At 70.9% G+C, this 211,639-nt stretch carries 208 protein-coding genes, 3 tRNA genes, 1 rRNA gene and 1 pseudogene (1 of these 213 cut by a window edge); 94 read left to right on the forward strand and 119 right to left on the reverse strand.

The genetic code is table 11. The features are described from left to right. The 3 genes from AMR74_RS06755 to AMR74_RS06765 form a co-directional block, all read left to right on the forward strand. On the forward strand, nucleotides 1-281 hold the 3' portion of the coding sequence (locus tag AMR74_RS06755; RefSeq protein ID WP_053771499.1) for a DUF5805 domain-containing protein. Its footprint begins 100 nt before the window's first position; only the last 281 of its 381 coding nucleotides appear in the window; its start codon lies beyond the left edge, outside the window; it ends in the stop codon at nucleotides 279-281. Next, nucleotides 274-1,305, forward strand: coding sequence for a tyrosine-type recombinase/integrase (locus AMR74_RS06760; protein WP_053771295.1), 1,032 nt, complete (start codon nucleotides 274-276; stop codon nucleotides 1,303-1,305). The genes AMR74_RS06755 and AMR74_RS06760 overlap by 8 nt, the downstream gene beginning before the upstream one ends. Before the next feature lie 249 nt (nucleotides 1,306-1,554). Next, on the forward strand, nucleotides 1,555-2,427 hold the full coding sequence (locus AMR74_RS06765) for a phosphatase PAP2 family protein (RefSeq protein ID WP_053771296.1): 873 nt from the start codon (nucleotides 1,555-1,557) through the stop codon (nucleotides 2,425-2,427). A gap of 116 nt (nucleotides 2,428-2,543) precedes the next feature. On the opposite strand, the gene ftsY is transcribed toward AMR74_RS06765, so the two are convergent. From ftsY to AMR74_RS06815, 10 genes are all read right to left on the reverse strand, one after another. Continuing rightward, a complete protein-coding gene (ftsY, locus tag AMR74_RS06770) occupies nucleotides 2,544-3,635 on the reverse strand; it encodes a signal recognition particle-docking protein FtsY (protein WP_053771297.1) in 1,092 nt (363 codons plus the stop codon). Nucleotides 3,636-3,650: 15 nt separating this feature from the next. Further along, nucleotides 3,651-4,109 carry a prefoldin subunit alpha gene (pfdA, locus tag AMR74_RS06775; RefSeq protein ID WP_053771298.1) on the reverse strand — a complete coding sequence of 153 codons (459 nt, stop codon included), beginning with the start codon at nucleotides 4,107-4,109 and terminating at the stop codon, nucleotides 3,651-3,653. After that, a complete protein-coding gene (gene rpl18a / locus AMR74_RS06780) occupies nucleotides 4,109-4,285 on the reverse strand; it encodes a 50S ribosomal protein L18Ae (protein WP_053771299.1) in 177 nt (58 codons plus the stop codon). Before rpl18a ends, pfdA begins: the two co-directional genes overlap by 1 nt. A 97-nt stretch (nucleotides 4,286-4,382) precedes the next feature. Further along, the gene (locus AMR74_RS06785) at nucleotides 4,383-5,198 is read right to left on the reverse strand and encodes an ABC transporter permease (RefSeq protein ID WP_053771300.1); all 816 of its coding nucleotides are present in this window, start codon (nucleotides 5,196-5,198) and stop codon (nucleotides 4,383-4,385) included. Beyond that, nucleotides 5,195-6,163: an ABC transporter ATP-binding protein gene (locus AMR74_RS06790; protein WP_053771301.1), complete on the reverse strand. Its 969-nt coding sequence runs from the start codon at nucleotides 6,161-6,163 to the stop codon at nucleotides 5,195-5,197. Before AMR74_RS06790 ends, AMR74_RS06785 begins: the two co-directional genes overlap by 4 nt. A gap of 75 nt (nucleotides 6,164-6,238) precedes the next feature. Continuing rightward, nucleotides 6,239-6,904, reverse strand: coding sequence for a translation initiation factor IF-6 (locus AMR74_RS06795; RefSeq protein ID WP_053771302.1), 666 nt, complete (start codon nucleotides 6,902-6,904; stop codon nucleotides 6,239-6,241). A 1-nt stretch (nucleotide 6,905) separates the two neighbouring features. Then, nucleotides 6,906-7,184 carry a 50S ribosomal protein L31e gene (locus tag AMR74_RS06800; protein WP_053771303.1) on the reverse strand — a complete coding sequence of 93 codons (279 nt, stop codon included), beginning with the start codon at nucleotides 7,182-7,184 and terminating at the stop codon, nucleotides 6,906-6,908. After that, on the reverse strand, nucleotides 7,185-7,337 hold the full coding sequence (locus AMR74_RS06805) for a 50S ribosomal protein L39e (RefSeq protein WP_004050128.1): 153 nt from the start codon (nucleotides 7,335-7,337) through the stop codon (nucleotides 7,185-7,187). It lies immediately after the preceding gene. A 94-nt stretch (nucleotides 7,338-7,431) separates the two neighbouring features. Next, a complete protein-coding gene (locus AMR74_RS06810; protein WP_053771304.1) occupies nucleotides 7,432-8,550 on the reverse strand; it encodes a M20 family metallopeptidase in 1,119 nt (372 codons plus the stop codon). A gap of 76 nt (nucleotides 8,551-8,626) precedes the next feature. Then, entirely contained in the window at nucleotides 8,627-8,911 is a 285-nt protein-coding gene (locus tag AMR74_RS06815) for a DUF357 domain-containing protein (RefSeq protein ID WP_053771305.1), read from the reverse strand. Nucleotides 8,912-8,990: 79 nt separating this feature from the next. On the opposite strand from AMR74_RS06815, the gene AMR74_RS06820 reads away from it, so the two are divergent. The 6 genes from AMR74_RS06820 (at nucleotide 8,991) to AMR74_RS06845 (ending at nucleotide 13,503) form a co-directional block, all read left to right on the forward strand. Next, entirely contained in the window at nucleotides 8,991-9,854 is an 864-nt protein-coding gene (locus AMR74_RS06820; protein WP_053771306.1) for a DUF6498-containing protein, read from the forward strand. A 61-nt stretch (nucleotides 9,855-9,915) separates the two neighbouring features. Next, on the forward strand, nucleotides 9,916-10,692 hold the full coding sequence (locus AMR74_RS06825) for an RNase P subunit p30 family protein (RefSeq protein ID WP_053771307.1): 777 nt from the start codon (nucleotides 9,916-9,918) through the stop codon (nucleotides 10,690-10,692). Further along, nucleotides 10,673-11,296: a class I SAM-dependent methyltransferase gene (locus AMR74_RS06830; protein WP_053771308.1), complete on the forward strand. Its 624-nt coding sequence runs from the start codon at nucleotides 10,673-10,675 to the stop codon at nucleotides 11,294-11,296. The genes AMR74_RS06825 and AMR74_RS06830 overlap by 20 nt, the downstream gene beginning before the upstream one ends. Nucleotides 11,297-11,306: 10 nt before the next feature. After that, entirely contained in the window at nucleotides 11,307-11,786 is a 480-nt protein-coding gene (locus AMR74_RS06835; protein WP_053771309.1) for an Rpp14/Pop5 family protein, read from the forward strand. 4 nt (nucleotides 11,787-11,790) lie between these two features. Further along, entirely contained in the window at nucleotides 11,791-12,570 is a 780-nt protein-coding gene (gene psmA, locus AMR74_RS06840) for an archaeal proteasome endopeptidase complex subunit alpha (protein ID WP_053771310.1), read from the forward strand. Between the two features lie 66 nt (nucleotides 12,571-12,636). Then, on the forward strand, nucleotides 12,637-13,503 hold the full coding sequence (locus AMR74_RS06845; RefSeq protein WP_053771311.1) for an SDR family oxidoreductase: 867 nt from the start codon (nucleotides 12,637-12,639) through the stop codon (nucleotides 13,501-13,503). A 15-nt stretch (nucleotides 13,504-13,518) separates the two neighbouring features. Here AMR74_RS06845 and AMR74_RS06850 read toward each other — a convergent pair whose 3' ends face one another. Continuing rightward, nucleotides 13,519-14,040 (reverse strand): hypothetical protein, encoded by a 522-nt coding sequence (locus AMR74_RS06850; RefSeq protein ID WP_053771312.1) that lies wholly within the window; start codon nucleotides 14,038-14,040, stop codon nucleotides 13,519-13,521. Nucleotides 14,041-14,261: 221 nt separating this feature from the next. Here AMR74_RS06850 and AMR74_RS06855 point away from each other — a divergent pair, with 221 nt between their 5' ends. Continuing rightward, on the forward strand, nucleotides 14,262-16,187 hold the full coding sequence (locus AMR74_RS06855) for a beta-CASP ribonuclease aCPSF1 (protein WP_053771313.1): 1,926 nt from the start codon (nucleotides 14,262-14,264) through the stop codon (nucleotides 16,185-16,187). Between the two features lie 39 nt (nucleotides 16,188-16,226). Here AMR74_RS06855 and AMR74_RS06860 read toward each other — a convergent pair whose 3' ends face one another. The 3 genes from AMR74_RS06860 to AMR74_RS06870 form a co-directional block, all read right to left on the reverse strand. After that, nucleotides 16,227-17,621: an APC family permease gene (locus tag AMR74_RS06860; protein ID WP_053771314.1), complete on the reverse strand. Its 1,395-nt coding sequence runs from the start codon at nucleotides 17,619-17,621 to the stop codon at nucleotides 16,227-16,229. Nucleotides 17,622-17,716: 95 nt separating this feature from the next. After that, the gene (locus tag AMR74_RS06865) at nucleotides 17,717-19,348 is read right to left on the reverse strand and encodes a hydantoinase B/oxoprolinase family protein (RefSeq protein WP_053771315.1); all 1,632 of its coding nucleotides are present in this window, start codon (nucleotides 19,346-19,348) and stop codon (nucleotides 17,717-17,719) included. After that, nucleotides 19,345-21,378: a hydantoinase/oxoprolinase family protein gene (locus AMR74_RS06870; protein ID WP_053771316.1), complete on the reverse strand. Its 2,034-nt coding sequence runs from the start codon at nucleotides 21,376-21,378 to the stop codon at nucleotides 19,345-19,347. Before AMR74_RS06870 ends, AMR74_RS06865 begins: the two co-directional genes overlap by 4 nt. A gap of 233 nt (nucleotides 21,379-21,611) precedes the next feature. Here AMR74_RS06870 and AMR74_RS06875 point away from each other — a divergent pair, with 233 nt between their 5' ends. The 3 genes from AMR74_RS06875 to AMR74_RS06885 are packed head-to-tail and all read left to right on the forward strand — an operon-like array spanning nucleotide 21,612 to nucleotide 24,110. After that, nucleotides 21,612-23,066 carry a hypothetical protein gene (locus AMR74_RS06875; protein ID WP_053771317.1) on the forward strand — a complete coding sequence of 485 codons (1,455 nt, stop codon included), beginning with the start codon at nucleotides 21,612-21,614 and terminating at the stop codon, nucleotides 23,064-23,066. A gap of 49 nt (nucleotides 23,067-23,115) precedes the next feature. Further along, nucleotides 23,116-23,496 (forward strand): methylglyoxal synthase, encoded by a 381-nt coding sequence (locus AMR74_RS06880; RefSeq protein ID WP_053771318.1) that lies wholly within the window; start codon nucleotides 23,116-23,118, stop codon nucleotides 23,494-23,496. A 47-nt stretch (nucleotides 23,497-23,543) separates the two neighbouring features. Further along, nucleotides 23,544-24,110: a DUF7332 family protein gene (locus AMR74_RS06885; RefSeq protein ID WP_053771319.1), complete on the forward strand. Its 567-nt coding sequence runs from the start codon at nucleotides 23,544-23,546 to the stop codon at nucleotides 24,108-24,110. A 7-nt stretch (nucleotides 24,111-24,117) separates the two neighbouring features. Here AMR74_RS06885 and AMR74_RS06890 read toward each other — a convergent pair whose 3' ends face one another. From AMR74_RS06890 to AMR74_RS06900, 3 genes are all read right to left on the reverse strand, one after another. Next, the gene (locus AMR74_RS06890) at nucleotides 24,118-24,654 is read right to left on the reverse strand and encodes a hypothetical protein (RefSeq protein WP_053771320.1); all 537 of its coding nucleotides are present in this window, start codon (nucleotides 24,652-24,654) and stop codon (nucleotides 24,118-24,120) included. Between the two features lie 72 nt (nucleotides 24,655-24,726). Beyond that, nucleotides 24,727-25,047, reverse strand: coding sequence for a transcription factor S (locus AMR74_RS06895; protein WP_053771321.1), 321 nt, complete (start codon nucleotides 25,045-25,047; stop codon nucleotides 24,727-24,729). An 82-nt stretch (nucleotides 25,048-25,129) separates the two neighbouring features. Beyond that, nucleotides 25,130-25,945 (reverse strand): alanyl-tRNA editing protein, encoded by an 816-nt coding sequence (locus AMR74_RS06900; protein WP_053771322.1) that lies wholly within the window; start codon nucleotides 25,943-25,945, stop codon nucleotides 25,130-25,132. 105 nt (nucleotides 25,946-26,050) lie between these two features. On the opposite strand from AMR74_RS06900, the gene AMR74_RS06905 reads away from it, so the two are divergent. Further along, complete coding sequence (locus AMR74_RS06905; RefSeq protein ID WP_137711378.1) at nucleotides 26,051-27,790, forward strand: DUF7289 family protein; 1,740 nt, start codon at nucleotides 26,051-26,053, stop codon at nucleotides 27,788-27,790. 71 nt (nucleotides 27,791-27,861) lie between these two features. On the opposite strand, the gene AMR74_RS06910 is transcribed toward AMR74_RS06905, so the two are convergent. The 7 genes from AMR74_RS06910 to AMR74_RS06940 all read right to left on the reverse strand — a co-directional run bounded on the left by AMR74_RS06910 (nucleotide 27,862) and on the right by AMR74_RS06940 (nucleotide 37,533). Beyond that, on the reverse strand, nucleotides 27,862-28,617 hold the full coding sequence (locus AMR74_RS06910) for a DUF7289 family protein (protein ID WP_139042974.1): 756 nt from the start codon (nucleotides 28,615-28,617) through the stop codon (nucleotides 27,862-27,864). Beyond that, a complete protein-coding gene (locus tag AMR74_RS06915; protein WP_077152267.1) occupies nucleotides 28,614-29,099 on the reverse strand; it encodes a DUF7266 family protein in 486 nt (161 codons plus the stop codon). The genes AMR74_RS06910 and AMR74_RS06915 overlap by 4 nt, the downstream gene beginning before the upstream one ends. Next, nucleotides 29,096-30,019 (reverse strand): DUF7261 family protein, encoded by a 924-nt coding sequence (locus tag AMR74_RS06920; RefSeq protein WP_053771326.1) that lies wholly within the window; start codon nucleotides 30,017-30,019, stop codon nucleotides 29,096-29,098. The genes AMR74_RS06915 and AMR74_RS06920 overlap by 4 nt, the downstream gene beginning before the upstream one ends. Next, complete coding sequence (locus AMR74_RS06925) at nucleotides 30,016-30,642, reverse strand: DUF7288 family protein (protein ID WP_077152268.1); 627 nt, start codon at nucleotides 30,640-30,642, stop codon at nucleotides 30,016-30,018. Before AMR74_RS06925 ends, AMR74_RS06920 begins: the two co-directional genes overlap by 4 nt. After that, nucleotides 30,636-31,115 carry a DUF7287 family protein gene (locus AMR74_RS06930; protein ID WP_139042975.1) on the reverse strand — a complete coding sequence of 160 codons (480 nt, stop codon included), beginning with the start codon at nucleotides 31,113-31,115 and terminating at the stop codon, nucleotides 30,636-30,638. Before AMR74_RS06930 ends, AMR74_RS06925 begins: the two co-directional genes overlap by 7 nt. 319 nt (nucleotides 31,116-31,434) lie before the next feature. Beyond that, on the reverse strand, nucleotides 31,435-33,471 hold the full coding sequence (locus tag AMR74_RS06935) for a type II secretion system F family protein (protein ID WP_053771329.1): 2,037 nt from the start codon (nucleotides 33,469-33,471) through the stop codon (nucleotides 31,435-31,437). A gap of 27 nt (nucleotides 33,472-33,498) precedes the next feature. Then, nucleotides 33,499-37,533 (reverse strand): ATPase, T2SS/T4P/T4SS family, encoded by a 4,035-nt coding sequence (locus AMR74_RS06940; protein ID WP_053771330.1) that lies wholly within the window; start codon nucleotides 37,531-37,533, stop codon nucleotides 33,499-33,501. Between the two features lie 101 nt (nucleotides 37,534-37,634). Here AMR74_RS06940 and AMR74_RS06945 point away from each other — a divergent pair, with 101 nt between their 5' ends. Together AMR74_RS06945 and AMR74_RS06950 are read left to right on the forward strand one after the other, a co-directional pair. Beyond that, a complete protein-coding gene (locus AMR74_RS06945) occupies nucleotides 37,635-38,336 on the forward strand; it encodes a DUF1405 domain-containing protein (RefSeq protein WP_394324734.1) in 702 nt (233 codons plus the stop codon). Between the two features lie 49 nt (nucleotides 38,337-38,385). After that, on the forward strand, nucleotides 38,386-38,700 hold the full coding sequence (locus AMR74_RS06950) for a nucleoside triphosphate pyrophosphohydrolase (RefSeq protein WP_053771332.1): 315 nt from the start codon (nucleotides 38,386-38,388) through the stop codon (nucleotides 38,698-38,700). A gap of 194 nt (nucleotides 38,701-38,894) precedes the next feature. Here the strand turns inward: AMR74_RS06950 and AMR74_RS06955 are convergent. The 3 genes from AMR74_RS06955 to AMR74_RS06965 form a co-directional block, all read right to left on the reverse strand. Then, nucleotides 38,895-38,967, reverse strand: a tRNA-Arg gene (locus AMR74_RS06955). 52 nt (nucleotides 38,968-39,019) lie between these two features. Then, the gene (locus tag AMR74_RS06960; RefSeq protein ID WP_053771333.1) at nucleotides 39,020-39,295 is read right to left on the reverse strand and encodes a Sec-independent protein translocase subunit TatA/TatB; all 276 of its coding nucleotides are present in this window, start codon (nucleotides 39,293-39,295) and stop codon (nucleotides 39,020-39,022) included. A 154-nt stretch (nucleotides 39,296-39,449) separates the two neighbouring features. Continuing rightward, nucleotides 39,450-40,322 (reverse strand): hypothetical protein, encoded by an 873-nt coding sequence (locus tag AMR74_RS06965; protein ID WP_240471133.1) that lies wholly within the window; start codon nucleotides 40,320-40,322, stop codon nucleotides 39,450-39,452. A 196-nt stretch (nucleotides 40,323-40,518) separates the two neighbouring features. On the opposite strand from AMR74_RS06965, the gene AMR74_RS06970 reads away from it, so the two are divergent. Further along, nucleotides 40,519-40,989: a redoxin domain-containing protein gene (locus AMR74_RS06970; RefSeq protein WP_053771335.1), complete on the forward strand. Its 471-nt coding sequence runs from the start codon at nucleotides 40,519-40,521 to the stop codon at nucleotides 40,987-40,989. 33 nt (nucleotides 40,990-41,022) lie between these two features. On the opposite strand, the gene AMR74_RS06975 is transcribed toward AMR74_RS06970, so the two are convergent. The 4 genes from AMR74_RS06975 to gyrB form a co-directional block, all read right to left on the reverse strand. Then, nucleotides 41,023-43,041 carry an AMP-binding protein gene (locus tag AMR74_RS06975; protein WP_053771336.1) on the reverse strand — a complete coding sequence of 673 codons (2,019 nt, stop codon included), beginning with the start codon at nucleotides 43,039-43,041 and terminating at the stop codon, nucleotides 41,023-41,025. Nucleotides 43,042-43,088: 47 nt separating this feature from the next. Continuing rightward, a complete protein-coding gene (locus AMR74_RS19055) occupies nucleotides 43,089-43,259 on the reverse strand; it encodes a hypothetical protein (RefSeq protein ID WP_158295112.1) in 171 nt (56 codons plus the stop codon). A gap of 83 nt (nucleotides 43,260-43,342) precedes the next feature. Beyond that, entirely contained in the window at nucleotides 43,343-45,844 is a 2,502-nt protein-coding gene (gene gyrA, locus AMR74_RS06980; protein ID WP_053771337.1) for a DNA gyrase subunit A, read from the reverse strand. Next, on the reverse strand, nucleotides 45,841-47,757 hold the full coding sequence (gyrB, locus tag AMR74_RS06985; protein WP_053771338.1) for a DNA topoisomerase (ATP-hydrolyzing) subunit B: 1,917 nt from the start codon (nucleotides 47,755-47,757) through the stop codon (nucleotides 45,841-45,843). Before gyrB ends, gyrA begins: the two co-directional genes overlap by 4 nt. 214 nt (nucleotides 47,758-47,971) lie before the next feature. Between gyrB and AMR74_RS06990 the strand changes: the two genes are divergently transcribed. Further along, nucleotides 47,972-49,183, forward strand: a complete 1,212-nt coding sequence (locus AMR74_RS06990) for an iron-containing alcohol dehydrogenase family protein (RefSeq protein WP_053771339.1) — start codon at nucleotides 47,972-47,974, stop codon at nucleotides 49,181-49,183. 10 nt (nucleotides 49,184-49,193) lie between these two features. Here AMR74_RS06990 and AMR74_RS06995 read toward each other — a convergent pair whose 3' ends face one another. From AMR74_RS06995 to AMR74_RS07015, 5 genes are all read right to left on the reverse strand, one after another. Beyond that, nucleotides 49,194-49,574, reverse strand: a complete 381-nt coding sequence (locus AMR74_RS06995) for a nuclear transport factor 2 family protein (protein WP_053771340.1) — start codon at nucleotides 49,572-49,574, stop codon at nucleotides 49,194-49,196. Beyond that, nucleotides 49,558-50,751: a potassium channel family protein gene (locus tag AMR74_RS07000; protein WP_053771341.1), complete on the reverse strand. Its 1,194-nt coding sequence runs from the start codon at nucleotides 50,749-50,751 to the stop codon at nucleotides 49,558-49,560. The genes AMR74_RS06995 and AMR74_RS07000 overlap by 17 nt, the downstream gene beginning before the upstream one ends. Nucleotides 50,752-50,826: 75 nt before the next feature. Further along, nucleotides 50,827-51,372, reverse strand: coding sequence for a hypothetical protein (locus AMR74_RS07005; RefSeq protein ID WP_053771342.1), 546 nt, complete (start codon nucleotides 51,370-51,372; stop codon nucleotides 50,827-50,829). Nucleotides 51,373-51,390: 18 nt separating this feature from the next. Next, nucleotides 51,391-52,329 carry a methenyltetrahydromethanopterin cyclohydrolase gene (mch, locus tag AMR74_RS07010; protein ID WP_053771343.1) on the reverse strand — a complete coding sequence of 313 codons (939 nt, stop codon included), beginning with the start codon at nucleotides 52,327-52,329 and terminating at the stop codon, nucleotides 51,391-51,393. A gap of 453 nt (nucleotides 52,330-52,782) precedes the next feature. Continuing rightward, nucleotides 52,783-53,283, reverse strand: a complete 501-nt coding sequence (locus AMR74_RS07015) for a hypothetical protein (RefSeq protein ID WP_053771344.1) — start codon at nucleotides 53,281-53,283, stop codon at nucleotides 52,783-52,785. A gap of 249 nt (nucleotides 53,284-53,532) precedes the next feature. Here AMR74_RS07015 and AMR74_RS07020 point away from each other — a divergent pair, with 249 nt between their 5' ends. The 5 genes from AMR74_RS07020 to AMR74_RS07040 all read left to right on the forward strand — a co-directional run bounded on the left by AMR74_RS07020 (nucleotide 53,533) and on the right by AMR74_RS07040 (nucleotide 59,658). Next, entirely contained in the window at nucleotides 53,533-54,288 is a 756-nt protein-coding gene (locus AMR74_RS07020; protein ID WP_053771345.1) for a DUF726 domain-containing protein, read from the forward strand. A 57-nt stretch (nucleotides 54,289-54,345) separates the two neighbouring features. Next, nucleotides 54,346-55,188: a translation initiation factor eIF-2B gene (locus AMR74_RS07025; RefSeq protein ID WP_053771346.1), complete on the forward strand. Its 843-nt coding sequence runs from the start codon at nucleotides 54,346-54,348 to the stop codon at nucleotides 55,186-55,188. A 91-nt stretch (nucleotides 55,189-55,279) separates the two neighbouring features. Then, a complete protein-coding gene (locus tag AMR74_RS07030; RefSeq protein ID WP_053771347.1) occupies nucleotides 55,280-56,260 on the forward strand; it encodes a DUF7260 family protein in 981 nt (326 codons plus the stop codon). Between the two features lie 86 nt (nucleotides 56,261-56,346). Continuing rightward, on the forward strand, nucleotides 56,347-58,416 hold the full coding sequence (locus AMR74_RS07035) for an AMP-dependent synthetase/ligase (protein WP_053771348.1): 2,070 nt from the start codon (nucleotides 56,347-56,349) through the stop codon (nucleotides 58,414-58,416). Between the two features lie 63 nt (nucleotides 58,417-58,479). Further along, on the forward strand, nucleotides 58,480-59,658 hold the full coding sequence (locus AMR74_RS07040; protein ID WP_053771349.1) for a sensor histidine kinase: 1,179 nt from the start codon (nucleotides 58,480-58,482) through the stop codon (nucleotides 59,656-59,658). A 39-nt stretch (nucleotides 59,659-59,697) separates the two neighbouring features. Here the strand turns inward: AMR74_RS07040 and AMR74_RS07045 are convergent, their stop codons facing one another. The 5 genes from AMR74_RS07045 to sucC form a co-directional block, all read right to left on the reverse strand. Next, complete coding sequence (locus AMR74_RS07045; RefSeq protein WP_053771350.1) at nucleotides 59,698-61,020, reverse strand: tRNA (N(6)-L-threonylcarbamoyladenosine(37)-C(2))-methylthiotransferase; 1,323 nt, start codon at nucleotides 61,018-61,020, stop codon at nucleotides 59,698-59,700. 73 nt (nucleotides 61,021-61,093) lie between these two features. Then, nucleotides 61,094-61,414, reverse strand: coding sequence for a hypothetical protein (locus AMR74_RS07050; RefSeq protein ID WP_053771351.1), 321 nt, complete (start codon nucleotides 61,412-61,414; stop codon nucleotides 61,094-61,096). A 73-nt stretch (nucleotides 61,415-61,487) separates the two neighbouring features. Then, on the reverse strand, nucleotides 61,488-64,049 hold the full coding sequence (locus AMR74_RS07055; RefSeq protein ID WP_053771352.1) for a GAF domain-containing protein: 2,562 nt from the start codon (nucleotides 64,047-64,049) through the stop codon (nucleotides 61,488-61,490). 114 nt (nucleotides 64,050-64,163) lie between these two features. Further along, nucleotides 64,164-65,033, reverse strand: coding sequence for a succinate--CoA ligase subunit alpha (gene sucD, locus AMR74_RS07060; RefSeq protein ID WP_053771353.1), 870 nt, complete (start codon nucleotides 65,031-65,033; stop codon nucleotides 64,164-64,166). Further along, nucleotides 65,030-66,175, reverse strand: coding sequence for an ADP-forming succinate--CoA ligase subunit beta (gene sucC / locus AMR74_RS07065; RefSeq protein ID WP_053771354.1), 1,146 nt, complete (start codon nucleotides 66,173-66,175; stop codon nucleotides 65,030-65,032). Before sucC ends, sucD begins: the two co-directional genes overlap by 4 nt. 139 nt (nucleotides 66,176-66,314) lie before the next feature. Here sucC and AMR74_RS07070 point away from each other — a divergent pair, with 139 nt between their 5' ends. After that, nucleotides 66,315-66,698 (forward strand): ACT domain-containing protein, encoded by a 384-nt coding sequence (locus tag AMR74_RS07070; RefSeq protein WP_053771355.1) that lies wholly within the window; start codon nucleotides 66,315-66,317, stop codon nucleotides 66,696-66,698. 44 nt (nucleotides 66,699-66,742) lie between these two features. Here the strand turns inward: AMR74_RS07070 and AMR74_RS07075 are convergent, their stop codons facing one another. Continuing rightward, nucleotides 66,743-68,152: a class II fumarate hydratase gene (locus AMR74_RS07075; protein WP_053771356.1), complete on the reverse strand. Its 1,410-nt coding sequence runs from the start codon at nucleotides 68,150-68,152 to the stop codon at nucleotides 66,743-66,745. 194 nt (nucleotides 68,153-68,346) lie between these two features. Between AMR74_RS07075 and AMR74_RS07080 the strand changes: the two genes are divergently transcribed. Then, nucleotides 68,347-68,937, forward strand: coding sequence for a hypothetical protein (locus tag AMR74_RS07080; RefSeq protein ID WP_053771357.1), 591 nt, complete (start codon nucleotides 68,347-68,349; stop codon nucleotides 68,935-68,937). 11 nt (nucleotides 68,938-68,948) lie between these two features. On the opposite strand, the gene AMR74_RS07085 is transcribed toward AMR74_RS07080, so the two are convergent. From AMR74_RS07085 to AMR74_RS07110, 6 genes are all read right to left on the reverse strand, one after another. After that, on the reverse strand, nucleotides 68,949-69,482 hold the full coding sequence (locus tag AMR74_RS07085; RefSeq protein ID WP_053771500.1) for a hypothetical protein: 534 nt from the start codon (nucleotides 69,480-69,482) through the stop codon (nucleotides 68,949-68,951). A 44-nt stretch (nucleotides 69,483-69,526) separates the two neighbouring features. Next, on the reverse strand, nucleotides 69,527-69,850 hold the full coding sequence (locus AMR74_RS07090; protein WP_053771358.1) for a BolA family protein: 324 nt from the start codon (nucleotides 69,848-69,850) through the stop codon (nucleotides 69,527-69,529). A 128-nt stretch (nucleotides 69,851-69,978) separates the two neighbouring features. Beyond that, on the reverse strand, nucleotides 69,979-70,977 hold the full coding sequence (gene mvaD, locus AMR74_RS07095; RefSeq protein ID WP_053771359.1) for a phosphomevalonate decarboxylase MvaD: 999 nt from the start codon (nucleotides 70,975-70,977) through the stop codon (nucleotides 69,979-69,981). A 73-nt stretch (nucleotides 70,978-71,050) separates the two neighbouring features. Beyond that, nucleotides 71,051-71,443 carry a PIN domain-containing protein gene (locus AMR74_RS07100; protein WP_053771360.1) on the reverse strand — a complete coding sequence of 131 codons (393 nt, stop codon included), beginning with the start codon at nucleotides 71,441-71,443 and terminating at the stop codon, nucleotides 71,051-71,053. Then, on the reverse strand, nucleotides 71,440-71,682 hold the full coding sequence (locus AMR74_RS07105) for an antitoxin VapB family protein (protein ID WP_053771361.1): 243 nt from the start codon (nucleotides 71,680-71,682) through the stop codon (nucleotides 71,440-71,442). The genes AMR74_RS07100 and AMR74_RS07105 overlap by 4 nt, the downstream gene beginning before the upstream one ends. 76 nt (nucleotides 71,683-71,758) lie before the next feature. After that, complete coding sequence (locus AMR74_RS07110; RefSeq protein WP_053771362.1) at nucleotides 71,759-72,019, reverse strand: hypothetical protein; 261 nt, start codon at nucleotides 72,017-72,019, stop codon at nucleotides 71,759-71,761. Nucleotides 72,020-72,177: 158 nt separating this feature from the next. Between AMR74_RS07110 and AMR74_RS07115 the strand changes: the two genes are divergently transcribed. Next, nucleotides 72,178-72,519: a 2Fe-2S iron-sulfur cluster-binding protein gene (locus AMR74_RS07115; RefSeq protein ID WP_053771363.1), complete on the forward strand. Its 342-nt coding sequence runs from the start codon at nucleotides 72,178-72,180 to the stop codon at nucleotides 72,517-72,519. Nucleotides 72,520-72,575: 56 nt separating this feature from the next. On the opposite strand, the gene AMR74_RS07120 is transcribed toward AMR74_RS07115, so the two are convergent. Continuing rightward, nucleotides 72,576-72,896, reverse strand: coding sequence for an ASCH domain-containing protein (locus AMR74_RS07120; RefSeq protein WP_053771364.1), 321 nt, complete (start codon nucleotides 72,894-72,896; stop codon nucleotides 72,576-72,578). 189 nt (nucleotides 72,897-73,085) lie between these two features. Between AMR74_RS07120 and pyrB the strand changes: the two genes are divergently transcribed. The 3 genes from pyrB to AMR74_RS07135 all read left to right on the forward strand — a co-directional run bounded on the left by pyrB (nucleotide 73,086) and on the right by AMR74_RS07135 (nucleotide 75,668). Next, entirely contained in the window at nucleotides 73,086-74,027 is a 942-nt protein-coding gene (pyrB, locus tag AMR74_RS07125) for an aspartate carbamoyltransferase (RefSeq protein ID WP_053771365.1), read from the forward strand. Then, a complete protein-coding gene (pyrI, locus tag AMR74_RS07130) occupies nucleotides 74,024-74,482 on the forward strand; it encodes an aspartate carbamoyltransferase regulatory subunit (RefSeq protein WP_053771366.1) in 459 nt (152 codons plus the stop codon). Before pyrB ends, pyrI begins: the two co-directional genes overlap by 4 nt. 325 nt (nucleotides 74,483-74,807) lie before the next feature. Beyond that, nucleotides 74,808-75,668, forward strand: coding sequence for a hypothetical protein (locus AMR74_RS07135; protein WP_053771367.1), 861 nt, complete (start codon nucleotides 74,808-74,810; stop codon nucleotides 75,666-75,668). Nucleotides 75,669-75,846: 178 nt separating this feature from the next. On the opposite strand, the gene AMR74_RS07140 is transcribed toward AMR74_RS07135, so the two are convergent. Continuing rightward, on the reverse strand, nucleotides 75,847-76,590 hold the full coding sequence (locus AMR74_RS07140; protein WP_053771368.1) for a ThuA domain-containing protein: 744 nt from the start codon (nucleotides 76,588-76,590) through the stop codon (nucleotides 75,847-75,849). 92 nt (nucleotides 76,591-76,682) lie between these two features. On the opposite strand from AMR74_RS07140, the gene AMR74_RS07145 reads away from it, so the two are divergent. Continuing rightward, nucleotides 76,683-76,898, forward strand: coding sequence for a hypothetical protein (locus AMR74_RS07145; RefSeq protein WP_053771369.1), 216 nt, complete (start codon nucleotides 76,683-76,685; stop codon nucleotides 76,896-76,898). A gap of 15 nt (nucleotides 76,899-76,913) precedes the next feature. On the opposite strand, the gene AMR74_RS07150 is transcribed toward AMR74_RS07145, so the two are convergent. After that, nucleotides 76,914-77,297 carry a TlpA family protein disulfide reductase gene (locus AMR74_RS07150; RefSeq protein WP_053771370.1) on the reverse strand — a complete coding sequence of 128 codons (384 nt, stop codon included), beginning with the start codon at nucleotides 77,295-77,297 and terminating at the stop codon, nucleotides 76,914-76,916. Between the two features lie 130 nt (nucleotides 77,298-77,427). Between AMR74_RS07150 and AMR74_RS07155 the strand changes: the two genes are divergently transcribed. The 6 genes from AMR74_RS07155 to AMR74_RS07180 all read left to right on the forward strand — a co-directional run bounded on the left by AMR74_RS07155 (nucleotide 77,428) and on the right by AMR74_RS07180 (nucleotide 82,647). Further along, a complete protein-coding gene (locus AMR74_RS07155) occupies nucleotides 77,428-78,345 on the forward strand; it encodes a PLP-dependent cysteine synthase family protein (protein ID WP_053771371.1) in 918 nt (305 codons plus the stop codon). Between the two features lie 91 nt (nucleotides 78,346-78,436). Next, the gene (locus AMR74_RS07160) at nucleotides 78,437-78,826 is read left to right on the forward strand and encodes a hypothetical protein (RefSeq protein ID WP_053771372.1); all 390 of its coding nucleotides are present in this window, start codon (nucleotides 78,437-78,439) and stop codon (nucleotides 78,824-78,826) included. Next, nucleotides 78,826-79,419 (forward strand): MOSC domain-containing protein, encoded by a 594-nt coding sequence (locus AMR74_RS07165; RefSeq protein ID WP_053771373.1) that lies wholly within the window; start codon nucleotides 78,826-78,828, stop codon nucleotides 79,417-79,419. The genes AMR74_RS07160 and AMR74_RS07165 overlap by 1 nt, the downstream gene beginning before the upstream one ends. Before the next feature lie 152 nt (nucleotides 79,420-79,571). Continuing rightward, the gene (locus AMR74_RS07170) at nucleotides 79,572-80,708 is read left to right on the forward strand and encodes a DUF3179 domain-containing protein (protein WP_053771374.1); all 1,137 of its coding nucleotides are present in this window, start codon (nucleotides 79,572-79,574) and stop codon (nucleotides 80,706-80,708) included. Continuing rightward, complete coding sequence (locus tag AMR74_RS07175; protein WP_053771375.1) at nucleotides 80,698-81,330, forward strand: hypothetical protein; 633 nt, start codon at nucleotides 80,698-80,700, stop codon at nucleotides 81,328-81,330. Before AMR74_RS07170 ends, AMR74_RS07175 begins: the two co-directional genes overlap by 11 nt. A gap of 99 nt (nucleotides 81,331-81,429) precedes the next feature. Beyond that, the gene (locus AMR74_RS07180) at nucleotides 81,430-82,647 is read left to right on the forward strand and encodes an MFS transporter (protein ID WP_053771376.1); all 1,218 of its coding nucleotides are present in this window, start codon (nucleotides 81,430-81,432) and stop codon (nucleotides 82,645-82,647) included. A 65-nt stretch (nucleotides 82,648-82,712) separates the two neighbouring features. On the opposite strand, the gene AMR74_RS07185 is transcribed toward AMR74_RS07180, so the two are convergent. After that, nucleotides 82,713-84,785 carry a peroxidase family protein gene (locus AMR74_RS07185; RefSeq protein ID WP_053771377.1) on the reverse strand — a complete coding sequence of 691 codons (2,073 nt, stop codon included), beginning with the start codon at nucleotides 84,783-84,785 and terminating at the stop codon, nucleotides 82,713-82,715. Nucleotides 84,786-84,995: 210 nt separating this feature from the next. Here AMR74_RS07185 and AMR74_RS07190 point away from each other — a divergent pair, with 210 nt between their 5' ends. After that, nucleotides 84,996-85,781, forward strand: coding sequence for a PHP domain-containing protein (locus AMR74_RS07190; protein WP_053771378.1), 786 nt, complete (start codon nucleotides 84,996-84,998; stop codon nucleotides 85,779-85,781). A gap of 147 nt (nucleotides 85,782-85,928) precedes the next feature. Here AMR74_RS07190 and AMR74_RS07195 read toward each other — a convergent pair whose 3' ends face one another. Beyond that, entirely contained in the window at nucleotides 85,929-86,777 is an 849-nt protein-coding gene (locus tag AMR74_RS07195; RefSeq protein ID WP_205625952.1) for a DUF502 domain-containing protein, read from the reverse strand. A 253-nt stretch (nucleotides 86,778-87,030) separates the two neighbouring features. Beyond that, nucleotides 87,031-88,269, reverse strand: a complete 1,239-nt coding sequence (locus AMR74_RS07200; protein ID WP_053771379.1) for a mandelate racemase/muconate lactonizing enzyme family protein — start codon at nucleotides 88,267-88,269, stop codon at nucleotides 87,031-87,033. A 96-nt stretch (nucleotides 88,270-88,365) separates the two neighbouring features. Here AMR74_RS07200 and AMR74_RS07205 point away from each other — a divergent pair, with 96 nt between their 5' ends. Beyond that, nucleotides 88,366-88,842 carry a TRAM domain-containing protein gene (locus AMR74_RS07205; RefSeq protein ID WP_053771380.1) on the forward strand — a complete coding sequence of 159 codons (477 nt, stop codon included), beginning with the start codon at nucleotides 88,366-88,368 and terminating at the stop codon, nucleotides 88,840-88,842. 13 nt (nucleotides 88,843-88,855) lie between these two features. Here AMR74_RS07205 and AMR74_RS07210 read toward each other — a convergent pair whose 3' ends face one another. Both AMR74_RS07210 and AMR74_RS07215 read right to left on the reverse strand, forming a co-directional pair. Then, nucleotides 88,856-89,986: a geranylgeranyl reductase family protein gene (locus tag AMR74_RS07210; RefSeq protein ID WP_053771381.1), complete on the reverse strand. Its 1,131-nt coding sequence runs from the start codon at nucleotides 89,984-89,986 to the stop codon at nucleotides 88,856-88,858. Nucleotides 89,987-90,076: 90 nt separating this feature from the next. Continuing rightward, complete coding sequence (locus tag AMR74_RS07215; RefSeq protein ID WP_053771382.1) at nucleotides 90,077-92,314, reverse strand: thioredoxin domain-containing protein; 2,238 nt, start codon at nucleotides 92,312-92,314, stop codon at nucleotides 90,077-90,079. Nucleotides 92,315-92,454: 140 nt separating this feature from the next. On the opposite strand from AMR74_RS07215, the gene purD reads away from it, so the two are divergent. Next, nucleotides 92,455-93,738, forward strand: a complete 1,284-nt coding sequence (purD, locus tag AMR74_RS07220) for a phosphoribosylamine--glycine ligase (RefSeq protein ID WP_053771383.1) — start codon at nucleotides 92,455-92,457, stop codon at nucleotides 93,736-93,738. 64 nt (nucleotides 93,739-93,802) lie between these two features. Next, entirely contained in the window at nucleotides 93,803-94,399 is a 597-nt protein-coding gene (locus AMR74_RS07225) for an acyltransferase (RefSeq protein ID WP_394324735.1), read from the forward strand. Nucleotides 94,400-94,411: 12 nt separating this feature from the next. Here AMR74_RS07225 and AMR74_RS07230 read toward each other — a convergent pair whose 3' ends face one another. Further along, a complete protein-coding gene (locus tag AMR74_RS07230) occupies nucleotides 94,412-94,732 on the reverse strand; it encodes a DUF5798 family protein (RefSeq protein WP_053771384.1) in 321 nt (106 codons plus the stop codon). Nucleotides 94,733-94,827: 95 nt separating this feature from the next. On the opposite strand from AMR74_RS07230, the gene surE reads away from it, so the two are divergent. After that, nucleotides 94,828-95,622: a 5'/3'-nucleotidase SurE gene (gene surE, locus AMR74_RS07235; protein WP_053771385.1), complete on the forward strand. Its 795-nt coding sequence runs from the start codon at nucleotides 94,828-94,830 to the stop codon at nucleotides 95,620-95,622. A 27-nt stretch (nucleotides 95,623-95,649) separates the two neighbouring features. Here the strand turns inward: surE and AMR74_RS07240 are convergent, their stop codons facing one another. The 11 genes and pseudogenes from AMR74_RS07240 to AMR74_RS07285 form a co-directional block, all read right to left on the reverse strand. Then, complete coding sequence (locus tag AMR74_RS07240) at nucleotides 95,650-96,321, reverse strand: nucleotide exchange factor GrpE (protein ID WP_053771386.1); 672 nt, start codon at nucleotides 96,319-96,321, stop codon at nucleotides 95,650-95,652. Nucleotides 96,322-96,395: 74 nt separating this feature from the next. After that, nucleotides 96,396-96,503, reverse strand: a complete 108-nt coding sequence (locus tag AMR74_RS19925; RefSeq protein WP_137705338.1) for a trehalase family glycosidase — start codon at nucleotides 96,501-96,503, stop codon at nucleotides 96,396-96,398. A 107-nt stretch (nucleotides 96,504-96,610) separates the two neighbouring features. Continuing rightward, nucleotides 96,611-98,140 (reverse strand): cryptochrome/photolyase family protein, encoded by a 1,530-nt coding sequence (locus AMR74_RS07245; RefSeq protein ID WP_053771387.1) that lies wholly within the window; start codon nucleotides 98,138-98,140, stop codon nucleotides 96,611-96,613. A gap of 90 nt (nucleotides 98,141-98,230) precedes the next feature. After that, complete coding sequence (locus AMR74_RS07250) at nucleotides 98,231-98,677, reverse strand: phosphate-starvation-inducible PsiE family protein (protein ID WP_053771388.1); 447 nt, start codon at nucleotides 98,675-98,677, stop codon at nucleotides 98,231-98,233. A gap of 39 nt (nucleotides 98,678-98,716) precedes the next feature. After that, on the reverse strand, nucleotides 98,717-101,149 hold the full coding sequence (locus AMR74_RS07255; RefSeq protein WP_053771389.1) for a DEAD/DEAH box helicase: 2,433 nt from the start codon (nucleotides 101,147-101,149) through the stop codon (nucleotides 98,717-98,719). Nucleotides 101,150-101,230: 81 nt separating this feature from the next. Next, nucleotides 101,231-101,893, reverse strand: coding sequence for a GNAT family N-acetyltransferase (locus AMR74_RS07260; RefSeq protein WP_053771390.1), 663 nt, complete (start codon nucleotides 101,891-101,893; stop codon nucleotides 101,231-101,233). Between the two features lie 75 nt (nucleotides 101,894-101,968). After that, the gene (locus tag AMR74_RS07265) at nucleotides 101,969-103,186 is read right to left on the reverse strand and encodes a sensor histidine kinase (RefSeq protein WP_053771391.1); all 1,218 of its coding nucleotides are present in this window, start codon (nucleotides 103,184-103,186) and stop codon (nucleotides 101,969-101,971) included. A gap of 61 nt (nucleotides 103,187-103,247) precedes the next feature. After that, a complete protein-coding gene (locus AMR74_RS07270) occupies nucleotides 103,248-104,036 on the reverse strand; it encodes a mechanosensitive ion channel domain-containing protein (protein WP_053771392.1) in 789 nt (262 codons plus the stop codon). A 3-nt stretch (nucleotides 104,037-104,039) separates the two neighbouring features. Further along, a complete protein-coding gene (dacZ, locus tag AMR74_RS07275; RefSeq protein WP_053771393.1) occupies nucleotides 104,040-104,849 on the reverse strand; it encodes a diadenylate cyclase DacZ in 810 nt (269 codons plus the stop codon). Nucleotides 104,850-104,961: 112 nt separating this feature from the next. Continuing rightward, nucleotides 104,962-105,408: pseudogene (locus AMR74_RS07280) on the reverse strand (GMC oxidoreductase); the annotation flags it as partial. 53 nt (nucleotides 105,409-105,461) lie between these two features. Next, nucleotides 105,462-106,190 (reverse strand): SDR family NAD(P)-dependent oxidoreductase, encoded by a 729-nt coding sequence (locus AMR74_RS07285; protein WP_053771395.1) that lies wholly within the window; start codon nucleotides 106,188-106,190, stop codon nucleotides 105,462-105,464. Between the two features lie 268 nt (nucleotides 106,191-106,458). Here AMR74_RS07285 and AMR74_RS07290 point away from each other — a divergent pair, with 268 nt between their 5' ends. The 4 genes from AMR74_RS07290 to AMR74_RS07305 all read left to right on the forward strand — a co-directional run bounded on the left by AMR74_RS07290 (nucleotide 106,459) and on the right by AMR74_RS07305 (nucleotide 110,377). Further along, nucleotides 106,459-107,079: a class I SAM-dependent methyltransferase gene (locus AMR74_RS07290; RefSeq protein WP_053771396.1), complete on the forward strand. Its 621-nt coding sequence runs from the start codon at nucleotides 106,459-106,461 to the stop codon at nucleotides 107,077-107,079. Between the two features lie 84 nt (nucleotides 107,080-107,163). Continuing rightward, a complete protein-coding gene (locus AMR74_RS07295; RefSeq protein ID WP_053771397.1) occupies nucleotides 107,164-108,276 on the forward strand; it encodes an aldo/keto reductase in 1,113 nt (370 codons plus the stop codon). 80 nt (nucleotides 108,277-108,356) lie between these two features. Next, complete coding sequence (locus tag AMR74_RS07300) at nucleotides 108,357-109,022, forward strand: hypothetical protein (protein WP_053771398.1); 666 nt, start codon at nucleotides 108,357-108,359, stop codon at nucleotides 109,020-109,022. After that, nucleotides 109,022-110,377: a hypothetical protein gene (locus AMR74_RS07305; RefSeq protein WP_053771399.1), complete on the forward strand. Its 1,356-nt coding sequence runs from the start codon at nucleotides 109,022-109,024 to the stop codon at nucleotides 110,375-110,377. Before AMR74_RS07300 ends, AMR74_RS07305 begins: the two co-directional genes overlap by 1 nt. 78 nt (nucleotides 110,378-110,455) lie before the next feature. Here the strand turns inward: AMR74_RS07305 and AMR74_RS19060 are convergent, their stop codons facing one another. After that, nucleotides 110,456-110,626 carry an HVO_0758 family zinc finger protein gene (locus AMR74_RS19060; protein WP_167551897.1) on the reverse strand — a complete coding sequence of 57 codons (171 nt, stop codon included), beginning with the start codon at nucleotides 110,624-110,626 and terminating at the stop codon, nucleotides 110,456-110,458. A gap of 173 nt (nucleotides 110,627-110,799) precedes the next feature. Here AMR74_RS19060 and AMR74_RS07310 point away from each other — a divergent pair, with 173 nt between their 5' ends. From AMR74_RS07310 to AMR74_RS07320, 3 genes are all read left to right on the forward strand, one after another. Then, complete coding sequence (locus AMR74_RS07310) at nucleotides 110,800-111,984, forward strand: MFS transporter (RefSeq protein ID WP_053771400.1); 1,185 nt, start codon at nucleotides 110,800-110,802, stop codon at nucleotides 111,982-111,984. A gap of 114 nt (nucleotides 111,985-112,098) precedes the next feature. Next, nucleotides 112,099-113,286, forward strand: a complete 1,188-nt coding sequence (locus tag AMR74_RS07315; protein WP_053771401.1) for a glycosyl transferase family 2 — start codon at nucleotides 112,099-112,101, stop codon at nucleotides 113,284-113,286. Nucleotides 113,287-113,288: 2 nt separating this feature from the next. Then, nucleotides 113,289-113,816: a DUF7109 family protein gene (locus AMR74_RS07320; RefSeq protein ID WP_053771402.1), complete on the forward strand. Its 528-nt coding sequence runs from the start codon at nucleotides 113,289-113,291 to the stop codon at nucleotides 113,814-113,816. Between the two features lie 31 nt (nucleotides 113,817-113,847). Here AMR74_RS07320 and AMR74_RS07325 read toward each other — a convergent pair whose 3' ends face one another. The 7 genes from AMR74_RS07325 to AMR74_RS07355 form a co-directional block, all read right to left on the reverse strand. Beyond that, nucleotides 113,848-114,300 carry a DUF5804 family protein gene (locus tag AMR74_RS07325; protein WP_053771403.1) on the reverse strand — a complete coding sequence of 151 codons (453 nt, stop codon included), beginning with the start codon at nucleotides 114,298-114,300 and terminating at the stop codon, nucleotides 113,848-113,850. Between the two features lie 47 nt (nucleotides 114,301-114,347). Next, nucleotides 114,348-115,064 (reverse strand): SDR family NAD(P)-dependent oxidoreductase, encoded by a 717-nt coding sequence (locus AMR74_RS07330; protein WP_053771404.1) that lies wholly within the window; start codon nucleotides 115,062-115,064, stop codon nucleotides 114,348-114,350. Between the two features lie 48 nt (nucleotides 115,065-115,112). Beyond that, on the reverse strand, nucleotides 115,113-116,315 hold the full coding sequence (locus AMR74_RS07335; protein ID WP_053771405.1) for a methionine adenosyltransferase: 1,203 nt from the start codon (nucleotides 116,313-116,315) through the stop codon (nucleotides 115,113-115,115). A gap of 113 nt (nucleotides 116,316-116,428) precedes the next feature. After that, entirely contained in the window at nucleotides 116,429-117,550 is a 1,122-nt protein-coding gene (locus AMR74_RS07340) for a pyridoxal phosphate-dependent aminotransferase (RefSeq protein ID WP_053771406.1), read from the reverse strand. A 77-nt stretch (nucleotides 117,551-117,627) separates the two neighbouring features. Next, complete coding sequence (locus AMR74_RS07345) at nucleotides 117,628-118,644, reverse strand: transcriptional regulator TbsP domain-containing protein (RefSeq protein ID WP_053771407.1); 1,017 nt, start codon at nucleotides 118,642-118,644, stop codon at nucleotides 117,628-117,630. Between the two features lie 84 nt (nucleotides 118,645-118,728). Further along, nucleotides 118,729-119,469 carry a methyltransferase domain-containing protein gene (locus AMR74_RS07350; RefSeq protein ID WP_053771408.1) on the reverse strand — a complete coding sequence of 247 codons (741 nt, stop codon included), beginning with the start codon at nucleotides 119,467-119,469 and terminating at the stop codon, nucleotides 118,729-118,731. Next, nucleotides 119,466-119,873 carry a nascent polypeptide-associated complex protein gene (locus tag AMR74_RS07355; protein ID WP_053771409.1) on the reverse strand — a complete coding sequence of 136 codons (408 nt, stop codon included), beginning with the start codon at nucleotides 119,871-119,873 and terminating at the stop codon, nucleotides 119,466-119,468. The genes AMR74_RS07350 and AMR74_RS07355 overlap by 4 nt, the downstream gene beginning before the upstream one ends. Nucleotides 119,874-120,040: 167 nt before the next feature. Between AMR74_RS07355 and AMR74_RS07360 the strand changes: the two genes are divergently transcribed. Further along, complete coding sequence (locus tag AMR74_RS07360) at nucleotides 120,041-120,826, forward strand: creatininase family protein (RefSeq protein ID WP_053771410.1); 786 nt, start codon at nucleotides 120,041-120,043, stop codon at nucleotides 120,824-120,826. On the opposite strand, the gene AMR74_RS07365 is transcribed toward AMR74_RS07360, so the two are convergent. From AMR74_RS07365 to AMR74_RS07375, 3 genes are all read right to left on the reverse strand, one after another. Then, nucleotides 120,823-121,548, reverse strand: coding sequence for a 6-hydroxymethylpterin diphosphokinase MptE-like protein (locus tag AMR74_RS07365; protein ID WP_053771503.1), 726 nt, complete (start codon nucleotides 121,546-121,548; stop codon nucleotides 120,823-120,825). The genes AMR74_RS07360 and AMR74_RS07365 overlap by 4 nt on opposite strands. 162 nt (nucleotides 121,549-121,710) lie before the next feature. Further along, complete coding sequence (gene folP, locus AMR74_RS07370; RefSeq protein WP_199236381.1) at nucleotides 121,711-122,982, reverse strand: dihydropteroate synthase; 1,272 nt, start codon at nucleotides 122,980-122,982, stop codon at nucleotides 121,711-121,713. Between the two features lie 340 nt (nucleotides 122,983-123,322). Continuing rightward, complete coding sequence (locus tag AMR74_RS07375; RefSeq protein WP_053771411.1) at nucleotides 123,323-123,892, reverse strand: DUF192 domain-containing protein; 570 nt, start codon at nucleotides 123,890-123,892, stop codon at nucleotides 123,323-123,325. A 141-nt stretch (nucleotides 123,893-124,033) separates the two neighbouring features. Here AMR74_RS07375 and AMR74_RS07380 point away from each other — a divergent pair, with 141 nt between their 5' ends. Genes AMR74_RS07380 through AMR74_RS07395 form a run of 4 tightly spaced genes read left to right on the forward strand, consistent with a single transcriptional unit; the run spans nucleotide 124,034 to nucleotide 126,520 of the window. Beyond that, complete coding sequence (locus AMR74_RS07380; protein WP_053771412.1) at nucleotides 124,034-124,624, forward strand: hypothetical protein; 591 nt, start codon at nucleotides 124,034-124,036, stop codon at nucleotides 124,622-124,624. Beyond that, the gene (locus AMR74_RS07385) at nucleotides 124,621-125,484 is read left to right on the forward strand and encodes an RNA methyltransferase (protein ID WP_053771413.1); all 864 of its coding nucleotides are present in this window, start codon (nucleotides 124,621-124,623) and stop codon (nucleotides 125,482-125,484) included. The genes AMR74_RS07380 and AMR74_RS07385 overlap by 4 nt, the downstream gene beginning before the upstream one ends. 2 nt (nucleotides 125,485-125,486) lie before the next feature. Beyond that, the gene (locus AMR74_RS07390; protein WP_053771414.1) at nucleotides 125,487-126,176 is read left to right on the forward strand and encodes an AzlC family ABC transporter permease; all 690 of its coding nucleotides are present in this window, start codon (nucleotides 125,487-125,489) and stop codon (nucleotides 126,174-126,176) included. Further along, nucleotides 126,173-126,520 (forward strand): AzlD domain-containing protein, encoded by a 348-nt coding sequence (locus AMR74_RS07395; RefSeq protein WP_053771505.1) that lies wholly within the window; start codon nucleotides 126,173-126,175, stop codon nucleotides 126,518-126,520. Before AMR74_RS07390 ends, AMR74_RS07395 begins: the two co-directional genes overlap by 4 nt. An 84-nt stretch (nucleotides 126,521-126,604) precedes the next feature. On the opposite strand, the gene AMR74_RS07400 is transcribed toward AMR74_RS07395, so the two are convergent. Then, on the reverse strand, nucleotides 126,605-126,940 hold the full coding sequence (locus AMR74_RS07400) for a hypothetical protein (protein WP_053771415.1): 336 nt from the start codon (nucleotides 126,938-126,940) through the stop codon (nucleotides 126,605-126,607). Nucleotides 126,941-127,001: 61 nt separating this feature from the next. Then, nucleotides 127,002-128,933 (reverse strand): aldehyde ferredoxin oxidoreductase family protein, encoded by a 1,932-nt coding sequence (locus tag AMR74_RS07405; RefSeq protein WP_053771416.1) that lies wholly within the window; start codon nucleotides 128,931-128,933, stop codon nucleotides 127,002-127,004. Between the two features lie 278 nt (nucleotides 128,934-129,211). Here AMR74_RS07405 and AMR74_RS07410 point away from each other — a divergent pair, with 278 nt between their 5' ends. Then, nucleotides 129,212-129,694, forward strand: coding sequence for a VanZ family protein (locus tag AMR74_RS07410; RefSeq protein ID WP_053771417.1), 483 nt, complete (start codon nucleotides 129,212-129,214; stop codon nucleotides 129,692-129,694). A gap of 12 nt (nucleotides 129,695-129,706) precedes the next feature. Here AMR74_RS07410 and AMR74_RS07415 read toward each other — a convergent pair whose 3' ends face one another. After that, on the reverse strand, nucleotides 129,707-131,629 hold the full coding sequence (locus AMR74_RS07415) for a bifunctional metallophosphatase/5'-nucleotidase (protein ID WP_053771418.1): 1,923 nt from the start codon (nucleotides 131,627-131,629) through the stop codon (nucleotides 129,707-129,709). A 266-nt stretch (nucleotides 131,630-131,895) separates the two neighbouring features. On the opposite strand from AMR74_RS07415, the gene AMR74_RS07420 reads away from it, so the two are divergent. Both AMR74_RS07420 and AMR74_RS07425 read left to right on the forward strand, forming a co-directional pair. Next, nucleotides 131,896-132,990 carry an archaeosine biosynthesis radical SAM protein RaSEA gene (locus tag AMR74_RS07420; protein WP_053771419.1) on the forward strand — a complete coding sequence of 365 codons (1,095 nt, stop codon included), beginning with the start codon at nucleotides 131,896-131,898 and terminating at the stop codon, nucleotides 132,988-132,990. Nucleotides 132,991-133,209: 219 nt separating this feature from the next. Continuing rightward, nucleotides 133,210-133,413 carry a hypothetical protein gene (locus AMR74_RS07425; RefSeq protein WP_053771420.1) on the forward strand — a complete coding sequence of 68 codons (204 nt, stop codon included), beginning with the start codon at nucleotides 133,210-133,212 and terminating at the stop codon, nucleotides 133,411-133,413. A gap of 60 nt (nucleotides 133,414-133,473) precedes the next feature. Here AMR74_RS07425 and AMR74_RS07430 read toward each other — a convergent pair whose 3' ends face one another. Continuing rightward, the gene (locus AMR74_RS07430) at nucleotides 133,474-134,214 is read right to left on the reverse strand and encodes a 5-formyltetrahydrofolate cyclo-ligase (RefSeq protein ID WP_053771421.1); all 741 of its coding nucleotides are present in this window, start codon (nucleotides 134,212-134,214) and stop codon (nucleotides 133,474-133,476) included. Between the two features lie 215 nt (nucleotides 134,215-134,429). Here AMR74_RS07430 and AMR74_RS07435 point away from each other — a divergent pair, with 215 nt between their 5' ends. Then, nucleotides 134,430-135,119 carry a DUF4013 domain-containing protein gene (locus AMR74_RS07435; protein ID WP_053771422.1) on the forward strand — a complete coding sequence of 230 codons (690 nt, stop codon included), beginning with the start codon at nucleotides 134,430-134,432 and terminating at the stop codon, nucleotides 135,117-135,119. Between the two features lie 123 nt (nucleotides 135,120-135,242). On the opposite strand, the gene AMR74_RS07440 is transcribed toward AMR74_RS07435, so the two are convergent. Then, nucleotides 135,243-136,868, reverse strand: a complete 1,626-nt coding sequence (locus AMR74_RS07440) for a Na+/H+ antiporter NhaC family protein (RefSeq protein WP_053771423.1) — start codon at nucleotides 136,866-136,868, stop codon at nucleotides 135,243-135,245. Nucleotides 136,869-137,277: 409 nt separating this feature from the next. On the opposite strand from AMR74_RS07440, the gene engB reads away from it, so the two are divergent. Then, the gene (gene engB, locus AMR74_RS07445; RefSeq protein ID WP_053771424.1) at nucleotides 137,278-137,898 is read left to right on the forward strand and encodes a GTP-binding protein EngB; all 621 of its coding nucleotides are present in this window, start codon (nucleotides 137,278-137,280) and stop codon (nucleotides 137,896-137,898) included. Between the two features lie 499 nt (nucleotides 137,899-138,397). Here the strand turns inward: engB and AMR74_RS07450 are convergent, their stop codons facing one another. Then, nucleotides 138,398-139,444 carry an enolase gene (locus AMR74_RS07450; RefSeq protein ID WP_053771425.1) on the reverse strand — a complete coding sequence of 349 codons (1,047 nt, stop codon included), beginning with the start codon at nucleotides 139,442-139,444 and terminating at the stop codon, nucleotides 138,398-138,400. 70 nt (nucleotides 139,445-139,514) lie between these two features. Then, nucleotides 139,515-140,222 (reverse strand): DUF1405 domain-containing protein, encoded by a 708-nt coding sequence (locus tag AMR74_RS07455; RefSeq protein ID WP_053771426.1) that lies wholly within the window; start codon nucleotides 140,220-140,222, stop codon nucleotides 139,515-139,517. Between the two features lie 183 nt (nucleotides 140,223-140,405). Here AMR74_RS07455 and AMR74_RS07460 point away from each other — a divergent pair, with 183 nt between their 5' ends. The 7 genes from AMR74_RS07460 to AMR74_RS07485 all read left to right on the forward strand — a co-directional run bounded on the left by AMR74_RS07460 (nucleotide 140,406) and on the right by AMR74_RS07485 (nucleotide 145,273). Further along, entirely contained in the window at nucleotides 140,406-141,023 is a 618-nt protein-coding gene (locus tag AMR74_RS07460) for an FxsA family protein (protein WP_053771427.1), read from the forward strand. A 103-nt stretch (nucleotides 141,024-141,126) separates the two neighbouring features. After that, nucleotides 141,127-141,200: transfer RNA gene (locus AMR74_RS07465), tRNA-Ile, on the forward strand. 218 nt (nucleotides 141,201-141,418) lie between these two features. Further along, the gene (locus AMR74_RS07470; protein WP_053771428.1) at nucleotides 141,419-142,603 is read left to right on the forward strand and encodes a threonine synthase; all 1,185 of its coding nucleotides are present in this window, start codon (nucleotides 141,419-141,421) and stop codon (nucleotides 142,601-142,603) included. Between the two features lie 330 nt (nucleotides 142,604-142,933). Continuing rightward, on the forward strand, nucleotides 142,934-143,056 hold the full coding sequence (locus tag AMR74_RS19795; RefSeq protein WP_276203079.1) for a hypothetical protein: 123 nt from the start codon (nucleotides 142,934-142,936) through the stop codon (nucleotides 143,054-143,056). A gap of 74 nt (nucleotides 143,057-143,130) precedes the next feature. Beyond that, complete coding sequence (gene dhaK / locus AMR74_RS07475) at nucleotides 143,131-144,129, forward strand: dihydroxyacetone kinase subunit DhaK (protein ID WP_053771429.1); 999 nt, start codon at nucleotides 143,131-143,133, stop codon at nucleotides 144,127-144,129. Next, nucleotides 144,126-144,845, forward strand: coding sequence for a dihydroxyacetone kinase subunit DhaL (gene dhaL / locus AMR74_RS07480; RefSeq protein WP_053771430.1), 720 nt, complete (start codon nucleotides 144,126-144,128; stop codon nucleotides 144,843-144,845). Before dhaK ends, dhaL begins: the two co-directional genes overlap by 4 nt. After that, the gene (locus AMR74_RS07485; RefSeq protein WP_053771431.1) at nucleotides 144,845-145,273 is read left to right on the forward strand and encodes a PTS-dependent dihydroxyacetone kinase phosphotransferase subunit DhaM; all 429 of its coding nucleotides are present in this window, start codon (nucleotides 144,845-144,847) and stop codon (nucleotides 145,271-145,273) included. The genes dhaL and AMR74_RS07485 overlap by 1 nt, the downstream gene beginning before the upstream one ends. A 30-nt stretch (nucleotides 145,274-145,303) precedes the next feature. On the opposite strand, the gene ptsP is transcribed toward AMR74_RS07485, so the two are convergent. From ptsP to AMR74_RS07505, 4 genes are all read right to left on the reverse strand, one after another. Continuing rightward, entirely contained in the window at nucleotides 145,304-147,025 is a 1,722-nt protein-coding gene (gene ptsP / locus AMR74_RS07490) for a phosphoenolpyruvate--protein phosphotransferase (RefSeq protein ID WP_053771432.1), read from the reverse strand. After that, nucleotides 147,022-147,339, reverse strand: coding sequence for an HPr family phosphocarrier protein (locus AMR74_RS07495; RefSeq protein WP_053771433.1), 318 nt, complete (start codon nucleotides 147,337-147,339; stop codon nucleotides 147,022-147,024). Before AMR74_RS07495 ends, ptsP begins: the two co-directional genes overlap by 4 nt. Before the next feature lie 67 nt (nucleotides 147,340-147,406). Then, nucleotides 147,407-148,609, reverse strand: a complete 1,203-nt coding sequence (locus AMR74_RS07500; RefSeq protein ID WP_053771434.1) for a redox-regulated ATPase YchF — start codon at nucleotides 148,607-148,609, stop codon at nucleotides 147,407-147,409. Between the two features lie 117 nt (nucleotides 148,610-148,726). Further along, the gene (locus AMR74_RS07505) at nucleotides 148,727-148,984 is read right to left on the reverse strand and encodes a DUF5789 family protein (protein WP_053771435.1); all 258 of its coding nucleotides are present in this window, start codon (nucleotides 148,982-148,984) and stop codon (nucleotides 148,727-148,729) included. Between the two features lie 123 nt (nucleotides 148,985-149,107). Here AMR74_RS07505 and AMR74_RS07510 point away from each other — a divergent pair, with 123 nt between their 5' ends. Beyond that, complete coding sequence (locus AMR74_RS07510) at nucleotides 149,108-149,644, forward strand: universal stress protein (protein WP_053771506.1); 537 nt, start codon at nucleotides 149,108-149,110, stop codon at nucleotides 149,642-149,644. A gap of 28 nt (nucleotides 149,645-149,672) precedes the next feature. Here the strand turns inward: AMR74_RS07510 and AMR74_RS07515 are convergent, their stop codons facing one another. Continuing rightward, entirely contained in the window at nucleotides 149,673-150,662 is a 990-nt protein-coding gene (locus AMR74_RS07515; protein WP_053771436.1) for a biotin--[acetyl-CoA-carboxylase] ligase, read from the reverse strand. A 96-nt stretch (nucleotides 150,663-150,758) separates the two neighbouring features. Between AMR74_RS07515 and AMR74_RS07520 the strand changes: the two genes are divergently transcribed. Beyond that, a complete protein-coding gene (locus AMR74_RS07520) occupies nucleotides 150,759-151,154 on the forward strand; it encodes a 2Fe-2S iron-sulfur cluster-binding protein (RefSeq protein WP_053771437.1) in 396 nt (131 codons plus the stop codon). Between the two features lie 171 nt (nucleotides 151,155-151,325). After that, nucleotides 151,326-151,892 (forward strand): hypothetical protein, encoded by a 567-nt coding sequence (locus tag AMR74_RS07525; RefSeq protein WP_053771438.1) that lies wholly within the window; start codon nucleotides 151,326-151,328, stop codon nucleotides 151,890-151,892. A gap of 36 nt (nucleotides 151,893-151,928) precedes the next feature. Here AMR74_RS07525 and AMR74_RS07530 read toward each other — a convergent pair whose 3' ends face one another. Next, nucleotides 151,929-152,864, reverse strand: coding sequence for a DMT family transporter (locus AMR74_RS07530; RefSeq protein WP_053771439.1), 936 nt, complete (start codon nucleotides 152,862-152,864; stop codon nucleotides 151,929-151,931). A 183-nt stretch (nucleotides 152,865-153,047) separates the two neighbouring features. Here AMR74_RS07530 and AMR74_RS07535 point away from each other — a divergent pair, with 183 nt between their 5' ends. After that, the gene (locus AMR74_RS07535) at nucleotides 153,048-153,530 is read left to right on the forward strand and encodes an Lrp/AsnC family transcriptional regulator (RefSeq protein WP_053771440.1); all 483 of its coding nucleotides are present in this window, start codon (nucleotides 153,048-153,050) and stop codon (nucleotides 153,528-153,530) included. A 45-nt stretch (nucleotides 153,531-153,575) separates the two neighbouring features. Here the strand turns inward: AMR74_RS07535 and AMR74_RS07540 are convergent, their stop codons facing one another. From AMR74_RS07540 to AMR74_RS07550, 3 genes are all read right to left on the reverse strand, one after another. Beyond that, nucleotides 153,576-154,127, reverse strand: a complete 552-nt coding sequence (locus tag AMR74_RS07540) for a phosphate-starvation-inducible PsiE family protein (RefSeq protein WP_053771441.1) — start codon at nucleotides 154,125-154,127, stop codon at nucleotides 153,576-153,578. Between the two features lie 107 nt (nucleotides 154,128-154,234). Beyond that, nucleotides 154,235-156,118 carry a Glu-tRNA(Gln) amidotransferase subunit GatE gene (gene gatE, locus AMR74_RS07545; RefSeq protein WP_053771442.1) on the reverse strand — a complete coding sequence of 628 codons (1,884 nt, stop codon included), beginning with the start codon at nucleotides 156,116-156,118 and terminating at the stop codon, nucleotides 154,235-154,237. A gap of 477 nt (nucleotides 156,119-156,595) precedes the next feature. Then, nucleotides 156,596-157,651: an alpha/beta hydrolase gene (locus AMR74_RS07550; protein WP_053771443.1), complete on the reverse strand. Its 1,056-nt coding sequence runs from the start codon at nucleotides 157,649-157,651 to the stop codon at nucleotides 156,596-156,598. Nucleotides 157,652-157,900: 249 nt separating this feature from the next. Here AMR74_RS07550 and AMR74_RS18440 point away from each other — a divergent pair, with 249 nt between their 5' ends. Both AMR74_RS18440 and AMR74_RS17130 read left to right on the forward strand, forming a co-directional pair. After that, nucleotides 157,901-158,323 carry a hypothetical protein gene (locus AMR74_RS18440; RefSeq protein WP_139042977.1) on the forward strand — a complete coding sequence of 141 codons (423 nt, stop codon included), beginning with the start codon at nucleotides 157,901-157,903 and terminating at the stop codon, nucleotides 158,321-158,323. Then, nucleotides 158,320-159,246, forward strand: coding sequence for a hypothetical protein (locus tag AMR74_RS17130; RefSeq protein WP_077152269.1), 927 nt, complete (start codon nucleotides 158,320-158,322; stop codon nucleotides 159,244-159,246). The genes AMR74_RS18440 and AMR74_RS17130 overlap by 4 nt, the downstream gene beginning before the upstream one ends. A 185-nt stretch (nucleotides 159,247-159,431) precedes the next feature. On the opposite strand, the gene AMR74_RS07555 is transcribed toward AMR74_RS17130, so the two are convergent. From AMR74_RS07555 to AMR74_RS07560, 3 genes are all read right to left on the reverse strand, one after another. Next, on the reverse strand, nucleotides 159,432-159,956 hold the full coding sequence (locus tag AMR74_RS07555; protein ID WP_053771444.1) for a hypothetical protein: 525 nt from the start codon (nucleotides 159,954-159,956) through the stop codon (nucleotides 159,432-159,434). A 153-nt stretch (nucleotides 159,957-160,109) separates the two neighbouring features. Then, entirely contained in the window at nucleotides 160,110-160,283 is a 174-nt protein-coding gene (locus tag AMR74_RS19065) for a hypothetical protein (protein ID WP_158295113.1), read from the reverse strand. Nucleotides 160,284-160,681: 398 nt separating this feature from the next. Then, nucleotides 160,682-160,766, reverse strand: a tRNA-Leu gene (locus AMR74_RS07560). A gap of 183 nt (nucleotides 160,767-160,949) precedes the next feature. Here AMR74_RS07560 and AMR74_RS07565 point away from each other — a divergent pair. After that, a complete protein-coding gene (locus tag AMR74_RS07565) occupies nucleotides 160,950-161,510 on the forward strand; it encodes a DUF420 domain-containing protein (RefSeq protein ID WP_053771445.1) in 561 nt (186 codons plus the stop codon). 29 nt (nucleotides 161,511-161,539) lie between these two features. On the opposite strand, the gene AMR74_RS07570 is transcribed toward AMR74_RS07565, so the two are convergent. The 6 genes from AMR74_RS07570 to AMR74_RS07595 form a co-directional block, all read right to left on the reverse strand. Next, on the reverse strand, nucleotides 161,540-162,604 hold the full coding sequence (locus AMR74_RS07570) for a halocyanin domain-containing protein (RefSeq protein ID WP_053771446.1): 1,065 nt from the start codon (nucleotides 162,602-162,604) through the stop codon (nucleotides 161,540-161,542). 156 nt (nucleotides 162,605-162,760) lie between these two features. After that, complete coding sequence (gene purF, locus AMR74_RS07575) at nucleotides 162,761-164,260, reverse strand: amidophosphoribosyltransferase (RefSeq protein ID WP_053771447.1); 1,500 nt, start codon at nucleotides 164,258-164,260, stop codon at nucleotides 162,761-162,763. Between the two features lie 139 nt (nucleotides 164,261-164,399). Next, a complete protein-coding gene (locus tag AMR74_RS07580) occupies nucleotides 164,400-164,792 on the reverse strand; it encodes a DUF5820 family protein (RefSeq protein WP_053771448.1) in 393 nt (130 codons plus the stop codon). A gap of 74 nt (nucleotides 164,793-164,866) precedes the next feature. Continuing rightward, a complete protein-coding gene (gene rqcH, locus AMR74_RS07585; protein ID WP_053771449.1) occupies nucleotides 164,867-167,014 on the reverse strand; it encodes a ribosome rescue protein RqcH in 2,148 nt (715 codons plus the stop codon). 90 nt (nucleotides 167,015-167,104) lie between these two features. Next, nucleotides 167,105-168,397, reverse strand: coding sequence for a S8 family peptidase (locus tag AMR74_RS07590; RefSeq protein ID WP_240471134.1), 1,293 nt, complete (start codon nucleotides 168,395-168,397; stop codon nucleotides 167,105-167,107). Nucleotides 168,398-168,609: 212 nt separating this feature from the next. Continuing rightward, nucleotides 168,610-170,334: a tRNA uridine(34) 5-carboxymethylaminomethyl modification radical SAM/GNAT enzyme Elp3 gene (locus AMR74_RS07595; protein ID WP_053771451.1), complete on the reverse strand. Its 1,725-nt coding sequence runs from the start codon at nucleotides 170,332-170,334 to the stop codon at nucleotides 168,610-168,612. Nucleotides 170,335-170,421: 87 nt separating this feature from the next. Here AMR74_RS07595 and AMR74_RS07600 point away from each other — a divergent pair, with 87 nt between their 5' ends. Continuing rightward, a complete protein-coding gene (locus AMR74_RS07600) occupies nucleotides 170,422-171,939 on the forward strand; it encodes a DUF790 family protein (RefSeq protein WP_053771452.1) in 1,518 nt (505 codons plus the stop codon). Between the two features lie 10 nt (nucleotides 171,940-171,949). Here the strand turns inward: AMR74_RS07600 and AMR74_RS07605 are convergent, their stop codons facing one another. After that, the gene (locus tag AMR74_RS07605) at nucleotides 171,950-172,480 is read right to left on the reverse strand and encodes a DUF7122 family protein (protein ID WP_053771453.1); all 531 of its coding nucleotides are present in this window, start codon (nucleotides 172,478-172,480) and stop codon (nucleotides 171,950-171,952) included. Further along, nucleotides 172,477-173,433: an RsmB/NOP family class I SAM-dependent RNA methyltransferase gene (locus tag AMR74_RS07610; RefSeq protein ID WP_053771454.1), complete on the reverse strand. Its 957-nt coding sequence runs from the start codon at nucleotides 173,431-173,433 to the stop codon at nucleotides 172,477-172,479. The genes AMR74_RS07605 and AMR74_RS07610 overlap by 4 nt, the downstream gene beginning before the upstream one ends. Before the next feature lie 96 nt (nucleotides 173,434-173,529). On the opposite strand from AMR74_RS07610, the gene AMR74_RS07615 reads away from it, so the two are divergent. Beyond that, a complete protein-coding gene (locus AMR74_RS07615; RefSeq protein ID WP_053771455.1) occupies nucleotides 173,530-174,270 on the forward strand; it encodes a proteasome assembly chaperone family protein in 741 nt (246 codons plus the stop codon). 17 nt (nucleotides 174,271-174,287) lie between these two features. On the opposite strand, the gene AMR74_RS07620 is transcribed toward AMR74_RS07615, so the two are convergent. Beyond that, on the reverse strand, nucleotides 174,288-175,676 hold the full coding sequence (locus AMR74_RS07620; RefSeq protein WP_053771456.1) for an isochorismate synthase: 1,389 nt from the start codon (nucleotides 175,674-175,676) through the stop codon (nucleotides 174,288-174,290). A 103-nt stretch (nucleotides 175,677-175,779) separates the two neighbouring features. Then, the gene (locus tag AMR74_RS07625) at nucleotides 175,780-176,394 is read right to left on the reverse strand and encodes a sulfite oxidase-like oxidoreductase (RefSeq protein ID WP_053771457.1); all 615 of its coding nucleotides are present in this window, start codon (nucleotides 176,392-176,394) and stop codon (nucleotides 175,780-175,782) included. A 242-nt stretch (nucleotides 176,395-176,636) separates the two neighbouring features. Between AMR74_RS07625 and AMR74_RS07630 the strand changes: the two genes are divergently transcribed. The 3 genes from AMR74_RS07630 to AMR74_RS07640 all read left to right on the forward strand — a co-directional run bounded on the left by AMR74_RS07630 (nucleotide 176,637) and on the right by AMR74_RS07640 (nucleotide 179,298). After that, entirely contained in the window at nucleotides 176,637-176,852 is a 216-nt protein-coding gene (locus tag AMR74_RS07630) for a ribbon-helix-helix domain-containing protein (RefSeq protein ID WP_004598554.1), read from the forward strand. A 95-nt stretch (nucleotides 176,853-176,947) separates the two neighbouring features. Further along, on the forward strand, nucleotides 176,948-177,226 hold the full coding sequence (locus AMR74_RS07635; RefSeq protein ID WP_053771458.1) for a UPF0058 family protein: 279 nt from the start codon (nucleotides 176,948-176,950) through the stop codon (nucleotides 177,224-177,226). 161 nt (nucleotides 177,227-177,387) lie between these two features. Continuing rightward, the gene (locus AMR74_RS07640) at nucleotides 177,388-179,298 is read left to right on the forward strand and encodes a rhomboid family intramembrane serine protease (protein WP_053771459.1); all 1,911 of its coding nucleotides are present in this window, start codon (nucleotides 177,388-177,390) and stop codon (nucleotides 179,296-179,298) included. Between the two features lie 36 nt (nucleotides 179,299-179,334). Here the strand turns inward: AMR74_RS07640 and AMR74_RS07645 are convergent, their stop codons facing one another. Beyond that, the gene (locus tag AMR74_RS07645) at nucleotides 179,335-179,958 is read right to left on the reverse strand and encodes an METTL5 family protein (protein ID WP_053771460.1); all 624 of its coding nucleotides are present in this window, start codon (nucleotides 179,956-179,958) and stop codon (nucleotides 179,335-179,337) included. Between the two features lie 3 nt (nucleotides 179,959-179,961). Further along, complete coding sequence (locus AMR74_RS07650; RefSeq protein WP_053771461.1) at nucleotides 179,962-180,351, reverse strand: hypothetical protein; 390 nt, start codon at nucleotides 180,349-180,351, stop codon at nucleotides 179,962-179,964. A 388-nt stretch (nucleotides 180,352-180,739) separates the two neighbouring features. Here AMR74_RS07650 and AMR74_RS07655 point away from each other — a divergent pair, with 388 nt between their 5' ends. The 4 genes from AMR74_RS07655 to AMR74_RS07670 all read left to right on the forward strand — a co-directional run bounded on the left by AMR74_RS07655 (nucleotide 180,740) and on the right by AMR74_RS07670 (nucleotide 185,506). Then, nucleotides 180,740-181,693, forward strand: coding sequence for a transcription initiation factor IIB (locus tag AMR74_RS07655; RefSeq protein WP_053771462.1), 954 nt, complete (start codon nucleotides 180,740-180,742; stop codon nucleotides 181,691-181,693). 83 nt (nucleotides 181,694-181,776) lie between these two features. Continuing rightward, on the forward strand, nucleotides 181,777-182,211 hold the full coding sequence (locus tag AMR74_RS07660) for a universal stress protein (RefSeq protein ID WP_053771463.1): 435 nt from the start codon (nucleotides 181,777-181,779) through the stop codon (nucleotides 182,209-182,211). A 33-nt stretch (nucleotides 182,212-182,244) separates the two neighbouring features. Then, the gene (locus AMR74_RS07665) at nucleotides 182,245-184,296 is read left to right on the forward strand and encodes a class I adenylate-forming enzyme family protein (RefSeq protein WP_053771464.1); all 2,052 of its coding nucleotides are present in this window, start codon (nucleotides 182,245-182,247) and stop codon (nucleotides 184,294-184,296) included. A gap of 61 nt (nucleotides 184,297-184,357) precedes the next feature. Continuing rightward, entirely contained in the window at nucleotides 184,358-185,506 is a 1,149-nt protein-coding gene (locus tag AMR74_RS07670) for an acyl-CoA dehydrogenase family protein (RefSeq protein WP_053771465.1), read from the forward strand. A gap of 9 nt (nucleotides 185,507-185,515) precedes the next feature. On the opposite strand, the gene AMR74_RS07675 is transcribed toward AMR74_RS07670, so the two are convergent. Continuing rightward, the gene (locus AMR74_RS07675) at nucleotides 185,516-186,190 is read right to left on the reverse strand and encodes an MBL fold metallo-hydrolase (RefSeq protein WP_053771466.1); all 675 of its coding nucleotides are present in this window, start codon (nucleotides 186,188-186,190) and stop codon (nucleotides 185,516-185,518) included. A gap of 150 nt (nucleotides 186,191-186,340) precedes the next feature. On the opposite strand from AMR74_RS07675, the gene AMR74_RS07680 reads away from it, so the two are divergent. Both AMR74_RS07680 and AMR74_RS07685 read left to right on the forward strand, forming a co-directional pair. Then, entirely contained in the window at nucleotides 186,341-188,155 is a 1,815-nt protein-coding gene (locus AMR74_RS07680; protein WP_053771467.1) for a MutS-related protein, read from the forward strand. Continuing rightward, complete coding sequence (locus tag AMR74_RS07685) at nucleotides 188,148-188,591, forward strand: hypothetical protein (RefSeq protein WP_053771468.1); 444 nt, start codon at nucleotides 188,148-188,150, stop codon at nucleotides 188,589-188,591. The genes AMR74_RS07680 and AMR74_RS07685 overlap by 8 nt, the downstream gene beginning before the upstream one ends. A gap of 40 nt (nucleotides 188,592-188,631) precedes the next feature. Here AMR74_RS07685 and AMR74_RS07690 read toward each other — a convergent pair whose 3' ends face one another. After that, nucleotides 188,632-193,347 (reverse strand): glycoside hydrolase family 15 protein, encoded by a 4,716-nt coding sequence (locus AMR74_RS07690; RefSeq protein ID WP_205625953.1) that lies wholly within the window; start codon nucleotides 193,345-193,347, stop codon nucleotides 188,632-188,634. A gap of 128 nt (nucleotides 193,348-193,475) precedes the next feature. Between AMR74_RS07690 and malA the strand changes: the two genes are divergently transcribed. The 4 genes from malA to AMR74_RS07710 all read left to right on the forward strand — a co-directional run bounded on the left by malA (nucleotide 193,476) and on the right by AMR74_RS07710 (nucleotide 200,785). Next, a complete protein-coding gene (gene malA / locus AMR74_RS07695) occupies nucleotides 193,476-195,581 on the forward strand; it encodes an alpha-amylase MalA (protein ID WP_053771469.1) in 2,106 nt (701 codons plus the stop codon). After that, nucleotides 195,578-198,175, forward strand: a complete 2,598-nt coding sequence (gene gghA / locus AMR74_RS07700) for a glucosylglycerol hydrolase (RefSeq protein WP_053771470.1) — start codon at nucleotides 195,578-195,580, stop codon at nucleotides 198,173-198,175. Before malA ends, gghA begins: the two co-directional genes overlap by 4 nt. 87 nt (nucleotides 198,176-198,262) lie before the next feature. Beyond that, nucleotides 198,263-199,753 carry a 4-alpha-glucanotransferase gene (gene malQ, locus AMR74_RS07705; RefSeq protein WP_053771471.1) on the forward strand — a complete coding sequence of 497 codons (1,491 nt, stop codon included), beginning with the start codon at nucleotides 198,263-198,265 and terminating at the stop codon, nucleotides 199,751-199,753. A gap of 3 nt (nucleotides 199,754-199,756) precedes the next feature. Then, nucleotides 199,757-200,785: a sodium:calcium antiporter gene (locus AMR74_RS07710; protein WP_053771472.1), complete on the forward strand. Its 1,029-nt coding sequence runs from the start codon at nucleotides 199,757-199,759 to the stop codon at nucleotides 200,783-200,785. A gap of 48 nt (nucleotides 200,786-200,833) precedes the next feature. On the opposite strand, the gene AMR74_RS07715 is transcribed toward AMR74_RS07710, so the two are convergent. Continuing rightward, on the reverse strand, nucleotides 200,834-201,046 hold the full coding sequence (locus AMR74_RS07715; RefSeq protein WP_053771473.1) for a PLDc N-terminal domain-containing protein: 213 nt from the start codon (nucleotides 201,044-201,046) through the stop codon (nucleotides 200,834-200,836). Nucleotides 201,047-201,134: 88 nt separating this feature from the next. Between AMR74_RS07715 and AMR74_RS07720 the strand changes: the two genes are divergently transcribed. The 5 genes from AMR74_RS07720 (at nucleotide 201,135) to AMR74_RS07740 (ending at nucleotide 205,012) form a co-directional block, all read left to right on the forward strand. Beyond that, complete coding sequence (locus AMR74_RS07720) at nucleotides 201,135-201,467, forward strand: hypothetical protein (protein ID WP_053771474.1); 333 nt, start codon at nucleotides 201,135-201,137, stop codon at nucleotides 201,465-201,467. Between the two features lie 87 nt (nucleotides 201,468-201,554). Next, a complete protein-coding gene (locus tag AMR74_RS07725; RefSeq protein ID WP_053771475.1) occupies nucleotides 201,555-202,868 on the forward strand; it encodes a Zn-dependent hydrolase in 1,314 nt (437 codons plus the stop codon). Between the two features lie 314 nt (nucleotides 202,869-203,182). After that, nucleotides 203,183-204,238, forward strand: a complete 1,056-nt coding sequence (locus AMR74_RS07730) for a transcription initiation factor IIB (protein ID WP_053771476.1) — start codon at nucleotides 203,183-203,185, stop codon at nucleotides 204,236-204,238. A gap of 124 nt (nucleotides 204,239-204,362) precedes the next feature. Next, entirely contained in the window at nucleotides 204,363-204,542 is a 180-nt protein-coding gene (locus tag AMR74_RS07735; protein WP_053771477.1) for a DUF7836 family putative zinc-binding protein, read from the forward strand. 236 nt (nucleotides 204,543-204,778) lie between these two features. Further along, complete coding sequence (locus tag AMR74_RS07740) at nucleotides 204,779-205,012, forward strand: UPF0058 family protein (RefSeq protein WP_004598519.1); 234 nt, start codon at nucleotides 204,779-204,781, stop codon at nucleotides 205,010-205,012. A gap of 118 nt (nucleotides 205,013-205,130) precedes the next feature. On the opposite strand, the gene AMR74_RS07745 is transcribed toward AMR74_RS07740, so the two are convergent. Both AMR74_RS07745 and AMR74_RS07750 read right to left on the reverse strand, forming a co-directional pair. Further along, complete coding sequence (locus tag AMR74_RS07745; protein WP_053771478.1) at nucleotides 205,131-205,571, reverse strand: DUF555 domain-containing protein; 441 nt, start codon at nucleotides 205,569-205,571, stop codon at nucleotides 205,131-205,133. A gap of 140 nt (nucleotides 205,572-205,711) precedes the next feature. Next, on the reverse strand, nucleotides 205,712-206,638 hold the full coding sequence (locus tag AMR74_RS07750) for a DNA-3-methyladenine glycosylase family protein (protein WP_053771479.1): 927 nt from the start codon (nucleotides 206,636-206,638) through the stop codon (nucleotides 205,712-205,714). Nucleotides 206,639-206,731: 93 nt separating this feature from the next. Here AMR74_RS07750 and AMR74_RS07755 point away from each other — a divergent pair, with 93 nt between their 5' ends. Further along, a complete protein-coding gene (locus tag AMR74_RS07755) occupies nucleotides 206,732-207,232 on the forward strand; it encodes an SRPBCC family protein (RefSeq protein ID WP_053771480.1) in 501 nt (166 codons plus the stop codon). 70 nt (nucleotides 207,233-207,302) lie between these two features. Here AMR74_RS07755 and AMR74_RS07760 read toward each other — a convergent pair whose 3' ends face one another. After that, nucleotides 207,303-208,877, reverse strand: a complete 1,575-nt coding sequence (locus AMR74_RS07760; RefSeq protein ID WP_053771481.1) for a sensor histidine kinase — start codon at nucleotides 208,875-208,877, stop codon at nucleotides 207,303-207,305. 60 nt (nucleotides 208,878-208,937) lie between these two features. After that, on the reverse strand, nucleotides 208,938-209,825 hold the full coding sequence (locus AMR74_RS07765) for a DMT family transporter (RefSeq protein WP_053771508.1): 888 nt from the start codon (nucleotides 209,823-209,825) through the stop codon (nucleotides 208,938-208,940). A 124-nt stretch (nucleotides 209,826-209,949) separates the two neighbouring features. On the opposite strand from AMR74_RS07765, the gene AMR74_RS07770 reads away from it, so the two are divergent. Beyond that, a complete protein-coding gene (locus AMR74_RS07770) occupies nucleotides 209,950-210,252 on the forward strand; it encodes a hypothetical protein (RefSeq protein ID WP_053771482.1) in 303 nt (100 codons plus the stop codon). A gap of 24 nt (nucleotides 210,253-210,276) precedes the next feature. Here AMR74_RS07770 and AMR74_RS07775 read toward each other — a convergent pair whose 3' ends face one another. Continuing rightward, entirely contained in the window at nucleotides 210,277-211,110 is an 834-nt protein-coding gene (locus tag AMR74_RS07775) for a hypothetical protein (protein WP_233561614.1), read from the reverse strand. Between the two features lie 268 nt (nucleotides 211,111-211,378). Then, nucleotides 211,379-211,500 (reverse strand): 5S ribosomal RNA (gene rrf, locus AMR74_RS07780). Nucleotides 211,501-211,639: the final 139 nt, after the last annotated feature.

Below are 211,639 nucleotides of genomic sequence, written 5' to 3' on the forward strand. Positions count from 1 at the left end.
TCGTCAGGACGATGGTACAGGCCGGCCGCAAGGGGTTCGCGCCGAGCGATTCGGCGACGGACGAGGAACTCGCTTCCGAGGGCTCCAACCCCGGGGGTCACGACCTCGAAAGGCGCGTCCGCGCGGCTCTCGAATCCGGCCCTCGATCGTGGGACGAACTGGTCCAAGCCGTGGTCGGTGACGTGGAGGACGAACTGGAGGAGACGCTCGACGAGCTCCAGGATCGCAACCGCGTTCGATACAGCGGGCGAGACGGGGGGTACGTGTTGACCGATGAGTAGCACGCGCGCGGCCCCCGATCCCGACGACCCGGTCGGATACTTCCTCGAGGACCTCACCTACCACGGAAAGACGGACCGGACCAGGGCGGCGTACGAGCGCGTCCTCCGGCGGTTCGAGGCGTTCCTCGACGAGAGCGGCCCGGCGTCGGCGACTCACCGCGACTGTATGGCGTTCGTCCACTCGCTTCGGGGCGACGTCGCCGACAGCACGGTCGCGACGTACGCTGCCTACCTCCACCGGTTCTACGGGTACATGACCGAGGTGGGCGCCTTCGAGGGCAATCCGATGACGCTGGTGATGGAGGAGATGGACGAGACCGTCGACAAGGACCCCGCCCGACGCGACGTCTCGATCCCGGCCATGCAGTCGTTCGTGGCCGAGATCCGTCACCCGCTCCACCGGGCGCTCGTGGTGACGCTTTTGAAAACCGGGATGCGGGTCGGCGAGCTGTGTAACCTCGATTTACGGGACTTATCCGTCACGGACCCGGACCTAGAGGCGGCCTACGCGCTCGGCGACCGACCCGCGCTATCCGAGCGTCCGGACTCGGTCTTCGTGACGGCCGACGCGGCCGTCGGCGAGGAGTTGAACGGGGAGGTGCGCACGGCCGCGAACAAGCGGAAGCGGGGGACCGTGATCCCCGTCGACGACGAGCTCCGCCGGGTGCTGAAGGCGTGGCTCGCGGTTCGACCGGACTCGCCGTCGCCCGCGGAACCGCTGTTCGTCGGCACCGCAGAGGGCTGGGGCGAGCGGCTGCGACCGCAGGCGGTCAGACACGTCGTCGAGCGCTACGCCCGCGAGGAAGGATGGTATCGGACCGGCGGCGGCGCGGACGAGAACGTCACGCCCCACTACTTCAGACACTTCTTCACGACGCACCTCCGCGATAGGACCGGCGACCGCGGGGTGGTGAAGTACCTCCGCGGCGACGTGGCCGACGACGTAATCGACACTTACACGCACAACTGGGGCGACCAGGTGCGCGAGGTCTACGAGGCGAACGTCTACCGACTGCTCCCGTAATCGACTCAAATTTGGTCGGGTAGAAAGCGACGAATTCTGTTCCAGGGCGAGTAGATAAATTGTATGTCGCTATATCGAAATTCTGCCTCGATTCGCTCACGTCCGATCGACCGATCGCGGCAGTTAGGCAGGCGACCCCGTCGGAACGTGAACGGTAGCGGCGCCAGCAGCAGCTCGCGTTACCCTGCTGTACCGGTGTACTCCGACACCGTGTCACTCATGTGGCGCGAAGACGGTGAGGGAGGGACGATGGCGCTCCTCAGAGTGACCGCCCTCACCGGCCTCTCGGTTATCGTCGGGTCGGCGGTCACAGCCCTCCTCTGTGTCGGGCCTCGACAGCTGTCCCGCGCGACGAACGACCTCGGCCACCGCGCTCGCGACGTCGCGCCGTACCTCGCAGCGGCGCTGGGGTTACTGGCGGTCAAACAGCTCACCCAGGGGTACCGGATCCGGATCTCTCGCGCGCTCGACTGGCACATTACGGACGAGCTGTACGCTATCGAAGGAGAGTTCGTCACCGCGCTCCAGCGTGCGACGCCGGACGCGACGCTCGAACTCTTCTCGGCGGCGTACATGCTCGGGTTCGCTGTCCTCCTCGTCGCCGGACCGGCGGTCTACTTCCTCGCCCGGGAGGGCGGGCAGCGACACCTGAAGGAACTGCTCGTCGCCTACATGGTGAACTACGCGGTCGGGACGCTCTGTTACACGCTGTTCGTCGGGTACGGACCGCGCAAGTACCTTGACTCGGTCGACGGACTGCTGTATCAGTTCTACCCCGAGACGCAGGAGCTGACGGCCGCGGTCGCGTCGAACACGAACGTCTTCCCCTCCCCCCACGCCTCGCTCTCCGTGGCGGTGGCCGCCGTCGCGTGGCGCTCTCGGCGGCGGTTCCCGCGATGGACGTGGATCGCCGGCGCCCTCGCCGCGACCGTCGTCTACTCGACGATGTACCTCGGGATCCACTGGGCGACCGACGTCCTCGCCGGCGCTGTCCTCGGCGCGGGTTCGGCGGCCGTCGGGGCGCGGATCGTGACCCGCGCTGAACGCCGGGCGCCCGGCGAAGGTCCCGATCGACTCGACGGGCCGACGTCCGAGCCGGAGCCGACGCCTGGCGACGACTGATCGAGCCGGGGGCCGGAGCCCGTCGACCGAGCGGGGCGACGGACGCGTCCCGAGAGCCGCGGCTCGTGAGACGTGACGAGCGGGCTCGGGCCGGCGGGATCGGGGTCGGCAGTCCGCTACTCCTCGTCGAGGAGGCTCTCGACGAGTTCCTCGGGGTCGAACAGCGTGATGTCGCCGTACCCCTGTCCGGTGCCTAAGAAGAGGATGGGCTTGCCCGTGACGTACGCGACCGAGATGGCGGCGCCGCCCGAGGAGTCGGCGTCGGCCTTCGTCAGGATGGCGCCGTCGATCGCCGCGGCGTCGTCGAACTCCTTCGCGCGGTTCACCGCGTCCTGCCCCGCGACCGCCTCGTCGACGAACAGCGTCATGTCAGGGTCGACGACGCGGTCTATCTTCTCCAGTTGGGCCATCAGGTCGTCGCTCGTGTGGAGCCGGCCCGCCGTGTCGCCGAGCACGACGTCGACGCCGTTCGCCTCGGCGTACTCGACGCCGTCGTAGATGACGGCCGCCGGGTCGCCGCCCTGGTCGTGGCTGATCAGGTCGCGGTCGAGCCGGTCGGCGTGTTCGCGGATCTGCTCGTTCGCGCCCGCGCGGTAGGTGTCGCCGTTCGCGAGGACGGACGAGTAGCCGCGGTCGGCGAGCCACTCGGAGAGCTTCGCGATGCTCGTCGTCTTGCCCACGCCGTTGACGCCGGTGAAGACGATGGTGACCGGCTTGTCGGCCTCGGCGATGCGCTGCTCGAAGTCGAACTGGCCGACGGCGATGACGTCGAGCAGGGCGTCGTGAAGCGCCTCCTCGACGAGCTCGCCGGTCGTCTCGACCTGCTTGCGCGACTCGCCGAGCATGCTCTCGCGGACGCTGTCGAGGATCTGTTCGGCGACGCTCATCTCCACGTCACTCTCGAGCAGGGCCATCTCGAGGTTCCACAGCGGCTCCTCTAAGTCCTCCTCCTCGATGATGATCCGGCCCGTCGCGAACGCCTTCGCGCGCTGGAAAGTGCTCGGCTCGTCGTCCGACGCCGAGTCGTCGTCGGTCTCGCTCTCGTCCGCTTCGGACGCGTCACCGACGGCCGCCGGTCGGGCCTCCTCCGCGTCGGCGTCGCTCTCGGCGGTCGCCGCCTCGTCGTCGGGAGGCGCCTCCTCGGTCTCGGTCGACTCCTCGACGTCCTCGCGGAAGCCGGAGAGCTTGTCTTTCAGTCCGTCGAACACGGTCGGATCCCCGTCTTACTCCCCGTCGTCTTCCTGCGCCTGCTGCATCTGCTGCATCTGCTGTTGCTGCATCTGCTGTTGCATCTGCTGGGCCTGCTGTTCGAGCTCGTCGCTCTCGGACTCCAGCTCCGCGACCTCGTCTTCGGTCTCGTCGATGCGGTCGTCGAGCGCCTCCTGCTTGCTCCGGAGGACGTCGATGGCGTCGTCCTGCTCCTGCTCCGCGGAGTAGTTGCCGCCGAGCGAGACGATGACCTCGTCGATGTCCTGGACCTCGGCGCGGAGGTAGGCGCCGCCGCCGAGCGGGACCTGGACCGTCGAGCCCGTGTCGAGCGTCTCGATGGCCTCGATCGCGTCGTCGATGTCCGCCTTCTCCTCGCGGTAGTCGGCGATCTCGGCCTCGAGCGCCTCTATCTCCTCGTCGAGCGCCTGGATCTCCTGCGAGAGCTGCTGAAGCTGCTGTTGTCCGCCGCCCATCATGCCTCGGACACCTCCTCGATCTCGATCTGGGTGCGCTTGCGGTTGTGCTGGCTCCCGACCGTGGTGTAGATGCGCTCGCGGGCGAGGTCCTCGTTCTCCGCTTCGACGTCCTTCGTGAACGGCTGGTCGCCGTCTCGGCTCTGGAACCGTCCACTCACCGTGTAGGTACTCATGTTCCTCAATCCGGCAGGGACAGGGAAGTATCTTCCTAAAAGGGGACAGGCGGCAACGCCGGGGCGGAGGGGGCGCAGCGGCCGCGCAAGCCGGGTCTCACCCCGTGAGATCCGCGAGCCGGAACCGAACGGCGGCGAGCGCGACGAGGGCGGTCGTTGCCGCGAGCAGGACCGCGGCGCCCGTCGGGTCGTACTCGCCTAAGACGAGGACGGCAGAGGGGTCGTAGTGGGCCGTCGGGCTGACGTTTCCGATCTCGGCGTAGTCGGTGCTCGCGACGACGGACTCGAACATGAACAGCGCGAACAGCGCGCCGAGCGCGATCCGCTGGGCGATCCCCGGCCGCGACGCGAGCGTCGACACAGCGATGCCGAGCGCGACGCAGGTCAGGTGGTACGGGACCGCGAGCGCGTGGACCGCGGCGAGCCGTTCGACCGCGATGGTCTCCCCGACGGCGAGGACGCCGACGTACGCGACGACCGGGAGGACGACGTTGAGGAGCGCGACGAGCGGGATCAGACCGAGGAACCGCCCGATCACCACGTCGCGGCGGGCGACCGGCGCGGAGAGCGTGAGGTCCATCCGGCCGGAGGCGACGTCGCCGGCGATGGTCCCCCCGGCGAGGTACGCGAGGTAGAGGCCGACGAGAAGCAGCCACGCGAACTGATAGAACTCCACCGCGAGGAACCCCTCGATGGATGAGAAGGCGATGATCCCGAACGCCTCCCGGAACGCCGGCGGCAGCGCCTCGACGTACGCGTCGAGGTCGATGCCGGCGGTCGACAGCGACGGGTAGAAGGCCAGAAAGAGCAGCAGGAACGCTGAGAGGAGACCCGTCACGACGAGCGACCCGCGGGCGCGGCCGGCGGCGTCGTACCGCGCGATCGCGAGCCACGGTGCGGGGCGATCGCTCATCGGGCGTCACCTGCCGGCTCCGCGGCAGTGTCGCTCCGCGCGTCGTCGCCCGGCGCCCCGCCCGCTCCCCCGTTCCCGGTCGGGCCCGGCACGTCGCCGTCGTAGAAGGTCATGAACGCCTCTTCGAGCGGCGCGTCGACCACGTCGAGGTCCCGGACGGTGTACCTCGACAGCAGGTCGATCAGCGCGTCGTACTCGCCGGTCCACGTGAACGAGACGGTCTCGCCGACGCGGAGGTTCATAATCCCGCGGACCTCGAAGTCGCTCCTGTCGACGTCTTCGGCGATGCGGACGCGGACCTGCTTGCCTCCCCGAGAGCGGAGGTCCGAGACGGACTCGACCGCCACGAGGTGGCCCTGCCGGAGGACGCCGACGCGGTCGCAGAGCGCGGCCACCTCGCCGAGGACGTGCGAGGAGAGGAGGACGCTCGCCCCGTCGTCGACGCGCTCGCGAACGAGGGCGGCGAACTCCTCCTGGAGGAGCGGGTCGAGCCCGGAGGTCGGCTCGTCGAGCAGCAGCAGGTCCGGGTCGTGCATGAACGCGGCCACCAGCGCCACCTTCTGCCGGTTCCCCCGAGAGAGGTCCCCGATCCGGCGCGACTCGTCGAGGCCAAACCGCTCGACGAGGTCCTCGCGGCTCGACTCGCCGCGGAGCGCCGCCTGATGGTCGAGGAACGCCGCCGCGGTGCGGTCGCGGTCGAGCCCCGGGTCGCCCGGGAGGAACCCGATGCGCTCGCGGGCGCGGCGCGAATCGACCGGGTCGGTCGCGTCGTGACCGAGCAGCGTGGCGCCGCCGCTCGTCGGCGAGAGGAACCCCAGCATGGTGCGGATCGCGGTCGTCTTCCCCGCCCCGTTCGGGCCGAGGAAACCGAACACCTCGCCGTCCTCGACGGCGAAGGACACGTCTTCGATCCCTCGGACGTCGCCGTAGTACTTGGAGAGGTTGCGGCACTCGATAGCGGGCATACCGACCGCAACACGGCTGCGGCTCTTAAATGTAAGAGTGCGATCGGAACGAAGGAGAACGGAGCGCGGGACGGCTCAGTCGATGAAGGCGAGAGTCTCTTCGATGCGGCCCAGCTCGGGGCCGGTGGTGTCCTCGCCGACGACGTACCCCTCGTCGGTGGCGACGAGGCCGGAGCCGACGAGCGGGGCGCCGTAGTTGACGGTGCCGAGGTCGGCGCGGACGTCGAGCGCCTCCTCGACCGCCTGAAGCTCCGACTCGGTCGACTGGGGGTGACAGAGCACGCCCGTGTTGTTGGCGACCGCCGCGGTCCCGACCGTGCGCACGTCGCCGAGGTCGCCCCGCGTCACCGGCACGTCGAGGGCGTCGGCGACCGTCCGGACCGCCTCGCGCGAGAGGTCCGGGTGGACGTACGCGCCCGAGTCGTTCGCGAGGACGACGTTCCCGGCGGCGTTGATTTCTCCCGGAAGCTCTCGCACCGGGACGCCCGCGGCGTCGGCGATCCGGTCCTTCTCGCGCTCGGTCGCCCGCGCGGAGACGAGGACGCCGTTCTCGTTGCCCGTCGCGAGCGCGCCGACCGTGTTCGACCCGCCGACCGTCGTCGGCAGCGGCTCGGCGCCGAGCTCCGCCGCGAGGTCCTCGGCGAGCCCCTCGTCGACGTCCGGCCGGACCAGCAGGAGGTCGTCGACGGCGCGGGCGAATACGCCCACGTACGACGAGCCGGTGAAGGTCGCCCGTAACACGTTACTCCGCGTGTTCGGCCTCGACGACCGGCTCGCCGTCCTCGACGAACCGAGCCGCGCGGACCCGCACCGAGCTGGGCGGGTTCTGTCGTCCGTTCGCCCAGACGGCCTCGTTGACGGAGCCGTCGATGATCACGTCGCCCTCGTCGACGGAGAAGTGCTTCGCGAGGTGCTGCCGCGTGATCTTCATGGCGTAGTCGGCGCGCTGCTGGACGGGCTTGTCTTTGGCGTCGCGGAGCGGCACGGTGACGACGCGCTCCTCGAAGTCGTTCGTCGACATTTACTCGTCCAGGTCGTTCCGGCGCCAGTTGCGCCGCTTGGGGTTTCGCGTCACGTTCATGTCAGTCTTCATCATGACCCACGCGGGGACGCGGGTGTTCTGGCGCTCCGCCTTCGCCAGACGCTTCTTTTGAGCCTTCGACTTGTCTCCCATAGTGGCGCTCACTTTCCGCGGAACGCATAAAACCCCTTCCATACGGGGCCGCGCGGGGTCCGCGGGAGCCGGACCGAGGCCGGCGTCGCGACCGCTACCGTTCCCGCTCGGCGATGCCCATGTAGATCCGGTAACAGCGGTCGAGGGCGTCGAGGCTCGCGCTCTCGGTGTCGGTGTGGGCCTCGCCGGGCTCGGAGGCGCCGCAGACTAAGCACTCGGTGCCGGCCTCCGCGAGCCACCCCGCGTCGGTCGCGTGCGGCTTGGTGACGTGTTCGGGCGCGTCGAGGCCGAGGTCGTCGTGGACCGCGCGGGCGACCTCGAGCGCGGCGTCCGCGAACGCGGCGTCGCCGCAGGCCATCGGCGGGAGGTCCTGGTCGACGACGAGTTCGACGCCCGGCGTCGCGTCCGCCACGCCGGCGAGGTCGGCGCGGCCGCCCGGCACGGTGCGCTCGTCGACCGTCGCCTCGCAGCGCTCCGGGATCACGTTCCACGTCTCGCCGCCGTCGACGACGGTGACCGCGAGCGACCCCGACACGTCGTTCCCGAGGACCGTCGCCCGCGGGGCGTCGAGGTCGCGGACCGCATCGATCGCGTCGCAGGCGCGGTAGATGGCGTTCTCGCCGGCCTCGGGCTCCGAGGCGTGCGCGGCCTCGCCGCGCGCGACGAGCCGCGAGCCCCGGCGCCCGCGGTGCGCGACGACCACGTCCGTGACCCCGGGCTTCGAGTAGTTCGTCGACCCCTCCGCGACGACCGCTCGGTCCGGCGCGAACCCGGCGTCGATGGCGTGTCTCGCGCCCTCGCCGCCGACCTCCTCGCCGACGAACGAGGCGAAGATCAGCTCCCGGTCGGCCGGCGGCGTCGCGTCCCGGAAGGCGCACATGGCGGCCGCGACCGATCCTTTCATGTCTGCGGTCCCGCGGCCGTAGATCCGGCCGTCGCGGCGCTCGACGACGTAGTCGCCGTCGAGTCCGTCGCCGGTCGTCTGCTCGGGGGCGGGCGGGACCACGTCGTGGTGGCCGACCAGCGCGAGCGAGTCGGCGTCCTGGCCGTCGGTCGCGCCCCGGTACGCGAGGACGTTGCCCGTCCCGTCGCGCTCGACAGTCGCGTCCGTCTCCGCGCGCAGCCACTCCTCGATGGCGTCGCCCGCGGCCGTTTCGTCCTCGTGAGAGGGGATCGAGACGAGCCGCTCGGTCAGGTCCGCGAGTTCGTCCATGCCACCAGTGGCGGTCGTCGCCGCTTAAGAGCGTCCCTCGCGGGCGCTCCGGGCGACCGGCCGCCGCGTCGCGGCCTCACGTCGTGAACAGCTCGGTGTCGTCGGGCACCGCGAACAGCCCGAGCCGCACCGCGGCGTCGAGCCAGCCGTAACCGTACGAGTACGACGCGAGCGCGTTCACCGGGTCGCCGTCGTCGCGGAAGTGGCGCCCGTCGTCGAGGTACGACTCGGCCATCTCGGTCACGTCGGCCGCGGCCTCGCCCAGGGGCGTGTCGGCCGGGGGGCGGGGTTCCGCGACCGCCAACGCGTCCGCGAGCATCCGCTCGTAGCGGTCCGTCTTCTCCTCCAAGTCGGCGGCCATACGCGGTGGTTCCCGCGAGCGAACAAAAAGGGCGGCGGGGTGGCGAGATTTATGTTCGACGCGAACCGGTACCGATACGATGCCCTCCGACGGATCACCGAGGTCCGACCGCGGCCCGTCGCGCCCGCTCGCCCCCACGGGTCGCGGGGCGCTGGCGCTCGTCGTCGCGACGAACCTCCTCCCGCTCGCCGGCGTGGTCGCGTTCGGCTGGCGCGTCGGCGAGCTGCTCGCGGTGTACTGGATCGAGGTGGCCGTTCTCGTCCTCGCTCACGCCGCCGCCGCGATGTTCGCCGAGCGACCGATCGTGTTGGCGGACCGCTCGTTCTACATCACCGGCTACGACGAGGACGCCGAGCGCGACGAGGTGTGGGAGCGCGAGCCGGAGCCGACCCGCCTCGTCCCGTGGCTCCCGCCGATCTACCGGCGGAACTTCCGCGTCGTCCGCCGCTCGCTCGGGGTGTTCGTCTTCCTCCTGTTCCCGCTCGTGCCGGTCGGCTGGGACGCGCTCTCGTATTTCACGCCCACGGTCGCGCTGGCGACGCTCGGCGTCTGCGGCGCGCAGGTCGCGGAGGTACGCCGGGAGTTCTTCGCCCAGCGCGCCTACGAGGATCAGTCGCCGTACATGGTCGTCGAGGCCGCCCAGCGCGTCGTCTTCTTCTACTTCGTCATCGGCACGCTGACCGTCGTCCCCGTCACCGCCGTGATCTTCGCGATCGAGGCGGCGCTCGCTCCCGGACTGCTCGACCGCGTCGGCGACGCGTTCGGCGTCGGGGCCGTCCTCCTCCCGTACCTCCTCCCGATCACGCTCGCCAAGGCGGTCGTCGAGTGGGGGCGGCGGCGGGCGTTCCGCGAGGACGACCCCGACGGCGTCGCGACGTGGTTCACCGGCGAGGACCCGCGCCGCGAGTGGAAGAAGGAGGAGGAGTCCGCCGGCGAGGGGTGATTTGCGGATCGGGAGCGCCGAAAGCGCAACGCCGATACGCTCGGCCGCGAAAGGAGGGGGCATGTACGAGGCCGTTCACGCCGCCCCCGACGGGGAGGCGACCGCCGCCCGCCAGGCGGCGACCGCCGCGCGACACGGCTACGACGGGATCGTCGTGCGGTCGCGCGACGCGCTGGACCCGGCCGACGACGGCTCCGCCGCGGCCGGCGACGCGAGGGGCTCGGTCGGAACGGGCCGCGCCGAGCGCCCGGTCCGCGACCCGACCGCCATCGGGGATGAGTACGGGATCGACGTGGTCGACGCGGTCGAGATCGACGCCGACAGTCCGACGAGCGCCTCCGGCGCGGTCGGGAACTACCGCTCCGACCGGACCGTCGTCTGCGTCGTCGGCGGGGACGACGCCCTGAACCGGTTCGCGGTCGAGCAGGCCCGCGTCGACGTCCTCGTCCGGCCGATGGCGGCCGGCGGCGACTTCAACCACGTCCTCGCGAAGGCGGCGCGCGACAACGGCGTCCGCGTCGAGTTCGACTTCGGGCCGGCACTCCGCGAGACCGGCGGGAAGCGGGTCCGGGCGCTCGCGGACCTCCGGAAGCTCCGCGAGATCGTCGACCACTACGACGCGCCGTACGTCGTGAGCGCGAACGCCCGCTCGCACCTCGAACTGCGGGCGCCCCGAGAGCTGGTCGCGGTCGGCGAGGCGGTCGGGTTCGACGCCGAGGCCGTCCGCGAGGGGCTCCGGGCGTGGGGCGAGCTGGTCGACCGCAACCGCGAGCGCCGCTCCGAGGGCTTCATAGAGCCGGGGGTCCGACGTGGCAGGTATGAAGAAGACGGTCGCTGAACACGCGGAGCGGTTCTCCGAGAAGGCCGCGGAGTACGACGACTCGAAGAGCGAGGAGTACCACGCCTGCGCGAGCCTCGTGATCGACCACGCGGCGCCCGGTCCGGACGACGTGGTCCTCGACCTCGGCGCCGGCACCGGCGCCATCGCGCTCGCGGTCGCCGAGGACGCCGAGCGCGTCCTCGCGCGCGACATCAGCGAGGGGATGATGGACGAGGGGCGCCGGAAGGCCGACGAGCGCGGGCTCGACAACGTCGAGTTCGCGTACGGCGAGTTCCGCGGGCCCGAGGTCGACCCGGACCGGGGGGTCGACGTCGTCACCTCGAACTTCGCGCTCCACCACCTCGCGGACGACGAGAAGCGCGAGGCGATCCGGGTGATGGCCGAGACGGGCGCGCGCCGGATCGTCCTCGGCGACGTGGCGTTCTTCGAGGCGCCCGACCCCGACGAGCCGTTCTACAGCCCCGAGGTCGACGACCCCGCGACCGTCGGCACGCTCGTCGAGGCGTTCACGGCCGAGGGGTTCGCGGTGACCGCGGTCGAGCGCGTCCACGACCAGGTGGCGGTGATCGTCGCCGAGCGGATCCGGGAGCTCCCGGCGTGAGGGGCCCGTCGTGAAGCACCTCCCGAAACACCTGCGGCCGCGGTGGCGGTACGTCGCGGTCGGCATCGAGTCGTGGGCGGACGCCGAGGTCGGTCGGCGGGCGTTCCAGCGCGCGCTGTGGTACAGCGCCGGCAACCTCCTCGGCGACGCCGGCAGCGCCGACGCCGACCTCACGCTGCTGTCGTTCGACCACGCGGACGGCAGCGGCGAGGCCGTCGTCCGCGTCAGGCACGGCCACGTCGACGACGCGCGCGCCGCGATAGCCTGCGTGAGCGAGGTCGACGGCGAGCCGGTCGGGATCCTCGTCAGGGGGATTTCGGGGACGGTGCGTGCCTGTGAAGAAAGATATATGGGTCGCGCGACCGCCAGTTCGACACAGCGAGACGTCGCGTTCGAGGGCGCCGAGCGGACCGCGACCGTACGCGGAGACGCGTGCGACGTGCGGACCGAGTCGGGCCGCGTCGGCGCGACGACGTTCGACACCGAGTGATATCATGCAGGGCCAATCCCAACAGCAGGCGTACGACCGCGGCATCACAATCTTCTCTCCGGACGGCCGACTCTACCAGGTCGAGTACGCCCGGGAGGCGGTGAAGCGAGGGACGGCGAGCGTCGGCGTCCGCGCCGAGGACGGCGTCGTCCTCGCGGCCGACAAGCGCGCCCGCTCCCCCCTCATGGAGCCGGAGAGCATCGAGAAGCTCCACAAGGCCGACGACCACGTCGGCGTCGCGAGCGCCGGTCACGTCGCCGACGCGCGCCAGCTCATCGACTTCGCCCGGCGGCAGGCGCAGATCAACCAGCTCCGCTACGGCGAGCCCGTCGGCATCGAGACGCTGACGAAGAACATCACCGACCACATCCAGCAGTACACGCAGGTCGGCGGCGCGCGCCCGTTCGGCGTCGCGCTCATCGTCGGCGGCATCGAGGACGGCGAGCCGCGCCTGTTCGAGACCGACCCCTCGGGCACCCCCTACGAGTGGCAGGCGCTGTCGATCGGCTCGGACCGCAACGACCTCCGCGACTACCTCGAAGCGGAGTACGAGGAGGGCGTCTCGACGGACGAGGCGGTCGGGCTCGCGCTCGACACCCTCGCGCAGCCGAACGACGGCGAACTGGAGCCCGACGGCGTCGGCGTCGCGACGATCACCGTCGACGACCCCGAGTACGGCGAGCTGTCCGCGGACGACATCGAGGGGGTCCTCGACGAGCGGGACCTCCTCGCGACCGACGAGGACGAGGACGCCGCGGACGACGCCGAGAGCGACGAGGAGTAAGTCGTCGGCGCCGCGGGCGCGACGGCCGGCGCGTCTCCGGCTCGACCGCCGTCGGTCGGGAGAGTTATGGCGTCGGAGACTGACCGGAGACGCGTGCAGAAGACGGTACTCATCACCGGCTGTTCCTCGGGCATCGGCCGCGCCGCGGCGCACGCGTTCCTCGACGAGGGATGGACCGTGTACGCTACCGCGCGGAATCCGGCGGACATCGAGGCGCTCGGCGAGGCGGGCTGTGAGCTCGCCACGCTCGACGTCACCGATCGGGACGACATCGACCGCGTCGTCGAGCGGATCCTAGACGAGGAGGGCGCGATCGACGCCCTGATCAACAACGCCGGCTACGGCCAGTTCGGCCCGGTCGAGGACGTCACCACGGACCGCGTCCACGACCAGTTCGACGTGAACGTGTACGGGCCGCACCGGCTGATCCGCGCGGTTCTCCCCTCCATGCGCCGCGAGCGCGACGGGACCATCGTCAACGTCTCGTCGGTCGCCGGCCGGGTGTCGATCCCCGGCGGCGGCGTGTACAGCGGCTCGAAGTTCGCCCTGGAGGCGATGTCGGACGCGCTCCGCAACGAGGTGGCCGACCTCGGCATCGACGTGGTCGTCGTCGAGCCCGGCCCCGTGAAGACGAGCTTCTCCGAGCGCGCGGAGCGGGAGGCCGACCCCGAGAAGCGTGAGGGGATCGAGCGCACCGACGCCTACGCGGACTTCTACGCCATGTTCGAGGACGCGCAGCTGATGGGCGGCGACGGCCCGGGGGCCGTGGAGCCGGAGCTCGTCGCGCACGCCATCTACGACGCCGCGAGCGCGACCCAGCCCCCCGCGCGAGTCCAGCCCGGGACGGTCGCTCGCGTCGGCGTGCTCGCGCGGTTCGTTCCCGACGCGCTGATCGACCGGGTGTACGGCCTCGTCAGGAACGTCACGTCGTAGACGGCCGCGCGTCCGTCACTCGCTACCCCCCGCGTCGACCGCGAACGGGCTCTCTCCCTCCCGCCAGTCCCAGCCCGGCAGCCGCGTCTGGAACCCCGCCGCGAGCGCGGCGTCGAGGTCGTCCGCCCCCGCGGTGCCGGCGCCGTCTCGATCCGTCTCGGCCGTCGCGTCCCGGTCCACGTGAACGTCGGCGACGTGGAACGTCGCCTGCGCGAGCAGCGAGAGCGGGCGCCCGCCGGCGACCGTCGCCGCCAGCTCGCGGCCCAGCGCCTCGTCGACGACGAAGCCCGGGTAGTCGCCCTCGACGTCGAGGTCGCGTAAGAGCGCGACGCAGCCCGCGACGTTGACCGCGACCTCGCCGTCGGCGAAGACGGCGTCGACCTCGCGGCGGTACGCGTCGGGCGCGACCGCGTCCACGTCGGCGTCGAAGAGGCGACCGAGGCGGTCGCGGGTGTCGTTGAGTATCGGGACGACCACGTCGGCGCGGTCGCGGACCCAGGCGTGTTCGTCGCGGACCGTCTGCGGCGTGACGCGCATGGCCCGGCTTGGGTCGACCGGGGCTTGCCCTTTGCGAAGGCTTTTATAACGGCGGGGCAGTACCGTGATCCAAGCGGGTTTTCGCTGGCTGTTCCCGCGTACGGAACCAGTACGGACAGTACTTCCACTATGCCTACCCCGTCACGGCCGATCGATCGGCGCCGAGTCGCCGCGCGACGCGATTCGACGACGACGGCGGCCCCGACGACCCGCAGTGAGATATGAGTCAAGTCGACAAGCAGCTCGATACGTTGAAATCAGAGATCGAACAGGAGATTCCGAACGACATCACGGTCACCGACGTGAAATACGAGGGGCCGGAGCTGGTCGTGTACACGCGCGACCCGAAGCGGTTCGCCGGCGACGGCGACCTGATCCGGCGGCTCGCCTCGAAGCTCCGCAAGCGGATCACGGTCCGACCGGACCCGAGCGCCCTCTCGCCGCCGGCGCGGGCCGAGGACCAGGTCCGCGAGGTGATCCCCGAGGAGGCCGGCGTCACGGACCTCGACTTCCACGAGGACACCGGCGAGGTCGTCATCGAGGCCGAGAAGCCCGGCATGGTGATCGGCCGCCGCGGCTCGACCCTCCGCGAGATCACCCAGGAGGTCGGCTGGACCCCCGAGGTCGTTCGGACGCCGCCGATCGAGTCCTCCACCGTCTCGAACGTCCGCGGCTTCCTGAAGAACGAGCGCGAGGAGCGCCGCGACATCCTCGAACGCGTCGGCCGGCAGATCCACCGCGAGGAGATGTCCGACGACGAGTGGGTGCGGATCACGACGCTCGGCTGCTGCCGCGAGGTCGGCCGCGCCGCCTTCATCCTCTCGACGCCCGAGACCCGGATCCTCATCGACTGCGGCGACAAGCCCGGCGCTGAGGGCGAGGTGCCGTACCTCCAGGTACCCGAGGCGCTCGGCGCGGGCGCGGCGACCCTCGACGCGGTCGTGTTGACCCACGCCCACCTCGACCACTCGGCGCTGGTCCCGCTCCTGTTCAAGTACGGCTACGACGGCCCCATCTACACGACGGAGCCGACCCGCGACCTGATGGGCCTGCTCACGCTCGACTACCTCGACGTGGCGGCGAAGGACGGTCGGACGCCGCCGTACGAGTCCGCGCAGGTCCGCGACGCGATCAAACACACCATCCCGCTGGAGTACGGCGACGTGACCGACGTGGCGCCTGACGTGAAGCTCACGTTCCACAACGCGGGCCACATCCTCGGCAGCGCCGTCACCCACTTCCACATCGGCGACGGCCTCTACAACGTCGCCTTCTCCGGCGACATCCACTACGAGGACACGCGGCTGTTCAACGGCGCGGTCAACGACTTCCCGCGCGTCGAGACGCTCGTCCTGGAGTCCACCTACGGCGGCCGCAACGACTACCAGACCGATCAGGAGGACTCCGAGGAGGCGCTCAAACGCGTTATCAACGAGACGTACGAGCAGGGCGGGAAGGTCGTCATCCCCGCCTTCGCGGTCGGACGCTCTCAGGAGATCATGCTCGTCTTGGAGGAGGCGATGCGCGAGGGCGAGATCCCGGAGATGCCCGTCCACCTCGACGGGATGATCTGGGAGGCGACGGCGATCCACACCACCTACCCCGAGTACCTCCGCGACGACCTCCGCGACCGCATCTTCCACGAGGACGAGAACCCGTTCCTGGCCGACCAGTTCAACCACATCGACGGCGGCGAAGAGGAGCGACAGGACGTCGCCGACGGCGACGAGTGTATCATCATCTCCACGTCGGGGATGATCGAGGGCGGGCCGATAATGTCGTGGCTCCGCCACATCGGCCCCGACCCGGACTCGAACCTCGTCTTCGTCGGCTACCAGGCGCAGGGGACGCTCGGCCGCCGGATCCAGAACGGCTGGGACGAGATCCCGGTCGACGGCTGGGGCGGCGGGAGCCGCGGCGACACGCTCACCCTGGAGATGGACACCGAGGTCGTCGACGGCTTCTCCGGTCACGCCGACCGGCAGGGCTTAGAGAACTTCGTGAAGACGATGAACCCGCGCCCGGAGAAGGTGCTGTGCGTCCACGGCGACGAGAGCTCGGTCCAGGACCTCTCGTCGTCGCTGTACCACGACTACAACATGCGGACGTTCGCGCCGAAGAACTTGGAGACGTTCCGGTTCAAGTAGGCGGTAGAGAACTGGCGTGCTGGCGAGAGCGCCGCGCCGTCAGTCGTCTCGCTGTTCCGCGGCGGCGGCCTCGTCCGGCGGGTCCGTGGCGTCGTCGTCACGGTCGAGGAACGTCGCCAGCGCGCCGGTGCGAGCGGTCCGCGAGCGCGCGTACGCGAGGTACCACGCGAGGCTTCCGAGGGTGATGCCGACCGCGCCGAGGATCGAGAGGCGCCCCATCTGAACGATCAGCACGGCGCCGCCGATCACGCCGAGTATCTGTAACACCGGGTACCCCGGAGACCGGAAGTCCGGGTCGTAGAAGTCCACGTCGGCCTCCCGGAAGACGATCACGGAGAGGTTCTCCAGCGAGAAGACGAGGATGAGGAAGGCGCTCGCCAGCTTCGCCAGGTCGACCACCGGGACGAACGCGATGAGCGCGAGCAGCAGCGCGCCGGTGACGAGGACGGCGTTCACCGGCGTGAGGAACCGGGGGTTGATCCGCCCGACGCGCGCGGGGATGAGCGAGTCGCGGCTCATCGCGAGCAGGAACCGAGAGGTCCCCAAGACGCCCGCGTTCGCCATGCTGGTGAGCGCGAGGACGGCGGTGACCGCGACGACGGTGACGCCGGCGCCGCCGAACACCCGCGCCGCGCTGTCGGCCATCGGCGTGAGGGAAGTCCCGCCGCCCGGACCGCCGGTGACGAGGGTCTCGCCCGGCACGACGCCGACGACGACGGCCACGACCGCCGTGTATATTGCCATCATCACGCCGATGGAGACGAGCATCGCGAGCGGGATGTTCCGGTCCGGGTCGGCGATCTCCTCGGCGACGGACGCGACCTCGCCGATCCCCGCGTACGAGACGAACACGAAGGCGGCGGCGGTCGCGATCCCGCCGACGCCGTGGGTCGTGAACGGGACGTACTGCGCCGACTCCGCCGGCCGGATCCCGCCGACGACGTAGGCGCCGAGCACGAGCACGACGAAGGTGACGAGGACGCTCTGTACCTGCCCGCTCTTCTCCGTGCCGACGACGTTGAGCAGGATGACGACGACCCCGAGGACGAGCGCGACCGTCTTGACGAGGCCGAATGGGATGTTCACGAGCAACAGCAGGTAGGCGCCGAGGCCGACGAGCGCGAACGCGCTCTTGAACACGAGCGAGAACCAGACGCCGACGCCCGCGATCGTTCCGAACAGCGGGCCCATCGCGCGGTCGATGTAGATGTAGGTCCCGCCGTCCTCGGGCATCGCCGTCGCCATCTCGGCCTTCGAGAGCGCGTTCGGGAGGACGATCAGGCCGGCGATCAGGTACGCGAAGATGACCGCCGGGCCGGCCTTCTCGTAGCCGACCGCCGGGAGGACGAAAATGCCGCCGCCGATCATGGCGCCCATGCTCAGCGTCACCGCCGAATAGAGCCCGAGGTCCCGGCTCAGGTCCCCTTCACTCATTACCTATCGCTTGGAATACCCACAGTTAATCCTTCGCGATCAGTAATAGAGGACTCGCGTATTTCGGGTCCGATAACGCGGCGGACGGCCGCCGCTCACTTCCGCCGGTCGTCGTCGGGTCCGTCGCCGCTCGCGTCGACCTTCCCGTCGCGCCGGTCTCGCTCCCGCGCCTCGGGGTCGCGCTCGGCGGGGTCGCCGTGCCCGCCGCCGCCCGGCGTGCGGACCGAGACCGCCGTGCCGGCCGGGACGTCGACGGACGCCTTCGCCGGGACCGGCTCCCCGTCGATCAGGTTCTCGCCGAGCGCGCCGTCGCCGCCGCCGTCGAGCCCGCGCGGGGCGGTCCGGCGCCGCTCCGTCAGCAGCGAGACGGTCGCGTCCGCCTCGACGGTGAGGCGCCGCTCGACGCCGAGGCCGCCCCGGTGCCGGCCGTCGCCGCCGCTCGACGGGCGGAGGGCGTAGCGCTCGATCCGGAGCGGGTACGCCGCCTCCAGCGCCTCGACGGGGGTGTTGAGCGTGTTCGTCATCCCGACCTGGACGCCGTCCATCCCGTCCTTGCCCGGCCGGGCGCCGAAGCCGCCGGCGATGGTCTCGTAGTAGGTGAACTCGCCGGCGCGGTCGCCGATTATCAGGTTGTTCATCGTCCCCTGGCCGCCGGCCGGGACGACCGCCGGGACCGCCTCGGCGAGCGCCGCCAGCGTCACGTCGGTGACGCGCTGGCTCGTCTCGACGTTGCCGCCGACGACCGCGGCCGGCGGGCGCGGGGCGAGCAGCGACCCCTCGGGCGCCGATATCGACACCGGCTCGTAACAGCCGTGATTCGGTGGGATCTCCGGGTCGGTGATCGCGCGGACCACGAAGTAGACCGCGCTCTTCGCGACCGAGAACGGGGCGTTCAGGTTTCCAGGCACCTGGTCGGCGGTGCCGGCGAAGTCGACGTCGAGGGACGCGCCGTCGACGGTGACCGCGGCTTCGACCGGGATGTCCCCGTCGCTCACGCCGTCGCCTTCGAGCACGTCTCGCGCGCGGTAGGTCCCGTCCGGGAGCTCCCGGATCTCGGCCTCGATCCGGTCGCGCGAGTAGTCGATGACGGCGTCGAAGGCGTCGAGGAGCGCGTCGCCGTGCTCGTCGAGCAGCTCGCCGACCCGCTCCTCGGCGCGCGCGTTCGCGGCGCGCTGCGCCCGGAGGTCCGCCGCCCGCTCGTCCGGCGTGCGGACGTTGGCGAGGATCAGGTCGCGGACGGCCTCGTTCGGCTGGCCGCCGTCGACGAGCCGGACTGCCGGGAGCCTGAGCCCCTCCTCGTAGATCTCCCGCGCGCCGGGCGGCATGCTCCCCGGCGCGCTCCCGCCCACGTCGGCGTGGTGCGCGCGCGACACCGCGTAGCCGACGACCTCGCCGCGGGGCGCGACCGTCGAGACGAGCGTCACGTCCGGGAGGTGGGTCCCGCCCGCGAACGGGTCGTTGACGACGAACACGTCGCCCGGCTTCGGGTCCTTCCCGAGGACCGCGTCGACGGCGTCCGGCATCGCCCCGAGGTGGACCGGGATGTGCTCGGCCTGCGCGACCATCCGCCCGTCGGCGTCGAAAAGCGCCGTCGAGCAGTCCTGGCGCTCCTTGATGTTCGGCGAGTACGCCCCGCGGATCAGCACGTGGCCCATCTCGGCCGCGACGCTCTCCAGTTGGTTCCGGAGGATCTCCAACGTGACCGGGTCGAGGTCGGCGCCCGTCACGCCTCGCTCACCTCCGCGAGCAGCGCGCCGTCGCCGCGGAGCCGCACGCCCCACCCCGGCGGGACGACGACCGTGCTCTCCGGCCCCTCGACGACGACCGGTCCTTCGACGGCCTCGCCGAGCGGGAACCGATCGCGGTCGTAGACCGGCGTCTCCCGGGCGCCGTCGGGGAACACCGCCTCGCGCGTCGTCCGCGGACCGGGGTCCTCGGGGGCGTCGACGCCGACCGCCGGGGCCGTCCGCGGGACCGTCGCCGTCGCGCGGCAGTTCACCAGTTCGACCGGCTCGCCGGCGCGGTAGCCGTACGCCGACTCGTGGGCCGCCGCGAACCGCTCGCCGACCGCCGCGGGGTCGAACGGTCGGTCGACGTCGACGGTCAGTTCGAAGCTCTGTCCGGCGTAGCGGCAGTCCGCCGCGTACTCCATCCCCGCGGCCGCCGGGTCGCTGACCTCGTCCGACAGCCCCTCGGTCAGCTCCGCGTAGACGGCCTCGACCGCGTCGGGGTCGACCTCGGCGAGGGGGGCCTGCCGGGTCCGCACCGCGTCGCGCGTCTCGTCGGCCGCGAGCAGGCCGTACGCCGACAGGACGCCGGAGGCGCGCGGCACGACGACGCGCTCGACGTCGAGGCCGTCGGCGATCGCGACCGCGTGCATCGGGCCGGCGCCGCCGAACGCGACGAGGCCGAACCCGCGCGGGTCGTGGCCGCGCTCGACCGTGACGGATCGGATCGCGCGGGTCATGTCGGCGTTCGCGACGCGGTGGACGCCGAGCGCGGCCGCGACCGGCCCCTCCATTCCCGCCTCGTCGGCGAGGTCGGCGAGGGCGTCGCGGGCGGCCGCGGCGTCGAGCGAGAGGTCGCCGCCCAGGTCGGTGTCCGCGCCGACGTACCCCAAGACGAGGTCCGCGTCGGTGACGGTCGGCTCCGTTCCCCCATTCCCGTAGCAGGCCGGGCCGGGGTCGGCGCCCGCGGAGCGCGGGCCGATCCGGAGCGCGCCGCCGGCGTCGACCCGCGCGATCGACCCGCCGCCGGCGCCCACGGTCTCGACGTCGACCATCGGGGTGCCGATCGGCCGGTCGGCGATCGCCGACTCCGTCGTCCGCTCGACCTCGCCGTCCCGGACGAGGCTCACGTCGCTGGAAGTGCCGCCCATGTCGAAGGTGATCAGGCCGTCGCGCTCGGCGTCGGTCGCGGCCGTGGCGCTCGCGCCCACGACCCCGGCGGCGGGCCCGGAGAGGACGGTCGTCACGGCGTTCCGCCTGACCGTCTCGGCGTCGGTGACGCCGCCGTTGGCCTGCATGATCCGCGGCTGGGGCAGCCCGAGGTCCCGCGCCCGCTCGGTGAGGCGGCCGACGTAGCCGTCGATCGCCGGGCGGACGTAGGCGTCGACCACCGTGGTGGAGGTGCGCTCGTACTCGCGGAACTCCGGCAGCACCTCGTTGGAGGTCGAGACGGGCGCGTCGAGCGCGTCGCGGAGCGCGTCCGCGAGGCGGTCCTCGTTCTCAGGGTGGGCGTAGGCGTGGAGCAGGCACACGGCGACGGACTCGACGTCGGCGTCACGGAGGTCGGCGACGAGCGACTCGATCGCCGCGTCGTCGACCGGTCGATCGATCCCGTCGACGGTCGCGCGCTCGGGGACCTCGAACCGCCGGCGCCGGGGAACGAGGGGGGCCGGCTTCTCGGCGTCGAGGTCGTACAGCGACGGCCGGGTCTGCCGGCCGATCTCCAGCACGTCGCGGAAGCCCTCGGTCGTCACGAGCGCGGTCCGCGCGCCGTCGCCCTCCAGGAGCGCGTTGACGGAGACGGTCATCGCGTGGGAGAACTCGGTCACGCTCTCGGGGGCGATCCCGGCCGCCTCGCAGGCCTTCTCGACGCCGGCCGCGACGCCCTCGCTCTGATCGTCGGTGCTCGGCACCTTCGCGGTGACGAGGCGGTCGTCGAGCGCGAGCGCGACGTCGGTGAACGTCCCGCCGACGTCGACGCCGACGGCTCGCGCGTCCGTCGCCCGGCCGTCGGTCGTTCCGCCGCCCATCTACGACACCCCCGCGGCGTCGCGGAGCGTCCGGACGCCGAGCGGCGACGTGGCTCGGTCGCGTGGCATGGCCCGCCCTCGTCACCGGACGGACTTAAGACCGCCCCGTTCGGCGGCCCGACGCTCTCGGTCCGTTCGCCGCACGCCGCTCGGAAATCGGGTTCCCGCGAGGCGACGAGCGCGCGAACATCTTCGGGACCAAGCCGAGGGTGCCTGGAGTCCATGATCCGCGTATGGGAGCAGTTCCGGGCGGTATCGACGCGGAGCACGGCCCGCCGACGACGGTGCCGCTTCGGCACTTCCTGGTCGGGCTAGCCTTCCTCGGCGCCGCCCTGCTCGTCGGGATCGGTCTGCTCGTCGACGCGGTCCCGGGGCTCGGCGGCCTCGTCCACGTCCACCTGCTGCTGGTCGGGTGGGTGTGCGTGACGATCATGGGCGCGATGACGCAGTTCGTGCCGGTGTGGTCGGGGACGACGCTCCACTCGCGGCGGCTGGCGAGCGCCCAGCTCGCCTTGGTCGTCGTCGGGCTTGTCGGCTTCGCGACCGCGCTCGCGCTGGGACGACTCCCGTGGCTGGCGGGGTTCGGGGCCGTCATGCTCGCCGGCTTCTGGGCGTTCGTCTACAACGTCGGGCGGACGCTCGCGACCGTCGAGGACCTCGATGTGACCGAACGTCACTTCGCCGTCGCGCTCGCCTGTTTCGTCGCCCTGACCGGCCTCGGCGTCCTGCTGGCGGCCGACCTCGGCTCCGGCTTCCTCGCCGGGTTCGGGGTCTCGCACGCCGGGGTCCGCGGCGCGCACGTCACCCTCGCCGTCTTCGGCGCGGTGCTCACCACCGTCTACGGCGCCTCGTACCAGCTCGCCACGATGTTCACGCAGACGGAGCTCCGCGGGGTCGACCACCGGCTCCGCGCGGTCGAGGAGGTCGGTCATCCGGTCGGCGTCGCCGCGCTCGCGGGCGGGCGACTGCTCGGCGCGGCCGCCCTCGCCCGCGTCGGCGCGGTCCTCGTGCTGCTCGCCGCGCTGGCGTTCGCCGCCGTCCTCGCCCGTCGGCTCCTCGAGATGCGCGTCGAGCGCACCCCGATGCACACGCGGTACGCCGTCGTCGCGCTCGCGCTCGTCGGGTGGGCCGCGACGGCCGTGACGGCATGGCTCCGGTCGCCGCTCGCCGCCGAGACCGTCCTCGGCGGACCGGGCAGCGCGCCGCTGCTGCTCCTCGGCGCGGTCGCGTTCGTCGTCCTCGGCACGTTGTACCACGTCGTTCCGTTCGTCGTGTGGGTCGAGCGGTACAGCGACCGGCTCGGCCTCGAGGCGGTGCCGATGGTCGACGACCTCTACGACGACCGGCTCGCGGCCGCCGACGGCGCGCTCCTGTTCCTCGGTACCGCGCTCGTCGTCGGCGCCGACGTCGCCGCCGGCGCCTCGGGGACGACGCTCGCCAGCGCGGCCACGCGCCCTGCGCTCGTCGGGCTGTCGCTCGCGACGCTCGGCGTCGCGGTGTTCGCGGCCAACGCCCTGCTGGTGATCCGCCGACACAGTCCCGGGACGCTGGCCCGCGTCGCGCTCGGCCCGTTCGGGGCGTCCTTGGCGTCCGGGGGAACAGACGGCAGCGACGGTGACGGCCACGGCACCGGGGAGGGCCCGAACGACGGCGACGGTCCGGGCGACGGCCCCGCGGCGGTGGAGTGAACGCCGCGGCGAGGCGAGCGCTTAAGCGACGCCGGAGCGAGCGCCACGTATGCGCATCGCGCTCATCGCACACGACGAGCTGAAAGACGAGATGGTCGCGTTCGTCGAGCGACACACCGGCGTCCTCGACGAGTGCGAACTGGTCACCACCGGGACGACGGGCAAGCGCATCGCGGACGCGACCGGGCTCGCCGTGAACCGACAGGCCTCGGGGCCGTACGGCGGCGACCTCCAGATCGGGGGGATGATCGCGGACGATAGGATCGACGGGGTCGTGTTCCTCCGCGATCCCCTGACCGCGCAGGCGCACGAGCCCGACATCTCGGCGCTGCTGCGGGTCTGCGACGTGAAGGACGTGCCGCTGGCGACGAACGTGGCGTCCGCGGAGCTGCTCGTCGAGGGACTCCTGGACGGCGATTCTCTCGACTGATACCGCAGACCACGGTGCTTTAACCCGGGCGGCCGAAAGGGCGGCCGATGACGCGCCCGCGACGGACCCGCGCCCTCGCCCTCTCGCTGCTGCTGCTCGCCGCGAGCGTCGGCGCCGGCGCGGTCGCGGGCCAACCGGCGGCGTCCGGAGCGGACGCCCGCGTCCAGGGAGCGACCGTCCAGTCGGTCGGCGGCGCGCCCGCGGACGGTCCGGCGACCGTCGGCACCAGCGCCGACGCGAACCGGAGCGCGGCGCCGCCGCTCACGCGCTGTTTCACCGGGCGGGGATACCCCATCACGATCGGCGACGGCGAGGGCGGGACGACGATGGAGACGGTGGTCCACCTCTCCGTGCTGACCGACCCCGCCGCGGGCAACGAGTTCGGCGTCGAGACCGCCGGGCGCCTCGACGGCGAGCCGATCGTGACGCTCGCGGCGGGGGTCAGGCTGACCGGGCGGGAGGCGATCGCGAACGGCTTCGACCCGCTCGCGGCGTTCGACGTGCTGTACACCTACGAGATGCGGCTCCCGATGTTCGCCGGCGCGGTCGGCGACGCGGACTACGAGGACGACGGGTCGCCGATCGAGTCGAGCGCCGGCGCTGTCGCCTGCTGACCGGTCCTCACGAGCTGTCTACCGCGTCCGACGACGCCGGAAGCCGAACGCCGCGGACCAGTCGCAACACGCCCTGACGGGTCGCTTCGAACCCGTCGCCGGTCGGGTAGGCGCCGCCGGCGAGCAGGTACTCGCCGGCCTCCCACACCGCGAGCAGCGCCTCCACAGGGACCCGCTCGCCGTCGACCGCGCAGCGCCCGTGGAACACGGTGAGCGTTGCGGGCGACGCCGCGGGGTCGTCGACGTCGAGGCGCCGCTCGTCGCGGCGCGCGAGGTCGCCGATGCGCCGGTCGGCGAGGCGGTCGCGGAACCCCTCGCGGGCCCGGGACTCGACGAGCCGGGTCAGGGCGGGGTTCGGTCCGGTGTCGGGCGAGATGCGGAGCCGGCTCGCGAAGAAGAACGGCCGCGGGGGCGGGGTCTCGCGCTCGTACCGCGCCGTCCCCGCCGTGACCGAGACGGGACCGGCCTCGAACGGGCGTTCCGTCGCCTCCGCGACGAGCGTCCAGCCCTCAAGGCGGTCGCGGGGGACGACAGGCGGCTCCATGGTCCCGCCTCTCTCCGGACGGGAATAAAACGGACGGGCGGGGAAGGAACGGTCGGGCGGGCGCGTCGGTGCTCAGTGGTCGTCTTCGCGCCACTTGTGCTCGCACTCGGTACAGACGAAAAAGCGGGTCTCGGACTCGTCGGCCGCGCGGATCTGCTGCATGTACCAGTACGCCTGGTCGTTGTCGCACTCGGGACACTGGGCCGTCGTCGTCGGGAGCCCCTTGTCCTCGGCGTCGCTCACGTCGACGATCTCCGACTCGACCTGCGACTCGGTCGTCCACTCGTCGTCGCCCTCGTCGCGCCCGATCTCGTGGCCGCAGGAGTCGCACACCCAGTGGTCCTCGCCCTCGCCGGACTTCATCATGGATCCGCACTCGTCGCAGAACTTCATGCCCGAACCTACCGCGGATCGTATTTAAACGGCGGGATCGCGGGCGAGCGGCGGACGCGCCCGCGGGGCGCCCACGCCGCCGTCAGTCCGCGTCGACGTGGTCGGCGAGCGCGAAGCGGACGCGCTCCTCCTCGGGCCCCTTCGTCTCCCGGCCGGTGACGACGACCTCCCCGATGTCCGCGGTGTTCGCGACGTGGGTCCCCGCGCAGGCGGTGCGGTCGTACGGCTCGTCGTCGGCGTCCGCGCCCGCTATCTCGACGATCCGCAGCTCCTCGATCGAGTCGGGGAGGAGGTCGATCCGCGTCCGGTCGGTGTCCAGCGTCGCCTCCGCGGTCTCGCGGTCCATCGTGTAGCTCGACACCGCCCGCCCGTCGGCGACGAGCTCGTTGAGCCGAGCCTCGATCCGGCCGAGGTCGCCGTCGGTGAACCGGTCGTACTCGGCGTCGAGGCGCGCCCGGTCGCGGTACAGCTGATTGCCGGTCGTCGGCGCGTCGAACTCGTCGAGCAGCAGCGCCGACAGCAGGTGCTGTGCGGTGTGGTACCGCGAGTGCGCGGCGCGCCGGTCGGCGTCGACCTCGCAGGCGACCTCCGACCCCGGTTCCGGGAGCGAGACTTGCGCGGTCGCGTCGCTCGCGTCGTCGTCCGCGCCCGCCGTGCCGTCGACCGGTTCGACCTCGTGGTACACCGTGTCTCGCATCTCGACGTCCACGATGCGCCAGCGAGTGCCCTGATCGCCGTCGACCGCGCGGATCGTCCCGGTATCGTGCGGCTGGCCGCCCCCGGTCGGGTAGAAGTGCGTCCGGTCGAGGACGATCCGGTGCGGGTCGGAGAGGACGCGCTCGACGGTCGCCTCGAACGTCGTCACCGCGTCGTCCGCGAGGTAGAGTCGCTCGGTCACGGGTCCGGGAAGGGGCCCCGGCGAAATATATCCCCGGTCCGACGCGGCCGCGTCGGAACGCATCGGCCGGAAAGCCGTTCCGCGGCGGCAGAGTTGGGCACCCTCATGTCTCTGAACGGTCGCGTTGAATCGCCAGACAGCAGCGAGGTGAGCCGCTGGATAAAGAGGGTTGAAATGGGAGAGTTCAGTTCGATCTTCACGGGGTACTGGGGCCTGATCGACACCGGTGGTTATCAGACCCAATACTTTGACCGAAAGGTTATCACATTCAAATTGACGACGTGTTCACAACATCCTGCCGGGGCACTTGATGCCGCTTCGTCGAGAGTACTCATGACACCGCCCACCACACTTCGAAGACGGGAACGAGGGCAGTCGACCCTCGTCGGATTCGTCCTGTTGATCGGGATGATCGTCGTGGCAGCGTCGGCGACACTCTACTTCGGAACGGCCATGATGAGCGACCTCAGGGGCGAGATTCAGGGGCAAGACGCGGAACAGACGATGCGGGAGATTGATTCGCGGCTGAACGAGGTCGCGTTCAGCGACAACCTCGAACACACGCTCGCTTTCGATCCCGACGAGGGGCAGTCAGTACGCATCGCCAACAACGCGGAGATGGTGATCAAACTCGACGGCGGCCCGGGTTGTACCCCGTTCGTGATTCCGATGGGATCGCTTCACTACGAGAGCGACGGCCACTCGACCGTCACCTATCAGGGCGGTGGGATCTGGAGAGGGACGCCGAGCGGCAACGAGATGATCTCACCCCCCGATATGGAGTACAAGGACGGAACGCTGACGTTTCCGTCCGTGAATGTCAACGGCAGCGCCGGCGGACAGGTGGAGACGCTCCGGGCAACGAAGAACCTCGAATACTCTCGTGAACGGTCTCGCGAGTACTCCCAACTGATGGCGAACTGCTCGAACGCGTCGCAGATGACCGTTACCGTCGAGAGCCGCTACGCCGACGTTTGGGGCGAATACCTCGAAAGCGAAGTCTCGACGAACTCGACGTACGACCTCGACAACGCCGATCCCGACGACGACTCGGTGACGGTAACGATCTCGGAAGGCGTGGACTTCGGCGTCGGGGGGAATGAAAGCGAGATCAGCGTCTCGGAGAACGCGACTGTCTCGACGACGGTCCTGGGAACGGAAGTGTCCAGTCAGACACCCACCTGGTGGGGCGGTATGCGAAAACACTGGGCCCCGGTTACGATGGGAGTCGTAACCGACGACGGACAGATGCGGCCGTGGCCCGACGGACCGTACGATCCCGGTGATCCCGTCACCGCCGAGCAGAACCTCAACGACCGAGAGACCCAGCTCTCCGAGTGGACTCACGAGTTCGAAGTCGAGGCGGGAGCGACGGTTTCGCTCCGAGCGACGCAGTGGTCGTGTGCCGACTACGACTACGCCGGGGCGGACGAGTACGACGGAACGACGTGGTACCACTACAACTGCGACGACCTCGGCTCGGTGAACCTCCGCACGGACGCGTCGGCGGGTGAGAACCCGGAGAACGTCAGAGTGCTCAAGAACGGCGACGAGATGCCGGTGATAGAGACGAGGTACCGGCAACGCAACGCCGAAGAAGTTCTCGGTCCACTACTCAACGAGACGGGGCACCTACAGCTTGAGGACAACCAAGCGGTGTTCCTCTTCGAGATCACCGACCCGGACGCTACGTGGGAGAGCGCGAAAGACGACATCGGCGACCCCAACTACAACGACGCGATCGTACTGTTGGAGATAGAGGATCAAGAGGGCAAGGAGGTCGCCGGCGGGTTCGAGATCAGACTGACGACGAACGAGGTCATCATCGAGACCACCAACGAGTGAGTGAATCGCTCAGCCTATCGAAATCGAACCGCTCGTCTCGGACTCGACCGAACCGTACCGTCACGGACCTGTCACGGCAGGATCCTCACCGTCACCTTGGTCGTCCGAACGAATACGGTATCGGCCTCGCACCTGTAGCCTGCTGCCGTCTGCTTCCATCCATCGCGTTCGGCGAACCACCTTTCCCAGGCCTTCTCGTGACGTGACTCCTCGACTCGGATCGTCACGTTTTGAGCCATGTCGGCCTCGTTGACGACGGTCCCGTTTTCCCGCCTCGGATAGTATATATCGGAGTCCTGCTTCGCGACCGTGACCAGTACCGATCCGTCCACACTCGTCGATGTGACGTTACCGCGCGGATCGATCTCGACCAACGAGATGATCGACTTCCCGTCTCGACACGTCACGCTCGGTGGGCGTGACACGAATCCGTAGTCGTCGTTCGTCCGTAGGACCGCTCCATTCTCGTAGCTTATCTCGGTCTCGTCTTTCGTGTACGAGAGTGAACCGGTTCGGACGGTCTCCGCGAAGGTCCCGTTATCGAGTCCAACAGACACGGTGAACCTCGCGGTACGGTCCAGCGATAGCGCGCCTCCAGAGAGTCGGAACTCGCCCGCCCGTGTCGGGGCATTTCCTCGCTCGATGTCGTGAAAGTTCTCCGCGAGCACCGACATCGCGCGCTCTGTGTTGTGTATCTGTTCCTCCTGTTGCTCCTCGGCGATAGCGGCGAATCCGCCGGTGTGCACGGCGCTGACAGCGAGCAGGATGAGTGAAAACGAGAGGACGAATCCGACCATATCGCTCACGGCGCGCCCGTTCGCAGTCATGGCTGCGAACGCTCCATGCGGACCGCGGTCCCGTTGTGAACGAGTCTGATCTCCCCCCCGAAGGCGGTCGACTCGACGGTGTCGATGTCGTCTCGGACGGGGACCACGACCGGCGCTCCGATCGCCCGCGATTCGAGCACGAGGCAGGTGTCGGTCCGACAGTCTCCGGAATCCGATGTCAGCCGCACTCGGTAGCGCGAGTTCACGACCCGCTCGGGATGTGAGGTCTCGACGGTCATCGTCGAGTTCGTCGGGTCGGCGACGCGGTCCAGTGCCGTGAGTTCGGTCGCGATCCGTTCTCCGATCGTCGTGAGCTCGCCCTCTACCGCCCGCTCGCGTTGCGTCTCGACCGCGCCGCCCGCAGTGATTATGAGCCCGGCGATCAGCACGGAGGTAATCCCCATCGTGAGAACGTGTGTCAACGCGACCGAAACCCCCCGCCGGTCGCCCCGAAGCCGGTCTGTTACGCCGGGACCTCTCATTCCGAATCTCCCCCGATCCGAACCGTGATCTGCGACTCCGCGGACAGTTTGTCGCTCACGTATTCGACGTCGACGACGGCGGTCGACAGTTCGCGGCTCACGTACGGCTGGCCGTTACCCGGGTCGGTGTGGAAGTTCCCGGTATCGACGTCGCTGGCCTCGTTGACGAGGATATGATACGCGCCGTCGGACCGGTGACCGTTTTCCACGCGAAGGTCGTACGGGGCGTTCAGTCCCGGAGCGAACGCGAAGCGCTGGGTCCCGTTGATCGCTCCACCAGTGACGTTCACCCGAGCCGCATTCCCCGAGACCGACTCACTGACCGTGGTTCCGTTGTCGTACGTGACCTCGACGCTGACGGCATTCGAGGGGGCTTGGCTAACGTTGAGGCGCCAATCGCCGCCGTCCTCGCCCCGGGCGATGAACGTCGTCGGCGTCAGGCTCCGCGGTTCGATGACGAGCTCGAACGGAGTGGATTCGTTGAACGTCGCGTTATCCACGAGGGTCCAGTCGCTTCGGTTCGCCCGCGAGCGGACGGCTCGCGAGCGGTTGCGCTGCCGAAGGGCCACCCTTTCGAGCTCGGACGCGCTCTCGTTCAGCGTCACACGAAGATACGCGGGCCGCCGGTCGACGATCTGCTCCGCCTTCCGTTCGCTGTAAACGGTCAACGTCGCGTTCAGCTCGTGGACGTCGACGTAGCCGTCTCGTTGTCCAATCCGGTCGGTGAGGCGGTCGACGTCCGTTCGAACGGCTTCCAACTGTCGCTCTACCTCGTTCATCTCTCCGAGAGAATTTCCGGGGTTGGTGTTTTGGGTGTAGATCGTAGAGTTCAGCACGACGACGAGTGCTAGTAGGCTCGCTGCCATCACGATCGCCCCCACGAGCATCAGTTGACCGCGGTCGTCGAGCTTCGTGATCACCAGACGACCACCCGCACTTCGACCACGTTTACCAGGGTCGGGTCGTCGAGGTCCTCGGCGTAGAACTTCGAGACGTTCCCTCCGAGGGTACCGCCGGGACTGTGTGTCAACTCCATCCCGTCGTGAAGCGCTATCGAACGGGTCGCGGTGACCGCGTTTCGACCGGGAGTTCCTTGGACGAACAGCGGCTCCGTCTCCGTCGTCTTCCCCTGCGTCTGATAATCCAGATAGACGTTGTACCGATAGAACCGGGAAGTGAACGTCTCTTCGAGGAGAAGGCACAGCGTGAGCGGCTCGTCCGCTATCGTTTCGGGGCAGGCATCGCCGGGCTGGTACGCGGTCGGCCACCCCGACTGTCCGTCCTGGGAGTCCCAGTACAGTGCGGCTTCAATAAGGGCGTTCCGCTCGTGAGCGGTCGCGAGAACGTCGTCCGTCTGCGTCCCCAACTGTGCCATCGTGTCCCGATCGATCGTTCCGGCCGTGGTGGGCGTAATTACCACCGCAGTCGTCGCTAATAGCAGCGCCGTGAGGACCACGATTGCGGAAATAACGCCTTCGAGAGTGTACGCTTGTCCGCGGTCCGCGTCGGACGGCGGTCGCCGTTTCGGCGGACCGGCTACCATAGTCGCACCTCGATACGACAGGTGGCCGTACAAGTGTGGTTCCCTACGTAGCCCGACTCCGGGACGACGACGCGTGTCGCAGCCGCCGTAGACTCGCCCTGATACGGTGGGCCGACTGTGTGTTGGACCGTCCCGTTTCCGTCGACGAGCGTCACGTTCACTTCGCTCCCTTCTGCCGTCGGTATTCCGTCCAAGTTAGACTCGTTCGCGAAAAACGAGTCAGCTCCAGCGCCGTCGAGCACGTTCTTCGAGTCTGGTTGAGTGATCTCCGCGAGGACTTCGGCGGCGTACCTGTCGGCCTGGGTGGTCTGTGAAGCGTCAACAGGCGCCGTAAACGGTGTGAAGAGAGTCGGAATGAATCCCACGACGAACGCAGTCGTGAGGAGAAATATCGACACCCCGATGACGTAGTCTTGGAGCGTCTGGCCGCGACGATCCGAGGCGAGTCGCTTCGGTTTACGAGGTGGTGTCACTTCGAGTTACCTTGCGATCGTTACGCAGTGTTTGCGTTGCGCGGGATACTCGCTGTTGTTATGCGTCCGATCTCCGTCGGACAGAGGACCGACTTCGGAGAGTAGCTCCGTACGAGATGGGAGAGTAACTGATATTCGGACAGAGTCGATATATAAAAAACGCGGTTGGATTATTAATTCTAATAAATCACAGGCAGCACTCTCGGACCGACCTCGCATCTGCGAGAAGCTCGTTGAGACCCAGGTAGAGGATTCGTTTCCCGTTGTGACCGTCCCATCGGCGAATGTCGGTACTCCGTCGAGGACCGTCTGTGCGCGGTCAGCCGACATAGATCCACACCCCCAGCGCCAGCGTCATCAGGACCACGGCGTACTTGACGCCGGAGATAAGCTCCGCGTCGCGGATGTAGCCGCTGATGAACCCGGAGAGGACCGCCTGGATCGTCACCGCGTGGAAGAACAGCATCGAGAGCACGTCGGGGTCGATGCCGCCGCCGCCGCCGAACCCGGCCCCGCCGGTGCTCCCGGCGCCGTCGCTCTGCGCGACCAAGTCGCCCATCACGTCGATGAACTGCGTCTGGAGGATGGCCATCACGCCGAGCAGCGTGACGTACGTCATCACGATGATCGCCACCTGCATCCGGGTCCGCGACTTCCGCTCGCGCTCGATGTCGTCCTGGTTCTCCGAGGCCTGCGCGGCCGTCGTGAGCACATCCGTGATCTGCGAGGACGCCTCCTGCGCCTCGGCGATCAGCTTCACCGTCCGCGCGAGCCGCGGCACCGCGTAGGCGTTGTTGAACTCGACGAGCGCGTCACGGAGGCTCATCCCGTAGTTCACCTTCGCGTGGATCACCTCGAACTCCTCGGCGAGCTTGCCGGTCGAGGTCTCCGAGACCGTGCGCACCGATTCGAGCAGCGTCTGGCCGGTGTCGTTCGCCGAGGAGAGCTTCCGGAGCGTCTCCGAGAGCTTCCCGGTCACCGCCCGCCGCGAGCGCTGGTGCCACTCGTAGAACACCCCGAGCGGGACCAGCACGACGTAGAGGGGCACGTAGACCCAGACGAACGCCGACCACACCGGGCGGGCGATCCAGCCGTCGACCGTCGTCGGCGCCGACCCGGCCGCGGCCGCGACGACGACCAGCGCGAGCGCCGCGGGCACGGTCAACGCGAGGGTGTACGGCGGGTTCTCGCGGAGGAAGAGGTGCGGCGCCGAGAGGATCTCCATCGTCTTGTGGGTCCCCTCGCGGTCGCGGATGCGGTCGAAGACCCCGAACGTCCCGACGAACGCCTCCACGAGCCCGAAGTGGAAGAGCCCCTCCCGGCTCGTCTGTCGGAGGCGCTCGCTGCCACCGTCGGGCTGGAGGTAGCCGTCGCCGGGGTCGTCCTGTTTCACCGTCGAGACCAGCACGAGGAAGCCGACGCCGACCAGGGGGATGAGCAGGTACACCGTGACGTACAGCAGGCGGTCGTCGGCCTCGCCCATCATCCCCATGATGACGAGGATGATGATGAGAAGCAGCGGGAACAACGAGAGCGTCATGTACATCTCGCCGAACAGCTCCAAGGTCTCCAAGGTCATCTCGCGCTCCTGTTTCGACGTGCGGAGGTGCTTCTCCTTTTTGTCCTTCAGGAAGCCCTCCATGTCGCCGCCGGAGTTGACGATGGAGAGCATGTCGGCGAGGAACTGCGAGAGCTCGTCGGAGGGGGTCTCCATGGACTGCTGGCGGATCGCGTTCCGGTAGTCGGTGCCGAAGTACTCCGTCTCGTTGACGATGCTCTGGAACTCGCGTGACACCTCGCCGTAGGTGTCTTCCGCCGTCGCCATTGCGCGGAGGATCTCCAGCTGGTTCAGCCCGCCGACGGAGAGCGCGTACATGAACGACACCGAGTCCGCGAGCAGGAGGTTGATCTCCCGCTTCCGCGAGGAGGCGCGCGAGTACGGGACCGCGACGAGGCCGCCGAACCCGATCGCGAACCCGATCGAGCCGAAGACGAGCCCGCTGAGGAGCACCGCGGTCGGCACGACGAGCGAGCGGAGCAGCTCCTGGATCGCCGTCGTCGGCGCCGGCACGCCGAGCGAGAGCGTCGACGGGTCGACCAGCCCCAGCGAGAACACGCCGTAGCCGACCAGCGTGCCGAGCGCCCAGAGCAGCCCGCCGACCAGCAGGCCGACCGCCAGCGCCAGTGAGACGTACATCTCGACCTGGTCGGGCATCCGCGCCTCCGCGAGCTTGCGCTCCACGTCCGCGACGAAGTCGCCGTCGGGGTCGAACAGCAGCTCGAACACCGGGTAACACAGCTCCGCGAGGACGTTCGCGTCGACGCCGCCGTCGCCCGCGTCCACGTCGAGACTCACGGGACGGCCCTCACGAGGAACACGGCGTCACCCGTCCTCCGCGGGCTCGACGGCGTCGAACCCCCATTCGTCGATGTCGTCGCCCGTTCCGTCGTCAGCCTCGTCGGGGTCGTCCCCCTGCTCGGTCTCGTCGGCATCCTCCGCTTCATCTGCTGTGTCTGCCGTGTCAGGCTCGTCCGCCGCGTCAGGCTCGTCCGCCCCGTCCAACTCGTCCGTGTCGGACTCCTCGCCGTCGCCGACCTCCGCGGAGGGCTCGCCGTCCACGGGCTCCGCGGCGCTGAACCCCTCGCTCACGTCGGGGGACGCGTCGGCGCCGCCGCCCGCGCCGGCGTCGGGCGGGGCGCCGGGCTCGGAGGGGCCCGCGGGCGAGGAGAGCACGTCGACGCCCTCGTCGAACGGCTCGCCGAAGTCGATGCCGTCGAGGTCGCCCGAGCCGTCGCCCACCGCCTCGGCGACCCCCTCGAAGTCGCCGTGCGCGGGGTCCGGCGAGGGCGTCCCCGAGTGGCCCGCGCCCCCCAGGTCGGGGGGCGTCTCGTCGGCGTCGTCGACGCCGTCCGCGTCGGCCGCACCGGGCGCCGGTTCCGGGCCGGCCGGCTCGTCGTACGCCGCGTCCGCCTCGCGGGCCGCCTCAGCGAGGGCCTCGTGGTCGCTCGCCGGGGCGGCCTCCACGTCGCCCGCGTGGTTCATCTCCAGGAGGGCGTCGGCGACGGAGTCGGGGACCTGCCCGCGGTACGTCTCGAAGAGGTCCTCGGCGGCGTCGAGTATCCCGGCGGCCTCCGCCTCGCCGTCCGCGTCCGGCGTCGGGCGGGGGACGAGCGCCTCCTTCTCGCGGTCGACGTTGATGAGGACCGACTCCATCTCGCGGAGGTCCTCCAGCGAGCGCTCGAGCTCCTCGTTGGCCATCAGCGCGAGCACCGTCTCCGGGTCGTTGATGAACGCCTGGAACGTCGCCGCCACCTGCGCGTAGCTGTTGAGTCCGCGGTCGATGAGGTAGGCCAAGACGACCCGGCGCTTCCGCAGCTCCTCGTCGAGGGTCGCCCGGCTCCAGCCGCGGTCGAACATGATGTCTTCGAGCGTGTTCGAGTCGCCCATCTGGAGGAACTCGTCCGTCTCCGCCTGCCACTGGAACACGTCCTGAACGTTGATCTCGTCGTTCTCGGCGTCGTAGTGGTTGATCTCGGTGATCGACTTGTTCCGGCGCACCTTCTTGCCCTGAACGCGGGTCGAGGTCTGGATCGAGACCAAGTCGAGCGCCGTGAACATCGTCTTCGAGACGTTGATCGGGTCGGTGGTGAACCGCTTGAGCACCTCGCCGACGGAGTCGGCGTGGAACGTGGTGTAGGTGGTGTGACCGGTCGACATGACCTGGAACGCCGTCCGCCCCTCCTCGCCGCGGATCTCGCCCATCACGATGTAGTCGGGGCGCTGACGGAGCGCGGCCTCCAGCAGGTCGAACTCGTCGATATCGCCCTTGTCGTCGTCCGAGAAGGAGGGTCGGGTGACGGAGGCGATCCAGTTGCGTTGCGGGAGTTCGACCTCGCGGGTGTCCTCGATGGAGACGATCTTCGCGTTCGAGGGGATGAACAGGGAGACCGCGTTCAGGCTCGTCGTCTTCCCGGAGGCGGTGCCGCCGGCGAAGATCAGGCTCTTGTGGTTCTCGATGGAGAGCCAGAGGAACGCCATCTCGTCGAGCGAGAAGGTCTTCCAGTTGATCAGGTCGATCGGCGTGAAGGGGACGTCGTTGAACTGCCGGATCGTGTAGTTGGTCCCGTGGTCCGACACCTCGCGGCCGAGGGTGAGCTGGGCGCGGGAGCCGTCCGGGAGCGTGGCGTCGACCTGCGGCCGGCGCTTCGAGATCCCCTTCCCGGAGCGCTGCGCGAGCTTCACGACGAAGTCGTCGAGCTCGTCGGTGCCGTGGTAGACGTTGGTGATGATCTGCTCGTACTCGGAGTGGTAGACGAAGACGGGGGAGTTGTACCCGTCACAGGAGATGTCCTCGACGTTGATGTCGTACTTGATCGGGTCGATCCGCTCGTAGCCGACGAAGTCGCGCTTCAGGTAGTACAGGAGCTTCTCGACCTGGTGGGCGGACAGCGTGCGGGCGTCCTCCGCGAGCACCGCGGGCTCGGGCCGGGCGCTGATCGCCGGCGGGTCGTCCGGCTCCTCGGTCGGCGGCTCGTAGCCGAGCGACTCCGCGATCCGCCCGGCGATCCCCTCCGTCGGGTCGATGCCGAAGCGGTCGACCAGCGTGTCGGCGATGCCCCGCTCGTCCTCGTCGTCCTCGTAGAGCCCGTAGCGGTCGAGGAGCGTGCGCGCCTCCTCGACGATCACCTCCTCGCGGAACGCCTCGTCGCCGCCCGCGATCGACTCGTCGGCGTACTTGATCGAGGTCCGGAGCTTCCCGGTGAGGAACTCCGTGAGCTCCGTCTCGATCTCGGTGCGGTACGGCTGGACGGCGTAGTACTTCGCCTCGTTCTCCTTCCGCGACCGGAAGACGATGACGAACGCGTACGGCTTGTTCACCCAGTAGCGCTCCTCCTCCCGGAAGTGGGTCTTCTTCTGCATCGGCACCGCCTTCTCCAGGTCGTACCGGTTCGTCAGCGTGGTGTGGCCCTCGTCGGTCGAGAAGAACGCGTCCTCGTCGACTTCGGGGTTCACGTCCACGGTCCGCTCGTCGACGAGGTCGGCGAGCTCGGCCGCGGCGCTCCCGCCCGCGCCGAGCAGTTCCTCGGTGCGGTCCGGGTCGAACCCGAGCGCCTCCGTCTTGTCCTCGTGGGTGAACTCCAGCGGGATCGGCTCGCCCTCCTCGTTCTCCTCGGTCGGCGGGTTCCCGTCCTCGTCGAGGAAGAACTCCTCGCGGTAGTTCTCCCACGTGTAGTACCCCTTCAGCACCGGGACCGAGTACGGGTCGTAGCGGGCCGCGCACATGTCCCAGAGGACGTCGCCGACCGCGGCGGCCGCGCGGACCCGGTAGTCGGTCTCGCTCGGGTCGAATCCCAGCAGCGTCGCCGGGTCGAAGTCGACACGGTCCCACTCGTCGGGTGTCGGCGCGCGAGAGGGCACAGACTCCACCGCGTCGGGGCGCGCCACGACGACGCCCGCGACCCCGCCCCGGCCCACCGGTCCGTCGAACACCGTGTCCGGGCCGGGGTCGGCGTCGGGCACCGGCGTCGCGTCCGCGGTCGCCGCCGGGCCGGGGTCGGCATCGGGCACCGGCGTCGCGTCCGCGGTCGCCGCCGGTCCGTCGTCGGGGTCGCCGTCGGCTTCGACGTCGTCCGCGGTGTCCGAATCGCCGTCGGCCGCGTCGCTCCGAACCGGACGCCGCGGCGCGGCGACCCGCTCGCCCGTCGGGACGACGGTAGCACCGTCGAGGACGACCGCGTCGGTCCCGACGACGAGCGTGCCGCGGTCGGGGGTGCCGCGGCCCGGGACGGCCGTTTCCCCGTCCGCCTCGAACGGCTCGTCGACGCCCGGCGCGCGGAGCACGTCTTCGGCCCCGTCCGGGCGGTGGTACGCGACGGCGTCGGCCGGGACGGCGGGCTCGTTCGGCACGTCCGCGTACACGCGTTCCGCCTCGTCCTCGCGGCCGCGCTCGACGAGCAGCGACCGCCAGGTGTACCTGTCGGTGACGGCCGGGACGGTCTCCGCGGCCGTGTCCGGGTCGTCGAGCGGCTCGCCCTCGCCGGTCCCTCCAGTCCCGTCGCCGTCCGCGTCGGCGTCGGGTCCGTCCGATTCGCCCGATTCGTCGTCCGCGTCCTCGACGGTGACCGCGGGCGGCTCGTCGTCGCCGTCCGCGTCCTCACCGCTCGCCGCGGCGTCGTCGCCCTCCGAATCGTCGCCGCGCTCATCGGTTACGGCGTCGCCGTCAAGGTCCGCGTCGCCCTCGGCGGCCGCTTGTCCGTCGGTTTCGGACTCGTCGCGCTCGTCGTCCGCACCGCGCTCTCCGTCCGCGTCCGGCTCGCGGGTCCAGCCCGGGTCGTCGCCCGCGTCGGAACCGGACGCCGAAGTGCCACCCACCGGACCGGACCGCTGGGCGGACCGCTCGGCGTCCTCGCTGTCCATAGTCTCGGGAACTGCTCATCCGTTGAAAAAGGTGTCTCGCTAAACACCGCGATTGATAATCACGGGGGACGGGCGCTTTTTAGTCGCTCGGGCACCGACCGGTGCGCGTGTCTCGCTTCGACGGCGTCCGCCGCCTGCGACGGCTCCGCAGCCCGCGGGTCAGGCGGCGGGTCCGTGCCGCCCTCGCCGAGGAGCTGTTGGGCGCGCCGCGGAGCTTCGCCGCCGTCTGCGCGTTCACCCTCTTCATGCTCGGCGTCGGCGTCGCGTACTACGCGCCGACCGCGGGGACCGTGCCGCCGGCGCTGTGGCCGCTGTACGCCGACTCAGCGGTCGCCGTCGCGCTCGGAGGCGGCGTCCTCGCCGCGATCGCGCCGACCGTCAGGCGGGGCGACCCGCTCGCGGAGGCGCCCGCCTCGCGCGGACTGGCGTACCTCCAGACGATCGCCTTCGTCTGGCTCGTCCAATTCGGCCTCTGGCCGCTGGTCTCGCTGAACCTCGCGTTCGCCGAGTACGTCGCCGCGCCCGACGCCTGGATCTACTACTGGGGCGTGATCGGCACGCACCTGCTGTTCGTGGGGCTCGCGCTGCTGTTCCCGGCGTTCGGCCGCACGACGCGCGGCGCGCTCGCGACGGCGCTGGCGCTCGGCGTCGCGAACGTCGGCCTCGATTACGGGCTCGGCTACCACCCGCCGCTGCTGTACGAGCCCGGCGCCGGGCTCGCGGCCGCGACGCTGGCCATCGCGGTCGGAGCGGTCGCGCTCGCGGCGCGGTCCTTCCCGCGGCTTGACGAGGACGCGAGCTGAGAAGCGGGCCTGACCGGAACGTCAAATAACCGGGCTCCGATCGGCCGACATGGCCGAGGAATACGACAAACTGGTCCGAGACGAAATTCCTGAGATCATCGAGGCGGACGGCGGGCGAGCGCAGACGCACGTCGCCGGCGAGGACGAGTACGCGGACCGGCTCGCCGCGAAGCTGGCCGAGGAGACCGCGGAGTACCGAGAGACCCGCGACCCGCGGGAACTGGCGGACGTGCTCGAGGTTGTCCACGCGCTCCGCGAACTGAGCGGACTCACCGCCGAGGAGCTGGACGAGATGCGGTCCGAGAAGGCCGAGCGACGGGGGCGGTTCGACGAACGGATCGTCCTCGAACGGGCCGAGGAGTAGTCGCACTCAATGGGTTACCGGCGGGCGCGGCGGGACCAATACGAGACGGACGAAGTGAGTCTCGCGTGGTTCGAGTCCCCGGACCGCTACTGCTCACTTCGTTCGCGGGTAGCAGGCGCGGCGGGATCCACGCGAGCGAACGCAGTGAGCGAGCGTGGAGCCAGTCGCGCCCGTGACTGAGCGAAGCGAAGTCACGGGCGCGACGGGATTCGAACCCGCGATCGAGAGGTTAGGAACCTCTCGCCCTGTCCGCTAGGCCACGCGCCCAGAACGGGTGGAGAAAACGGTACGGCGGGGATCGGTCGGCGTCGGGGCCGGCTTACGCGCTCGTTTCCTTTTCGGTCTCGGTCTCCAGCTCGTCGAGGTCGTCGTCCTCGTCGTCGAGCGTCGAGTCCGCGCTCTTGCCGTCTTGCATGTCTTTCAGTTCTTCTTCGACCTGTTCGCGGCCCTTCTTGAACTCGCCCATCGCCTGGCCGGTCGACCGAGCGAGCTTCGGGATCTTGTTCGCCCCGAACAGCAGGACCAGCACGAGCAGGATTATGAGGAGTTCCGGCCCCGCCGGAATGCCGCCGATCAGTGGAATCGCACTTGTCATCTCTGTCTCGCTGTAGCCCTGTGTCGATTATAGTCTTTTTGCCTCGTCGAGTCGCCGCACGGCGCCTCGCGCGGCGCGACGGGCCGAGCGAACGGCGTCGTCGCTCGGGCGCCGATCGGCCGACGGTCGGCCCTTCGCGCACGGCCCGACCGGGTCAGTCGGGGCGTGCGAGCCGCGCGAAGTACCAGTCGCCGTCGTAGCGGACGAGCGGGGCGACGCCGTCGTCCGTCGAGACGGCGTCGACGACGGCCGCGAACGGGTCGGAGAGCGGCGGAGCCTCCGCGTACTCGGAGTCGATCGCCGCGTCGAGGACCGCGCGCTGGTCCCCGGTCGGGTCGGCGAGCGAGCGGCCGCGCTCCTCGCCGACGGCCTCGCGGAAGTCACGCTGCGACGAGGCGACGCGGTCGGCGCGGACGGCGACGGTCCGTACCTCGACCGACCGCTCCTCCGCGAACGAGAACCGGAGGAGTTCGCCGTCCCACGCGACCCGCTGGCCGTCGTTCTCGGGGACGAATCGGGAGCGCTCCCGCCGCTCGGCGGACGCGTACGCGAAGGTGACCTCGAACGGCGGGTAGTGTGGCGCGTGGACGAGCGACGCGTCCCCGAGCGCGTCGAGGACGGTGTCCCAATCGTGGTCCGGGAGGTCCGCGAAGGGGACGCTCGACGGGGGACCGAAGAAGAAGGAGTCGACTGCGTCGACCGCCACCGTGTACCCGTAGCCCGGTGCCGCGACGGAATCGACCGTCTCGGTCTCGATCCGGTAGTACTCGGGGCCGTCGGCGACGACGTACGGCGCCGAGACGTCGGGGCCGTAGTACCCGTCGACGGCGGCTTCCCCGCCGTCGATCGCGGTTCGGACGGCCGCCCGTCCAGCGTGTCCGACGAAGTCGACCGGGGTGCTGAACTCGTTCGAGACGCCGACCGGCGAGGCCTCGCCGAGCCGCAGCACCGTCCGCGAGCGAGTGTCGTCCGACGAATCGTCCGTGAGACAGCCGGAGAACCCAGTCAGCGAGGCGGTCGCGGTCATCAGCGCCACTTGTCGGCGGGAGGGGCCGCGTGGAGGGCGAGACATCGCCGGCACTTCGTCGGCAGCGCACTTGATTCCGTCCCCGACCGCGGAACGCGTTGCCCAGGCTGCCGGCTGAAGGCGGGCGGGGAGTCCGGGATTCCGGTCCGGGATCCGCCGTCGAAACCGTGATACGCCCGGCCGACGACGACCCGGTATGCCAGACGTCGGCGACGACGCCCCAGACTTCACCGGATCGCTCGTGGACGGCGACATCGCACCGTTCGAACTCTCCGACCACCTCGGCGACGAGCCGGTCGTCCTCGCCTTCTTTCCGGCGGCCTTCTCGAACACCTGTACCGACGAGATGGAGGCGCTCCGCGACGGGTTCGACCGCGACGACTGTACGCTGTTCGGCGTGAGCACCGACCTCCCGCACGCGCTCGGCGCGTACCGCGCGCAGTACGACCTCCCGTTCGCCCTGGTCGGCGACCCCGACCACCGCGCGATCGAGGCGTACGACGTGATCGAGGCGTTCGAGCACTACGGCGTCGAGACGGTCGCGCAGCGCGCCGTCTTCGTGATCGACGAGGTCGGGACCGTGACCTACCGCTGGCTCGCGGACAACGCCGGACAGGAGCCGGACTACGAGGAGCTGGCCGCGGCGGTGGCGGAGGCGAGCGCCTGACGGGCGCGACGCCCGGGTCTGCGGTGGCCTCGCTCAGGCCGGATCGCGGAGCGAGTCGAGCGCCTCGGGGTTCTCCATCGAGGAGAGGTCTCCCGGGTCCTCGCCGACGTACACCGACTCGATCGCGCGACGGATGATCTTCCCCGACTGCGTCTTCGGGAAGGCGTCGACGAACAGCAGCTCGCGCGGCCGGAACGGCTTACCGTGCTCGTCGCCCACCAGCGCGCGGAGCTCCTCGCGGAGGTCGTCGCTCGGGTCGACGCCCGGTTCGAGCACGACGTACGCGACGACCGCGGTGCCGGTAGTGTCGTCGGGGGCGCCGACCGCCGCCGCCTGATTGACGGCGTCGTGGTCGATGAGGACGCCCTCGATCTCCGCCGGTCCCACCTTCCGGCCCGCGACGTTCAGGGCGTCGTCGGCGCGCCCGTGGAGGAACCAGAAGCCGTCGTCGTCCCTCTGTGCGAAGTCGCCGTGGTCCCACAGGTCGGGCCACGTCGACCAGTACTCGTCGAGGTAGCGCTCGTCGCCCGACCACAGCGACTTCGTCATCGAGGGGCAGGAGTCGCGCGCGACGAGGTAGCCGCGCTCGCCGGACTCCTTCACCGACTCGCCGGTCTCGTCGACGATGTCGATGTCCATCCCGAGCCCCGGCCCGCCGAGCGTACAGGGCTTCAGCGGCTGGTTCGGCATCGGCATGAGGAAGCAGCCGCAGATCTCCGTGCCGCCGGAGATGTTGATTATCGGGCACTCGCCGCCGCCGACCGCGTCGTGGAACCAGCGCCACGACTCGGGGTCCCACGGCTCGCCGGTGGAGCCCAAGATTCGGAGCGAGGAGAGGTCGTGTCCCTCAACCCACTCGTCCCCGTGCTTCCGGAGCGCCCGGATCGCGGTCGGAGAGATGCCGAACTGCGTGATCGAGTGTCGGTCGATCAGCTCCCAAAAGCGGTCCGGCTCGGGGTGGTCCGGCGCGCCCTCGTACATCACCACCGTCCCGCCGAACGCGTGGTTGCCGATCAGCGTCCACGGGCCCATCATCCAGCCGATGTCCGAGACCCAGAAGAACCGGTCCGCGGGCTTCTGGTCGAAACCGAAGTGGATCTCCTTGGCGCACTGCGTGAGGACGCCGGCGTGGGTGTGGACGATCCCCTTCGGCTCACCGGTCGTCCCCGAGGAGTACAACAGCATAGACTCCTGGTCGCTCGGGAGGCGCTTCGTCTCGTACGTCGCGGGCTGCGAGCCGACCGCCTCGTCCCACGTCCGGTCGCGGTCGTCGTTCCACGGGACGGGGTCGGCGCCCGTATCGTCGCTCGCGGGCGTCGCGCCCAGCCTGTCGTACACGACCACCTCCTCGACCTGCCCGGCGTCGGCGATCGCGTCGTCCGCGGTCGCCTTCAGCCGGACCTCGTCGCCCCGTCGGTAGAACCCGTCGCCGGTGAACAGCACCGCGGGCTCGGCGTCGTCGATCCGCGTCGCGGTCGCCTCGCGTCCGAAGCCGGAGAAGATCGGGACGGCGATCGCGCCGACCTTCAGGCAACCGTAGAGGATCGAGACGACCTCGGGCACCATGGGCATGTAGAGGCCGACCGTGTCGCCGGTCTCGATCCCGGCCTCGGTCAGGTAGTTCGCGACGCGGTCGCTCTGCCTGCGGAGCTCGTGGAACGTGACCTCGCGGACGTCGCCCGGCTCGCCCTCCCAGATCAGCGCGACGCGGTTGCGGTTCGGAGCGTCGACCGCGGCGTGGCGGTCGACGACGTTGTGCGCGACGTTGATCTCCCCGCCGGGGTACCAGTCGGAGAACTGCGGGCCCTCGGCGTCGTCCCGGACGGCGTCGTAGTCGGCGTAGAAGTCGATGTCGAGGTAGTCGACGATCTCGTCCCAGAACCAGTCGACGCCCGACTCGGGCTCGCCCGCGACCTCGGAGGTAGTGCGTTCGATGAGCGCCTCGTAGTCGTCGATCCCGTACTCCCGCATGAACGCGGCGACGTTCGTCGACTCGGCGAACGCCTCGCTCGGTTCGTGTACGACCTCGTCTATCCCCTCGTACTCGTCCATCTCGCCCGGTGATTTTCGCGGCGACAGTAAGTAACTTTCCTGAAAGACTACGGTGGCTCGGCACACTCGCCCGTACGGACCACGTCCACGTCGACGGGAGCGTCGCCGTCGTTGCGGACCGCAAGGTCGAGTCGGCTCGGCTCGGGGTCACCGAGACAGCCGGCCGCCGCGCCGGCCGGCGCACCGAGGCCCGCCGCGAGGGAGCTCCGTCGTTCCATGGCGACCGGTCGTCGGGGCGGGAGTTCAACACCGCACACCGCGGCGGTGTGAGCCCGCGAAGAGAAAGTCGGCGTCCGGTCCCCTATTCGTCGTCGGTCTCGGCGTCGTCGTCACCCTCGTCGTCCGCGGCCGCGTGGACCGACTCGGGGACGATGTCGACGGAGGCGACCTCGTCGTCGGGGTCGAGGTTCATCACGATGACCCCCTTCGTGTTGCGGCTCACCGTCGATATCTCCTCGACGCGGGTCCGCATGATCTGTCCGGCGGCGCTCATCGCGATCAGGTGGTCGCCGTGGGTGACCGCCTCGATGGCGACGACCTCGCCGTTGCGGTCGCCGGTCTTGATGTCGACGAGCCCCTTCCCGTTCCGCGACTGCGGGCGGTACTCGTCGAGGTCGGAGCGCTTCCCGTAGCCGTTCTCCGTGACGGTGAGTACCCAGTTGTGGTAGCCGTCGTCGATGGCGGCGACGCCCGCGACGGCGTCGCCCTCGCGGAGGTCGATGGCGATCACGCCGCGGGCCGTGCGGCCCATCGCGCGGGCGTCCGACTCGTCGAAGCGGATCGCCATCCCGTCGCGGCTCCCGATGACGATGTCGCGCTCCCCGTCGGTCACCTCGACGTCGACCAGCTCGTCGCCGTCCTCCAGCCGGATCGCCCGGATCCCGGTCGACCGGATGTTACCGAACTCCTCGACGGCGGTCCGCTTGATGTATCCGTCGCGGGTGACCATCGTGAGGAACTCGTCGTCGTCCAAGTCTTCCGTGTTGACCACCGACTCGATCTCCTCGCCGTCGTCGAGGTCGAGGAGGTTGACCGCGGACTTCCCGCGGGCAGTGCGGGACATCTCCGGGATCTCGTAGGTCTTCAGCTCGTAGATCTGGCCGTGGTTCGTGAAGACGAGCAGGTAGTCGTGGGAGTTGGCCGCGAACACCGAGGAGACGCGGTCGCCCTCCTTGAGCCCGGTGCCGATGATCCCCTTGCCGCCGCGGTTCTGCGCGCGGAACTCGTCCAGCGGCATCCGCTTGATGTAGTCGTCCTCGCTCATCACGACGACCTGCTCCTCTTCCGGGATCAGGTCCTCGTGAGTCACGTCGCCCGCGTCCTCGATGAAGCTCGTGCGGCGCTCGTCGTCGTACTCGGCCTTGATCGCCTGCAGCTCGTCGACGATCACTTGGTCGAGCTCGTCGGGGTCCGAGAGGATGGTCTCCAGCCGCTCGATCCGGGCCTTGACCTCCTCGTACTCTTCCTCGATCTCCGCCGTCTCCATCGACGTGAGCGATCCGAGCTGCATCCGGACGATGTGGGCCGCCTGCGCCTCGGTGAAGTCGAACGCGGACTCCAGCGCGGTCTTCGCGGCGTCGCGGTCGTCGGAGTCCTGGATCGTCTCGACGACGCTGTCGACGTTGTCGAGCGCCTTCAGGCGCCCTTCGAGGATGTGCGCGCGGTCCTCGCGCTCGGCGAGCTCGTGCTCGGAGCGGCGGCGCACGACCTCGCGCCGGTGGTCGACGTAGTGTTCGAGCGTCTGCTTGAGGTCGAGCACCTGCGGCGAGCCGTCGACCAAGGCGAGGTTGATGACGCCGAACGTGCGTTCGAGGTGGCTCTCTAACAGCTGGTTTTTCACCACGTCCGCCATCGCGTCGCGCTTCAGCTCGACGACGATCCGGATCCCGTCGCGGTCGGACTCGTCGCGGAGGTCGCGGATCCCCTCGATGGCGCCCTCGTTTACGTCCTCGGCGATGCGCTCGACCAGCCTGGACTTGTTCTGCTGGAAGGGGAGCTCGCTGATGACGATCCGGCCCTCCTCCTCGTCGACCTCGAACTCCGCGCGGACGCGGATCCGGCCGCGACCGGTCTTGTAGGCCTTGTGGACCGCGTTCCGCCCGACGATGTTCGCGCCGGTCGGGAAGTCCGGCCCCTTGACGTGCTCCATCAGGTCCTCGACGCTCGCGTCGGGCGTCTCGATCAGCTCGACGGTGGCGTCGACCACCTCGCCGAGGTTGTGCGGCGGGATGTTCGTCGACATCCCGACGGCGATGCCCGACGAGCCGTTGACGAGCAGGTTCGGGAACGCGGCCGGGAGCACTTCGGGCTCCTCCAGGCGGTCGTCGTAGTTCGCCTGGAAGTCGACGGTGTCGCGCTCGATGTCCGCCATGAGCTCCTCGGCGATGGGGGCCATCCGGGCCTCCGTGTACCGCATCGCGGCCGGCGGGTCGCCGTCGACCGAGCCGAAGTTCCCCTGGCCGTCGACGAGGGGGTAGCGCATCGAGAAGTCCTGGGCCATCCGCGCGAGCGTGTCGTAGATGGCGCTGTCGCCGTGCGGGTGGTAGTCACCCATCGTCTCGCCCACGACGGAGGAGGACTTGCGGTGCGCGGAGTTGCTCGTCACGCCCGCCTCGTTCATCGCGAAGAGGATCCGGCGGTGGACTGGCTTGAGCCCGTCGCGTACGTCGGGGAGCGCCCGCCCCGCGATGACGGACATCGCGTAGTCGATGTACGACTGCTCCATCTCGTCTTCGATGCGCGCGTTCGTCACCTGCGCGGCGCGCACGTCGCCGGGGTCGGCGTCGGGACTTTCCGAGCTCATATGTCCACCCACTCCGCTTCGGTCGCGTGCTCCTTGATGAACTGCTTCCGCGGCTCGACCGCGTCGCCCATCAGCACGTTGAACATGCGGTCCGCGGCGGCCGCGTCGTCGACGTTAATGCGCTTGAGACGCCGGTTTTCCGGGTCCATAGTGGTATCCCACAGCTGGTCGGGGTTCATCTCGCCGAGCCCCTTGAACCGCTGGACCTGCGTCGGGTTGCCGTCGCACTTCTCCTCGATGATCCGGTCGCGCTCCGCCTCGGTCATCGCGTCGTACGTGTTCCCGCGGTAACGGACGCGGTACAGCGGGGGCTGGGCCGCGTACACGTAGCCGGCCTCCAGGAGGGGCTTCATGTGGCGGTACAGCAACGTGAGAAGCAGCGTCCGGATGTGGGCGCCGTCGACGTCGGCGTCCGTCATCAGGATGATCTTGTTGTACCGGACGTCGTCGATGTCGAACTCCTCGCCGATGCCCGCGCCGATCGCGGTGATCAGCGCGCGGATCTCGTCGTTCTCTAAGATCCGGTCGAGGCGGTGTTTCTCGACGTTGAGTATCTTCCCCTTCAGCGGGAGGATCGCCTGGTTCTCGCGGTTGCGGCCCTGCTTCGCGGAGCCGCCCGCGGAGTCGCCCTCGACCACGAACAGCTCCGCCTCCCCCGGGTCGCGGGTCTGACAGTCGGCGAGCTTCCCGGGCAGCGCGGTGGATTCGAGCGCCGACTTCCGGCGGGTGAGCTCCTCGGCCTTCTTCGCGGCCTTCCGGGCGCGCGCGGCCTCGGCGGCCTTGTGGACGACCTTCTCCGCCGTGTCGGGGTTCTCCTCGAAGAAGGTGCCGAGCTTCTCGTGGGTCGCGGACTCGACGACGCCGCGCACCTCGCTGTTGCCGAGCTTCGTCTTCGTCTGCCCCTCGAACTGCGGGTCGGGGTGTTTCACCGAGACGACCGCGGTGAGGCCCTCGCGCACGTCCTCCCCTTTGAGGTTCGCGTCGAGGTCGTCGACGAGCCCGTGCTCGTTGGCGTAGTCGTTGACCGTCCGCGTGAGCGCGGTCTTGAAGCCGGTGAGGTGGGTGCCGCCCTCGCGGGTGTTGATGTTGTTCGCGAACGCGTGGACGGAGCCCTGGAGCTCCTCGGTCGCCTGCATCGCGACCTCGACCTGGACGCCGTCGGTCTCGTCCTCGAAGTAGATGACCTCCTCGTGGATCGGCGAGCGCGTCTCGTTGAGGTACGCGACGAACTCGCGGATCCCGCCGTCGTACTTGAACGTCTCCGCGGTGTCGTCGCGGTCGTCGACGAGACGGATCTCGACGCCGGAGTTGAGGAAGGCGAGCTCGCGGAGCCGGTTCGCGAGCGTCGACGTCTGGAACTCCGTCGTCTCGAATATCTCCGCGTCGGGCCAGAATCGGATCTCCGTCCCGGTCGACTCGTCGCCGTCCATGTCGCGGACGCGCTCGAACCCGTCCTCCGCGGGCTCTCCCCCGGCGAACCGGTGGCGGAAGACGCCGCCGTCGCGCTTGACCTCGACCTCCAAGCGCTCGGAGAGCGCGTTGACGACGCTGACGCCGACGCCGTGGAGCCCCCCCGAGACCTGGTACGACTTGGAGTCGAACTTCCCGCCGGCGTGGAGGACGGTCAGGATGACCTCCAGCGCGGGCCGGTCGTACTCCTCGTGGGTGTCGACCGGGATCCCGCGCCCGTCGTCGCTGACGGAGACGGAGCCGTCCTCGTGGATCCGCACCTCGATCTCCTCGCAGTACCCCGCGAGCGCCTCGTCGATGGAGTTGTCGACTACCTCGTAGACGAGGTGGTGGAGCCCTCGACCGTCCGTCGACCCGATGTACATCGCCGGTCGCTTACGGACGGCCTGTAGGCCCTCGAGGACCTGGATTTGGCCGGCTCCGTATTCACTCTGCTCTGACATAGGAACTTACTACCGCTAATCGCTGTCGGGTTATAAAGCCGGCGCACGCGCGCGGGCGTGAGCGGCGACCGCCGTCGGACCCACGAGACGCGATCGGCACCGCCGACGGACCCACGAGACGCGATCGGCACCGCCGACGGACCCACGAGACGCGGTCGTCGCGTGTGTAACGTTCCCACAGCTACAAGCCGTGCCCCCGCGTACCGATCGCCGAATGCTACCGATCGCGGACTCCTTCGAACACGTTCACCGCGGCTGCGAGATCCGGTACGGACGGGGGCGAATCGCCGACCTCGGGGGCTGGCTCGCCGAGCGCGGCCTCGACGACGCCCTGGTCGTCTGCGGTTCGAACACGGGCGCGAACGACGCGCTGATGGACCCGATACGGGGCGGGCTCGGCGACCGGCTCGCCGGCGTCTTCGACGGGACGACCCCCGACAAGCGGGTCGAGACCGCCTACGACCTGCTGGACGCCCGGGCCGAGGTCGGGGCCGACGTCCTCGTCGCGGTCGGCGGCGGCGCGAGCCTTGATATCGCGCGACAGGCGACGCTGCTCGCAGCCGACGGCCGCGACCTCGACGACCTCCGCGCCGACGCGGAGGCGGGGGCGGACGCGCTCGGCGACCTCGCGCCCGAGAGCGGTCCGGCGGTGCCCTTCGTCGTGGTGCCGACGACGTTCGCGGGCGCGGACGTCTCCACGGGCGGGTCCCTGGAGGTCTTCTCCGCCGACGAGTCGCCGACCGGCCAGCCGGTGACCGTCAGCGGGAGCGGCGCGTGGCCGATCGCGGACGTGGCCGACCCGGCGCTGTTCGAGACGACGCCGACCTCGGTGCTGGCCGGGTCGGCGATGAACGGCTTCGACAAGGGGATCGAGACGCCGTACGCCCGCGACGCCGACCCGGTGAGCGACGCGGCCGCGGTCCACGGGCTCCGGCTCCTCTCCGACGCGCTGCCCCGCGTGGCCGGCGACCGACCGGGCGGCGAGGACGCGACGGACCGCGCGGTGGTGGGGTCGCTGCTCGTCCAACTGGACCGCAAGATCAGCGTGATCCACGCGTTCGGGCACGGGTTCGCCCGGCGCTACGACGTCCAGCAGGGCGCGATCCACGCCGTCGTCGCGCCGCACGCGCTGGCGTACCTCTTCGACGAGGTCGACGCGAGCCGCCGGGCGCTCGCGGCCGGGCTGGGGGTCCCGACCGACGGGCGCGACGACGGCGCGATCGCCGAGGACGTGGTCGAGGCGGTCGACGACGTCCGCGGTGCGCTCGACGTGCCGAGCCGGCTCCGAGACCTCCCCGAGACGGACGAGGCGGACCTCCCGGCGATCGCGGAGTTCGTCGCCGAGGACCCGCCGATGGAGCGCGCGCCGGCCGACCTCGACGCGACCGCGACGGGGATCCTCGGCGTGTTGCGCGCGGCCTGGTAAAGAGAGGGCCTCAGTCGTCCGCCGCCGCGTACGTCTCCAGCGCGGTCAGCCGTCCGTCCGCCGCGTCGAACACGTCGACGAACGCGAACAGGGCCTCGCCGTCGGCGTCGAGCAGTCGGCCGCGGACGGCCACGCCGGGGCCGGACGGGTACACGCCGTCGACAGCGTGGGTCGTGTCGGTGTTCGGCCGCTCGTCGCGCATGAACGCGACGAAGCGCTCGCGCCCCTCGAAGGTGCGGTCGGGGCGCCGCTGGACGAAATCCGGGTCGAGCAGCGACGCGAGCCGGTCGTACTCGCCCGCGTCGAGCGCGTCGTAGTAGGCGCGCGCGAGGGCGGCCGGGTCCGAGGGCGTCGCCTCCGCTCGCTCCCCGCCCTCACGCCGCGAGGGCATGGAACTCCTCCGCCGAGGTCCGGGTCCCCTTCGAGATGATCACGTCGCCGCCCCGGAGGGTGGTGTCGATGTCGGGACCGATCAGCCAGCCGTCGTCCGGGCGGCGGATCGCGAGGACGCTCGTCGAGATGTCCGTCGCGGGCACGCCGTCGACGACCGCGGTCCCGTCGAGGTCGCTCCCCGCGCCGACCTCGGTCCGGGTGATGATCTCGTCGGACTCCTGGACGGCCATCTCCACGACCGGGTGGACGTCGAGGTCGCGGCGGACCCCCTCGGTGATCGCCAGCGCGGCGTCGGATATCTCCTCGGTCGCGACGCCGAGGTGGATGAGCCCGCGCAGCGACACCGGGTCGTCGGCCTCGGCCGCGGCGCGGAGCGTCCACGCCTCGAAGCGCGACTGGAGCGCGTCGACCTCCACCTCGAGGTTGCTCACCTCCTCCGCCAGCTCCTCGTTGTCGAAGAGGACGGAGCCGTACGCGAGGTCGACCGCGAGCTCCGAGAGGTTCTTCATCAACACGATCGAGTCGACCGCGCGTTCGAGGTCGTCGATCCCGGGCTCGGCCGCGGGCCGCGGCTCGAACGGCTCGCCGCTCAGCTCGGGGACCACGTCCGCGACGCCGGCCTCGGGGCCGCGCAGGAGCGTCACGTCGCCCGCCTCAAGCCGGGTGGTCGGCCCGGGGTTGAGGATCCAGTCCTCGTCGCGCCGGACCGCGATGACGCGGACGCCGGTCTCCGACTCGAGGTCGATGTCGTCGAGCGTCCGGCCGGCGTACGCCGAGTCGGCCGTCGCGGTCGCGCGGACGAGCGTCTCGACGCCCGCCGAGAGCGCGCCGCGCATCGCGTCGGGGAGCCCGATCTCCTCGGTGACGATCTTTGCGATGTCGCCCGCGGCGTCGGCCACCTTGTCGGCGGCGGCGATGACGCCGAGGACCGGCGCGAGCGTCTCCGCCTCGGTCGGGTTCCGCGCCGCGAGCATCAGGCTCATCCGGGCGCGCAGCTGGAGCACGTCCATCCGGTGTTCCAGCTCGACGACCTCGTGCGCGACCGTCGGGCTCCCGTGGAGGACCGCCGAGTACGACAGGTCGATCAGCAGCTCCGCCGTGTCCTTCATCTCGACGAGCAGGTCCTTGACGCTCGTCGGCTCGTAGCGGACCGTGCGCCCGTCGAAACGTCCCATGCGACTCCCTCTCCGGCGGCGAGTAAAAGGCTTGTTGCGGGGACGACGGGGCGGTCGGAGGCCCCTCCGACCGGCTCAGAGCGCGTCGCCGGCGACGTACCCGGCGTCTGTCAAAGGCCCCTCCGACCGCTCCGTCGCGTCCGGGTCGCCGCCGACCGGCGCGGCGAGGTCGACGAGCGCGAGCCACCCGAGGAGGCGGGCGGCGCGGTCGCGCCACGCGGCCTCCCAGTCGGGGTTGCGCGCCCTGTCGTGGCGCGGGACCCGGTCGCGGGTGGCCGCGAAGAGGTCGTCGGGCGTCAAGGGGGCCTCCGGCGAGGCCTCGCGCAGCGCGGCGAGCGCCTCCGGGACGAGGAGGACCTCCTCGCGGAGCCCCTCGCGGACGCGCTCGGATGTCGGCTCGGCGTCGGCGCGGACGAAGCCGCGCGGGGTCTCCTCGACCAGGTCGAGCGCGCGCAGGAAGGCGAGCCAGTCGTTCGCGGTCTGCCGGTCGGGGAGGTCGCGGCGCCGACGAAGTCGAGCGCAGCAGTCGTCGGTGTCGCCCGGCACGAGCGGGACCGCGCGCTGGTACTCGCGGAGCGCGTCGAGGTCGGCCGGGGGGTCGGGGACGGGCTTGAGTCGCATCGGCGGCCTCGCGGGCGCTCAGCGGTAGCCGAACGACTCCGCGAGCAGTTCCTCGTCGGTCTCGCCGACGGTGTAGACGGGGCCGTCGACCACGTCGACGGTGACCTGCGCCGGGGCGAAGACGCTCTCGGGCACGTCGTAGAAGTCCCAGTCCGCGTCCTCGAACACCTCCACGAAGGGCGTCCCGTACTCCTCGCCGGCGGTCGAGACGATTTCGTCGAAGCGGTCGTCGTCGCGGGCGACCTGGAGGTGGACTTCGCCGCCGTACGCGAGCGCGTCGTTCGTGCGCCCCATCGCCTCCGTCTCGTCGCGGGTCGCGGGCGCGAGCGGCGCGGACCCCGAGGCGTGGAGCACGTCCGTGGGCTCGTAGCCGATCTCCAGCAGGCGGAAGACGGCGAGCTCGGCGGCGCGGGCCGCCGTGGTGACGGAGCCCGCGGTCGAGCCGGTGGCGAACGCCGGGAGGAACACGCCGTCGGTGTCGACCTCGGCCAGCTCCGCGACCTGCTCGGCCACTGCCTCGTCGGGCAGCGCCGTCGACTCGACCGCCAGCGTGGCGAACTCCGAGGAGTCGTAGTAGCCGACGCGCTCGAACTCGGTCTCGCGGCCGACGAGCGCGCGGGCCGGCCCGGAGCCGAGCCCCTCGAAGCCGCCCTCGGTCGTGATCTCCCAGCCCGCCTTCTGCGAGCACAGCAGCGCGACAGCGGGGTGGTCGGTCGACAGCTCGACGTACTGGCGGGGCGCGCCCGCGAGCTCGCCCATCCGGGTCTGGAGGTTCGCCAGCCCGGCGGTCTGTATCTCCGCGAGGAGCAGTCCCGCCTCGACGCCGCCGGCCGCGTCGACACCGAAGTCGACGACCGTGGCGCCGTTGTCAAGCTCGTAGCCGACGACGTCCAGCTCGCCGGCGAAATCGAGCGCCTCGTCGACCAGCTCGATCGCGGTCCGGTTGATGCTCTCCATGTCCCGGCCTACTCGCTCACCGTTTAAGCCGTTTGGCTGTTCGGCTCGCGGGCCGCGCGTGACTCTGCGAGATGGTCCGCATCGCTGAATCAGGCGGTGGCGCGTGCCTCTGAGTGGCCGCCTTCGGCGGCCGCGAGGAGCACGCGCGAGGGAGTCAGTCGTCCGAAGCGAAGCGAGGACGACTGACGAGGCTGGGGAGGCGTGAGGTGCTGTGCGGGGTGGGAATCAAAGGGGCAGCCGCGAGGACCCCGTAGGCGACGCAAGCACCGCAACGAGAGAGCGAAGCGACGAGTGAGGAGCGCAGCGAGCGTACGGGGTCCTCGCGGCTGGGGCTTTGGGGTGTCTGCCGCGGCGGTAGCAACGTATCGCCGAGCGGCTGGGGCTTTAGCGGTGTTCTCCGGCGATCCGCTCTCAGTCGTTCGCGAGTAGTCGAAGAGAGCTTCAGACGTGTACTCACCAGAAGCCGCCGTCGGAGTCGCTCGGGCCACCGGCCTCGCCGGGACCGGACGGCCCGCGGGGACCGCTCGGGCGCGGGTCGGGGTCGATCGCGACGGGCTCCGACTCCGCTGCGGGGTCGATTTCCCGTCCCTCCTCGAAGCGGACGAACGAGAGGTAAAAGGCCTCGCCGCAGCCGACGCCGTCCGCGTCCGGCTCGCGATAGGGCTCGTCGCCGCCGACATCGGTGCCGCGGACACCGTCGTGGGGATCCCAGTCGACGCCGTCGCTCTCGCCGCAGACGAACCGGACGCCGTCGGCTTCGACCGCGTCGTCCGCGTCCTCGCCGTCGTCCGCATCGTCGTCTCCCGCCTCGGCGTCGAACGGCTCCGTCGGCGCGACGTACGTCCATCCCTCCAGCGGGTACGGGGTCACCGACTTGTCCGCGAGGTACCCCTCGCGTTCGAGCGCGACGAGCGTCCCGCAGTGGGGACAGTAGTACGTGACCGGGTAGCTCATACTCCTCGTAGGGGAGCGACCGATATACAGCCGTCGCCGCGTCAGCTATTTGATCGTTCGGGGCGAGGGATCGGTATCTCCTCCGACACCTCACGAGACGGCGCCGACGACGCGGGCGGTCTCATCACCCGACGCCGACTCCTCTACGGCGTCGCGGGCGGCGTCGGGCTCCTCGGCGGCGGCGGCCTCTACGTCGCGAACGCGCTCGACGGCGACTTCGGCGGGTACGACGCGCCGGAGACGCAGCCGATGGTGTCGACGCGCGGGCGCCTCGACGCCGCCGACCCGACCGAGCGCTCGGGGTCGTGGGCGTTCGGCGGCGCCGACTCCGTGGTCCTGTACGTCCACGGGCTGGGCGCGGACGCCGAGTCGGCGCGCGACCAGGCGTACACCGCTCGACTCGCGCTCGCCGCGGCGACGGGCGAGGAGACGGGGACCGACGCGGCGGCAGCGGGCGACGCCGCGGTCGGGGGCACCCGCCCGGTGATCGGCTACTCGTGGGCGTCGAACGTCGACTGGGGGCCGGCGAAGGAGACCGCCGACGCCAACGCCGCGCCGCTCGCGGACTGGCTGACGGCGTGGGCGGACGAGGACGGCCGGCCGGTCCACCTGTTCGCCCACTCGCTCGGGGCCCGCGTGACGGGGGCGACGCTCCGGGAGCTGGCGGCCCGCGGGCGGACGGGCGTCCTCGCCTCGGCGTCGCTGTTCGGCGGCGCGGTCCCGGACGAGAGCGTCGGGGCCGACGGGCGGTACGGGGAGGCGATCGCGGCGCTCGACGCCCCCGTCTACAGCTTCCACAGCCGGAACGACCGCGTTCTCGGCTGGGTGTACCGCGCGTCGGACCGGACCCGGGCGGTCGGCCACGGCGGGCTCCCGGAGTCGGCGACCGCGCCGGACGGCTACGCCGACGTCGACGTCACCGACCTGGTCGCGGACCACTACTCGTACGTCGAGCCCGAGGCGGGGTGCGTGCCGCGCGCGGTGGAGCGTCTCGGGCTCGAATAGTCGGCGCGCCGACGCGTCCCCGGAACCCCTTTTACGAGCGCGGTCGACCGTTGGGGCATGATCGACGAGACCGTCGCCGAGATCCGGGCGATGCGGACCCACAGCACGTCCGCGGTGGCCGTGAAGGCGACACGGTCGCTCGCGGACCTGCTGGACCGCGAGTACGTGACCGTCGACGAGTTCGAGCGCGACCTCGAACACAACGCGGGCGTCTTGCGCCGCTCGAACCCCTCCCACGCGGCGCTCCACAACGCGATGCGCGAGGTCGAGCGCTCGATCGTCGGCGAAGCGACGAGCGTCGAGGGCGCGAAACAGCTGCTGGAGGACGTGATCGCCCGCGTGGTCGACGACATCGAGACGGCCAAGGGGGAGGCGGCCGCCAACGCGGCCGAACACCTCGACGACGGCGACACGCTGCTCGTCCACGACTACTCGACGACCGTGCTCGAAGCCATCGAGGACGCCGCCCGCGACGGCGCCCACCTCACCGTCTACGTCACCGAGGCGCGCCCGCGGACCCTCGGGCGCAAGACCGCGCGCGTCCTCGCCGGGATGTCGCGCGTCGAGACGCGGATGGTCGTCGACGGCGCGATGGGGTACGCGCTCCGCGACTGCGACCGCGTCCTGCTGGGGATCACCTGCATCACCGGCGGGACCTACTACAACCGCGTCGGCACGTTCCCGCTGGTCGTCACCGCCCGCGAGCTCGGCGTGCCCGTCACCGCGGTCGGCTCGGGCGCGAAGACCATCGAGGAGTTCCGGTTCGAAAACGAGTTCCGCGACGCCGTCGAGGTGATGCGCGAGCCCGTCGAGGACGTGGAGATCGAGAACCCGAGCTACGACGCCACGCCGATCGGGATGGTCGACACCGTGATAACCGACGACGGCGTCCGGAACTGACCCCGGAGCCGGGACAGAAGCCGCCGTTGACCGGCCAACGCCGCCGACGAGACCAAAACGCTTTGTGTGTGTACCGTGTTAACAGACCCAAATGACTGTTCAGCCGGGTTCGGCGGCGGTGTTTCAGATCCCCGATCGGGGACTGACGGAGGGGTGTTCGAGCGGCTGGTGCGAGCTGGGCGCGATCGCGACGGAACCGGGGGTCGTCACGGCGGTCGCGCTCGTCGGGGTGCTCACGCTGCTCGCGTTCGCGTACGTCCGGGACGCCGAGTCCGCCTGCCGCCGCGAGCGCCGCCGCGTCCTCGACGAGCGGGACGCGTTCGAGTCGTTCGCCGACCGCGTGTCGCGGATCGACGCCGTCTCCGTCGCGGCGGACGCGACGCCGACCGGGGTGCCGGCCGGCGCCCTCCGTCGGATCGACGGCGACGGCGGCGACCCGCCGGGCGGGGGGCCGAGCGGCCGGAGCGTCACCCTCAGGCGGGTGATGGCCGCGTACCGCGACACGGTCATGTCGCTGCCGCACTACCGGGCCGAGTACGACGAGACGCCCGCGGAGAGCCTGGCGGCCGAGCTCGGGCCCGACGCGGCGACCGCGCTGGCGACCGACGGCGCCCTGTCGAGCGGCGCACAGTCGGCGCTCGTCGACCGGAGCCGGCGCGCCGCGGACGCCCGCGAGCGGCTCGCCGACGCGATCGGGACGGAGATCGACGAGCTCGACGACCGCGAGGCGGCGCTGTCGGCGATCGATCGACGCCGCCGGTGCCTGGTCGGCCACCTGGACGGGATCCGGTCTGACGGCGAGGCCGACGCGGCGATAGACGTCTGGAACCGACTGACGGATTTGGAACGGGAGTGCGACGAACTCGCCGCCGACCGGCAGCGCTCGCTCGACGACCCGCCGCTGACCCCGGAGTCGCCGCTCGACGGGGAGAGCGGCCACCCGTTCCACGACTACCTCTACGGCGCCGAGGACGGACCTCGCTACCCGGTGTTGGCGCAGGTCGCGGAGATAGCCGACGAAGTCCGCGCGGACAGGGACCGCGTCGGCAGACGGATCGCCGGCAGCGACTGACTGCCGACGCGGGAAGCGGAGGAGGTGGCGGCGAGAAACTACAAACTACCGGTTTGTTTATGAAGGTAGGGCGGGACTGAGGGTGTATGAGTTGGCAAGCGGCGGAACGAGCGTTCACGGACGAGGCCATCGCCCGGGAGACGCTCCCCGAGATGTTCGAACGCACCGCGGAGCGGCACGCGGACCGGATCGCTCAGCGGTACAAGGGCGGCACCTACAACCGGTCGCTCGTCGCCGCCGGGGTGGTTCCGCCGGCGCCGGCCGGCGACTACGCCGACCTGACGTACGCCGAGATGCGCGGGATAGTCCGGAACCTCGCGGCCGGGTTCCGCGAGTTGGGCGTCGACGCCGACACGCGAGTGGCGATGTACTCGCAGACCCGCATGGAGTGGGCCCAGACCGACTTCGCGGCGCTGGCCGCGGGCGCCGTCGTGACGACGGTGTACGCCTCGTCGTCGCCGAGCCAGTTGCGCTACCTGCTGGAGGACCCGGAGGCGACGGTCGTCGTCGCCGAGAACGCCGAGATGCTGGCGGACGTGCTCGCGGTACGCGGCGACCTCGACCACGACCTCGACGCGATAGTGACCGTCGACGAGGTCGACGGCGACGCGGTCGAGGCCGACGACCTCGACGACGTGTACGGCCTCGGTGACGTCCACGAGCTCGGCGCCGAGGCGTTCGACAAGGCGACCTACGAGGGGTGGGTCGACGCGGTCGAGGTCAACGACCTCGCCAGCCTGATATACACCTCGGGAACCACCGGGAAGCCGAAGGGCGTCCGGCTCACGCACGCGAACTTCCGCGACAACGTCTCGCAGTGCTACCGGCGCTTCGCCGACCGGCCCGACCGCGACCCGTCGGTCCCCGGGATCTCCGCCGAGTCGACCACGCTCTCGTTCCTGCCCCTCGCGCACGTCTTCGAGCGGATGGCCGGCCACTACATGATGTTCGCCGCGGGCGCGACGGTCGCCTACGCCGAGAGTCCGGACACGCTCCGGGAGGACTTCGGGCTCGTGCGCCCGACGACGACGACCAGCGTCCCGCGGGTCTACGAGAAGCTGTACGACGCGATCCGCGAGCAGGCGAGCGAGTCGCCCGTCAAGGAACGCATCTTCGAGTGGGCGGTCGACGTGGGGCGCGCCCACCACGAGGCCGACAGTCCCGGCCCCCTGCTCGACGCCAAGCGGGCGGTCGCCGACCGGCTCGTCTTCTCGTCGGTCCGCGAGGCGATCGGCGGCAACATCGAGTTCTTCATCTCGGGCGGCGGGTCGCTGTCGGCCGAGCTGTGCGCGCTGTACCACGCGATGGACCTCCCGATCCTGGAGGGGTACGGGCTGACCGAGACCTCGCCGGTCATCAGCGTCAACCCGCCCGAGGAGCCGAAGGTCGGCACCATCGGGCCGCCGGTGGTCGACACCGAGATAGCGATCGACGGCTCCGTCGTCGGCGAGGAGGTCGCCGACCTCGCCGGCGACGTCGGCGAGCTGCTCGTCCGCGGCCCGCAGGTGAGCGACGGCTACTGGAACCGCCCGGACGCGACCGCGGAGGCGTTCGTCGACGCGGACGAGCTTCCCCCCGACGTCGTGACCGCCGGGACCCCGGCCGACGAGCGCATCGGCGTCGGCGGGTCGGACGACGGGGGCGACGCGGAGGCCGCCGCCGCGGAGCCGTGGTTCCGCACCGGCGACATCGTCCAGCTCCGCCCGGACGGGTACGTCGCCTTCCGCGAGCGCGCCAAGCAGCTGCTCGTGCTCTCGACCGGCAAGAACGTCGCGCCCGGGCCGATCGAGGACCGATTCGCCGCCAACGAGTTCGTCGAGCAGTGCGTCGTCCTCGGCGACGGCCGGAAGTTCGTCTCGGCGCTCATCGTCCCGAACTTCGAGCGGGTGGCGGCGTGGGCCGACGAGAACGGGGTCGACCTCCCCGAGGACCGCGCGGCGGTCTGCCGCGACGACCGCGTCCGGGAGCGCATCCAGGCGGAGGTCGACCGCGTGAACGAGGAGTTCGAGTCCTACGAGAAGATCAAGCAGTTCCGCCTCGTCGAAGAGGAGTTCACCGAGGCGAACGACCTGCTCACGCCGACGATGAAGAAGAAGCGGCGGAACATCCTGGACCGGTTCGCCGACGAGGTCGAGATGATCTACGACGACGGCTGACCTCGGCCGTCGCGGACGTTCCGTCGGGAAACCCATAACCGTCGTGGGGGAGTACGGTGCCCGATGGCTTCCATCGTCACCCCCCGAGTCGGGTTCGCCGCGCTCGGCACCCTGTGTGCCGGGCTCGGCGCCGGCCACTTGGCGTCGCAGGGGGGAGGCGTGGGCCCGCTGCTCGAATCGGCGTTGATCGTCGGGCTCTCCGGCTTCGTCTTCTACACGGTGTACGACCTCCCGGGCTGGGGTATCTCCCACTCTGGGCGGTGGCGAGCGGTCCGGATCGCCGCCCTCACCGCCCTCTCGTTCGCCTCGCTCGCCGGCGTCGTCTGGCTCATCTGGCTGCTCGAACACCACGCGTTCAAGCTCCCCTTCCTGATCGCGTTCGCCACGAGCCTCGGCGCGGCGGTCGGGTCCCGGGCGGGGCCGTACGCGGTGAAGGCCGACGAGCAGCTCGCGGAGGCGCAGGAGCTGGCGACCCTGCTCTCGATCAACGACCGCGTGCTGCGCCACAACATCCGGAACGAGCTGTCGGTCGCGCTTGGCTACCTCGACGGGATCGAGGACGTGGAGGACGACGCGGAAGTCGCGGAGCGCGCCGCGATCGTTCGCGACCACCTGTCGGAGCTCTCCGAGACGAGCGAGCGGACGCGCCGCATCGCGTCGATCTGGCGGACCGGGTCGCTCCAGTCGTTCGATCTCGTCCCCCTCGTTCGGGAGCGGGTGGACCGGGTGACCGCGGAGGACCCCGAGGCGGCGATCGAGACGGAGCTACCGGATCGGCGTATCGTCCGCGCGCACCCGTCGCTGCCGCTCGCGTTCGAGGAGGCGCTCCGGAACGCGGTCGAGCACAACGGCGACGACGTGACCGTCACGGTGTGCGTGGGACGCGACGGCGACGCGACGACCCTCGTCGTCGCGGACACCGGCGGCGGGCTTCCGGCGACCGACCGAGAGACGCTTCAGAACGCCGAAGAGACGCCGCTCGAACACGCCGAGGGACTCGGGCTGTGGCTGATCTACTGGACGGTGACCCGGGGCGGCGGGGCGGTCGAGTTCGCGGAGAACGACCCGCGCGGGACCGTCGTCCGGATCCGGCTCCCGGACCGCCCGGAATCCGACGGCCCGAGCGGGCCCGTCCCGGAGGCCGCCGAACTCAGGAGACGAGCGAGACGGGCCGCGATGTGGGGGGACCCGGACGTCGCGGGCGTCGGAACGGGGGACCCGGAAGCGGACGAGTCCGCCTGAGCCCCGCATCGCCCGGTTAGAACGAGGTGCCTCGGACCATCACGCGGACGAGGCCGTCGACTCGGGCCGGTCGTCCCGCTCGACGTCGCCGTCGACGGGGTCGCGCCCGGTCACCACGGGGTCGCCGAACGCGTACACGGTGTTGTGCCCGGTGACCTCGACCGTGACGAAGTCGCCGACTTCGACCCCGCGCTCGGCGGCGTTCTGGACGATTATCTGTCGGTAGGCGCCGTCGCGGCACTTCACGGAGTCGCCGGTGCCCTCCTCGACGACGAGGGCCTCGAACGTCTCGCCGACCATCGACTCGTACGCCTCGCCGACGACCTCCATCTTCAGCTCGGACATCGCCTTCGAGCGCTCTTTCTTGACCGTCCCGCCGAGGCCCTTCATGTCGGCGGCGTCGGTGCCGGGGCGCTTCGAGAAGCGGGTGACGTTGATCTTCTCCGGGCGGACCTCGGCGAGGAGGTCCATCGACAGCTCGTGGTCGGCCTCGTCCTCGGTGGGGAAGCCGACGATGAAGTCCGTCGAGAGCGTCCAGTGGTCGAGCCGGTCGTCGAACGTCGCGACGACCTCGCGGAACTTGTCGACGCGGTGCTGCCGGCGCATGTCCGCAAGCACGTCGTCGGAGCCGGACTGGACCGGCGCGTGGATGAAGTCGTACAGCTCCTCGTTCGCGGCGAACACGTCGGCCAGCTCCTCGTGGATCCCGTGGATGCCGCCGGGGTTCGCCATGCCCAGCCGGACCCGGAAGTCGCCGTCGATGTCGCAGATCCGGTCGAGCAGCTCCGGGAGCTTCCGCTCGCCGTCGTCCCAGCCGTAGACGCCCGTGTCCTGGCCGGTGACGCGGATCTCCTTCGCGCCGGCGTGAACGAGGGCGCGGGCCTTCTCGACGTTCTCCTCGACCGACGGCGAGTCGACGCGACCGGTGGCGAACTTAGTGATACAGTACGAGCAGTTGCTCATACAGCCGCGCGCGATGGGGAGGATGCCGACGACGCCGTCGAGGACCGGCTCCGCGTCGGGCGTGACCGTCGGGCACTCCCCGTTGAGCACGTATTCGGGGACCTCGTCCCAGTGGAGGATCTCGGCGTCGACGTCCGCCTCGTCGAACAAGTCGCCCTGCGCGAGCGCCATACAGCCGGTGACGACGAGTTCGGCGGTCGTCTCGGCCAGCTCCTCCGCGCGCCGAAGCATGTTGCGCTCGGTCTTCTCGACGACGGTACAGGTGTTGAGGATGGCGACGTCCGCGTCGTCGGGGCCGTCGGCCGGTCGGTGCCCGCCGTCGCGGAGGGCGCGCTCGATCTCCCGGCTCTCTCCCCGGTTCGAGCTACAGCCGTAGGTTTCGATGTGGTACGTCGCCATCGGAGTGCCCTCACTACCGGTCGCGGGGGCAAAAGCGCGACGGATCCAGGCGTCGGTTCGGCGCGGACCGGGTTCAGTCCTCGGCGACCGCGGCGGCCGGGGCGTCGGCCTCGGTGGCGGAGTCGGCGGTCGCCTCGGGTTCGTCGACGGGGTCGCGCTCCGCGGGCGGCACGGCCTGGTAGACGGAGCGGCGGGCGTCGCGGGGGCACAGGCCCTCCTCGACGAGGCCGACCTCCGTGAGCTTCTCGACCGCGAACCGGACGGTGCGCGTCGAGAGGCGCGTCGCATCGGCGAGGCCCGTCTGGTCGAACCGGCCCTCCGCGTCGAGCACGTAGTAGACCAGCTTGGCGCTCGGCGGGAGCGGTTCGAGCAGCTCGCGGGTTCCTTCGTCCATACGTTACCTACAAGGGCGATTCGCGCATAACCGTGGCCCGCCTGTGCGCCGAGTGCGCACGGCAACCAGATCCTTATATAGTAGCTCGGGCGCGAAACTCGAACCGGGCCCCGTCGTCGCCGTCGATCGAGAGCTCCCAGCCGTGTGCGGCCGCTATCTCGCGCACGATCGCGAGGCCGAACCCGGTCCCCCGCTCCGTGCTCGACCGGCCGTACTCCGTCGCCTCCTCCGGGTCGATATCGAACCCGGCCCCGTCGTCCGCGACGTAGAACCCGTCGGGAAGGGAGCCGACGGTCACGGTGAGTCCGTCGTCGGCCCCGGCCTCGCTGTCAGAGCCGTGTTCCACGCTGTCGCCGGACTCCGTCCGGCTGCTCGTGGAACCGTGTTCCACGCTGTTCGTGAACAGGTTCTCGAACAGCGTGCGGAGCCGCTCTGGGTCGGCCTCGACGGTCGACGACGCGTCGGCCGCGTCGAGCGTCGCGTCCCCCGTGTCGACCGTGCGCCACGCGCGCTCGGCGGCCTCGTCCAGCGGGACGGACTCGATCTCGTCGACCGTCCGGCCCTGGCGGGCCAGCGCGAGGAGGTCGTCTATCAGCTGGCTCATCCGCTCGTGCGCGTCCTCGACCCGGTCGAGTTCGCCGAGGACCGCCTCGTCGTCGGTCAGCGAGCGCGCCAGGTCGGTCCGACCGGCGGCGACGTTGAGCGGGTTCCGGAGGTCGTGCGAGACCAGGCCGGCGAACTTCTCTAAGCGATCGATCTCGCGCTGGAGCGCGGCGTCCCGGTCGCGGAGCTGTTCGGTCCGCTCGGCGTGATCGAGCGCGACGGTGACGTTCGCGGCGAGGACGCGCGCCAGTTGGAGGTCGGTCTCGTCGAAGAAGCCCGGTTCGCGCGACCCGAGCGGCATCGCGCCGTGCTCGCCGAGCGGCACGACGAGGAGGCTCCGGAGGTCACCGTACCCGACCGCGGTGTCGATCCCGGCGAGGTCGTCGACCACGATCGGCTGGCCGGACTCGAACGCCTCCCAGACCCGACCGTCGCCCGGCCCGAACGGGGGTCTGTCGCCGAAGGCCGCCGTCGCCTCCTCGCTTATCGCCGTCGGGCGGAGCACGTTCGCCTCGGGGTCGTACAACCGGACGCCGCTGTTCGGGAACCCGAGGATGTCGATTGCCGCGCGCGCGGCCACCGCGGCGATCTCCTCGCGGTCGTCGCCGCCGAACATCTCGCGGGTCGTCGCGTGGAGCCGACGCAGCGTCCGCTCGACGCGTTTCTGCTCCTCGATGTCGGCGTAGACGCTGTAGATGACGGCCTCGTCCGACTGCTTGACGGGGATCACGTGGAGGATGAAGTCGCGAATCCCGTCGGCGGTCCGGCGGCGTACTTCGAGCCGCGAGGGCTCGTCGCGTTCCAGCACCGTCGCCGGGTCGAGCCGGTCGGCGCCGTCCGGGACGACCGCCTCGCGGACCGCTTCGTACCCGCTGTCGGCGCCGTAGCCGAACGTGTCTTCGAACGCGTCGTTCGCGGCGTCGAGGCGGCGCTCGCCCTCCCCGAGCGCGACGGTGCGCACCGCCGGGAGCGGGAGGTCGTGGAACAGCGCCGTCAGTCGGTCGCGCTCCCGGCGGAGCGCGGTCTCCGTCTCGATCTGCTCGATGGCGTTGGCCGCGTGGGACGCGAGCAGCTCCGCGAACTCGACGTCGCGGTCGTCGAACGCGGCGTAGCCGTTCGAGACGGCCTGTAACACGCCGTGCGACCCGATCGGGACGCTGATCGCCGACCGGATGTCGTCGGCGACCGGGTCCGCGACGTCCGAGCCTTCCCGTCGGTCGGCCCCGCCGGCGGTGCGCCCCGGCGAGGCGGGGTCCTCCAGTTCGTCCGGGTCGGCGGGGTCGACGCTGAGGTTGTCGACCACCATCGTCTCCTGCTCGGCGACCGTGGTCCCGACGACGCCCTCGCCGACGCCGAACGTCCGGACCTCGTCCTCGGTGACGCTGTCGGAGAGGACGGCGGGGACGACCCGGTCGCCGCGGCGACGCGCGGTGACGCAGCGGTCGAACTCCAAGATGTCCTCGGCCGCGTCGACCGTGCGGTCGAACACCGTCGCCACGTCGGTCGCGGACGCCAGCTCGGCCGCGAACTCGTGGATCGCCGTGACCTTCGCGTTCACGTCGCGGAGGTCGCGCTCGGCCCGCCGCCGGCCGAGCGCGTTCGCGACGCTGTTGGCGAGCATCTCGTAGCGGTCGCGTCCGGCGCCCTTCTGGAGGTAGTCGGTGACGCCGGCGGAGATGGCCTCGCTCGCGATCTCCTCGCTCCCTTTCCCCGTGAACAGCACGAACGGGAGGCCGGGGTCGACCTCGCGGACCGCCTCGAGGAACGCCAGTCCGTCCTTGCCCGGCATGTCGAAGTCGCTGACGACGCAGTCGACGCGCTCGCTCCGGACCACGTCGAACGCCGCCTCCGGTGACATCCTGGTGACCGTCTCGACGCCGTCCAACAGGCGCTCCACGTGCGTGGCGGCGAGGTCCGCCGCCCCCGGTTCGTCGTCCACGAACAGGACGCGGCTGTCGGTGGCCGTCGGTCCCGACGCGCCTGCGGCGGCCGCGTCGGCGTCCGTCGCCGAGTCGTCGGGACCGAAGTTCATATGCGTGTGTTTCCCTAGCGGTAATTTTAGCTTTCGCTCCGGCTACCGCTCCTGAAAATCGGGGACTACCCGTCTCGAACGGAGAGAAACGAGGGAGAGAGGGTCGAGGCGTCCTTACAGGAAGTCCTCGACGTGGTCGGCAACCTCCTCGGGGGTGTCGCCGACGGGGACGCCCGCGTCGTTGAGCGCGTCGATCTTCGATTGCGCCGTGCCCGTCCCGGAGCCGGAGACGATGGCGCCGGCGTGACCCATGCGCTTGCCCGGCGGGGCGGTGCGGCCGGCGATGAAGCCGGCGACCGGCGTGTCCATGTGCTCGCCGATGAACCTCGCCGCCTGTTCCTCGTCCTCGCCGCCGATCTCGCCGCACATCACGACGGCGTCGGTGTCGGGGTCGGCCTCGAACGCCTCTAACGCGTCGACGAACGAGGTGCCGATGATCGGGTCGCCCCCGATGCCGATGGCGGTCGACTGGCCGAGCCCGCGCTCGGTGAGGTTGTCGACGACCTGGTAGGTGAGCGTGCCGGAGCGGGAGACGAGCCCGACGTTGCCCTCGGAGAAGATGTTCCCCGGCAGGATGCCGAGTTTCGCCTCGCCCGGCGTGATAATCCCCGGACAGTTCGGGCCGATGAGGCGGGTGTCGGTCTCGCCGAGGCGCTTGTTCACCTTCGCCATGTCCTGGGTCGGGATGCCCTCGGTGATCGCGACCGCGAGGTCGAGGTCGGTATCGAGCGACTCGAAGACCGCGTCCGCGGCGAACGCGGGCGGCACGAAGATCACGGAGGCGTCCGCGTCCTCGGCCTCGACGGCCTCGTCCACGGTGTCGTAGACGGGGACGCCGTGGACCTCCTGGCCGCCCTTGCCGGGCACCGCACCGGCGACGACGTTGGTGCCGTACTCGATCATCTGTCCGGCGTGGAACTTGCCCTCCCCGCCGGTGATCCCCTGGACCACCACTCTGGTGTCGTCGTCGACGAAAATGCTCATTGGGTCACCTCCTCGGCGTTCGCGACCGCGCGCTGGACCGCGTCCTCCAGCGTCTTCTCGACCTCGACGAGGTCGGTGTTCAGAATCTCCATCCCCTCCTCGGCGTTCGTCCCGGCGAGGCGGACGACCACCTTCTTCGGGATCTCGTCGAACTGTTCGAGGGCCTCGTTGATCCCCTTCGCGACCTCGTCGCCGCGGGTGATCCCGCCGAAGATGTTGAAGACGACCGCGTCGACGTTGTCGTCGGAGAACACCATGTCGAGCGCGTTCGCGACGCGCTCGGCCTTGGCGCCGCCGCCGATGTCGAGGAAGTTAGCGGGCGCGCCGCCGTAGTAGTCGACCAGGTCGAGCGTCGTCATCACGAGCCCGGCGCCGTTGCCGATGATCCCGACGTTCCCGGAGAGGCGGACGTAGTCGAAGCCGTACTCGCCGGCCTTGCGTTCGAGGTCGTCCTCGTAGGACTCCTCGGCCATGTCGGCGAGGTCGGGCTGGCGGAACAGCGCGTCCTCGTCGATGTTCATCACGGCGTCGGCCGCGATCACGTCGCGGTCGCTCGTGATCATGACGGGGTTGACCTCGATCTCCGAGGCGTCGTTCTCCTCGTAGAGCTCGTACAGCGTCGAGAGGATCGACGCTACGTCGAGCGCCACGTCGGCGTCGACGCCGGCCTCGTAGACGACCTTCCGGGCCTGGTAGGGGTGGAGCCCGAACGCGGGGTCGACGTGTTCGCGCGCGATGGCGTCGGGGTTCTCCTCGGCGACCTCCTCGATGTTGACGCCGCCCTCGGTCGACACCATCAGGACCGGCTTGCCCTCGCCGCGGTCCATCGTGACGCCGACGTACAGCTCGTCGACGAAGTCGACGCCCGCCTCGACGAGGACCTGGTCGACCGTGTACCCCTTGAGGTCCATCCCGAGGATCTCGTCGGCGTACTGCTCGGCCTCCTCGCGGTCCGTCGCGATCTTGATCCCGCCGGCCTTGCCGCGGCCGCCCACGTGGACCTGCGCCTTGATCGCGGCCGGGTAGCCGATCTCGTCGACGGCGTCGAGCGCGTCCTCGACGCTCGTCGCGAGCCGGGAGTCCGGAACCGGGATCCCGGCGTCCGCGAAGAGAGACTTCGCTTGATACTCGTGAAGTTTCATCCGTGTGGGATCGGTACCGACACCGGCTTAAATGGTTCCGATTCGGCGCGAACCGCGGCGACCGCGGGACGGAGCGGACCGGTCGCGGCGGGGTCGGCGGACGGCGCGCCTTTTTGCCCCGCGGGCGCCTGCGGCCCGCATGGATCCGGCCGAGTTCCTCGACGGCGGCGCGGTCAGCGTGTCGGACGAGACGTACGCGGTGTGCCGGACCGACCGCGGACACCCGGACGCGTTCGCGACGGTCCGCGCGGACGGCGAGACGACGGTCGTCGTGGACGAGGGCGATGTCGACGCGGTCGACGCCGCCGCGGTCGAGCCCGGCTGGAGGCGCCTGACCTTCGAGATGGACCTCCCCTTCGAGCTCGTCGGCTTCCTCGCGGCGGTCGCGACGGGGCTCGCCGAGGTCGACGTCTCGGTGTTCGTCGTCTCGTCGTTCGCGACGGACCACGTGTTCGTCGGGGACGACGACCTGCCGGCCGCCGTGCGGCGGCTGGAGGCCCTTGGCTGCGAAATCGTCGACTGACGGCGGGGAAACGGAGGGCGCCTCTCGGGGGACGCTCGACCCCGTCAGTCCTCGTCGCCGAGGATGACGCGGTGGGTCATCGCCTCGGGGTCGAGGACCTCGTCGGCCTCCTCCTCGGTGAGGTAGCCGGCCTCGACGGCGGCCTCGCGCACGCTCTTGCCCTCCTTCAGGGCCGTCTTCGCGACCTTACTGGCCTTGTCGTAGCCGATCGCGGGGTTGAGCGCCGTCGCCAGCGCCATCGACTGCTCGACGCGCTCGCGGGCGAACTCCTCGTTGGCCTCCAGCTTCCCGACGAAGCGCTCGCCGAACGTCTCGGCGACGTTCGAGAGCAGCGCCGCCGATTCGAGGAAGTTGTGCGCGATGACGGGCTTGTAGAGGTTCAAGTCGATCTCGCCGCGCGCGGCGCCCGCGGAGACGGCGGCGTCGTTGCCGACGACCTGCTTGTGGACCTGGTTGACCGACTCGGCGACGACCGGGTTGATCTTCCCGGGCATGATCGAGGAGCCGGGCTGGTTCTCGGGCTGCTCTATCTCGCCCAGGCCGTTCCGCGGCCCGGAGGCGAGGAGCCGGAGGTCGTTGGCCATCTTGTTGAGGCTGCCGGCGATGGTCTTGAGCGCGCCGTGGCCCTCCGCCATCGCGTCGTGGGCCGCCTGCGCCTCGAAGTGGTTCGCCGCCTCGCGGAACTCGGTCCCGGTCTCGTCGGAGATGTACTCCGCGGCGAGCTCCGGGAAGTCGGGGTGGGTGTTGAGCCCGGTCCCGACAGCCGTGCCGCCGAGGGCGAGCTCGCGGAGGTTCGACTGGACGCCCTCGGCGCGCTCGATGCCCTTCGCGACCTGCGTGCGGTAGCCGCCGAACTCCTGGCCGAGCCGGATCGGCGTCGCGTCCTGGAGGTGCGTCCGGCCGGTCTTGACGACGCCGTCGAACTCCGCCTCCTTCGCCTCCAGCTCGGCGTGGAGCGTCTCTAAGGCCGGCACGAAGTCCTTCTCGACCGCTTCGAGCGCGGCGACGTGCATCGCCGTGGGGATCACGTCGTTCGACGACTGGCCGTAGTTGACGTGGTCGTTGGGGTGGACGACGCGGTCGCCGATCTCCGCGCCGGCGATCTCGGCGGCGCGGTTGGCGATCACCTCGTTGGCGTTCATGTTCGAGGAGGTGCCGGAGCCGGTCTGGAACACGTCGACCGGGAACTGGTCGTCGTGCTCGCCGGCGATCACCTCGTCGGCGGCGGCGACGATCGCCTCCGCGGTGTCGTCCTCGATGAGCCCGAGGTCGCGGTTCGCCTGCGCGGCCGCCTTCTTCACGACGCCGAGCGCGCGGATGAACCGTCGGCTCATCGGGATCCCCGAGACGGGGAAGTTCTCGACGGCGCGCTGGGTCTGTGCGCCCCAGTAGGCGTCCGCCGGCACCTGCATCTCGCCGAGGCTGTCCTCTTCCGTGCGGTAGTCGTCACCCATGCGCCGACCTTCCCGCGAGACGCTGTAAAAGGTACTGGAAGCCGGCAGCGCGCGGGATCGTGCGGGCTGCTACCGAGACAATTGCTACCGCGAGACGTTGTCGGAGCGAGGCGTTAAGCCGAGCGAAAACGGCCGAAAATCGGCGCAAACGCTTCCGGCTTCTATGTCGGTCCGTCCGCAACGGCCGGGCGCACATGAGCTCGAACGACTCAGCGATCGGCGCGGCGCTCGACCGCGACACCGTCCGGTCGACGAGCAGGCTCCTCATCGGCGCGCTGGCGATAGTCGGCGTCCTCGCGGTCGTCACACTGCTGCCGGGCGTCGACCGACTCGTCCCCTTCGCGCCCGCGACGTTCGCCGCCGTCGCGACGGCGGTCGTCGCGCTCGCGGTGGCGGGCACCCTCCTGTACGCGGCGCCGAAGTTCGCGCTGCTGACGCGGCTGGCGCTGGGCGAACCCGACGCCGAGGGCGACGCCCGGTCCGACCGGATCGTCGAGAACGGCGGCGGTATCGTCCACTGGCTCGTCGTCTTCGGGGCCGTCCTCGTCGCGTACCGCGGGCTCGCCGGCGTCGCGGTCCCCGTCCTGGACGGCGCCGCATGGGCGTACGACGCCGGGTTCCTGTTCGTCGCACTCGTCCCCGTGGTGTTCCTCGTCGCCCGCCTGACGGTCACGGTCGACCCGCTGGCCGAGCTGGTCGCCGACCGCGTCGCGGACGAGGGATCCGACGGCGACACCGCCGAAGCCGCCGAAACCGACGGGGCGACCCCGGACGGCGACGGCTGACCGGAAGCTCGTCAATCCTCGGTAAACAGAAACGGGAGCGTCACGAGCGCCCCGTTGAGACCGAACAGCAGCGAGAGCACCAGCCCGAGCGGCGGCTCGTCGCCCGGGTGGACGGCGAGGAGGACGAAGGACCCGACGCCGAGGGCCGCCAGCCCGAGCGTCAGCGCGGCGTCCGAGTACCGGTTCCACGCGTCGTCGAGCGCCGGTTCGAGCCGCGCGAGCGGCCAGTCGGCCTCGGCCTCGGCGTCGGCGCGGTCGGCGCGGTCGGTCCACGGCGTCTCCTCGGCCGACTCGCCGAGCCAGGCGTCCGCTTCGGCGGGAGAGTCCTCGGTCTCGTCGGAGCCGGAGTCGCTCCCGAGGACCAGTCGACGGAGTCCCGAGCGGCCGGCCGCCGCCAGCATCGCGAGCGTCCCGACCGCGGTGAGGGCGGCGAGGGCGGTCGGTGACGCGAGGCGCGCTTCGGCGGCGAGGAAGGCCGCGAGGAACGCCAACAGCGAGACGGCGGCGAGGACCCCGCGTGCGGCGCGCACGGCTGCGGATGGGATCGGCATGGAGGGCGAGAGTGGTTCGACGGGACCGGGGTCGGCGATCAGGCCTCGTCGACCGGGAGCAGCCCGGCCTCGCGGAGGTCGTCGTCGAGGGCGCCGTCGCCGTGTTCCGCGTACGCCTCAGGGGTGTACGTCTTGATCTCTAGGGCGTGGACGGACCGGGTCATGTGGTCGCCGACCGCGTCGTACACTAACTGGTGCTGGTCGACGAGCGACTCGCCCTCGAAGGCGGGCGAGACGACGACGGCCGCGAAGTGGGCGTCCTCGTCCTCGTCGTCGTGGATCCTGGGCGCGGTCACGCTGGCGACCGCGTCCGGGAGGTGCTCCTCGATGAGGTCCGCGACGTCGTCGGGTGCGATGGTCATGGTCCCGCTCGGACGCGAACGGCCAAAAATCGACCGGCCCGGTCGAGCCTGGAGAGCCCGTGTCAGACGGCGTCCACGAGTCGCGGACTCGGGTCGCAGCCGGAGCGACCCCGTCTCCCGACCGTTCGCTAGAAGAGCGCCTCGCTCTCGTCGAGGACGCGCGCCGGGCCGCCGACCTCCCAGACGTCGGTGTCGATCCCGACCTCCGCGATCCGGCTCTCCACCTCGTCGGCGTGGTCTGCGGGCGTGTTCACGTACACCGACGCGCCGGTGTCGGTCGAGAAGTAGACCGGGACGCCCGACTCGCGCAGCTCGCGGACCGCGTTGAACACCGCGATCGTCTCGGGCTGCCAGTACACCCACCCCGCGGGGCCGGTCATCGTCGTGGCCGTCAGCGAGAGCGAGTCGTGTTCGGCGGTCTCGAAGATCCGCTCGAAGGAGCCCGCGCGGAGCGCGTCGGTCATCTCGACCAGCTGGTCCTGGACGTGCGCGGTCCGCGCCTGCATCATGTGGCTCGCGGCGGCCTCGCGGTGCGCCTCCTCCGTCTCCTTGTACGCCGGGACGTGCGCGGCGACGATCCGGAGGTCCTCCTCGGGGTCGAAGCCGTCGTCGCTCACGCCCACGTCGAGCCGATGCGAGCGGCAGTCCTCGTCGTTGAGACCGGCGTCGAGCCGCGAGTACGCGCCCGTCACCGAGCGCGCCGCCGACGAGGAGCCGCGGCGGGCGACCGTGGAGACCTCGGTGAGCGTCATGTCGAGCCCGGCGGCCTCGGTCAGGGCGAGCGCGGCGGCCGCGAACCCGGACGACGAGGAACCGAAGCCGATGTTCGACGGGAAGGAGTTCTCGCTCTCCAGCCGGACCGCGGCGTCGACCCCGGCCAGGTCGCGGACGTGGTCGACCACCATGTCGATGCGCTCGGCGGCGCGCCCGTCGACCTCCTCGCCGCCGATGACGTAGGTGTCCTCGCTCGCGTCGGGCCGCCACTCGACGGTGGTCGTCGTCGCGGTCGGGGCGGTACAGAGGCTGATGCTGTCGTGGTACGGGAGCCGAAGCTCCGCGTCCCGCATGCCGTGGTACTTGACGAGCCCCTGGATCGGGTGGGCTCGCGCGGTGGCCTTGCCGGTCATACCTCGGGAAGCGTTCGGCGGGGGATTAGTCGTTGCGATAGGTGGGAGGGAACCGACAGCCGTCGACGAGCGCTCAGTACGTCTCGACGTCGAGGCCGTCGATGCGCTCGAAGTGATCGCGGTTGCGGGTCACGACCGGTTCGTCGTTCAAAAGCGCAGTCGCCCCGATGATACAATCCTCTCTGTCGATCTCCTCACCCCGAGCGCGAAGCGAGCCGGAGATCTTCCCGGCCTTTCGCATTACGGTCTCGTCGGCGACGACCGCGTGGCGCGTGTCGAGCACGTCGAGGATCGCTTGTCGGCGCTCTTCAGGAGCGTTCAACTGTGGAACCGCTTCGTACAGTTCGAGTACCGTTATCGAGGAGATCTTCTCGGGACGATTCTCCCGTTCGATGAGATTGAGGTATCGGACTGCGTCCCGATCGTCGTGTAGAACGTCGATGATGAAGGCGGTGTCCTCGATCATTCGACGTCCCGTACATCTGCGTCGATCTGTTCGCGCCGGTCGCGAGAACGAGACCGCCCCTCCTCCACGAGAGATTCGAGCTCGTCGCCCTCCTCTTCGGAGAGAATTCCTGCGACTTCCGTCCACGATCGCTCACCGGCGATCCGTTTGACCACGTCGGAAAACGACTCACCCTCCCGCTTGTGCGATTTGAGCCGCTCGTAGGCCTCTTCGTCGAGCGAGATCGTTTTCGTCGACATTACAGTACACAGTTGCGTGTGTATATTTAAAAATGTCAGCACCGAAATCGAGGTTACGACCCGACGGCAGGTCACTCTACGCCGATTCACGGACTAGCAAATAAATCACGACAACCAACAGCATCACGTCCAACCCCGCGATCACCGTTAGCGGAGTGCCGAACCCCCATTGCCACGCCCAGTCGCTGCCTCTGTCCTTCGCGTCTTTATACACCCATCTGCCGAGTGTCGCCCACAGGACGAGCAGCGTCGCCAACAAGAGCAGTTCGTCGCGGGCGACGGTAGCGCCCCAGATCCGATACGTCGGTAGCTGCGTCGCTGAGGGTGCGAGGACCATCGATGGGGTTGGATAGTTGCCCCGTTTATAAAAAAAACCGAAATAGAGGAATTAACTTGTCCCAGATAACTCACTATCTCTTTCACTCGCTTCCGTCCCCGAGACAGCGACGAGATTGAGGGGAACCCTTTTTGACGGGGCGGCGGGTACTCGGCGCCATGACCGAGTACACCGTCGAGTTCGTCGGCACCGGCGAGACGATCGAGGTGGCCGACACGGAGACGATCCTCAGCGCCTGCTTCGACGAGGGGATCGCCCAGGAGTACTCCTGCCGCGTCGGGATGTGTCTCGCCTGCTCGGCGGAGATCGTCGAGGGCGAGGTGACCCAGCCCGCGGCCCGCGGCCTCACCGACGAGGAGGCCGAGGAGTACGCGCTCACCTGTATGGCCCGCCCGCAGTCGGACCTGAAGCTCGACCGCGGGAAGTACCCGCCGAGCATCGAGGACGACGCGGCGACCGCCGCGGGAGAGGGCGACGGCGCGGCCGCGGACGACGACTGAGTCGGCTCGGCGGCGCCGGTCGCCGTCCGGTGATCGGTCCGCTACTTGTCGGTCAGCTACTCGTCGACGCGCTCGAAGCGGTGTCGCACCACGTCGGCGTCGTCGTCCCACTCGAAGCTGCCGCCGTGCGCGCGGACCATCCGCTCTTTGTACGCCTCCAGCGAGGGCGACCCCTCCCGCTTCGCGTCCTCGTCGGTCATGTCGCCGAGCGTGCGCTCGGTGACCTCCGTCAGTTCGAACGCGACGCCGTCGACCTCGAAGGTGTCGCCCTCGTCGCCGTAGCGGTTCCCGCGGTGGAGCTGCGTCACGTCGCCGTCGAGCGCGCTCTGCTTCACGCGGTCGTTCGGCAGCAGGTCGGCCGGACCGTTCTCGGACATGCGGATCGGTTCGGGCCGCGGCGCCTTATGATCGGCGGCGGTCGGCGCTCGACCCGGTCGCCGGTCCGTGCGATCGGGGCGGCGTTACGGATATCGAAACGGTCGTCTCGCCGGTGCCCACGTCCGTGAATACCCGCGCTGCGGCCGGAGCCGAGGGATTCAAGATACTGCCGAGTCCCATCTCAGACGATGCGACAGGACCACCTCATCACCGCGACCCAGCTCTCGCGGGATGACATCGAGGCCGTGCTCGACCGGGCCCGAGCGGTCGCCGACGACCCCGCCGCCTACGCGGACCGGCACGCCGGTCGCGTGCTCGCGCTCTGCTTCTTCGAGCCCAGCACGCGGACGCGGATGAGCTTCGACAGCGCGGCGAAGCGCCTCGGGATGAACACCATCGACATGGGCGACGTCGACTCCTCGTCCGTCTCCAAGGGCGAGTCGCTGTCCGACACCGTCCGCGTCATCGAGGGGTACGCGGACGCCCTCGTCCTGCGTCACCCCAGCGAGGGCGCCGCGACGCTGGCCGGCGAGCGCGTGGACGTCCCCGTCGTCAACGCCGGCGACGGCGCGGGCCAGCACCCCTCCCAGACGCTGCTCGACCTCCACACGATCCGCGAGGACCACGGGCTCGACGACCTCACCATCGGGATCATGGGCGACCTGAAGTACGGGCGGACGGTCCACTCGCTGGCGGCCGCGCTCACCGAGTTCGACGCCAACCAGCACTTCATCAGCCCCGAGTCGCTACGGCTCCCGCGGTCGGTCCGGTTCGACCTGCACGAGACCGGGGCGCAGATCCGCGAGCACGAGGAGTTGGAACCGATCCTCGACGATCTGGACGTGCTCTACGTCACCCGGATCCAGAAGGAGCGGTTCCCCGACGAGAACGAGTACCACCGCGTCGCCGGCGAGTACCGGATCGACGCCGAGACGCTCGACGCCGCCGACGACGACCTCACCGTCATGCACCCGCTCCCGCGCGTCGACGAGATCGCGCCCGACGTCGACGAGACGGACCACGCGCGCTACTTCGAGCAGGCCCACAACGGCATCCCGGTCCGGATGGCGCTGCTCGACACCCTCTTAGAGAACGCCGACCCCGACGAGGGGCCGGAGGTGGACCGATGAGCGAGCACGAGCTCCGCGTCTCGAAGATCCGCGACGGCACCGTCATCGACCACGTCGAGGCCGGGCAGGCGCTGAACGTCCTCGCCATCCTCGGCATCGACGGCGCCGAGGGGTTCGGCGTCTCCGTCGGGATGAACGTCCCCTCCGACCGGCTCGGCCGCAAGGACATCGTGAAGGTCGAGGACCGGGAGCTGTCGCAGTCCGAGGTCGACGTGCTCTCGCTCATCGCGCCGGAGGCGACGATCAACATCGTCCGCGACTTCGAGGTGGTCGAGAAGAACCGCGTCACTCGTCCCGACGGCGTGACCGGGGTGCTCTCCTGTCCGAACCGCAACTGCATCACGAACGCCGGCGAGCCGGTCGAGACCCGCTTCGACGTGGTCGCCGACGGCGTGCGCTGCGACTACTGCGCGACGATCCTGCGGTCCGACATCGCCGAGCACATCGACGTCTGAGTCGCCGACCGGGGGTCGGCGTGCGGCCGTCTCTCACGCGCGCCCTCCGGTAAGTTTTAGCGCCCGCCGCACGAACCGTATGACATGAGCAAGAAAGCCAAGCTCGTCCTCGTGCTGTCGCTCGTCGCGCTCGCGTACTTCCTCTTCGCCGGCGACAAGCAGCCGGTCGAAGTCGAGTAACGCCGCGGCGCCGCGCCCGCGCCCTCCGCGGACCGCACCGCCCCCGAACCGCACCGCTCGGCGATCCGCATCGCGCGGCGGCCGCCTCCCCGGCCGACCGCGGCGAGACCGTCCGTTTTTACCGACCAGCCACGTAGCTGAAGCCATGTACGGGGTCGTCACGCGCAACGCCGACGAGGTCGAGATGGAGCCGTTCGACCTCGGCTTCTACGAGGTCAAAGACGTCACCGGCCGGGCGGCCGAGCCGCTGCCGAACGCCGTGAACATGGTGTCGTGTTTCGGCGACAACGCCGCCGCGAGCGAGAACGAGGACCTCGTCCCGGTGGACGAGCGCGGCGAGCCGGCGACCCGCGACCGCGAGTACTTCGACTGGGCGTACATCTGCCCGACGCACCCCGAGTACCGCGAGGGCCTGTTCGAGATAATCGCGGACTGCGCGGACGCGAACGCCGACGTTCGCCTCGACGACGTCGGGTTCCCCCGCGAGGGGTTCTGTCACTGCGACCGCTGCGAGCGCCTGTTCGCCGAGAGCGACCGCGACGACTTCGCCGACTGGCGCGCCGACGTGATCACCGAGTTCGTCGCCGAGGCGGCCGACCTCGTCCCCGGACGGCTCCTGCTCACGCTGTACCCCGACCCCTACCCCGACCACCTCTACGAGCGCGCCGGCCTCGACCTCGACCGGCTCGCCGACCACGTCGACGAGTTCGTCGTCCCGCTGTACGACACCGAGTACGCGACGACCTACTGGCTTGAGACCATCGCCCGGGGGTTCCGCTCGCGGCTCGGCGGCGACTACGACCTCCACGGCGCGCCGCCGGAGACGCCGTTCTCGCTGGAGCTGTACGCGGTCGAGGTCGACGTCGACGACCTGATCCACGCCGCCGAGGTGGCCGAGACGTACGCGAAGGACGTGTTCTTCGGCTACGACGCGAACAACGCCGCCGCCGCGCTCCGCCGGAAGGACGCCGACTCGCGCGACGGCGAGGTCCACCGCCCGGAGTAAACGAGGGGTTATATACCCGGCCGGCCGAGGGCAACTCGACCGGCCGCCGGCGTGCGACACCACCGGTCGTCTCGCGTTCGCGCGAGGCGGTCGCCTTTCAACGTCCGCGCCGTAGCGGCGGTCGCTCTACGCCGTTGAGCCGCCGGCTCGTCGATTTCTCCGCGGGCGCTCGTGCCGATCAGTGAACCGTCCGGTCGTCGCTCGTGTCGATATCCGCGACCGGCTCCGAATTGCCGAACTCGGGCGCGGGGCCGTCGCCCGGCGCCGCCCACTCGACCGCGTTCCGAAGGACCTGTCGAACGTCCTCGTCGTGGTATATCGGGTACGTCTCGTGGCCGGGTCGGAAGTAGAACACCCTCCCGCTCCCGCGGCGGTAGCAGCAGCCGGACCGGAACACTTCGCCGCCCTCGAACCAGGAGGTGAACACGAGCGTGTCGGGCGCGGGCACGTCGAACCGCTCGCCGTACATCTCGGTCTCCGCCAGCTCGACGTACTCGCCGATCCCCTCCGCGATGGGATGGCCCGGTTCGATCGTCCACAGGCGCTCGCGCTCGGCGGCCTCGCGCCACTTCAGCGAGCAGCTGGTGCCCATCAGCCGCCTGAATATCTTCGAGTAGTGCGCGGAGTGAAGCGCGATCAGGCCCGTGCCGTTCAGGACGCGCTCGTGGACACGGTCGACGACCGCGTCGCACACCTCGTCGTGGGCAGCGTGGCCCCACCAGACGAGCACGTCGGTGTCGTCGAGGACCGCCTCGGTGAGCCCGTGCTCCGGCCCCTCGTCGAGCGTCGCCGTGCGGACCTCGTGGCCGCCCTCGCGGAGCGCGTCCGCGACGACGGCGTGGATCCCCTCCGGGTAGACGTCGGCGACGACGTCGCTCTCGCGCTCGTGACGGTACTCGTTCCAGACCGTGACGCGTGCCATGCCCGTGGTCGACGCCGAACCGACTTTAGCGCTCCCCAGCCGCGCGGCGCCCGGACCCGAAGGCACTTCCCTCGGGCTGGAGATGACCGCATATGGCAGGTCCCCGACAGCTGTACCGACGCGCCGACGACTGGGCGCGCGGCCTCTCCCGGTTCCGGTACGCCGTCGTCACCGGCGTGATCGCGACGGCGTCGGTCCTCGTGGTCGGCGTCCTATCCGACACCTCCATGACATTTCAGGCGGTCGCGATGGGCGTCACGATGGCCGCGCTCTACTACGCGTTCGACATGAACGCGAGAGCCGACTGAGCGGCGAGAAAAGGGTCAGGCGGTCGCCTCGACGTCCGCGAGCCGCTCGGCCAGGAACTCCGCGATGGAGACTTCTGCCTCCTCGACGAACCGCGCGAGCTCCTCGCCCTCGGGCGACTCGACGACGACGGTCGGGATCAGCTCGATCCCGTACTCCTCGACTAACTCGCCCTCCTTCCCGTCCGGCCCCTTCGTCACCGGGAACTCCCGGATGCGGTCGTCCGGGACCCCGGCGGCCGCGAGCGCGGCGCCGAACTCGGGGAGCTGGCGCCGGCAGTCGCCGCACCAGTCGCCGCCCCACACCTTGAAGACGTAGTCGTCGGCTCCGAGCGCTTCGAGCACGGACTCGTCGAACGCGTCCGCGTCAAGGTCGGCGGGCGCAAGCGTTTCGAGCGTCATTTTGCGGAGGTAGGTCGCGGAGGCACCTAAACGGCGCGTCGGTGGCAAGACGAGCCCTCGGCGGTTCGCGGCCGACATCGATTGCCGCAGTCCGCGGGGCCTTTGGGTCGCGGTCGCCTCGGATCGGGTAATGGACGACGACATCCTGTCGACGCTCGGCTCGCCGCTGGTGCGGGTCGACGCGCCCGCGGGAACGACCGTGGCGGCGAAGGTCGAGTCCCGGAACCCGGGGGGCTCGGCGAAGGACCGTCCCGCGCTGTACATGATCGAGGCCGCCGAGTCGGCCGGCGAGATCGAGCCGGGCGACCGCATCGTCGAGCCCACTTCGGGCAACACCGGCATCGGGCTGGCGATGGCGGGCGCGGCGCGCGGCTACGACGTCACGCTCGTGATCCCGGAGGGGAAGTCGATCGAGCGCCGGCGCCTGATGAAGGCGTACGGCGCGACCGTCGAGCTCGTCGACGGCGACATCTCGGCCGCGAAGGAGCGCGCGGACGATCTCGAAGCGGAGCCGAACACCGTTCAGCTGCGGCAGTTCGAGAACCCCGCCAACCCCCGCGCGCACTACGAGACGACGGGGCCGGAGATCCTCGATCAGGTTGGCGACCGCACCGTCGACGCCCTCGTCGCCGGTGTCGGTACCGGCGGCACCCTCTCCGGGATCGGACGCCGACTGCGGGAGGCGTTCCCGGACGTGCGCATCGACGCCGTCGAGCCCGCGGACAACGCCGTCCTCTCCGGCGACCCGCCGGGCGACGACCGCTTCCAGGGGATGGGACCGGGGTTCGTCGCGCCGAACCTCGACGTCGACCTGATCGACGAGGTACACACGGTCGAGCTCGCGGACGCGGAGGCCGAGTGCCGGCGGCTCGCCCGCGAGGAGGGAATTCTGGTGGGCCAGTCGTCCGGAGCCTCCAACCTCGCGGCCAGGAACGTGGCGGCGGAACTGCGCGAGGCCGGGGCGTACGCGGGCGCCGAACCCCTCGTCGTCACCGTCTTCTGGGACAGCGGCGAGCGGTACCTCACCGCCGGCACCTTCGACGAGTGAGCGCCCCGCACCGCGGCGACGCTCGGGCGCCGACGACCGTCGCGTCCGCGGGCACCCGGACGTTGATTAGCGCGCGGCGCCGAGGGCCCCCGTGAGCACCCGCGACTCGACGACGGCCGCGCCGGACGCGGACCCGACCGACCCGCAGGATCGGCGCTTCGACGGGCCGTGGCTCGCCGCGCTCGCCGCGGCCGTCGTCGGCTGGACGCTGTTGTACGCGCTCGACTGGGCGTTCCTGACGCCGTCGACCCCCGTCGGCGCGGCCGTGGCCTTCGCGCACGGCTACCTCCTCGCGCCGCTGGCGACCGCGACGCTGCTGCTCGACTCGCTCTCGCTGGCCGAGCGGCGCGTCGCCGACCTGGGACTGTTCAAGTGGATCTACGCCCTCGCCGCGCTCCCCGCCCCGCCCGTCGCCGCGGTCTACTACCTCCACCGCGAGTGGCTGAGGCCCGACGACGCGACCCTCCTCGGGGGCCCGTGATGCCGGCCGAGGATGGCCGCGACGGCCGAGCCGGGGGCGACCTCGGGCCCCGCGGACCGGACGAGACCGGTCGCGTCGCGTCGCTCGTCACGGCCCCGGAAGGGGGCGCGCCGCCGGTCGGTCGGGACGCGGTCGACGTCCGTCCCGACGGGGTCGAGGGGGACCGCTACCGCCGCGGGGACGGTCACTTCCAGCTGGACGGCTGCGCGGTGACGCTCGTCTCCGCGGCGGCGCTCGCCGCCGTCCGCGAGGAGACCGGGGTCGACCTCCGCGACGGTCGACACCGGCGGAACGTGGTGGTCGACGGCTTCGGGGGCGGACTGGACCCGCTGCTCGGCGCGACGGTGGCCGTCGGCGACGCGCTCCTGCGGCCGACGCGCCGCCGTCCGCCCTGCGCGCGCCTCGAATCGCTCGCCGGCGCCGACGGGATCGCGGCCGCGCTGCGCGAGCGCGGCGGGCTCTGCTGTACCGTCGTCGAGCCCGGCCGCGTGGCGGTCGGCGACCCCGTGACGGTGCGCGAGGCCGACCCTCGGACGGCGGGCGCGGCGATCGCCGAGCGGCTGCGCGGCGGCTCGCAGAGCGGTCACGAGTAGCCGTCAGCCGGTCCCGGCAGCCGGTTCTCCCCGACGGCCTCGGCCCGCTTCGGTACCGCGAGGCGCCCGAGAACCGCCCCGCGCCGGACGGGTGTGCGTGCAATTCACACCCCCGCTTCGGGCTTTATACGGTCGAAGACGGAGACGGGGGCATGAATCGAACTCGGCGCGCGGCGCTGTCCGGACTCGCGGCCGTCGGCGCCGCCGTCGCCGGCTGTCTCGGCGGTCGAGCGACGAGCGGGGCCGACCGCGACGGGGAGTCGGCCGGGGCGTCGAGCGACGGGGCGTCCGGCGGCGACGGGAGCCCGCCGCCCACCGTCGAAACCGAGTACCACCTCGCGTACGAGCCGGCGTCGCTCCTGTCGGAGTCGCTCGACGGCGGCGTCGGCAAAGACGGGATCCCGTCGGTCGGCGACCCGCAGTTCCGGCCGATCGCGGACGCGGACCTCGCGGCCGACGAGCCGGTGTTCGGCGTCGTCCGCGACGGCGAGGCGAGGGCGTACCCCCGGCGGATCCTCTCGCACCACGAGATCGTCAACGACGAGATCGCCGGCGAACCGATCGCGGTCACCTACTGCCCGCTCACCGGGACGGCACAGGGGTTCCGGCGCGGCGCCACGACGTTCGGCGTGTCGGGCCGGCTGGTCAACTCGAACCTGATCATGTACGACCGCGCCACCGACAGCTGGTGGCCGCAGATGCTCGCGACCGCGATCGACGGCCCGCTCGCGGGCGCGACGCTCGACGAGTTTCGGGTCGTGTGGACGACCGCGAGCGAATGGGCCGCGCGACGGCCGGACTCGCTCGTCATGACGGAGGCGACCGGCCACGTCCGCCGCTACGACAGCGACCCGTACGGGAGCTACGCCCCGGTGAACGGCTACTACGCCCGGAACGGGACGCTGTTCCCGCCGCTGGCGTCGACGGAGGACGGCCACCCGAAGTCCGTCGTCGTCGGGGCGCGCACCGCCGACGGCGCCGTCGCGTTCGACAAGGCCACCCTCCTCGACGAGCGGGTCCTGACCGGGACCGTCGGCGGGGACGGGGCGGCCGTCGTCGCCGTGGCCGAGCCCGCCCTCTCGACCGGGCACGTCTACCGGAACCCGGACGGGGCCGCGGTCGCGACCGACGGCGACGGGTACAGGGTCGGGGGCGAGGGCGGACTGGCCGCCGCGGACCTCCCGCTCGACCGCGTCCTCGCGTTCGACGCGATGTGGTTCGCCTGGGCCGGGTTCTACCCCGACACCGCGTTCGTCGGCGACCACACCTGGGCCGGGTATGGCCGCTGAGACCGCCGCGCCGACCGAGGCCCCGCGCGAGTGGCTCGTCGGGCTCGGCCGGCGGACGGCGTTCGCCGTGCGCGCGTCTCTCGGTCGACGCGACGGCCGCGCGACCGCCGCGGTCGTCGCGGTCGCGTACCTCCTCGCGTACCACGTCGGGCTCGGCCACCTCGGGGTCCGCGCCGGCGCGAGCGGCGGCGCGCCCCCTCGGTTCGACCTCGTCGTCGCGGAGACGCCGGGCGCGCTCGCCCTCCGCCGCGTCGCGCCGTTCCAGTACGAGCCCGTGGCGCTGCTCTCCGTCGGGCCGGTCGAGTACCTCTTCGCCCCGGTCAACGCCGCGCTCGGGCTCGGGCTCGCGGCGCTCGTCGGCGTCACCCTCGCCGTCTCCGTCGTCGCGTGGCGCGGGCCGTCGGCGTGCCGGATCGGGGCCGGCGCGGGCGCGGTCGCGGGGGTCCCGGGGGTCCTCTCCGGGTTCGCCTGCTGCGGCCCCACGCTCCTCGCGGTGATCGGCGTACAGGCCTCCGCGGGGCTGCTCGCCGCGTTCCAGTGGTTCCTGCCCGCCTCGGTCGGCGGCCTGCTGCTCACGCTGCTGTGGGTCGGGAGCCGCGTGGACCCGGCCGCCGTCGGGTGAGTCCCGCTCGCCAGAAACCCCCGCTACGGCGTTCCGCGCCCCGCCGGGATCGAAAGCGTTGACCGGCGACCGCCCCGACGACACGCCCGTGACTGTCGGATGAACTGGCGGTACCGCCACGCGGTGTTGACCCTGTGTATGCTGGCGTTCTTCGTCACGTACTTCGCCCGGCTGGCGATCAGCCCGGTCGTCCCCCTGATCATCGACGACTTCGGCGTGTCGAACACCGCGGTGGGGGTCGCGCTCTCCGGCATGTGGTTCGCCTACGGGCTCTCGCAGTTCCCGAGCGGCATCCTCGCCGACCGGTACGGCGAGCGCCGCGTGATCCTCGTCGCCGTCGGCGGGACGACCGCGACGAGCCTCCTGCTCGCCGTCGTACCGGTCTTCCCCGCGTTCGTGCTGGCCGCGGTGCTGCTCGGGCTCGCGGCGGGGCTCCACTACGCGGTAGCGACCACGCTGCTCTCGCGGACGTTCGACGACCTCGGGACCGCGGTCGGGATCCACTCGCTCGGCGGGCCGCTCGCGGGGCTGGTCGCGCCGGTGGCCGCGACGTGGGTGGGGTTCCGCTACGGCTGGCGGCCCGGCGTCGCGCTGGCCGCGCTCGTCGGCGTCCCCATCTTCGCCCTGTTCGCGCGCCGCGTGCGCCCGACCGAGCCGCGGCGCCCGGAGCAGCCGATGGCCGAGCGGCTCCGGCTCGCGCCGCTGCTCGAACTGGTCGGGCGCCGGGAGGTCCTCGTCCCGCTCGCGGTCGCGACGCTCGGCACGTACGTCGCGCAGGGCGTCATCTCCTTCCTTCCGACGTTCCTCGTCGAGCTCCGGGGGTACTCGCCCGCGTTCGCCGGCGGCGTCTTCTCGGCGTTCTTCGTCGTCCGCGCCGGCGCGCAGGTCGGGCTCGGGCGGCTCTCCGACCGGCTGGGCCGCGACGCGAGCATCGCCGCGGCCCTCCTCGGCGGGGCGCTCGGCCTCGGCGCGCTGGTCGCGCTCCCGGGCCTCCTGCGGCTCCCGACAGCGGTCGGGCTCCCGGCGCTCCCCGCGGTCGCGGGGCTCGGCGTCGCCGTCTTCCTCGCCGGCCTCGGGTCGAGCTTCTTCTCGGCCATCGACCCGCGGTTCATGGACGCGCTCGGCGACGCGGAGCGGGGCGCCGGGTTCGGCCTGATCCGGACCGTCTACACCGTGATCGGCTCGGCCGGCTCGGTGGGCGTCGGCCTCGTCGCGGACCTGCTCGGCTGGGCCGCGTCGTTCGCCGTCATCGCCGGCATGTCCGGACTCGCGTTCCTCGTCATCTCCGCGAACGCGGTCGTCGGCGGGGGGCGGTGACGCGGGTCGGGCCGCGTCCGAGTCGGCGCGTCGGCACCGCGCCCCGTCGGCGCGTCGCGACCGACTCACCCGACGTACCGCCGGCGCGTCGACCGCTCGCCGTCGGGGTCGAAGACCGCGACGGTCTCTCCGGCGTCGTTGAGCGCCGGCGCGCCGCGGTCGAGGTAGTGGTCGGCGGCGGTGTCGGTCCCCGGGCCGATGTGGACCGTCAGCGTCTCGTCAGGGTCGAGCGTCGCGTCGGGCAGGTCGTCGCGCTGCCCGCCGAGGTCGATCGCGTACCCCGACAGGTCGATCGGCTCGGCGGCGGCGTTCCGGAGCGTCACCGACTCGTCGAGCGGGTCGCCCCCGGCGCCCGGGCCCGGATCGATCGCGTCGATCACGAGGCCGTCCGGCCGCGCCTCGGCCGCGAACGCCGTGATGTCGGCGAGGGTGTAGCCCGCCGTCGCCGTCGGCTGCGGGAGGCTCGGCTCCCAGTCGTCCGGCGCGGCGTTCGGGTAGGCGGTCTCGTCGGCCTCGATCAGCCCGATGAGCGTCTCGGCGACGATGCGGCTGCCGACCGCGCCGAGGCGCTCGCCGTCCTGCTGGAACTCCGCCTCCGCGAGCACGTAGTACCACAGCGGCGAGTCGGGGTCGGCGCCGCGTTCATGGGCCCGCAGCGCCTCCATGATCCCCGAGTCGTGGCCGAACGCCTCGTTGCGGATCGGATCGTTCCCCATCCGTGCGGCCACGTCCTGCCCGGAGGGGAGTCCGAGCGCCTCGCCCCGGCGGAGGTTCCGGACCGCGAGGGACGGCTCGCCCCCGAACGGGAGTTCGAAGAGCGTCGGCGCGAGCAGCGGTTCGATCTTCCGACCCGGCTGGAAGTCCCCGTCGCCGGCGTCGAGCAGCCGCGACCAGTCGACGACGAGGTCGCTCGGCACCGGTCGGCCGCCGCGGAGGTTCCGGCCGTCGCCCGGGCCGGTGGGGAACAGCGGCACCTCGCCGACCTCGTCGTTGACGTCGAACGCGTGGCGGATCATGCTGTGCCCGAAGCGGTAGGCGGCGCCGCCGAACTCGACCGGGATGGCCGGCGTTCGTCCCGGCGGCACGAAGAACTGCCGGCCGCGGTCCTCGATGTCGTCGAGGACGTACCGGTCGCAGATCCGCGGGAGGAAGTCGTGGCGCACGACCCACTGGTAGTGCCATCTGACGAGCCGCTGGGCGGCTTCGAGGACCGACTCGCCGTCTTCGACGAGGTCGGCGCCCGGGCCCCGGAGGTGGTCGACGACGCGGTTGTGGAAGTTCACGAACGCGAGCTGGAGCTGCGAGACGACGACGTTCTCGTCGTTTCGCGGGTCGCCGATCAGCGCGACGCCCTGATCGTTACGCTGGAGGTCGGTCCCGGGAAGCCCCGAGAGCCCGCCGCCCTCCGCCGCGTCCGGCGCGCCCGCCTCGCCGGTGAGCAGCTTGCGCTCGTCCCGCTCGTGGTCGTACAGGAACGGCGCGGCCTCGGCGTTCGTCCGGTACAGCGAGTCGAGGTCGAGCGCCGGCGTGCGGAAGTTCCGCAGCGCGGCGGGGTCGTTCCGCCGGTCGATGTCGGAGGTGGGGTCGAAGGTGATGTCGTGGTCGACGAACTGGCCGAAGATCCCGTACCCGGCCGGCGTCTCCGCCTCGCCGACCGGAGCGTCCGCGGGCTCCATCATCGGCGCGCCCGCCTCGCCCCCCGTGCCTCCGAGCGTCCGCAGGAACGCCTCGCTGCGCTCGTAGGGCTCCAACTCGGGGAACTGCGTGTGGAACCGGTGGCTCCGGACCGGCCCCGCCGCCGTCTGGGCCGCCTCGTTCATCCCCCGGTGTTCGATACCGCCGTGGACCGTCATCCGGCGCGCCTTCACCGTGAGGTGGAGCGCGTGCTCGGCGTCGTCCGGGGTCCGCCGCCGTCGCACGGGCTCCTCCGCGCCGCCGCGTGCGGGGTTGCGAACCGTAAACGAGACGTCGTCGACGCCGCCGTCCGTCTCGACGACGAATCCGCCGTCGTCGTCGGTGGTCCAGTGGCCGACCGGTTGGCCCCCCTCGCCCGGCCGCTCTCCTACGACCACGCGCCCCGCCAGCGGGCGGGACTCGTCGTCGACCACGCGACACCGGATCTTGTTACTTGTCCTCATGACCCATACAATTAAACATCAGTAGCAAAAAATTTTCTAAATGAACTTTCAACAGGTTTCGCGGATTATGCTGTGGGTAGACTGCGACCGTCCGGGGAACGAGACGTGAGAGCGGACGAGGCGGGTTACGTGGAGAAGCGCCGTGGAGAGGCGCGACGCCGCGTCACGTGCGACCCGAACCTTCGAGTCGCCTCGCCACGAAGAACCTCCGTGTACGACTTCCACGCCCACACGAACTACTCGGACGGGGCGTTCCTGCGATGGATGGTCGAGGCGGCAGCGGACGCCGGGCTCGACGGGATCGGTCTCGCCGACCACTGTAACGTCTCGCCGGCCCCGACCGCGCGGCGGTACAAGCGCGCGTTCGGGTTCAATCTCGACCTGACCTACGAGCGGCGCCGCGAGGCGATCGAGGCGGTCCGCGACGAGGTCGACGTCGACGTGTTCGACGCCGCCGAGATGGACTACGACCCCGCCCACGAGGGGGCTATCGCCGAGTTCCTCGACGACGCCGGCTTCGACTACGCGGTGGGGAGCGTCCACGAGCTCGACGGCGCGAACGTCCACACGCGGTCCCGCTTCGCGGACAAGCCGGAGTCGGAGCGGCGCGAGTTGGTCGACCGCTACTTCGAGAAGCTGGTCGCCCTGATCGACTCGGAGCTGTTCGCGATCGCGGCGCACCCGGACCTGGTCGAGCGCAACCCGCACCTCCGCGGGTTCGCGACCGAGGACCACTACGCCGCCGTCGCGGACGCCTTCCGGGACTCGCGGACCGTCCCCGAGATCAACGCCGGCCGCCTGTTGGACGACTACGGCGAGTTCCACCCGGCGCCCCCGTTCCTCGACCGGCTCGTCGACGCCGGCGTCGACGTGACCGTCGGGACCGACAGCCACGAGCCGGACGCGATCGCGCCCCGGGTGCGGGAGGTCGAGGCCGAACTCGCCCGGCGCGGGCTACAGCCCGTCGGACTCGATCGGGTGGTGAAACGGAGCTGACGCGCTCGGCTAACGGCCGTGACGAGGGCGCTGATCGTCGGACGACGCGGCGGCGTCGAGGTCCGAAGCGACCGGCGGGCGCCGGTCGTCGAACGCTCGCTCCCTCGCGGTACAACAGACCCTCCCGGGCCGTCAGAGTCGTCGCGCCTACTCCCGGTCGTCGTCGTCGTAGTCGGTCGTGACCACCGCGCTGCAAATGTCTTGGTACCGCTGTGAGTTCTGTAGCTCTTCGAGGCCGATGTTGAGAGTCCCCGAGGCGCCTTGGTCGGTCGCGACACCGCTCGTGAGGACGCTCTGAATCCCCTCTTCGATGGTCATGTCTATGTCGTAGACGTCCGACTGCGGGATGTACGTCAACAGGCCACCGGTCACGGGGTTCGGCGCCAACGGCAGAAACATCGAGACCATCTCCTCGTGACCGGTCGACTCTTCTATCGTCACCGGGGCCTCGCCGGTCTTGAACCCGAGCACGTAGACGTTCTCGTCGAAACACTGGACGAGCTTCACCTCCTGAAACTTGTCGTCCTGCTCGTCGAGAACCACGTCTCCCATCCGCCGGAAGCTCTTGTACACCGTTCCGACGCCCGGGATCGAAGACACCACCAGATCGAAGACGTCCACGACCCGCTGCCCGTAGCGGTTGCGTCCCACGACCCCGACGACAGCGATGACGAGCACGAGGACCGCGATCGCGATGAGCTCGGAGACGAACGCCACGACGTCGGCGTAGATCCCGATCTCGATGAGCAGCTGGACGAATCCGCCCGACTCGATGCGCTGGATGAGACCGGCCCACCGTAGGACCCGAATGAGCGGGTCCAGCGCGTTCCGAACGAACCCGATCGCGATGCTGACGATGTACAGCGTCACGACGACGGGGATCATGATCGCGACGCCCGTGATCAGCGAATCGTACGCGCGCGAGTACAGGGATTGGCCGGTCTGTTTCGCCCGGGTCGCTACTTGGGAGGGGTCGCTATCGTCGGGGGACGACATAATGCGTTCCTCGCGGGGAACGGTAAAATAAATGCTCATTCACGCACCCGTCGACGGGGGCGCACCCACTCAGCTATCGAGTACGATCTGGCTTCCGCCTCGTCGAACACCGCGAATCGAAGATTCGCTTGCCCGACGGAGCTACGCTTCGTCGGACTGCGAAAATCGGAGATTTTTGGGCTCGACTTCGGCTTCCGCCTCGTCGAACACCGATAGGCTCGCTCCGCTCGCCTATCGAGTTCGACGAATCGTTTCACTCCTCGTCGAACAACGTCTCGCCCTCGACCATGTGCTCCTCGACGGTGTCCATGTCGAGCGTGAGCCCGAGACCCGGCTTCTCCGGCACCTCGATGTAGCCGTCCTCGATCACGTCCTCCTCGACGAGGTCCTCCCACCAGCCCAGCTCGTAGGAGTGGTACTCGATCGCGAGCGAGTTCGGGATGGAGGTGCCGACGTGGGCCGCCGCCATCGTCGCGATCGGCGAGGCGACGTTGTGCATCGCGACCGGGACGTAGTACTGGTTCGCCACGTCCGCGATCTTGCGCGTCTCGCGCATGCCGCCGACCTTCGGCAGGTCGGGCGCGACGATGTCGACCGCCTGGTTCTCGATGAGGCGGCGCAGCTCGGTGACGCGGTAGCGGTTCTCGCCGACCGTGATCGGCGTGGTCGTGCTCTTCGTGACCTCCTCCTGGACCTCGAGGTTCTCCGGCGGCACGGGGTCTTCGAGCCACCACACGTCGTACTCCTCGATGGCGTCCGCGAGGCGCTTCGCGGAGCCGCCCGAGAACGTCCAGTGGCAGTCGAAGGAGACGTCGGCCTTGTCCTTGACGCGCTCGGTGACCTTCTCGACGATCTCCGCCTTGTGGCGGATCTCGCCGGGGCGGAGGTGGCGGTTCGCGCGGTCCTTCTCGAAGCCGCTCGGCACGTCGAGGTCGAACTTCAGCGCGTCGTAGCCGAGCTCGTCGACGACGCGCTCGGCCTCGTCCGCGCACGCCTCGGGGTCCGCCTCGTCCTCGGTGTGGCAGTCGCAGTAGACGCGCATCTCGTCGCGGTACTTCCCGCCGAGCAGCTGGTAGGCGGGCACGTCGAGGATCTTGCCGGCGAGATCGTGGAGCGCGACCTCGATGCCGGAGATGGCCGTGACGGTGACGCCCTCGATCGAGCCCTCGCCGGACATCTTCTGGATGAGGTGCTCGTAGAGGCGGTCGATGTCGAGCGGGTTCTCGCCGACGACGAACGGCTTCATGCGCTCGATGAGCTCCGGGACGCCCGCGCCCCAGTACGCCTCGCCGGTGCCGACGACGCCAGCGTCGGTGTACACGCGGACGAGCGTCCACGGGAAGTTCCCGTCGACCATCGTCGTCTGAACGTCAGTGATCTCGACGTCGCGGCCGCCCCCGCGCGTCCCCGTGGTCCCCATCGTCTCGGCGGAGAGCTCCCGCATCGTGTACTCCGCGTTCGGGTCGTGGAGCGACTCGTAGTTTCGGCTCATACCGCGTTGGTTAATTCGGGACAGGGTAAACGTTTACCTTCGCCCGTCGTCCGCACGAACAGGTGGCTTTTCATCCCCGTGCGCGCAATAGCGCTCATGGTCGAAATTACTGATTCTCTCGCGTGTCTGTACACCGGACGGGTGGAGTCCCGCGGCGACGACTACGTCGTCACCGTCCCGACCTCGGAGATCGAACACGGAAGCGTCAGCGTGGGCGACACGTATCGGATCGCCGTCCTGGACCGCGCCGAATCGGCGGCGGAGTCGACGGGCGACGCCGACGGCGCGTCCGTCCCCGAGACGAACGGCGCGTCCGACGGGACCGCGTCCGACGACGGCCAGCGGCCCACCTCCCGCGGGGCCGCCGGCGCGGTCCAGCCGGACCCGCCCGTCTCGGAGGGGGAGGTACGGGACGTGACGATCGAGACGCTCGGGGACAAGGGCGACGGGATCGCGAAGATCGAACGCGGCTACGTCGTCATCGTTCCCGACGCGGAGCCCGGCGAGCAGCCGACCGTCGAGATCACGAGCGTCCGCGAGAACGTCTCGTTCGCGAACGTCGTCGACGAGTAGCGACCGCCCGGGGTCACTTCGCCCCCCGGTCGTCGGGATGTATCCGTTCCGGGGGGGTCGCCCGCGAGAACAGCGACCGCAGGTGCGACGCCGAGAAGAACGAGGACGGCTCGTCCATGTGGACGCCGATCTCGCCGGACAGCGCCCGTAGCCCGACCCGCTGAACCGGTTCCGGGAGCGAGTAACACCGCCTGATCGCCTTCCCGAGTCGGATCTCCGTGGCCAGCTCCGCGCGCCACCCGGACTCGTAGTCCGCGAGCGTCCCCGGGTCCGCCGGGTCGATCGCCGCCGCGGCCACGTCGGCCGCGCGCATCCCGTAGAGGATGCCGCCGCCGGTGAACGGCTTCGTCTGCGCGGCGGCGTCGCCGATCAGGAAGCCGCGGTCGCTCGTCGTCCGCGCCGGCGGGCCGACCGGGATGGCGCCAGAGCAGCGCCGGTCGGTCGTCGCGCCGTAGGCGTCCGTGAGCCGCTCGAACATCTCCGACACATCCTCGCTCGGCGGCGCCGCCAGCCCGTACTCGACGCCCGCGTCGCCGCGGGGGATCCGCCACGCGAAGAACGTCGGCGCGGTGAGGTGGACGTCGACGTAGTCGCCCGCGTCCGCCGCGGGGTCGAACCCGAGGACGCCGTGGAGCAGTTCGTCCGGCTCCGGGAGGTCGAGCGCGCGCCGCACCCGCGACGTGGGCCCGTCGCAGCCGGCGACCATCCGGGCCTCGACGCGCTCCACGTCACCCGCGGGCGTCCGAACGTCCACGGCGACCCGGTCGGCCCGCTCCTCCACGCCGACGACCGTGTGGTTCTCTCGGACGTCGGCGCCCGCCTCGCGCGCGGCCTCGGCGAGGGCTCGGTCGAGCCCGACGCGGTCGATCACGTTGGAGACCGGTTCCCGCTTGTAGAACGGGTAGGACCGCGAATCCGGACCGCCGACGTGGAAGCGGGCCCCGTACACCCGGTTCTGGAGGAGGTCGTCGCGGGCGCCGTCGGGGGCGTACTCCCACACGTCGTCGGAGACGTGCCCGGAGCAGGCGAGCGGCTCGCCGACCGACCCCTTCTCGAAGGCGACGACGTCGCGGCCGTCCTCGGCCGCGCGTCGGGCGAACCGCGACCCCGGCGGTCCCGCGCCGACGACGACGAAGTCGTACATGGTCGGGTCGTGGTGACGGGGGTAGTTAAGCGCGACGCGCCGACCCGGCCGGTCCCGACGGAGCGAGGGCCGAGGGGTCGGAACGGCCGCCTACTCGGACGACTCCCGCGTTTCCAGCCACGAGAGCGCCGCGTCGAGGTCCGTCCGCGGCGGCGAGCAGGTGAAGCCCTCGCAGACGTACGCGGTCGGTTCGCCGTCGACCGCGTCGCGGCCCGCCCAGATCGGCGGGGCCTCCGCCATGCCGAGGCGGTCGAGCCACTCGTCGAGGTCCGCATCTGTAGCGGGTCGCGGCGCGATCAGGGCGCCCGGGAGGTACCGCTCGCCGAGCGTCTCGCGCCAGTCGTCGGGGACCGCGTCGGCGGCGACGGTCACCTGGATCCCGCCGGTCTCGACCAGGTCGGCCGCCCGCACGAGGGAGGCGTGTTCCAGCGGGCTCCCGCGGATCCGGTCGGCGTGGGTTCGCACGACGCGCTCGGCGATCTCGCGGAACTCGCCGTCCGTTCGGAAGCCGTCAAGGAGCGCGAGCGTCTCGGCGGCGACCCCGAGGCTCGACGGCGTCGACCGGTCGGTGAACTCCTGCGGCCGCGCGATGAGGGGGCCGGCGTCGGCGGTCTCGCCGCCGGCGTCGCCGGAGCCGTCTCGCGCCTCGCCGTCGAGGTCGCGGGTGAAGTAGATCGTCCCGTCGTCGGCGTCGTGGAACTCGTCGACGAGCGCGTCGGCGAGATCGAGGGCGAACCCGAGCGGCTCCGGGTCGCCGGTCGCCGCGTACGTGTCGAGCGCGCCGCGCGCGAGGAACGCGTAGTCGTCGAGGTACCCCGGCCCGCGCACGTCGCCGTCGAGCCAGCGCCGGGCGAGCGCGCCGGTCTCGCGGTCGGCGTCGTAGAGGCGCTCGCGACAGAAGTCGAGCGCCTCGCGGGCGATCTCGGCGTACGCCTCGCCGAGCGCGCTCCCGGCCCGCGCGAACGCGGAGATCGCTCGCCCGTTCCACGAGGCCAGCACCTTCTCGTCGCGGGCGGGACGCGGGCGCTCCTCGCGGGCGTCGAACAGCTCCGTGCGCGCCTCGGTCAGGATCTCTCGGACCGCCTCGGGCGACAGGTCGCGGTCGGCGGCCAGCTCCTCGACGGACGCGGCGATCGTCGGGACGGTCGTGCCGCGCTCGAAGTTGCCCCCGGCCCGGATCCCGTACCGCTCCTTGGCGAGCGACGCGGCCGGCTCGTCGAGGACGGCGTCGACCTCCTCGGGGGTCCACACGTAGAACGCACCCTCGACGTCTCCCTCCCCGTCGTCGCCCCCGCGGCCCGCGGGCGGTCGGCTCCGCGCGTCGAGGGTGCTGAAGAAGCCGCCGCCCTCGTGGCGGAGCTCGCGGTCGAGGAACGCGAGCGACTCGCTCGCGACGCGGGCGTACGCGGGGTCGCCCGCGAGGCGGTAGCCGTCGAGGTAGGCCATCGGCAGCTCGGCGTTGTCGTACAGCATCTTCTCGAAGTGCGGGACCGTCCACTCGCGGTCGACCGCGTAGCGGTGGAACCCCCCGCCGATCTGGTCGTACATGCCCCCGCGGGCCATCCCGTCGAGCGTGCCGGTCGCGGCCGACAGCAGGGCGTCGCGGCCGCGCCCGGCGTAGGCGCGCATCAGGAGGTCGATCCGCCCGGGCATCGGGAACTTCGCGCCGCCGCTCCCGAAGCCGCCGTGCTCCTCGTCGTAGCCGCGCAGCGCCGCCGCGGCCGCGGTGTCGAGCAGGTCGTCGCCGGCGGGACCGGCCGCGTCCTCACCGTCCGGACCGGCCGCGTCCGGCGTCGGCACCGACTCCAGCTCGTCGCGCGCGCTCTCGGCCCACTGGTCGGCGCGCCGCCGCATCTCCTCGCGCTGCTCGGGGTCGCTCCAGGAGTCGGCGATGCGTTCACAGAGGTCGCGGAAGCCGGGCTGGTTCCGCCGCGGCTCGGGCGGGAAGTAGGTCCCGACGTAGAACGGCCTCCCCTCCGGGGTACACCACGCCGAGAGCGGCCACCCGCCGCCGCCCGTGACCAGCTGGCAGACGGTCATGAACGTGCTGTCGACGTCGGGGCGCTCCTCCCGGTCGACCTTGATCGAGACGAACTCCTCGTTGAGCAGCGCGGCGACCGACTCGTCCTCGAAGCTCTCCTCGGCCATGACGTGACACCAGTGACACGAGGAGTAGCCGATGGAGACGAACACCGGAACGTCGTGCTCCTGAGCGCGCTCGAACGCCTCGTCGCCCCACGGCTGCCAGTTGACGGGGTTGTCGGCGTGCTGTTGGAGGTACGGGCTCGCCTCGCCGTCGAGGCGGTTCCGCTCGGTCGGCTGTGACATGGGCTCGATTCGGCCCGGCGGGCCAAAAGCCGTCCGCACCGGGGCGATTCCCGCTTCGGGCGTAGTTCTATCCACGTCCGCGCATATATCGGGCCCGATAGAGAGTAAGGTTTACACTACCGTGCGGACACCCGTCGGGCATGACGGAGACCGTACTCGTGGTGGGGGGCGGCGGGCGCGAACACGCGATCGCCCGCGCCGTGGCCGACGACTGCGCGCTGTACGCCTGCGCCGGCGTTCGGAACCCGGGGATCCGACGGTTGGCGGACGGGTTCGCGGCGATCGACGAGACCGATCCGGCCGCGGTCGCCGACTACGCGACCGAGGTCGGCGCGGACCTCGCGGTCATCGGCCCGGAGTCGGCGCTTGAGGCGGGGGTCGCGGACGCGCTCGACGACGCCGGCGTGTACGCCTTCGGCCCGCGGGCCGCCGAGGCCCGGCTGGAGACCGATAAGGCGTACCAGCGGGAGTTCATGGAGGAGCACGCGATCCCGGGCTGTCCGGACTACGCGGTGTTCGACGACACGGAGGCGGCCTGCGAGTACATCGACGGGTACGACGGCGACCTCGCGGTCAAGCCCGCCGGGCTCACCGGCGGGAAGGGCGTGAAGGTGATCGGCGACCAGGTGACGAGCGAGGAGGCGAAGGCGTACCTCCGCGACTCCGATTACGACCGCGTGGTGCTGGAGGAGCGACTCGTCGGCGAGGAGTTCACGATCCAGGCGTTCGTCGCCGACGGCGATCTGCGGACGACGCCGGCGGTCCAGGACCACAAGCGCGCCTACGAGGGCGACGAGGGACCCAACACCGGCGGGATGGGCTCGTACTCCGATACGGGGCGCTCGCTGCCGTTCATGCGCGACGGCGACTACGAGGCCGCGGTCGACGTGTTAGCGGCGGTCGTCGACGCGCTCCCCGAGTACAAGGGCGTCCTCTACGGCCAGTTCATGCTCACCGACACGGGTCCGAAGGTCGTCGAGTTCAACGCGCGCTTCGGCGACCCGGAGGCGATGAACACGCTGCCCGTCCTCGACACGCCGTTCGTCGACGTGCTCGCCGCCGCGCGCGACGGCGAGCCGCTCCCGGAGCTCTCCTTCTCCGGCGAGGCGACCGTCTGTAAGTACGCGGTGCCGGACGGGTACCCGACCGACCCCGACGCGGGCGCCGAGATCGCGGTCGACGAAGAGCACGCGGGCGACGCGCTCCTCTACTACGCCAGCGTCGACGAGCGCGACGGGCGCCTGTACACGACCACGTCGCGGGCGTTCGCCGTCGTCGGCCGCGGCGACTCCGTCGCGGCCGCCGAGGCGCAGGCGGAGGACGCCCTGGCGGCCGCGGGCGATCGCGTCCGCATCCGTCACGACATCGGTACAGCCGATCTCGTTCAGCGCCGGATCGACCACATGGACGACCTCCGGAGCTGACCGGACGCGTTCCGACCGACGCCCCGGAGCGACCCTTTTATTCTCCCCGTCCGAACGAGCCGTCGTGACCGACGACGACGCGGCCGCGACGCGCGAGGACACCGAGCCGCCACGCGACGACCTGGACGCGAGGTCCGACGACACCGACCCGAGTCGGAGCGACCGCCTCGACCGGTTTCCGACGCCGGGAGCGCGCAACTCCCTGTGGTCGTGGCCGGACGCGAAGTCGCCGCTCGCGGTCGTGCGCAACTACGTCGTCATCGTCCTCGCGCGGATCTGTCCGAGCCTCCGGCTGAAGAACTGGCTGCTGCGGCGGATCGGCGTCACGGTCGGCGCCGGCGTCGCCTGGGGGTTGGAGTCGACGCCCGACGTGTTCTGGCCCGAGAGAATCCGCGTCGGCGACGACGCAGTCATCGGGTACGACGCCACGCTGCTGTGCCACGAGTTCCTCCACGAGGAGTACCGCCTCGGCGACGTGGTCGTCGAGGACGAGGCGATGGTCGGCGCCGGGGCGATAGTGCTGCCCGGCGTCACCGTCGGCGAGGGGGCGCGCGTCGCCGCGAACTCGCTCGTCGCCGAGGACGTGCCGCCGGGCGCGACCGTCGCGGGCGTGCCGGCGGAGGTCGTCTCGCGGGCGGAGACGGCCGCGAGCGACGACTGAGCCGACCGTCGGCTACGCCGCGTCGTCGCCCGCGGCGGCGTCGTCACCCGCGTCCGCGTCGTCGCCCGCGGCGGCCGCCGTCTCCTCGGCGTCGGTGATGTGCGCCTCGGTGCTCACGCGCGCCAAGTCGACGCCGACCTCCTCGGCGACCGCGTCGAGGACGGCCCGCTGTTCGGCCATCTCGTTTTCGAGCGTCTTGACGCGCTCCGCGGTGTCTTTCACCGTCTCCTGCGTCTCGTCGACCTCGTCGCGGAGCTCGCTGATCTTCTTGTAGGTGCGCTCCGCGCGGTCCGCGAGGGTCTGAATCTTCTTTGCGGTGTCCCCGAATCCCATACCGACGGGTCGGCCCGGCGATACGTGTGCTTTTCCGTTCGACGCGACGCCCGCACCGACGGTGGACTTTTGCCCGACTCGCCCGTGGTACGGGTATGAGCGTCGACCGGATCCTGTTGACCAACGACGACGGCGTCGACGCCGCGGGGCTGCGCGCGCTCCACGACGCCCTCGCGACCGAGTACGCGGTGACGGTCGTCGCGCCGGCCGACGACCAGTCGTCCGTCGGTCGCCGCCTCTCCGACGACGCCGCGGTCGACGACCACGAGCTGGGGTACGTCGTCGACGGGACCCCCGTCGACTGCGTCGTCGCCGGCCTCGACGAACTCGTCCCGGAGGCGGACGCGGTCGTCGCGGGCTGTAACGAGGGGGCGAACCTCGGCGCCTACACGCTCGGCCGGTCGGGGACCGTCTCGGCGGCCGTCGAGGCCGCGTTCTTCGACGTGCCCGCGGTCGCGACCTCGATGTACGTGCCCGGCGGCGACGACTGGTGGAAGCGGGAGTTCGCGGCCGCGGACTTCGCGCACGCGGCCCGGGCGACGCGGTACCTCGTCGACGAGGCGGTCGACGCCGGCGTGTTCGAGCGGGCGGACTACCTCAACGTGAACGCGCCCATCGCGGACGAGGACCGCGCGCCGCTCCGCGTCACGACGCCCTCGACGTGGTACGGGATGCGCGCGGAGCGGAACGGCGACGGCCGCGTCGGGTTCTCCGACCCGATCTGGGGCCGGATGAACGACGGCGACGTGCCGGACCCCGTGGGGACCGACCGGCGCGCCGTCGTCGACGGCGAGGTGTCGGTCTCGCCGCTCTCCGTGCCGCACGCCGCGGCGACGAACGCGGGCCTCGACGACCTCGCCGACGCCTACGAATCGGCGGTCCGGTCCTGACGCGCCGCCGGAACAGAGGAGCGCGAGCTATTCGCCGTCGCCGGTGCTGACGGTCACCTTCGCCTCGCTCAGCACGCGGTCGCCCATCTCGTAGCCGGGCTCGTACACCTCGTGGATCGTCCCCTCTGGGCGGTCGCTGTCGACGCGGAGCATCACCTGGTGGCGAGCCGGGTCGACCTCCTCGCCCGGCTCCGGTTCGATGGGTTCGACCCCCTCGTCGGCGAGCACGTCGTCGAACTTCTCCAGCGTCGACTCGACGCCGGGGCGGAGGTCGCTCCCCTCCTCCTGGTCGAGCGCGCGGAGGAGGTCGTTCCGGACGGGCGCGATCCGCTCGACGAGCGCCTCGGAGGCGCGCTCGCGGATCTCCCCCTGCTTCCGCTTCGCGCGCTGCTTGTAGTTGCTGAAGTCCGCCTTCACGCGGGCGAGCTTGCTCGTCAGTTCCTCGACCTCCTCGTCGCGCTCGCGCAGCGCCTCGCGGGTCTCGGCGAGGTCGGCCTCCAGCGCCGCCACCTCGCGCGCGAGCGCCTCGTCGTGCTCGGCGACGGCCGTGGCGAGCGCCTCGTCGTCGTGACGGGCGTCGCCGTCGGCCGACTCGGCGGCCGCTTCCTCGGCGGTCGCCTCCGCCGTGCCGTTCGTCCGCGCCGCGTCGCCCGCCTCGTCCTCGGCGGACTCGGCGTCGACGGCGTCGTCGTCGCTCATACCCGATCGAAGTCGGCCGGCGGGGATAAGCGTTCAGAAGCGCGACGCTCCCGCTCGGGCGGCAGGGGAAGGGCCTACCGCCGAGCCGACAGCGCCGTGACGACACCGTTCGTCCAGCCGAACCCGTACTGGGGCTCGTACTCGCCGCGGTCGGTTCTGACGATGATCGTCCTGTTCGTCACGCTCCAGCGGTACTACAAGCAGGGGATGGTGGCCGCGGTCGCCGACTGAGTCGGCGTCGCCGCTCCGTTTTCCGTCGCGAGACGAACGCGCTCTCTGCGCCGCGGCCTCAGTCCTCCGGATCCTCGCCGCGCGCCCGCTTGTACATCGCGAGGGCCGCCTCGCGGCGCTCCGAGTGGTCGACGATCGGCGACGGGTACTCCGGCGCGGCGTTCGCGCGCTGGGTGGGCGACAGCTCGTGCCACTCGTGGATCAGGTCGGCGTCGAGCCCGCGGAGCTCCGGGACGTACTCCGTGATGTACTCCGCGTCGGGGTCGTAGCGCTCGCCCTGCGTCATCGGGTTGAAGATGCGGAAGTACGGCTGCGCGTCGGTCCCGGTGGAGGCCGCCCACTGCCACCCGCCGTTGTCGTTGGCGGTGTCGTGATCGGCCAAGCGTTCGCGGAAGTGGTCGTAACCGTGGCGCCAGTCCGCGAGGAGGTCCTTCGTGAGGAAGGAGGCGACGATCATCCGCACCCGGTTGTGCATGAACGCCTCCTCGCGCAGCTGGCGCATCCCGGCGTCGACGATGGGGTACCCCGTCTCGCCGCGCTTCCACGCGGCGATCTCCTCGGGGTCGTCGCGCCAGTCGATCCCCTCCTCGTACTCCTTGTAGTTCTCGGAGACCACCTCCGGGTTGTGGAAGAGGACCTGCGTGTAGAACTCCCGCCACGCCAGTTGCTGTTGGAACTCCTCGACCTGCTCCGGGGCGTCCTCGGGCCGCGAGTCGGACTCCGCCTCGGCCATCGCCGCCTCGGTGGCGGCGTACGCCTCGCGGACGCCGATCTCGCCGTACTTGAAGAACGCGGAGAGCCGCGAGGTCGCCTCCCGGGCCGGGTAGTCGCGCTCGGCCTCGTAGGCGAACACGGCCTCGTCGAGGAAGTCGTCGAGGCGCTCCCGGGCCGCTTCCGTCCCCGCGGGGCCGACGTCGGCCTCCGGTTCCGCGAAGCCGAGGTCCGCCGGCGTCGGGAGGTCGCCGACCGCCGCGCCGAGCGTCGCCGCCTCGCCGCCGTCCGCGACCGCGCCCGACGGGTCCGTCCCGTCGACGGCGTCGGCCGCGTCGGCGAGCCGATCGGTATCGGCCAGGCCCGCCTCGGTCGGCGCCGGCGCCGGGTCCTCTTTCGCGCGGTCGGTCCACTTCTTCCAGTAGTAGCTGTACACGGAGTAGGGGTCGCCGGCGTTCGTCCGGATCGCGTCGGGGTCGTGGAGGACCGCGTCGTGGTGGGCCTCGCGCGCCACGTCGACCGCGTCGAGCGCGCGTCGCACCCCGGCGTCGCGCTCGCGGGCGAGCCCGGAGTAGTCGCGGTTCCAGACGACGCGCTCGGCGTCGAGCGCCGCCGCGAGCCGCGGGAGGACGGTCTCCGGGTCGCCGCGCGCGACGAGCAGGTCGCTCCCGCGTGCGCGGTAGTCGTCGCGCAGCGCGGCCAGCCCGTCGAGCAGGCGGCGCACGCGAACGTCGCTCGCGTGGTCGAGGACGGACGGATCGAAGACGAACACGGGCGCGGCGGGACCGCGGTCGGGGTCGTCGCCGGCCCCGCTCGCGGCCGCGAGCCCGACGTTGTCGGCGGCTCTGAGGTCCCGTCGGTGCCAGAACAGCTCCATGGGTTCCACACGGGCGCGTCCACCGTGAAACCACCGGGAGCGGCGCGGGGGTCTCGGCCGGCAGCGGGCGGCGCTCCGGTCGCACCGCGATCAGAGCTCCAGCCGCCCCGGGACGCTCACCCGGTCGAGCAGGAAGTAGCCGACGGTGAGCGCGAGCACGAGCACGCCGAGCGCCGCGGCCGCGAGCAGCGCCTCGTTGCCGCCGCCGTAGTCCTCTAAGCGGAAGCTGATCACGCGCCGGGAGACGGCGATGATCGCCGCGCTCACGACGATCCGGAGGACCGGCTGGCCGCGCGCGTACGCCACGAGCGTCCGGTGGACCTCGACGATGATCAGGAGGAGGAGGACGCTGTCGAGGAGCGCGACCACCTCGGCCGGGTCGGTGAAGTTCCCCGCGACGAGGAGGCGGTACAGCGAGACGAACAGGTCGAACACGCCGATGAGGAACAGGAGCAGGAGGAAGTACGCCGCGCCGAGGACGAGCCACTCCATCGCCCGGGCGGCGGGGTCCGCGGCGTCGTCGAGGTCGAGCGCCATCGACGGAACGCTCGACGGCCGGAGGCAAGTCAGTTTGGGTCAGGCGTCCGCGTCGGTGCCCGTCAGCGATTCGAGCAGGCGGACGGCGGGCGCCTTCGCCAGCGGGTCGTTCCCGTTGCCGCAGTGGGGCGACTGGACGCAGGCCGGGCAGCCGCCCTCGCAGTCGCAGCTGTCGATGAGCCGCGCCGTCCGGGTCATCAGCTCCTCGATCCGGCGGTGGCCGCGGCGCGTGAGCCCGACGCCGCCCGGATAGCCGTCGTAGACGAACACGGCCGGCCCCTCGGTGTGCGGGTGGTGCGGCGTCGAGATGCCGCCGACGTCGGCGCGGTCACAGAGGAGGTGGAACGGGAACAGCGAGATGATCCCGTGTTCGGCCGCGTGGATCCCGCCGTTGAACGCGTACTCGCCGCCCGGGATCGGTTCGTCGCCGTCGCCGGGCGCCTCGCCGCCGTCGGCGCTGACTTCGGGGTCGCCCGCGTCCTCGCCGTCGAGCGCGTCGCCGAGCCGCCGCATCTCGCGCTCGAGATCCCTCGGCACCGGGAAGTACAGCGCCTTCGTCCGCAGCGTCGTCTCCGGGAGGTCGAGCGTCGACTCGCCGAGCGACTCGCCCGTGGCGGCGTCCTTCCGCACGAAGCCCGTAATCTGCTCGGTCACGGTCACGTCCGCGAAGCGGACCGGCACGTCCTCGCGCGCCGAGAGCGCGCGCTCGTCGAGGTCCTCGTTCACGACGATGTCCTTGTCCGACCGCACCTGCGTGTAGTAGTCCGCCCACGACTGCTGGAGCTCCGCCACGTCGCGGTCGAGGTCGAGGTCGACCACCTCGTAGGTGCGGCCCTGCTGGTGGTAGATGGCGCCGGGGTGGGCGTCGCGGAGCGCGTCGGCGAACCCGAGCGCGGCGACCGTCTCGCCGCTCGACCGCTCGATCAGCGATATCTCGCGCTCCTCGGCGGTGCGGAGGTTCACGGACTGCTGCGGGCTCGACCCCCCGGCGTGGACCCAGCGCGTCCCCTTGGCGGCCTCGCGCCGGTTCAGGACGCCCTCGTCGGTGAGGTCGGCCACCACGCCCGGGAACGAGTCGCCGAAGAACCGCTCGTCCCCGGGCGAGAGCCAGTTCTCGTCGGCCGCGCAGGCGACGTGGTCGGGCATGAGCTGGCCGTTCTCCGGGTCACAGATCGCGTCCTCGGGCGGCGCGTCGAAGAAGTCGCTCGGGTTCCGCATCAGGTACTGGTCGAGCTGGTCCTCGCCGCCGACCAGCACCACCAGCGCGGGGTCGTCGCCGCGGCCGGCCCGGCCCGCGCGCTGGTGGGCCGACATCCGCGTGCCGGGGTAGCCGTCGAGGACGACCGCGTCGAGCCCGCCCACGTCGACGCCGAGTTCGAGGGCGCTCGTCGACCAGACGCCCCGCAGGTCGCCGGCGTGGAGGTCGGCCTCTATCTCCCGGCGGCGGTCGTCGGTGAGCGCCGCCTGGTACGCGCCGACCTTCCCGGCGAGGTCGCGCTCGCCCCGCTCCCGGAGGTCGCTCGCGCTGTCGGTCGCGTACTGCTCGGCGGTCTGTCGCGCCCGCGTGAACGCCAGGGTCTGTGCGCCCGCCGTCACGAGGTCGACGAACAGCCGCTTCGACTCCGTGTGGCTCGACTTCCGCCGACCGCTCCCGCGCTCCTGCCAGTCGTCGTCGTACTCCGGCGGGTTCCACAGCACCCAGTCGCGCGGCCCGCGCCCGGAGGTGTCCTCGTCGACGAGGGCGATCCTCTCGGGGTCGCGGCCGGTGACCGTCGCGACGTGGTCGACGGGGTTGTTGATCGTCGCCGAGCAGCAGACGAACTGCGGCGACGAGCCGAACCGCTCGCAGGTTCGCGCGAGCCGCCGGAGGGTAAGCGCGACCTGCGAGCCGAACACGCCGCGGTAGCTGTGGACCTCGTCTATCACGACGTGCTCCAGCGACGAGAAGAACCAGTCCCAGAGGCGCCCGGCGTACGGCAACAGCGCGTAGTGGAGCATGTCCGGGTTCGAGAGGAGGACGGTCGGACGGCGGTCGCGCACGTCCCGTTTCTCCGACCGCGAGAGCCGCCCGGTGTAGGAGTCGACCGAGACCCGGCTGCCGAAGCCGAGGTCGGCCGCGAGGTCCGACAGCGACTCCTCCTGGTCGGCGATCAGCGCGTTCTGCGGGCCGAGGTAGAGCGTCCGCCCGCCGTGGTCCATCGCGGCCTCGAAGGCGGGGACGGTGTACGCGAGCGACTTGCCGCTGGCCGTCTCGGTCGCGAGGACGACGTCGTCGCCGTCGCGGACCGCGCCGATCGCGTCGGCCTGGTGGCGGTAGAGCCGGTCGATCCCGCGGTCCGCGAGCGCGTCGGCGAGCCGGGGTTCGAGGTCCACGTCGCCGAACTCGGGCTCGCGCGCCGGGAGCCGCCGGTGGTCGGCGATCTGTCCCTCGTAGAAGGGGCGGTTCCGCAGCCACTCGATGGCGTCGTCCACGGTTACGGTACCCTGGGGTCGGCGGGGCCTAACGGTTGCGGTGACGGCGGTCCGGAGGGCGGGTCGCACTGCCGCCTCGCCTCAGTCGTCGGCCGGAGAGCGTCCGGGGCCGCCGTCACGGGGCGAGAGGTCGACCGCCGGCTCGGCGGGGCCCTGACGGGCGAGCGGCGGCCAGCGGACCTCGGTCGCGATCGGTTCGTCGAGGTCGAGCTCCATCCGGAGGTCGCCGCGTCGCTCGGCGACCTCGAAGCCGACCGTGCGGTAGACGCTCCGCGCGACGCGGTTCCCGGTCTCGACGTGGAGTTCGAGCCCCTCTCGGTCGGCCGCGGCGGCGTTGGCGATCACGTGCCGACACAGCTCCGTCCCGACGCCGCGGTCCTGCGCAGTGGGGTGAACGAAGACCGCGAGCTCGGGCACCGCGGCGTCGGTCGGCGTGTACATCGCGTGGCCGAGCAGCTCGCCGTCCCGCTCCGCGACGACGTTGTTCGCCTCGCGGAGCATCGTCTCGACCCAGTCGGCGCAGCGCCGCCGGCTCACCGGCGGGAGGCCCTGCGCGCGGTGAGTGCGGTCGAACGCGTCGTACATCTCGGCGAGGAACGGCTCGTCGGCGTCCCTCGCCGGGCGGATCGTCCAGCGCGTGCCCTCCTTGTCGACGAACCGCGGACAGCGCGGGGGGCAGTGGGGCGTCCCCTCGCACTCGCTGCCGTCCCAGCCGTCGCAGACCGCGGTGGCGTCGTCGTTCATACGCGGGTATCGATCGGCTGGTAAGTTATATCGTGAGAGAGGATCTCACGAGGTGGGAACGTCCGCGCGGCGCGCTCACCGCCGGAGGACGACGGTGATCGCGGTCCCGCCGGCCTCGCTCTCCCCGACGCGCAACTCGCCCCCGGAACTACGGACGATCCAGCGGACCAACCAGATCCCCATGCCGGTGCTGTGTGTGAGCTGCGTCTCGTCCGAGCGGGTCAGCACCTCCCGCTCGTGCGCCGGGAGCCCCGGGCCGTCGTCCGCCACCGTGAGGAGCGCTCTGTCCCCTTCCTCCCGAACCGCCACGCGTACCCGGGGAGACGGTCCGCAGTGCTCGACCGCGTTCTCCAGGAGGTTGTCGAGCGCGAACGGCAGCAGCTCGTGGGCGACGGCCTCGACGGCGTCCGGTCCCCCGACGGTGAACGCGGCGTCCCCGACGGCGGTATCGAATTCCCGGACTCGATCGCGGGCGAGCGCCGACAGGTCGAACGTCGTCCGGCTCGCTTCGCCGTCGGACTCCTGAAGCCGCTCGGCGCGTCTGGCCGCGTCGCTCAGGTCGACGATCTCCGCGAGCCGCCGCTCCATCGCCGCCACGTGCGGGTCGTCGTCGGGTCGCTCGGCCGCGAGCGCTTCGAGGTGACCCAACACGACGTTCACGTCGTTGCGAATGTTGTGCCGCAACACACGGTTGAGTACGGTCAGCCGCTGTTCGCGGCGCTTCCGCTCTCCGACGTCGGCCGCGACGTACGTGGCGCCGGCGAAGTCGTCGTGTCGATCGCGGAGGGGGGCCGCCCAGAACCGGATCTCCACCAGCGAGCCGTCTCGGTGTGGGTGGCGCGTTTCGACCCCCGTCAGACGCTCGCCCCGTTCGAGCCGCGAGAGGGAGTCGCCGAACGGCCCGCTCGCGTCCGCCTCCTTCGAGACGAGGCGACCGCCGAGCGCGTCCGACTCCGTCCAGCCGAACAGCCGTTCGGCGCCGTCGTTCCAGAGCTGGACCGCACCCTCTGCGTCGACGACGACGATGGCGACCGGCGCGACCTCGACGACGGAGACGAGGCGGTCGAAGAGGAACTGGATCGCGTCGGTGAGGACGACGGCACCCTCTCGGCGGCCGAGCTGCTCGTTGAGCACGGCGACGAGCTCCGTTATCAGCCGTTCAATCAGTTCGTCGCGACCCTCGGACGCGCTGGACTCGTACGCGCGCAACAGGCGCTTCCGGGCCTCGTCGTGCCCCTCGGTCTCCAACACGTCGAACAGGGCACCGACGAGCTGTTCCTCCTGTCGCCTCATTTTAGGCGGGCCTAAAACACGACCGGGTAAGTGCGTTCCGAACTCGGCGCCGCCGCGCGAGTCACTCCCGGATCAGTACGATCCCTTCGCGGAACACCGCGTGGTTCGGGAGGACGTGCTCTTCCCCGTCCGTCTCGATGTGGGTGACGAAGAGGTCAACCTCCTGGACGACGCCGCGCTCGCCGGCGACCCGCACCTCGTCGCCGATGCCGTACGGCTGGCGGAGGAGGAGGAAGACGCCGGCCGCCGCCGAGGCGACGAGGTCCTTCGTCGCGAGCGCGGCGAACAGCACGAGCGCGAACGCGTACGCCGCGAGCAGCACGATGAGCGCGAGCGTCTGGACGCCGACCTGACCGAGCGCGATGAGCGTCGCGACGTACACGACGCTGTACTTCACGAGCGTCGGGAGCACGCCGAGCTCCGGGAGCTTGATTCCGCGGAGGCGCTCGGCGACGAGCAGCTCCGCCTTGTCGCCGACGACGATGCCGACGATGAACACGACCACCGCGACGAACAGCCGCGGGAGGAACGCGGCGACCCCCGACCAGAACTGTTCGAGGTAGTTCACGTCCGCCACCGTGAGGGCGACGATGACGGCGACGGCGACGATGAAGTAGCTGGACACCCGCGCGAGGATCCCCACCGTCGAGGTGTCGAACTCGCGGGCGGTCCGCTCGAAGGCGGTCCCCTCGATCACCTCCGGGACGCCGGCGCGGCGGAGCAGTCGGCGGTTGACCACGCCGGTGAGGTACGCTAACACGAGCCCAAGCGCGAACACCCCGAGCGCCAGCCAGATCCGGTACGGGACTGTCGCGACGAACTCGGGGACGGAGACCTGGCCCGCTGACATCGCTTAGTACTCCTCCGGATCGATCTCCAAGACGAGTTCGCCGGCCTTGAACGCCCGGACGAGCCCGTCCGACTCGGAGAGGACGATGGCGGTCGCGTTGGTGTCGCGGGTGATCGCGCCGCCCGCCATGTGGCGCGCGCCGAGCCCCTTCGGGATGTCGACGCCCTCGGCCGCGGGTTCGAGGTATCGGTACGCCGAGACGATCTTCCCGGAGTCGGAGACGACGAACGCGCCGTCCAGCCGCGAGAACTCCTTGAGCATGACGTTCACGATGGGGTCGCCGACGTGGACGTGGCTCTTCTCGAAGGGGTTGTACGACAGCGGACGGGACTTGTTCATCACCTTCCCCGCGTCGCCGACCACGAACAGCGCGCCCACGGGCTTCCCCTTCTGCCCCTTCTGTCCGAGTTCGATCGCGACCTCGAACACGTCGCGGATGACGCTCGGCTCGGCCCGGGAGTTGGCGAACAGGTCGTAGATGCCGGTGTGGATCCCCTCGTCGACGGTGACGCGGACGACCGCGTCCGAGCCGCCGTCGAACACTGACGCGACGCAGGCCACCTCGTCGCCCTCCGCGAGGAGGTCCGCGTCCATGGCGCCCTCGATGCCGAACCCGATCCGGTCTTTGACGTTGTCGAAGGGGAGCGGCAGCTCGACGAACGTCTCGGCGTCGACGTCGTTGTCGGGCGCGACGACGACGACCTCGACCTCGGCGTCAGCGAATCGCTCGTAGAAGGAACTCGTCGGCGAGAACAGCAACGCGGCGTCGACGTCCGCGACGAGGTCCGCCAGGTGGTCGGTGAGCGAGGCCATTACCGCACGTGACTCCCGGAGTCCGTATAGTCGTTGCGTCGTGCGCGCGTCTGACGCCGAGGCGCGGCCGACGTGTTGCTCGCCGCGGAAGGTCGGACGACCGTCGGTCGGGCTAATCGCCGGCGGCCGACGTCCGCCTCTCGCCGGTCGCCGTCCGATCGTCGCGGATCAGGTCCGCCGCCCGCTCGGCGAGGGCGATCGTCGGGGCGTTCGTGTTGCCGCCGACGATCGCGGGCATCACGCTCGCGTCGACGACGCGCAGCCCGTCGACCCCGTGGACCCGGAGCTCGTCGTCCACGACCGCCGCCTCGTCGTCACCCATCTTACACGTCCCGACGTGGTGATACACGGTGTGACACGTCCCCCGGACGTGGCGGGCGATTTCCTCGTCGGTCTCAACGTCCTCGCCGGGCCACCGCTCGCGGCCGACGTACCCCGAGAGGGCGTCCTGCCGAGCGATGTCGCGGGCCCGCCTGACCCCCTCGACGAGCGCGTCGAGGTCCGCGCGCTCGTCCAGGTAGTTCGGGTCGATCGCGGGGTCGGCGAACGGGTCGTCCAGGTCACGGCAAATACGACGGGACAGGACGAAGTCGACGCCGACGGGGGCGCGCGCTAGTGCGTCGTCCACCCGCCGTCGATCGAGAGGTTGACTCCGGTGATGTACGAGGCCTTGTCTGAAACGAGGAACGCCGCCGGTTCGGCGATCTCTTCCGGTTCGGCGATTCGGCCGATCGGCGTCTGGCTGAGGACGAACTCGTAGAAGGAGTCGTCGTTAAGCTCGGACTCGGTCATCTCGGTCTCGACAAAGCCGGGACAGATGCTGTTCACCCGGACGCCGGCGTCGGCGTAATCGACGGCCGTCGTTCGTGTGAAGTTGACGACGGCGCCCTTCGCGGTTGCGTACGCGGCCGTCTGGGGCCCCCCGACCAGCCCGAACACGGACGCGACGTTGAGGACCGCCCCCGAGGACTCGCGCAGGGACGGCATGGCCGCTCGCGTCCCGTAGACGACGCCGTTGAGGTTGATCTCTAACAGCCTGTGCCAGTCGTCGAGCGTCGTCTCCTCGACCGTTCCGGTGAGCCCGATCCCGGCGTTGTTCACGAGGATGTCCAGTCCGCCGTGTTCGTCGACCGTCCGTTCGACCAGCGATTCGACGGACTCGTACGACGAGACGTCGCACTGGACGAACGAACAGCCGAGCTCTTCGGCGGTCTCTCGGCCCGTCTCCTCGGTCCGGTTCGCGATCACGACCGACGCCCCTCGGTCGACGAACTCCGCAGCGATGGCCTTTCCGATGCCGGCCGAGCCGCCGGTGACGATCGCCGTCTTTCCGTCGAGCATATTTACTCGTTTGTGTGTATATTTTGTATTTCTTTCGGAATATTTATACTAATATGCGCTTCCCTCGTTTCGTTCCGCCGGGAATCCGCGGTGGATTGAGGACCGAGACGACCGAACTCGTCGCTTCAGACGCACGCTAACTACCGCGGACGAAGCGCGAGCGACCGGAGAAGGGCGGCGCCTGACGCGTCCGAGCGGGCCGCGGTGGCACCGGCGCGCGCCGGGCGCCGTCCGACGCCGTTATGCCACCCCGCCAGAGTCGTTACCCGTGAACATCGACACCGTCCGAGACGCGTGGACGGACCGGGCGGGAGAGTACTCGCCGACGTACTACGCCCACCGCGGGCCGAACGAGACGAGCGAGCGGATCCGCGAGGCGCTGACCGCGCACCTCGACCGCGAGGCGGCCGTCCTCGAACTGGGCTGCGGGTCGGGCCGCCACCTCGGTCACCTCGCGGCCCACGGCTTCGACGACCTCTCGGGCGTCGACATCAACGCCGACGCGTTCGACGTGATGCGGGAGGCCTACCCCGACCTGGCCGCCGACGGGACGTTCTACTACGGCGCGATAGAGAACCTCGTCGGCGAGTTCGGGGACGGGGCGTTCGACGCCGTGTACTCGGTCGAGACGCTCCAACACCTTCACCCCGACGTCGACAGGGTCTTCGAGGAGATCGCGCGGATCACCGATGAGGTCCTCGTCACGGCCGAGATCGAGGAGCCGGCGGGGGAGACGGAGGCGACCGATCCGGACGTGAACTACGTCGACGACGAGACGCCGCTGTACTACCGGGACTGGGGCGAGGTGTTCACCTCGCTGGGACTCGTCGAGGTCGACGCGGTCCGCGGCGACAGGGACACCGCGCGGACCTTCCGCGTGACCGACTGACGGGCGCCCTCGCGGGGTCGGGAACCCCGGCGGCGACCCCGCATCCCGCGCGACTTTTACCAGCGAGCCGACTACCACGACCACATGGCGACTCGCGAGGCCCTCTGGGGGTACCGGAACCGGTTCGGCGACGCCTTCGGGCGCACCTACTTCCGCCGCTTCGGCCCCGGCGTCGTCTCCAGCCTCGGGATCGGGACGTACCTCGGCGAACCGACGCCCGCGGTCGACGACGCCGCCCGCGAGTCGATCGGACTGGCGCTCCGCTCGGGGGTGAACCACGTCGACACCGCGGCCAACTACCGCTGCGGCCGCGCCGAGCGCGTCGTCGGCGAGGCCCTCACCGAGGCGCCCGTCGACCGCGAGTCGGTCGTCGTCGCGACGAAGGGCGGCTTCCTCCCGTTCGACGGCGAGCGCCCCGCGGACCCGAGCGCCTACGTCCGCGAGCGCTTCGTCGAGCCGGGGATCGTCGACCCGGGCGACCTCGCGAACGGCGCCCACGCGATGACGCCGGCGTACCTGGAGTGGTCGCTGGACCGCTCGCTCGACCGGCTCGGCCTCGACTCCGTCGACTGCTTCTACGTCCACAACCCCGAGACCCAGCTCGCCGTGCGCTCGCGGTCCGAGGTGTACGACGCGCTCGAAGCCGCCTTCGAGGCCCTCGAACGCCGGCGCGCCGCGGGCGACGTCGGCGCCTACGGCGTCGCGTCGTGGAGCGCCTTCCGCGTGCCGCAGGGGGCCGACGGCTACCTCTCGCTCGCCGAGGTGCTCGCCCGCGCCGAGGCCGCCGGCGAGGCGGTCGGCCCAGACGACGACCACGGGTTCGCGGCGGTCCAGCTGCCGTTCAACGTCGCGATGGCCGACGCGTTCACCCGGCGGAACCAGCCCGCGCCGCCCGGCGCCGACGCCGACGGGCCCGTCTCGACGCTCACGTTCGCTCACGAGGCCGGGCTCTCGGTGGTGACGAGCGCGAGTCTCGGGCAGGGCGACCTGGCTGTCGAGGGCGCGATCCCCGCGGACGTGGACGCGACGCTCGCGGGGGAGACCCCGGCCCAGCGCGCGCTCAACTTCGCGCGGAGCGCCCCCGGCGTCACCGCGTCGCTCGTCGGCACGACCGACCCCGAGCACGTCCGCGAGAACGTCGCGGCCGGCACGTTCGACCCGCTCGGCGCGTCGGCGTTCGACGCGGTCTTCGAGTGAGTCGGCCGCGGCGCGAGGAGGGAGAGCACCGTCGGGCGAACGCCACAAAACGTTTGTCCGGACCGGTTCAACCGGGGGGTATGTCCCCCACGCGACGTGCCCTCCTGGGTAGCGCCGCCCTCGCCGCGGTCGGCGCGCTCGCCGGCTGCTTCGGCGGCGACCCGGCCGACGGCTCCGACCCCGTCGCCAGGTCGTCGGCAGTCTCCGGAACCGACACGGACCCGACGGTGGTGAAACCGCGGAACCCCGACGGCGATCGCGTCCTCGTCGACGGGAGCGAGGCGACCGACGACGGGGAGCCGGTCTCCGTCGGGCGCGAGCTCGTCACGACCGCCGACCGCGCGGCCGAGTTGCTGCCCGCCGAGGGCGTCGCCGAGGAGGACCGGCGCCGGGTCCGCGAGTTCTTCGACGAGACGGACTACGACGCGGAGACGGTGTACGTCTCGCCGGCCGGAATCCTGTCCTGCCAGCGGCTGGAGATCGACTCGGTGTCGTGGCGGCCCGGGCGCGTCGAGTACGAGTACTGCCGCGAGCTCAGACCGTCCGACGCGGCGTGCGAGGCCGACACCAGGGTCGCGATGGCGCTGCTCTTCCGGCTGCCGGTCGCGCTGGACGACCAGATCCGGGGCTCGGGGTCCAGCGGACGGTCGCCCTGTCGGACTACTGACACCGAGTACGACGTGATCGACGGGAACGCGACCGTGCCCGGCAACGCCACGGCGACCAACGAGTGGGGTGACTTCTGATGTCTCGGAGGCTCACGCGACGCGACGCGCTCGCCGCGGCGGGCGCCGTCGCGCTCGGTTCGCTCGCCGGCTGTTCCGGTCGGGGAGGCGACCCGCGTTTCTGGGACGACCCGCCGTCGCTCGACATCGAGCGCGTCCCGACCTCGTTCGACGAGCCCGTCCCGGAGCGCCCCCGGCTCGTTCCCGTCGACGTCGAGCCCGAGGTCGCGGCCGCCTTCGCGGACCGGGTCGACCGGCTGCTCAGTCCGATCCCGGAGCCGCTGACGGCGGAGACGCTCCCGAACGGCGAGTTCCGCGAGCAGATCGAGACCGAGCGGACGGCGGCCCGCGAGGCGCTGCCGGGCGGACCGGCGTCGCTGACGCCGCTGGAGGCGGCCGAGCGGTACGCGACGGCGCGCGAGCACGCCGCGACCGCCGTCGGCACGTGGGCGGCCGTGACCGCCGAGGGCGACCCGACCGCGGTGGCCCCGGATCTCGGAACGGTGCGCCGCCGAGCGTCCGAGACGCTGCGGGAACTCCCCGGTCCGGCGGCGGACCCGCTCGCGGCCGCCGCGGTGTACGGGCCGATGGAGCGGTGGTACGACGTGGCGCGCCGACGGACGCTCGTCGGCGGCGGCGTGGGGCCCGCAGACCGGGCGAACCCGCTTCGGACGGGAGACGCGATCGGCGAGATCGAGCGCGTCCAGTCGCACGTCGAGGCGGGCCGGTACCTGCGCGACCGGTACGCGGCGTCGCTCGGCGATCCGGCGTCCGTGGCCGAGCCGCTCCGCCGCGAGATGAACCGGATCGGCCGCGCGGTCGGCGACCGGCTCCGCGAGCTCCACGGCGAGGGCGTCGAGGACCTCCGACACAGCCCGGGCGCCGAGGCGTTCGTCGACGAGCGTGCGGTCGAACGCGGCGCGCCGAGCGACGCCCTGCTGTCGAGCGCCGTCTACCGGAGCTTCGACGGCATGTGGTTCGACCCGGTCGCGTTCGGCGACTACGAGCCCGACAACCCGGCGACGGGGCTGACCCGAACGGCGCTCGCGTGGACGCGGCTCCGGGCGCTCGACGCCGTGGCGTCGCGGGTCGAGGAGGGGGACGCGATGTTCCCCGACGACCCGGCGGCGATCGGCGACGCGCGCGAGGGGGCCGTCGAGTCGGCGTCGTCGCTCGCCGGGAGCGAGAACCCGCTCGCTCGGTGGCTGGCGACCGAGTTCCTCGCGCTGTTCGACGAGCCCGACGGCGCCCTCGCGGCGGCCGACCGGACCGCCAGGTCGACGGTCGAGGCGTACACGCGATACCGGTGGATCGAGATCGTGACCGACGAGGCGCTGGCAGTGGCGGCGTCGGTCGCGGACTCGTTCGGCTCCTGAACGACGGCGGGCGAGGAGAGGGCGACGGTGGAGGCGCTGACTCGGGCGGCGGGTCGACGTCTCGGGCGCGCGGCGACCTCAGCGGAGTTCCTTGTACCGCGTGCCGCACTCCGGGCAGATCCGGACCGAGAACACCTCGTCGGGATCATTCTCCTTCTTCAGGACCTGGTCGCAGTCGGCGCAGTTGAGCCGCTCGTAGGTGTCCTTGACGAGGTCCCCGTCGCGGAGCCCCTTACGCGTGGATTTCATACCCGGGGTTTGTCGCCGGGGCGCATAAAAACCCTGTACGACGTCGGTCTGACGACCTCGGCGAAACCGCGGGCGGGCGGAACGGTGCGGGCTCCCCCGTCGAGATCGAACGCTCGCGGTGCCCGACCGGGCGCTTTCGCAACCCTTGTGTCCGGGCGCGCGGAATCGCCGCCGTGTCACGGACCAGGCTGTTCGGCTCGCTCTGCGCGCTGGTCTTCCTCGTCAACTTCGCCCGGGTCGTGTTCGCACCGCTCGTGGGCGAGTTCATCGACGCGTTCGGGATCCGCGAGGGGACCGCCGGGCTCATCGTCACGCTCGCGTGGCTCGGCTCGGCCGCCCCGCGGCTCCCCGCGGGCTGGGCGCTCACCCGGTTCGCGCGGCGCAGCGTCATCGTCGTCTCCGGCGCGATGCTGACCGCCGGGGCGCTCGGCGTCGCGCTCGCGCCGGGCGTCCTCGCGCTCATGGTCGCCGCCTTCGCGGTGGGCCTGGCCTCCGGGGTCTACTTCGTCGCCGCCAACCCGTTCATCTCTGAGCTGTTCCCGCAGCGCGTGGGCCGCGTGATGGGCGTCCACGGCATGGCCAGCCAGCTCTCCGCGGTCATCGCCGCGCCCGCCGTCACCGTCGCGCTGTGGTACGACTGGCGCTACGCCTTCTACGCGCTCGCGCTCGCCGCGGCCGTCAGCACGCTGCTGTTCGTCGCGCTCGCGAAGCGGACCGACCTCCCGGACGCGGGCGCCGGGGACACCGACTTCCTCGCGGCGGCCCGCGGCGAGTGGAAGCTGATCGTCGCGGGCGTCGTGCTGATGGGCCTCACGAGCTTCGTGTGGCAGGGCCTGTTCAACTTCTACGAGCTGTACATGATAGACAAGGGACTCCCACGGGCGACGGCCCGGAACCTCCTGACCGTCATCTTCGCCGCCGGCGTCCCCGCCTTCCTCGTCTCGGGCGACCTCGCGGACCGGCTCCCGCACGTCCCCTACCTGCTCGGCATCGTCGCCTCGTTCGTGGGGGGCGTCGTCCTCGTCGTCGTCGCCGAGGGGCTGGCGGCGGTGATCGCCGCGAGCGTCGTCGTCGGGTTCGCCATCCACATGCTGTTCCCGGCCGGGGACACGTACCTGCTGGCGTCGCTACCGGACGAGTCGCGCGCGTCGGCGTACGCGATGTTCTCGGCCGGGATGATGTCCACGCAGGCGGCGGGCTCGTGGGTCGTCGGCGAGGCCGTTGAGGCGGGCGCGGGCTACGACGCCGTCTTCCTCGCGCTCGCGGGCGGCTTGGCGCTCCTCGTCGCCGGGTACGCGGTCCTCTACCGCCTCGGGCGCGTCCCGGGCGGAGCGACGGGTTCGACGCGGGCGACCTGACGCGACGGCAAGGCGCCGCCGGCGACGGGACCGGAGCGCGGAGCCCGTTCGGACGCTTCGAACGGGTCGGGGGTACCGCACCTGTTTTGGGCGTCGCTCCCGTGTGATCGGTAAATGGAGTACGTTCAGGAGCGCGTGACGACCCTCCACGCGTTGACCGACCACCGGCCCGACGCCCCGACGGACCGCGCGGCGGTCGTCGTGCCGATGACCGAGCGCGAGTACGGGACGCTCGCGGCCGAGCGCGTGCTGTCCACGCTGGAGACGGTCGACCCCGCCCGGGTCATCGTCCCGCTGCGGGCGTCGGCCGACCGCGCCGGCCCGTTCGCCGACTGGCTCGACGGGTTCGACATCGACGTGGAGACGCTGTGGTGCGACGGCCCAAAACTCGCCTCGCTGCTGGAGGCGCGCGGGCTCGACGGCGACCGCGGCAAGGGCCGCGACGTGTGGCTCGCCCTCGGCCGCGCGCTCGACGAGGAGTTCGTCGTCGTCCACGACGCCGACACCAAGACCTACTCGCCCGCGTTCGTCAACCGACTGCTGTTCCCGCTCGGGCGCGGCTACGCCTTCTCGAAGGGGTACTACGCCCGCGTCGAGGACGGCTCGCTGTACGGGCGGCTGTTCAGGCTGTTCTTCCGGCCGCTGGTCCGGGCGCTCGGTGACGCCGCGCCCGGGCGAGAGCCGGCGGTCCTGGAGTACCTCTCGGCGTTCCGCTACGCGCTCGCCGGGGAGTTCGCGGCGACGAGCGACCTCGTCTCGCGGCTCCGCGTCCAGCGCGGCTGGGGGCTCGAGGTCGGGACGCTCGGGGAGGCGTTCGACCACGCCGGCTTCGCGGACAGCGCGCAGGTCGACCTCGGCCGCTACGAGCACGACCACCGCTCCGTCGAGGGCCCGACCGGGCTCGCGGACATGAGCCGCGCGGTCGGCGCGGCGACGCTGCGCGCGGTCGAGGACGCGGGCGTGGACGTCGACTACGAGGGCCTCGCCGGCCGGTACCGCGACGCGGCGGCGACGCTGGTCGACGGCTACGCCGCCGACGCCGCGTTCAACGGCCTCTCGTACGACGCCGACGACGAGCGCTCGCAGGTGGCGACCTACGCCGAGGCCCTCGGCGAGCCCGGCCCCGACACGCGGCTCCCCGCGTGGCAGGACGCGCCGGTCGACCCCGACGAGGTCCGAGAGGCCGCCGAGGCGGACCTAGTGGCCGTCCGCGGCGACGGCTCGGAGGCCAGCGGGAACGACGCCGTCGGCGGCTCGGCGACAGACGACGGACACGCGGAGCCCGCGCCGGGGGAGGACTGACGATGGCGGACGCGAGCGGGCCGAGCGTCGCCGCGCGCGACGACCTCGCGGGCGTCGTCGACCTGTTCGGCTGGCTCACCCGGGCGGAGCTGTCGCGGGCGCTCTCCGAGCTGGCGTTCAAACAGCGGGCCGAGGTCGACGAGGCCGCCATCGACGCCGCAATCGACCTCGCGGTGGCCGAGTACGCGCTCGTGCCGGCACCGTCGGCCGCCCTTTCGAGCGCAGGCTCCGAGTCGGCGTCCGAACGGGAGACCGCGCTCGCGGTCGGTCCCGCCGCGTTCCCGACGCTTCCGGCGGGCGCCGAGGACCTCCCGCACATCCTCGAAATCCCGGATCGGGAGGTCGACCGCGAGGCACTCTCAGACGCCGTCCTCGAACGGCTCCGCGAGGAGGCGGTGGCGGCGATAGGCGACAGCGACGACGAGCGGCTGGAGACGCTCGCGGACGTGACCTACGACGTCGAGGCGTGGGCGCCGGTCGACGTCGACCCCGTTCGGACGCGGATCCTCGCCGAGGTCGACGAGGCGTAAGTCGGCGGGCGCCGCGGTCGCCGCGCACGCCTCAGCCGGAGAACTCTGACTCGCTCACGCGGACGACGACGGTCTCCTCGACGTCGCGCAGGTCGTACTCCGGCGTCTCGCCCTGTCGCCGGCGGACGAACAGCGGCTCGACCGGGCGCCCGTCGACGAGCCCGAACACCTTCAGTCGCTGGTCGGTCTCCTCGGGCGGCACCTCGCCGTCGCGGACCTCGCGGGCGAGGTCGCGGGAGAGCCACTCGTCGGTCGCGACGGACGGCTCCAGGACGAGCGCCTCCGCGACGAAGCGGGCGAGGTACCAGTCGAGGTCGTTGAGGAGGGAGACGGCGGCGCCGAGGCTCACGGTGTCGACGGCGACGCTGTTCTCGAAGGGCTCCTCGATGTCGTAGGTGGCGAGCGCGTCGCGAGCCGTCTCGCGGGAGAGCAGCTCGTAGGAGAGCTCCACGTCGGGGTCGCCGAGGAGACACACCCGCGTCATGCCCGGGGTTCGGACCGGGCGGCGCAAATCCGTTGCGGTCGCCGACGCTACCAGGGGACCCGCTCGCGGTCCTTCCAGAGGTGCCCCGCGGGGCTCCCCGGCGCGAACCGCGCGAGCCAGACCGGCGTTTCGGCGCCCTTCGACGGGGTTCTCGGGGCCTCGTCGCCGCCCATGTCCGTCCGGACCCACCCCGGCGAGACGGCGTTCGCGATGAGGCCCCGATCGCCGTACTCCCCGTCGAGGTACGCGGTCAGCCCGCCGACGCCGACCTTCGAGAGCCGGTAGGCCGGGTAGCCGCCGCCCATCTGCCCCTCGGTGAACTGCCCCAGCTCCGACGAGAGGCTCACGACGCGACCGCCGGTTCCCTCCAACAGCAGCGGCAGCGCGTGCTTTGTCAGGACGACCGGGCCGCGGAGGTTGACGGCCGTCGTGCGGTCGAAGTCCGAGACGTCCATCTCGTGGAGCGGTCCGGAGCGGGCGAACACGCCCGCGTTGTTCACGAGGACGTCGAGCGATCCCGCCTCGCGCTCGATCCGGTCGACCGCGGCGCTGAGCTCGTCGTCGTCGGTCACGTCCAGCCGGACCGCGCGCTGGTCCGCCGCGGTCACGTCGTCGGGGTCGCGCGCGCCGGCGTAGACGGTCGCGCCCAGGTCCGCCAGTTCTGCGGCGATCTCGGCGCCGATCCCGCGCGTCGCGCCCGTGACGAGGGCCACATCGTCGGTCAGGTCGGCCTTGAGGTCGACGTCGGTAGGGGTGTCGGCCATGGCGATCGCTACGGCGCCGCGCCTGTAGAAACCCCGGGCCGACCGCCCTCAGAACGTCGAGACGTCGCCCTCGATGACGCTGCGGGTCACGTCGGTCACGTCGGCCAGTTCGCGGTCGACGATGGCGATCACGTCGTCCTCGATGTCGCCCAGCGCGACCTCGTCCTCGGTGACGATCTGCGCGTCGGCGACGTGCGGCTCGTCGATCGGGCGACCGATCTGCGAGAGCAGCCGGACCTGGAGGTCGCGGATGCCGTCGACCTCGCTCGTGACGGACTCGGCGACGCGGGTGGAGAGCAGGTTGTATATCTTCCCGATGTGGTTGACGGGGTTCTTCCCGGAGGTCGCCTCCATCGACATCGGGCGGTTCGGGGTGATGAGCCCGTTGGCGCGGTTCCCGCGGCCGACCGAGCCGTCGTCGCCCTGCTCGGCGGAGGTGCCGGTGACGGTGAGGTAGACGGACCCCTCGTTGTAGTCGTCGGCGGTGTTGACGTCGACGTGGACCTCGCGGTCGGTGTACTCGCGCGCGAGGTCGTCGACGTACTCGCGGACGGACGCGACCGCGTCGTCGTACTCGTCGAGCCCCTCGACGTAGGCGTCGACCATCGCGGCGGCGACGGTGATGTCGATCCGGTCGCCCTCGCGCTTGCCCATGATCTTCACGTCGGGGCCCAGCTCGGGGTGGTCGTCGTGGTAGGTCGTGTTGAGCGCGCGCTCGGCCTCGCGGACGATGGTCTCCGTCTCGGTGAGCGGCGCGTGGCCGACGCCGAAGGAGGTGTCGTTGGCCATCGGGACCTCCTGAGTCTCCTCGCCGAAGACGTCCTGGAGGTCGCCCGACCCCTCGCCGAGCCGCACGTCGACGACCACGTCGGTGCCGTACTCCAGCTCCGGGATCGCCTCGGCGAGGTAGTCGCGGGCGGCCGCGAGCGCGGTCGAGTCGACGGGCAGCTGCTCGCCGTCGTACTCCTTCGTGGCGCGGCCGACGATGAGGATGTAGATGGGCTCGACGACCTCGCCGCCGCCGAACGCGGGGGCCGCGCGGCCGGCGACGAGCTGCGTCTCGTCGGTGTTGTAGTGGAGGACTTTGCCGACGCGGTCGAGGTAGAGCTGCGAGAGCGCCCGCGAGACCGACTCCGCGACGCCGTCGCAGATCGAGTCGGGGTGACCGATCCCCTTTCGCTCGACGATTTCGACCTCCTGGTCCTCGACCGCCTGCCGGTCGAGGCGGCTGACCTGTATGTTCCGGTCCATTGCCCCTCGCTACTCCGTCGGCGGCAGTATAACTTGCGGAAACCACCTGCCCCGGGGTAATGCTCCATGGTTATGGTTCGGCAGATATTGCGGCCACGCCCCGGCCGACGCCGTCAGCGGACCGCCGCGTACGCCTCGGCCATCACGTCGAGGGCCTCGCGCAGCCCCGCCTCGTCGGTCGCGTACGAGATCCGCGCGTGGCCGGCGCCGCCCTCGCCGAACGCTTCGCCGGGGACGACGACCACGCCGCGGTCGAGGCACTCGTCGACGAACCCCTCCGGAACGCGGGGCATCGCGTAGAACGCGCCCTGCGGCGTCGGGCAGTCGAGGCCGATCTCGTCGAAGCCGTCGAGGAGGAGGTCCCGGCGGCGCCGGAACGACGCCGTCATCTCGTCGACGACGCCGCGGTCGCCGCGGAGCGCGGCCTCCGCGGCGTACTGGGCCGGCGCCGAGGCGCACGCCTGCGCGTACTGGTGGACGCGCAGCATGCGCTCGACGCGCTCGTCGGACCCGTACACCCAGCCGAGCCGCCAGCCCGTCATCGAGAACAGCTTCGAGGCGGAGTTGACGACGACGACGTTGTCCGTCTCCGCGAACTCGATCGGCGAGTAGTGCTCGCCGTCGAAGACGGTGTACTCGTACACCTCGTCGGAGATACAGAGCACGTCGTGCTCGTCCGCGATGCGGGCGAACCCCCGCACGTCCGCCTCGGAGGAGACCGCGCCCGTGGGGTTGCCGGGGGAGTTGACGACGAACGCCGCCGTGTCGTCGGTGATCGCGTCCTCGACGGCCGCCGGGTCGATCGTGAGGTCGTCGCGGAGCGGCACGGGGACCGACTCGCCGCCGGCCAACTTCGTCAGGGCGTCGTACGAGACGAACCCGGGGTCCGGGATCAGCACCTCGTCGCCGGCGTCGACGTGCGCTTCGAGGGCGACGTGGAGCGCCTCGCTGCCGCCCGCGGTCGCGATGACGTTGCCCGGGTCGAGGTCGATCCCCTGGTCGGCGCAGTGCTTCTCGGCGATGGCCTCCCGCAGCGACAGAGTCCCCTTGTTCTCGGTGTAAGCGTCCGCCTTCCCGGACTCGATGGCGTCGACCGCGCCCCGCCGGGCGTGGTCCGGCGTCGGGAAGTCGGGCTGGCCCAGCCCGAGGTTGATCGCGTCGTCGCCGGCCGCCTCGAACACCTCGCGGATCCCGCTGATCGAGATCCGCTCGACCCTGTCGGAGAACGTCGTCATGTCAGTGTGGGCGCGCCGCCGAGAGTTAGTTCTTGCCACGTCGCCCGAGCGCCGGCCCCCGACTCGACGCCGTCGAGTCACCAGCGCCGACGCTCCCAGACGGGGCGGCGCTCGCCCCGGCGGGCGTCGTCGCGGACCCGGCCGTCCGCGTCGGTCGGCAGCGCGAACCGACCCTCCAGGACGGCCGGTACCTCCGTCGGCCGCGCTCGCAACAGCGCGTCGTCGACGGCGCGGAGCCGGAGCATCGGCCGGCCCGGCCCCATCGGCACCTTGATCGACTCGATCAGCCCCCGGTCGACGAGCGCCTCCCGGTCGCGGGTGAACTCCTGCGCCGGAGCGATCCCGACGCCGTCGGTGCCGACCCAGCGCCGCAGATCGCGGAAGAGGTAGTCGTGTCGCGCCGCGAGCGCGGCGAGGAGCGTCCGGTCCGACGGCTCGGTCGTGCGGCCGAACTCGCCGGGGTCGAGCGTCGCGAGCACCGCCGCTAAGTCGTCGGCGAAGCGGTCGTCGAGGATCTCGCGCGCGGCGGCGAGCAGCCGCGTTCGGGAGGGCATCCCGACGGGTTCGGTCGTCGCCGCGTCGAACCGCGACTCGGCCGTCGCGCGGGCGCCATCGACCGCCTCGGAGTCGGTCTCGGCCGCGCTCGTTGCGAGGGTCCGGTCCCCGCGGGGGCCGACGACGGCGTCGGCGCGGTCCGGGCTCGCGAACAGCGTCCCGCCGGCCCCGTGGCCGAGCGGGTCGCCGGTTCGGACCCGTATCTGGTCGGTCTCGACCGCCTCGGCGACGGCGCTCCCGAGGACGAGGGCGCGCGAGAGCGCGTCGACGACGCCCGGCCGGCACGCGACCCGCCACGGCGGGCCCGAGGAGCGCTCGCGAGCGGCCAGCACGGACGGGAGCAGCCGGATCGGCACGCCGACCGCGACGACCGCGGACCGGTCGGCCAGCGCGGTCTCGACCGCATCGGCGAGCGGGTCGTCGGGGCGCGGGAGCGCGTCGGAGACCTCGCCCCTGTCACCGAAGCCGTCGCTCGCCGCCGCGGCGGAGTCGCCGGCGGCGTCGGAGTCGGCTCCGGGCGCGGCGTCGTCACCGGTCACACACGTCGTCACTGCCGCGATCCGAAAGAGCGTTGCGCCGGTCCGCGCGGACGCCGCGGGAAGCAGAGAGGGTCGGGAGCGCAGTCAGGGCGCCCGCCCGAACACGAGGTAGCCCGTGTGCCCAACGCCCGCGGTAGAGGGGCGGGAGCCCCGGTCGGAGAAGTCCATCTCGCGCTGGATCGTCTCCAGCGTCTCGACCTCGTCGAAGCCGGCCTCGCGCGCGGCGAGGGCCGCCTCGCGGGTGCCCTCGACGAACGGCGAGTAGACGGCGAGGCGGCCGCCGGGCGCCAGCAGGTCGTCCGCGCGCTCGACGACCGCCGGGGCGTCGCCCGTGTCGAGCGTGAGGGCGTCGAACGGCTCCTCGTCGGCGAGCGCGTCCAGCTCGTCGGTGAGGTCGCCGGTCCGGACCTCGACGCGGTCGGCGACGCCCGCGGTCGTCATGTTCTCGCGGGCGACCGCGGCGAACTCGGCGTCGACCTCGTAGGTGGTCACGTCGGCGCCCGCGCGGCCGAGGTACGCGGCGAGGATGCCGGTCCCGGTGCCGGCGTCGAGGACGCGGTCGCCGCCGGACGCGCCGGTGTGGCCCATCACGAGGCCCACGTCGCGCGGCATCATCGGCGCGCCGGTGCGTTCGAGGTGGTTGAACAGGTCGGGGCCGCGGAGCGCGCGGACCTCGAAGACGGTGCCGAGGTGGGTATCGACCTCGTCGCCGGCCGCGACGTCCTCGGGGACCTCGATCACGCCGAGGTCCGTGCCGAACTCCTCGCCGGGCTCCAGCAGGTACTCGCGGTCCTCGTGGACGAGCAGGTACGCGGCGTCCGTCACTGCAGGTCCGAGATCGCTCGCGCCGGCTCGCCGTTGGCCGCCTCCAGCGCCTCGCGGGCGGCCTCCTTCGAGACGCCCGCCTGCTGGGCGACCAGCTTCACGTCCTCCTCGGGGATGCCGTCGTCGCCGTCGTCCGCGTCGTCGAGCGCCGGGTCGTCGCCGCCCTCGACGGCCGTCGCGCCGCCCGCGCCGGCGTCGGCGACCGACTCGGGCGAGCCGACGATCTGGTAGGTCTCCTGCCCCTGGGCGTCCATCTTGGTCACCTGGGCGCCGTCGAAGACTAGGTCGTCGCCGTCGGCCGTCTCGATGACGACCCGCTCGGCGTCGAGCTCCTCGACGTCGATCCCCATCTGTTTCATCATCTGTTTCATCTTGCGCGGGTTCATGCCGCCGCCTCCGAACATGCCACTCAATTCGGCCGGACGACACAAAAAGGGTGTCGACACGGGCCGAAGCGGCGACGCGCCGCGGGAGCGCGGTCGCGGCGAGGCCGGCTGAACGCAGTCCGACCGAACCCGGCGAACCGGACCGAGACGGCTGGGTTGATACGTGTCGCGCGCGAGGCGGCGGTATGTACCTCGCGGACCACACCTGGCCGGAGCTGGGCGACGCGCTCGCTCCCGGCTCCGTCGCGCTCGTCCCGCTCGGCTCGACCGAACAGCACGGCCCCCACCTCCCGCTCGCGACGGACCACCTGATCGCCGAGGCGCTCGCGACGGCGGCCGCCGAGCGGTCTGACGCGTTCCGAACGCCGACGGTCAACGTCGGCGTCAGCCCGCACCACCGGCAGTTCCCGGGGACGATGTGGGTCGACCCGCCGGAGTTCCGGGACTACGTCGAGTCGTTCTCGCGGAACCTCGCGTACCACGGGATCGACCGCGTGGTGTTCGTCAACGCCCACGGCGGCAACGTCCAGCACCTCCGCGAGGTGGGGCGCCGGCTCCACGAGGACGAGGTCGCCTACGCCGTCGAGTGGATGTGGGACGAGTCGATCCCGGAGCTGGTCGACGACCTGTTCGAGCACAACGGCCCCCACGCCGGACCGAAGGAGACGGCGATGATCACCCACATCGCGCCCGACCTCGTCCGCGAGGGCCGGCTCGAAGACGCCCGCGACGGCGGCCTCGTCGACCTCGCGAGCGCGGAGGCGACGGTCCACGGCGCCCGCACGTTCTACGACGCGATCGACAACTCGCCGAACGGCGCGTTCGGCGACCCGACCGACGTGACGCCCGAGAAGGCGGAGCGCCTGTTCGAGGCGGCCGCGGACCAGCTCGTCCAGCTGGCGGAGTGGATCGGCGAGCGCGACGCGGAGGAACTGTTCCCGGAGCCGCGCGTCGAAGGAGAGACGGCCTAAGCGCCGTCGGGCTCCCGGTCGCCCCCGTCGCCGAGGATCTCGTCCAGCGCGGCGTCGGTCGCCTCGCGCCGGCCGTCGAGGACCGCGAACGCCTCGCCGCGGCGGCGTTCGAGCCAGCGGAGCAGCCGCGCCGCCCAGTCGAGCTTCCGCGCCTTCATCGGGTCGACCGCCGGGTCGTCGAAGTCCCAGCCGGGGAAGACAAGCTCGCCGGCACCCACGTGGTCGGCGAGGAACGCGGCTCGGTCGCCGTCGGTGAATCCGCCGGGGTTTCGGACCGGGCCGACGGGGGCCGCCTGCGTCGTCGCCAGCGTCCACTCGTCGGCGAAGCGCGGGAGCCACTCGCGGACGGCGGGGACGTTGTCGCCGTGGGCGTGGGCGGCGACGGGGACGCCCTCGCGGGTCAGCGACGCCGCGGTCTCGGGGTTCTTGTCGAGGTCGGTCACCATACAGTCGACGTCGACGCCGCGGTCGGCGAGCACGTCGGCCGCCGTGGAGGCGGCGACGACGACGTCGGCGTCGCGGGCGAGCGCCACCTCGTCGGCGAGGCACGGCGCCGCGCCCGCGACCGCGACAGTCTGCCCCTCCCAATCACCGAGGCGGTCGGGCGGGAACGGCGTCGCGAGGTCGGCGGCGAGGTCTCGGGCCCGCTCGTCGGCGGCTCTGTCGAACCCGAAGTCGGCGAGGATCGCCTCGTAGACGGGCTCGAAGGTCGCGAAGTTCACGGACTGGTCACTCCGCGTGCGGGATCCTGTCTCCGTCCAGACCGGCACCGCCGCTCGCCGGTCGAATTATGGTATGGACCGGAGTGGCACAGAGTACCCCTACCCGCGTGCCCCTCCGGCGTCCGGTCGATCGGTTGTCTACACGAGGGCATAAACTTTCTCTTAACTGACGTTGGCTGCGATTCCGTCGAGCGCGGCGTCGAGCGCGTCGGAGACGCCTGAAACCGACTCCCTGACCGATTCGATCGCGTCCGGGGTCCCGATCAGGAGGCCGCGACGGCGGTCCGGGAGGGCGCCGCCGGCAGATCCGCCGTTCGCGCGGTCACCGGTCCCGCCGTCGGTCGTCGTCGGAGTCGTCGGGACGCCGGCCCGGTTCGGATCGCCGAGCGCGAACGTCGCGGCGCTCGCGTCGCCGCCGACGGTCGCGGCGCGCAGGGCGCCGACCGCGGCGTCGCCGAGCCCGTCGAGCTCGTAGGTGCGGACGACCGCGGCCTCGGCGGGGTCGCGGTCGCCGTCGGCCGCCCGCGGCGCGCCGATCCGATCGAGGTGGCGCCCCGCTTCCCGGACCGTCGTCACGTCGAGCTCCGCGACCGCGACGGCGTCGTCGGCCCCGCCGGCGTAGCGGTCGCGGGCGAACTCGGCGCCGATCAGGGCGGCGTCGCGCGTCTCGGCCACGTCGTGCGTCCGGATCACGTGGGCGCCGCGCTCGACGGCCATCGACGTGGCCGCGAGCGAGACCGGGAGCGCCTCCTCGGTGCTGCGGCCGGCGACCGTCTTGAGGAAGCTCTTGCGGTTGATCGAGACGAGGAGGGGGCGGCCGTAGCCGCGGAACTCGCGCAGGCGGTGGAACGTCTCGCGGTCGTCCTCGTGGGTCTTCGCCTCGGACCAGCCGCCGAACGCGGGGTCGAGGATCGTCTTGTCGGTGAGGCCGTTCATCGAGAGGGCCTCGTAGATGTCGTCCACGTCCTCGATGGCGCCCGGGCGTTCGAGGTCCGGCGGCGAGGCCATCTTCGAGACCGCCACGTCGTGTTCGCGGCAGACGCGGGGCATCTCCGGGTCGGCGAACCCGCAGATGTCGTTGACCATGTCGAAGCCGCGCGAGAGCGCCTCGTCGGCGACCTCGTGGTAGCGCGTCTCGATCGACCAGACGGCGTCGCCCGAGGTCGATTCGAGGGTCTCGACGGCGGTGTCGAGCCGATCCAACTCCTGTTCGGCGGAGAGCACGTCGAGGTCCTTGTTGGCCGATTCGAGGCCCACGTCGACGATGTCGGCGCCCTCGCCGATCAGTTCCTCGTCGACGTACGCCGCAGCCTCACCGGGGTCGTCGTACACGCTGGGGTCGTACGGCGACTCCTCCGAGACGTTGAGCACGCCCATGATCCGGGGCGGGTGGTCGTCGCCGATCCCGAGCCCCGCGGCGTCCACGTTTCGCATACGATCACCACGGGCGCGAGCGACATAAACGGGGCGAGTACCCGACGGGTTCGCCGGGGGATCGACCGGACAACTATTTATAAATGATCGGTGGTGCGGTGGCGCGTGCCCGCGAGGCCGCTTTGCGGCCGAGCCGCGAGGGGCCTTTGGTCCCTCTGGAAGCCGGCGCGCAGCGCCGGTGACGGCACGCGCGAGGGACGCCGCGGGCGACGCGGGCGACCGAAGGGAGCCCCGAGCGAGCGGCGAGGTCGTGGTGGTGTGAGGTGCTGCACCAGGCGGGGTTCGAACGGGCCGGGGCTTTGGCGGTGTTCGCCGCCGATCCACGCACTGAAGACTCCAATTACAAATCGAACCGGAGGGAGTCGCCGACTCCGACGCCGTGGCGGTCGGTCCACTCGTACGGGACCTCCAGCACGTACTGCCCGGAGCCGGGGTACCGCTGCTCCTCGCCGTCCTCGTTCGGTCCCGGTTCGGGCGCGTTGTGGATCCGTGTGATCTCCCGGTCGCCGTCGGCGTAGACGATGTCGATGCCGAAGCTCATCCGACGCATCACGTAGGTGAGCGAGTCGCGCGGCGAACCGTAGACGAACAACATCCCGCTGTCCTCGGGCAGCGACTCGGCGTCGCTGAGACCCAGACGGCGTTCAGGACCGGTGGAAGCTATCGCGGCGGTCACCGACCCCTTCAGTTCTCCGTCGGGGCCCGCTACTGTCACGGTTGTCGTCTCGTAGTCCGCGTACGCCCCGGTAGGCCACGCGGTCTCGCCGTCGCCGCCGTCCGAACCGCCACCGCCGTCGGTCGAGTCGTTCTCCCCGCCCGCGCCGTCGTCGCCCGCGCGGTCGCCCAGACAGCCCGCCGCGGCGCCGAGGGTCCCGGCCGCGGTCAGTCCGAGGAGTCGCCGCCGTCTCATGGCCGGAACGAGGTCGGCCGGGGATATAAGGGACCGCGTCGGCGGCGAGCGCGTGCGGACGCCGCGGCCCCGGCGCGGCGCAGCGACCGTCCGCGTGCCGGGAAGGACGCGCTTTTATCGCCGCCGGAGCGTAGCGTGAACATGGCGAAAGTGAGCATCGGCCTCCGCGGGTGGCGCTTCGAGGAGGACGAGATATTCAGCGACGACGAGGAGCTGAAGCCCCTCGACGAGATTCCGGAGGACCCGCGGGAACGGCTCCTGCGGCTCGTCAGCCTCGTCGAGGAGCCGTGCGACGTCTGCTACCTCGACTACGGTGAGGCGGAGGTCCACCGCTGTAACGAGGCCGAGATCGTGTACGGCGAGCCGGAAGGGGAGGTCCTGCTCTGCCCCGAACACGAGCCCGACCTGCTCTACTGGTTCCGCGAGGAGGGCGGCAGCGAGCACAAGGGGTCGGTCGAGTTCGCCGACCGCTTCCACGAGTGGGTCGCCGCCGGCAACGAGGCCCCAGAGGGGTACGGCTCCGTCGAGCACGTCGAGGAGGACCCCGACGGGCTCCCGGACCTGCCCGACCAGCAGGAGGTCCAAGAGCGGATCGAAGAGGGGTTCGAGGGCGAGCGGATCGACATCCTCGAACTCGCCCGCGGCGAGGAGACCGACCGCGAGGAACTGACCGAGGAGGAGCTGGCGGAGTCCGACCTCGACCTCTCCACCGACTACCCGTCGGACCGATGAGCGGCGACGAGCGAGCGCCGGCGACGGGCGAGGGAGCGGCGGAGCCGACCGACGCCGAGGCGTCCGCCGAGTCGGACGACGCTGCGGATCGGCAGACGCCCGTGGTCGTCGTCGTCGAGCCCGAGACCCCGGGCAACGTCGGGACCATCGCGCGGGCGATGAAGAACTTCGGCCTCACCGACCTCAAGCTGGTCGACCCGCCGGAGCTGCGGGAGGACGGCGAGGCGTACGGCTTCGCCGGCCACGCCCGCGAGGACGTGCTGCCGAACGCGGACGAGGTCACCTTCGAGGAGGTCGTCGCGAACTACCACACGGTCGGCACGACCGCGATCACCGGCGAGGACGACCGCAGCCACGAGCGCTTCCCGTTCAAGACGCCCGTCGAGCTCCGCGAGTCGCTGAAGACCGTCGACGCGCCCACCGCCATCGTCTTCGGCCGCGAGGGTCGCGGGCTCAACAACGAGGAGCTCTCGCGGCTCGACGAGGTGTGTTCGATCCCGGCCGACGACGACTACCCCGTCCTCAACCTCGGGCAGGCCGCGACCGTCCTGCTGTACGAGATGCGTGACCTCACGGTCGGCGAGACCCAGCTGCCCGACACCGAGGTCACCCGCGCGCCCGAGGCCGACGTGGAGCGCTTCCACGGGTTCTTCGAGGACTTCCTCGCGGCGACGGGGCAGCGCGACCACGTCCGCGAGAAGAACGCGCTGCTGATGCGCCGGCTGCTCGGCCGCGCGCACCCGACGGAACGCGAGATCCACACCCTGCTCGGCACCTTCCGCAAGGCGAACACGAAGCTGGAGCATGCCGACCACCTCGCGGCGAAGTACGACGAGCCGCCGTACCCGCGGGAGAAGTAGCCGTGTCCGACTCCGTCCTCGACGAGGACCTGCTGGCCGGCGTCCGCGACGTCTCGCCGCTCATCCTCGGGGTCGCGCCGTTCGCGCTCGTGGCCGGCATCGCCGCCGTCGACGCCGGGCTCGGCCTCGCCGAGGCGGTCGGGATGTCCGTGATCGTGTTCGCGGGCGCCTCGCAGCTGGCGGCGCTGGAACTGCTCGGCGAGAACGCGCCGCTCGCGGTCGTCGTCGGGACGGCCGTCGTGATCAACCTCCGGATGCTGATGTACTCGGCGTCCATCGCGCCGCACTTCGCCGACTACGGGCGCCGCCTCCGCGCGGGGCTCGCGTACCTCCTCACCGACCAGGCGTACGCGCTCTCGGTGGCCGAGTTCGGCGAGAACCCCGACCGGAGCCGGTGGCGCTACTACCTCGGCGCCGCCGCCTCGCTGTGGGTCGTCTGGCAGATCGGCACCGTCGCGGGCGTCGTCCTCGGCGCCGGCGTCCCCGACGCGTGGGGGCTCACCTTCGCGGTGCCGCTCGTGTTCCTGGCGCTCCTCGTCCCGGCGATGAAGGACCGGCCGACCACCGTCGCGGGCGGCGCGGGCGGCGCGGTCGCGGTCGTCGCGGCCGGGCTGCCGCTCAACCTGGGGCTGCTCGTCGGCGCGCTGTGCGGGATCGGCGCGGGGCTCGCAACGGAGGTCGCGGGCCGGTGACCGGCGCGCTCGTCGCCTCCCCGCGGGCGTGGGCCGCCATCGTCGTCATCGGCGTGATCACCTACGGGATCCGGCTCTCTTTCATCCACCTGTTCGGCCGGATCGACGGGGTCCCGACGCGCGTCCAGCGGCCACTCCGGTACGTCCCGCCCGCCGTCCTCGCGGCGCTCGTCCTCCCGGACCTGGTGACGCTGCGCCCGTCGGTCGCCGCGACCCTCTTGGACGAGCGGCTGATCGCCGGCGCCGTCGCCGGCGCCGTCGCGTGGCGAACCGAGAACGTCTTCGCGACCATCGCGACCGGGATGGGGACGCTGTGGCTGTTCCGGTTCGTCGTGTTCGGCTGAGGCTCGCGAGGCGCGCTCTGTGCGGCCGCGTCGGCGTCGCGACGGCGTGACCCGCTGCCGCGGCCGACTGGAGCGACGAGTCCGTCAGCGCTCGCGCTCCGTCGGCCGCTCCGCGGAGGGCTTCCGGGAGGCCGAGTCGCCGCGGTCGACGGGGCGGTCGAACCGCGAGCCGCCGTCGTCGGCCTCGCGCTCGCGGGCGGCGGCGATCCGCTGGGCGGCGTCGGCGAGCGAGTCGAGCGCCGCGAACACCCGGTACGAGAGGTACGGGCCGACCGAGAGCACCGCGACGGCGATGACCCCGAGCAGGATCTGTCCGACGATCAACAGAGAGTAGACGAACACGAACAGGCTCACGGCGCCCAGAACCGTGCCGGCACGGGTGCGGAGGGCCTCGGACGGCGAGAGCGGGTCATGCGGCATAGCCGGGGCTACCGGCGTGAGACACTTAAAAATGAACGCGGGTCGGCGGACGCGGTGTCGATCAGTCGTCGGCCGGGGCGGCGGAGTCGCCGGCCGAGACGCCGGTGCCGGGGCCGATGTCGATGCCGAGCTCCTCGAGCTTCTCGTCGGGGACGACCCCGTCGACCCAGTCGCGGGTCTCGTAGTACTCGGCCTTCAGCTGGTCGAGTTCGACGAGTTCGCCCTCGCTGGCGCCCGTGCCGGGGACGGCGTCCGGGTGGCCCTCGATGAACCGGTTCGGCAGCGTGTCGTCCGCGCCGTCGAAGCCGGCGAGGTTGTTGTAGTAGCGTTCGAGGTTGTAGACGCGCTCGCCGGCCTCGAACAGCTCGTCCTCCGAGAGGTCGCGACCGGTCACGCCGTTGTACTGGAGGACGTACTCCTCGATCCCCTCCGCGAACGCGCTGAACTTACAGATGTCGAACGAGTCCGACACCGCGTGAAGGTCCTGGAAGGTGGCGGTGAGCTCGCCTTTCCCCTCCCACTCGTACGGGTCGACCTTCTCCGGGATCCCGAGGATCTCGGCGGCCGGCGTGTAGCCGCGCAGGTGGCAGGCGCCGCGGTTGGAGGTCGCGTACGCGATCCCCATGCCCTTCATACAGCGCGGGTCGTAGGCGGCCATCGTCTGCCCCTTGACGGAGAGCTTGTTGCCGTGCGCGTCCTTCGCGTCGGCGACGCGCTCGGGGCCCTCCGCGAGCAGGTCGCCGAGGTCCGACGAGCGGTGGCCGATCTCGTCGATGAGGTCGATCATCGTCTCGGAGTCGCCCCAGTCGAGGCCGCCGACGCCGTCCAGCTTGTCCTCCTCGCTCATCTCCATCGCCATCGCCATCATGTTGCCGGCCTCGATGGTGTCGATGCCGAGGTCGTTACAGCGCTGGAGCATGACCGCGATCTCGTCGCGGTCGGAGTGCCCCGAGTTCGGGCCGAGCGCCCACGCGGACTCGTACTCGTACGACTCCGTGCGGACGTTCATGTCCTGACCCTTGTGCGTGACGTTGACCTCGACCTCCTTCTTACACGCGACCGGGCAGGAGTGACAGGTCGGCTCGTCGACGAGGATGTTCTCGCGGACGTTCTCGCCGGAGACGCGCTCCGCCTCGATGTCGACGCCCTCGCCGTCGTGGTACGCCTCGGTCGAGGTGTACTTCGCGTTCTTGGTCGGGAGCCCGTCCATCTCCTCGGTCGCGTTCATCAGGACGTTCGTCCCGTACATCGAGAGCCCGCCCTCGTTGGGCGCGGTCACGTCGGACTCGCGGATGACCTCCATCGCCTGCTGGTACCCCTCCTGGAACGTCTCGGGGTCGGCGGGCTTGGGCATGTCCGTGCCCGACTTCACGACGACCGCCTTCACCTTCTTCGCGCCCATCACGGCGCCGGTGCCGCCGCGGCCCGAGGCGCGGTCGTCCTCGTTGATGACGCAGCCGTAGCGAACCTGGTTCTCGCCGCCCTGACCGATGGCCATCACGGAGACGTCACGACCGACCTTCCCCTCGACCTCCTCGCCGATCTGGTCGATCGTGTCGTGGACGCCCTGGCCCCAGAGGTGCGAGGCGTCGCGTACCTCCACGTCGCCGTCCTCGACGAACAGGTAGACGGGCTCGTCGCTCTCGCCGTCGAGCAGGATGCCGTCGAGCCCGGCCCACTTGAGCCGCGCCCCGGACCAGCCGCCGTGGTGCGAGTCGGTGACGGTCCCCGTCAGCGGGGACTTGGTCACCAACGCGATCCGGCCGCTCATCACGGTCTGGGTGCCCGTCAGCGGGCCGGTCATGAACGCCAGTCGGTTCTCCGGTCCCAGCGGGTCCACGTCGGGCCCCTTGTCGAAGACGTACTTGACGCCGAGCCCGCGCGCGCCGATGTACTTCTTCGCGTCGTCGTCGTCGATCCCGCGGTAGCTGACCTCGCCACCGCCGAGTTCGACCTGTGCCACACGGTCTCTGTAGCCGCCCATTTCAGTCATGTAATGCTCGTTCATTATAGACGGACCACAACGTGTTAGGTGTTCACCTCCGGACGCAACCGGAACCAGTTACCAAACTGGAGGCGTCGGCGCCACGGCGCTTATGAATGGACCGCGCGTTCCGTGCGTGAATACTCGCGGACGGCAGCGGGGTGCGAACGGTTCTCACGTTACCGCGACGACGTGGTGCGAGCGACCGGTTTCGGTCGGCGTCCCGCGTCGGACGCCGAACATCGCGAAGCCGCAGGCCATAATTGCCGGCGAGGCGAAGCGCGAGCGTGACCGACCGAGACGGGCGGGGAGAGACGACCGGACGCCGTCCGAGAGGGGTCGCGCGCCGTCTGAGGGCGACCGGGCGCGACCGAGCGAGGGCGTTCGGGGTCGCGCTCGCCGTGCTCGTCGCGTCCGTGGTTCCGGTCCCGGCGTCGTCGGGCGGCGAGGAGAGCGCGCTCGGCGGCGCTCTCGACGCCCTGCCCGCCGAAGTCGGGCTTACCGACCCGTTCCACCTCGTCGGCTACGCGGTCCTCGCAGCGCTGCTCGTCCCGGTGGCGCGGGGACATCGGTTCGGACCGCTCCTCGCGGCCGGCGCCGCGGTCGCGTTCGGCTTCGAGATCGAACTCGTCCAGGCGCCGATCCCGTGGCGGTCCTTCGCGTGGCGCGACGCCGCGGTCAACGCGGTCGGCGCGGTCATCGGAGCGGGGATCGCGGTCGCCTGGGGGAGCGGACCGGAAGCGGCGAGCGACCGCGACGACGGGCGCTAGTGACGCCCGCGTTCAGCGTCCCGGCGGGCCGGCGCGGCCGCGGCCGCGGCGCCGGACGGTCGCCGCCACGTCGGCGTTCAGCCGCGAGCGCTCGAAGTATATGTGGTCGAACTCGCTCGACTCGTACTTCGCGTACAGGTCGAGCGGGACCTCCTCGCCGTCGTCCGCGTCCTCGACCGTCTCGGCGAGGTCGCCGTCGTCGACGCGCACCATCAGGGTCGCCTCCTCGTCGTCGAAGACGGCCTTCTCCGCGTCGAGGTGCTCGCCGTCGGACGCCCAGACGGCGACGGTGTCCTCGGCGACGGAGTCGACGTCGTCGGGCGCGTCGAACTGCGTGACCACCTTGCCGTTCCCGTCGACGGTGACCGAGGCGTCGGGGAGGTCGCGGTCGACGCGCTGCATCCGGCCCTCGACGGTCGGCGCGATCGTCTCCTGGGGTTCGAGGTAGTCGACGACCGTCGTCGCCTGTAGCTCGCCCGTCTCCTCGACCACGGGCTTGTCTTCGAGCGGATAGCCGCTGCCGCCGTTCGCGATGTAGCTGTTGACGGCCACCTCGTATGTCTCGTCGGGGTCGAGCGGCTCGCCGCCGACGTACACCTCGCGGACCAGTTCGTCGGCGTCGTCGTGGGGCACCCACTCGAAGCGCAGGCCGCTGGTCTGCTGGGAGATCTCCTCGCCGAACTGCTGTCCGGTGTCGCTCTCCAGCGTGACGACCTGGCTCTCCAGCGTCTCGACGAGCTCCTCGCCCGTGAGCTCCAGTGAGACGACCGTGTTCGGGAACGGCAACGTGTTGAAGATGTCACCGCCGGTGATCTCGCCGGGCCCGTACACCGAGTCCGAGCGGATACCGCCCGCGTTCGTGATCGCGGCGTCGGCGTCGACGCGCTCGCGCATCGCGTCGGTGATCAGGTTCCCGTAGCCCGTCTCGCGGTGGTAGTTCGCGCCGAACGTGGCGTTGAGCGGCGTCTCAGTCTCCACGACCGGCGAGTCGAGGCTCACCTCCGCGCGGTAATCGTTGATGATGCCCGACGCGGTCGGGTCCTTCTCGACGTCCTCGGTGACCTCGATCAGCTCCCCGTCCCACGCGGTGACCTCGCCGCCCTCGATCGTCAGTTCGATCTCGCTGAGGTAGGCTGCGCGGGCCCGCGACTCGGAGACGATCGATCCGTCGACCTCCTGGGGCGGATAGAGCTGCTCGTCGTCGCCGACGACGATCACGTCGATGTCGTCGTCCGCGTCGGCCTCCGCGAGCCCCTCGGCGTCGCCGATGCCGGTGTGCGCGAGCGCGACGACGGCGTCGACGCCCTCCTCTTCCTTGAGCCGCTTCGCCTCGGCGGGGGCGGTCTCGGTGTAGTCCTCGATGGTGATGCCCTCCGCCGCGAAGTCGATGTTCGTCTTCCCCGTCGTCGCGCCCTGATCGGCGAGGCCGATGATCCCGACGCTGACGCCGCCGCGTTCGACGATCCGGTACGACTCCGTGCCGTCGAACGCCTCGCCCGTCTCGGTGTCGACGAGGTTCGTCGCGAGCCACGGGAACTCGGAGTCGGCCGTCACGTCCGAGATGGGGTCGAGCCCGTAGTCGAACTCGTGGTTGCCGATCACGTCGGCGTCCGGCTCGACCTCGTTGAGCACGTCCACCGGCGCGCGCCACTGCGATATCGGGCTCAGCGCGTGCGGTCCCACCTCGTCGCCGCCGCCGACCACGACGACGGGGCCGTCGGCCGCCGCCCGCCGCTGCTCGATGAGCGTCACCAGCCGCGGGAAGTTCTCGTCCTGCGCCGCCGCCGTCTGGATGTCGTTGTACGACAGGACGGTGAGCGTCGTCGCTCCCTCGCCGTCCGCGGCCGCCGCCGGGCCGGAGACGAGCGACCCGCCGAGTACGATTCCACCCGCTCGCAGTACGTCACGCCGTCCGTAGTCACGGTCCCGTGACATCGAATTCTTCCACATAGAGAAGTTTATAAAATCTTTCTATGAAATAATATATATTTACCAGTTCGGCGTGTTTGAGTATTCTTCGCAAACGATTCGTCTCCGGCCGGCGGGCGCGTGGTCGACCCGCGTCGTCGGACTCGCGGCCGACCGCGACCGCGACGACGCGACCGATCCCGACGCGGACGCGACATGGGGCTCGACGGCGCGGACGCGACGCGGCCCGCGATGACGACACCGCTTTACGCGCGCGACCGCTTCTCCCGGCAATGAGCCAGCCGAGCCCCGACGCGTACGAGCAGGGGCGCGGAATGGACGCGCACAACGCCGTGATGCGCGACATCCGCGCCGAGCGCTCGGAGACGTACGACCCGACGGAGCCGACCCGCGTGTGGATCGACGAGGACAACACGCCCGACGGCGTGGTGAACTCCCTCACGATCATCCTGAACACCGGCGGCTGCCGGTGGGCCCGCGCCGGCGGTTGTACGATGTGCGGCTACGTCGCCGAGTCGGTCGAGGGCGGCAGCGTCGCCCACGAGGACCTGATGACGCAGATCGACGCGTGCCTCGACCACGAGGCCGAGGAGGCCGAGGAGCCGGCGGAGCTGATCAAGATCTACACCTCCGGCTCCTTCCTCGACGAGCGCGAGGTGCCGGCCGAGACCCGGCGGGCCATCGCCGAGACGTTCGCGGACCGGGACCGGATCGTCGTCGAGTCGCTGCCGGACTTCGTCGAGCGAGAGAAGATCGCCGACTTCGCGGACTACGGCATCGCGACCGACGTGGCCGTCGGGTTAGAGACCGCGACCGACCGCGTCCGCCACGACTGCGTGAACAAGTACTTCGACTTCGCCGACTTCGAGGCCGCCTGCGCCGAGGCGGCCGCGGCCGACGACGAGTTCGACGCCGACGTGGGGGTCAAGGCGTACCTCCTCATGAAGCCGCCCTTCCTCGCGGAGCCCGAGGCGGCCGCCGACATGATCGACTCGATCCGGCGGTGCGGCGACGTGGACGGCTGTCACACGGTCTCGATGAACCCGACGAACGTCCAGCGCTACACGATGGTCGACGAGCTGTTCTTCGAGGGCGGCTACCGGCCGCCGTGGCTCTGGTCGGTCGCGCACGTGCTCGAAGCGACGGCCGACGTCGACGCCATCGTCGTCTCCGACCCGGTCGGTCACGGCTCCGACCGCGGCGCGCACAACTGCGGCGAGTGCGACGACCGCGTCCAGACCGCGATCAAGGACTTCGACAAGCGGCAGGACCCGAGCGTCTTCGAGCAGGTGTCCTGCGAGTGCGAGGCCACGTGGGAGTACGTGATGGCCGAGGAGACGAGCTACAACATGCCCTTGGCGCGATAGCCTGCGACGGAAGCGCGGTCCGGGGCGAGGCGGACCTCCGAGGCGGGCGACGGAACGCCCCGGAACGATGATGACAGTCGCCGATCAGTTATTTTCTAATCGGTGAAATGAACGATCTATTATCTCTGAAAGTGCGTGATATTCAGGTTTGTTACTCCCGACTATGCTGAACGATCAGGTCGAACAAGACCCTTATAGCTCCGGGCCTTACAAGGCATCATGAACGCAGACGCCAGCGGTTCCCCGCCCTCCCGCAGGAAGTCGGTCCTGTTCTGTCCGGAGTGTCACTTCGAGAGCCCCCTGTCGGACGGGTGGCTCGTCGTCAGCGACGGCGACGAGCGCACGATCGTCTGTCCGGAGTGCGGCCACGTCGCCGACCACCGGGCGGAGCGGGCCACGCCGACGCCGCAGCACGCGGACTGAGGGTATCGTACCGCCGACTGAACACCGTAATCGCCTCCTTTCGACCGCGATTTTCTCTCGTCAGGGTGCCCGCTCGGCGAGGACGGGAATTTCGGACAGCTTCTCCGCGTCGAGCGCGTCCCAGTCGACGCCGTCCGGCCGCGCGTACGGCGTGTCCGTCCGAACCGTCCGTTCCGGCGTCACGACGAGGTCGAGGGGAACGTCGTGGGCGTCGGGCGCCGGGAGGTCGGCGTCGGCGCCGACGGCGGACTCGGGGCCGTCGAGCACGGAGCACTCGTGAACGGTCGTCGCGACCTCCGTGTCCGCATCGGCCGCGCCGAGTTCGCGGAGGACCGCCCACTCCAGGTCGCTGTACCCCTCGCCCTTCCCGATCCGGGCGCCGTCGGTGGTGACGCCGACGGAGCCGGCGACGATCAGGTCGACGTGCGCGACGTCCTCGGGCGCGGTCGGCGTCCCGTACTCGCCGATCCCGGAGACGGTCGTCGCGTCGTCGATCTCCTCCGGCGGGATCTCGCCGGGGTCGAGCCGGAGGAACGGGTCCGGATCGCGGAGCCGGGGCTGCGCGACGTAGACGGTCTTGCCGGCGCGGAGCGCGGCTCTGCGGACCGGGAGCTGCGGCGCGTCGGGGTTGGCCTTCAGCGTCGCGGCCGCCTCCCACGCCTCGGTATCCGCGAGCCGCTCAGCCGCGGCGTCGGCGCCGGCGAAGTTCGGGATCCGGTCGTGCGGCGGGAACGGAAAGCGCGCGTGGTCGCCTGCGTCGAAGGCGTCCCACACCGCCTCGCGGACGGTCTGTTTGTTCATGCCGCAGGCAGGGGCGGGACCGACAAGTAGCCGGCGACGCGGCGGCACGGAGGGTCTCTCTCACGACGCCCACGCGGTGCGCACACGGTGTCCGCGCGACGGCGCTCACGCGACGCCGACGACGCTCGCGGCCTCGAACCGGACGCGGACGTGCGAGCGGTCCGGCGCGCGAACAGTGGCATCGATTTATATACCGGATCGCCGTGGTCGGAGGTATGATAGAGGACGGACTGTCGTACCCGGCGCGGGGCGACTGGGTCGGTCGTATCGTCGTCGGCGGCGTGTTGGGGTTCCTCTCGGTGCTCGTGATTCCCACCTTCGCCGTCCTCGGATACCTCGTGCGAGTGCTCGAACGGACCGTCGCGGGCGAGGAGGAGCCGCCCGAGTTCACGGACTGGGCGGACCTCTTCGTGAAGGGCGTCGTCGCCACGCTGATCGCGATCGTGTACTCGATCGTCCCTCTGCTGGCGTACGGGGTCCTCGTCGCGGCCGTCGCGGGCGTGGGCGCCGGGATCGGCGGCGACCTCGGCGCGCTGATCGGCCTGACGGGCGCGCTCCTCGCGCTCGCGTTCATCCCAGTGCTCCTGTTCGTGTACTACGCGGTCCCCGCGGCGCTGACGGCGTACGCGGCCCGGGGCGAGGCGAGCGCGGCATTCGACGTCGGGCTCCTCACGCCGACCCTGTTCAGCGTGGAGTACCTGCTCGCGGTGCTCGTGCCGATCCTCGTCGCCGTCGGCGTGTTCGTCGTGTCCGTCGTCCTGATCGTCACCGTGGTCGGCGCGGTGCTCGTTCCGTTCGTCCAGTTCTACGGTCAGGTCGCCGTGTTCCGCATGTTCGGGACGGCGTTCGCCGACCAGAGCGACGGCATCGACGTCGGGACCGCCTCCGACGACGCCGCGATCTGATTGCGGCGAGAGCGCGGCGGGCCGGCGGCGACGACGCGTCGGAGAGACTGTCGGCCGCGCCCCGCGCCGGCCGGGGTCGTCGGCGAACCGTCCGGCGCGGCGCGCCCTCGGTGTGGCCGGGGGTCAGTCGTCGTCGGCCGGCGACCGGTCGGCGGATTCGACGGTGCGGGTCGCCGCCACGCCCTTCCGGTTCGCGTCGAACTCGGAGAGCGCGTACACGAGACCGGCGAGCGTCACCACGCCGATCGGGAGCAGCACGAGCGGCGTGATCCGCGTGGCGCCCCACACCGTCAAAAGCGTCGCGGCCACGACGATCACCGTCGTGGCGTAGTAGATCTGGGTGCGGACGTGGTCGATGTGGTCCGCGCCGGTGAACGTCGACGAGAGGATCGTCGTGTCGGAGATGGGGGAGCAGTGGTCGCCGAAGATGGCGCCGCTGAACACGGTCCCGATCGCGGCGGGAAGCAGCGCGGGCGTGGCGCCGCCGACGCTCCACGCCAGCGGGACCGCGATCGGCGTCACGATCGCCATCGTTCCCCACGAAGTGCCCGTCGAGAACGCGATGAACGCGGACGCCATCAAGACGACGACCGGGAGCAGCGTCGGCGACACGAACTCCTGAGCGATGTCGGTGACGAAGACGCCCGTGCCGAGGGCGGTGGTAACGGTGCCGATCGTCCACGCCATCACGAGGATCGTGAGCGCGGTCAGCATCATTCCGAAGCCGTCGATGACGGTCTCCATCGCCTCGTCGAGGTTCGCGATCCCGCTGGCGATGCCCATGGTGAGCGCGACGGCGACCATCATGAACGTCCCCCACAGGAGCGCGTCGACGAACGCGGCGTTGCCGGCGATCTCGAACGGCCCAGCGCCGGCCTCCGACGCGCCGAGTCCGGTGTAGAACCCGCCGCCGACCACGGTCGCCATCAGGGCGAGCGTCGGCACGAGGAAGTACCGGAGCTGCGGCGAGTCGGTCAGCACGTCGCCGAGGCTATCCTCGGCGCTCTGCATCGGGATGGCCCCGTCGCGCAGGACCTTCCCCTCCGTCGCGGAGCGGTGCTCGGCGTCGAGCATCTCGCCGAAGTCGCGCCTCGAGAAGACGATTATCCCGACCATCACGACCGCCAGCAGGCAGTACATGTTGAACGGGACGCTCTGGAGGAACAGCGCGAAGGCGCTGGGGACCTGACCGGCGTCGACGGAGACGCCCGCCGCCTCGTAGCCGTCGCGGATCATGCTCAGCTGGTACGCGACCCAACTCGAGACGCCGAACGTCGCGACCGGCGCGGCGGTCGAGTCGATCATGTACGCGAGCTTCTCCCGAGAGATGCTCACCTCGTCGGAGATCTCCCGCATCGTGGTGCCGACGATCGCCGTGTTCGAATAGTCGTCGAAGAACCAGATCATGCCGAAGATCCACGTCGCCGCGCCGACCTTCCGTTGGCTGTCGAGCCTGGATGTCACCGCGTTCGCGAGGGCGTTCGCCCCGCCGAGCCGCCAGATGAGTGCGACGCCGGCCCCGAGGAACAGCACGATCAGCATGATCTTCGCGTTGAACGTGCTCTCGCCGATCGAGGAGACGAGCCAGTCCAGCGTCTGGACCACGCCGTGGTTCGTCGTGTAGATCGCGGCCCCGGACCAGATCCCTAAGAACAGCGAGAGGACCGGTTTCCGCGTCACCATCGCGAGCACGATCGCTAACAGCGGCGGCACGAGGGAGACGGCGCCGAACGTCTCGGCTCCCGTCATACGCCTCCCCCCGAGCGATCCCGACCTGACGAGGGGGACGAGCGGCCCACCGCAGACGACCGGAATCCTCGTCGCACGCGCTCGGAGGCGCCTGTACAGGCGTTCACCGGATTCGTCGAACCGATGCGACGGTCACGAGCCCTCGTCTGGAAAACCATGTTACACACACCCACACCGGCTCGGAGTATATATAACCTATGGTAGTTTCATATTTCTGACCGTACGTTTTCGAAATGTGGACATTCAATTCCCCTTCCGACTGTTTCGCTTCTCGAACGACGAGACGTTCGCGGGTGTGTCTCCCGAAGGAGGATTCCTCTCGGGCCGACAGCGCCCGCCCGCTCTCCGTCGCGACGCGTCAGAGACCGACGACGCGCCTTTTAACCCGCTCAGGCGCGCACCGTCGGGTATGTTCGAAGACCGGCCGGACCGCGACGCCGAGGTCGTCCTCGTTGGGCGCTCGAACGTCGGCAAGTCCACGCTGATGCGCGAGCTGACGGGCCACGACTTCTCGACCGGCGGTAAGCCGGGCGTCACCCGCCAGCCGAACCACTTCGACTGGGCCAGCGAGAGCTTCATGTTCACGGACCTCCCCGGCTTCGGGTTCATGTCCGGCGTGGAAGAGGAGCACCGCGAGCAGATCAAGACGGACATCGTCCGCTACCTGGAGGACAACGCCGATTCGATCCTCGCGGGGGTCGTCGTGATGGACGGCAAGGCCGCGGTGGACATCATCGATCGGCACGCCGAGCGCGGGAACGTCCCCCACGACGTGGAGATGTACGGCTTCCTGGAGGACGTGGGCGTCGAGCCCATCGTCGCCGTCAACAAGACCGACAAGATCGACGACCTCGACGAGCGGCTCGACGAGATCTGCGACCGGCTCGGGCTGTTCCCGCCGTGGCAGCAGTGGTCCGACCGCGTGGCGCCCATCTGCGCGAAGCGCGGCGACGTCGAGGCCTTAGAGAAGTGTCTCCGGACGCGCTTCCACGACCACAACCGCGACGACCTACTGAAGTTCGTCTCTTAAGTAATGGTGTGCTGCGGCAGGATCGGTTGCTCCGTGGGTTCGGCCGTTTATTTATAAGTGAACGTTTGCGAGTCAACGTCGGACAGCGCCACAATCCCAGTTACTTGCTTATAAGTGGCTGCTGACGGACTGACGGCGTACACCGCCAAAGCCCTAGCTGCTCGGCCGTACGTGGGTGACGCCCAATCAACGGTGGACACCGCCAAAGCCCCAGCCGCGAGGACTCGGTGCGCTCGCTGCGCTCCTCGTTCGTTCGCTCCGCTCACTCACTCCGGTGCTTACGTCACGCGCCGTCGTCCTCGCGGCTGCCCCTTTGAGTCCCACCCCGCACAGCGCCTCACACCTCCCCAGCCTCGTCAGCCGTCCTCGCTTCGCTTCGGGCGACTGACTCCCTCGCGCGTGCTCCTCGCGGCCGCCAACGGCGGCCAGTCGGAGGCACGCGCCACCGCAGAGCCATTTGTAAATAGTTGACCCAGTAACCGATTGGAGTCCCGTCGTTTCAGAACTCGAAGCCGACCACGTCGTCGCTCGGTCGGAGCGGGCTCTTCGGATACGGCGGCTCGGCGTCGGGGTCGTTGTAGGCTCGCGGCGCCACGTCGTTCGGCGCGTCGGGGTAACACAGCGCGGCGAGCGTCTGGATTGCGGTGCGGCCGCTCGCGAGTTCGAACTGCCCGCCGCCGTACAGCTGGATCCCCTCCTCCTCGCAGTAGGCGATCGTCTCGAACAGCGATTCGAGCGTGCCGAACCGCGAGGGCTTGACGTTACACCAGCCGGGCTCGACAGGGAGGGATTCGAGGCTCTCGACGCCGTCGATCGGATAGTCGAACGAGAGCCGGTCCGCCTGCGGCTGGACGAGCGCGCTCGTCGCGGGCGTGAACGCCGGGTCCTCCACGACCGCGGCCGGGAACGCCGCGAACACGTCGCGGTACAGCTCCGGGTCGGGCTCGACGTCCACCTCGGTCCCCTCGTACCAGCCCTTCAGATCGAGGACGCGCACGGCGTCGGTCTCCCGCAGCGTCTCGAAGGCCGACTCCGGCCACTCCGGCGTGGGGTCGAGCTTGAACTCCAACTCCGGGTCTCGCGCGAGCAGCGCCTCGACGCGGTCGGTCGAGGGCGGGTCGCCGAGTCGCGTCGAGACGACGAAGCGGACCGGTTCGGGGTCGACGCCGAGGCGCTCACCGAGCGACTCCCCGTGCTGTCTGAGGGCCAAGTCGAGCGCCGCGCTCTCGACCGCCCACCGGCGGTAGTTGCGGGACGTCTCGTTTGCGGGCTCGTGGCCGTGGAAGAGGTCGATCTCGTCGAGTCGGTCGGACAGCGCGTCGATCGTCCACTCCCCCTCGATGTCGATCGGGTCGGTGCCGGCGAGGGCGTCGTGGTCGGCGGTCTCGTAGGTGACGTCTTCCCCCCTGCCGACGACGCCGTCGCCGGAGAGCCGGTACTCCGTCGTCGTCCGCTCGAAGCCGCTCGTCGTGTTCGCCGTGTGTCGTCGCCGCGAGACCGACTCGATCGTGACCGTCAGGTCCGCGATCCGCTCGTAGTGGCTCATACCCCCGTGGAGGTCGGCTGTCCACTTAAATCGGTGAGCGCGGGCGGGCTCGACGCTCCCCCCGCCGCGGTTACGACCCGGAGTCGCTCGCGCGGCCTCGCAGCGTCGCGATCCGAGTTCCGAGCGTCCAGAACAGCGGGATCACGGTGAGGACGACCGCGCCGGCGGCCGCGACCTGGAGGACGGTCGTCGTGAACCACGGCGCGCCGTCGGCGTACGGCAGCGAGGTGTGGGTCACCTCGCCGATCACGGGCACGAAGTAGTCCATCAGCAGGTCGGTTGTGTACCACGCGGTCGCGACCGCGACCGCCTTCAGCGGGAAGTCGGTGATCCGGTGGAGGACGAACGCCTGGACCACCATCGCGAGGTGGCTGAAGAACAGGAAGGCGTACAGCGCCGGACCGTTGACCGCGAGGAACTCCGGCCAGAAGACGACGAGGACGTACGGGGTCCACAGCCCGAGCTTGACGTTCCCGAAGAACGCCAGCGCGGCGAGCGTGTCGCTCGACCGCCCGAGCGCCCACGCGCCGAGCGCGATCGCGATGAGCAGCGTCGCGCCCGGGCTGTCCGGGATGAACAGCCACATCTCGGTCGGGAGAGCGCGGAACTGGAATCGGTAGTACCAGAAGCCGAACGCGGTGCCGACGAGGTTAATGGCGACGATGACCCACGCGAACCGGAAGGCGACGTCCTCCAGTCGTTGCGGGAGCGGCGCGACCCACCGCGGAAGCGACTCGCGGTCCGGCGGGTCGCGACCGAGCGCGCCGACGATGTCCATACCGCCGGCTCGGCCCGGGCGGGCAAAGTCGTGGCGGTCGCGGCGGGCGCGACCGGCGCACCCGATCGGCGTCGCGAGACCAGATCGAGCGCGGACCGAGCGCGATGCGAGCGCGCCGCAAGCTCTCGTCAGACCCCGACCGCGACGAAAAGGGCTATGGGCGCCCGGCGGAAAGGCGGGGGTATGCGCCCGCGAACGCTGCTCGCGCTGCTCCTCGTCGTCCCCCTCGTGGACGCGCTGTTCCTGATCGTGGTCGCGACGCGGCTCGGGTGGCCGGTGACGGTCGCCTTGGTCGTGTTGACGGCCGTCCTCGGGATGCTCCTGCTCCGCGCCGAGGGGCGAGCGACCCTCGCGCGCCTCCAACGGAAGGTCGCGCAGGGGAAGCCGCCGACCGACGAACTGCTCGACGGCGGGCTGCTCATCGCCGCGGGCGCGTTCCTGCTCACGCCGGGGCTCGTCACCGACGCGGTCGGCTTCCTGCTCGCGCTCCCGCTCTCCCGGGTGCCGATCCGCGTGGCCCTGAAGAAGTACGTCGTCATCCCGTACATCGAACGCGAGACGGACGGCTTCCTCTCGGGCAACGTCTACATCGGCGGCTTCCCGAACGACGGCGACGGCGGCTTCACGATGGGCGGTAGCGGGTTTCCCGGTGACGGCCCGGACGGGTTCGACGGCGGCGACGGCCCCGATACCGACGGAAGTGTCGGGGAGAACGCTGACGCCGGCGGCGGGTCGGCGGACGACGACGTTGTCGACGTGGATTTCACCGTCGAAGAGGAGGAGCGGAAGGGAACCGACTGACGACGTGGAGGTCGTGAGGGTCCGTCAAACCGCCACACGGCGGGCGGCTCACGAAAGGAAACCCTTAAAATCCTACCCGCGCAACGATTGGATGCGCTCACCTGGGCCAATAGCTCAGTCAGGTTGAGCGCTCGGCTGATAACCGGGAGGTCCACGGTTCAAATCCGTGTTGGCCCACCTGCTTCGCGAGCGGTCTTTGGCCGCTCGGGATTGGTGGGCTGGGACTCCCCAGCCACCCAATTTCGGTCTTCTACACCCAGAGAGGCACCGGTAGCGTGTCTTATCAGGGTTGGAATTCTGCTGAGGGGTATCGCATCCACGGCCTCCGAGTGCCGACCGATACCGCGATCGGCCCCCGCGATCAATCATTTGTACACCGCCCGTGAGAGATGGGTATGGAGCAGCTGACGTGTTACGACTGCGGGGAGACGTATCCGTTCGGAGACGTGACCCGGTGTCGCTGCGGCGAGCCGCTCTGGTTCGAGACCGACGCGGCGGCGTTCGACTGGCCCGACGCGAGCGACGGTTCGCTCGGTCGAGACGCGCTCTGGCGATACGAGTCCGTCCTCCCCGCGACGACGCCGACCGGGCTCGCCGCCGCCGCGGGCGGGACGCCGCTGTTCCGTGCGCCGTCGATCGAATCGACGGACGGCCCTCGGGTCCACCTCAAGGTGGAGGGCGTCAATCCGACGGGGAGCTTCAAGGACCGCGGAACGGCCGTCGGTATCAGTCGTGTCGACGGACCGGTCGGAACGGTCTCGCACGGCAACATGGCGTTGAGCGTCGCCGCCCACGCCGCCGCGGCGGACCGGGAGGCGGTCATCCTCGTGGCCGAGGACACCCCGGACTCCCGGCTCGCGATGATCGCCCAACACGACCCGCACCTGTTCCGGGTCCACGGGGAGTACGGGCGGCTCTACCACGACACCCTCGAACACGACCTCGGCGCCGCGTTTCTCAACTCGGACGCCCCGCTCCGGGTGGCCGGACAGAAGACGGTCGCGTACGAGATCTGCGAGGCGTTCGCCCCCGACGCACCCGACGCGATCGTCTTACCGGTCAGCAGCGGCGGGCAGGCGAGCGGGGTCTGGAAGGCGCTCAGGGAACTGGACGCGGCGGGGCTTCTCACGGCGACGCCGCGGATCTACCTCGCGCAGACCGCACGTTGCGACCCGATCGCGCAGGCGTACCGTCGCGGGGCGTCGCGCGTCGAGCCGGTCACGGGCGAGCCGACGGCGGCCGTCTCGATCAACAACGCAGACCCGCCGAGCGGAAACCGGGCGCTGGCCGCCGTCGCGGAGACGGACGGCGGCGTCGTCTCCGTCCCCGAGGAGGCGATGCTCGCCGAAACGGACCGCCTCGCGGCCGACGCCGGCGTCTCGGTCGAGCCGTCTTGCGCCGTGGCCACGGCCGCCGTGCGGGACCTCGCCGCGGCCGGCGAGTTCGGTCCCGGCGACGACGTCGCCGTGATACTGACCGGGTCGGGGTACAAGTACGGGGAGACCGAGCCCGACACCTCGTCGGTTCGGGAGATCGACCGATCGGATGTCCCGGGCGCGGTCCGCGACGCGGTGTCGTAACCCGTCGGGCGCCGGCCTCGCTCCGTTGCCGCCGCCTCGTCGGTGGGTTCGGCGAGGCTCCCGCCGGCCCCGATCAAGCGGTCAAGGAGCAGCGCTCGGTCGTGGTGACCGCGGCGTCGACGAGGGGAGCCCGCGTCGGGAGTGCCGGAAGCTTACGATCGGTCGAAGGGAACGGATTCGGGAGCGACGATCGGAAGACGGGTGACACGCGCGGGCCGTGTGCGGGGAGTGAGAGCGGCAGCGGCGAGGCGGACCCACGCCGTGTATCCCGCGAAATCCCGGAACGAACCCGACCACAGGCGTTTACACGCAGCTCTCCGTCGGCGGGGCATGAATCCGTTCGACGACGGCGGCGTCTGCGAAAGTGGCTACGGGTTCCGCGTGCCCGACCGGACCGACTCCGGTGTCGCCCGGTGTCACGAGTTCGGCACCCGCGAACTGGCGCCCACCTGACCGCTCGACGGGGGGCACGGCGGCGCTGAGGGCCACTACGCTTATGCGAACCGAGTGAGTCGGTACCAACGATCATGAAGAAGCTGATCAACGACCCGGACGACGTCGTCGACGAGATGCTGGACGGCATGACGGCGGCGTATCCCGACCGCCTGCGACGCCTGCCGGACACGCAGGTGCTCGTCCGCGACGATGGGCCGATCGACGGGAAGGTAGCGCTGGTGACAGGGGGCGGCAGCGGCCACGAGCCGACCCATGCGGGGTACGTCGGCGACGGAATGCTGGACGGCGCGGCCGCGGGCGACGTGTTCTCCTCGCCGACGGCCGACGAGTTCGAGGAACTGATCGGCGCCTGCGACGCGGGCGACGGCGTCCTCGCGATCATCAAGAACTACGAGGGCGACGTGATGAACTTCGAGACCGCCATCGAGCTCGCGGAGATGGAGGGGATCGAGGTCGAGAGCGTCGTGGTGAACGACGACGTGGCAGTCGAGGACTCGCTGTACACCTCCGGGCGTCGCGGCGTCTGCGGAACGATCCTCGTCCACAAGGCCGCCGGCGCGAAGGCCGCGCAGGGCGCCGACCTGAGCGAGGTCAAGCGCGTCGCCGAGAAGGTGGTCGACAACGTCGGCACGATGGGCACCGCGCTCACCTCGTGTGTCACCCCGGAGAAGGGCGAGCCCACCTTCGATCTCGGCGACGACGAGATCGAACTCGGCATCGGGATCCACGGCGAGCCGGGCACGGAGCGCACGGACGTGATGTCGGCCGACGAGATCACCGAGCACCTGACCGAGGCGGTCCTCGACGACCTCGGCCTCGACGAGGGACAGGAGGTGCTCACGGTCGTCAACGGGATGGGCGCCACCCCGCAGATGGAGCTGTTCGTCGTCAACCGACGCCTCCAGGAGCTGCTCGGGGAGCACGGGCTGGAGACCTACGACGCGTGGGTCGGCGACTACATGACCTCGCTGGACATGGCTGGCGCGTCGATCACGGTGTGCGCGGTCGACGCCGAACTGAAGGAGCTGTTCGACGCGCCGGCCGACACCCCGGCGCTGACGGTGAAATGAGCGACGACGGGGCGGCGGTCGTCGCGGCCGTCGAGGCCGTCGCCGAGCGCATCGAGGCCGAGCGCGACCACCTCACGCAGCTGGACTCCGCGATCGGCGACGCCGACCACGGCGGGAACATGGCGCGCGGCTGGGCCCGGGCGGCCGACGCCGCGCGCGACCTCGACGACCCGGACGCCGAGACCGTCGCGAAGACGGTCGGCAAGACGCTGATGGCCGAGGTCGGCGGCGCCTCGGGTCCGCTGTTCGGCGGGTCGCTCGTGTTCGCGGCGGGCGAACTCGACGGGGGTATCAGCCACGAGACGGCGGTGGCGTTCGCCGAGACGTACTTGGAGAAGGTCGAGGACCGCGGCGACGCGCGCGTCGGCGACCAGACGATGGTGGACGCGCTGACGCCCGCGGTCCACACGTTCAAGAAGTCGATCGAGGCCGACGACCTGCCGCCGATCGAGGCGCTCGCGAAGGCGGTCGACGCCGCCGAGCGCGGCGTCGCGTTCACCGTTCCGATCCGGGCGCGGAAGGGGCGCGCCTCCTACCTCGGCTGGCGCTCGGTCGGGCACCAGGACCCGGGGGCGACCAGCACCTTGTTCATCCTCGAAGAGCTGCTCGCGGTCGCCGCCGACCGGCTCGGCGTCGACGCCCCGGAGCCCGACGCCGCCTCGCCGACGATCCCGGACGAGGACCCCGACGACGCGGGGGTCTCGGAGGGCGACTGATGGTCGGGATCGTCGTCGTCTCGCACAGCGAGCGCGCCGCCGAGGGGATCGCCGAGATCGCCGCCGAGATGGCTGGCGACACCCGGATCGAACCGGTCGGCGGCGACGGGAAGGGCGGGATCGGCACCGTCCCCGACGCGATCGAAACGGCGATCGACGCCGCGGCCGGTTCCGAGGACGGGAGCGACGCGGTCGGGGGCGAGGAAGACGGAGGCGACGCGGACGGCGTCGTCGTCCTCGTCGACCTGGGCAGCGCGGTGATGAACGCGGACGTCGCGGTCGAGATGAGCGACGCGGAGGCCGTCATCGCGGACGCGCCCGTCCTCGAAGGCGCCGTCAACGCGGCGGTCGCGGCGACCGACCCCTCGGCCACGGTCGAGTCCGTGCGCGAGCAGGCGGAGTCCGCCCGGGACATCGAGAAGCTGTAGGGGCGGAGCCGGCCCGTTTTTCCGAGTCGGCTACGCGTCGCGCTCGCCGAGCCCGAGCGCGTCCAGCACCTCGCCGCGCGTCTCGCAGGCGAGCGCCTCGTTCGCGAGGGACGCCGCGGCGTCGGCGTCGACCTCGCGGACGCGCGCCTTCACCTCGGGCACCGTCACCGCGCTCATGCTGAGCTCGTCGAAGCCGAGCCCGACGAGGAGTTCCGTCAGCGCCGGGTCGCCGGCCATCTCGCCGCACATCCCGACCCAGGCGTCGCTCCCCTCCGCGGCCGCCGTCGTGCGGTCGAGCGCGCGCAGCACCGCCGGGTGGAGCGGGTCGTGGTACTCGGCGACGGCATCGTTGCCGCGGTCGGCCGCCATCACGTACTGCGCGAGGTCGTTCGTCCCGACGCTCAGGAAGTCGAGCCGGTCGGCGAGCGCGTCCGCGAGGAACGCCGCCGCGGGCGTCTCGATCATCGCACCCAGTTCGGGGACCACATGGGCGACGCCCTCGTCGGCGAGGTCGGCCGCGACCGACTCGACGGCGTCGACCGCGCGCTCGACCTCCTCGACGCGCGTGACGAGCGGGAACATGACGGCGAGCCCGTCGCCGTCCTCGGTCGCCGCGGCGCGGAGCAGCGCGCGGAGCTGCGTCTCGAAGAGGTCCGCGTGCTCGTCGAGCGACAGCCGGACCCCGCGCCGCCCGAGGAACGGGTTCGGCTCGTCGGGGAGGTCGAGGTACGGGACCGGCTTGTCGCCGCCCACGTCGAGCGTCCGGACGACGACGCGGTCGTCGGGGAACGCCGACAGCGCGGCCGTCACGGCCTCGTACTGCTCGTCCTCGGTCGGGGGCGCCTCGCGGTCGACGAAGAGGAACTCGGTCCGGAACAGTCCGACCCCGTCCGCGCCGCGCCCGGCGGCCGGCGCCAGTTCGACTTCGCCGCCCACGTTCGCGGCGACCGCAATCGGCCGGCCGTCGGCGGTCGCGACGCGTTCGGGGATCGCGTCCGGACCGGACTCCCGCACCGATTCGCGGCGTTCCTCGTCGGGGTCGACGACGACCTCGCCGGCCTCGCCGTCGACGAGGACCGTCTCCCCGTCGTTGATCGATTCGAGCGCCTCGCCGACGCCGACGACCGCGGGGACCGCGAGCGACCGCGCGATGATCGCGGCGTGGGAGGTACGACCCCCCTCGACGGTCGCGACCCCGGCGACCGCCTCGGGGTCGAGCGCTGCGGTGTCGCTCGGCGTGAGCCGCTCCGCGAGCAGGACCGTCCCGTCGGGGAGGGCCGCGAGGCCAGCGGCGGCGGCCGACGCCTGCCCGTCTCCGGCGAGGAGCGCGCGGAGCAGCCGGTCGCGGACGTCGCGCAGGTCGTCGGCGCGCTCGGCCATCCGCCCCTCCATCCCCTCGAACTGCGCGACGGCCTCGTCGAACCGGTCCGCGACGGCGTGTTCCGCGGGCGTCCCCTCGCGGATCGCGGCCTCGACGTCCTCGATTATCGTCGGGTCGTCGAGGAACCCCTCGTGGGCCTCGAACACCGCGGCCTCCTCCTCGCCGACGCGCTCGGCCGCCCGGTCCCGGGCGTCGCGTAGGGCCTCTCGCACGGCGTCCCGCGCCGCCTCGTACCGGTCTAGTTCGGCGTCGGCGTCGACGGACGCCGGGTCGGGGCGGTCCGGGAGCGTCAGGTCGGCCTCGGGACGGTACCAGCGCGTCGTCCCGACCCCCGCACGCGGCGTGCTGCCGACGCCGGCGAGCGTCCTCACGGCGCGTCCTCCGCGTCGCCGCCGTCGGTCCCCGACTCGTCCGCCTCCTCAACCGGACTCGTGAGCAGGTCGCAGACGGCGTCGAGTGCGGCCTCGGCGTCGGGCCCCTCGGCGACCACGCAGACCGACTCGCCGTGCCCGACGTTCAGCCCGCTGACGGAGAGCATGCTGTCGGCGCGGACGAGGCCTCCGTCGCCGTCGTCGGCGCGACCGATCGACACGTCGGCGTCGAATCGGTTCGCCGTCTGTACCAGCTTCGAGGCGGGTCGCGCGTGGAGGCCGGCCTCTGGTTCGACCGTGACGGTCCGTTCCATGCGGTCCGGTTGGGCCCCGGCGGGTAATAGCTGATCGGGGCGGCAGGGCCTCGACGACGCGGAGCGGCTACGGCGCCGCCTGCTTCGTCGAGACCAGTTCGATCACGTCGCGGTGGGAGAGCTCGCGGTCGGTCCCGACCTGTCGGCCGCTCCGGCAGTCGGTGCCGTGGAGGAGCCCCTCGCCGATGTCCGAGTGGATGTGGTACGCGAAGTCCTCCGTCGTGGAGCCCTCGGGGAGGATGAAGCAGTCGCGGAAGACCCCTTTCTCGTCTTTGCTCCCGTTGGCGGAGCCGGGGAAGACCGCGATACAGCCCAGCACGTCGAAGACGGCGGCTTCGAGCGCGCCCTGGACGCCCGTGCCGTCGTACTCGCCGACGAACTCGCCGATCCGATCGAGGCCGGCCGCCTGCTCGCCGGAGACGTCGCCGACGATCTCGAACTCGTCCGCGCCGGGCGTGTAGTCGACGACGCCCGCCTCGTCGGCGTTCTTCAGCGCCTTCTCGGCGTGAGCGCTCGCGGGGACGAAGGACAGGTGGTCGTAGTCGGGGTCCGACGTGATCTCCTCCCAGTTCGCCTGCGCCTCGGGGGTGTCCATCTTGTTGGCCGCGATCACCATCGGCTTCGTCCGCTTGCGGATCTCGCGGGCCAGTTCGACCTTGTCCGTCTCGTCCCACGTCTCGGGGTCGAGTTCGAGCCCCTGCGCGAGGATGGTCCGCTTCATCCGGTCTTTGTCCGTCCCGAACGCGGACATCTGCTCGGCCAGCTCCTCCTCGACGGCGGCGTCGGCGCCCTGGTACCGCGTCTCGTACTTCTCGAGGCCCTTCTCTAGCACGTCGAGGTACCACGCGTCCAACTCCTCCTCCAGGAAGTCGATGTCCTCGCGGGGGTCGTGGCCCTCCGTCGCCTCGCCCTCGATGTCGGTCTTCCCCGAGAAGTCGACGACGTGGATCAGCACGTCGGTCTCGTTGAGGTCGGTGAGGAACTGGTTGCCGAGCCCGCGCCCCTCGTGGGCGCCCGGGACGAGCCCGGCCACGTCGACGAGCTTCACCGGGACGAACCGCGTCCCCTCGCGGCAGACGCCGACGCTCGGCGTACACGTCTCGTCGAACTCAGGGGCGGCGCAGTCGACGCGGACGTACGCCTCGCCGACGGTCGGGTCGATGGTGGTGAACGGGTACGCCCCCTCCGGCACGTCGTTCATGGTCGCGGCGTTGAAGAACGTCGACTTCCCCACCGAGGGCTTGCCGACGAGACCGATCCGGTAACTCATTACCGCCAGTCCGCGATCCGCGGTAAAAAGCGATGCGAGACGCGCCGTGGCGTGGGACTCGATGACGAGGGACCGCGGCGTGCGAACGGTGACGAGGGAGCGAGAAAGCGGCCCTCGTCAGGCGTCGCCGTCGGACTGGCCCGGCTCCCCGAGCGCCTCGATGGGGAGGACGTTCTGGAGCGCGGCGTGCGCGTCGTCGGCGCTCTCGAACGTCTCCTGATCGACGTGGGCGAGGAGGTCGCCGAGGTCGGCGTCGCCGTCGGCGAACAACACCGTGGTGCCGGCGAACGCCTCGGCGAGCGCGTCTCGATCGGCGGGGTACGCGTGATCTTCGAGCGTCGGTTCGAGCCGGGAGAGGGTGATCTCGTCGGACATACCGTCCCCTCGACGGGACGGAGCATAAACGCGCGCCCCGTCGCGGCCGGGGCGGGGCGACGGCGAGAAACCGGCAAGAACCGCAAAAGGTTATCCGTCGTCGGCGATATGAGTCATGTGAACATGCCCCTATACGACCGGATCCTGGTCCCGACCGACGGCTCCTCGGAGGGGGAGCTGGCGGTGTGCCACGCGCTCGACCTCGCCGCGGTCCACGGGGCCTCGGTCCGCGCCATCTACGTGGTCGACACCGCGCGGTACGCCGGGATGCCGATGGAGACGACATGGGAGGGCGTCGGCGACCTGCTGTACGACGACGGGGAGGCGGCGCTCGAAACGGTCCGCGAACTGGCCGCCGACCGCGACGTGGACGTGGAGACGGTCGTCGTCGAGGGGTCGCCCAGCCGCGAGGTCATCACCCACGCCGAGGAGGCGGGCTGCGACCTCGTCGTGATGGGCACTCACGGCCGCGGCGGCATCGACCGGCTGCTCCTCGGCAGCGTCGCGGAGAAGGTCGTGCGGGGCTCGTCGGTCCCGGTGTTGACGGTGCGGATCGGCGACGGGGAGGAGCCGCCGAGCGCCGCCGAGTCGGCGACGGCGGGCGAGACGGCCGGGACCGACGCCGAGGGGGCGGTCTCGGACGCGACGGAGACCGGATAGGGAGGAGGCTCGCGCTCGGCCGCTCTCCTCACTCCGCGCCGCGGAGGTGTTCGCAGTCGCCCGCGTGGACGCGCCGCCGGCCCTCGTCGGTGTCGACCACGAGCGCGCCAGGCTCGGCGACGTCGACGGCGGTGCCCTCCACGACGCCGTCGGCGGCCTCGACGCGGACGCGCCGCCCGAGCGTGCTCGCTCGCTCGCGCCACGCCGGGAGGACGCCGTCGAGCGCCCCGGGCGACGCGGTGAGCTCCGCGTAGCGTTCGAGCAGCGTCGCGGCGAACCGCCGCCGATCGACCGGGGCGCCGCGCTCGGCCGACAGCGACGTCGCGCCCGCGGGCAGCGTCTCGGGGTCGAGGTTGGCGTTGACGCCGACGCCGACGACGAGCCAGCCGACGCGGTCGGCCTCCCCCTCCATCTCCGTGAGGATCCCCGCCAGCTTCCGGCCGCCGCGGCCGCCGAGATCCGACGCGGGGGCGCTTTCCTCGGGCGTCCCGTCTCCGACCAGCACGTCGTTCGGCCACTTGATCCGCGCGTCGACGCCGGCCTGGCGGGCGGCGTCGGTCGTCGCGACCGCGGCCGCGAGCGTGAAGAGCGGCGCCCGCGCGGTCGGCACGTCGGGGCGGGTCAGGACCGACAGCCAGACGCCGCCGCTCGGCGCCACCCACTCGCGGTCGAGGCGCCCCCGGCTCCCCGTCTGCTCGTTGGCGACCACCGCGACGTCCGCGGCGTCCTCTCCGGCGAGCTCGCGGGCCCGCTCGTTCGTCGACCCGACCCGGTCGTGGTACTCCACCGAGTAAGGGGCGTCGAGCCCGAACGCGATGCCCGGCCCGGTGTAGCCCGGGTCGTCGGGCGCGACGTATCCGTCCGGCGTCGACTCGACCGCGAACCCCTCCTCGCGGAGCCCCTCGACCGCCTTCCAGACGGCCGCCCGGGAGACGTCGAGCGACTCGGCGAGGGCGGGCCCAGAGACCGGGTCGTCGTCCGCCGCGAGGGCGTCGAGCAGCGCGCGCCGCGTGTCCATACGCCCCGATCCGGCGGCCTGGCCGAAAGCCGTTCCGGGTCTCGAACGCCGCGTCGGGTCCCCGACGCTTTGTGTCCGGGGCGCGAAGGACCGCCGATGACCGACGTGGACCGCGACGGCGACGACCGAACGGAGGCCGGGAGCGAAACCGTGTCGCTCGTCGTCGTCGACGGCGACGAGCGCGTCGACCTCGACGTGGAGCGGGGACGGAACCTCCGCCGGGTCCTGCTCGACGCCGGGCTGTCGCCGTACGCGGCCGCGACCCGCCGCCTCAACTGCGGCGGACGAGGGATCTGTGCGACCTGCGGCGTCCGCGTCAGAGAGGGACCGCCGGCCGACCACTGGCACGACCGGCTCGCCGACCGGTTCGGCTACCCCCGGCTCTCCTGTCAGATCGCGGTCGACCGCCCGATGACGGTGTCGCTCGTCGACAAGCGCGTGTGGGGCGGGCGGCGGTCCGAGGCGGGCGACGGAGAGCCGGACGGCGGCTGACGCCCGGGCCCCACACCTCGTTTCCGGTGAAACGGCGAACGGTACCGCGTCACACGGGCGGCCCGTCGAGGGGTTCCGAAGGGACGTCGCGGGCGTTCGGCCCGGTGATCGGGGGCCTTCCGACTGCCGTCGCGGCACAAAAGCCAAGTCCGCTGGCCCGAACGGTCGAGTATGCAACCCTCCAAGGAGCGCGAGTCGTCCGACGACGACCCGATGGACGACCTCGACGACCTCCTCGACGACGACCTCGGTGGCGGCGAGGGGGCGTCCGACGCCGACGCCGGCGGCGCCGCGGCCGCCGAACCGGGCGCGCGGAGCGCCGGGAACGCCGGGGACGCCGGCAGGGTCGGCGTCTCGGGCCGGTGGTTCTCGGCGAAGGCGTTGGGGCTCGCGCTCGCGACCGTCGCGGTCGGCGTGTTCGTCGGCGGGCTGATACCGCTCATCGGGGGAACGATCGGCACCGCGGGCGGCGTGTTCGTCGCCTCGTTCCTCCTCGGCCTGGCGCTCTCGACGCGCCGGTACGTCGAGACGGGGATCGCCGGCGGCGCGGCGGGCGCGGCCAGCGCGGTGACGAGCGTCCTCGGCGTCGGCTTCCTGCCCATCGGGATCGACTACCTCTCGCAGTGGGGGCTCCCGCTGGTCGCGGTCGGCGGGGGCGTCGGGCTGGCGCTCGCGCTGCTGGGGCACTACTTCGGCCGCGACCTCCGCGCGGGGCTGAGTCGGGACATCGAGGGGTAAATCCCCGCTGACGGCGCGGAGCCTTTCCGCCGGTCGCTATCCGGTCAGTCGGTCGGCGCCGACGTAGTCGGCGATCTCCCGGCGCTCCAAGACGAGGAAGCCGGCGAGGATCGCGACGAATCCGACGAGCGCCGACGCGTCGACGAGGTGGCCGAGCAGGAGCCAGCTGCCGACCGCGGCGACGACGGGCTCCGCGTAGCCGACGAGGTGAAGCTGCGACGGGCCGACCGCGTCGAGCAGCGCGAAGTACAGGAGGAACGCGACAACGCCGGACAGCAGCGTCAGGTACGCGAGCGACGCGATCGACGTCTGGTTCCAGACGACCGCGGCGGGCGACTCCCCGATCGCGGCGGCGGCGACGAGGAGCTGGCCCGCCCCGATGACCATCGCCCACCCCTGAAGCGCGGCGATCGGCAGGTCGGTGCGGAGGGGTCGCAGCAGGACGGCGCCGAGCGAGAAGGCCACCGCGCCCGCGAGCGCGAGGCCGACGCCGACGACCGCCGCGCTGCCGAGCCCGGCCGCCGCCGGGTCGGCGACCACGGCCACCCCGAGGACGCCGAGCGCGAACCCGCCGATCTCGACGGGGCCGAGGCGTTCGTTCGGGAGGAGCGCAGCCGCGAAGACGGCCGTCAAGACCGGAGAGAGGCTCACGACGACCGCGGCGACCGCGCCGGAGATCCGGACCTCGCCGAGGTAGAGGAGCCCGTGGTACGCCGCGATCACGAACGTCCCCGCGACGGCGACGCCGAGCCACTCGTCGCGGCCCCGCGGCGTCCACCGGTCCGCGGCGACCGCGGCGTAGCCGAGCACGACCGCGCCCGCGACGGCGTACCTGACCCCCGCGAACAGCAGCGGCGGGAAGTAGTGGAGGCCGGCCTCGATGGCGACGAAGGAGGTCCCCCACAGCGTCGCGAGGAGGAGGAACGCGGCGACGATCGCTTCCGGAGTAGAGAGGAAGTTTCTGAGTTTCACTGGCTACTCGTTCGAAATACGCGACTGTAGTTAAATTATACTCTCGAAACAGCCGACATTTGGAATGAAGAATCAGACATACGAATCAGATCCGATTCGAACACCTAACTGTGCTCGAATATTAGAGCAGACTCCAACCCTGTCGGTCGACATATACAACCGGTCGGGGGTCGATCCGGGGGTATGGACGAGCGCGACGTGCGGCTGTTGAAGGCCATCTCCGATCTCGGCACCGGGAGCCCCGAACGGCTCCACGAGGAGACCGGGATCCCGGTGTCGACGATCCACTATCGGCTGAACAACCTGCGCGAAGACGGCGTCATCGAGAACGACCTGTACGACCTCGACCACGAGGCGCTCGGGCTCGGCGTCACCGTCATCGTCGAGGTGCTCGCCAGCTACGAGGGCCCCTACGAGGAGTTCGCCGAGGAGCTGCTGGCGGTCGAGGGCGTCACGGAGGCGTTCTTCACGATGGGCGAGACGGACTTCGTCGTCCTCGCGCGGCTCTCCTCCTCGGACACCGTCGAGCGGCTGATCAGCGACTTCGAGGCGATCCCGCAGGTCGAGCGCACGAACTCGACGTTCACCATCGCGACGCTCCGCGACGAGTCGCGCGCCCCGGCGACGTACGACATCGACACGCTGATCGAGGAGCTGACGGAGTGACACGGCGCTCGGGAGCCGAGTACGGCGGGGCGGCCGCTGCGCGGATCAGTCGGGGCCGAGCGACGGTCCGACGGACCGCTCCACGAACAGCAGTGCGACGAGCCCGAGGACGACTAAGGTGTACGAGAGCGCGGCGAACAGGGCGTCCTGCGTGGTCGAGTACTCTGTGGTGCGAAAGATGATCACCTTCCTGACCATCGCGATGACGCCGGTGTAGATCACGAGCCGGACGATCCGGCGGGTGTCGCTCTGCTCGATGTACGCGACGACCGTCTCGTACACCTCGACGATGATGAGCAGCAGCAGTCCGGTCTCGATGAAGCTGATGACGGTGTTGGGGTCGGTGATCTCCCCCGTGGGGACCGACTCGGCGATCTGGATCGCGAGGTCGACGACGCCGATGCCGAACAGCAGCGCGAAAAGCGCCGCTGCGGCCAGTTCGACGCCGTGGACGAACTTGTTCGTCACGTCGGAGACGCGGTCGCCGCGCGTCTTCGCGACCGCCGGGTCCGGCTCGGGGCCGGACGTCGGCGCGTCGTCCGACAGGTCGGTCCGTTGTGAGTCGTTCGGGGAGTCGGCCGGGGGAGAATCGTCCATCGAGTCTGACCTCTCGGATCGAGACACGGCCGCCCGACAAGTAAGTGGCAGGGGCCGTACCGGGGGCGATCGAGAGAACGTGACCCAGCGGGGACGACCGGGAGACGCTACGACCGCTTCCCGATCTCCTCGCGTAACACGTCGGAGACGACCTCGCCGTCCGCCTTCCCGCGGAGCGCGCCCATGGCCTCGCCCATCAGCCCGGAGAACGCGCCCATCCCCTCGGCCTCAACCTGGTCGGCGTTGCGCTCGACGACCTCGACGACGGCCTCGCGGACCTCCGCCTCGCTCACGCCTGAGAGCCCGGCCTCTTCGACCGCCTCGCTCGCCGTCAAGTCGGGGTCCTCGGCGAGCGTCGTCAGCACCTCGGGGACGCCCTCCTTCGCGAGGTCGCCGCCCTCGACGAGGTCGAACAGCGCGAGGAAGTGGTCGTCGGTGAGGTTCTCCACGGGCGCGCCGTCGCGCCGGATCTCCGTCGTCGTCGACTCCAGCGTCGACGCCGCGAAGGTGGGCTCGGCGCCGCGCTCCACGGCCGCCTCGAACAGCGGGAACCGCTGGCCGAACGCGACCTGCTCGGCGAGGCCGGCGTCGAGGCCGAACTCCGCCTCGTACCGCTCGGCCTTCTCGTCGAGCAGCTCGGGCGTCTCCACGTCGGAGGGGTCCGGCTCGACCGGCGGCACGTCCGTCTCGGGGTACATGCGTGCGGCGCCCGGCAGCGGCCGGAGGTAGCGCGTGGTCCCGTCGTCGTTCGCGCCGCGGGTCTCCTCCGGGACGCCCTCGATCGCGGTCTCGGCGCGGTCGGCGGCCGCCTCGATCGCGAGGTCGGCGGTCTCCGGGTCGGCCGCGACGATGGCGACCGCGTCGCCCTCGCCCGCGCCCACCGCGTCGCGGAGCGCGTCGACCTCCGCCTCGGTGACGCCGTACGCGGGCAGCTCGTCGGTGTGGAAGATGCCGCCCGCGCCGTGGCGCTTCGCGTGGTCGGACAGCTCCGTGCCGAGCCGCCGGTCCGGCTGGATCTCGCGGCCGACGAGGCCGTCGAAGCCGAACAGCGGGACCGCGGTCACCTTCCCGCCCGCGTCGAGCGCGCCGCGGATGACCCCGGACTCCGTGTCGGCGAAGACGTCGGTCACGTCCGAGACGTCGCCGACGCTCGCGTCGCGCTCGCGGAGTTCGTCGCGGATCGCGAGCAGCTCCGCCTGTCGGCCGACCTCGCCGCGGACGATGTCCTCGATCCCCTGGAGGTCCTGGACGCCCTTCACCTCGACGCGGGCGCCGTCCGCGATGGAGACGTTCACGTCCTGCCGAATGGTGCCGAGCCCGCGCTTGACCGCGCCCGTCGAGCGGAGCAGCATGCCGATCCGCTCGGCCGCCTGCCGGGCGCCCTCGGGGCTGCGGATGTCCGGGCCCGTCCCGATCTCGACGAGGGGGACGCCGAGGCGGTCGAGCGAGTAGACGACGCCGTCGTCGGTCTCCTCGACGCGCTTCGCGGACTCCTCTTCGAGCATGAGGTCGACGACCGACACCGACCCCGACTCCGTCTCGATCTCGCCGTCCTGCCCGAGGAGGATCGAGCGCTGGAAGCCGGAGGTGTTCGAGCCGTCGATGACGAGCTTCCGCATGACGTGCGCCTGGTCGACGACGGAGAGGTCGAGCAGGTCGGCGATCTGGAGCGCCACCGAGAGCGCCTCGCCGTCGACGCGTCTGGGCGGCTCGTCGTCCTCCTCGACGAGACAGGTTGTGTCGTACGCGAGGTAGGTGAACTCGCGGTCGACTCGGCTCTCCTCCATCGCCGCGTCGTCGAGCTCGCCCAGTTCGCTCTTCGTCGGGTGGAGCTGACGGGTTATCGACCGGTCGGCCTCGTCCGGGTCGCGCTCGACGGTCGGGGAGTCACAGAACAGCTTCGTCTCCGTGTCGAGCTGCTGGTGGATCTCCAGGCCGGCGACGAGCCCCAGCTCCTCGTAGTCGTACTCGGGGGTCGCGTCCGTACTCATTACGCCTCACTCCGACGGCGCGCGACTAAAAGGGTGGCAGTTCGCGCGAGCGATGCGGAGCAAGAAGCGACGACCGGGGTTATAAACGACGGATGCGTCGGCGCGTGCCTTCGAGCGGCCGCCGAAAGCGGTCGCGAGACGGCACGCGCGAGGTCGTCGGGTTCGCCAGACTGCCAGAGGGACCTCTTGTCCCTCGCTGGACGCGGCGACCGAGGCACCACAGCGAGCGAGGAGCGCAGCGAGCGCAGCGAGCGCACCGAACACTGGCGGGTGGGGGCTTTGGAGGTCCGGCCATCGATCCGAGGTCGACGGCTCTGTCGAACTCCTCGAACGGTACTATGTTCTCAGCGCCTCCCTGAATACATGGCGCGAATCAGTCAACAGGTCCACGTTTACTGATCCGCTGGTGACCTCGATACACGAGTCGCCACGCGATGCCGGAGCCCCCCCGACAGCGCCACTCGTCGATAGGCCCGGTCAGGAGCCCAGGAACTCCAACAGCACCGACCGGAACTGCTCCGGGCGCTCGATGTGTGGCGAGTGTCCGACGTTCGTGAACGTCTCCTCGCTGTAACTGCCACCGTTGGCGGCGTAGGCCTTGAGTACGTCCCGAGTCTGGTCGTTCATCGGCTGCGGAGGATAGACGTCGTCGCCCGGCCAATCGGGCAGTTCGCCGATCTGGCCTAAATAGCCAGCGTCAAAAAAGGAGGTGTCCGAGACGATCTGGTCGGCGTCGCCCCGGACCCACAGGACCGGCGGTTGCGGTTCAATGGTAGCCAGACCCGACGCGTCGAAGTACTTCGGTGAAATCGCGTTGAGCACGCCCCGCTCGCCTGGCGCCACCTCCGGCCAGTTGTCGGATGGTACCGCGTCACCGGGATAGTTCCCGTCGCCGACGGCCGTCGCACACATCGCCTCAACGTAGGCGTCGGCCGTCTCGGAGGCAAACTCGTGGTCCGGGCCGACGTAGAACGCATGCATCACCGAGCGCGGCGAGGCGTCGGCCTCCGCGGTAACGTCTCCCTCCGCCAGACGCTCGACGAATTCGTCGTCGGCGAGGCCGCCACCTGTGCCGGCGTAATCGGGCTGGCAGGGCGTTCCATCGCGGGTCGTGCCACCGAATCCGTAGGGCGACATCGTGCTGACCAACACCAGCTCCGTCAGGGTCTCCGGATAGTCGATAGCGTACTGCATGGCGATACCGCCGCCGATGGACCAACCGACCAGCGCTACCGCCTCAACCCCGACCTCTGCGAACAGGGCCGCCAGATCCTCGGTGTAATCCTGAACGCCTCGGGTTGCGTCGACCGGTTTCGTCTCCGAGTCGCCGTACCCCCGAAGGTCAGGGGCGAGGACCCAATAGTCGTCCGGCAGGTCGGCCATCAAACCGGCCCAAAACCGTGAAGACGAAACGTTCCCATGGACCAGACAGAGTGGTGTTCCGTCGGGATCGCCCGAGACGAGGACGTTCGTCGTGAGGCGGTCCGTCTCGACGCGTCGTGACTCGACTGAATCAGGGAGTGTATCGTCCATGCCCCTCCTTCGCACGGAAATGATATCAATAGATGGGTCGCTCCCTCCTAGTCCCCAGTGGACGGCTTGCCTACTGGTCCCCCAGGACTGCCGTACTCACCCTCTGTATCTCGTGAGGCGGTCCTGACAGAAGTAGCGCAAGTCTAAGCCGACTCTGGTGTGTCTCCGAGACCACAACGGGACTTGCCGTCAATTGAACATTCGACACATCCTGTATATTTATTTTCGGGAATATTCTATACGTATGTCGTGTACCGTCGAGCCCTCCTGGCGTCGCTCGCCACTTCCCTCGCTGGGTGTTCACTGGCGCCGAGTGAACCCCCTCCAGCATCGTATCCAAGAACCAGGCCAAACATCTTCATCTCCTTCGATTGGGACCCTGATCGATCAGCGCTCAGTGTCTCGTTCGAGGGCGGAAACCGGCTTACAGCCGAAAACACGGATCGCCTTACCATCGTCACGCCAGACCTCGATGATAGTGAGACAATATGGGTCGGCCCGGCAGAAACGAACGCGAAAGCGTCGTTTCCGCTCACTCCCGAGACAGCTGTGACACACGAACTCCCGCGGCCGGCGTCGACGAATGTGTACTGGTTCGAACCCGGGGAGGGAGACGAGGAACTCGTCGCGCGTTGGGATCCCGAAATAGAATCTACGGAGGTCGACGGATGAATCGCCGTCAGTTTCTCGCCGGCGCCGGGGCAGCAGTTGTCGGCACAGCGGGTGGATACGGCGGTATTCGCGTAGGTGATATCCGTCCGTACGACATTCCGCTGCCGGCAGGCGACTCAGCGCGTGAGCGCATCATCGCGGCGGCGGCGTACCGTTTGGCAGCTGACCACCGGGCGATTACGCGGACTCGGGTTCTGGATGACGGGACCGAAGAGACACCGTATGATCTCGACGTGTACAGACGACGGTATCAACATTCACGTCGCCGATACCTTCATGCGCTAACCACGTACAGAGGACCGCTAAGAAGTGCCGGGATCGACCATCACAGTGGCATGTTCCCGCACCGGAATATCTGGGCACTGCTTCATTACAGCCGAGTGTTCAGGAACCCTGAAAACCTGCCCTTGACCAAGGTCCTCTATATGACGGACGGGAAGATGGTCTCTGATCTTAACGCGCCGGTTCAAGAGGGAGACACCGTTCGTGTTTCAGACGCATGGGCTAATGTTATCGCTCCTCATCGTTACCCGACTGAGCTCGCTCCGACGGAATTTATTCGCCCGCACCGGACCAACTGGGAAACAAGTGAAGAATCATCTCAGACGGTTACCTACCGCCTATCCGACCGGGATGCGTACACGCAGGTGGTTCCATTCCCGTATCGATTACGAGACGTGGAACTCGGCGAATGCTGGATTGAGGTGACGCTTAGTCGGGATACGGGTCGTCTCCGGCGAATTACCGACCACCGAGTCCACACGCTCACCGAAAGTGAGGGGAGTGAGCGATCACTCACGTATCGTATCGAGACCGAGTTCGACCAGTATGAAGAAACGACTGTCCGCCCGCCGGTTGGAGATATTGATCAGGATCTCACTACCCGATTAAAATCACTCATCGTCGATTTGATCACCTACTGAGTCTCACACTGTTCAGCACCAAGACGCTGGTAGACTCAGCGTCTTGAGCTGTTATTTTCTGATGGCTCTGTCGAACTCCTCAAACGGTACTATGGTCTCGGAGCCGTGCTGAATACGGGGCGCGAGCCGGCCAAGTGGGTAGCGAACGTGTCCGCTGACACCGGGCCGCTCACGAGTCGGAACAGTCAGTGCCCGCTGATCCGACGGCGGCGCTGAGACGCCCACCCTGCGACGGCTCCGATGGGGACGAGCAAGGTACCGACCAGCGGGCTCCACGCAGTAGCGACGGTTCGGGTAACGCCGACAGCAGTCCACAGCGGCTCCGGATAGAGTTGGACTGCGTACTGTAACCCCTGCCCAGTAACGGCACTGAGGAGGAGCGGAAACAGTAGTACGTACACTCCTGTCAGTGTCGGGACGAGTGTCACGATGCCGAAAGCCGTCACACCGCCCACGAACGCTCCCTGCTTCGGAGTCGACACCCGAGACGCGACTCGTCGCCACACGGTAGTGCCCAGGACGAACCCCGAAACAAACGCGAACTGAGGCGCGTATCCGATCCAGTACTGCGCGTCCGGCGACAGGCGCAGCGGAACTACCGCCGCCACGAGCACATAAAAGAGAGAGGCGGCGAGTGCCGCCGCCGCCGTGACGACCCCGGCACCGATACCCCGCCACCGCGTCGCCGAGCGCTGCTGCCACGCGACCATACGGCTTTGGACGCTGCGTGGGAATATAACTGAGCGCAACCGGTCGGTGACAGTTGTACTCTCCGTATCGGACGCACGCCCACTGACGGGGACGAGTAGGCGGTGAGGGCTTTGCTACATGGCCGGCGCGTGTCCCGGTGAGTCGCTACGAGGTTACTGCTCGGAACCGTAGCGACCGACTCCGACCGCGATCACCAACAGCACGAGTACGACAGGCGTGTAAACGAGGTCGCCTGTATACGCCATTATCCCCACGATCATCGCAGCGATAAAGATCACGACATTCTTCCAGCGGGCATTCACTCGCGTCCGAATCGTTTCGTTCATGCACGGTAATGCTGTGGTGTCATCTTAGCTGTTACTCCGTTTGACTCCGTAGGGGACTGTTAGTGGTGGTAGCGGCGGTTTAACTCGGATAGAGCAGAACGAACCGAGGCGTTGCGTCGGCATAGAGACCGTTCAGTCGCTGCTGTTCGCCACGCTTCACGCTCCAGATACGGAGTATCCAGCAGTCGAGTCCCGACGCAATCGCGACTTCGAGTCGAAGCGACTTAGCTACTTGTAGGGCGGTAGCCGGACCTTTGAACGTGTTCGCGGACGGTCGCGATCGGTGATCAGTCACGACCAAACGGAACTGCCGCTCCTCGCGTAACGTCGGAAAGGAATTGTGCGTGGGTGCTGTCGTAGAGACAACACCGGCATCGGTGGGGTTGTGCCCCGAGCGATGCGTGGGACCGGATTTGAACCGGCGGACCTCTACAGGACAGCGCCCTCAACGCTGCGCCGTTGGCCTGGCTTGGCTACCCACGCTCGCGGTGTTCTGTCGCGTCCCCACCTACCTTTCCCCTGATTAAAAGCCCTTCCATTCGAGGGAGCCGTGGCGGAGTTTCGCAGACCGCCGGGCGACGGACGCCGGCGCGACTCGGCGACCGCGTCCGGCAGGCGTCGACCGCAACCGGCACGGGTTTGGGGGTCGCGTCCCACCGCACGGACATGAACGACTGGGCCCGCGAGAACGTCTCCGTCCTGACCGCCGTCGCCTCCGTCGTCGCGCTCGCGCTCGTGTTCGGCGCGGTGGGCGGCGTGATCCCGAGTTCGCTGCTGCCGCGCGCGAGCGACGCCGTCCTCGCCGCGATTCCGCATTTCAACGCCGCCGTCTCCCTCACCGCCATCGCGACGATCCTGCTCGGCTGGCGGGCGATCTCGCGGGGGAACGTCGAGCGACACCGGAACTTCATGGTGACCTCCTTCGCGCTGTTCGCCGCGTTCCTCGGCGCGTACCTCTACCGGCTGATCCACGTCGGCACCACCGAGTTCCCCGGGCCGGAGCTCGTCTACTCATACGTCTACCTCCCGTTCCTCGCGGTCCACATCCTGCTGGCCATCGTCTGCGTCCCGTTCGTCTTCCACGCGCTCTTCCTGGCCGCGACCCGCCCGTACGCGGACCTCTACCAGACGCGACACTCGCAGGTCGGGTTCGTCGGCGCCGTCCTCTGGCTGATTTCGTTCACCATGGGGATCGGCGTGTACCTGCTGCTGTACCACGTCTACTGACCGAAACCGCGACGAAGATATCGGGGCGGCTACGCGTTCCGCTCGGCCTTCCGATGGGCGGCGTAGAACAGCGGGACGAGCAGCGCGCCGGCGAACCCGAAGCCGAGCGCCAGCGTTCCGATATCGCTCGCGGAGAGTCCGCTCCCGCCGCCGGAGCCGCCGCTTCCGGAGCCCCCCTCGCCGCCGACGAGCTGGTCGTCGACGGAACCGACCGCGACGGCGCCCTTCATTCCGACCGACTGGTGCGGCTCGCAGACGTAGCGGAACACGTCACCGTCGCCGGCGTCCTCGAAGGTGTACTCGAAGGTCTCCCCTTCCTCTGCCACCGGCTCGCCGCTGGAGAAGACGCCGTTCTCCTCGACGACGTTGTGGCCGCCGCCCTGCCCGGTCCACTCCCAGACGACGGTCGTGCCAGGGTCGACGAGGATAGCGGGCGGGTCGAACAGCAGGCCGTTCTCGCCCGCGCCGACCGCGACGGTGACCTCGCTCTGCCCGCGGAGGTCGCGCGTCCCCTCGTAGTTGCCGACGTTCGAGAACCAGTCGCCGTATCCGGCCGCACCGCCGCCGGAGCCGCCGTCGCCACCCTCCGCCTGCGGATCGACGAGGTCGTCGTCGACGGAGCCGACCGCGACGGACCCCTTCATCCCGATGGACTGGTGCGGGCCGCAGTAGTAGTTGAACACGTCGCCGTCGCTGGCGTCGTCGAAAGTATACTCGAAGGTCGTCCCCTCCTCCGCGACCGCCGACCCGCTGTCGAAGGTGCCGTCGTTCGCGACGACGTTGTGGCCGCCGCCTTGCCCGGTCCACTCCCAGACGACGGTCGTGCCCGGATCGATCAGGATGGCAGCGGGACCGAACAGGAGGCCGTTCTCGCCCGCGCCGACCGAGACGGTGACCTCGCTCTGCCCGCGGTAGTCGTGGGTCCCGTCGTAGTTGCTCACGTCGTCGAGCCAGCCGTCGTACTGGGCGGCCGCGGTACCGCTTCCGGCGGCGACGCCCGCGGCGACCGCCGCGCCGGCGGCCCCGGCGCGGAAGAACCCGCGGCGGCTCATCGACGCGGCGTCGTCCTCGGCAGCGTCGGCGTTCCGTGTCATAGTCGCACGTCTGATCGTGATCGTATTTAAGCCCCCGATACGTCCCGAGCGGTCGAACCGCCGCCGAACGTGTGCGGGGTCGCGTTCGAGGAGGCGCGGATCGCGACCGGGCGTTCGAGGCCCGATCCGACCGGTGAATTCGGCCGTCAGCGGGCGCTAATCGTCGGCCGGCGTCGGGTCAGAGACCGGCGCGTCGACGTCGCGGTCGGTCGCTTCGCCCTCCACGTCGAAGGGGTACTCACCGGTGACGCAGCCGAGACACAGGTCGGCGCGGCTCTCGCCGAGCGCCTCCGCGACCGCGTCGATGGAGAGGTACGACAGCGAGTCGGCGCCGACCTCCTCGCGGATCTCCTCGGTCGACGCGTCGGCCGCGATCAGCTCCTCCCGGGTCGCCATGTCGATGCCGAAGTAACAGGGCGCGAGGATCGGCGGAGCGCCGATCCGGAGGTGGACCTCCTCGGCGCCCGCCTCGCGGACCAACTCGACGAGCTGGGTCGAGGTCGTCCCGCGGACGATGGAGTCGTCGATGATGGTGACCGACTTTCCCGCCACCGTCGAGCGGATCGGGTTCAGCTTCAGGCGGACCGCGCGCTCGCGCTCGTCCTGCGTCGGCATGATGAACGTCCGGCCGACGTACCGGTTCTTCATCAGGCCCTCGGCGAACTCCACGCCGCCGTCGTCGGCCGCCCTGGGCTCGCCGTCGGCGGTCGTCTCGGCCGCGGCGTCCGCGTAGCCGGAGGCGAACGCGCGCCCGGAGTCGGGCACGGGCATCACTACGTCGGACTCGACGGCGGACTCCTCCCAGAGCTTCCGGCCGAGCCTCCGGCGGACCTCGTACACGAGGCTCTCGTCGATGACGGAGTCGGGACGGGCGAAGTAGACGTGCTCGAAGAAGCAGTGGGCGGTCGACTCGCGTTCGACCAGTTGATACGTGTCGTAGCCGGTGCCGTCGGGGTCGAGGACGACGAGTTCGCCGGGGCGCACGTCGCGGATCAGCTCGCCGTCGAGCGTGTCGATGGCGGCCGACTCGCTAGCGAGGACGTAGCCGCCGTCGACCTTCCCCAGACACAGCGGCCGGTTGCCGAGCGGGTCGCGGACGCCCAGCACGGTGTCGTCGTGGGTGATCGCCAGCGAGTAGGAGCCGTGGATGCGGTTCATCGTGTGCTTGACCGCCCGTACGAGGTCCTCTTCCAGTAGGTTCCGCGCGAGGTCGTGGGCGATCACCTCGGTGTCGCCGTCGGAGGTGAACGCGTGGCCCGCGGCCGCCAGCTCCTCGCGCACCTCGTCGGCGTTGACGAGGTTGCCGTTGTGCGAGAGCCCGAGCGAGCCGGACTTGAAGGAGACGGAGAACGGCTGCGCGCAGCTCTTGTCGAGGCTGCCGGCGGTCGGGTAGCGCACGTGGCCGATGCCGGTGCCGCCCGACAGCGACGCGAGGTCCGCCTCCTCGAAGGCGTCGCCGACGAGGCCGCGCTCGACGTGGCTGTGCTGTTGGAACCCGTCGTGCGTGACGATCCCCGCCGACTCCTGCCCGCGGTGTTGGAGCGCGTACAGCGCGTAGTACAGCGGTCGCGCGGCCTCCCGGTCCGCGAGCGAGACGCCGACGACGCCGCACTTCTCCCGCGGTTCGTCGCCGCCGTAGTCCCCACCGGCGTTCATGTACGCGAGGGTGAGGCGGGCGGCGATAAAAATCCTCGTGTTCGTGGCGTATCCCCCCGCCACTCACGGCGAGTTATACACTATTGTGGATATTTTCGGTGAGCGACCACGTGCGGTCGGGCGGTCCGACCGACGCGGCTCACGCCGTCTCGCCGCCCCCGACGAACTCATCGAGGCGCGCGAAGTACTCCTCTCTGGGTACCTGGTACGCCCCCCGGTAGTCCACGTCGCCGGCGACGAACCGCTCCGCGACGTCGACCGCACCGGCCGCGCCGGCCTCCCGGCTCTCGTGGGTCTCCGTGACCGCCTCGATTTCGGGCTCCAAGAAGAGGACGACGTGCCACTCGTCGGTCGCGTACTGACCCGATCCGGGCCGGGCGTTCCGGGCGCCGTTCGTCAGGTAGATCGTCGGGAGACACTCGTCGGGGAGGTCGCCGCTCCCGAAGACGTCGGGGCGGTAGACGAGGATCGCCCGCCCGCTGGGCTCCTCGTTCCACAGCCGCCAGCCGTCCGGCAGCGATTCGAAGGCCATGCGCCTCCTCGGTCGCGGAGGCTTGAAAACGTCGCGCTCGGGCCGAGTCGGCGCCTCTCGGTCGAGAGTGACTCTCAGTCGACGATGTCCGACCCGCCCGGCGGCAGGAACTCCTGTAGCCGGTCGGCGCTCGCGACCTTCCGCACGAACGACTGGTCCGCGAACCGCTCTTTCAGGGTCCGGTAGGCCATCATCGCGGCGTCGTTCTGCGCGTACATCCCCGGCTCGAAGGTGACGTGCGCGGCCGCGCGGTCGACGATCGCCGACGGCGGCCCGCCGATGGCGCGGGTGACGGGCTCGCACTGGACGCCGACCGCGATCCGGCAGGGAACGTCCTCGAAGTACGTGCGGTCGCCGCGGATCACGAAGCTCCCCTTCTCGATGTACTCGCCGCTCTCGGGCGTCTTCGACACTTGGTCCGGCTCGACCATGTACGCGTCGCCCGCGCCGCGGCCGTCCTTCCAGTCCGACGAGTAGGAGACGGCGAACTGCGCGGCCTCGCGCAGGGTCTCCTCGGAGAAGTCGACGGGGTCGGCCGACTCCGACGGCCCCGACGCCTTCAGGATCGTCACCGGTCCGCCGTGCGCCTGCGTGTGGAAGAACCGGTCGTGCTTGCTCATGTACTTCTTCACCAGCTCCTCGTTCTGGTCGGCGTTACGGCCGCCGATGACGAGGTATCCCGTGGAGGTGCGGAACCAGCGGAACCGCTCGAACCAGTCGTCCGGGCTGCGGATCGGGATCGACGACCGCGACAGCCAGTCGGTCTCGTACTCCTCGTCGGCGGCCTGCTGCTCCTCCCACTCCCGCTTCCGCTCCTTGACGGCCTCCAGCTCCTCGCGGGTCGACTCGATCGCCTCCTTCGCGCCCGCCTTCTTCTCCTCGACGCGCTTCGCCTCCCGGTAGAGCCGGTCGGCGTTGACCTCCACGCCCTCGCTGGCGTCGAGTTCGACCCGGGTCGTCCCGCCGTCGTCGCCCTCCTCGTCGAGCTCGACCGTCACGGTCCCCTCGCCGCCGTCGACGCCGACGACGGCCTGCGCGGCCTCGATCCCGCGCTCGGCGCCGGCGTCGAGCGTCGCCTCGATCTCGTCCCACGGCACCTCGTTCTCGCGGGCCTCGCGCACGGTCGAGATCACCTCGTCGACGAGGTCGTAGTTCGCGTACAGCAGCTCGGCGCGCTCGCGCTCGGCCTGCGCCTGCTCCTCGAACCCCTCGATCGCCCCCTTCTGCTGTTCGATGATCCGCTCCTGTTTGGCGATCTCCTCCTCGAAGTCCGGGCGGGAGCTGCCGGCGTCGGCGGGCGCCTCGCCGTCGTCGGTCGCCTCGCTCCCCAGCCGGTGGAAGTACTTGTCGACGGCGTCGTTGAACGAGTCGAAGCCGACGCTCGGGAGGTCCTCGTGCTCGGCGAGCGGGAACGGCGTCACGTCGACGACCCGAGGTTCGCCGCCGTCGCCGTCGGTCCCGTCGCCCTCGACCGACTCCTCGTACACGCGGGGGTCGACGTCGCCGGAGCGGAGCCGCTCGTCGATCCGGGCGAGCGCGTCGTGGAGCGCGCGGAGCTGGTCGTCGGTCGCCTCCTCGATCGGCGTCTCCTTCGGCACGCCGGCCCGCGTACACACCTCCTCGGCGTACAGGCCGCCGAGGTTCAGCTGCGTCGCGAGCGTGCGCACCACGTCGCTGTCCGACTCGCGCATGTGGCGCTCGAACCCGCCGTAGCTCACGTCGAGCGGGTTCAGCCGGGAGGCCGGGTACTCGTACTGCGAGCCGGGCGCGACGGTTCGGGACTTGAGCCGCACCGTCGAGAGCGCCCCGATCACCTCGCCCGTCTCGTCGAGCGCGGCGACGTTCCCCTGCCCGAACAGCTCCGCGACGAGGGTGGTGTTCCCGTCCTCGCGCTCGAACTCGAAGGTGAGGATGCGGTCGAACTCGTACTGCTCGACGCCCGCGAAGTCCGCGCCCGACATGCGGTTCCGCAGCATCTTCGCGAAGTTGGGCGGGCGACCCGGCGCGTCCGCGACGTGGCCCGGGTCGGCGGCGTGCGCGCGCTTCACGTCGCCCACCTCGATCATGAGCTCGACGCGGCCGCGGTCGAAGTCGCGCAGCTTCAGCCGGAGCAGGTCGTCGTCGTAGAGGTACGCCTTGTCGACCTTCGCGCCCTCGTACCGATTGAGTTCGGTGACGAGCGCGGCGAGGTCGATGCTCGACAGCTCCCGCTTCTGGTCCATACCCAAGACAGACCGGCGGGCCGGAAAAAGGCGTGTCGTTGTGGGCTTCGGCGCGACGGTCGGTTCGTCCGGCGGACGAATTCCGCGCCTCTACTTCCTGTCCGAGAGTCGTTCGACGGTGTTCAGGGCGTTGATGATCCCGGCACCGAACTCCGAGTCGCTCTTGCCGTTCGCGCCCTCGGCGCCCTTCTGGATCGCCTGTTCGACCTGACTGGCGTTCGCGTTCGGTTCGAGCTCACGCACGAGCGCGGCGAGGCCGGCGACCTGCGGGGCCGCCATGGAGGTTCCAGACTTGTACCCGTACTTACCCTGCTCGACGGGGATCGTCGAGAGGACGCCGTTCTCGGGGAAGGGAATGTCTCCGGGTTCCCCGGCCCCCTCCTCGCCCAGCGTCCGCGGGATCGTTTCGTACCAACCGCCCGGCGCGGCGATGTCGATGTCGCTCGTGCCGAAGTTCGAGTAGAACGAGAGCGTGTCGGCCGGCGACGTGGCGCTGACGGTGAACGCTGCCGGAACGCTGTTCGGGAGCGTGAAACCGCTGCCCTGGAGGCTCCCCGAGTCGTTGCCGGCGCTCCCCGTGATCACGGTCCCGCGCCGGACCGCGCTCTGGAACACGGTTTGGACCTCCGCCTTGAGCTTGTTCAGTTCCGAACCCGGCTGCTGGACGCCCGGGATCCCGAGGCTGAAGTTCGCCGCGTCCGCACCGATCTCAGCCGCGTAATCGATGCCGGCGAGGATGTCACCGAACGACGCGCCGCCGTTGGCGGGGAACACGCGGATCGGGATCAGCTCAGTGTCTGGCGCGGTGCCAACGACGCTGGATTCGCCCGTGGCGCCGACCGTTCCGGCGACGTGCGTGCCGTGAGACCCGGAGTCGTCCGGCCCGATCTCCGGCACGTCGTCGTCGACGACGAACGCGCGACCGAGGTCCTTGTTGACGTTCCCGAGGTCCGGATGGTTGAGGTCGATCCCCGTGTCGACGATTGCGACGCGCGTTCCCTCCCCTGTCGCGTACTCGTGGGCCTCGAAGACGTCGGTGATCTCCTTGTCCCACTGGAGGTCGGACAGCGCGGCGCCGTCGCTCGGCGCGCTCTCGGCGGCCGCTTCGGCGTCGACTTCCGGCTCGTCGAGTTCGAGCTTCAGGTCCGGGTTCGCGGTCTTGACGCCCTTGACCGACTCGATGTCGGCGGCGGCGTCGCTCGGACCAACCGCGACCAGTACGTCGCCGTCGGCGAGCTCGTGGCGGACCTCGAACCCAGCGGCCTCGATGGCGTCGGCGACGCCGTTTCCGTTCGCACCGATGATATACTGCGTCCTGCCGTCTGCGGCCGACGCAGTTCCTGTGATCGTCGCCGTCGCGGCGAGTCCGGCAACTCCCTTCACCAAAGTTCGTCGATCGAAGTGCATGTGAGTAGCCCTCGTGTGACGAGGTACCGATACTGTAGCCTGATAACGTATAAATATTCATTAGTGAATACTCCTGTACTAAGCTAAATCCTAGTAAACTGAACTGCTGTGGTAGACAGATAAATCGGTCGATGACGCCGCTCGACGAGAGGCGACGCTGGGCTGAAAAGGAGAGATCGGACGATGGCCTACAACCGCTTCGACACGTACGGGCCGTCCTGCCGGTAGCCGAGCTTGTTCCGGTAGTACTCGCGGGCGCCGATGCCCGAGATGACCGCGACCTTGTCGTAGCCGGCATCGCGGGCGAGTTCCTCGGCGCGTTCGAGGAGCCGCGTGCCGTACCCCTGGTGCTGCCAGTCGCCGTCGCCGCCGATGCCGACCTCGTTGCCGTACACGTGGAGCTCGCGGACCAGGGCGGCGTCTTGGAGCTCCGGGCGGATCGGGTCGCTCTCGGTCCCGGGTGCGCCGGGCTGGTCGGGCGCGAACGAGGGGAATCGCAGCCGGCAGAAGCCGACGAGGAGGTCGCGGACGGGGTCCTCGAAGGAGACGAAGTGCTCCGTGCCGCCGCCGGCCTCGTAGGTGAGCACGTCGAGTTCCACGTCGTCCGGGTCCGGGTCGGCGTCGTTGTGCCCGACCTCGCGGGCGCGGATGTCGCGCTGGACGATCCCCTTCTCCTCGGCGCGCTGCGCCGCGAGCTGTCGGAGGTTCGACTTCTGGACGCCGGCGTCGATGAAGTCCGCGGGGATGTCGCGCTGGACGCGCTGGAGCCGCGTGTACTTCGGGATCTGGTCCATCACGTCGGCGACGAGGTCGGCCGCCTCCTCGCTGGTGAGCGGGTCGAAGTCGTCGCGGCGCCAGCGGTCGTACACGCGGGTCCCCTCGACGACGAGGGTGGGGTAGATCTTCAGGTAGTCGGGCCGCCAGTCGGGGTTCTCGAACAGCTGGCGGAAGTCCTCCAGACACATCTCGCGGGTCATCCCCGGCTGGCCGGGCATCATGTGGAAGCCGACCTTGAACGCCGCGTCGCGGAGGCGGCGGTTCGCGTTGCGGGAGGCCTCGTTGCCGTGCCCGCGATGCATCTCGCGGTTGATCCGCTCGTAGGTGGTCTGGACGCCGACCTCGACCTTCGTGCCGCCCAGGTCGAGCATGCGGTCGATCTGCTCGGGGTCACACCAGTCCGGCTTCGTCTCGAACGTCGTCCCGATGTTGCGGATCGCGTTCGTCTCGTTCTCGGCGATCACGTCTTCGAGGTACTCGAACTCCGTCTCCTCAGGGTCCGGCGCGAACGACTCGCCCTCGGCGGGCTCCGGCTCCTTGTCGAGGTCGTAGTCGTTCATCGCCTGGAGCGCGCGCTTCACGAACCACTCCTGGTAGTCGTGCGAGCGCGCCGTCATCGTTCCCCCCATCAGGATGAGTTCCACCTTGTCGACCGGGTGGCCGATCTTCCGGAGCTGTTCGAGCCGGAGGGTGACCTGTCCGTACGGGTCGTAGTCGTTCTGCTCGCCGCGGGCCGCAGCGGGCTCGTGGCCCGTGTACGACTGCGCCGAGGAGAACTCGGAGGCCGGGCCGCCGGGGCAGTAGAGGCACTTCCCGTGCGGGCACAGCTTCGGCGAGGTCATGATCGCGACGGGGGAGACGCCCGAGGCGGTCCGGACGGGCTTGCGCTGGACCACCTCGATCACGTCGTCGCGCGCCTCGGCGGGAGCGTGGTCCAGTATCTCGGTGTTCTTCGGCACCTTCGGGGAGCCGAACTCCGAACAGGCGTCGAGCTTGGCGCGTTCGAGGTCGTCGCGCTCGATCTCGCCCGCGAGGATGCGGTCGACGAGGTGTTCGCAGGTGCGGACGAACGCCTCCGAGTCGGTGCCGTCCCCGGAAGCGGCGTCGTCGGCGTCGCCCGCCGCGTCGGTACTCATTACGCCTCGATCGACGGGTTTCGGAGTTAAGCGTGTCGCACCGGGGAAACCGGCCGGTTTTTGGCCGACACCCGCGTAGCCGCGGCCGTGTTACGGAAGGACCTCCTGCGCGTCTCCCGGGCGGGCGGCGGCTACCGTCCGCGGTTCGCCGGCCGGGAGCACCGCCCGCTCGCGGCCCGCGTACTCGGGACGTTCGAGTCGCACGTCGGCGAGCGCCGCGGCGACCTCGACGACGCGCTGGCGGACCTGGAGGCCGACGCGGCGGCGCGGAACGGCGACTTCAAGCTCGTCCGCGGGCTCGCGGCGCTCGTCGAGCGCGAGTGCGAGTTCGAGACGCGCGCGCCGGTCCCGCCGCGCCGCGTCCGGCGCGCGGCGTTCGAGGCGGCCGAGGCGGTCGGCGTCGCGAGCGAGGCGGACCGCGAGGTCGCGGTCGAGCGCGCCGCGGACGCGCTGGGGATCGAGCCCGGCGACGTGGCGGCGTCGCTGTACGCCGACCGCGACGTGGAACGGGTGCTCGTCGACGCCGACGTGCGCTGGGACCCGGACGCCCTGTTGGAGCAGTACGATCTCTCCTTGGCCCAGACGGCGCTGTTCGACGCCACCGAGGTCCGGGTGCGGTCGAACGACCCGAAGCGGCTGGTCTCGGCGGTGAAGCGCCTGCGGTTGATGTACGAGGTCGAGCGGACGCCCGAGGGGAGGGAACTCGTCGTCACCGGCCCCGACGCGCTGTTCTCGCGGACGAGGCGGTACGGGACCGCCTTCGCGCGGTTGCTCCGGACGGTCGCAAAGTCGGCGGAGTGGTCGCTGGAGGCGACGATAGACGACCGCGGCCGCGAGCGCACGATGCGCCTCTCGGACGGCGACGTGACGGTACCGGCCGTCGAGCCCGTCGCGGAGCCCGACTTCGACAGCGGGGTCGAGGCGGACTTCGCCGGCCGGTTCCGCGGGCTCGACCTCGACTGGACGCTCGTCCGCGAGCCGGAGCCGCTGGAGGCGGGCGCGAGCGTGATGATCCCCGACTTCGCGTTCGACTACGCCCACGCCGACTTCCGGCTGTTCTTCGAGGTGATGGGCTTCTGGACCCCCGAGTACGTCGACAAGAAGCTCGGGCAGCTGGCGGACGTGGAAGACGTGGACCTGCTGGTCGCCGTCGACGAGAGCCTCGGCGTCGGCGAGGAGATAGCCGCACGCGACCACCGCGTCGTCACCTACTCCGGGACGGTGCGGGTGAAGGACGTGGTCGACGTGCTCCGCGAGTACGAGGCCGACTTCGCCGCGGACGCGGCCGCGGACCTCCCCGACGCGCTGTCGCCCGAGGCGGACGTGATCGGACTCGACGACCTCGCGGACGAGCACGGGGTGAGCGTCGGCGCGATCGAGGGCAAGTCGTTCCCCGACCACGATCGGATCGGGCGGACGCTCGCGCGGCCGGCGGTACTGGAGGCGGTCGGGGGAGAGATCGACGCCGGGATGGCGCTCTCCGAGGCCGAGTCGGTCCTCGACGAGTACGGCGTCGACGACGCGAGCGCCGCGCTCTCGCGGCTCGGCTACCGGGTCGAGTGGGAGGGCCTCGGCGGGGGGACCGTGCGGGAGAAGGAGTCGTGACGGCGGTCGGTCACTCCGCGACCGGGAGGTCCGCGCGGCTGCCCTTCGGTACCACCGAGCGCAGTTCGTCGTAGAGGTACAGCCCGACGCCGATCGGGACCGACTCGTCGGCGACCTCGTGGGTCGCGATCAGGTACCCCCAGTCGCCGTCCCACTCGGGCAGGTCCTGGTCGTCCCCGGCGGCGAAGGCGACCGCCCGCTCCGGGCCGAGTTCGATCACGTTCTTCGTCGCGCGCGATCCGAACCGCGAGACCGCCCGCCCCGTCGGCTTCCAGTGCTCCTGTCGCGTCCGGAGGAACGTCATGCCGACCGCCTCGACCTCGCTGGGGTCGGTCGCCTCGCCGTTGAAGATCCAGATCTTCCCGGCCCCCTTCTCCCAGAAGGAGTACCCGGCGAAGGTGTCCCGACCGATCCCGAACCGCTCTTCCCACCAGTCGAGGACCTCCTCGCGGCTCGCGCGACCCTCGACCGCGCGGTCGGCGGGGCTCTCCGGCAGCCGGTCGAACTGCTGCCCGTCGTTGGCGGGCGCGTCGTCGCTCATGCGTCCACCTCCCCGCCGTCGGCGACCGCGCCCCCGTCGCCGGCCGCTCCGCCCACGCGTAGCTTCGCGCAGAAGAACCCGCCCGTGTCGTTGCGGTGGGGGTAGATCCGCTTCGCGCGCGTCACCGACTCGTCGTACGCCTCGCCGTCCCAGTCGGTCACGCCGGGGTCTGTGTCGAGCGGGAGGTCGAAGTCGACCAGCTCGCAGTCCTCGCTCGCGAGGACGTGGTCGAGGACGGCCTCGTTCTCCTCGGGCGCGAACGTACACGTGGAGTAGACGACGACCCCGCCGGGGCGGGTCGCCTGGACCGCCCGCGCCAGGACGCCCTTCTGGATCCCCGCGACCGCGTGGACGTGGTCGAGCGTCCACTGGTCCAAGACGTCCGGGTTCTTGCGACAGGTGCCCTCGCAGGAGCAGGGCGCGTCGACCAGCGCGCGGTCGAACTCGTCGAACGCGAGCGGCTTCGTCGAGAAGTTGCGGGCGTCCTGGTTCGTGACGACCGCGTTCGTGATCCCGAGGCGCTCGGCGTTGTGCCGGAGCGCGGAGAGCCGCCCGAGGTTGTTGTCGTTGGCGACGACGGTGCCCTCGTCGTCCATGGCGTCCGCGATCTGCGTCGTCTTGCTGCCGGGCGCCGCGCAGGCGTCCCAGACGCGCTCGCCCGGTTGCGGGTCGAGCGCGAGCCCGGGCAGCACGGACACCTCCTCCTGGCCGTGCGTCCAGCCGTGGACGTACGGCCAGTTGCCGCCGGGGTTCCCGTCCGGGAGCCGGAACAGGCCGTCGTGCCAGTCGACCGGCTCGTAGGCGACGCCCGCCTCGTCGAACGCCTCGCGGACGCGGGCCGGCGTCGCCGCGATGCCGTTCGTGCGCACGACCGATGGGAGGGGCCGGTCGCACGCCGCCCGGAACGCGTCGACGTCGTCGACGAGCGGCTCGTAACGGTCGAGCGGATTCATAGCCCCCCTTTCGCGTCGGGGCGTTAGACGGTTTCGGGACTCGGGCGGCGTCGTTCCGCGCCGCACCTTTAGGTCCGCCCCGGGCGTACGGGCGCCATGGCACGCATTAACGTCCTCGACGACGGCGTCTCGCTGGACGCGCCCACCCTGATCGAGGGGTTCCCCGGCGTCGGCCTCGTCGGCAAGATAGCGACCGACCACCTGATCGACGTCCACGGGATGACTCACTACGCGAACGTCCACTGCGACGGGCTCCCGCCGGTGGCCGTCTACCGCGAGTCCGAGACGGCCGCGACGACGCCGGTGCGGTTGTACGCGGACCCGGATAACGACCTCGTCGCGCTCCGCAGCGACGTGCCGGTGAACCCGAGCGCGGCGACGGAGGTCGCGGCGTGTCTCGGATCGTGGTTCGATGAGATCGACCTGTTCCCGGTCTTCCTGTCGGGTCTCGGCCGCGAGAAGGACGAGGCGCCGCCGGAGCTGTACGGGATCGCCACCGGCGACGGCGGCGAGGCGCTGGCTCGGGCCGACGTGACCAAGCCGTCCGAGTCCGGACTCGTCTCCGGCCCCACGGGAGCGATGCTCGCGGCCGCGCTGGAGCACGGCCGCGACGCGGTCGGCCTCGTCGTCGAGTCCGACCCGCGGTTCCCCGACCCGGAGGCGGCGCGGGTGCTCATCGCCGACGGCATCGACCCGATCGCCGGGATCGAGACGCCGACGGACGGGCTGGTCGAACAGGCGACCGAGATCCGGGACGCGAAACAACAGCTCGCCGAGCGGATGCGAGAGGCGACCGAAGAGAGCTCGCAGGCCGAGCCGCTGAAGATGTTCCAGTAGCGGTTCGCGATCGGGGGCTATCGACCGCCCGCGTCACCGTCGTCGCCCTCCAGCTCGTCGAGGATCGGCCGGTACTTCAGCTGGACCTCGTCCCACTCCCGGTCGGGGTCGGAGTCGGAGACGATGCCGACGCCCGCGAACAGCGTGGCGCGCCGGCGGGTCGCGACCGCAGAGCGGATCGCGACCGCGAACGCGCCGTTGCCCGCGGCGTCGATCCAGCCGACCGGCGCGGCGTACCAGCCGCGGTCGAACGGCTCCGTCTCGCGGATCGTCGCCAGCGCGCGGTCCGGCGGCAGCCCGCCGACCGCCGGCGTCGGGTGGAGCGCCTCGACCAGGTCGAGCACGTGGCGGTCCGCGTCCAGCTCGGCGGTGATCGGCGTGTGGAGGTGTTGGACCGTCGCGAGGCGACGGACGCGACGCTCGCCCGCGGAGATGGACGCCGCGAACGGCTCCAGTTGGTCCCGGACCGTCTCCGCGACCAGCTCGTGTTCGTGGACGTTCTTCTCGTCGTCGAGGAGCTCCCGCGCGAGCCACTCGTCCTCGCTCGGCGTCTCGCCGCGGCCGGTCGTCCCGGCGAGCGCGTCGGTCTCGACGGTGCGGCCGCGCAGCGAGACCAGCCGCTCGGGCGTGGCGCCGAAGAAGGCGCTCTCGCCGGCCTCGGGCTCGAACCAGTAGCGGTGGCAGTCCGGGTACTTCTCCGCGAGGCGCTCCAGCGTCGCCGCGCGCGGGAAGTCGGCCGCGAGGTCGGCCTCCAGCGCCTGGGCCAACACCACCTTCCGGAGGTCGCCGTCGCGGATCCGGTCGACCGCCGCGACGACGCTCTCGCGCCAGGCCTCGGGGCTCGTGGTCCGCCGACTCTCGCTGATCCCGGGCCGGGGTGGCCGGTCCCCGCGGCCGTCAGCGTCGCCACCCGGCGCCTCGCCGACGCCGTCGAGGGCGGCGAAGCGGTCGACCTCGCTCGCCAGCCGGTCCTCGACCGCGGAGACGTCGGCGTCGTCGCCGACCGCGTTGACCGTCAGCCACGCGCCGTTGTCCGCGACGGTCAGCTGGACGCGGGGCATCACGAACCGGGCCTCCGGGAACGGCGTCCACGGGTCGCCGTCGCAGGCCCCCTCGTGGAAGGCGAAGCCGCCGAAGACCCTGGGGCGGGCCGCCTCGGTGCCGGCGTGGACGTCGCCTGACTCGAACAGTTCGGTCGTCGCGTCGCGGATCGCCGCGAAGCGGTCGCCGCCGGCGGCGGTCAGGGTGGCCGCCGCGCCGCCGCCGATCACCAGCGCGTCGCCGGGCGCGCTCCAGGTCGTGCGCGGCACCGGAAGCGCGTCGAACGCCGCCGCGAACGCCGGTTCGTCGATCGCCGTGGTCCGGCTGACCAGCGGCGGTGACGACCGAGAGCGCGCTCCTTTCATACGTACCGAGTCGGGGCCGTGGACCCTTTATCCTGACTATCGGGGCGGAGCGGACGGGGGAGATCCGAGCGGCGAAACGGGCGGGGCGACGGACCCCGCGCGATCAGCTGTAACGCTCCTCGTTCCAGGGGTTCGCCGTGTCGCTGTACCCGCGCTTCTCCCAGTAGCCGAGCTCGGGCTCCGTCAGGAGCTCCACGCCCGAGACCCACTTCGCGCCCTTGTAGGCGTACTTGTGCGGGGTGACGACGCGGATCGGGCCGCCGTGGTCCGCCGGGAGGTCATCGCCGTCGAAGCCGTACGCCAGCTGGACGCCCGGCTTCGTACACTCGTCGAGCGGGAGGTCGGTCGTGTAGCCGTCGAGCGAGTGGAACATGACGTGTTCGGCGTCGTCGCGGACGCCCGCGAGGGCGGCGAGGTCAGCGAACGCGACGCCGGTGAACTCGCAGTTGAACTTGCTCCACCCCGTCACGCAGTGGAAGTCCTGTCGCTGGGTGACGGCCGGGAGGTCGCGGAACTCGTCGAGCGAGAACGAGCGCGGCTCCTCGACGGCGCCCCACACCTCCAGTTCGAACGTCTCCGGGTCCCACGACGGCGTGCCGCTCTTCGAGAGGACGGGGAAGCCGTCGGTCTCGCGCTGGCCCGGCGGGAGCCGGTCGTCGCCGTACTCGCGGTAGAGGTCGGTGAGGTCCTCGGCGGCCTCGACGCCGGAGTCGGTCATGGAACCCGATTCGGCCCGGACCGACGTATGGATGTCGCTCCCGGAGCCGGGCGGGCGACCGAGTGCGCCGCGTTCGGCGAGCCCCCATCGGTCGAGGCGTGAATGCCGCGCGGCGTTCGCACAATTCCAAGGCAAATTTTGAGGACGGAAAATGAACTTTTCTGTCGTCGTTTTGCGTTTTCATATCGGCGGATCTGCGACGCCAATTTTATATACGCCATGCCACAAGAGCCGGACAGCAAATGCCACGAGTGAAGATAACCGTGCCGGAGCATCTGGAGATGCAGATAGCCCAGATGGTCGAGGAGGGGGAGTTCCTCAACCGGGAGGAGGCGGTCGAGGAGCTGCTGTCGACTGGCATCAAGGCGTACAAGACGAGCGGCCCGCGAGACGACGACGACTCCAACGGATTCGAAGACGAGGGGATGATGGGCCACGAAGACGAGTACGTCTTCTGAGCGAACGACGCTCCTCGGCGGCGGTCCCCGCGGCGCGGAACCGTGCGTACCCCCCTCAACAACCCTTATAGGGCCCACATCCCGTATCCGTGGGTATGCACAAGGACGAGCTGCTCGAACTCCACGAACAGATGGTGACGATCATGGAGCACTTCCGCGCGCAGGAGTCCGTCGACGGCTCGCTGTTCGACCCGTACGACGAGCTCGACGTCGACCCCTCGCACGTCCACAAGTCGAAGAGCGAGCACAAGCACGCGGTGTTCGTCCTCGGGAACGCCCTGGCGAACGCGATGAGCGAAGACGAGTTCTCGCCCGCCGGCCGCGTCGGCAAGCGGATGGAGGAGCTCGCCGACGACGCCGAGAACAAGATCTGAGGGCCCGTTCCGGAACCCTCGGCCCGAGCCAGCTCCTTCTGGACCCCCCGCCTTCGCGCCGACGCCCGATCCCCGCTCCCGAGTTCCGTCCGTCGCCGCCCATCTTCGGTCCCCGCTCCCGACCCCCGTATTGATGTGTGCGCGGCTCCGTCGAACCTGACATGGTAGCAGAGGCGCTGACGGCGGACGCCGTTCACCTCGCCGCCGGGGGCGTCGCGCTCGCCGTCGCGCTCGCCGTCGTGTACTTCGTCGACCGCCCGAGCGGCGACTGGACGCGGGCGCTCCGGTCCCGACTCCTCCTCGGCGTCCCGTGGGGGACGCTGGTCGTGATGGCGGGCGTGGTGGGGGTGTACCTGTTCGTCCAGTCCGGCCTCAACAACCCGAACCGGCCGGTCGTCATCCCGTTCCGGTCGTGGTCGTACTTCTACCCGGAGGGGCTCGTCTGGTCGAGTTTCGCGCACGCGGGCCGCGGCCACATCACCGGCAACCTCCTCGCCGCTATCGTCGCCGGCGGCCTCTCGGAGTACGCGTACGGCCACTTCCCCGACGGTCGTGAGGTCGGGGAGGCGGACCGGCTCGCCGTCCGCCTTCGACGCCTGCCGAGTCGCGTGTGGGCGCTCCCGAGCCGAGCGCGGCGCCTTCCTCAGCGAATCCGAGCGGCGCCGGGTCGGCTCGCCGCCGTCGAGTCGCCCGCGGCGAACCCGTACGTCCGGGCGTTCCTGATCGTGCCCGGCGCCGCGGTCGCGTTCGGCCTCGTCTCCGCGCTGTTCGCGCTGGGGCCGGTGATCGGCTTCTCCGTCGTCGTGTTCGCGTACTGGGGGTTCGCGCTCGTCTCGCGCCCCGTCGCCGCGGTCGTCGCGATGGCCGGAACGACGCTCGTCGGCGTCCTCTACGACGCCGTCCGGGTCCCGGTGGCGTTCGCGGAGGCGTCCCCCTCCTACGGCGTGCCGGGGTGGGCGAACGTCGCGATACAGGGCCACGCGCTCGGGGTCATCGGCGGCGCGCTGGTCGCGGTCGTCCTGCTCCGGCGCCGCGGCCGAGCCCGGAACGGCGAGGGTCGGAGTACCGATTCGGACGCGGCCGCGGGGCGGTGGCGGCACCACCCGGTCGCGACCGCCGACGGCGGCGGGACTCGCGCGGACGCGACGGAGCGGTCGGCGCTCGTCGTCTTCGGCGCGCTGCTCCTGTTCGGCGCGTCGCGCCGGCTGTGGGCGATGTACTGGTACCTCGGCAACGAGCGCTACGAGCTGTACCGCGCGGTCGGCGTCGGGCTGCTCGCCCTGCTCGCGGCGATAGTCGCCGTCGCGGCCGTCTCGCGGGACGAGCCCATCTGGCCGGCTCGGGCGGTCCCGGACCCCGAGACGATCCGGGGCGGGATCCGGTCGGCGACGCCGGCGGCGGTCGGCCTCCTGCTGCTCGTCGCGGCGCTGGCGGTCGTCGCCGGGCCGGCCGTCGTCCCGAACCTCGTCGCGGTCGACGACGGCGACCTCCCCGGCGACCCGGTCGAGGTGGAGGGGTATCAGGTGACGTACGCGGAGGACGTGGAGAACCGGCTCGTTGGCGTCGTCGACGTCGAGGCGTTCGGCCGGTCGACGTCGGTCAACACCTCGGGGGTGATCGTCACCAACCCCGACCGCGAGATATGGACGACGGCCGTCTCGAAGGGGAACCTCGCGTTCTGGGGGTACCGCGCGGTCGACGTGGGCGGGACCGGCTGGCGCGAGACCGTGTGGGTCCAGCGGGTCGGCTGGGTGGCGGTGAACGGGGGGCCGACGTACCGGGTCGACGCGGTCCGTAACGAGACCCGACGGACGCTGTTCACGAGCGAACCGGCGCGCGCCGAGCCCCGGATCGACGGCCGCACCGTCGTCGTCGCGGCCGCGCGCGGGAGCTTCGAGCTGACGGTGATCGGCGGCAGCGGCAACAACGTCACGGCGCCGCTCCCGGCCGCGAACGAGTCGGTGACGGTTCGGGGGATCACCCTCGTGCGCGAGGGCGACGTCCTGTTCGCGGAGCGCGGCGAGACGCGAGTCCGGATCGCGCAGCGGGAGCGGTACGAGGGGCGTCAGTAGTCGAGACCGGCCGAACCGGAGCGGCGAGTGAGGAGCCTACGACCACTCGATCCGGTACACTTCGGTCTCGATGTCGCGCGCCGCGTCGGTGTGGTGGTCGAACTGCGCGTCGATCCGGAACTCGGCCGCGAAGGCGTGGGTCACCTCGCCGCCCTCGTCGGCGGCGAACGCCTCGACGAACTCCCGGCTCCCGCCGTTGTGGACCGAGTAGGAGACGTCGGCGAGGTCGCTCGCGACCGCGAGGAACTCCCGGTCGGCGTTGCGGTTCCCGTCCTGCGCGCCGAACGGCGGGTTCATCACGACGGTCGCCGGCTCCGCGACGGCGAGCGGGGGGCGCGTGGCGTCGCCGCGGACCCAGTGGACCGGCGCGCTGGCGGCGACGCGACGCTCGTTGGCCCGCGCGGTCGCGAGCGCGCCGCCGTCGAGTTCGAGGCCGACGACGCGGGCGGGACCGCGCAGCGCCGCGGCCAGCGCGAGCATCCCGGTCCCGGCGCCGAGGTCGATCACGGTCCGGCCGTCGACGTCGCCGTGGAGGTCGGCGAGGTGGACGACGTGGGCGGCCAGCTCCGGGGGCGTCGGGTACTGTTCGAGGGCGGCGTCCGGGCGCTCGAAGCCGGCGACGACGCCGAGCTTGGCCGCGAGCGACCGCTTCGTCGCCATCGGTCAGGCGGCGCCGTCGACGCGGACGAACTCGACGCCCTCGCGGTCGGCCCGTTCGGCGAGCGCCGCGAGCGCCGTGCGGGCCTCCTCGCACGGCTCGTCCTCGACGGCGACCTCGATCCGCCCGGCGCCGAGGAACGACGCCGCCCGGACGAGCCCGCGGAGGCGGTCGGCCTCGCGCTGGCGTTCGAGCGTGCCCTCGGCGTCGAACGCCGCCTCGGTCGCGACGGCGGCGGGCTGGTAGCCCCGGGCGGCGAGCCCCTGCTTGAGGTCGCGGAGGTGGTCGGGCGCGGTGCTGTCGAGGTCGGCCGCGTCGATGACGACCGGATCGACCTCTGCGGGGCGACAGCCGCGCAGCGTGCGTTCGATGCCGGACGAGGAGGTGGTACTCATACACACCTATTGGTATAGGTTATACAAAAATCTTTATAGATGTTTAGTAGTAATAATCAGAGATCAAGAGACGAGACGCGACGGCGACGAACGCATCGAGAACGGCGTGCGAGCGTCTCCGAGCGTCGGAATTCGCTCGCAATGGGGCCGCGATCTCGGGCCCTGAAATCCGGCGGCGAATCCGACCCCGGACCGCGGTCACGTTTCGTGCGTCACGGCGGCGGAGCGAGACGGGTCGCGGCCCGGGCCGATCCGACCCCGTATTCCCGGATTCGTCGGTAAACGCGCTCTCCGAGCGGTTAACCGGGTGACCGAGCGCCCGCTTATCATAAGGATCGTTGATGGGGGTGGACAAGGCTTAAATGTGCGACTGACCACAAACCTTTTAATGGAACGTCCGAGTCGCCAGCGGCAACAGGAGCGGGACACGGAGCAGGAAACGGACGAATCGACGGTCTCCTGTCCGGAGTGTGACTCGGAGGACATCGTCACCGACGCCGACCAGGAACTCGTCTGCGAGGACTGCGGCCTCGTGCTGGACGAGCGCAACATCGACCGCGGGCCGGAGTGGCGCGCGTTCAACCACAACGAGCGGCAGTCCAAGTCGCGCGTCGGCGCTCCGATCACGGAGACGATGCACGACAAGGGGCTGACGACGACCATCGACTGGAAGGACAAGGACGCCTACGGCCGGTCGCTCTCCTCGGAGAAGCGCTCGCAGATGCACCGGCTGCGGAAGTGGCAGGAGCGAATTCGGACGAAGGACGCGGGCGAGCGCAACCTCCAGTTCGCGCTCTCCGAGATCGACCGCATGGCCAGCGCGCTCGGCGTCCCGCGGTCGGTACGCGAGGTCGCGTCCGTCATCTATCGCCGCGCGCTCAACGAGGACCTCATTCGGGGGCGATCAATCGAGGGCGTCTCCACCGCCGCGCTGTACGCCGCCTGCCGACAGGAGGGGATCCCCCGCAGCCTCGACGAAGTCGCCGACGTCTCGCGGGTCCCGCAAAAGGAGATCGGCCGGACGTACCGCTACATCTCCCAGGAGCTCGGCCTGGAGCTGAAGCCGGTCGACCCGAAGCAGTTCGTTCCCCGGTTCGCGTCCGCGCTCCAGCTCTCCGAGGAGGTCCAGTCGAAGGCGACCGAGATAATCGACGTCTCCGCGGAGCAGGGGCTCCTCTCCGGGAAGTCGCCCACCGGCTTCGCGGCCGCCGCCATCTACGCCGCGTCGCTGCTCTGTAACGAGAAGAAGACCCAGCGCGAGGTCGCCGACGTCGCGCAGGTCACCGAGGTCACCATCCGCAACCGGTACCAAGAGCAGATCGAAGCGATGGGGTTCCGGTAGAGAGGCGGCGCCGCCGCGGGGCTACCGCGGCGCGAGACAGTTGATCGGGTTTTTAATCGCTACCGGTCGAACTACGGGGTGAGATGTACTCAGAGATCCTCGTTCCCACCGACGGCAGCCCGGCGTCGGACGCCGCGATCGAACACGCGATCGACCTCGCGGACCGATACGACGCCCGCCTCCACGCGCTGTACGTCGTCGACGGTGCGGCGTACTCCAGCCTCGAGGCGGGCGCGGAGATCGTCGTCGAGGCGCTCGAATCGGAGGGCGAGGAGGCGACGACCCGCGTCGCGGAGGCCGCCGCGGACGCCGGCGTCGAGTGCGTCACCAGCGTCACGTCCGGGACCGCCTACCGGTCCATACACGACTACGTCGACGACCACGACATCGACGTCGTGGTGATGGGGACCCACGGGCGGAAGGGGATCGACCGCTACCTGCTCGGGAGCGTCACGGAGCGGGTCGTCCGCACGTCGGACGTACCGGTGTTGACCGTGCGACAGTCGACAGATGAGTAGTCGCACCGCACTCGGCAGACGGGGGTGACACCGATGCGCGACTGGCTCTCCCATCGGGTGGTCTCGTCGCCGGACGACACCGCCCTGATCCGCGCCGAGGACGGCGAGGCGTGGAGCTACACCGACCTCGACCGGCTGGTCGCCGAGACGGCCGGTCGGCTCGTCGCGCACGGGCTCGGCGAGGGCGATCGGATCGGCGTGCTGACGCCCCCGTACGTCGGCACCGTCGGCCTCGTCCACGCGACGATGCGGATCGGGGCGACGTTCGTCCCGCTCGGCCAGGAGCTGACCGCGCGCGAGATCGCCGCGCGGATCGACCGGACCGACCTCGACGCCGTCGTCTGCGCGGAGCCGACGGAGCCGACGGCCACCGACGCGGCGGCGGAGATAGAGGGGGTCCCCGTCTACTCCGTCGACGACCCGACGAGCGCCGAGGTCACCGGGATCCACGACGTCGACCCGGCGGCGCTCGACCCGCCGACGTGGTCGTTCGACGACCCGCTCTGCGTGCTGTTCACCTCGGGGACGACCGGCGAGCCCAAGCCCGTGCCGCTGACCGCTGGCAACGTGTACAGCTCGGCGGTCGCCTCGGCGTTCCGGCTGGGGGTCGAGGCCGACGACCGCTGGCTCGTGTCGCTGTCGCTCCACCACATGGGCGGGCTCGCGCCGGTGTACCGGTCGGTCATGTACGGGGCGACGCTCGTGTTGCGCGAGGGGTTCGACGCCGGCGGCACCGCCGACGACATCGACGCCTACGACGTGACCGGCGTCTCGCTCGTCCCGACGATGCTCAAGCGGATGCTCGACCGACGGGGGACGCTGTCGGACTCGCTCCGCGTGGTCCTGCTCGGCGGCGCGCCCGCGCCGGCGGAGCTGTTGGAGCGGTGTCGCGACTACTCGATCCCCGTCTACCCGACGTACGGGATGACCGAGGCGGCCTCGCAGATCACCACCGCGACGCCGCGACAGACGAGGGACCGGATCGGAACGGTCGGCCGGCCCCTCTTCGGCACCGACGTGACGGTCGTCGGCGAGGACGGCGACCCTGTCGAGCCCGGCGAGACCGGCGAGGTCGTCGTCAGGGGACCGACGATCACGTCGGGGTACCTCGCGCAGCGCGACGGCGACCGGTCCGAAGCGGACGACGACGGCGGCGAATCGGTCCCCGACGACATCGACCTGAACGGGATCGATCCCGCGGCCGTCGACCGGTCGGACTTCGGACCGTACGGGCTCCACACCGGCGACGTCGGCCGGTTCGACGAGGAGGGGTACCTCCACGTGCTCAACCGGGTCGACGACCGTATCATCACCGGCGGCGAGAACGTCGAACCCGGCGAGGTCGGGGACGTGCTCCGGGGGTACGCCGAGGTCGAGGACGTGGCGGTCGTCGGCCTCGACGACGAGGTGTGGGGCGAGCGCGTCGCGGCGCTCGTCGCCGTCGGCGACCGGTTCCCTGACGGGGCGGGCGTCGCGGGGGACGCCGCGAACGGGGAGCCCGAACCGACGGCGACCGACGTACCGGAGGGGGAGTCGGCAGATCCGGCCGACGACGCGACGGGCTCCGACGACGCGACGGGCTCCGACGACGCGACGGGCTCCGACGACGCGACGCCGGTCGTGGCGGGCGAGGGCGTCGGCCCCGCACCGATCGACGAGGGCGCGTTCGTCGACTACGCTCGGGAGCGCCTCGCCGGCTTCAAGATCCCGAAGACGGTCGCGTACGTCGAGGATCTCCCACGGACCGTCTCGGGGACGGTCGACAGGGAGGCGACGCGGGCGCTCCTCCGCGAGCGAGGGACGGACCCCCGGAAGAGCACCGACGCGGACCTTGAGACGGCGGGGTTCAAGCCCGCGGACCCCGCCGAGCCGACCGGGCCGGCGGAGGCGGCGGCTCCGGACGGCGCGAGCATCTCGGAGTCCGACGCCGATCGCCCCGAAGAGGTCGAAATCGCCGACGCGGAGGAGGTCGCGGCCGGACCGACGGGCGACGACGAGACCGAGAAGGAGACAGCGGAGACCGAGGGAGAAGGCGACGCGGACGCCGAGGAGTCGGGCGACACGGACGCGGTCGGCGACGGATAAACTCACCCGGCGTTCTTCGTTGTTCCACCGACGTTTTGCCCGCGGAGCTCTGACGGGTCGTATGGAGCTGCTCGACGACAGCATCGTGCCGGAGCGCGCGCGAGACGTCAAACAGGAGGCGCGGGAGTTCGCCGACGAGTACATCGCCCCGAACGCGGAGGCGTACTACGAGTCCGGCGAGTACCCGTGGGAAGTGCTCGAAGCGGGGATGGACGCCGGGCTCGTCGCCCAGGACATCGGCGAGGAGTACGGCGGGAAGGGGTTCGACCTGGCGCAGGTGCTGGCCATCGCGGAGGAGTTCTACCGCGCCGACGCCGGCATCGCGCTCACGCTCCAGCTCGCCAGCTTCGGCGCCGAGATGGTCGAGGATTACGGGACCGAGGAACAGAAGGAGAAGTACCTCCGCCCGGTCGCCGAGAACGACCAGATCTCCGGGCTCGCGGTCTCCGAGCCGCAGACCGGCTCCGACCTGGCGGGCATGACGACGAAGGCCGAGAAGGTCGAGGGCGGCTACGAACTGACCGGCGAGAAGTACTGGGTCGGCAACGCTGTCGAGGCCGACTGGCTGACCGTCTACGCGAAGACCGGCGAGAGCGACGACCGCTACTCCAACTACACGCTGTTCATCGTCGAGACCGACTCCGACGGCTACGAGGCCGAGCACATCCCGGAGAAGATGGGGATGCGCGCGTCCAAGCAGGGCCACATCGTCTTCGATGACTGCTTCGTGCCCGAGGAGAACGTCGTCGGCAGCGAGGGCGGCGGCTTCTACGTGCTCGCGGACTTCTTCAACCACGGCCGCGTCATCGTCGGGGGGCACGGGCTCGGGCTCGCCGCCGCCGCCGTCGAGGAGGCGGAGGCGTTCATCGACGAGCGCGAGGCGTTCGGCCGCACCATCGACGACTTCCAGGCCGTCCAGCACACCATCTCGGACATGCGTATCGGGTTCGAGTCGGCGCGGGCGCTCAACTGGCGCGCCTGCGAGAAGGTCGCGAACGGTGAGGACGCCGGCTACTGGGCCGCGCTGGCGAAGACCAAGTCGACGGAGGTCGCCACCGACTGCGCCGAGAAGGGCATGAAGCTCCACGGCGGCCGCTCGATCCTGACCGAGCGCCGGATCGCCCGCGTCTACCGCGACGTGCGCATCCCGGTGATCTACGAGGGCGCCAACGACATCCAGCGCAACCTCATCTACCGGCAGTCGCGATAGGCGGGTAGATCAGACGGTCGCCGCCAGCCGCCGCAGGGCCTCGCCGCCGCCCGTCGCGAGCGGGTCGCCGTGTCCCACGCAGGCGACCTCGAACGACGGGGCGCGCGCCGCGAGGTCGCGCACGCTCGTCGCCACCGCGTCCGTGTCGTAGCTGATCAGCCAGCCGGATGGTTCGAGGTCGCCGTCCGACGCCGAGGTGAGGTCGCCGAGGAGGCCGACACCGAGTTCCCCGCTGACGTACGCGACGTGACCCGGCGTGTGGCCGGGCGTGTGGTACGCCGTGAACGACCCGATCCGCTCGCCGTCGCGGACGCCGACGACGTCGAGGTCGGCGCGGTCCGTGACGAGCCCGCCGAGTCGCTGGATCAGGCCCTTGTGATTCCGGATCGGCGGTGACCGCGACCCGCGAAGCAGCTGAGCGTCGAAGCCGTACGCGCGGACCGGCGCGTCGAGGTCGGGCGCGAGCGCCGCCAGCGTCCCGACGTGGTCGAGGTCGTAGTGGGTGAGCAGGACGCGGCCGACCTCCGAGACGGCGACGTCGGCCTCGTCGAGCCCGTCCCGGATCGCGGCCTCGTCCCACGGAGTCCCGGCGTCGACGAGCGTCGGCACGTCGTCGAAGACGAGGTACGCGTTGACGCCGCGACACTCGATCCGCCAGACGCCCTCGGCGATCTCGGTTGCCATGGCCTCCCGTACGGGAGCCGGATGCAAGAGCGCTCGCGTGCCGGATCGCGCCGCCGAGGTGGCGGGAGAGACATCGGGGCGCCGGGAAAGACATCGGGGCGCCGGGACGGGCGACGAAAACGCCAAGGCGCCGGGGCGACACCACGTGGTATGCGACTGGAGGACTACTGGGGGATCGGCCCAAAGACGAGCGAGCGGCTCACCGAGGCGCTCGGGACCGAACGGGCCGTCGAGGCGATCGAGTCGGCGGACGTCCGCGCGCTCGTCGACGCCGGCCTCCACCGCGGCCGCGCGACCCGCATCCTCCGCCGGGCGAACGGCGAGGCCGGGATGGACGTCCTCGCGACGGGCGACGCGCGCTCGGTGTACGACGACCTCCTCGGGCTCGCGGCCGACGCGGCGCTGACCGCGCACGCGGCCGACCGGATCAGGGTGATGACCCCCCTCCTCGACCGCGACGCCGTCGAGGAGCGCCTCGACCGGGTCGTCGCCGCCCGCGACGCGTGGGACGGCCTCGACGACGACGCGCGCGAGGCCGTCGCGGAGGCGTTCGTCGCCTACGACGAGGCGGACGGCTCCGACCTCGCCGCGGTCGAAACGGCGGTCGCGCTCCGCGAAGCGGGGCTGACTGACGGCCCGTTCGCGGACGTGGGCGCGCTCGACGGCGACCGCCTGCGCGACGCGGCCGACGCGCTCGCCGACGTACGGGGCTCGATCGACCCCGCCGGCGACCTCGACGGCGACGACATCGAGGTCGCGGCCGGCGCCGACGCGGAGCTGGACCGGCTGCGCGAGCAGCTCGCGGCCGCGCGCGACCTCGCGGACTCCGCGTTCGACGTGCTCGAAACCGTCCGCGACGGGAGCCTCCGGGACTTCGAGGCGCTGGAGGCGGCGACGGTCGACCACGTCGCGCGCGAGACCGGCGTCGAGCCGGCGACGGTCCGGTCGGCGGCGCCCGACGAGGCGCTCGACGCGGCCGACTTCGTCTCCGGGACGCTGCGCGACCTCGTCGGCGAACTGGAGGCCGCCGTCGACGAGCGCGAGGCCGCGGTCGCGGCCGACATCCGCGAGCGGCTCGGCGACGAGTCGGGCGCCGGCGAGGACACCGCGGTCGCCCGCGCCGCGACGGCGGTCTCGGACGCGGCGTTCCTGCTCTCGCTCGGGCGGTTCGCGGCCGAGAACGGGCACGTCCGACCGGCACTCGTCGACGACGGTATCGCCGTGCGCGGGGCGCGGAACCCCTTCCTCGGGGGCGACGTTCAGCCGGTCTCGTACGGCGTCGGCTCTCACTCGCTCGCGGGCGAGGCGGGCGTCGCGAGCGCGGACGCGCCGCCGACCGGCGACCGCGTGAGCGTCCTCACCGGAGCGAACTCCGGCGGGAAGACGACCCTTCTGGAGACGCTCTGTGCGGTCGCGCTGCTCGCGTCGATGGGGCTGCCCGTGCCCGCCGACGCGGCTGAGGTCGGGACGTTCGACCGGATCGTCTTCCATCGCCGGCACGCCTCCTTCAACGCCGGCGTGCTGGAGTCGACGCTGAAGTCGGTCGTCCCCCCGCTCGTCGCCGAGGGGCGGACGCTCATGCTCGTCGACGAGTTCGAGGCGATCACGGAGCCGGGCCGGGCCGCCGACCTGCTCAACGGCCTCGTCACGCTGACGGTCGACCGCGGCGCGCTCGGCGTCTACGTCACCCACCTCGCGGAAGACCTGAGCCCGCTGCCCGACGCCGCCCGGATCGACGGCATCTTCGCGGAGGGGCTGACGAACGACCTGGAACTCCGCGTCGACTACCAGCCGCGGTTCGAGACGGTCGGGAAGTCCACGCCGGAGTTCATCGTCTCGCGGCTCGTCGCGAACGCCGGCGACCGCGGGGTCCGCGCGGGCTTCGAACACCTCGCCGGCGCGGTCGGCGAGGAGGCGGTCCAGCGAACGCTCTCGGACGCCGAGTGGGCGGCGAACGATGACTGACGACGAGGGGAGTCGGGGCGTGGGCCCCGACCGGATCCGGTCGGTCGCGGTCCACCGCGAGGACGTGGCGAACGCGCTCGAAGCGACGCTGCGGAGCGACCGCGAGGTCGTCCTCCGCGCGACGCCGCCCTTCTCGGGGCGGATGCGGGCCCGACTCCACGCGCTCGACGCGGGAGGCGGCGACGCGGACGCCGGCGACGGGGCTCCCGCGCCGCTCCACATCGACCCGCGCGCGCTGGTGGCCGAGGCGCCGCCGTACCCCGAGGTCGACGACACGGCGGCGGAACACCCCGACGCGGACCTCGCGGCGCGGCGGAAGCGACACGCCGAGGCGGTCGAGGACTGGCGCGAAACGGTGCGCGAACGCGTCGCCGAGACGGTCGAGATCGAGGTCGACGGCGAGACGCGCACCGTCGATGTCACCGCGCTAGGGTAGAAGGACTTCGCGGTCCGCGGCCTGACGCGGCCGCGACGCGCTACAGGCGGAGCCGCTCGACTGCGGTCCCCGCCGCCTCGAAGTCGTCGTCGGTCGCGGCCGCGACCACGACCGTGTCGGCGTCGGTGTCCGCGTCGAGGTCGACCTCGAACGCGCCGTCGGCGCCGGGGGAGACGAGCCGCGACGTCTGCCGCGTGTGAACTGCCACGCGCTCGGCGTCCGTCTCACCGGCGATGACGACCGAATTTTCCACGAACTCGGCAGTGGCCGTCAGGTCGGGACCGGCCGGGCGGTCGCGGTCGACGTAGCGGTCGCGGACGACGGTCGGCGTCTCGACCGGCTCGCCCGCGTCGACGCCGTGCGCCAGCCGGACGAAGCCGGCCATCGACCACGCGAGGGGGGTCGCCCCCCCGGTGCCCTCGCCGAACTCCCAGCCGTACTTCGTCGGGTGCTCGCGGTCCCACACCTGCTCGGGGAGCATCAGCCCGGAGTTGCCGAAGCCAGCCATCGTCTCCAACAGCGCCTCGGGTTCGAGCGCGTCCTCGTCGGTGCCGCCGAAGGCGTCGGGGCCGTCGCCGCGAGCGCGGAGCTCGTACTCCCCGCGCTCGCCGGTGAAGATGGGCCAGAGGCGGCCGCGGCCGTCGCCGGTCCCGGCCCACGGCGCGCCGGGGTCCCCCACTGCGATCTCGCCGTACGCGTCGCCGACGTAGCGGTACCAAGCGGCGCCGTGGGGGGTGTCGACGCGGATCGAATCGTCGACGACGGCGACGGAGTTCCGGACCACGGGGTCGTCGGCGGGCTTGATCCCCAGCCGGACGAGTTCGAGGAAGCCGCCGTCGACGATCTCGCGCTCGTCGTACGTCGGACCGTCGTTGGCGATCGTGCGCGGGCGACCGGACTCGGGGTCGCCGTCGGCCGTGATCCGGACGTAGTACGGGGTCCGCTCGTGGCGGTCGGTGCCGGTCGCGGTCGCGCACCAGTCCTCGACGCGGGCGGTCCAGTCGTCGGCGAGCGCGAGCCACGCGAGCGCGTCGGCGCGGAGCGACTCGGGCGACTCGGCCGCCCCGCTCCCCGCCTCCTCGGCCCCGTCGCGCCGGTCGGCCTCCGCGAGCGCGAGCGCGGCGCCGCAGACGAGACCCGCGATCTCGGCCGCGATGCTCGACGGCGAGTAGCCCGCCTCCTCCTCCCAGCGCTCCTGGGCGGTCTCGGGGCCGTTCTCGGCGATGTAATCGAGCGAGCGGGCGACCTGGTCGTAGGTGTAGTCCGCGTCCGCGAGGGTCACGCCGCGCTCGTACAGCTGCCACGCCATCACGGAAGGGAAGCCGATGTTGTCCATCTGCTCGCCGCCCCACCGGGTCCGCCCGTCGATGTAGGTGTTCTGCGGGAGGAAGCCGTCGTCGTCCTGCTGCGTGTTGTAGAGGTACGCCAGGGCGTCGGCGCCTCGTTCGAGGTCGTCCATCTCGATCAGCGCCGTGAACACCTGGTAGAGGTCCCGCGACCAGACGAAGTTGTAGCCGTAGCCGCGGTCCTCGGCGGCGTACTCGGTCTCGCCCCACGGGACCGAGGGGCTCGCGATCCCCGCGCCGTCGTGGGCCTTGTCCTCAACGGCCGCGAGCGTCATCAGCGCGAAGCGGTACTGCGCCGCGAGGTCGGGGTCGTCCGCGACCGAGTCGGGGAGCTCGCGGTCCGCGAGCCACGAGCGCCACGTCTCGGCGTACGCGTCCGCGGCGTCGTCGAAGCCGCGCGCGAGCGCCCCCTCGGCCTCGCCCAGCGCGGCCGCGGTGTCGGCGTCCTCGGCGAACCCGAGCGCGACCGTGTCGACGACGCGCTCGCCGCTGCCGACGAGGCCGGCCAAAACGACGTTGCCGACCGCCTCGGCCGACTCGTCGTCGCGCTCGCCGTCGCCGAACAGCGCGTCCGCCGCCTCGCCGCCGGCCGCGAGCGCGCTCGCCCAGTCGAACCCGTCGCCGCTCGCCAGCGCGAGCGCGGGGTCGAACGGCTCGCCCTCGTCGTCGACGAGCTTGCCCGAGTCGCGGTCGGGGTCGTCCTTGCGCGCGATCAGGTGCGCGCCGCGGTCGCCGTCGACGCGCTCGGCGCGGTCGTTCGTGCCGACGTTGGCGATGGTGACGTCCGCGAGCGCGTACACGTCGTACTCGCGGCTCCCCTCGAACCGCACGTCCGCGAGGATCGCCGTCCCGTCGGTGTCGACGGCGTACTCGACCCGGAGCGTCCAGGAGTGGCCGTGGCCGTCGCCGGTCTCGCGGATCCGCTGGACGTAGGCGAGCGCGTCGTCGGCCGCCGGCTCCGTCGTCCGCTCGATCGTCTCCGTCGCCGAGACGTGGCCCGTCTCGTCGAACGTGCGGATCGCGTACTCGGAGTCGGGGTCGGCGACGAGGAAGTCGAACGTGCGGACGTTCATCACGTCGATCCGCGGGAACCGCGCCTCGGTGAGCGCCCCCTCGGTGAGCGTGAACCACACCGGGACCGGGTCCTCGGCGTCGTAGTCGCCCGGCGTGCCGAGGCCGAACTTCCGGCCGGTCGTCCAGTGCGGACCCGTCTCGGGCCCGCTCTCGCGGTCGTGCGGGACCGGGAGCTCGCCGTGGCTCGCCAGCGTCACCGTCGCGTCGATGCGGAGCGCGTGCGACCACGCGATGGGCGTCGCGCTGTCGAGGTCGCCGTCGTCGAACGCCTGCTCCGCGAACAGCCCCGCCTCGTTGACGAAGGGGCCGTCCGGGCCGCACAGCTCGTACAGGTCGCGGGCGTCCGCGAACAGCGGGCCGGCGGCCCCGCCGCGCTCGTCGACGACGCCCGCGAGCGTCGCCGCGGCCGTCGCGCCCCACAGCGTCGCGATGGACCACACCTTCGCGGCGCCCTGTTCGGCCGTGCGCCAGTCGTCGCCGGTGAACCTGACGAGCCCCTCGACCGAGGCGGTCTCGCGCCGGAGCGCGTCGATCGTCTGCCGGACGTGCGTGTTGACCCGGTCGAGGAAGCGGTCGAACTCCGTCGTCGCGACCGAGTCGACGCCGGCGGGGCCGGAGCCGTCGGTGGCGGCCGCGGCGTCGCCCGGCGCGGCCTCGTCGTCGAGCAGGGCGGCGTACTCGGCGGCCGCCGTTGCGAGCGCGAAGGTGCTGGCGTCGGCGCGGGCGTCCTGCCCCTCGTCGCTTGCTCGCTGGAGGAACCGATCCGTGTCGGGGTTCCAGCGGGCGTCAAGGCCCGACAGCGCCGCGTCGGCGGCGGCGGCGGCGTCGGCGCGGAGCCCCTCGTCGACCGGCGCGCGAGCCACCGCGGCGAACGCCCGGAGGAACTCGGCGCCGGTGTGGGTGAACCGGCCGAGCGCGTTCTCCCAGCAGTTCTGACAGCGGCGGGGGAGCCCGTCGTCCTCGGTCGTCTCGAGGAGGAAGTCGACGGCGTCGGCGATCGTCTCGTCGATCCGGTCGCGCCACTCAGCGGGGAGGTCGGCCTCGCGGCGCAGCGTCGCGAGGAACGCGACGACCGTCGCGGGCTGGTCGAGCTGGTCGTTGGGGCCGGGCGTCGCGTTCGCGCCCTCGATCCGGGCGTTCGCCCACCCGGGCGCGACCTTCCCGGAGTCGGCCCACACCCGATGGGGCCACGAGCCGTCGGCGTCCTGCGTCCGGCAGAAGAAGCTCGCGGCCGCGAGCAACTCCTCGCCGGCGTCGAGGCCGAGCTCCTCGCTCGCGTCGAGCAGCGCGGTCGACACCGTGGCCTCGTCGCGGAACCAGGTGTAGCCGTAGCCCCCCGAGGTGGAGTAGAAGGGGTCGAACTCGGGCGCGGCGATCCGGGCGCCGGACTCCGCGGTGAGCAGGTCGAGCGCGCGGAGGTCGCTCGCGATCACCGAGCGGCGGGGGGCGTCCTCGGGCACGTTCGGACCGCGGCCGTCCGCGGCCTCGCGCAGGTCGTCGGCGTCGGGGTAGGCGGTCGCGATGTTCGAGACGGCCTCGATCCGGCGCTGGCGGTCGATGCCGTCGGTGAGGGCGTCCTTCGCGTCGTCGCCGGTGTCGCGCGCGTCGCGGCGGTCGACGACGGCGCGCCCGGCGAGGGTGACGCGCTCGGTGCGGCCGTCGCGCTCGAACGGGGCGCGGACGACGACGTCCGGGGTGAGTCGAGAGTCCTCGCGCCGGTCGATCTCGCCGCGGTGCGGGAACCCGTCGCCGCCCTCGCCGAGCAGCTCCGGGATCGTCCGCAGGCGCTGGCCGTGGGCGTTCGAGAGGCCCGTCGAGGCCGTGAGGAAGTCGTGTTCGGTGCGGTGGTACACCTCGACGACGCCGCCGTCCTCGGGGCCGGCGCCGTCGTGGACCATGTTGCCGACGCGGCCCTCGACCATGTCGGGCGAGAACGCGTAGGCGGCGACGAGCTCGGCGTCTGCCGGGGGCGAGCCGCGGAGTTCGACGTGGGTGAGGTGGGTGTCGCCCACCACCAGGTCGAACTGGTGGATGGTGTAGCGGCCGGCGTCGTACTCGGTCTCGACGAGCGGCGTGTCGCCGTCGTAGTGCTGGCGGGTCGTCTCGAGGTCGTCGAACCAGCGGACACCGCGCCCGGCGGTTATCCCCGTCCGGAGGCGGTCGGCGCCGCCGACCTCGGAGAGGGAATACGAACAGTCGTGGACGGTCCCGTCCGGCCCCACGTGGACCAGTCGGCCGTCGTCGCCGGTGAACGCGCCGGCGGTCATCGAGTGCTCCGCCGGGTAGCGCTCTCCGCGCCGACGTTCGTGCTCCGTTAGGGCGGTACGCAGTCGCATACCCGCCCTGCGCCTGCCGGAGTAAAAGCCTTGACGACCGCGGCGGGTAACCGCGCGGCGGTCGGCGCCGCGGCGCGGTCACCGTCACAAGAGCAACACCGAAGGCCCCGGGGGTCGATGGCCGTCACATGCACCACCCCGGACCCCCGCGCTTCCTCGCGACCGGCGAGCGGACGGAGCTTGCACCGAGAGATCCGAACCCGGACGGCGCGTACGCGTGGCGCGTCGCCGACGCGCCGCCCGACAGCGAGTCGACCGTCGGCGACGGCCCCGTGACCGGATTCACCCCCGACGTGCCGGGGCGTTACCTGCTCGGCCTCGACGCCCCGGACGGCGACCACCTCCTCACCGTCCGCGCGTTCCCGGCGAGCTACGAGGGCGTCGACGTCGCGGGCGGGAGCGGGACCGCGATCCGCGACCGGGACGCGGACGACGGGCCGCGCGACTACGCCGCGCAGGGGCGACACGAGGGGGTCGGCCGGCCGCGGGTGCGGGTCGAAGCGAGCGTCGTGTTCGACGAGGAGCCGGGCGAGGAGGGCGAACACGCCGGGGAAGCGGTGTTCACCGCGGTCCCCTCGCCGAACCCGGAGTCCTCGCTCGACGCCGACGACCTGGCCGTGACGTTCGTCGTCGACGACCGCGACGTGGCCGACGCCGTCGCGGCGGGCCGCACGAACCCGCGGGACGCCCTCCGCGCGAGCGAGGGCGGCCGCGAGCTCCGCGTGCCGCTCGACGCGGTGCCGGACCGGCTCCGGGTACACGCGGTCGCGGTCGCGCGAGACCCGGGCGAGGACCCGCGCGTGAGCGTCGCCGACGCGGCGGCCGTCGAGCGCGCCGCGGGCGACCGGGCCGCGGCCGACGAGGCCGTGGGAAGCGAGGCCGTGCGGGTCCCGGACGCGCCCGACTTCGAGACGGTGCGGCTCAACGACCCGCCCGAGTGGACCCGCGAGGCCTCGGTCTACGAGGTGTTCGTCCGCACCTTCGCCGACGCCGACGAGGGCGAGGCGTTCGACGCCATCGCCGAGCGGATCCCGCGGATCGCCGACCTCGGCGTCGACACGCTGTGGCTCACCCCGGTCCTCGGCCACGACGGGAAGCCGCACGGCTACAACATCGTCGACTTCTTCGACACCGCCGAGGACCTCGGCGAGCGCGAGGACTTCGAGGCGCTCGTCGAGACCGCCCACGACCACGGCATGCGCGTGCTGTTCGACTTCGTCGCCAACCACACGGCGCGCGACCACGAGTGGTTCCAAGACGCCTACCGGAATCCGGCGTCGCCGTACCGCGACCGCTACGAGTGGCAGGAGTCGGGCGAGCCGGGCACGTACTTCGACTGGGAGCTGATCGCGAACCTCAACCACGCGAACCTCGACGTGCGACGGTTCCTGCTGGACGTGGTCGACGAGTGGGCGCCGCTCGTCGACGGGTTCCGCTGCGACATGGCGTGGGCGGTCCCCGACTCCTTCTGGCGGGAGCTCCGCGACCGCGTGAAGGACATCGACCGGGAGTTCCTCCTGATGGACGAGACGATCCCGTACATCCCGGGGTTCCACGAGGGGATGTTCGACGTCCACTTCGACGCGACGCTGTACTTCCAGCTCCGGCAGATCGGACGGGGGGCGGCGCCCGCGGAGTCGGTCCTCGACGCGGTCGGCCAGCGCGCCGAGATCGGGTTTCCGGACCACGCCGAGTTCCTCCAGTACATCGAGAACCACGACGAGACGCGCTACCGCGTCGAGTGCGGCGACGCGGCCGCGGCCGCCGCGGGCGCGGCGATCATGACGCTGCCGGGCGTCCCGATGGTGTACGCCGGCCAGGAGATCGGGCAGCGCGGGCGCCGTGACGCGATCGCGTGGGACCACGCGCGCGAGGAGGTCCGCGAGCGCTACGAGCGCCTCCTCGCGGTCCGCCGGGACCACCCCGCGCTCGGGCCGGACGGCGACCTCGCGCGCGTCGACTACCACGTCGCGAGCGGCAATCTCTCGGAGAAGCCGGTCGTCGCGAGCGGCGACGCCCACCCGGACGACGTGGTCGCGTTCCGGCGCCGCGACGGCGACGAGACGCTCCTCGTCGTCCTCAACTTCGCGCCGGCCGACGCGAGCGTCGCGTTCGACCTCGACCACGGGGAGCGCGATCTCGTCACCGGCGAGGACTGCCTCGTCGAGGACGGCGAGGGCACGGAGCGGGTCCGCGTCGACGAGGTGGCGGTGGTGCCGGTCTCGGAGCCATGAGCGGCGGTCGGGCGGCCGACCGCGGTCCGGACGGCCCGTCCGTCCTCCCGGACGAGACCGCCGCGCTGGTCGACGCCGCGCGGCGGGACCGGGCGTCGGCGGACGACCGGTTCGCGGCCGCGAGCGAGATCGCGCCCCGGCTCGGCGCGCACCCCATCCGGCCCGACGGCGCCGACCCGGCGACCGATCCCCCGGAGGGCGTCGCGTTCGGATTCTGGACGCCGGATCTCGTCGCGGACGGCGTCCCGGCCGAAGACGTGCGCCTGGAGGTATTCACTCCCGTCGACGACGGCGGCGACGGGTTCGCGGTCGATCCCGGCCGCGAAGACCTCCGGGAGGTCTCGTTCCGGATCGACCGGCTCCCGACGGAGCGCGACGGCGAGTTCCACTGGGTCGCCGTCGAGGGGCTCCCGGTCGGGACCGCCGACCGGCTCGGCGCGCTCTACCAGCTCGTCGCCCCGGAGCCAGACGGCGACGGATCGTACCGGACCGTCAGGGACCCGCTGGCTCGCTCGCTCCCGTTCGGGGCGTTCGCACCCGCCGAGGCGTACGACTGGCCGCGGCTCGACGCGACGCGGCCGGACCGCGACCACTTCGCCGCGCTCGGCACGGACGAGGAGTCGGTCCCGACCGACGAGGACGACGGCTTCCCGCGGGTCGAGCCCGCGACGAGCATGCTGGAGGTCCACCCCGGCACGTCGACCGAGTTCGGGTCGCTGCGCGCGCTCGCGGCGCGGTTCCGCGAGGTCGGCGACAAGCTGGAGCGCGGCGAACCGCTCGACCCGCACGAGCGCAACTACGCCGGCTACGACGCGGTCCAGCTGATGCCGGTCGAGCCGCTCACGCAGGCGTACGGCCGGCAGTGGTACTGGCGGCCGGGCGGCGCGGAAGGGGCGGCGGACGGCCCACCGCTGAACCGGGACGCCGACGCCGAGACCGCGACGGTCGGGGTGAAGCGGCCGGACCAGCGGAACTGGGGGTACGACGTGGTCGTGAGCGGCTTCGGCGCCGCGAACCCGGCGCTGCTGGAGACGGGCCGGCCCGACGAGCTCGTCGAGTTCATCGCCGCCTGCCACGCGATGCCGGACCCGATCCGGGTCGTCTTCGACGTGGCGCTCGGCCACGCCGACGAGGCGGCCGCCGAGCTGCTCCCGGACCCGTTCTTCGAGGGGCCCGGGATGTACGGGCTCCACCTCGACTACCGGCAGCCGGTTGTGCGAGCGATCCTCTTGGAGCTCCACCGGCGGAAGGCGAACTTCGGCGCGGACGGGATCCGGGTCGACGGCGCGCAGGACTTCACCTACCACGACGAGGAGACCGGCGAGCAGGTCCACGACGACGCGTTCCTCGACGCGTTGGACGGCGTGGTCCACGAGGTCGCGGGGACGGGCTACCGCCCGTGGATGATCTTCGAGGACGGTCGGCCCTGGCCGCGGGAGGACTGGGAGCTCGCCTCGACGTACCGCACCCTGATCGACCGACACCCCCACGCGTTCCAGTGGTCGCCGGTGACGTTCGCGCACAACAAGCCGGCGCTGCTCACCTTCTGGGCGACGAAGTGGTGGCGGATGCGCGAGGTCGGCGAGTTCGGAAGCCGGTGGATCACCGGCGTCGCCAACCACGACACGCTCCGCCGCGGTTCGCAGGTCGAGGTGACGGACGACTGGAGCGGCGAGCTGATCAACCCGTACCTCGCGGCCGACCCGCGCGGGACGATCCGGGAGGCGTACGACAGCCCCGCCGCGCTCGTCTGGTTCCACGTCGCGATGCCGGGCGTACCGATGGACTTTCTCCACGCCAACTACCGCGCGCCGTGGGGGTTCGTCCGCGACACCGACCCGACGTGGAACGTGAAGGTGGTCGCGGAGGAGGCGCCGTGGATCGACTGGCACGTCCCCGAGGGAGCGCTCGCGGACGCCGACGGCACCGGTGACGCGTTCCCGCGGCTTCGGGCGCTCGGCTTCGAGACGCGCGCCGACCTGAAGTCGGTCGCGACGACGCTGTCCGACCTCGTCGACGCGACCGACTACGACGTGGACCTGATCGCCGAGCTGTTGTCGGCGATGGGGACGCCGATGGACGCGGAGGAGGCCGGCAACGGGCTCGACGCGGACGACCTCCAGCGCTTCTCGTTCGCGTGGAGCGGCGACGTGAGCGAGTACCTCACGCTCGACCGGTGGGCGGACGAGCAGGACGGGGCCCGGACCGCGTTCGACCGCGCGGTCCGAGAGTTTCGGCAGGCGCGACCGTGGCTCCGCGACGACGTGGACCCGGACCGCGGGGAGGCGTTCGGCTACCGCCACCCGACCGAGGGAACCGTGGTGTACGAGGCGTGCCGGCGCGCACCGGACGGAGACGAGACGCTGCTCGTCGCCTGTAACACGGAGGGGACGCCGGTCGAGGTCTCGCCGGCCGCCGTCCTCGCCGACCTCGGAGCGGAGCGCGCCGGCGGCCCCGGCGACGACGCGAGCGGCGAGTGGACTGTCGCGCTCGCGCCGCCCGACCTCGGCGTCGAGCCGGGTGACTCCGCCGGCTCGACGGCGTCGGTGACGCTGGAGACGGCGGACGCGGTCGTGTGGCGGCGGACGGAGTGACTGGCGGCCCGCCCGGGCTCCGAGGACCGTCCGGGCGAGCCCCGCCCGGTCACAACGCTTGAGTCGGTGGGGATCGCAGGGGGTCGTATGCGATTCGACCGCTCCGACGCCGTCTTCTGTCACGTCACCTCGCTGCCGGGGGCGTACGGGATCGGCGACCTCGGCGAGGGCGCGCGCGACTTCCTCTCGTTCCTCGGCGAGGCCGGCGTCGACCACTGGCAGATCTGTCCGTTCGGGCCGACGCTCTCCGTTGCCGGGGAGTCGCCGTACCAGTCGCCGTCGGCGTTCGCCGGCAACCCGCTGTTCGTCGACCCCGACGGGCTCGTCGCGGACGGGTGGCTCGACGAGAGTGACCTCGAACCGGTGCCCGACTTCCCGACCGGCCGCGTCGACTACGACGCGGTCCGCGAGTACAAGCTCCCGCTGTTGCGGACCGGCTTCGGTCGGTTCGAGGAGCGGGCGACCGAGGCGGACCGCGCCGCCCTCGACGAGTTCCGCGAGCGCGAGCCGTGGCTCGCCGACTACGCGCTGTTCCGCGCGCTCTCCGACGCGCGCCCGGAGGACGTCTGGACCGACTGGCCCGCCCCGCTGCGGACGCGCGACCCCGAGGCGCTGGCCGACGCGCGCGACGAGCACGCCCGGGAGATCCGGTTCCGGGAGTTCGTCCAGTGGACGTTCGACCGCCAGTGGCGCGACCTGCGGGCGGTCGCGGCCGATGAGGGGGTGTCGATCGTCGGCGACGTGCCCATCTACGTCGCGCTCGACTCCGCCGACGTGTGGGCGAGCCCGGAGGCGTTCCGGCTCGACGAGGGGAACCGCCCGACGGCGGTCGCGGGCGTCCCGCCCAACGCGGGCGACGACGGGCAGCGGTGGGGGAACCCGCTGTACGACTGGGAGCACCTCGCCGAGTCGGGGTACGACTGGTGGCTCGACCGGTTCCGTCGGCTGTTCGAGCTCGCGGACGTGGCGCGGCTCGACCACTTCCTCGGGTTCGCGAAGTACTGGGCGATCCCGGCCGACAGCGACGACCCCGCGGACGGCGAGTGGCGCGACGGGCCGGGGCGCGACCTGTTCGAGACGGTGGAGCGCGAACTGGGCGAGGCCCCCTTCATCGCGGAGGACCTCGGATTCGAGGAGCCGGCGATGGAGGAGCTGATGGCGGAGTTCGGCTTCCCGGGAATGCGCGTCCCGCAGTACGCCGACTGGTGTGCGGAGGGGAACCAGTACCAGCCGATGCACTACGGCGAGGGCGTCGTCGGCTACACCTCGACGCACGACACGGACACCTGGGTCGGCTACTTCGAGGACCTCCCGGCCGAGCAGCGCGACTGCTTCCGGTACAACGTCGGGTCCGAGCCCGGGGAGTCGCCCGAGTGGGCGATCATCGACGCTGTGTGGGGGTCGGACGCGATCCTCGCGGTGACGACGCTCCAGGACCTGCTCGGGCTCGGCAGCGACGCGCGGTTCAACGAGCCCGGCACGATGGCCGGCAACTGGGAGTGGCGCGTCACCCGCGACGCGCTCGACGACGAGACAGCGGCCCGGCTCCGGGAGCTGGGCGGGCGACACGTCCGGTAGCCCGTGACGGGGATCCTCCCCGACGCGCCGGTCGTCCACGTCCTCGTGATCGCCGCGGCGACCGGGCTGATCTGGGTCGGGAGCGGCTGGCTGGAGGAGGCCGCCGAGACCCTCGCCGGCTACTACGGGCTGCCGGCCGTCGTGCAGGGGTCGGTCGTGGTCGCGGTCGGGTCGAGCTTCCCGGAACTCGTGAGCGTGCTCGTCACCGCTTTCACCGGCGTCTTCGACATGGGCGTCGGGGCGCTCGTCGGGTCGGCCATCTTCAACGTCCTCGTGATCCCCGCGGTCGCCGGCCTCGGGACAGAGTCGGACCTGGAGGCCAACCGGGCGATCGTGTACAAGGAGGCGCAGTTCTACATGCTCGCCGTCTCGGCGCTGGTCGTGACGTTCGCGCTCGCGGTCATCTACTTCCCGGTGTCGACGGAGCCGATCGTCGGCGAGCTGCCGCGCTCGCTCGCGGCCATCCCGCTCGGGCTGTACGTGCTCTACCTGTTCATCCAGTATCAAGACGTCGACGACGCGGCGGCGGAGCGCGTGCGCGACGGGGTCGACCTCCGGCGGGAGTGGGCGAAGCTGGCGGCCGGCCTCGGGCTCATCGTCGTCACGGTCGAGCGGCTCGTCGCGTCGGTCGAGTCGCTCGGCGCCACCTTCGGCGTCCCGGAGTTCCTCGCCGGCGTCACGGTCGTCGCGGCGGCGACGAGCCTGCCGGACGCGCTGGTGAGCGTCCGGACGGCGCGCGACGACCGCGGCGCGACGAGCCTCGGCAACGTCCTCGGGTCCAACACCTTCGACCTGCTCGTCGCGATCCCGCTCGGCGTGCTGATCGTCGGCGCGGTCGAGGTGAACTTCTCGACGGCGGTGCCGATGTTCGGCGTCCTGACGGCCGCGACCGTCCTCCTGTTCGTGACGCTTCGGACGGAGCTCGCGCTCGGGGAGCGCGAGTCGTACGCGCTGCTCGCGGCCTACGCGCTGTTCGTCGCGTGGGTCGTCGCCGAGACGGTCGGTGCGACGAGCGTGCTGAAGGGCGTGTGAGGTCCGGCGCGGGCGGTCACGCGACGACCGTCGCCGGACGGCGATGCCTCAGTAGGAGTTCCGGCCGATGATGAGGTACAGCAGGAGGCCGAGGATCGGCGCGAAGAACACCACGAGCGCCCAGAGCACGGGCGGGTGATCGCTCCGCGACTGCGCGTCCGAGTACGTCCACACGATCATCGCCAGGTGGACGACGAGGAACACGAGGCTGATCAGCAGGGCGATCCCGGCGGCCGCACCCTGGAGGAGCAACGGGGACATGCCATCTTATCTACGAACGGGCCCCGACAAGTGCTTTCGGATCCGCGCCCGGCGAAACCGCTTTTCGCGTCGAGTGCGAACGGTTCGCATGGTGAACGCGGTGCGCGCGCTCGGCGCCGCGATCGAGTGCCTCGGCGTCGGCGTCCTGCTCGCGCGGTGGCGAGCGGCCGGCGACGAGGTCCGGGCCGGCCCGTTCGCGGTCGGCTTCGCGGCCGGCTACCTCTATCGGCATTCGCGGACGATCGCCGGCTGTCGGCGGCTCCGGGGCGGACCGGGGCGGACCGTCGGCGTCGCGCTGGCGTGGGCGGCGCTTGGGGTCGCCGTCGCGCGCTCGCTCGACGGCCCGGCGGCGAAGCGCTCGTTCGCCGCCGGTCTCGGAGCGGGGTCGGCGGGCTACTGGCTCGCGCGGCGGAACGAGTGACGGCGCGGCGCCGGCGACGAGCGGTCGTGCCGCCGAGCGCCCGGCCGGAGCCCGAACCGTTTTGATCCCGCGGGACCCGGTGCCGGTATGAACCTCCCAGTCGACGCGGACCGGCTCCGCGCGGACATCGAGGCGAACGCGGCGTTCGGCCGGGTCGAGACGGACGACGCCGACGCGCACGCCCGAACGAACCGAACGGGGACCGAGGCCAACCGGGAGGCCCGGGACCGGCTGGTCGCGCGCCTCCGCGACGCCGGCCTCGACGTGACCGTCGACGCCGTCGGGAACGTCCTCGGGACCTGGACTCCCGAGAACGCCGACCCGGGCGCCGCCCCGGTCGTCTCGGGGAGCCACCTCGACAGCGTCCCGGAGGGCGGCATCTTCGACGGGCCGCTCGGGGTGTACGCCGCGCTGGAGGCCGTCCGCGCGATGCGCGACGAGGGCGTCGAGCCGGACCGGCCGGTCGGGGTCGTGAGCTTCACCGAGGAGGAGGGCGGCACCTTCGGCAACGGGCTGTTGGGATCGACCGTCGCGACCGACGAGCTACCCCTCGACGAGGCGCTCGCGCTGTCGGACGGCGACGGGGAGACGCTCGGCGAGGCGCTCGACCGGATCGGCTACCGCGGCGGGGACGCGGTCGACGCCGCCACGCCGACCGACGCGGAGGGCGCGCCGACGACGGTAGACCCCGCGTCGTGGGGGGCGTTCTACGAGCTCCACGTCGAGCAGGACACGACGCTGGAGGCGGCGGGCGCGGCGGCCGGGGTCGTGACGACGATCACCGGGATCACCCACTGCGAGGCGACGATCGACGGGGAGGCGAACCACGCGGGCGCGACCCCGATGGACGAGCGGACGGACGCGCTGGCGGCTGCGAGCGAGTTCGTCTCGGACGTCGAGCGCGCCGCGAACGAGATCGTGGAGTCGTCGTCGCCCTCGGCGGTCGGTACGGTCGGGTCGCTGTCGGTCGCGCCGAACGCGACGAACGTGGTCCCCGGGCGCGTCGAGGCGGGCGTCGACGTGCGCGACGTGGAGGCCGAGTCGATGGAGTCGATCGTCGACGCCGCGCGCGGGTCGCTGGCGCGGCTGGAGCGCGAGCGCGGAGTCGAGACGGCGTTCGAGCGCCCGTTCGACGTGGCGCCGACGCCGATGAGCGACCGCCTCCGCGAGGCCGCCCACGAGGCCGCCGACGCCGCGGACCGCGAGGCGGTCGACCTCCACTCCGGCGCCGCCCACGACGCGATGCGGGTGGCGCGCGTCGCGGACGCGTCGCTGCTGTTCGCCCCGTCGCGCGACGGGATCTCGCACAACCCGCGCGAGTGGACCGACTGGGCCGACTGCGCCGCCGCGACCGAGGTGCTCGCCGGGGCGATGGCGCGCGTCGCCGCCGGCGACCCGTGACGGCCGCAGGCGAGGGCGACGCGCGCGAGCGCCCCGGCACAGCCGCTTTATTTGTCGGACACCCCGGCCCGGAGCGGTCCGAGAGTGAAGTATATATACGATCGCGCGGCCCGAACGGCGGTCCGGGCGTCGTCGCGATCGGACCGTCAAGGCCGCCCTGACGGCCGTTTTCCTCCTCCAGAGGCGAATTTCGTCTTTCGCCCGCTATCGTCAATATCGACATATTTATATGTTCTCACTACTAACTACATGTTAACAGACTGGCGATTGCGGACCTCGCTGTATTTTCGTCGGGGGATCGTCGGAGCAAGCCCATGACAGAGACATACACCTACAGCGACGGCGGCACGGAACGGGACCGACTCGCGGACCGAGGCGACGCGCCCGCGTCCGGCGAGCGCACCCGGACGAGGGACGCGGCGGGAGCGGAGTCGACGAGCGTCGACGAGCGCACGGAGAACGAGCGCGAGCGGATCACCACCTGTCCGGAGTGCGACGGCCGGCTCGCCACGGACACGGAACACGGTGAGACGGTCTGTAGCGACTGCGGGCTCGTCGTCGAGGAGGACTCGGTCGACCGCGGGCCGGAGTGGCGCGCGTTCAACTCCGGCGAGCGCGACAGCAAGTCGCGGGTGGGGGCCCCGACGACGAACATGATGCACGACAAGGGGCTCTCGACGAACATCGGCTGGCAGGACAAAGACGCCTACGGCAAGTCGCTCTCGGGCCGACAGCGGCGCCGGATGCAGCGACTGCGGACCTGGAACGAGCGCTTCCGCACCCGCGACTCCAAGGAGCGCAACCTCAAGCAGGCGCTCGGCGAGATCGACCGGATGGCGAGCGCCCTCGGGCTCCCGGACACCGTCCGCGAGACCGCCTCCGTCGTCTACCGCCGGGCGCTGAGCGAGAACCTGCTTCCGGGCCGTTCGATCGAGGGCGTCGCCACCGCCTCGCTGTACGCCGCCGCACGGCAGGTGGGGAACCCCCGGAGCCTCGACGAGTTCACCGCGGTCTCGCGGGTCGAGAAGATGGAGCTCACCCGGACGTACCGCTACGTCGTCCGCGAGCTCGGACTGCGCGTCCAACCCGCTGACCCGACGAGCTACGTCCCCCGGTTCGTCTCGCGGCTCGACCTCTCGGAGGAGACCGAGCGGCGCGCGCGCGAACTGCTCGACGACGCCGCGAACGCGGGGATCACCAGCGGCAAGTCGCCGGTCGGCCTCGCCGCGGCCGCCGTCTACGCCGCGGCACTGCTGTCGAACGAGAAGGTGACCCAGAGCCAGGTGTCCGACGTCGCCGACGTCTCGGAGGTCACCATCAGGAACCGGTACAAGGAGCTGCTCGACGCGAGCGGAACCGCGAGCGCCTGAGCGGGCGATGCGGTCGTAACCGATCGCGGGGTCGGCCCGTCGAATCGGCCGCGGGACCGACCCGCCGACCGTCGCGGATCGCCTGCCACACACGTTTTTAACGCGGCCGCCTGTACTGGATGACATGGTTGACGCGTTCGTCAGACTCGTCTGTCCGGAGTGCGGCAAGGAGTGGCAGGACAATCCCGCCGAGCTTCAGGATCTGCGGTCCAACTTCACCTGTTCGGCGTGTCACGCGACGCGCCGCCTGACGGAGTTCATGCGGACGGAACGCGACCTCGAGGCCGTCAAGCAGTTCCAGTAGCGCACGCCGGCGCGACGGCCGGCCCGCGATGCCGATCCTTCCGGTCGCCCGGTGACCGACCGCGTAGCGACGCCCGTCGCTCGCGAGCCGGCGACCGCTCCGGACGGTCGCAAACGATCCTGATAGATCTATCGAGAATCCACTTCTCCGCCCCGCTACTCGCGAAATACGCGAACAGCATGGTAACGTGACTCAAGATAATAATATAAACCTCCGGTAGCAAAGGACTGGTACTCATGAAGAAGCAGGAGCTCATCCATCTTCACGGTCTCCTCGCGGAGGTACGAAAACAGTGCGAGTTCTGGGACGACGACGTCGACCTCGAAGCCTACGAGGAACTGGGCGTCAAGCCGACATCGATTCACAAGTCGAAGACCGACCACAAAGCCGCCGTTTTCAAGCTGACCGAAGGAATCACCGAGCCGATGGAGTCGTCCGAATCGGAGCCGCTGGCCCCGACGGCCGACTGAACCGTCTACTGCGCGCCGCTCCTCGCCGACCGACCGTTCACCGATCAGCGACGCCGCCGTCCGTCGTCCCGTGTCGTTCTCGCCCGCGGACCGGCGGTGTCCGAACCGCTCTCGGGGCTCAGCGACCGTCAGCCGGCCCGTCGTCGCCGGGATCGAGTTCGCCGTCTTCCGACTCCGGCGTTCCTTCAGCCGTCGGGGAGTCCTCCGGACGGTCGCTCTCTTCGGGGGCTATCTCAGTCACCGAGAGCACTTTCAGCGGAATGTTACGGAGCCGCTTGCCGATCTCCTTGCGCGCGACGCGGCTGGCGTGTTCGTCGCGGTCGACGTTGAACACGTCCATCCGGAGTTCGAGGGCGACGAGCGCCTCGTCGGCCGCGACGAACGCCGGGTCGAGCTGCTCGCCGCTGGGCGACGTCCGCGTGCCGGTGTCGATCTCGACGTAGTTGAGGTCCGGGTTGAGCATCTCGCCGGTCTTCGAGATGGCGATCCGGACCGCCTCGTCGGGGGTCTCCACGTCGTACACCGGGACCGCGGCCTCGACGACGACTCGACAGTCCATCACGGCCGAGCGTACCACGCGAACGAGTATCAAACTTCGGCCGGGACCGCCTCTCGGCGGCCGACGCGGTCGGCGAGCGGGCGTCTCGCGGCCGCTCGTTCCCGCGGAGACGCCGGCGTCCGCGGACGCGGGCCCGTCGGTCACTCCCCGCCGGCGCGGAGGTAGTAGAACACGTACGTCTGCGCGTAGCCGGCGAACTCGCCGCCGAACCGCTCGCGGATCGCGCGGGAGGTCGCCGCGTAGCTCCCGCGGTCGCAGTCGGGGTAGTACTCCTCGATGGTCGTGCGGATCCAGGTGTCGAGCGGCACCGCTTCGAGGAAGCCTAGCGAGAACAACAGCACGCAGTCGGCGACCTTGTTCCCGACGCCGACGAACCGCGTGAGCGACTCCCGCGCCTCCTCATAGGGGAGGTCGGCCGCAGCCAGGGGATCGGCCTCGCCGCTCGCGACCATCTCCGCGGTGCGCTGGACGTACGGCGCCCGATAGCCCAGAGAGAGGTCGCGGAGCTCCTCTTCGGTGCGCGCGGCCAGCTGATCCGGCGTCGGGAACGCCCGGTACGTCTCGTCGCCGAGCGCGACCGCGTCGCCGTACGTCTCCCGGAGCCGCCGCTGCATCCCGTGGATCCGCGCGACCCGCATCTGCGCCGAGCAGATGAACGAGATCAGACAGGGGAATACCGGGTCGCGGGTCAGTCGCATCCCCTCGTAGGCGTCGTAGGCCCGTTCCAGCAGCGGGAGGTCGGGCGTCGCGTCCAAGATCGCGTCGAGGTCGTCGTCGAGCCGGAGCAGGTGCGTCAACAGCGGCTCGGCGTCTGTCGAGGCCTCCCAGCGGAGCCGCCCGTCGTGGACGCCGCCCTCCTGTCTGACCCGGACCGCGACGCGTTCCTCCGTCACGCCGGGAATCGGGTCGACGACGGTCTCGTACCACGCGTCGCCGCCGTGGGCGTGAAGCTCGTCGTAGGTCTCGCCGTCCGCGCGGTTCCAGAGGTAGCTCTGTCCGCTCTCCAGGGTCGCCTGGAGATCGAACGGTCCAGCCAGATCGCCGACGTCGATCGCCCCGCGTTCCATCGTCTCGTCTCACGCCGCGCGCGGGCATGCGGGTTTCGGTCCCAGAACCGCCGCCGAGGACGGCTTTTTGTCCGCCCGCACCATACCGCGGGTATGCCGACGTACAGGCGGACGACTCGGGTGCCGGCCCCGATCGAAGACGTGTGGGATTTTCACTCCACGGTCGACGGACTGCGAGAACTCACCCCGGACTGGATGCGTCTCGGCGTCGACAGCGTCGCGGGGGCGGACGGGTCGCCCGACCCCGAGGTCCTCGTCGCGGGCTCGGAGATCGAGATGTCGGTCCGCCCGTTCGGGGCCGGACCGCGACAGCGGTGGACCTCGCGGATCGCCGAGCGCGAGCCCGACGGCACGGCGTCCCCGGAGCGCTCCGCCCGGTTCGTCGACGTGATGGAAGGCGGTCCGTTCCGACGGTGGGAACACACCCACGCGTTCTACGCCGACGGCGACGAGACGCTCCTCGTCGACACGGTCGCCTATCGGCTGCCGCTCGGCCCGCTGGGCGACGCGGTCGGGCCGCTGGCGAAGGTTGGATTCGAGGGGATGTTCCGCGATCGGCACCGCCGAACCGTCGAACGGTTCGCCGAGGAGTGAGCCGCTCGCCGAAAACTGAGAGTCCGACGAACGTTGACCGGGTCGCGGCGACGACGACGCCGACCGAACGTTACGGCGCCGCGACCCGCGTCGCGTCCGTGTCGAAGGTGAGTTCGAAGACCGCGCCGCCGTCGTTCCGGACATCGATGTCCCACTCGTGCGCCTCGACGATCCGGTCGACGATCGCCAGGCCGATCCCGGAGCTGTCGGCCGAGGAGACGCCCGAGTCGAACACCGTATCGACGAGTCCGACCGGGATGCCGGGCCCGTCGTCAGCGACGTACATCCCGCCGACATCGCCGCCGTCGGTGAGCGGACCGATCTCTATCGAGACCTCCGGACCGCCGTGGTCGATCGCGTTCCGGAAGAGGTTCTCAAGCGCCTGCCGGAGCCGGCTCGGGTCTGCCTCGACGCGCCCGATTTCGTCGGCGATCGTGAGCGTCGCCTTCGGCGCGCGCACCGAGTCCCAGGCGTCCTCGGCGACGGCCGCGACCGGCACCGGCTCCGTGTCGCCGATCGCCTCGCCGCGACGCGCGAGCATGAGCAGGTCGTCGATCAGCGTCTCCATGCGGTCGACCGCGCCGCTCATGGCGTCGTACCGCGACGACGTGAGTTCGTCCTCGGAGAGCGACAGGTAGCCGGAGAGCACGTTCAGCGGGTTCCGGAGGTCGTGCGAGACGACCGCGCTGAACTGTTCCAGCTGTTCCGCCTGCCTGCGGAGCGCTTCTCGGCGGTCGTTGCGCGCGATCGTGTGCGCGATCAGGTCGCCGAGGGTTCGGTACAGGCTCACCTCTTCGTCCGTCCAGACGCGGCAGTCGTCAGACTCGAACGCGACGATGCCGCTGAGCTCCCAGTCGACGACGAGCGGGACGTGGACCGTCGCCGCCGGCCCGGCGAGGCCCGCGTCGTCGTTACCCTCCGAGTCGTCCTCGGCCGGAGAGGATCCGCGTGCGACGTTGCCGAAGGTCGATAGCAGGTCCGGGTCCGGGAAGTCGTCGAACGGCCTCGGCGCCGGGTCGAACCCCTCGGGACACCAGTCGTAGGCGGGGACGAACTCGCCGTCCTCCTCGCGGTAACAGACGATCCGATCGAGTTCGGCGTGTTCGCCGACGTTCTCCATCGTCCACTCGATCTTCGTGCCGACCTCGTCGGTGCGCGTGCTCATGAGCGTCGTCCCGGCGTCGAGCAACACCTCGGAGAGCCGGGCGACGCCGTCGCCTCCGAGCGTGACGCGGTCAGGGCTCATCTGCCCCCGGATCCGCTCCGCGAGCGGGTCGACCGCGTCCCCCCCGACGTGACGGCCGCGGTCGTCGGCCTCGACCACGTCGTCCACGTCGGCCGCCAGCAGTGTTCGGATCGTCGCCGTCGACGCGTCCTCGACGAGCGCGATCACCGGCACGTGGGACGGGAGCGCGACGAGTCTCTCCGTGACGACGTCGTCCGCCACGGCCGAGGCGGTGACGACGACCCCGCACGTGTCTTTCAGCGGCTCCTCGCCGCCTCGGTCCTCGCCGAAGTCAGTGGGAGCGAGCGTCCGAAGGGACGGGCCGCCCGCGCCGTTCCACGCGGCCTCGACCGAACGGGCCACGCGTTCGCTGGCGCTCTCGTCGTCGCCAACGAACGCGACGACCGTTCGCCGGTCCATACTTTACCCACCGGTTCGGCGGTCTTGAACGTTCACCCCAAAATATCGGCGCTGAAAACGCTACGACGAGTTCGTCGTCGCGGTGACGTAGATACCAACGAGGACCACGCAGCCGCCGGCGACCGTCGCCGGGGTGGGCGTCTCCGACAGCAGCGCGGCCGCGAGCAGCGTCGCGCCGACCGGCTCACCGAGCAAGGAGACGGACACGACGCTCGACTCCAAGTGCGCGAGCGCCCAGTTGAGGACCGTGTGGCCGAGGAACCCCGGTCCGACCGCGAGCCCGACGAACAGGAGCCACTCCCGGGCGGGGTACCCCGTCAGCGGGTGGCCGGCGGCGAGCACGAACGCGAGCAGGACCACCACGCAGACGCCGTACACGACGGTGACGTAGGGGACCAGCGAGATCCGCTGCCGCAGCGAGCGACCGGCCAGCACGTACCCCGCCGCGGCGACGGCACCGGCCAGCGCCAACGCGTTGCCGTACAGCGGGCGAGCCCCGACCGCCACGCCCCCCAGAAAGTCGCCGAGCGACATCGACGCCATCCCCGCCACGGCGACCGCGATGCCCGCGGCCATCTGCCGCGTGACACGCTCGCGCAACAGCAGCCACGCGCCGACCGCGACGAACACCGGCTGCGCCTGAACGAGCGTCACGCTCGCGGCGACGCTCGTCCACCGGAGACTCTCGAACCAGGCCGCGAAGTGGATCGCGAGCGCGACGCCGGACAGCACCGCGAACGCGAGGTCGCGCGACCGGATCCGGCCGAACTCCCCGCGGTACCGCCACGCCGCCACCGAGGCCAACGGGAGGGTCGTGAACAGCACTCGGTAGAACGCGGCGACCGAGCTCGGCGCGTCGCTCAGGCGGACGAGGATCGCGCCTGCGCTCACCGCGACGACCGCCGCCGCGAGCCCCGCCCTCGGCGACACCGCTGGCGTCGAACTCATCGAGTCTTCGACCATTCGAGCGGGGAGTGCTTACCGGTTTCGAGAGTCGAGCGTGCGAGTCGGCGCGGTCGCCGTCATGTCCGCCGCCGACGGTGATTTCACCCCCCGTCGCGAACGACCGTCCATGTGTGCGGACACGTTCGGCGTCGGCATTCGCGTCGCCGAGACGGAGCTCCGGGTCGTCGTCGGCGTCCCCTCCGACATCGACGCCGGGTGGACCGACCCCGAGGCGTTCCAGTCGCTCGTCGCGGAGGCCGTCTGGGACCGGCTCGACAGGCGCCGGACGCTGGCGGCGGTCGACGCCCGGTACGACACCGGTGAGACCGCCGCCCTCGGAAGCGTGACGCTGGAGCCCGACGGCACCGTCGTTGAGACCGACCTCAGACGCATCGCGGAGACCGACGAGCGGGACGAAACCGGCGGCTGACACACCGAGCCGGGAGGCGACGTCTCACTCCTCGACGTCGTCCGCTTCGAGCGCCGCGCCGATCGCCGACGTCCGATCCGGCCGGTACGCGGTGAGGTCGTACCGGGTCGGTCCCACCGTGTCTCCCCACGTTTCCAGCGCGCCGAGCGTGACCAACCCCGACAGGGTCGCCCCCAGCGTCCGCGGCGTCGTCTCCGGGTCGGTCAGCGCGGCGTGGACCTGCTTCGACTGCGGGTAGTTCCGGTCGCACGCCTCGATACCGCGCTTGGCCTCTGCCCAGTGACGACGGACGTACCCGAAGGTGGTGGGGTCGTCGCGCGAGAGCCGTTCAACCGCCGCCGTCGCGGTCGCGTCAGCGTCGACGAGGGCGTCGAGGCGTGACAGTAACTCGGCGGAGCACTCGGCGGAACAGCCGAGCAGGACGCGGTTCGCCTCGTCGGCGAAGCGCTCACGGAGACGGTCCGCGAACCCGACCGCGACGTCGACGCCCTCCCGCGCGGCGACGGGCGCGAGGTCGTCGACCAACAGGTCGACCGTCCCCTCGGGAACGCCGTCGAGGTGATCGCCAACGGCGTCGAGCACGCGCTCCCCATCGGCGTCGCGGCCGAGCACCGTGTACGCGAGCCCGTTGTTCGGTACCACCTGCGTCGACGCGGTGGCCCCGCTCCGAGCGATGTCGTTCACGTCCACCGCCGCCTCCCGTGCCGGCGGCCCCGCTACGGTCCGACTCCAGCCCCTCCGCCACGCCTCGACGTCGGTGCCGAACAACACGGAGACGACACGGTCCGAAGCGACGCCGTCGCGAAGCGACGGCTCGTCGCCGCAGCACAGTCGAACCGCGTCGTCCGACCCGCCCATGTTACATTGACTTCAGCGACAGAAGTGATAAACTTACGGACGAAAGTATTAGTACTGATACGGTTCCGCCGAGACAATCTTCGACTCAGCTCCTGGACGGCGAAGTCGCTGACGGACGGTACCCTGACTCAGCCGCCTCGATGGACGCCAACCACACCATCGAGTCAGTGTCCACCGAATCGGACGCGTCGCTGTCACTCGTTGGATATGAAGAAAGCCCACGGACGCGTTGTCCGTGGGCTGTAGTGGGAGTATTCCCGTATGAGTGGGCAGGCGGCGACTCGTGGTTCCCAGAGGATCGCTCACTCCAGTACTTCACGATACGCTGGTAGGCTTAACTTCCGTGTTCGGAATGGGTACGGGTGTTTCCCTACCGCTCTGGCCGCCTTCATGCCGACTCTCGGACTCGAACCGAGACGCTCTATGAGCGACGCCTGTGTCGGTCGTGGTTCGAAACAACCGTGTATACGTGCGATCCAGATACCGCCTGAACTCATGCGAGTTCGTGGCGCGTCAGCGCCAATGAATG

It is taken from the genome of Halorubrum tropicale (genome assembly GCF_001280455.1).
GTDB classification, from domain to species: Archaea; Halobacteriota; Halobacteria; order Halobacteriales; family Haloferacaceae; genus Halorubrum; species Halorubrum tropicale.

What these genes read in the sequence shown, in the direction of transcription:
- AMR74_RS06915 (WP_077152267.1), bottom strand. Translation starts at nt 29,099, where the DNA reads ATGAGAGGTCCCGGCGTAACAGACCGGCTTCGGGGCGACCGGCGGGGG.
- AMR74_RS07135 (WP_053771367.1), top strand. Translation starts at nt 74,808, where the DNA reads ATGTACGGGGTCGTCACGCGCAACGCCGACGAGGTCGAGATGGAGCCG.
- surE (WP_053771385.1), top strand. Translation starts at nt 94,828, where the DNA reads ATGAGCGTCGACCGGATCCTGTTGACCAACGACGACGGCGTCGACGCC.
- AMR74_RS06905 (WP_137711378.1), top strand. Translation starts at nt 26,051, where the DNA reads ATGTCTCTGAACGGTCGCGTTGAATCGCCAGACAGCAGCGAGGTGAGC.
- AMR74_RS07400 (WP_053771415.1), bottom strand. Translation starts at nt 126,940, where the DNA reads ATGCCGCATGACCCGCTCTCGCCGTCCGAGGCCCTCCGCACCCGTGCC.
- AMR74_RS06785 (WP_053771300.1), bottom strand. Translation starts at nt 5,198, where the DNA reads ATGAGCGATCGCCCCGCACCGTGGCTCGCGATCGCGCGGTACGACGCC.
- AMR74_RS07050 (WP_053771351.1), bottom strand. Translation starts at nt 61,414, where the DNA reads ATGGACGAAGGAACCCGCGAGCTGCTCGAACCGCTCCCGCCGAGCGCC.
- AMR74_RS07505 (WP_053771435.1), bottom strand. Translation starts at nt 148,984, where the DNA reads ATGTCCGACGAGATCACCCTCTCCCGGCTCGAACCGACGCTCGAAGAT.
- AMR74_RS07715 (WP_053771473.1), bottom strand. Translation starts at nt 201,046, where the DNA reads ATGTCCCCGTTGCTCCTCCAGGGTGCGGCCGCCGGGATCGCCCTGCTG.
- sucD (WP_053771353.1), bottom strand. Translation starts at nt 65,033, where the DNA reads ATGAGCATTTTCGTCGACGACGACACCAGAGTGGTGGTCCAGGGGATC.
- AMR74_RS07680 (WP_053771467.1), top strand. Translation starts at nt 186,341, where the DNA reads ATGCGACTGGAGGACTACTGGGGGATCGGCCCAAAGACGAGCGAGCGG.
- AMR74_RS06975 (WP_053771336.1), bottom strand. Translation starts at nt 43,041, where the DNA reads ATGGACGAGTACGAGGGGATAGACGAGGTCGTACACGAACCGAGCGAG.
- gyrA (WP_053771337.1), bottom strand. Translation starts at nt 45,844, where the DNA reads ATGAGCTCGGAAAGTCCCGACGCCGACCCCGGCGACGTGCGCGCCGCG.
- AMR74_RS07150 (WP_053771370.1), bottom strand. Translation starts at nt 77,297, where the DNA reads ATGACGCTCGAAACGCTTGCGCCCGCCGACCTTGACGCGGACGCGTTC.
- AMR74_RS07320 (WP_053771402.1), top strand. Translation starts at nt 113,289, where the DNA reads ATGGCGGACGCGAGCGGGCCGAGCGTCGCCGCGCGCGACGACCTCGCG.
- AMR74_RS06805 (WP_004050128.1), bottom strand. Translation starts at nt 7,337, where the DNA reads ATGGGAGACAAGTCGAAGGCTCAAAAGAAGCGTCTGGCGAAGGCGGAG.
- malQ (WP_053771471.1), top strand. Translation starts at nt 198,263, where the DNA reads ATGCGATTCGACCGCTCCGACGCCGTCTTCTGTCACGTCACCTCGCTG.
- AMR74_RS06845 (WP_053771311.1), top strand. Translation starts at nt 12,637, where the DNA reads ATGGCGTCGGAGACTGACCGGAGACGCGTGCAGAAGACGGTACTCATC.
- AMR74_RS07755 (WP_053771480.1), top strand. Translation starts at nt 206,732, where the DNA reads ATGCCGACGTACAGGCGGACGACTCGGGTGCCGGCCCCGATCGAAGAC.
- AMR74_RS07485 (WP_053771431.1), top strand. Translation starts at nt 144,845, where the DNA reads ATGGTCGGGATCGTCGTCGTCTCGCACAGCGAGCGCGCCGCCGAGGGG.
- sucC (WP_053771354.1), bottom strand. Translation starts at nt 66,175, where the DNA reads ATGAAACTTCACGAGTATCAAGCGAAGTCTCTCTTCGCGGACGCCGGG.
- AMR74_RS07535 (WP_053771440.1), top strand. Translation starts at nt 153,048, where the DNA reads ATGGACGAGCGCGACGTGCGGCTGTTGAAGGCCATCTCCGATCTCGGC.
- AMR74_RS07440 (WP_053771423.1), bottom strand. Translation starts at nt 136,868, where the DNA reads ATGACGGGAGCCGAGACGTTCGGCGCCGTCTCCCTCGTGCCGCCGCTG.
- AMR74_RS07145 (WP_053771369.1), top strand. Translation starts at nt 76,683, where the DNA reads ATGGCAGGTCCCCGACAGCTGTACCGACGCGCCGACGACTGGGCGCGC.
- AMR74_RS07495 (WP_053771433.1), bottom strand. Translation starts at nt 147,339, where the DNA reads ATGGAACGGACCGTCACGGTCGAACCAGAGGCCGGCCTCCACGCGCGA.
- AMR74_RS07420 (WP_053771419.1), top strand. Translation starts at nt 131,896, where the DNA reads ATGAGCCAGCCGAGCCCCGACGCGTACGAGCAGGGGCGCGGAATGGAC.
- AMR74_RS07675 (WP_053771466.1), bottom strand. Translation starts at nt 186,190, where the DNA reads ATGGCAACCGAGATCGCCGAGGGCGTCTGGCGGATCGAGTGTCGCGGC.
- AMR74_RS07165 (WP_053771373.1), top strand. Translation starts at nt 78,826, where the DNA reads ATGCCGGCCGAGGATGGCCGCGACGGCCGAGCCGGGGGCGACCTCGGG.
- AMR74_RS07115 (WP_053771363.1), top strand. Translation starts at nt 72,178, where the DNA reads ATGACCGAGTACACCGTCGAGTTCGTCGGCACCGGCGAGACGATCGAG.
- AMR74_RS07015 (WP_053771344.1), bottom strand. Translation starts at nt 53,283, where the DNA reads ATGAGCTACCCGGTCACGTACTACTGTCCCCACTGCGGGACGCTCGTC.
- AMR74_RS06850 (WP_053771312.1), bottom strand. Translation starts at nt 14,040, where the DNA reads ATGCGCGTCACGCCGCAGACGGTCCGCGACGAACACGCCTGGGTCCGC.
- AMR74_RS07540 (WP_053771441.1), bottom strand. Translation starts at nt 154,127, where the DNA reads ATGGACGATTCTCCCCCGGCCGACTCCCCGAACGACTCACAACGGACC.
- AMR74_RS06890 (WP_053771320.1), bottom strand. Translation starts at nt 24,654, where the DNA reads ATGGAGCCGCCTGTCGTCCCCCGCGACCGCCTTGAGGGCTGGACGCTC.
- AMR74_RS07510 (WP_053771506.1), top strand. Translation starts at nt 149,108, where the DNA reads ATGCCCCTATACGACCGGATCCTGGTCCCGACCGACGGCTCCTCGGAG.
- AMR74_RS07110 (WP_053771362.1), bottom strand. Translation starts at nt 72,019, where the DNA reads ATGGTCCTCGCACCCTCAGCGACGCAGCTACCGACGTATCGGATCTGG.
- AMR74_RS19060 (WP_167551897.1), bottom strand. Translation starts at nt 110,626, where the DNA reads ATGAAATCCACGCGTAAGGGGCTCCGCGACGGGGACCTCGTCAAGGAC.
- AMR74_RS07030 (WP_053771347.1), top strand. Translation starts at nt 55,280, where the DNA reads ATGACTGTTCAGCCGGGTTCGGCGGCGGTGTTTCAGATCCCCGATCGG.
- AMR74_RS07550 (WP_053771443.1), bottom strand. Translation starts at nt 157,651, where the DNA reads ATGGACGATACACTCCCTGATTCAGTCGAGTCACGACGCGTCGAGACG.
- AMR74_RS06825 (WP_053771307.1), top strand. Translation starts at nt 9,916, where the DNA reads ATGTACGAGGCCGTTCACGCCGCCCCCGACGGGGAGGCGACCGCCGCC.
- pfdA (WP_053771298.1), bottom strand. Translation starts at nt 4,109, where the DNA reads ATGGGCGGCGGACAACAGCAGCTTCAGCAGCTCTCGCAGGAGATCCAG.
- AMR74_RS06820 (WP_053771306.1), top strand. Translation starts at nt 8,991, where the DNA reads ATGCCCTCCGACGGATCACCGAGGTCCGACCGCGGCCCGTCGCGCCCG.
- AMR74_RS07775 (WP_233561614.1), bottom strand. Translation starts at nt 211,110, where the DNA reads ATGGGCGGGTCGGACGACGCGGTTCGACTGTGCTGCGGCGACGAGCCG.
- AMR74_RS07430 (WP_053771421.1), bottom strand. Translation starts at nt 134,214, where the DNA reads ATGAACAAACAGACCGTCCGCGAGGCGGTGTGGGACGCCTTCGACGCA.
- engB (WP_053771424.1), top strand. Translation starts at nt 137,278, where the DNA reads ATGTTCGAAGACCGGCCGGACCGCGACGCCGAGGTCGTCCTCGTTGGG.
- AMR74_RS07000 (WP_053771341.1), bottom strand. Translation starts at nt 50,751, where the DNA reads ATGGGACGTTTCGACGGGCGCACGGTCCGCTACGAGCCGACGAGCGTC.
- AMR74_RS06760 (WP_053771295.1), top strand. Translation starts at nt 274, where the DNA reads ATGAGTAGCACGCGCGCGGCCCCCGATCCCGACGACCCGGTCGGATAC.
- AMR74_RS06855 (WP_053771313.1), top strand. Translation starts at nt 14,262, where the DNA reads ATGAGTCAAGTCGACAAGCAGCTCGATACGTTGAAATCAGAGATCGAA.
- AMR74_RS07375 (WP_053771411.1), bottom strand. Translation starts at nt 123,892, where the DNA reads ATGAGACGGCGGCGACTCCTCGGACTGACCGCGGCCGGGACCCTCGGC.
- gyrB (WP_053771338.1), bottom strand. Translation starts at nt 47,757, where the DNA reads ATGTCAGAGCAGAGTGAATACGGAGCCGGCCAAATCCAGGTCCTCGAG.
- AMR74_RS07355 (WP_053771409.1), bottom strand. Translation starts at nt 119,873, where the DNA reads ATGTTCGGAGGCGGCGGCATGAACCCGCGCAAGATGAAACAGATGATG.
- AMR74_RS07240 (WP_053771386.1), bottom strand. Translation starts at nt 96,321, where the DNA reads ATGAGCGACGACGACGCCGTCGACGCCGAGTCCGCCGAGGACGAGGCG.
- AMR74_RS07215 (WP_053771382.1), bottom strand. Translation starts at nt 92,314, where the DNA reads ATGTCACAGCCGACCGAGCGGAACCGCCTCGACGGCGAGGCGAGCCCG.
- AMR74_RS07460 (WP_053771427.1), top strand. Translation starts at nt 140,406, where the DNA reads ATGCGCCCGCGAACGCTGCTCGCGCTGCTCCTCGTCGTCCCCCTCGTG.
- AMR74_RS06790 (WP_053771301.1), bottom strand. Translation starts at nt 6,163, where the DNA reads ATGCCCGCTATCGAGTGCCGCAACCTCTCCAAGTACTACGGCGACGTC.
- AMR74_RS07605 (WP_053771453.1), bottom strand. Translation starts at nt 172,480, where the DNA reads ATGAGCGACGACGCGCCCGCCAACGACGGGCAGCAGTTCGACCGGCTG.
- malA (WP_053771469.1), top strand. Translation starts at nt 193,476, where the DNA reads ATGCACCACCCCGGACCCCCGCGCTTCCTCGCGACCGGCGAGCGGACG.
- AMR74_RS07070 (WP_053771355.1), top strand. Translation starts at nt 66,315, where the DNA reads ATGGATCCGGCCGAGTTCCTCGACGGCGGCGCGGTCAGCGTGTCGGAC.
- gghA (WP_053771470.1), top strand. Translation starts at nt 195,578, where the DNA reads ATGAGCGGCGGTCGGGCGGCCGACCGCGGTCCGGACGGCCCGTCCGTC.
- AMR74_RS06810 (WP_053771304.1), bottom strand. Translation starts at nt 8,550, where the DNA reads ATGGACGAACTCGCGGACCTGACCGAGCGGCTCGTCTCGATCCCCTCT.
- AMR74_RS06970 (WP_053771335.1), top strand. Translation starts at nt 40,519, where the DNA reads ATGCCAGACGTCGGCGACGACGCCCCAGACTTCACCGGATCGCTCGTG.
- AMR74_RS07645 (WP_053771460.1), bottom strand. Translation starts at nt 179,958, where the DNA reads ATGGCGACGAAGCGGTCGCTCGCGGCCAAGCTCGGCGTCGTCGCCGGC.
- dhaL (WP_053771430.1), top strand. Translation starts at nt 144,126, where the DNA reads ATGAGCGACGACGGGGCGGCGGTCGTCGCGGCCGTCGAGGCCGTCGCC.
- AMR74_RS07265 (WP_053771391.1), bottom strand. Translation starts at nt 103,186, where the DNA reads ATGAGGCGACAGGAGGAACAGCTCGTCGGTGCCCTGTTCGACGTGTTG.
- AMR74_RS07005 (WP_053771342.1), bottom strand. Translation starts at nt 51,372, where the DNA reads ATGCGACTCAAGCCCGTCCCCGACCCCCCGGCCGACCTCGACGCGCTC.
- AMR74_RS19795 (WP_276203079.1), top strand. Translation starts at nt 142,934, where the DNA reads ATGAATCCGTTCGACGACGGCGGCGTCTGCGAAAGTGGCTACGGGTTC.
- AMR74_RS07425 (WP_053771420.1), top strand. Translation starts at nt 133,210, where the DNA reads ATGAACGCAGACGCCAGCGGTTCCCCGCCCTCCCGCAGGAAGTCGGTC.
- AMR74_RS07080 (WP_053771357.1), top strand. Translation starts at nt 68,347, where the DNA reads ATGAGCTCGAACGACTCAGCGATCGGCGCGGCGCTCGACCGCGACACC.
- AMR74_RS07640 (WP_053771459.1), top strand. Translation starts at nt 177,388, where the DNA reads ATGGTAGCAGAGGCGCTGACGGCGGACGCCGTTCACCTCGCCGCCGGG.
- dacZ (WP_053771393.1), bottom strand. Translation starts at nt 104,849, where the DNA reads ATGGCCTCGCTCACCGACCACCTGGCGGACCTCGTCGCGGACGTCGAC.
- AMR74_RS19065 (WP_158295113.1), bottom strand. Translation starts at nt 160,283, where the DNA reads ATGAACGAAACGATTCGGACGCGAGTGAATGCCCGCTGGAAGAATGTC.
- AMR74_RS07330 (WP_053771404.1), bottom strand. Translation starts at nt 115,064, where the DNA reads ATGGCCGACACCCCTACCGACGTCGACCTCAAGGCCGACCTGACCGAC.
- mvaD (WP_053771359.1), bottom strand. Translation starts at nt 70,977, where the DNA reads ATGACCGGCAAGGCCACCGCGCGAGCCCACCCGATCCAGGGGCTCGTC.
- AMR74_RS07670 (WP_053771465.1), top strand. Translation starts at nt 184,358, where the DNA reads ATGGAGCTGCTCGACGACAGCATCGTGCCGGAGCGCGCGCGAGACGTC.
- AMR74_RS17130 (WP_077152269.1), top strand. Translation starts at nt 158,320, where the DNA reads ATGAATCGCCGTCAGTTTCTCGCCGGCGCCGGGGCAGCAGTTGTCGGC.
- pyrI (WP_053771366.1), top strand. Translation starts at nt 74,024, where the DNA reads ATGAGCGAGCACGAGCTCCGCGTCTCGAAGATCCGCGACGGCACCGTC.
- AMR74_RS07380 (WP_053771412.1), top strand. Translation starts at nt 124,034, where the DNA reads ATGGCGAAAGTGAGCATCGGCCTCCGCGGGTGGCGCTTCGAGGAGGAC.
- AMR74_RS07340 (WP_053771406.1), bottom strand. Translation starts at nt 117,550, where the DNA reads ATGACGACGTTCTCCGACAGGGTCGAGCGGATCTCGATCAGCGGGATC.
- AMR74_RS07075 (WP_053771356.1), bottom strand. Translation starts at nt 68,152, where the DNA reads ATGGGTGACGACTACCGCACGGAAGAGGACAGCCTCGGCGAGATGCAG.
- AMR74_RS06950 (WP_053771332.1), top strand. Translation starts at nt 38,386, where the DNA reads ATGGCCGAGGAATACGACAAACTGGTCCGAGACGAAATTCCTGAGATC.
- AMR74_RS07335 (WP_053771405.1), bottom strand. Translation starts at nt 116,315, where the DNA reads ATGGACCGGAACATACAGGTCAGCCGCCTCGACCGGCAGGCGGTCGAG.
- purD (WP_053771383.1), top strand. Translation starts at nt 92,455, where the DNA reads ATGACGGAGACCGTACTCGTGGTGGGGGGCGGCGGGCGCGAACACGCG.
- AMR74_RS07745 (WP_053771478.1), bottom strand. Translation starts at nt 205,571, where the DNA reads ATGGACTGTCGAGTCGTCGTCGAGGCCGCGGTCCCGGTGTACGACGTG.
- AMR74_RS07325 (WP_053771403.1), bottom strand. Translation starts at nt 114,300, where the DNA reads ATGACGCGGGTGTGTCTCCTCGGCGACCCCGACGTGGAGCTCTCCTAC.
- AMR74_RS07730 (WP_053771476.1), top strand. Translation starts at nt 203,183, where the DNA reads ATGACAGAGACATACACCTACAGCGACGGCGGCACGGAACGGGACCGA.
- AMR74_RS07055 (WP_053771352.1), bottom strand. Translation starts at nt 64,049, where the DNA reads ATGAACTTCGGTCCCGACGACTCGGCGACGGACGCCGACGCGGCCGCC.
- AMR74_RS06885 (WP_053771319.1), top strand. Translation starts at nt 23,544, where the DNA reads ATGACGCGCCCGCGACGGACCCGCGCCCTCGCCCTCTCGCTGCTGCTG.
- AMR74_RS06875 (WP_053771317.1), top strand. Translation starts at nt 21,612, where the DNA reads ATGGGAGCAGTTCCGGGCGGTATCGACGCGGAGCACGGCCCGCCGACG.
- AMR74_RS07615 (WP_053771455.1), top strand. Translation starts at nt 173,530, where the DNA reads ATGGCACGCATTAACGTCCTCGACGACGGCGTCTCGCTGGACGCGCCC.
- AMR74_RS07685 (WP_053771468.1), top strand. Translation starts at nt 188,148, where the DNA reads ATGACTGACGACGAGGGGAGTCGGGGCGTGGGCCCCGACCGGATCCGG.
- AMR74_RS07520 (WP_053771437.1), top strand. Translation starts at nt 150,759, where the DNA reads ATGACCGACGTGGACCGCGACGGCGACGACCGAACGGAGGCCGGGAGC.
- AMR74_RS07120 (WP_053771364.1), bottom strand. Translation starts at nt 72,896, where the DNA reads ATGTCCGAGAACGGTCCGGCCGACCTGCTGCCGAACGACCGCGTGAAG.
- AMR74_RS07360 (WP_053771410.1), top strand. Translation starts at nt 120,041, where the DNA reads ATGTACCTCGCGGACCACACCTGGCCGGAGCTGGGCGACGCGCTCGCT.
- AMR74_RS07740 (WP_004598519.1), top strand. Translation starts at nt 204,779, where the DNA reads ATGAAGAAGCAGGAGCTCATCCATCTTCACGGTCTCCTCGCGGAGGTA.
- AMR74_RS07515 (WP_053771436.1), bottom strand. Translation starts at nt 150,662, where the DNA reads ATGGACACGCGGCGCGCGCTGCTCGACGCCCTCGCGGCGGACGACGAC.
- AMR74_RS07105 (WP_053771361.1), bottom strand. Translation starts at nt 71,682, where the DNA reads ATGTCGACGAAAACGATCTCGCTCGACGAAGAGGCCTACGAGCGGCTC.
- dhaK (WP_053771429.1), top strand. Translation starts at nt 143,131, where the DNA reads ATGAAGAAGCTGATCAACGACCCGGACGACGTCGTCGACGAGATGCTG.
- AMR74_RS07650 (WP_053771461.1), bottom strand. Translation starts at nt 180,351, where the DNA reads ATGAGTACCACCTCCTCGTCCGGCATCGAACGCACGCTGCGCGGCTGT.
- AMR74_RS06880 (WP_053771318.1), top strand. Translation starts at nt 23,116, where the DNA reads ATGCGCATCGCGCTCATCGCACACGACGAGCTGAAAGACGAGATGGTC.
- AMR74_RS07760 (WP_053771481.1), bottom strand. Translation starts at nt 208,877, where the DNA reads ATGGACCGGCGAACGGTCGTCGCGTTCGTTGGCGACGACGAGAGCGCC.
- AMR74_RS07140 (WP_053771368.1), bottom strand. Translation starts at nt 76,590, where the DNA reads ATGGCACGCGTCACGGTCTGGAACGAGTACCGTCACGAGCGCGAGAGC.
- AMR74_RS06895 (WP_053771321.1), bottom strand. Translation starts at nt 25,047, where the DNA reads ATGAAGTTCTGCGACGAGTGCGGATCCATGATGAAGTCCGGCGAGGGC.
- AMR74_RS06860 (WP_053771314.1), bottom strand. Translation starts at nt 17,621, where the DNA reads ATGAGTGAAGGGGACCTGAGCCGGGACCTCGGGCTCTATTCGGCGGTG.
- AMR74_RS07260 (WP_053771390.1), bottom strand. Translation starts at nt 101,893, where the DNA reads ATGAACGACGACGCCACCGCGGTCTGCGACGGCTGGGACGGCAGCGAG.
- AMR74_RS07570 (WP_053771446.1), bottom strand. Translation starts at nt 162,604, where the DNA reads ATGACACGGAACGCCGACGCTGCCGAGGACGACGCCGCGTCGATGAGC.
- AMR74_RS07595 (WP_053771451.1), bottom strand. Translation starts at nt 170,334, where the DNA reads ATGAGTACCGACGCGGCGGGCGACGCCGACGACGCCGCTTCCGGGGAC.
- AMR74_RS07170 (WP_053771374.1), top strand. Translation starts at nt 79,572, where the DNA reads ATGAATCGAACTCGGCGCGCGGCGCTGTCCGGACTCGCGGCCGTCGGC.
- AMR74_RS07405 (WP_053771416.1), bottom strand. Translation starts at nt 128,933, where the DNA reads ATGACTGAAATGGGCGGCTACAGAGACCGTGTGGCACAGGTCGAACTC.
- AMR74_RS07455 (WP_053771426.1), bottom strand. Translation starts at nt 140,222, where the DNA reads ATGGACATCGTCGGCGCGCTCGGTCGCGACCCGCCGGACCGCGAGTCG.
- AMR74_RS07415 (WP_053771418.1), bottom strand. Translation starts at nt 131,629, where the DNA reads ATGTCACGGGACCGTGACTACGGACGGCGTGACGTACTGCGAGCGGGT.
- AMR74_RS07285 (WP_053771395.1), bottom strand. Translation starts at nt 106,190, where the DNA reads ATGCTCGACGGAAAGACGGCGATCGTCACCGGCGGCTCGGCCGGCATC.
- AMR74_RS07725 (WP_053771475.1), top strand. Translation starts at nt 201,555, where the DNA reads ATGAACCTCCCAGTCGACGCGGACCGGCTCCGCGCGGACATCGAGGCG.
- psmA (WP_053771310.1), top strand. Translation starts at nt 11,791, where the DNA reads ATGCAGGGCCAATCCCAACAGCAGGCGTACGACCGCGGCATCACAATC.
- AMR74_RS07250 (WP_053771388.1), bottom strand. Translation starts at nt 98,677, where the DNA reads ATGGCGCTCGACCTCGACGACGCCGCGGACCCCGCCGCCCGGGCGATG.
- AMR74_RS07735 (WP_053771477.1), top strand. Translation starts at nt 204,363, where the DNA reads ATGGTTGACGCGTTCGTCAGACTCGTCTGTCCGGAGTGCGGCAAGGAG.
- AMR74_RS07435 (WP_053771422.1), top strand. Translation starts at nt 134,430, where the DNA reads ATGATAGAGGACGGACTGTCGTACCCGGCGCGGGGCGACTGGGTCGGT.
- AMR74_RS07630 (WP_004598554.1), top strand. Translation starts at nt 176,637, where the DNA reads ATGCCACGAGTGAAGATAACCGTGCCGGAGCATCTGGAGATGCAGATA.
- AMR74_RS07155 (WP_053771371.1), top strand. Translation starts at nt 77,428, where the DNA reads ATGGACGACGACATCCTGTCGACGCTCGGCTCGCCGCTGGTGCGGGTC.
- AMR74_RS07770 (WP_053771482.1), top strand. Translation starts at nt 209,950, where the DNA reads ATGTGTGCGGACACGTTCGGCGTCGGCATTCGCGTCGCCGAGACGGAG.
- AMR74_RS06910 (WP_139042974.1), bottom strand. Translation starts at nt 28,617, where the DNA reads ATGACTGCGAACGGGCGCGCCGTGAGCGATATGGTCGGATTCGTCCTC.
- AMR74_RS07040 (WP_053771349.1), top strand. Translation starts at nt 58,480, where the DNA reads ATGGCTTCCATCGTCACCCCCCGAGTCGGGTTCGCCGCGCTCGGCACC.
- AMR74_RS07385 (WP_053771413.1), top strand. Translation starts at nt 124,621, where the DNA reads ATGAGCGGCGACGAGCGAGCGCCGGCGACGGGCGAGGGAGCGGCGGAG.
- AMR74_RS07270 (WP_053771392.1), bottom strand. Translation starts at nt 104,036, where the DNA reads ATGTCAGCGGGCCAGGTCTCCGTCCCCGAGTTCGTCGCGACAGTCCCG.
- AMR74_RS07620 (WP_053771456.1), bottom strand. Translation starts at nt 175,676, where the DNA reads ATGAAAGGAGCGCGCTCTCGGTCGTCACCGCCGCTGGTCAGCCGGACC.
- AMR74_RS06800 (WP_053771303.1), bottom strand. Translation starts at nt 7,184, where the DNA reads ATGTCGACGAACGACTTCGAGGAGCGCGTCGTCACCGTGCCGCTCCGC.
- AMR74_RS07765 (WP_053771508.1), bottom strand. Translation starts at nt 209,825, where the DNA reads ATGAGTTCGACGCCAGCGGTGTCGCCGAGGGCGGGGCTCGCGGCGGCG.
- AMR74_RS07525 (WP_053771438.1), top strand. Translation starts at nt 151,326, where the DNA reads ATGCAACCCTCCAAGGAGCGCGAGTCGTCCGACGACGACCCGATGGAC.
- AMR74_RS07195 (WP_205625952.1), bottom strand. Translation starts at nt 86,777, where the DNA reads ATGTCGTCCCCCGACGATAGCGACCCCTCCCAAGTAGCGACCCGGGCG.
- AMR74_RS07185 (WP_053771377.1), bottom strand. Translation starts at nt 84,785, where the DNA reads ATGAGGACAAGTAACAAGATCCGGTGTCGCGTGGTCGACGACGAGTCC.
- folP (WP_199236381.1), bottom strand. Translation starts at nt 122,982, where the DNA reads ATGCGAAACGTGGACGCCGCGGGGCTCGGGATCGGCGACGACCACCCG.
- AMR74_RS07655 (WP_053771462.1), top strand. Translation starts at nt 180,740, where the DNA reads ATGGAACGTCCGAGTCGCCAGCGGCAACAGGAGCGGGACACGGAGCAG.
- AMR74_RS07610 (WP_053771454.1), bottom strand. Translation starts at nt 173,433, where the DNA reads ATGAATCCGCTCGACCGTTACGAGCCGCTCGTCGACGACGTCGACGCG.
- AMR74_RS07305 (WP_053771399.1), top strand. Translation starts at nt 109,022, where the DNA reads ATGTCTCGGAGGCTCACGCGACGCGACGCGCTCGCCGCGGCGGGCGCC.
- AMR74_RS06995 (WP_053771340.1), bottom strand. Translation starts at nt 49,574, where the DNA reads ATGCCCTCGCGGCGTGAGGGCGGGGAGCGAGCGGAGGCGACGCCCTCG.
- AMR74_RS06990 (WP_053771339.1), top strand. Translation starts at nt 47,972, where the DNA reads ATGCTACCGATCGCGGACTCCTTCGAACACGTTCACCGCGGCTGCGAG.
- AMR74_RS07025 (WP_053771346.1), top strand. Translation starts at nt 54,346, where the DNA reads ATGATCGACGAGACCGTCGCCGAGATCCGGGCGATGCGGACCCACAGC.
- AMR74_RS07175 (WP_053771375.1), top strand. Translation starts at nt 80,698, where the DNA reads ATGGCCGCTGAGACCGCCGCGCCGACCGAGGCCCCGCGCGAGTGGCTC.
- gatE (WP_053771442.1), bottom strand. Translation starts at nt 156,118, where the DNA reads ATGAGTACGGACGCGACCCCCGAGTACGACTACGAGGAGCTGGGGCTC.
- AMR74_RS07635 (WP_053771458.1), top strand. Translation starts at nt 176,948, where the DNA reads ATGCACAAGGACGAGCTGCTCGAACTCCACGAACAGATGGTGACGATC.
- AMR74_RS06870 (WP_053771316.1), bottom strand. Translation starts at nt 21,378, where the DNA reads ATGGGCGGCGGAACGACCGACGGCCGGGCGACGGACGCGCGAGCCGTC.
- AMR74_RS07500 (WP_053771434.1), bottom strand. Translation starts at nt 148,609, where the DNA reads ATGAGTTACCGGATCGGTCTCGTCGGCAAGCCCTCGGTGGGGAAGTCG.
- AMR74_RS07300 (WP_053771398.1), top strand. Translation starts at nt 108,357, where the DNA reads ATGTCCCCCACGCGACGTGCCCTCCTGGGTAGCGCCGCCCTCGCCGCG.
- rpl18a (WP_053771299.1), bottom strand. Translation starts at nt 4,285, where the DNA reads ATGAGTACCTACACGGTGAGTGGACGGTTCCAGAGCCGAGACGGCGAC.
- AMR74_RS06940 (WP_053771330.1), bottom strand. Translation starts at nt 37,533, where the DNA reads ATGGACAGCGAGGACGCCGAGCGGTCCGCCCAGCGGTCCGGTCCGGTG.
- AMR74_RS07565 (WP_053771445.1), top strand. Translation starts at nt 160,950, where the DNA reads ATGAACGACTGGGCCCGCGAGAACGTCTCCGTCCTGACCGCCGTCGCC.
- AMR74_RS07625 (WP_053771457.1), bottom strand. Translation starts at nt 176,394, where the DNA reads ATGACCGACTCCGGCGTCGAGGCCGCCGAGGACCTCACCGACCTCTAC.
- AMR74_RS07210 (WP_053771381.1), bottom strand. Translation starts at nt 89,986, where the DNA reads ATGTACGACTTCGTCGTCGTCGGCGCGGGACCGCCGGGGTCGCGGTTC.
- AMR74_RS07100 (WP_053771360.1), bottom strand. Translation starts at nt 71,443, where the DNA reads ATGATCGAGGACACCGCCTTCATCATCGACGTTCTACACGACGATCGG.
- rqcH (WP_053771449.1), bottom strand. Translation starts at nt 167,014, where the DNA reads ATGGACCAGAAGCGGGAGCTGTCGAGCATCGACCTCGCCGCGCTCGTC.
- AMR74_RS07020 (WP_053771345.1), top strand. Translation starts at nt 53,533, where the DNA reads ATGGTGTCGACGCGCGGGCGCCTCGACGCCGCCGACCCGACCGAGCGC.
- AMR74_RS07045 (WP_053771350.1), bottom strand. Translation starts at nt 61,020, where the DNA reads ATGGCGACGTACCACATCGAAACCTACGGCTGTAGCTCGAACCGGGGA.
- AMR74_RS19055 (WP_158295112.1), bottom strand. Translation starts at nt 43,259, where the DNA reads ATGGAACGACGGAGCTCCCTCGCGGCGGGCCTCGGTGCGCCGGCCGGC.
- mch (WP_053771343.1), bottom strand. Translation starts at nt 52,329, where the DNA reads ATGGAGAGCATCAACCGGACCGCGATCGAGCTGGTCGACGAGGCGCTC.
- AMR74_RS07665 (WP_053771464.1), top strand. Translation starts at nt 182,245, where the DNA reads ATGCGCGACTGGCTCTCCCATCGGGTGGTCTCGTCGCCGGACGACACC.
- AMR74_RS07295 (WP_053771397.1), top strand. Translation starts at nt 107,164, where the DNA reads ATGGCGACTCGCGAGGCCCTCTGGGGGTACCGGAACCGGTTCGGCGAC.
- AMR74_RS07180 (WP_053771376.1), top strand. Translation starts at nt 81,430, where the DNA reads ATGAACTGGCGGTACCGCCACGCGGTGTTGACCCTGTGTATGCTGGCG.
- AMR74_RS07660 (WP_053771463.1), top strand. Translation starts at nt 181,777, where the DNA reads ATGTACTCAGAGATCCTCGTTCCCACCGACGGCAGCCCGGCGTCGGAC.
- AMR74_RS07035 (WP_053771348.1), top strand. Translation starts at nt 56,347, where the DNA reads ATGAGTTGGCAAGCGGCGGAACGAGCGTTCACGGACGAGGCCATCGCC.
- AMR74_RS06830 (WP_053771308.1), top strand. Translation starts at nt 10,673, where the DNA reads ATGAAGAAGACGGTCGCTGAACACGCGGAGCGGTTCTCCGAGAAGGCC.
- AMR74_RS07230 (WP_053771384.1), bottom strand. Translation starts at nt 94,732, where the DNA reads ATGGGATTCGGGGACACCGCAAAGAAGATTCAGACCCTCGCGGACCGC.
- AMR74_RS07090 (WP_053771358.1), bottom strand. Translation starts at nt 69,850, where the DNA reads ATGACCATCGCACCCGACGACGTCGCGGACCTCATCGAGGAGCACCTC.
- AMR74_RS07555 (WP_053771444.1), bottom strand. Translation starts at nt 159,956, where the DNA reads ATGGTCGCGTGGCAGCAGCGCTCGGCGACGCGGTGGCGGGGTATCGGT.
- AMR74_RS07580 (WP_053771448.1), bottom strand. Translation starts at nt 164,792, where the DNA reads ATGGCCTTCGAATCGCTGCCGGACGGCTGGCGGCTGTGGAACGAGGAG.
- AMR74_RS06960 (WP_053771333.1), bottom strand. Translation starts at nt 39,295, where the DNA reads ATGACAAGTGCGATTCCACTGATCGGCGGCATTCCGGCGGGGCCGGAA.
- AMR74_RS07315 (WP_053771401.1), top strand. Translation starts at nt 112,099, where the DNA reads ATGGAGTACGTTCAGGAGCGCGTGACGACCCTCCACGCGTTGACCGAC.
- AMR74_RS07750 (WP_053771479.1), bottom strand. Translation starts at nt 206,638, where the DNA reads ATGGAACGCGGGGCGATCGACGTCGGCGATCTGGCTGGACCGTTCGAT.
- purF (WP_053771447.1), bottom strand. Translation starts at nt 164,260, where the DNA reads ATGAACGCCGGTGGGGACTACGGCGGCGACGAACCGCGGGAGAAGTGC.
- AMR74_RS07200 (WP_053771379.1), bottom strand. Translation starts at nt 88,269, where the DNA reads ATGAGCCGAAACTACGAGTCGCTCCACGACCCGAACGCGGAGTACACG.
- AMR74_RS07690 (WP_205625953.1), bottom strand. Translation starts at nt 193,347, where the DNA reads ATGCGACTGCGTACCGCCCTAACGGAGCACGAACGTCGGCGCGGAGAG.
- AMR74_RS06925 (WP_077152268.1), bottom strand. Translation starts at nt 30,642, where the DNA reads ATGGTAGCCGGTCCGCCGAAACGGCGACCGCCGTCCGACGCGGACCGC.
- AMR74_RS07450 (WP_053771425.1), bottom strand. Translation starts at nt 139,444, where the DNA reads ATGAGCCACTACGAGCGGATCGCGGACCTGACGGTCACGATCGAGTCG.
- AMR74_RS07720 (WP_053771474.1), top strand. Translation starts at nt 201,135, where the DNA reads ATGGTGAACGCGGTGCGCGCGCTCGGCGCCGCGATCGAGTGCCTCGGC.
- AMR74_RS07245 (WP_053771387.1), bottom strand. Translation starts at nt 98,140, where the DNA reads ATGGAGCTGTTCTGGCACCGACGGGACCTCAGAGCCGCCGACAACGTC.
- AMR74_RS07470 (WP_053771428.1), top strand. Translation starts at nt 141,419, where the DNA reads ATGGAGCAGCTGACGTGTTACGACTGCGGGGAGACGTATCCGTTCGGA.
- AMR74_RS06815 (WP_053771305.1), bottom strand. Translation starts at nt 8,911, where the DNA reads ATGGCCGCCGACTTGGAGGAGAAGACGGACCGCTACGAGCGGATGCTC.
- AMR74_RS06965 (WP_240471133.1), bottom strand. Translation starts at nt 40,322, where the DNA reads ATGACCGCGACCGCCTCGCTGACTGGGTTCTCCGGCTGTCTCACGGAC.
- AMR74_RS06765 (WP_053771296.1), top strand. Translation starts at nt 1,555, where the DNA reads ATGGCGCTCCTCAGAGTGACCGCCCTCACCGGCCTCTCGGTTATCGTC.
- pyrB (WP_053771365.1), top strand. Translation starts at nt 73,086, where the DNA reads ATGCGACAGGACCACCTCATCACCGCGACCCAGCTCTCGCGGGATGAC.
- AMR74_RS07205 (WP_053771380.1), top strand. Translation starts at nt 88,366, where the DNA reads ATGGTCGAAATTACTGATTCTCTCGCGTGTCTGTACACCGGACGGGTG.